Raw genomic sequence first — 230,686 nt, 5'->3', positions numbered from 1 at the left:
ATTTTGATACAAAAACAGCCAGATGCAAACACATCGGGCTGTTTTTCGTTAAGCGATTAAAAACCTATTTCTTTGGTTTCTTACGCTTGTCTGTAATTTCCCACTTACCGTCGATATACAGAGCAGTCCAACCAGATGGCTTACCATCTACTTCTGAACGCACGTAATGCTCTTTCGATTTACGGCTAAAGCGAACGACTGTTGGGATCCCATCAGGATCGGCAACCGGTGCAGACGCTAAGTAATGGAATTTTTCAGAAATACGATCTTTGTATTCTGCCATTTCAGCAACTAGCGGTGCGCGAGTTTCACGAGATTTCGGGAAATTGCTTGCCGCCATAAATAAACCAGATGCACCATCACGCAGTACGAAATAAGCATCCGAATTAGAACAAGGCAACTCAGGGAAATGTACTGGATCTTCTTTCGGTGGCGCAACTTCGCCGTTACGTAAGATCTTACGAGTATTTTTACATTCCTCGTTAGTACAACCCATGTACTTACCAAAACGGCCATTTTTCAGCACCATATCTGAGCCACACTTATCACACTCAACTAATGGGCCATCGTAACCTTTTGGTTTGAACTCACCGAATTCAACCACATAACCTTCACAGTTCGGGTTATTACCACAAACGTGCATCTTACGCTTGTCATCAATCAGGTAAGCGTCCATTGCCGTTTCACAAATTGGGCAACGCTTTTTCGCACGAAGAGCCGCCGTTTCAACGTCTTCTTCTAAAACGTTCACTACACCTTCTTCATCACCTAAATTAATAGTGGTTTTACAACGCTCTTTTGGTGGCAGTGCATAACCTGAACATCCTAAGAAAACACCAGTAGACGCAGTACGAATCCCCATAGGACGAGAACAGGTTGGACATTCAATACTCGTTTCAACGATCTTATTTGGCATCATGCCACCTTCAGATTCGTCTAATTCTGCTTTGTCTAAATCCGCAGTAAAGGCTTCAAAAAACTCATCAAGAACTTGAGTCCAAGTCAGTTGACCTTCGGCGATTTTATCGAGTTTTTCTTCCATACGAGCAGTAAAGTCGTAATCCATCAGATCATTAAAGCTACCATTCAGGCGATCGGTAACAATCTCACCCATTTTTTCTGCATAGAAACGACGTTGGTCAACTTTTACATAACCACGATCTTGAATGGTTGAAATGATCGATGCATAAGTCGATGGACGACCAATACCACGTTTTTCAAGCTCTTTAACTAACGCCGCTTCGGTATAGCGTGCTGGCGGTTTAGTGAAGTGCTGCTTAGGATCGAGTTGTTTTAGCGACAACGTATCGCCAACTTTCACTTCAGGTAGAATTTGATCTTCATTTTTACCCATTGGACGTTGAACACGAGTCCAACCATCAAACTTCAAAATACGACCTTTGGCTTTTAGCGTAAAGTCATCCGCCTTAACACTTACTGTGGTTGAATCGTATTTTGCTGGTGTCATTTGACAGGCAACAAATTGATTCCAAATCAGGGCGTAAAGTTTGTGGGCATCGGCTTCCATACCGTTTAAGTCTTCAGCTTTTACATCAACGCTAGATGGACGAATCGCTTCGTGCGCCTCTTGAGCGCCTTGTTTACTACCGTAAGCTAAAGGACTGGCAGGTAAATATGCGTCACCAAACTCAGATTGAATAAACTCACGACAAGCTTCTACAGCCTCTTTACTCAAGTTAGTTGAGTCAGTACGCATATAAGTGATGTAACCCGCCTCATAGAGTCTCTGAGCGAGCATCATGGTCTTTTTCACCCCATAGCCTAAGCGAGTACTTGCCGCTTGTTGCAATGTAGAGGTGATATATGGGGCAGAAGGCTTACTTGAGGTCGGGCGATCTTCTCGTTTACAAACTTCGTAAGTGGCTTTTTCAAGTACCGATAATGCTGCTTTGGTTTCCGTTTCATTAACTGGCTTAAAGGCTGAACCAGCTTTTTGAGCCACTAATAAACGGAAATCAGTATTATTTAATGTTGTCGTATCAGCATGGATATCCCAAAACTCTTCTGGAATAAATGCGTTGATTTCACGTTCACGCTCAACCAATAGCTTCACTGCAACCGATTGAACACGACCTGCAGATAAACCACGCGCCACTTTTTTCCAAAGTAGAGGTGAAGCCATGAAGCCAACCACTCGGTCTAAAAAGCGTCGTGTCTGTTGAGCTTTCACACCATCTAGATTCAATTCACCTGGCGTTTCAAACGCTTGTTGAATGGCATTTTTAGTAATTTCGTTAAAAACCACTCGTTTGTATCGCGCATCATCACCACCGATGATCTCACGAAGGTGCCACGCAATAGCTTCCCCTTCGCGGTCCAAATCGGTTGCGAGATAAACGCAATCGGCGTCTTTGGCTAATTTCTGTAATTCAGCAACAACCTTTTCTTTACCCGGAAGGATTTGATAGTTCGCTTCCCAGCCTTGGTAAGGGTTGATACCCATCTTTTTAATCAGGGCTGCTTTGTCTTTTTCTTTTTTGATACGAGCTTTTTCTTCAGGACTCATACCTTTAGTTGAAATCGCGGCCGCTTTTTTTCCACTACTTTGACCGGCAGTAGGTAAGTCACGTACATGGCCAACGCTCGACTTCACAACAAAATCTTTTCCAAGATATTTATTGATAGTCTTCGCTTTAGCTGGTGACTCTACAATAACAAGAGATTTGCCCATAACTAATTCTAAACATCCTCATCAGGTCGCGTTTATTGATTACGCACGCTGCTTTAATTAATTGCTTCTTTTTTTACTATCGAGTGAGTTTTAAATAAGATCAACCTGTTTTTTCACTTTTCATGCTGAGTGAACGACATATCGCCAACTAAGATGCAGTAAGATAACTGACCATCTACTACGATTATTGAAAAACAAAATTCAGGATTTTTTACTGCCATTCGCTATACCAAGCAACGAGTTAGGTATAAACTTTATAATCAAATTGAGGCGGACAATAGCGCCTTATTTAATGATATTCAACCAAACCTTAACTTTCATTCTAAGTAGGCCACTATGAGTAGTAAAAAAGCCATCTCCGAATTTGAACTCCTTCTGATTGCAAACCAAGTCATTCAGGAACATGCAAATTATATGGAAGGAATGCGTGCCACATCAGTAATAGAGAAAGATGATGTGTTGATTTTCAAAGGCGAATATTTCTTAGATGAACAAGGGTTGCCGACTGAAAAAACCACAGCCGTATTTAATATGTTCAAATATCTCGCACATCATCTATCTAAAGAATTCACCTTAGAAAATACAGTGCACTAATTCAGATATTAGACCTTTACCCAAGTCACTTGAGTATATATAAAAAGATGCCCTAGTCTCAGCTAGGGCATTTTTATGTCACTTATTTATGGTTACATTACTTTCGTAGGTAAATTGACCAGAACCACAAACCAACAAATAGACTACCGCCAATAATATTGCCAATGGTGACTGGGATAAGGTTATTCACTACGAAATCAACCATATTTAAGTCGGCAAACTGGCTGGCTGTTGTATGAGTCATTTCCCAAAATTCAGCAGGTGCAAAGTTTTTGATACCAATCGCAAATGGGATTTGAAACATGTTTGCAATGCTATGCTCAAATCCTGATGAGACAAACATCGCAACAGGCAGAATCAAAATTAACACTTTATCTGTTAATGTGCGGCCCGCATAAGACATCCAAACTGCGATACATACCAGTAAGTTAGCCATTGTGCCTAGCGCAACGGCTGATGCGAAAGAGTGGTGCATTTTATGCTGAGCAATGTGCATCGCATTCAAACCGATACCACCCGCATCGCTCATATATTGTTGAGCAACGAGCATTATACCGACTAGCAAAATACAACCCACGAAGTTACCAAAATAAACTTGAAGCCAGTTTTTAACTAATTGCCCCCAGGTCACCAAACCACTCGCTTTAGCAACAACCACTAAGGTTGAGCTAGTAAATAATTCACTACCAGTTACAACCACAAGAATTAAACCTAGGCTAAATGCTAAACCACCAACAAAATGTGAAAAGCCTGGAGCCACGTCAGCGGTACCACTAGTTACCGTAGTGTAAAAAATAAATGCAATACCAATTTGCATGCCAGCTGTAACTGCAAGCATAAAGGTTTTAAAGAAAGATTTATTAACTTTGTAAACACCAGCTTCAGCGGCTTTTTTTGCCATTTCAGGTGGCATTAATGATTCAAATTGATTGTTGTCCATTTTTTCTCTCGTAACAATTAGATACAAAAACAAGGATGATGGCTGAATATTGCTTTTTAATGTCATCAAATTCAAGCTTTCTAATCATAGTTCAAAGCTGGAAAAGTTAATTTCACAACAAGAAATCACCCATGAAAAACCACAAAAAAGTCGTTAAAATCGGCTAAAACCAATAGAAAAGACTCAAAATAAAAAACCATCAAGCTAAAAAAAAGCTCACGAGATGTGAGCTTAATTCAATAAAGATTGATATAAATCAGTTATTCATGCGCCTACCTCATTAGAGGTATCTGCTATACAATTGGGCGCTGGCCTCTAGAGATCAATTTAAGTAGTACACTATCGACGGTTTTCGCTGCGCTACCAGAAATTTTATCCGATAGTTTTTTCTTGCGAACGTAGTGCAAGGCGAGTACTGATTTTTCTTTAGTCGCTGCGACAATTAAATCATCTGAGGTTTTAATTTCATCCACCAGCCCTAACTCAAGCGCTTGGGTGCCAAACCAATGTTCACCTGTAGCCACTTTCTCTAGATCAAGCTCTGCACGGTGCTCACGGATAAAGTCTTTAAATAGTACATGGGTTTCTTCTAATTCATGCTTGAACTTATCGCGGGCTTTATCAGTATTTTCACCAAACATGGTTAAGGTGCGTTTATATTCGCCTGCGGTCATTTGCTCAAATTCAATATCATTCTTTTTCAACAATTTATTGAAGTTCGGAATTTGTGCGATAACACCAATCGAGCCAACAATCGCAAATGGCGCTGAAACAATTTTATCCGCCACACAAGCCATCATATAGCCACCACTTGCTGCTACTTTATCGACAGCAATGGTTAACGGAATCTTGGCATGTTTAAGACGATCGAGTTGAGAAGAAGCTAGACCATAGCCGTGAACCATGCCACCGCCAGACTCTAGGCGAAGTAGCACTTCATCCCCTTCTTTCGCGACCGAAAGAATCGCGGTGACTTCTTCACGTAAAGAAGAGACTTCTTTAGCATCAATGCTGCCGTTAAAATCTAAAACAAATAAATGAGGGTTACGGGTATCAACCAGTTCACCGGATTTTGCGGCCTTTTTCGCCTCTTTGGCCTCTTTTTTGTTCTTTTCTTTTTGCTCTTTTTCTTGTGCTTTATGACGCGCTTTTAAATACGCTTCATCATGCAAGTGTTCTTCTAGTTGCGCGACCGTTTCAGTATGCTTTTCTGACAAGTCAGTGATCTGTAATTCACCTTTCGCATGACCGCCCTTTCCGCCTAATACTTTAATGCCAACAAACAATGCGATTACCGCAACGACGAACGTCACGACTTTGGCTAGAAACAGCCCATAATCCAACAAAAATTCCAATATCATTCCCTCAAAACTTGCGGTTTAGTGTATGGTAAGCGAGTTTACGTTGATGCTAACCACTTATTATTTGAAATAGCGGTACATTATTGCATATACCCAAGTGACTTCAAATAAGATGGGTATAAATGACATAAAGTTAGATTAAGGATTACATACGGTGAATTATTCAGTTTCCCCTTCAGCGCTTACTGGAAAAACCATTTTAGTCACTGGTGCTGGCGATGGTATAGGTAAAGAAGCCGCGTTACACTACGCTCAACATGGCGCAACCGTTATTTTACTAGGACGCACCGTGTCCAAACTAGAAGCGACGTACGATGAGATCGAGTCGAAAGGTTACCCGCAAGCGGCGATTATCCCTCTTGATATGAAAGGGGCAACCAAACAGAACTACCTTGATATGGCCGATACGATTGCAGATCAATTCGGTAAACTTGATGGCATCTTACATAATGCTGGTCTACTAGGTACGATCACGCCATTTGAACAAATTGAAGAAAGTGCTTTTGATGAAGTGATGCAAGTCAATGTAAAAGCGCAGCTATTAATGACTCAAGCATTACTCCCTCTGATTAAAAAATCAGAAAACGGCCGCATTGTTTTCACCTCTTCAACCGTTGGTCATATCGGCAAAGCTTACTGGGCAAGTTATTCTATTTCTAAATTTGCTACCGAAGGCATGATGCAAATTTTGGCAGATGAACTCAGTGACACCCCTATTCGCGTTAATGCGATTAACCCAGGTGCAACTCGTACCAAAATGCGTGCCTCAGCTTATCCAGCAGAAGATACTAATCTGCTAAAAACGGCCGAAGATATCATGCCACTGTACGTTTACCTGATGGCAGTGGAAAGCCAAGAGGTTCATGGTCAATGCATTGATGCCCAGCCAGAACGAAATAAGCTATTTAAATCGTAAGCCTTAACTCAGCTCACCAGAGACAACAAAGCCAGCAATTACGCTGGCTTTATTTTTATTATTTACTCTATATCGAAATTAACCTTCAACGACCTTCAAGAGTAATGATCCATCATAGAGCGCCTGCTTAATCAATGCCGCACCTGGCATCGTCGTTTGAGTGAAGAACTTACTTTCCACTAAAGGCACATCTTTGTGAAAGATAGGTAAACTGTGCTGCTGCAAAGCTTGTTCAATGGCAGGGAATAAAATCGATTTTGCTTTGGTTAAAGCGCCACCCAATAAAATCTTTTCAGGGCTGAAGATATTAACCATGATGGCAATCCCCCTCCCTAAATCTCTGCCTAACTTTTCGATAACTTGTATGGCAAACTCATCACCACTCACCGCCGCTGAGCAAATCTTATCCATAGTGATATTATTCGCAGTAAGAGAAGTTTCTTGCCCTTGCACGATTTGTTCGGTTACCGCCCTGCATACTGCTTCAGAAGAAGCAATAGTATCTAAGCAACCTCGTTTACCGCATTCACATAAAGTGCCATCTTGTTCAACTTGAATATGCCCCAGTTCGCCAATATTACCGTTGCGACTATACGCAAGACGACCATTTAAAATTACGCCCGCTGCGACACCTTGATGATTACTAATTAGTAAAGAGTTATCGACTTCTTGGGAGTGTCCAAACAGCATTTCAGCGAGTGCCCACGCACAAGTATCATTAGCAATAAACACTGGCACGCCCGTCTGCGCATAGATTGCAGGACCAAGCGCTAAATTTTGAATATTAAAATGCGGCATCTGAAGAACCACACCTTCTGAAAAATTAACTAAAGCAGGCAGTGTAACCGCAATGCTGGTCATCCTTTCGACAAGATGCGCATGCTGAGCGAAAAACACTTCGATCTCATCCAAAATACGTTGCTGAAGTTTATCTTGTTCGGAAGCTTCAATATCAACTTTATAATCCGCGACAACCTCTCCACCTAATTCATGTAGTGCAATAATTAGATAGCCTTTACCTAGTCGAATAGACAAAAAATGCCAACCAGTATTATCGGTTTGAAGACCAACAGCGGGACGCCCGCGACTTAATGACTCTTGCACCACCGTTTCATGAATTAAGTGGCCCTCCATTAATTCCCGCGAGATTTTAGTGATACTGGCAGGTGCCAAACCACTTAGTTTTGATAGATCGATACGAGAAATCGGGCCAAACTGATCGATAAGTTTATATACACGACCTGTATTGACTTGCTTTATTTGATCAATATGACCAGGTTGAGCCATGTACATAACGTACTCCTTAAAAAAAACTTAGCTCAATTTTTTTACACTGCGAAGTAATTGTGAAGTGCCATACTATGGTTGCGTGACAAGTATCACGCTTAATTTCAAATCTGATCTATTCTAAGTGAAATCTAGCTAAAAAACTGCTCAAAACGAATACACCTTAAAATTATATGAATACATTTTATATCAAATAAAGCCATGAAATATCACTTCAATTAGTGGTAACGTAAGTATAATTTATTAATCATAGATGGAGTAATTCATGTCTCAACGCTTAAGACGCACCAAAATTGTCACGACTCTTGGCCCTGCAACCGATAAAGATAATGTCCTTGAAGAGATTATTAAAGCTGGCGCCAATGTAGTGCGAATGAACTTCTCACACGGCTCTGCTGAAGACCATATTATCCGAGCAGAAAAAGTACGCACCATTGCCGCTAAATTAGGCATTCACGTGGCTATTCTAGGTGATTTGCAAGGTCCTAAAATTCGTGTTTCTACGTTCAAAGATGGCAAAATTCAATTAAATATTGGTGATAAATTCACACTTGATAGCGATCTTGAAAAAGGCCAAGGTGATCAATATGCTGTCGGTTTAGATTATAAAGAACTACCAAAAGATGTTGGCCCTGGCGATATTCTGTTACTTGATGATGGCCGCGTTCAACTTAAAGTAACCAGTGTCGATGGCAATAAAGTACATACTGAAGTCACGGTTGCTGGCCCTCTTTCAAACAATAAAGGTATCAACAAAAAAGGTGGTGGCTTATCCGCAGACGCCTTAACTGAAAAAGACAAACAAGACATTCTTACGGCTGCAAAAATCAAAGTGGACTACCTTGCTATTTCCTTCCCACGTAATGGTGAAGATATGCATTATGCACGTCGCTTGGCGCGTGATGCTGGTCTAGAAGCAAAATTAGTGGCTAAAGTTGAGCGAGCGGAAACGGTTATTAGCGAAGAAAGCATGGATGATATTATCCTAGCGTCTGACGTGGTGATGGTAGCCCGTGGTGACCTAGGGGTAGAAATTGGTGATGCGGAGCTCGTTGGTGTTCAAAAGCAACTGATTCGCCGTGCGCGTAGTCTAGATCGCAACGTAATTACCGCGACACAAATGATGGAATCCATGATCACAAGCCCAATGCCAACACGTGCAGAAGTAATGGATGTGGCGAACGCAGTATTGGATGGCACCGATGCGGTAATGCTTTCAGCGGAGACTGCGGCAGGTAGTTTCCCAATTGAAACCGTCAAATCAATGGCTGAAGTTTGTGTTGGCGCTGAAAAAATGCCATCCGTTAATGTGTCAAACTACCGCCTAGACCGTAAGTTCCAATCGGCAGAAGAAACCATTGCAATGGCAACCATGTACTCTGCTAACCATATGCAAGGCATCACTGCCGTCATTTCAATGACTGAATCAGGCCGTACTCCATTAATGATGTCACGCTTAAGTTCTGGTCTACCTATTTTCGCTTTATCTCGTAATGAGACAACCCTCAACCGAGCAGCACTATACCGTGGTGTGACACCAGTATTTTTTGAGCATGATGCAGGCTCTGGCCTACCCTGCGCATTAGCGGCGATTGCGACATTGAAAGAAAACCGCTTACTTGAGAAAGGCGATAAAGTCATCATCACTCAAGGCGATGTAATGGACTTGGTGGGTTCAACCAACTGCATGCGCATCATTGAAGTAGAATAAACTCATACCCTAGTAACTTAGGTATATAAAGCAAGGCCTCGATATCCCGTTATTTGGGTATCGAGGCCGATTTCATTGAGCGGTTTGTTCTAGGAAGACTACCTAAATTTAAGGCTGCTTACGCTGTAAAGTATCGTACGATTGCTCTAACACTTCCCAAAACTGCTTTTCAAAACCTTTCTGTCTTCCTGATGTCAATTCAGAAAAATACGACTGGTACATCTTCCAAGCCCAAGCATCTTTATCAACATTATCTGGTGCATTTTTACGGTAAGTTTCAAAGCGCTTTAACAAGGTTTCAGGTGCGAACTCATTGAGTATATATTTTAAGGCTAATTCTGTTGCCTGATGCATTCGCTCGCTGTGCGACTCTATGGATTTAAAACTACTTTCAATCGCTTGAGTAGGCTCTAAATGAAATAGACTGCGCTCCTCACCAAACATCAAATTTTTGGTTTCTTCTGGCGTTAGCCCCATTTGCAACGGGTTATCTTGAATCGGCTGAAAGCTGCGATTTAATAAATGAAAAGAATTATCTTGTCGGCTATGAATGGCTATCAGCCCGGCAATACTCGCCGCAAGTGGTTCATTAATTTCATTGGTAGTGGTATTGATTGAAGGTGACATCCTTGGTTCCTTGTCCTGATCATCTTGCTTGATGGATGGTTCAACCTCGGTTTTCGATGCTTGAGCCTCTCGCGCCGCTGGCAAATCAATATCGAGTTGAGGAATATATGAGGGCGTTGTTTCTTGTACACTAGAAGTTTCTTGTACGCTAGAAGCAACGGTTTCGGCCATGCGATAACGTTGCTCTGTTTCCACTTCCACGACTTTCAAATGCGCTCTAATTTGATATGAGCCGATACGGAAGACATCTCCATCTTTTACTTTTATATGTCGTTGTTGATCAAATTGAGGCGACTCATCATTAATGCCGATTCCACCTTGAATATCAATAAGATGATATTCGCCATTTTCAAACTTAATCTGGCAATAGGGGGTAATAAGCGCGTTATTCGGATCTGGCAGAATCCAATGGCAACTAGCATCATTACCAATGTAACCACCTTCTTGCTTAAATTGATGCGAAGCTGCACCACCTGTTTTTAAAAGACGAGTATTCATCACAACAAACGTGAGAAAAGTTTTCTCTTCCATGACCACTCCATTTATACCGCAAAATAACGTTTCAATAGCCACTTGGGTATATTAACCTTCGGCTTTAAAAAGAAATTTTGGCGTAAAATATTCAGGTGGGCATAAAAGGAAGGAAGAATTGCGATCGAGTTAACTTTCATTTCGATCGCTTATCGAATCAGATCACTAAAATAAGATTCAAATTAGGAATAAGCGCTTTTATGAATAACCGCAGGCTTTGATACAAGAGTAGAAAATTGCTCAACATAACGTCGCCCGGCCTGAAGGCCTAATTGATAATCGAACTCTAAATCTTCAGGCTTACTCAATAATGGTGAAGACCTTAATGGCTGATCGGGAGCAATTTGTAAAATGAAACAATCATCTGGCGGCTTAAGCATAAAGTTATGAGTCAGCGTAAAGGTTTGATGATGTACTAGTAGCATATCCATGATACCCGCATCGAACTGGTCACCTAATAAATGGCATAAGCGATATACATCACTGCTACCAAACAACCAACGTCCACCATTTAGCAATGGCTTCGCTTGATCTTTCTCAATGAGTTTAGATCGCTCAATACGTTGTTTTAAGAAGCTATCAAAATCCAAACGCCAACTTGCCGTTCTTTCCGCAATACGAGTTTGCAGTGATTCTAAATGTTGGTCTAACCCTACTCTATTTAAAAATGAATTAAGCACGGTAGCGCTTTGATCTTGCCTGACTTCTGCGGTTAAATCTATTGGCTCTGTACGAATAACCGTAATTAAGCGAGCACCTTTACGCCAAGCCTCTTGCGCAGGAATAGCAGCAGAAACGCCACCATCAACGTAATACTTACCATCGATTTCAACTTCATGACGATATAAAGCAGGGATTGCACAAGTTGCTTTTAAGGTATCAGACCAGTTATTAGAAGTGATCGGTAAATATTCATCGTGAAGATCAGTCATATTAGTCACAGCGGCATAGGCCCCTCGGCCACCTAAAGCAAAACGACCTACATCAATATCAAGTAAATAGGGAGGAGCAACTAATTGATCAAAAGCCCAATCAAGATCGAGACGCTGTTTGCGACGAATATGTTTAAATAAGCGAAAAAATTCTGGGCGAGTGGTTAGCTCAGTAATGAAAGCTTTACCTAGTCCTCGTTGACGACAAATATACGAGGTTAAATTTAAAGCACCAGCCGATGTGCCATAGAAAACATCGAAAGGGTCAAATGCTGCTTCAAGAAAGCTATCAAGAACACCTGCAGTAAAAATACCTTTCTGGCCTCCTCCTTGGGCAACTAAAGCATGCCGTCCGTTGGCATACTTATTGAGTGTAGTGAAGTCAATAGACATACCCGCATCGGTAATAACGCCACTATTTTTCACACTCACTCCTTAACTCTATATAGCAATATGTTCTTTGGAACACGTTATTAATGCGTAACAACAATAGCGGCGTACGCAGTAAGAAAAGCGATAATAGAACAAATGATCACAGCAGAAATTTTTAAATCACGACTCATAATAAAACCTCGGATAATTAAGATGGAATGATATTAACATGACTCTGCTCACCAAGCCTATGAAAGTGTCGTTAAACTCTCAATATATTAATAAAAAAATTTAACTAAATTTAGCCGCAATGAACCTATAAAAATTCAATTGTCGCACAAAAAATCTACTACAGTTAGCGTAACATTTAGAACAAAATATGGTACTGGCTCATAAAATCGCACATTAAATCAGCACTTAGATTGTAAAAAACCAAGACACAAACATTATGGAAGCACGCGAATTCTTAGCGAATAACACTATCAATTCCGGCTACAGTAGTTGAATCTAGCATATTGATAATTTTATCAAGTTTTATCCAATATTTAACCTTACCTTTACATTTTCTCGCCTCTATTGCGTTCTTTATATTGAATATGTAATCTCAAACCATGCACAGGTGAATATTTCATCTACTGCAAACACACATTCAAAATATCAGAATAATAATCTGGAACGTAACAAGTGATACAGAGTTTTAAACCTAAAAATTAAAACTGTTTCTAAATTGTTAAGTATCCATTTACGCAGTTACAGAGGATTTGTACATGAAAAGAGAACAATGGGGCTCCCGAGCGGGGTTTGTTCTAGCGGCCGTAGGATCGGCAATAGGATTAGGTAACATTTGGCGTTTTCCATACATGGCGTATGAAAACGGTGGCGGCGCATTCTTTATTCCATACCTTTTTGCCATGCTCACCGCGGGTATTCCTTTTATGATAATGGAATTCACCATGGGCCATAAATTCCGTGGTTCAGCACCGAGAACATTGGCAAAAATTAATTCAAAATTTGAGTGGCTTGGTTGGTTCCAAGTAATGATTGCTGCGGTGATCGGTGTGTACTACATCGCGATCATCGGTTGGGCGATCTCTTATGTTGGTCTAGCTTTCACTCAAGGCTGGGGCAGTGATCCAAATGCTTACTTCTTTGGTGAGTACCTACAACTAGGCGGCGATAACTCTCCTAGCCAACTAGGTAGCATTCAATGGCACATTGCAATTCCGATGATTGCCGGTTGGCTTGTCACTTATGCCGCTCTATTCGGCGGTGTTAAAGGCGGTATTGAACGTGCAGGCAAAGTCATGATGCCTATCTTATTCATCATGGTACTTGCTTTGATTGGCCGTATGGTTTTCTTACCTGGCGCGGTTGATGGCCTGAACTACATGTTCCAACCTGATTTTAGCCGCTTAACCGATCCTTCGGTTTGGTCTGCAGCATACGGACAAATGTTCTTCACGCTATCAGTGGGTTTTGCCATCATGTTGGCTTACTCAAGTTACTTACCGGAAAAGTCGGACATCAGTAACAATGCCGTAATGACAGTATTGATTAACTGTGGCTTCTCTATCCTAGCGGGTGTCTTAATCTTCTCAGTATTAGGCTACATGGCGCAAGAGCAAGGCAAACCACTAACAGAAGTTGTTTCTGCGGGTGTTGGCTTGGCCTTTGTGACGATTCCAGCGGCGATTAACTTACTACCAGCACCATACATTCTAGGTCCACTATTCTTCCTAGCATTAGTCGTCGCCGGTTTCAGTTCGCACATTTCTATCATGGAATCGGTAACATCTGCCTTTATCGACAAACTAAAATGGTCTCGTCGTAAAGCAGCAAGTATTGTGTGTGGTACAGGTCTTCTAGTATCACTCGCGTTCGCAACCAATGGTGGGTTGTTACTACTGGATTTAGTCGATTACTTCATCAACAACATTGCACTGTTAAGTAGTTGTCTAATCGAATTAGTGCTTGTCGGTTGGCTATTTAAAGTCGCTGATATTCGTAAACACGCTAACGCAGTATCAGAGCTAACTATCGGTGTATGGTTCGACTTATGTATCCGTTTCTTAAGCCCAATCATTATTGCAATCATTCTTGCTAATAAAATTATTGCGACCCTGACTGATGGCTATGGCGGCTATAGCATGTCAGACCTATTAACACTAGGCTGGGGGTTATTAGCACTAATGCTAGTTATCTCTATAATTGTTAACTTAAAAAAATCAAAAGAGGCTTAATATGACGACTGGTGCAATTATTATGATGATTATTGGCCTTGGCATTACATGGGGTGGCGCAGCCTTGTGCATCCGCCGTGCGATGAAAAGTGAATAAAGGCAATAACTAACATCACACATAAAAAGCCCGCAACTGATGCGGGCTTTTTTATGCTCGTATATATCCAGCTAACTATTAATTAGCAGAATTATAAAGAGTATCGAATCCCTATCGCGGCTTGAAATTCCACATCAAAGTCATCAGGCACATTAATCACAGGGGCTAATTGAACGTAAGTATCCCAACGGCTAGCAAAGTTCCAATCTAACCCGAATGGCACGCGAACCCCATAATCATTAAAGTAATGGTCAGAATCATGATGAGGATTTCCACAGCCATTATGACAAGTATTATCCCAATCATAAAAACCACCGACAGAAGCATACCAAGTAAACGGCAGTTTTTGATTAAACTTTCCTGTTAGGAAGATATAATCGGCAGCAACACCATCATCACCAAGTGATAAGTTCACTTTGTTATAGAGTTGTCCTACGACGCTAAATCCTCGGTCAAATCCAAAACCCACTTTATAATCTGAATTGTTAGTATAAGACGGTACAGAAGTATTGGTCCTAACCCCTTCATCAGCAAGTACAGATGTACTGAACCCCATCAAAATACATCCAGCTATAAAATAGTGTTTATTGATAATATGTAATTTCATCGGCCCTCCGAGGCTCATAAATTATGAATACATCATCTTATTCATTAACCAAATGATTTAACCATACACATTCCAATTTGCTATAAGTTTACCGTCAGTTATATGCCAATTTTTTGCAAACAAAAAGCCAGTTGAGGTTACCCAACTGGCTTTGTATATAACCGATAGTCTTTACAATAATTAGTAATCAACTACTTGAGTCAAAAACTTCTTATCGTGCCATGGTTGGTGATTGTGCGCTAGAAACTGGGCTCCATTATAGAGAACATAGAGACCTAGCGTGGCAACACTAAAATATATTTTTTGAAATTCACGCTTTAAGTAACGAGATTCTGTCATCGGTTCATCTGATGTAGATTCAACCGATAGACGCAAAAAATACCGAGAGAATGAATTTTTAAGCAAACGGTAGCAGAGCCAATGATATCCCATGTACACGCCGATAGTAACAAACATCACACCAACGATAATCATCAACAATACCGGTAAAGCTACCGCATCATTAAACGAGAAGGTAACACCTGAACCTTGTGATGCATAAGCTAACACCCCAAGGTAGATGTCTCTTGCTATCATGGCAAACATTTGTACGATTGCCATATCGATAACAAAAGAACCCACTCGTTTATATTTATGCTTAAGGCTCATTCAATTAACGGCCAAGTTTTGAGTTAATTTGCGCTTTATAACCAGCTGCTTGAGCACCATAGATAGCCTGAATACCAGTACCACCTACTTTAACTAGACCTTTCGCGCCTAATTTTTGTGTCCAATGATCATTATCTTCTACTTTGTCACCATCTTTAACAGTGATACGAAGACGTGTGATACATGCATCAACGTCAACAATATTATCCGCACCACCAAGTGCTTCAATCATTGCATCTACTTGAGCATCATCGCTACCTTTACCTGATTTTGCATCACGGTAAGCTTGCTTAGATACTGTTGCGACTGCACTACCTTTACGACCTGGTGTTTTGATATCGAATTTCACGATATACCAACGGAATAGGAAGAAGTAGATTGGAGCATAGATAGCACCAACAACTGGAATGTAGTACCAGTTATTTTCTGTACCAGTTAGGCCAGGAAGCATACCGAACAAGCTAAAGTCAATGAAACCACCGCTAAATGTCATACCCACTTTCACGTTTAACAAGTCCATTAGCATAAAAGAAATACCAGCTAGTGGAACGTGGATGAAGTAGTAAAGAGGTGCTGACAAGAATAGGAAAGTGAATTCAATTGGTTCAGTAATACCTGTCAAGAATGCCGTTAGAGCAACAGAGAACAGTAGACCACCCGCTGCTTTCTTATTAGCGTCATCGGCAACGGTGTACATCGCGTATGCTGCTGCTGGAAGACCAAACATCATGAATGGGAATTTACCTGTCATGAAGTTAGTTGCAGAGAACTGCGAATAATCACCATTTGCAAGAGAAGCAAAGAAGATGTTCTGCGTACCTTTGACTAATTGACCAGCGATTTGTGCTGTACCGCCGATTTCACTTTGCCATAGCGGTAAGTAGAATACGTGGTGAAGACCAACAGGGATCAGTGAGCGCTCAATAATACCGAATACAAAAGAAGCAATAAAACCATTACCTGATGCAGATAGTGAACCTAGTGCTGCACCTAGAGAACCAAATAAAGCACCAATGTATGGCCATACAAATACTAACGCAATACCGTAGAATAATGCAGAGAATGCAGAAATAATTGGTACGAAACGAGCACCCGCAAAGAAGCCTAAGTAATCTGGCAACTGCACGTCATGGTATTTGTTATGTAGAAGAACAGTGATACCACCAGCAATCAAACCACCAAATACACCCATATTTAGAGTATTGGTAATACCTAGCATGTTACCTAGGATACCAGCGTATTCAGTGCCCATAAGAACAACATTACCGTCATGAACCATACCCGCAACCGCTAAAGTTTTTGCGATTGAAACGTTCATAACTAGGAATGAAATTGTCGCGGCTAGTGCTGCTGCACCTTTTTCGGCACGAGCAAAACCAATGGCAATAGCAAGAGCAAATAAAAGTGGCAAGTTACCGAAAACGATGTCACCTGCACCGGTCATAACTTGTAAAAAGTTATTGAGGATAGTGCCTTCTTGCAGGATTGAAATATTGTATGCCTCAACCATGCTTTGGTTGGTGAAGCTCCCCCCGATACCCAGCATAATACCTGCCGCTGGAAGCAGTGCTATCGGAAGCATTAATGCTTGCGACAGTTTACTAAAAAAAGCCTTCATAACCCCTACTCCTTTGATTTGAATTTTTGTTTTACTAACGTTTACAATTTATAATTATTGTCGGCGCACATTAGCTCCGAGCATTTTCCTTGTCAATCTGATAACGACTTTAACATCAAATTAGTGAAAGAAATTTGATCTTGCCAGAGATTTCTGTTGGATATATTTCATAGGCTAAAAAAAACAAGCTGAATTTTCTTTTTTTGTCACCTTTACAATTGTTACTAAACAGTTAAAAGTTAACCTTCCAAGAACAATCGATTAAAATTATCCGTCGTCACTTGCGCCACAGTATCAACATCGCATTGTTGCAGCTCAGCTAAAAATGCAGCCACTTCTGATACATAAGCTGGCTGGTTTTCTTTACCGCGATGTGGAACTGGTGCTAGATAAGGTGAGTCGGTTTCGACAAGCAGCCTATCCAGAGGTAACTGTTTTACGACGTCTTGTAGCTCTGTGGCTTGCTTGAAGGTAATAATCCCTGATAAAGAAATATAAAACCCAAGTTCGATGGCAGCTTTCGCAAACGCCAAGTCTTCAGTAAAACAGTGGATCACCCCACCGCAGCGCTCAGCATGGCCATTTTTTAATACATCTAGCGTTTCAGCACGAGCATTCCTCGTATGGATTATCAATGGCTTATCTAATTCATTAGCAACAGCTACATGCTGTTCAAACAATTCCATTTGTCGCTGTGCGCTTTCAGGCTGATAGAAAAAATCCAAGCCGGTCTCACCGACCGCCACCACTTTTGAATGGCTGGCATATTGTTTAAACGTCTCAAGATCGAAGTCACTTTCGCAATCTAGCGGGTGAACGCCACACGATGCATGAATATTATTAAACGGTTCGATCATCGCCAGCATTGAAGGAAATGCTTCCAGTGTCACACCAACACTCAGCATTTGCTCAACACCCGCTTGCTTTGCTTTGGCTACCACATCCGCAACATCTACATGTAAGTCATTGTAATTTAATTTATCGAGGTGGCAGTGTGAATCAACTAACATAGTCTAGTTCCTGATTTCATAGTTCACAAATAAGGGTTCGCAAATAAGGTCTTGATTTAACTTTGAGTTTTTATTTAAGCTTAAGGTTGAACTAAAGTGAGGTACCAATCTACGATCAGTAACTCAGCGTTCAAACCGCTCGAAGTCGTTAATGAATGATGCATTTGTTGCAGATGTTGATAATGAGAATAGGCACTAGTATACGAAATACAATTCGTAAGTTGCCCAAATACCGCAGGTTGAGGAATATCCGCCACACCAAAATGGGCTTTTTGTAGATCATTGAATAGATACAGCAACCAAGACACTTTCTCTAATGGTTCATTCTTAAAAAAGTTTTGCACTTCAAATAAAGAAAATGAACGCTTTTGTACTCCAGCTAAAAGTAGATCAAGTAACTGCTCCCACTCTTTCTGTTTGTCTTGTTTGATAAACGACAAAGCATCTAGTGGTGACTGTGCATACATCTTCAAGCTAAACCAATCAGGCCTTTGCTCATTAGATAATTGAGATCCCAACCAATCAAGCAGCACAGGCTTTGCCACTTTAGAAAGTTGCCAATGCTGACAACGGCTAATAATGGTCGGCAGCAATTTGTGTTTATCTTGAGTCAGCAGCACAAATACACATTGTTCCGGCGGAGTTTCCAATGTTTTCAATAAAGCATTGGATGCCGATTCATTCATCGCTTCCGCTGGCTGAATAATGATGATTCGTTTGCCACCGAGTTGCGATGATTCAATCGCGTAACGGTTAGCCTCGCGAATTTGCTCAACGTTAATCCCTTTACCTTCTTTCTCTGGTGTTACCCAGTGAATATCAGGATGGTGACCACCTTGGCTTAACTCACAGCTATGACAAAAACCACATGCCTCATCGTGTGCATTTTTACATACAACAGCCGCCGCAAGGCGATTAACGAGCTCTTCTATTCCGGTACCAGCATTAGCACTACACAGCATAGCGTGTGGCGTGGCTTGCTGAGAAAGCATTACTTGCCATTGTTTCCACAGCGGCTCTAGCCAAGGATATAAAGCCATTATGCTACCGCTTGTCCATTATCAAACCATACTTGTAGAGCACGGCGTAAATCGCTAGCCACTTGCTCAATCGTTTGATTGGCATTGATAGTAATAATACTAGGATCTTGTTGCGCGGCTTCTAAATAGCGAGCACGCACTCGTTCAAAAAAGCTAATATCCATTTTTTCAATTCGGTCTAACTCTCCTCTACCCCGCGCCCTTTCCAAGCCGATTTTAGGATCTATATCCAAATATAAAGTAAGATCTGGTTTGAAATCACCTAACGCGGTTTGTTTTAGATTGTTCATAATTTCAGGGCTAATTTGACGACCACCGCCTTGATACGCTTGAGAAGATAAATCATGGCGATCACCAAGCACCCATTGACCATTATTAAGCGCTGGTTTAATCACGTTTTCAACTAGTTGCACTCGAGCCGCATACATCATCAGTAGCTCACTGATATCGTGTAATTCTTCTCCCGCATGCTCTTCTTTCACTAATGCGCGTAACTTTTCCGCTAATGTTGTACCTCCCGGCTCACGCGTTTGTACGACATCTAGGATTGAGTTCTGCTTTAACGACTCCAGCACAGCATTAATCGCGGTGCTTTTTCCTGCGCCTTCTAAGCCTTCAACTACAATAAATTTCGCGTTTTTCATTAGTTACTCTTATTTGCTCGTAAATTTCTCAAATAATCACGCACGGCACGATTATGCTCAGCTAACGATTTAGTGAACACATGTCCACCATTGCCACTTGCTACAAAGTATAAGTAGCGACTCTGCTCTGGATTTAACGCGGCTCGTATAGAATCGACACCAGGCATGGCAATCGGTGTTGGTGGTAAACCATTAATCACATAAGTGTTATAAGAGGTTGGGGTCGACAAATCTTTCTTACGAATATTGCCGTCATATTTATCGCCCATACCGTAAATCACCGTTGGATCGGTTTGTAATCGCATGCCTTTATTCAATCGATTCACGAAAACAGACGCGACACGTTGGCGCTCTGATTCGATTGCCGTTTCTTTTTCAATAATGGACGCCAAAATTAACGCTTGGTACGGCGTGTCTAGCGGTAGATTTTTTTGTCTTGTTTGCCAAGCAGCGTCTAACTCACGAGTAAGTGATTGATGCGCCCTTTTCAGAATATCAAGATCCGACATACCTTCGGTATAGTGGTACGTTTCCGCTAATAACAGCCCTTCTAGTTTTTGATGACTTTCACCCAGTACTTTGGCAATCTCAGCTTCGCTTAGATCTTTGGTTTTATGTACTAAACCTTTCGCCATATCCAGCTGACTACGCCACTCGCTGAAACGACTCCCTTCAATAAATGTGATGGTAAATTGAAATTCTTCACCGGTCACCATTGTCATTAAAGCCTGTTGCAAAGTTTCACCAGGGTTAATTTGATAGGTCCCTGCACGGATATGAACCACTTCAGGGTATAAATGTGGCAACAAACGGGCAAAGGTATTGCCGGTGATCCAACCTTGTTGCTCCATCATCCACAATGCACTTTTTAGCGTTTTACCGTTCTCGATAGTAACCAGCTGCTCAGATTCAATATTTAATGGCTGCTCTACATAGCGAGTAACTTCTGACTTAGCATAAAACATCACTGCTACCGATGCCGCTACGACTAAAAGCAATACTATGGCTAATTTTTTAATCACGGGTTCATTTTCTCCTGAATAGCGCGTGTGACTGCGCCAATATTAAATTCTTTCTTATTGATTTGAATGATTGGAACGACACAATGTAATGCATTGGTAATGAACACTTCATCTGCGCTAAGCACATCGTCTAATGTGTAATCGCTAATATTCACTGTCATTTTTTGCTGCTCTGCATATTCACATACTTGCTTTCGCTTTATACCTAGCACACCATTTTTTATTAACTCTGGTGTATAAAGCTGATTACTGGCTAACCAAAACAAATTGGCGGCACTCGTTTCGATAACGTTCCCATCAATATCAAGCACGATATTGTCATCATGGCCGCCATCATCGATTTCTTTCTTAATCAGCACTTGCTCTAAGCGATTATTATGTTTAAGCCCAGCAAGCTGAGGATTGACCCCTAAACGAGTGTCACTCACGCCTACTTTTATTCCCTCAGATTGCCAAATTGAGTAATGTTCAGGATAAGCGAAGGTCTGTACCACGACTTGCGTAGAACTTGCGCCTTTTGGGCTATAACCTCTTCCGCCACTTCCACGACTCACATGGATTTTAAGCCCACTTAACGCAAGTGTTTGATGACCTGAGGCATTAATAGCCGCTTCAATCCACTCCTCCACTTGATTCCATTCTGGAGGCGACATAAAAAGTTTCTGACAAGTTAAATCAATACGCTCTTTATGATCATGAAGTAATAATGGTTGACCATATTTCACCAAAATGGTCGTGAAGCAGCCATCTCCATATTGAAATGAACGGTCTGTAATAGATATGCTTTGCTGTTGTTTTCCATTTATAAAAAACATAGTGATCCTATTCCCGTTTATTGGCTGCATCATAGCAAAAAAAAAGCGGTTTAATGCTATAACATTAAACCGCTTTATAAAATGGCTTATTCAGCTATTTTAACTAGATACGTTTGAAGATTAACGAACCATTGGTGCCACCGAAGCCAAATGAGTTACATAGAGCGTATTCCATGTTCTCAACTTTACGAGCTTTATTCGGTACATAATCCAGATCACAACCTTCATCAGGGTTATCTAGGTTAATGGTTGGTGGAACAATTTGATCGACCAAAGTTAACGCTGTAATGATCGATTCAACTGAACCTGCCGCCCCAAGTAAGTGACCCGTCATTGACTTAGTTGATGATACCAGTACTTTCTTCGCTGCTTCTTCACCTAATGCACGCTTGATGCCTAAGGTTTCTGCTACATCGCCAGCTGGCGTTGATGTGCCGTGCGCGTTGACGTAACCAATTTGATCACCAGTAATGCCGGCATCACGAATAGCCGCTTCCATTGCTAATGCGCCGCCTGAGCCATCAGCACTAGGAGACGTCATATGGTAAGCATCGCCACTCATACCAAATCCAACAATCTCACAGTAGATTTTTGCACCACGCGCTTTGGCGTGTTCGTACTCTTCTACCATCATCATGCCAGCACCATCCCCTAATACAAAGCCATCACGATCTTTATCCCATGGTCGAGAAGCTAGATGCGGATCATCATTGCGGCTTGATAATGCTTTTGCTGCAGCAAAACCACTCATCGCAAGCGGAGTCGACGCTTTTTCAGCACCACCCGCAAGCATCACATCAGCATCACCGTAAGCAATCATACGAGCCGCATGGCCGATATTATGCAAACCAGTAGTACATGCTGTTGAAATAGCGATGTTTGGTCCACGTAAGCCTTTCATGATAGATAAATGACCTGCAATCATATTCACAATGGTTGAAGGCACAAAAAATGGACTCATACGACGTGGGCCACGATCTCGAAGCGTATGTGCCGCTTCTTCGATCAGACCAATACCACCAATACCAGAGCCAATAGCGACACCGATGCGTGTGGCATTTTCTTCGGTGACTTCAATGCCTGAGTCATTAAACGCTTGGATACCCGCAGCAATACCGTACTGGATAAATAAATCCATTTTGCGAGCTTCTTTCTTGGGCATGTACTCTTCGCAATCAAAGTCTTTCACTAAGCCTGCAAAACGAGTGGGAAAATTGGTTGTATCAAAGTGCTCGATATTCACGATACCACTTTGACCTTCTAAAAGGGCTTTCCAAGAGGATTCAACTGTGTTGCCTACCGGTGACAACATCCCCATGCCTGTAACAACTACACGACGCTTGGACACGATTTTTTCTCCGGAGATTAATAATACTGAGAGTATGTAAGGATAGATGATATAAGATAAAACTCAGGCGGCCTGGGAGACCGCCTGGGGGTGTTATTACTGTGCGCTGTTTACGTAGTCGATTGCAGCTTGAACAGTAGTAATTTTTTCAGCTTCTTCGTCAGGAATTTCAGTGTCGAATTCCTCTTCTAAAGCCATTACTAGCTCTACTGTGTCTAGAGAGTCAGCACCTAGATCATCAACGAAAGAAGCTTCGTTTTTCACTTCTGCTTCATCTACACCTAGTTGTTCAACAATGATTTTTCTTACGCGTTCTTCGATGTTGCTCATTTTTCTTTTCCTATTACAGAGAGTTCGCTTAAATGCGATGTTAGCCGTAGTTTATTCAAACTTTGAAAAGTTGCAAGGCTGACCTTGCTGGTCAAACCACAAATTTCATGTTTTTCACTGAAACTTGGTACATTTTTGACCTAAATCATGCATATGAGTGATTTTAAAACACTCAAACAGATTTAGACCATGTACATACCACCATTCACATGCAGTGTTTCGCCAGTAATATAGGCGGCATCGTCAGAAGCTAAAAAGGCAACTGCTGATGCAATTTCACGCGGATCACCTAATCGACCTGCTGGCACTTGTGATAGTGTAGCAGCACGTTGGTCATCATTCAGTGCTTTTGTCATATCTGTTTCGATAAAACCTGGAGCAACAGTATTTACCGTTACGCCGCGAGAAGCAACTTCACGAGCCATTGATTTTGTGAAACCAATTACGCCAGCTTTCGCTGCTGCGTAGTTTGCTTGACCTGCATTGCCCATGGTACCCACTACAGAGCCCACGTTAACAATACGACCATGACGTTTCTTCATCATGCCTCGAAGAACCGCTTTAGACAAACGGAAAATCGATGTTAGGTTAGTATCCATGATATCTTGCCATTCGTCATCTTTCATACGCATCAACAAGTTATCACGAGTAATACCCGCATTATTCACTAAAATGTCAATTCCACCGAATTCTTCATTAATGGTTTTGATGGTCGCCGCAACAGAATCTGAGTCGGTTACATTCAAGGCTAAACCTTTACCATTATTTCCAAGGTAGTCACTAATCGCTTGTGCACCAGATTCGCTTGTTGCTGTACCTACAACAGTCGCGCCACGCTCAACTAATAGCTCAGCAATCGAACGACCAATACCACGACTGGCACCAGTAACTAGTGCAATTTTACCTTCAAGATTCATTATAAATCCTCTTTATGACTGAAAATGTGATACCTAGGCATAGCTCAAGACCATGCCATCAGTATTAACCGCGAGCGGCATCAAGAGAAGCTGGATCATTCACAGCTTGTGCGCTCAAGGCTTTTACAATTCGTTTAGTCAAACCAGTTAATACTTTACCTGGTCCAAACTCTAATAAGTTTTCTACGCCTTGATCATGCATAACAACGACGCCTTCAGTCCAACGAACTGGGCTATATAATTGACGAACAAGCGCATCTTTAATCTTGGCAGGATCCGTTTCTGCAATCACATCTACGTTATTAATTACAGGTACGATCGGTGCGTTAAATTCGATATCCGCTAGTGCTTCAGCAAGTTTATCCGCAGCTGGTTTCATCAGTGCGCAGTGTGAAGGTACAGAAACAGGTAAAGGCAATGCACGCTTAGCACCTGCTGCCTTACAAAGCTCACCAGCACGTTCTACTGCCGCTTTATTGCCTGCAATTACGACTTGACCTGGAGAGTTAAAGTTTACTGGTGATACTACTTCGCCTTGCGCTGCTTCTTCACATGCTTTAGCAATCGCTGCATCATCTAAACCAATAATCGCAAACATTGCACCAACGCCAGCAGGAACCGCTTGCTGCATAAGTTCACCACGTAGCGCAACTAACTTAATTGCTTGTTTAAAGTCGATAACGCCCGCGCACACTAATGCAGAATATTCACCTAAGCTGTGGCCTGCTACCATTTCAGGTTGTTCACCACCCACTTCTTGCCATACACGCCAGATCGCTACAGAGGCAGCTAATAATGCAGGCTGAGTACGGTGCGTTTCATTTAAATCTTCTACAGGACCATTTTGAACCAAGGCCCATAAATCATAACCAAGCGCTTCTGATGCTTCGGCAAACGTTGTTTTTACAACTTCATATTGCTCGCCAAGTTCCGCTAGCATGCCAACAGTTTGAGAGCCCTGCCCTGGAAATACAACCGCAAACTTACTCATAGAAAATTTCCTTAAAATTAAAATCTAGCTTACCTATCATGCAGATAAACCTAACAATTAGAATCGAACGAGCGCAGAGCCCCATGTGAAACCACCACCAAACGCTTCTAATAACAGAATATGACCACGTTGAATTCGACCATCGCGAACCGCTTCATCTAATGCAGTTGGAACTGTAGCGGCAGAGGTATTACCATGACGGTCTAACGTTACCACCACTTGATCAAGTGACATGGCAAGCTTCTTAGCGGTTGCCGAGATAATGCGTAAATTCGCTTGATGCGGAACTAACCAATCCAGTTCTGTTTTCGCCATCTCATTAGCTGCTAGTGTATCTTTCACTAACTTAGATAGTTGGGTCACTGCCACTTTAAATACTTCGTTGCCTGCCATATGCAGCCAAGCATCAATATTTTCACCGCGTTTGGCTTCTTCTAAACTTAAAAGCTCACCAAAGCGACCATCCGCGTGCAAATGGGTTGAAATAATGCCAGGCTCTTCGCTGGCACCAAGTACTACGGCACCTGCGGCATCACCAAACAAAATAATAGTTGAGCGATCTTCAGGATCACACATTTTCGATAACGCATCCGCACCGATAACCAGAACATTTTTCGCCATTCCCGTTTTAATGTGCTGATCAGCAATCGATAATGCATACACAAAACCAGAGCAAGCCGCTGCCACATCAAAAGCAGGACAGCCTTTGATACCTAGTGCCGCTTGAACCTGGCAAGCTGATGATGGGAATTTATGGCTACCACTGGTGGTCGCGACAATGATTAGGTCAATATCGTGCTTATCAATCCCAGCCATTTCAATCGCATTGACTGAGGCGTGATAGGCCATATCAGCAACGGATTCATCTGGAGCAGAAATACGGCGTTCACGAATACCGGTACGAGTTACAATCCACTCATCACTAGTATCAACCATTTTTTCTAAATCGGCGTTGGTACGCACTTGAGTCGGTAGGTAACTACCTGTTCCTAAAATTTTGCTATTCATGAAGACTAATAATGCCTCTCGAGTAAAACCGCTTCTAAGCGATCGCTTATACGGCTTGGGACTTGCTGTTTGACTTCATACACTGCTTCACCAATTGCATTGATCATAGCAGATGTATCAGCTTGCCCATGGCTTTTGATAACAATGCCGCGCAATCCTAGCAAACTTGCACCATTATACTGGTCGGGGTTCAGTGTTTTTAGCTCATTAAATAAATGAGAGAACAATTTTCGAGCGATCCAGCCCTTAATTGTTGAAGAAGTAAAATAACTCTTTAATTTTTGATGGAATAAATGTGCAACCCCTTCACAGGTTTTTAAACACACATTTCCGACAAATCCATCACAAACTATCACATCTGCGACATCATAAAAAAGCTGATTTCCTTCAATATAGCCAGAATAATTGATTTCTTTTGTTTGGCTGAGTAATTCTGAGCAACGTTTAACCAAATCATTGCCTTTTATTTCTTCTTCGCCAACATTCAAAATCGCCACTCTAGGCGGATGTGGGATATGCACTTCAGCTAACGCGCTGCCCATCACGGCAAACTGGAATAAAGTATCCGCATCAACCGATATATTGGCACCCAGATCAAGCATCCAGGTTTTTTTACCGGATACAGTTGGTAATGCACTAACAAGGGCTGGACGTTCTATTCCGGGTAATAATTTAAGACGGAATTTTGACAAAGCCATTAAAGCGCCGGTATTTCCACCACTAACGCAAGCATCGGCCATGCCATCTGCCACGTGATCGAGCGCTATTCGCATCGATGTTCCGGAACTATTGCGTAATGCTAAAGACGGCTTTTCATCATTAGAAATATCTCTCTCACTATGTTTAATGATGAGACGAGGGGTCGGAGTAAATCCGAGATGTGTCAGTTCTTTCGTGATTTGTTCACGATCACCGACCAAGATAACTTTCAGCTCTGGGAAATGTGACAATGCCTGCACGGCGGCAGGCACTGTTACGCGAGGACCGAAATCCCCGCCCATTGCATCAAGTGCAACGGTAATAGTTTGCAAAGGTCAACCTTACTTGTTGATAACCTTTTTGCCACGGTAGTAACCGTCAGCAGTCACGTTGTGACGTAGGTGAGTTTCACCTGAAGTTGCGTCTACAGATAATGCACTAGTCGTTAGCGCATCGTGTGAACGACGCATGCCACGCATTGAACGTGATTTTTTGCTCTTTTGTACGGCCATGACCCTACTCCTTCGTTTTTAAACTCTAATGCTTTATAGCACTAGCGCTTTAAATTTTTTAAAACGTCAAATGGATTCGGTTTTTCTTCCAAAACTTCTTCTGGGAGATCGCCAAACACCATATTGTTTGATTGTACGCTACATTCAGATTCGTCATGCATCGCAATTTGAGGTAATTCTAGAATGAACTCGTCTTCCACTAACTTAATCAGATCCAACTCACCGTACTCGTTCAGATCTACCAAATCGTACTCTTCCGGTGCGTCTTGTTCACTTTTCTCACTGTAAACAGGGGTACAAGTGAATTCAACTTCGCACAAATGCGCGAATATCTCATTACAGCGTTGACATTCTAAATCGACTTCGACGTTAGCTTTACCAGAGATAACGACTAATCGTTGTTCATCCAACTCAAAGGACAATGATACTTCTGCGTCGCGTTTGACGCCTTCAGTCAACTCGGCAATGCGCTTCATTAAACTAACTTGAACTATACCTTGATAGTCTAAGCGTTTTTGAGCAGATTTTGCTGGGTCAACTGTACGCGGTATTTTTACCTTTTGCATAGGGCGCGAATATTATCCTCCAAAATGAATTTAGTCAAAGGAAAAGGCAAAAAACTTACTCTTTCCTTTTCCCTGTTCTATGCACCGTTCAACATGACGCATAGCGTGATTTGTTTTAGTATACCCAAGTAATGTAAGACACGTAAATTGGCACCTTGAAGTTACTTAGGTGTATATGAATTAATAAATTAAGCTTTAAGAGCCCCACTTATGTCGCCAAAACTAATTTTAGCTTCCACATCTCCTTATCGAAAACAATTACTTGATAAACTTGCTATCGAATTTGAAATCCGTGAACCTAACTGTGATGAAACGCCACTGACTGGTGAAAGCGCAACCGAATTGGTACTGCGTTTAGCCAAAATGAAAGCCCAATCATGCGCACGAGAAAAGCAAGGCAAACAAATCATTATTGGCTCGGATCAAGTTTGCGTTATTAATAACGCCATTATTGGCAAACCCCTTACTCGGGACAATGCCATTCAACAGTTGACTCAAGCGAGTGGCCAAGTCATCACGTTTTATACTGGCCTCGCAGTTTTTAACAGCGAAACAGGATGCTGTGATGTCACGTTAGATGAATTCAAAGTTCACTTCAGAACGCTATCTCAACCCCAGATTGAATACTATGTCGATACCGAGCAACCTTTCTATTGCGCTGGCAGTTTCAAAAGTGAAGGACTCGGTATTGCTTTATTCGAACGCTTAGAAGGTAAAGATCCTAATTCACTAATAGGCTTACCGCTTATTATCTTAATCGATATGCTGGACAAGCAAGGCATTCAGGTTTTATCTAAATAGCCTTTAAATAATCCGTTATTTCGATCTTAAACCTGCTAGTGCTTTTTCGAGTTTGGCTTCCATTGGCGCTGAAATATCCATAGTCTCTTCCGTTGCCGGATGCGTAAATTTAATATTGGCAGCATGAAGGAATAAACGATTCAGCCCGACTTGCCCTGTATAAGCATCAAAGCGGCGGTCACCATAACGGTCATCCCAAGCAATCGGATGGCCGACATACTGACAATGAACACGGATTTGGTGTGTTCTACCCGTAATCGGGCTAGCTTGGACTAATGTCGCTTGATTAAACTTTTCTAATATCTTATAGCGAGTTTCTGACGGCTTACCATTTGGATTAACTCGAACAATGCTATTCACTTCATTTTTGAGCAGCGGGGCCTTAACCACTTTACAGCTCGACTTCCACTCCCCCATCACTAAAGCAAAATAATACTTCTGAACGGTCTTCTCGCGAAATTGTGCTTGTAAATGACGCAATGCCGAGCGCTTTTTAGCAACCAATAAGATCCCAGAAGTATCACGGTCGATACGGTGAACCAATTCAAGAAAGCGAGCTTGTGGACGCAATGCTCGTAATGCTTCTATTGCGCCAAACTTTAAACCGCTGCCACCATGAACCGCCGTCCCTGATGGTTTATTTAAAATCAACATGCTGTCATCTTCGAAAATGATGCAATGTTCTAACTCAGAGACTTTATCTAATTTGGTACTCACGGACGCGGCATCTTCTTCTGCCGAAATGCGTACCGGAGGAATACGAACGATGTCGCCGGCTTGTAATTTATATTCCGCTTTTACGCGTTTTTTATTTACGCGCACTTCTCCCTTACGCAAGATTCGATAAACCATGCTTTTAGGGATTTGTTTTAATTGATTACGCAAAAAATTGTCGATTCGTTGGCCCGCCATATCAGCGTCAATATCGACAAATTTCACTTCTGTTTTAATATCATTCATCCGGCTATTCTAACACTCAAACATCGCCCAGAGGCATAAGATTCTGAAAATTATTATCTCCATTTTATCCCCCACAGTCACTTTTCGCTCACAACCGTACAAAATTAAAACAAAAATCAAACTAACAACATGTTCTTAAAGAAATTAATGTTATTAATAATATGGATGTAATATCACTCACCTCCGAGTTAACCACAGGTTTTCCTATTTATTTACGCACTTTGACGTAAAGCTGATTGCTGATATTTCTTGGCGCTGCTATAGTTCACAGCTGCAATGGTTGTATTGAACATTTTCTATGCAAATTTAATGTCATCCATTGTAATTAATGAGTAGAAGCTTCGAACGTATGTGCTGCATTAGGCGTAAGACACAGCTGACGAAGACCAACTTATCGCCTACTCACGTTATCAATGCAGAAGTAATACCGACTTGAATTCGGACCAAGCATTCGCGTTCTACCCAAAGTAATTGAAGTTCTAACACAAAATTTTGTGGCATAACTTCAAATAAGAAAGGTATGAATGTTTGGTGGCTATTGTGCCCTAGAGCATCCCCTATACAGCCGTGAGGTTGAAGCCAAAGTCATGGGATCTGGCACCTTTGATACGACATAAAGCGATAAGCAATTATCACGAAGAAAAACAACGAGAATTTTAAAAATGAAAAGAATGTTGATCAACGCAACTCAAAAAGAAGAGTTGCGCGTCGCATTAGTTGATGGTCAAAAACTGTTTGATTTAGATATCGAAAGTCCTGGCCATGAATCTAAAAAAGCTAATATTTATAAAGGCCGTATCACTCGAGTAGAACCAAGTTTAGAAGCTGCATTTGTAGACTATGGTGCTGACCGACACGGTTTCCTCCCTCTTAAAGAAATTGCCCGCGATTACTTCCCTGCAGGTTACACCTATCAAGGCCGTCCGAACATTAAAGAAGTTCTGAAAGAAGGCCAAGAGGTTATTGTTCAAGTAGAAAAAGAAGAACGCGGTCAAAAAGGCGCAGCGTTAACGACTTTTATCTCTCTTGCGGGTAGCTACTTAGTATTAATGCCAAATAACCCTCGTGCTGGCGGTATTTCTCGTCGCATTGAAGGTGATGAACGTACTCAACTTAAAGCAGCATTAAGTACTCTTGAGCTACCACAAGGTATGGGCTTAATTGTTCGTACTGCGGGTGTAGGTAAGAGCGCAGAAGAGCTTGAGTGGGATTTAAATATCCTATTAAAACATTGGTCTGCGATTAAAGAAGCCTCTGACAGCGAAGCAGCACCTTTCTTAATTCACCAAGAAAGTAATGTTATCGTTCGTGCTATTCGTGACTATTTACGTCGTGATATCGGTGAAATTCTGATTGATAGCAATACCATCTATGAACGTGCTAAAGCGCATATCCAATTGGTGCGTCCTGATTTCGTATCACGCATTAAAAAATACGATGGTGATGTTCCTCTATTTAGCCACTACCAAATTGAAAGCCAGATTGAATCTGCATTCCAACGCGAGGTTCGTCTACCTTCTGGTGGTTCAATTGTTATCGATCCAACTGAAGCATTAACGTCTATTGATATCAACTCCGCTCGTGCAACGAAAGGTGGTGATATTGAAGAAACCGCATTAAACACCAACCTAGAAGCCGCAGATGAAATTGCACGTCAATTACGTTTACGTGACCTAGGTGGGCTAGTGGTTATCGACTTCATTGATATGACGCCAGTTCGTCACCAACGTGAAGTTGAAACTCGCATGCGCGAAGCAGTAAGAATGGATCGTGCACGCGTACAAATTGGTCGTATCTCACGCTTTGGTCTATTAGAAATGTCACGCCAGCGCTTGAGCCCATCACTAGCGGAAGCGAGCCATCATATTTGCCCTCGTTGTACTGGTACTGGTGTGGTTCGTGATAATGAATCATTAGCATTATCTGTGCTTCGTTTGATTGAAGAAGAAGCCCTAAAAGATAACAGCTCACAGGTGCTTGCAGTTGTACCTGTACCTATCGCGTCTTACTTACTCAATGAAAAGCGCAAATCAATCCAGCACATCGAGAAGCATCAAGAAGTCAACATCATTGTTGTACCAAACGCTGATATGGAAACCCCTCACTTTGAAGTGGTTCGCCTACGCGATGGTGAAGAACATCAGATTTTATCGTACTTAATGCCTAAGCGAATTGAAGCATTTAAAGAAGCAGAAGAACCTGCTTTAGCTGATATGAAACCTCGCCGTATTGAAGAGCCAGTATTGAAAGGTTTTGCACCATCAAGCGCTCCGGCACCAACTCCGACTGCCGCACCAACGCCTGCGCCTAAAGCAGAGACCCAAGCGAAAGCTAAGTCAGGTGGCTTAGGTGGTTTGTTTAAAGCCATTGGTAATTTCTTATTTAGTGGTGATGAGCCAAAAGAAGAGAAAGCGACTGAAGAAGCGAAACCAGCTCAGCAGAACCGTACAAGTAACGATCAACGTGATAATAACCGTCGCCGTAATAACCGTGACCGTAATGAACGCAATAATGATCAACGTAACAAACGCCGTAAGCCACGTACTAACGATACTGCTGATAAAGTAGCAGAACCAGCAGCACCTCAAAATGACGTTCGTAACGATAAGAAGCGCAAGCCAAAGCAAGACAAGAAGCCAGCTAAAAATGCAACTAAGGTTGTAGAGCAAGGTCAGAAAATTGCCGCTGAAGCTCAAGCAAAAACGACCTCTGCTGAAGAGAAAACGACTCAAGTTAAGCAACGTCGCCAACGTCGTCAGATGAAGAAGAAAGTACGTGTTAACGAGCAAGTTGCAGAAGAAGCGAACGTTCAAGATCTAGCAAAAGCAGATCAAGCGGAAGTCGCTGCCAAGCCGGAAGCAACAGATAAAGAAGAAGGCCAGCAACGTCGTAACCGTCGTTCACCTCGTCATCTTCGTGCTAGCGGCCAACGCCGTCGTCGTACACGTGACCGTCGCCCTAATCCATATCGCCTACGTGCAGGTGGTGTTGCATCACCTGAAATGGCAATGGGTAAAGTATGGCCACAATACGTAGCTGAAAAACCTAAACAAAAAGAAGAACAAGCACAACCAGCAGTAGAAACATCAATTCCTACTGGCGCTTACGCTTTCCCTGAAATGTCGATGGGTAAAATTGTTATCCTAAGCAAAGCGTTAACAGAAACCACTACGACTACTGAAGCAGCAACCACGCAGCAACCTGTGAAAGCAGAGCCAGCACCAGTGGTAAAAATGGCTCCAGTAACACCTACGGTAACTGAAGCGCCTGCAATTGAAGCTACCGCTGAAGTTAAAGCGGAACAACAAGATAACCTTGTTGTTGAGAATACGCCAAAAGCACAGCAAGCTAAGACACCAAAATCTGTCAAAGTGAAAGCAGCTAAAGCAAAATCTCATGTCAGCGCACCAATGGCGAAAGCTTCTGGTACTGGTGAGTTAAATAACATCACCATTATTGCGGCTCCTTTCCGTGAATCTACATTCACAGGTAAAGCGGCTGGCAGCCAATCAGAAACTGGGCATGCGAGTTCTGAAATGTCAAAAACGCTTAACGACTAAGCTAAACAACATTAATCGTTAAGTTATCAAGCAAGATCACTAGAGATAGTGGTCTTGCTTTTTTTATCTCAACGATTAGCAATAGATAACCTGTTGCAGAAAATTCCACCATTCTGTAACATTCGCCAACAATTTATTCGTACTCTCAATCATGAATACCTTTCACTTGTACCTTTTGTTCCCATTAGGGCGACATTAGTATCATTTTTCATTCATGACTAGAGCCCTTATTTTATAACCTTTAACTGAGTAAGCATGTTTCCCCAAATATCTAGTCAATCTCTAAAAAATGATGTGTTATCAGGCCTAACTGTAGCACTAGCATTAGTACCCGAGGCTGTTGCCTTTGCCTTTGTCGCAGGTGTCGACCCAATGGTTGGCTTATATGCCGCCTTTATTATGGGTCTAGTCACCTCTATCTTCGGTGGCCGCCCTGGCATGATTTCTGGTGCAACGGGGGCTACTGCTGTTGTAATGGTGAGCTTAGTTGCCGTACATGGTATTCAGTACCTATTTGCGGCCATATTATTAGTCGGTGTACTGCAAATTACTGCCGGTTTATTAAAACTGGGTAAGTTTATTCGAATCGTCCCTCATCCGGTGATGATTGGCTTTGTGAATGGTTTAGCTATCGTGATCTTCATGGCTCAACTTGGTCAATTTAAAGCACCAGACATCAACGGAATAATGACCTGGTTGCCACAAGGACAAATGATGATCATGCTGGGCTTAGTCGCCTTAACCATGGCAATTATTTACTTCTTACCAAAATTAACAACCGCCATCCCTTCTTCTCTAGTGGCGATTGTTGCTGTCACCGCTTTAACACAAATATTCAACTTAGATACTCGTACTGTGGTTGACTTCTTACGCACTATGTCTGGTGATATGAATGCAACACTCGCGGGTGAACTGCCAACATTCGCTCTACCAAGCGTACCGTTTAATTTCGAAACACTAAAAATTGTTTTCCCATATGCATTGATCATCGCGGCCATTGGCTTAATTGAATCACTACTAACGTTAACGGTCGTCGATGAAATGACTAACACTCGTGGTAAAGGTAACCGTGAATGTATTGGTCAAGGTTTTGGTAACTTAACCTGTTCAGTCTTTGGTGCGATGGGTGGTTGTGCCATGATTGGTCAATCTATGATCAACATAAACTCAGGCGGCCGTGGTCGTTTATCTGGTATTACCGCCGCAGTTGCCCTACTTTGCTTTATCTTATTTACCGCTACTTGGATTGAAATGATCCCATTAGCAGCATTAGTTGGCGTAATGTTCATGGTGGTAATTGGGACATTTGAATGGGCTACCTTCAAGCTGGCTCGCCGAGTGCCTAAGCAAGATTTCTTCGTGATTATTCTTGTGACTATCGTAACTGTGTTGACAGACTTAGCGGTTGCGGTTGGTGTAGGTGTTGTGGTTTCAGCATTAATGTTCGCTTGGCAACATGCAAAACATATCAATGCGGTGACAAGCATCAATGAAGAAGGCTCGAAAGTTTACCAAATTAACGGTCCTATCTTCTTTGGTTCTGCTGCTAACTTTACTGAGCTCTTCAACGCTCATGACGATCCTCAAGATGTGATTATCGATTTTGGCCAGTCTCGCGTGGTTGACCATTCCGCTATCGAAGCAATTGAAACCGTAGCAGAGCGTTACACTCGTTTAGGCAAAACCCTTCATTTACGCCACTTAAGTCAAGATTGTAAGACTCTACTGGATAAATCTGGCAGCCTAATTGAAATTAATGTTAAAGAAGATCCAACCTATAAAGTGATTGATGATCTACTCGCGGACTAATTCGCGATATGAACTTCCATTAGCCCAACCATTGTGTTGGGCTTTTTTTGGTTTTCCACACGTTCCGTTATCCCCTCTCAACCTGTGGTTTTTTCTCTGTTATAAATTCGCTACTATCCACTCATACTCTCCCATTCATGGACCGATATAATGTCTGATCACAAACAAGATAAGCACCAACAACGCCAGCAAAAAATCAAACAACAAGTAGACCAACGTATTGAAGCCGCTAAACAGGAGAAAGGCTTAGTCGTGGTTATCACTGGCAATGGTAAAGGTAAAACCACATCGGGTTTCGGTACCGTTGCAAGAGCCGTTGGGCATGGTCAGCAATGCGCTGTTGCTCAGTTTATTAAAGGCACATGGGATAATGGTGAAAAGAATCTATTAGAAAAGCTAGGCGTCTCTTTTCATGTGATGGCAACTGGATTTACCTGGGAAACTCAAGATAAACAGAAAGATACTCAAGCCGCTCAGCAAGTATGGCAAGAGTGCAAAAAAATACTGCAAGATGAAAGCATAGATGTCGTGCTGCTCGATGAGATCACCTATATGGTCACCTATGGTTATATCGACCTAGACGAGCTTATTCAAACCATCGAAAATCGACCTAAAGAGCAATCAGTTATTCTCACCGGCCGTGCGGCTCACCGTAACTTAATAGAGCTCGCCGACACAGTTTCGGAAGTACGAAATGTTAAACATGCCTTCGAAGCCGGAGTCAAAGCACGTAAAGGTATTGATTGGTAATCGCCCTCTACCAATATTAGAAAACCGCATTAAATAACCGCACCTAAGATTAAACCCATACAAAAATGCCACTTCACAACTGAAGTGGCATTGTTATTTAGAGCTTAAAGTTAATTCTACTTGAACAAACCATTTAATAAATCACCCGCGGCCTTTTTGACATCATCTTTTTGTTTAGAGTCGTCATCACCTAGTAATTTATCAAGGCCACGATCGACCTCTTTTTGAGCTTTTTCTTTGGCTCGGTCTATCTCAGCTTGAGCTTTCTGCTTGGTCTGCTCATCTAATGCAGCATTCAAGTCAGGACGAATTTTAGGTGCCGCCCATGTGCCTTTAATACTAATAGGAAGAGTAATATCTTTTAGCTCGTCAGTATCTTTACCACCTTGACCTTTCAAGGTACCTACCACTGATGTTTTAACCAGAAAATCAACCGTCTCATTAACGTAGTTCGCCTGTCCACTACCTAGAATTCTTAATAGTGGCGATTGAGCCGTTAAGTTATTGGTCGTCATAACCCCTTTTGACAAGTTGATCGTTGCTGTTACAGCACTGAAGTCGGTTTTCTTAACCTTTGTTTCCTCTGCTTTCTTGCCTTTAAACAAAGCTTGTACAGAACGAATCTCATGGGCAACATTGACACCATAAAACGAACCATCAGCAAAGTTAATCTTCACTACACCGGCTAAATTTTGCTTCGCTTTATCGACAATTAAACTCTTACCTTTTATATCTGCAGTGATATTGCCGGTACCAGAAACAAAGTCCATTTGTGCCACATCTTTCAACAATGGTTGAACTTGAACACCTTTGATTTCTTTGTGCACCGTATAAGTGGCAACATCTTTACGAGCATCAATTTTAGCATTAGCACTCACTGACCCTTGATACAAATTAGCCGCAAATTTTTGTAAATCAATCACACCACGATTCACTTTAAACTGCGTTTGCACATTTTGCATTTTGGCATTATTTGCTGTTAGCTTATCAATGGTAATCTTACCAGTGACATCTAATGTACGTGTCGCACTAAGATCAGGTTCTACTTGGGATGCAGAAGTATTAGTGTTGCTCGAGTTTTTAGAAGTAGAGGCTTTTGCTGTTGTCTCTGATTTTTCAGGGGCAGCTTGCTCCATTTGCTTAAGTAGCGCATCAACGTTGATTTCAGGACTGTGAATATCGAACACTATTTTAGGAATGCTTGGCGCTAAACTCACCTGCGTAGAACCATCAAAGTTAAGCTCATTCACCGATAGCTTTTTCAATGCAACGTCTAGATATTGTTTTGCTAAGTCAAAGCGAATATCAGAATTCATATCAATCGAAATAGGGCTAACTGGCAACGATTTACCATCAACCTTTCCGGTGACATTCATATTCTGAACTTTAAGCTCCGTCATCGCTTTATCAAGCATAATCGACGCTGACTGATTAATGTCGATATTCATACCAGATGCCGTTCCGTTAACAGTCAGTGCCATTTTGCTGACTGAGTTAAATTGAAACGAATCTAGGGTGAAACGAGCTTTTTTAATGTCAGTAGAAGGATCTTTAAATTGCGCTTCTACATCTGTGCCACGTAATTGGTAATCCGCTAAGTCTTGTGAAACTTTAAACTCGGTCTTTCCTTTTACGGCAAACGTTTGTTGATTTTGTTTGCCCGTAATATCAAATTCAGCATTGCTCCACTCATCGAAACTAAACTGTGATAAAGCGAAGTTCACATCGGATAAAGTTAGGTCTGAATTATTCGCTGCATCTAACATCACCAGTTTGGCATTGTTAACCGTAATGCCTTCAAGACTGATTTCCCATGGACTTTCACTAGCAGGGTTTACACTTTCGGTTGGTTCATTAGTCGCATCACTACTTGGGGGTGTTTGAGTGGCTTTGTCTTCAGCAGATTGCTTAACAATATCAAGATTTGAACGACCATCTTTTAGCTTCTGAATAAAAATATCAGCGCCGTTTAACGTAACGTTGCCAATATTAAGTCGCTTTTCAAGCAATGGCAGTACAGAAACATCCAAAGCCGCCTCATCAAACTTAACCACTTGTGCTTGCTTAAAGCCTTCGGCAGAATTTAATACTTGGGTCTTGCCAATAGAAAAACCGAGATGCGGAAAGAAACTCCAAGAAATATCACCGTCAATGACCAAGTCAAAGCCAGTTTGAGCCTTAGCTTGCTCGATAATAAGCGGCTTAAATTGATTGGGGTTAACGAAAATGACCAGTGCGAGAATGGCAATTAACACCGCGGCAATGGGTACAGAAAGGAATAGAAGTATTTTTTTCATGGAGATCCTTTTCAAAACAAATATACATATTTTTAATCGTTAGTATAACAAACTATCATTCGTTTAGATAAAGTAAAATCAGTAAGAAAGCACTGACAAAACCATAAAAAAAGGGCTTTCCATAAGCCCTTTTTAATCTCTTAATCTTCGTTAATGCGGCTTGCGACCGCACCTTGTTGATTCTTATATTTGGCATTATCACGCTTGTTATAAGGCTTTTCTGCATCACCAGATAACACTTCAAAGCTCAATGCACCAATCGGCATCATTGGCTTCAGAGCTAATGGTAAGCGCCCTGAGTTATAGAACTCTAGAACGATTCGACCAGACCAACCTGGATCAATACGGTGCGCCGTAACATGTACCATCAAACCTAAACGAGCTAATGAAGAACGACCATCTAACCAGCCAACGATATTGGCAGGTAAATCAACCGACTCATAGGTTACCGCTAAAGCAAGTTGCCCGGGGTGCAAGTAAAACTCTTCATCATCGGAAATTTCAATTTCATCGCTCATTACTTTTTCAAGTTGAGCCGTAACATCCGATTTCTTACCAGACAAGTCGATATATGGTGCACTGTGATCGTTAAATACTCTGAACTGATGTCCCAAGCGAACGTCTACTGTCAAACCACTAATACTTTCTTCTGATGGCGCTGGAGACATGGCAATCTTGCCTTCAGCTAAATACTTCTTTATATCCCTATCACACAATCTCACGGGCGTTTCTCCTAAAACCACCTTAGTCATTCCAAGGTGGTGATTTCATATCAATTTTTAAATTGTCTATTCTTACGATTTCAGCAGTTTAGCAATGTGCGCTTTCAGAACATCAATCGCGATACGGTTTTTACCACCACGAGGAACGATAATATCCGCATGTTGCTTTGATGGTTCAATAAACTGCATAAACATAGGGCGAACCGTTTTTTGATATTGCTTTAATACCGACTCCATCGTACGACCGCGCTCTTCAACATCACGTTTCACACGGCGTAATAAGCAGATATCTAATGGTGTATCCATGAAGACAGATGCATGCATTAAATTACGTAAACGAGGCTCGGTTAATAGCAAGATGCCCTCTAAAATGATCACTTTTTTTGGTGTCATCAAGGTGGTTTCTTTAGTGCGGGTATGCTCTGAGTAGCTGTATTCAGGGATCTCAACAGACTCACCTTGAACCAGTTTCTCTAATTGTTCACATAGTAAGTCATGATCTAAAGCGTTGGGGTGGTCATAGTTGGTTTTAACTCGCTCTTCCATGCTCAAATGACTTTGGTCACGGTAGTAGCAGTCTTCTGTAATAACGCCAATTTGGTGATCACCAACTTTTGCACGTAATTCTTTATAAATGGTGCTTGCAATTAAGCTCTTCCCTGAAGCCGATGCGCCGGCAATTCCTACAATGACGCATTTGTTTTTTTCAGGCATGTTTTGTTGTTCTGACATGTAAAGCACCCAGCTTAATAGTGACAAGGAATTCCAAATATAACCAAGCGTCATTAAAGCATGATGGCTTGGGAAGATTGAATATTTAAACCGCTAGATTATATACCCAAACGCTTGCAAGGTGCGAGGTTCAAGATGAAATTATTAATCAATAAGACAGATCAAGATTGAAAAATAAGCAGCTTGGGAACAAGTGCTTATTTCTCGACCAATTCATTGCTCAGCTAACATCAACAAACATAATATTTTCTGTTCGCGCTTTACCTTGCCAGAATAAATTGGCTGCAACATGAGAGGCCAACTGGAGATAGGTTTGACTATGCTCACTATCCGGTCTTGCTGCGACCGTTGGGCAACCATTATCAATATCACTTCTAAGATCGATATGCAGCGGTATTTGGGCAAGTAACGTTAAATTAGCATCTTGCGCCATTTTTTGTGCACCGCCCTCACCAAATATGGCTTCATGATGACCACATTGCGAGCAAATGTGGTAACTCATATTTTCAATAATACCAAGTACTGGCACTTCAACTTGATCGAACATCGTGACACCTTTACGAGCATCTGCTAGAGCTAGATCTTGTGGCGTCGTAACCACCAGCGCAGCAGTAACGGGAACTTGTTGTGATAAAGTCAACTGGATATCTCCTGTACCCGGTGGCATATCTATCACTAGGTAGTCAAGATCCGGCCACAAAGTTTCATTCAATATTTGAGCTAATGCCTTTGAGGCCATTGGACCTCGCCAAATTGCGGCATCTTGATCGGCAATTAAATAACCAATCGAATTGGTATATAAGCCATGTGCTTCAACCGGAATCATCCATTTATTGTCACGCACGCCAGGCTTCTCACCTTGAGTGCCCAACATTAAAGGAACTGACGGGCCATAAATATCGGCATCAAGTAAGCCGACTCTGGCTCCTAAAGCCTGTAATGCAAGGGCAAGATTAACGGCGGTTGTCGATTTGCCTACCCCACCTTTCGCCGAGGTCACTGCGATGATATTTTTCACCCCTTTCACTGCTTGCCCGTGAGGTGTTTGCAATGGTTTCACTCGTACTGAGACTTGTGTACTAGGAAAACGTGCATCTTGTTGAGCTTGTAAATCACACCAACTCTGTAGATCCGCTTTTAGATCTTGATAATAAAAAGGCAAAGCAAGGTTCACCTGCTCATCACTAAACTGAACCAGGTTTGGCATATCCGCCCAGCCTTCAATCAACGCTTCATGCTCAAACTGATTTAAGCGCTGTAAATACTCTTCTTTTGATAACAGTGAATGGGATGAAAAATCAGACATGGAACCTCTCTATCATGTGGAGTTAATTGAATCCTAGCAGTTATAAATCCTAACAAACAGCATCAACTAATAAGGGTTTTCTTAGCTATAGAAAAAATAAAGCCTTAGCAAGCTTATGTGTTCTTGAAGTTAGTTGGGTATCGGGTAGAATCAAAGGCAAAGTTTTATGATGATAATGCACCCTTTACTCCCCTACTTTATCTGTTTATCTGCAGCTAAAAGTATGAGTAACGGTGCTTTGTCTTTCTCCAAGAATAAGAAGCGAAAATATAATATGGCAACTGATCCAAGAAAAATTTTAGTAACCTGTGCACTTCCATACGCTAATGGTTCTATTCACCTAGGCCACATGCTTGAACATATTCAAGCGGATGTTTGGGTCCGTTACCAACGCTTACGTGGTAATACCGTAAACTTTATCTGTGCGGATGATGCCCATGGTACGCCGATCATGCTGAAAGCTCAGCAACTTGGTATCAACCCAGAAGATATGATTGCCGAAGTTCAAAAAGAACATGAGCAAGATTTCGCAGGCTTTAACATCAGCTTTGATAACTACCATAGCACTCATAGTGATGAAAACCGCGAATTGGCGTCAATGATTTATCTTCGCTTAAAAGAAAATGGATTTATTACTAGCCGTACTATTTCTCAGCTTTTCGATCCAGAAAAAGAAATGTTCTTACCAGATCGTTTCGTAAAAGGTACTTGCCCAAAATGTAAGGCCGAAGATCAATACGGTGATAACTGTGATGCTTGTGGCGAAACTTATAGTCCAACTGATCTTATCAATCCAAAGTCTGCGGTTTCTGGTGCAACTCCAGTAATGAAAGATTCTGAGCATTTCTTCTTCGACTTACCACAGTTCCAAAGCATGTTAAAAGAGTGGACTCGTTCTGGCTCTCTGCAATCTGAAACTGCGAACAAAATGCAAGAATGGTTTGAATCCGGCCTACAACAATGGGATATCTCGCGTGATGCGCCCTATTTTGGTTTTGAAATCCCAGGTGAGACAAACAAATTCTTCTACGTATGGCTCGATGCGCCAATTGGTTACATGGGTTCATTCAAAAACCTATGTAACAAGCGTGATGATTTAAGCTTTGACGAATACTGGAAGCAAGATAGCACCGCTGAGCTTTACCACTTCATCGGTAAAGATATTGTGTATTTCCACAGTCTATTCTGGCCAGCGATGCTTGATGGTGCAGGTTTCCGTAAGCCTAACAATGTCTTTGTTCACGGTTATGTCACGGTTAACGGCGCAAAAATGTCAAAATCGAAAGGCACATTTATTAAGGCTAGCACTTACCTCAAGCACCTAGACCCTGAATGTTTACGCTATTACTACGCTGCTAAACTAAACAGCCGCATTGATGATCTCGACCTAAACCTAGAGGATTTCACTCAGCGCGTAAACTCAGATGTAGTAAACAAAATTGTTAACCTAGCCTCTCGTAACGCAGGTTTCATCACTAAGCGCTTTGAAGGTAAGCTTTCTAGCAACTTTACTGAAATGGCTTTATATCAAGAGTTTGTTGATGCGGCAGACCGCATTGCAGAGCTTTATGAAACTCGTGAGTTTGGTCGTGCTATTCGTGAAGTGACTGCACTTGCGGATAAAGCCAACCAATACGTTGATGAAAAAGCCCCTTGGGTTATCGCAAAACAAGAAGGTAAAGACCAAGAGCTACAAGACATTTGCACGGTTGGTATTAACCTATTCCGCGTATTAATGACCTACTTGAAGCCTGTTATGCCAGAACTTGCAGCACGCAGTGAAGCCTTCTTAAATGATACCTTAACGTGGGAAAGCATGACTTCGCCATTAACTGATCACGAAGTCACTAAGTTTAAAGCACTATTTAATCGTATCGATCCAAAACATGTTGAAGCGATGATCGAAGCCTCTAAAGAAGATGCGGCAGCAGAAATGGCAGCAAAAGAGCAAGCAGAAGCGTCTGCACAATCAGAGCTAGATAAAGAGCCGATTGAAGCAGAAATTGACTTTGATGATTTTGCTAAAATTGATATGCGTATCGCTAAAATCATTTCTTGTGAAGCCGTGCCGAAAGCCAATAAACTGCTTAAATTCCAATTAGATATTGGCGGTGAAACTCGTCAGGTATTCTCGGGAATCAAGTCGGCTTATACGCCAGAAGAGCTGGAAGGTAAGCTAACCGTAATGGTTGCTAACTTGAAGCCACGTAAAATGAAATTTGGCATGTCTGAAGGTATGATTTTAGCCGCTGGCCCTGGTGGTAAAGATCTTTGGATTTTGGAGCCACACGAAGGTGCTCAACCTGGCATGCGTGTGATGTAATCACTTCATAGTAAGGATTTCCATCCAGAATCAAATAACCCCCAATATTGGACGACCAGTGTTGGGGGTTATTTTTATGTAGTCGTCTATATCTATACCTTTCGTATTTAAAGCTGCAGCTTTGTTGCCAGCGACCATTGCACCAATACGTCGCAATATTGCTCCACTTTCAATCAACCAGAGTGAGCAAAGTACCTGAACTTGGTATGGATGCGCACTTCTCAACCTCCCTAATCTTGGTTCAAATCTTGCTTTGTATTACCAGAGTATATGAATCGAAAGGAGGTCGTTCATGTTTATCACAATCAGTATATTGTTGCTCGTTGGTATTCTCGCCAGCTTGTTCTACTTCAACATTACGCGAGAGAGAAGCCACCAATACCGCTATCGTCTGATAAATCAGTTACGTCAGCTAATTTATCTGACTCGCCAACACCGAGCTCTCACCCATTCGCATTTAGCTGCAGCGGTCTATTCTGTACAGACGTTAAAGCAAACTAACCTTTCTATTATCGAAATACTGCAGAATCTAAAACTCAGCGCAGGGGCTGATACCGGACCGGAAATTCGGGTTTTATATGAAAAAACTCAAGCGGTACTACTAAATTGGACCGAATACAATGTCGCCAAAAATCAACTAGAGCACGGTAGATTAATTCGTCAAATGATGTTTTTAACTGATGAGGTCATGATTGCATGGCTGATTGATACTCATCATGATGATATCGCAGAAGAATATCACCACAGATGGCAAAAAATTCTCGATACTTTAGAAAGTTTGACTCGCTTTAGGATCAGCATTCAGGATATCGACACACCGATTGGACAGCAACGCTTTCGTCATCATGCGGTCATGCTAAGCCGAAGAATGAATCAGCTGTCATTAATTTGCCCATTAACCATGGCTGATAATGATCAAAATGGCGTGATTCAAACCTTAAAGCATTGGGAACAAGAAGATAGTGTTGTAGAGACGCCAGAGCGACTCTACCAATTGTCACTAGAAGCCTCATATTTAATTTTTAACGTTTATGACCAAATACTTTCAGAAACTTGCGAAGAAATTTATTTACCTTTGGAGGCGATTAACCAAAATAATTGGCGTTACAACAAGGCAACAAGTAAATAAGCCCCAAAGCAGCGATATCAAGTACGAAGGATATAGCATTGGCGAAAAAAACCTGCTATTTATTAGTAGCAGGTTTCTATCTATAGAATTCTAAAACGAATCAGCTATCATCTTCGGTAAAGTTACTTGGAAGGTTTTGCTTCATCTTCATCCAAATATGACCGCTTTCAATACCGTAACGACGGATCAAGTTTGGTAGTTCTTGGCGTTCCCCTTTTTCACACAAGACTAGTAAGTCTTTGTAAAACTGAAGAGCCAACTTTCTCGCTTCAGGGTTTGAGAAGTAAAAACTGCCCACACGATCGTATAACTTTTTAATGCCGTTAAAGATCAATCCATATATCTGATTTCCTGAATGGAAAGCCAAACGTTGGAATAGCATGTAATCATAAAAATTGAACGTTTTCGCGATAAGAATATCATCACGCTTTTCTTCATCTTTCTCATTATCTTCTTTTACTGACTGTTTGATTTTTTCAGCATAAGGAGACTCTTCAATAAAAGATTCCCATGATTGATGAGATAAAAGCGTTTCACATGAGTCAATCACGCGATTTAACGTTTTAATACAAGCTTCAGGGTTAGACTTAAAGGCATAACCCATAAAAATCGGACTAATGCTAGTACGGGCCGCCAACAAGTCTTCAACGATACTTGTCGCATTATCGGTATCAAGCGTCATTAACGTATCGAGAATGTGTAAACTCGATGTTTCCATGAAATTATTAACTTTGGTTGGTTTACCATGTTGAATCGTTAACCACCCATCACGCGCCAATCGTTGCAATACTTCACGTAACGTCGTTCGGGTAACACCGATTAGCTCAGATAACTCTCTTTCTGCCGGCAAAATAGAGCCAGGTGGAAAACGTCCGTTCCAGATACTTTCAATAATATATTTTTCTGCAAATCCTGCAGGGCTCTTTGCCTTAATAACCATTGATTCACTTTACCTAATTTTAGGGATGAAATTACACTCATCATACCACTACTTCTCTACAACTGAAAACAGGTAATCTATATCCCATGAGCGGTTCCACCACCCAAAAACATATAAAAAGTCGATATATCACTTACGATTTATCCCACTTTTCACCTAAAAATATAACTCAGTTCCAGTTATTTTATTTTAGAGGTTTACTATCTCGCCCTAGCCTGTATTGTCTTTGCGATAAAAACAACAACTACAGCACAGAAAAAACCAACACTGATAACAAAAATAAACAACTACGTAACTTAATGTCGGTTCAACATGACAGTTACCACAATTATTTAATGTTAATTAGTGATTAATTTGACCATTTTCACACATTGATATGAAAATCTCGGCATACTGTGCATAAGTTCAAACTTTCGGAGTTCAAAGAGTAAATTCATGAGTATGTCTTTAGGAAACGCCTTCATTAAAAACTTCCTGGGCAAGGCACCAGACTGGTATAAAGTGACCATTGTCGCCTTCTTAGCCATCAACCCTATAGTTTTCTTCTTTATTGACCCTTTTACCGCCGGTTGGTTATTAGTCGCTGAATTTATTTTCACCTTAGCCATGGCCTTAAAATGCTACCCGCTACAGCCGGGTGGCCTACTTGCGATAGAAGCAGTCGCTATGGGAATGACCACAGCAGAACAAATCAAGCATGAACTAGCCGCCAACATTGAAGTATTATTGTTATTAATATTCATGGTGGCAGGCATCTATTTTATGAAGCAATTACTGCTATTTTTGTTTACTAAAATTTTGCTTGGTGTTCGTTCTAAAATTTTACTTTCCATTTCTTTTTGCATGACAGCCGCTTTCTTATCAGCATTTTTAGATGCTCTAACGGTTATCGCCGTTATCATCAGTGTGGCAATTGGTTTTTACGCTATCTACCATAAAGTAGTTTCTAACCCTGATTCCGGAGCCCATCATGATCACTCCACCGATGAGCTGATTCCTGAAATTACCCGTAATGATTTAGAGAATTATCGTGCTTTTTTACGTTCTTTATTAATGCATGCAGGTGTCGGTACGGCACTTGGTGGCGTAATGACGATGGTAGGTGAACCGCAAAACTTAATTATTGCGGATCAAGCAGCTTGGGAGTTTGGTGAATTTATCTTGCGTATGGCCCCAGTTACCTTCCCTGTGTTTATATTTGGCATACTGACTTGTGCACTTGTTGAAAAATTCAAAGTTTTTGGTTATGGCGCAGAGCTACCTGATAATGTTCGAAAAATCTTATTAGAGTTTGACTATCAACAGCAACAAAAACGCACTAAACAAGATATCGCAAAACTTTATGTGCAAGCGATCATTGCTATCTGGCTTATCGTAGGTCTTGCTTTCCACCTAGCTGCTGTCGGCCTTATTGGTCTATCCGTGATTATCTTAGCCACTTCATTTACTGGCATTACCGAAGAACATTCACTAGGTAAAGCCTTTGAAGAAGCTCTACCATTTACAGCCTTATTAGCGGTATTCTTCGCCGTTGTTGCCGTTATTATCGATCAACATTTGTTTAAACCTATCATTGAAGCCGTGTTGGAACTTGAAGGCAATCAACAAATCACTATGTTCTATATCGCCAATGGCTTGCTATCCATGGTCTCCGATAACGTTTTTGTCGGTACGGTTTATATCAACGAAGTGAAAACAGCACTTTTAGATGGTGCTATTACTAGAGATCAGTTTGATTTACTGGCAGTAGCGATCAACACCGGAACCAACTTGCCGTCTGTTGCAACACCAAATGGTCAAGCTGCTTTCCTATTCTTATTAACTTCGGCACTTGCCCCGTTAATTCGTTTATCTTATGGCCGCATGGTCATTATGGCATTACCGTATACATTGGTATTAGCTGTCGTTGGCTACTTTGGTATTCAATTCCTTTTAGAGCCTATGACAGCCTATTTCCACTCTATGGGATGGGTCACATCATCTACCATTGAAATTGCGACTCAAGCTAGCCCTATTATTGGTCACTAATAACCCTTTGATTAAGATTAAGTGGGAATTGTTGTTTACAGGCAGCATTTCCCACTTCATAATTTTGAACTATTGATCAATTTAACACTCTGATGCTACAAGTTTTATTTCTTTCACTGTATTTATCGCATTAGACATAAGGAAGTCATTGTGGGTTGGTTATCCTCTATTCATACATTTTCGCAAAAAAGACTCTCATGGATACTATTGCTTTCTAGTGTTGTTTTTTTTGAATTATCCGCTTTGTATTTCCAACATGTTATGATGCTAGCACCGTGTGTTATGTGTGTTTATGAGCGTGTTGCTTTTATCGGTATCGGCGCATCAGCCATTATCGGTCTCTTAAACCCGATGAATAAATGGGTTCGCTGGACTGGACTCGCAGCATGGGGCTATACAAGCTTTCGCGGCTTACAGCTCGCTTTAGAGCATGTTGGTTATCAGTTTAACCCTTCACCTTTTGCTACTTGTGATATTTTCCCTCAGTTCCCGAGTTGGGCACCACTTAACCAATGGGTTCCTTGGATGTTTGAACCAACGGGTGATTGTTCTAAAATCGTATGGCAATTTTTAAACCTTTCAATGCCGCAATGGCTCGTGGTGATATTCAGCATCAATTTAGCGATACTTGCTGTCGTCGTGCTATCTCAATTCGTAAAATCCAAATAAAAAATAGGGCGACTTTCGTTGCCCTATCTTCTATAGCTTTATAGCAATAAGTTACTTATTCCTACCACAGCAATGTTTAAACTTTTTACCACTACTACATACACACGCATCATTACGGCTCATCTCTTTGTATGGATTGATACTTTGTGCTTTTGTGCCTTGCAGCGCTTCGTCGGCAGCTTTTGCTACTTCGTTAATCATGATATTAAGCTGAGGTAACAATGCAGATAAAGTCGGTGGCACTTTGATTCCTGCCTCTATCATTTGTTGCTGTGTTGACTCTTCATCAATCGCCAGCATCAACGTCGTCAATAATCCTTGCAGCATGCGTACTGTGCCATCAGGGATTTCAGCCACTTCATTCCAACCCGCTTCAATCACCGGCCACACCGTCATGAAACCTTCGGCAAATTCGGCTAAACCTTGATAATCATTTGTCTCAATGTTTAAGAGTTCTAACACGTCATATTCGCAAGCCATCAAGTGAGCATATTGCAATTCAAAATGACGCGTTAAATTGGCTTCTGCTTGCTGCTTATCTAGCTCCACCAAAGGCGCAACCCAAACATCAGGCTGCAAAACTTTTGGCGTCATATTAGCGGCCAAAATAGCCCCTTCGATAAAGGCTGGCGTATATTCGGTGTTTTCTAAATTGACGCTTTCAATTAACTTCATGTGAATCTCTTTTTGCATACTGATTACTATCGACATAGTGTAACCACTCGAGCTAAAACTACCAAGTGACTTCCTTTCATACTCAAATAGCTTCAAGACCTAGAATCCAGTGACAATGCCGATGGAACCCACTACAATCTGCAGCCTATTTTTAAACTGCTCTGGAGAAAAACCATGCGAGTCGTACTAGGCCCGATGGAAGGTGTACTTGATCATTTAATGCGTGAATTACTGACTGACATTAATGATTACGACCTTTGTGTCACTGAGTTTGTGCGTGTTGTCGACCAACTATTACCAGAACATGTTTTTACTCGCCTGTGTCCAGAACTATTCCAAGGCTCAAAGACTCGCTCAGGGACGCCAGTCCGACTACAACTGCTGGGGCAAAATCCTGACTGGATGGCTGAAAATGCTGTGCGTGCCGTTGAACTTGGCTCGCAAGGCATTGACCTTAACTTTGGCTGCCCAGCAAAAATGGTCAACAAGAGTAAAGGTGGCGCAGCATTATTACAGCATCCTGAATTGATATACCAAATTGTTGCAGCTTGTCGTAAAGCTGTACCAAGTAATATTGTCGTCTCGGCCAAAATTCGCTTAGGTTGGGAAGATCCGCAGGATTGCTTTGAAATCGCAGATGCCATACAACAAGCTGGAGCCGATGAATTAACCGTACATGGCCGTACCAAAATGGGAGGTTATAAAGCCAGTGAAATCAAATGGGAATATATTGAGCAAGTAAAACAGCGTAGCCAAATACCGGTTATTGCCAACGGTGAGATTTGGAGCTATCAAGATGGACAAGCTTGCCTTGCACAAACCAAAGCAGACGCTTTAATGGTGTGTCGAGGCGCGTTTAATCTACCCAACCTGGGAAATGTTGTGAAATTCAATGAAAGCGCAATGCCTTGGGAACAAGTCGTGGATCTGATGCTCAACTACTCTGAGTTTGAAGTCGAGGGAGATAAAGGCCTGTACTACCCTAATAGAATCAAACAATGGCTGTCTTATCTGCGTCATGAATATACGCAAGCTGATGACTTATTTCGTAATATTCGCCGCTACAATAAAGCGCAACCGATCGTTGATTATATTAAATCCATCCATTGTTAATCAGTTTGATTACTATTAATGACGACTTGGTTCTTACCCATTTTTTTCGCCATATACAGCCTATCATCCGCTTCTTTAATAAGCTGTTCTAAGCCAGTATTTTCACTGGTTAGCTTGATCGTCAAACCGGCTGAGATAGTATAGCCTTGCTCAATAACCTTAGTGGAAGTTGAGCCAATTTCCGATTGAATACGTTGAATGGCTTCAATCATTTTGTCTGCATCCGTGCCTTGCATATATAAAACAAACTCTTCACCACCAAAACGTGCCACTATATCGCTCGATCTCGAGTTTCGATTTAAACAATTGGCAACCGCACAAATGACATCATCACCAACATCATGCCCAAAAGCATCATTGATACTTTTAAAGTCATCAATATCAAAAACCGCTAATCCTTCATATTTCTGCTTATCAAAACTTTTATAAGCAACTTCAAAACCTCGGCGATTTAGCAAAGAAGTCAAAGGATCGCGTTGTGATAAATCTTTAAAATGTCTTCTTTCATTGGTTATTTTTATATATATCAAACTAATCACTAGAATGGCATACAAGGCAAACAACATGAAAAGAGATGAGGCTCTATTAACCAAAAAGCTATGGATTTCATGTGACCACTGCCAATTAAAATACATCATCTGATTAGTGTTAACACCATCAATCCATAATGTTCGTGGCATCCATGCATTACTTGGCAAAGTCTCCTTATCTAGATTGAGGAATTGAATTCGCTCGCCGACTGTAGAACCTTCGGTGTAGAGTTTAGAAACCAAAACATCGAGTGCAACGACACCACGGAATTTATTTTCATCGAATAATCCAGCCGAAATAATTAAAATTCGATTTCCTGTGGAGATATCATTTACCGGACCATTAATCCGAATAGCACTGACACCACTTTGAGCTTCTTGCCAATATTTTCGCTGTTGAATGATACTAACGGTATTCTGGTGCATATTGTCGACAATATGGGCAGGCGATGCGATAAGGTAACCTTTTGGTGAAACGTAATATAAACCTAAAATATAATCTTCAATGCCATTCACAAATGAAAAATTAGGCGCTAATACCAACTTACTTTCAATATCTTTATATAATTCAGAACCAGGCTCACACCCTTTAGCAAAAGCTTTGGCAGCATAATCGAGCTTTAAAACTTCGCGAGCATCTGCACGATAAGCAGATTGAATTTTACGACTCTTTGGTAGCCACAGACATAACCCATCCGCACCCATTTTTTGCGTATGCAGATCACGTTTATTCATTTGATTATGGTGTTCATTATGATCGCTAAAATACAGTGCAAAACTATAGTTCATACCACCAAGCAGCTTAACTGAGTGCTCAATATTACGACTAATACTGCTATATTCTGTGTTTAAATCTTTATTGATATCTTTGGCGTAGCCAATAACAATAAAAGCGAATATTGTCATAGCGAGAAGCAGAGGGACTAAAAATACAACTTTGAATGTTAGGCGAGAACGATAAACCATTGAAAAATAATAACCTAGATTGATGACATCCCAAAAAACAGAATGTCTATTCTACACTATTAGCTTAAGGTCAGTAAAAACAAATCACTCCTCCTACCACTTAAAAAAATAAGCACGGTAAAAGGAGTGAATTAAATTGCAGATCTAAGTTTAGCCCAGTAACAAGCTATCGTCAGAGAGTTCTTCCCCCCTCACCTTGCTGAACATCTCGAGTAAATCTGAGACTTGCATGCCTTGTCGTTTGTCACTTTCGACATCGAGTACGATTTCACCTTGATGAAGCATGATGGTTCTATCACCACAATCTAGCGCATCTTTCATCGAGTGGGTCACCATCATCGCAGTAAGATCAAACTCTTTAATCACGGTTTTGGTTAAATCAATAACAAACGCTGCCATTCGTGGATCTAACGCTGCGGTATGCTCATCAAGAAGTAATAATTTACTATCTGAAAGTGTTGCCATAATAAGACTGACTGCTTGACGTTGACCTCCGGAAAGCAAACCAATATTGTCACCTAAGCGATCTTCAAGTCCCAAACCTAGGATACTGATTCGCTCTTGAAATAACTTGCGGCGTTTGTTGGTGAGCGCCATTGTCCAACCTCGACGTTTACCGCGCATATAGGCAATTGCCATATTTTCTTCGATAGTTAGATCGCCGCACGTACCCGCTAATGGATCTTGAAAGACTCGCGCACACATGTTGGCTCTTTGATCAACCGAACGCTTCGTCACATCGACACTATCAATAATGACATTACCACCAATCATTGGCGTTTCACCGGTCACCGCACCTAGTAAAGTCGATTTACCCGCACCATTGGAACCGATCACTGTTAAAAATTGATGTTGAGGAACATTCAGCGATACTTTTCTCAGCGCTTTATTCTCAAGAACCGTACCAGGGTTAAATGTCACCTCAATATTTTTGAGTTCAATCATAAAGCCCCCTTAGCTGCGCGCTTGGCTTTCATATTGCTTTTAATTTTTGGTGCAACCAGAGCTGCCGCCACCAAAATAGCCGTCACTAAATTTAAGTCCGATGCTTGCATACCAAACATGCCAGTATTAAGCGCAAACTGAATAGCAATACGATATAAAACAGAGCCAACGATTACAGCAACCACCGCAACCCAAATCTTACGGCTAGGGATCAATGTCTGACCGAGAATAACAGCAGCCAAGCCGACTACAATCGTCCCAACCCCAGAAGTCACATCCGCAAAGCCGTTGGTTTGAGCCAACACTGCGCCAGCAAAACCAACTAATCCATTTGAAAGTGCTAAGCCAAAGTATGTGTAAAACCCCGTACTTGCACCTTGTGCCGCAACCATTCGCGCATTGACACCAGTCGCTCTTAGAGCAAGGCCAAAATCACTATTAAGCAAACGAATAATAATTAATGCAGAAATAATAACGATAATTGCTACCGCTAAAGGACGCACAAACAAAGTGCCCGTAAAAGCATCTAATGGTGTAAATATCGTTTCTTCACCTAATAGGGATAAATTGGGCCTGCCCATGATACGAATGTTAATCGAGAAAGCCGCTAACATGGTCAAAATAGAGGCAAGTAAGTGCAAGATCCCACAACGTACAGCAAGAAATGCCGTTACTAGACCGCTCATCCCACCCACAACAAATGCCATTCCTGTCGCGAACCACGGGTTAACACCAGACACCAAGGCTGCAGCTGCAACCGCCGCTCCCATTGGGAAGCTGCCGTCCACCGTTAGATCAGGAAAGTCTAAAACACGAAAAGTAAGGTAAACACCTAGTGCAACTAAACCATAGACTAGGCCTAGTTCTAAAGCGCCATAAAAAGCAAAAGCAGACATAAAACTCCCTCGCTGCTTACTATTACCGCCATTTAACGGCTGGTAATAAAATCCCCAATTCAATTTGGAGAATACAATCCAATATTAAAAGGCAGCTAAACTGAACTTAGCCGCCCGGTCAACAACCTTACTTTTTATACACTTCAGCGCGATCTAGGATTGATTGAGGAATCTCAACCCCTAGTTTATCGGCTGATTGTTGATTGATAATTAAATCAGAAGCTTTAGCAACCGTAACGGGTAGATCCGTAGGCTTCTTACCTTCAAGAATTGCTGCAACATAATCAGCCGTTTGCACACCAACTTGATAGTAATCTGCACCTAGACCAATCACTGCGCCACTTTCAATATAAGTGGTTGAAGCAGCAAAAACGGGTTTCTTCGCTTGATTCGCAGCAGCAACCATACCATCAATCGCACTCGCGACTGTGTTATCGATCATTGCGTAAATCACATCTGATTTTGCCACGATAGCTTGAGTCGCCGATTGAACATCCGCACTCTTCAATGCAGTACTTTCAACAATTTTAACATGACGAGTTTTTGCTTCAGCTTTAAGCAAATTAATCAAAGCAACTGCATTGGCTTCACCAGGGTTATATACCACACCAATCGTTTTCAGGTTAGGAAGCAACTCTTTCATTAGATCAATATGCTGGCCTACTGGAGATAGATCGGAAAGACCGGTTACATTACCAGAAGGGTTATCAAGGCTTTTAACCAACTTAGCCTCTACAGGGTCGGTCACTGCCGTAAATACGATAGGAATATTCTTGGTGGTTGCTGCTAATGCTTGAGCAGACGGCGTAGCAATGCCGACGAGCACATCAGCGCCTTCACCGACAAATTGGCGAGCAATCTGAGAGGCAATAGCCGGATTACCTTGAGCAGTACGATATTCAAACTCTAGATTTTTACCTTGCTCGTATCCCTTAGCTTTTAAGCCATCAATTAATCCATTACGAGATGCATCAAGCGCGGGATGTTCAACGATTTGTGATACTGATACCTTGTAAGTTTCAGCCATAGCACCTGTGGTGGTAAATAACGCCGCACCTGCAAAAATTGCACTTGCGAAAAGTTGTTTTGCTTTCATCTTGACTCCTTGATTCAGCAATAAAATGTTGTGTTTATACCCTAGTTATCTGGGTAACTTTATTATTAATATCTAGACAGATCCTCCCTGCCATATACCCAAAGTAATTGGTGGTGCAGTGAGGCGACAAGTGAATGAGGCCTCATGAGCATAGCTCGTCTATGTGATTGTGGTGAATGAACGCCGTCAACAAAGCTGCACCTTCAAGTACGAAGGGGATAGATATATTCTTACCAGTTAATATAAATAAAAGGAAGTAACAGATAACAAAATAGCAACAAAGCCCTAATAACTAATTATTAGGGCTTTGTTTTTGTTGAACAGCAGCAAGGATTGAGGTTTAGAACCAACGCTCTAAAGCGCTTTCATCAAGTTGACGAAACGCTCTTTTAAGCATAGATGCTAACTCTTTATAGCGAGGATTAGATTTTATTGGTTCTTGTGCTGCGCCAGACTCCGCTACTTTTTGATATAGCTCTCTATACCAGTTAGCAAGGCTAGGTGGTAATACAGTATTAGAGCGAGTACCAAGCCACCAAATTCCTTGCAAAGGTAAGCTAATCGCAAACAAAGCGATCACTATGGCTTGCGGCATTGCATTATAATTTTGCAAGCTCATTTGCAGCAACACACTCATTGCCGCGACGGCAGGCATGACTTTAATACCAAACTTAGTGGCTTTTATTATACGTTGCTCAGGAAACATAGGAGCAAGTTCTTTACGAACCGGCCAAAGATCCATGTACTGTTGGCCATCTTTAAAACGGTGAATAAACCCTGTTTGACTCATAATTCCTCCACCCACTAAAATAAAACAACAAAAAATCAACAAAAACTGCAATAAAATTGACTAAAGTTAATATTCATTAAAAATTTTTTGTTATCTTAGGATATAATAGTTATCCTTTGCGCACTTTTATAATCTCAGTTGCTTTATTACAAAGAAAACCGAGAATCGTGTCGCATTAAATCAATTTTATCGCCTTTGCCTCTCATGCAATTAAGCATCAAAAGTAAGGGCATGTTTAAAGAATAATACGTTGATCCTCGATTGTCGTCTATTCTTGAAATTGTTTTATTTCATTACAGTCATTTTTTGTACGAATACAGGTATTCACTCATGTCAAAGCTAGTCCTAGTTTTAAACTGCGGAAGTTCTTCACTAAAATTTGCAATCGTTGATGCGGAATCTGGCGATGAGCTTCTAACCGGCCTTTCGGAATGTTTAGGTCTTCCAGAAGCACGTATTAAATGGAAACTAGATGGAAAGCATGAAGCTCAACTTGGTAACGGCGCAGCACACGCTGAAGCGTTAAAATTCATCGTTGATACTATTCTTGCTTCTAAACCAGAACTAGGTGAAGGCCTTGGCGCTATCGGTCACCGTGTTGTACACGGCGGCGAGCAATTCACATCTTCTGTATTAATCGATGATTCAGTAATGAAAGGTATTGAGGACTGCATCACTCTTGCACCTCTTCATAATCCTGCAGCAATTGCTGGTATCGAAGCGGCTAAAATCGCGTTCCCTGGTTTGAAAAACGTAGCTGTATTTGATACTGCGTTCCACCAAACAATGCCAGAAGAAGCATACCTATACGCGCTTCCTTACAACCTATACAAAGAAAACGGCATCCGTCGTTACGGCATGCACGGTACTTCTCACTTATTCATTACTCGTGAAGTAGCGAACCTATTAGGTAAACCAGCAAATGAAGTAAATATCATTAACTGTCACCTAGGTAACGGCGCATCAGTTTGTGCGGTTAAAAATGGTCAATCAGTTGATACTTCAATGGGTCTAACACCATTAGAAGGCCTAGTAATGGGTACACGTTGTGGTGATATCGATCCTGCAATCATCTTCCACATGCACGATGCACTTGGTTACTCTGTTAAACAAATCAATACTATTCTAACCAAAGAGTCTGGCCTACAAGGTCTAACTCAAGTGACTTCTGATTGTCGCTTTGTTGAAGACAACTACCAAGACAAACCAGAAGCGGCTCGTGCAATGAACGTGTTCTGCCACCGTCTTGCTAAATACATTGCCGGCTACACAGCAACACTTGATGGCCGTTTAGATGCAATCGTCTTTACTGGTGGTATCGGTGAAAACTCTGGCCCTATCCGTCAACTTGTTCTTGAGCGTCTTGCACTTCTAGGTGTTGAAGTAGATAGCGAGAAAAACCTTGCTGCTCGCTTCGGTGGCGAAGGTGTAATCACTTCAGACAACAGCCGTGTACCAGCAATGGTTATCTCAACCAATGAAGAATTGGTTATCGCTGAAGATACAGCGCGTCTAGCGGGTCTTTAATACTTCACAGGCTAACCTCGCGTTAGCCTGTTTTCTTTTATGGCTGTGTACTTTTTATTCAGTCAATTTCAATAGTTAGAGGAAATAATTCTATGTCTCGTACTATTATGCTTGTTCCTATTAGCTCTGGTGTTGGTCTTACTAGCGTTAGCTTAGGCGTCTTACGTGCTATGGAGCGTAAGGGTGTAAATGTTTCGTTTTTCAAACCTATCGCTCAACCTCGTAGTGGCGATGATACCCCAGATCTAACATCATCAATTATCTCAGCAAGCAGTGATATCAAAATTGCTGAGCCAACAATGATGTCAGAAGCTGAATCCATGATCAGTAATGAAAAAATGGATGTACTTCTTGAGCAAATCGTTGAGCGTTATAACGCTATCAGCAACAGCTCTGAAGTGGTTCTTATCGAAGGTCTAGTTCCAACTCGTAAACACCCTTTTGCTAACCAAGTAAACGCAGAAATTGCCAAAACACTTGGTGCTGAAATTGTCTTTGTAGCCACTCCTGGTACCAACAACCCTGCGCAATTAAAAGAGCGTATTGATGTTGCTTGTTCAAACTTCGGCGGCACTAAAAACAAATCTATTTCAGGCGTTATCATCAATAAGCTAAATGCACCAGTTGATGAAGCGGGTCGTACTCGTCCAGATCTTTCTGAGATTTTTGACGAAGCCGATAACACAGCTCAAGCTAATATCGAAGTCATGCAAATTTTCAATTCTAGCCCAATTCGCGTGCTAGGTTGTGTGCCTTGGAAAATTGAGTTAATTGCCACTCGTGCTATCGATATGGCGAAACACTTAAATGCCGACATCATTAATGCAGGTGAAATTAACTCTCGTCGCATTAAGAGCATCACTTTCTGTGCACGCTCTCTACCAAATATGATTGAGCACTTTAAGCCAGGTTCATTACTTGTCACTTCAGCTGACCGTCCAGATGTTATCGTTGCGGCTGCCCTAGCTTCAATGAATGGCGTAGAAATCGGTGCGATCTTGCTAACTGGTGGTTACGACATCCCTGCTTCTATTGCTGATTTATGTAAGCCTGCATTTGACGCTGGTCTACCAATCTTCAAAGCGCAAGGTAACACATGGCAAACGTCATTAAACCTACAAAGCTTTAGCCTAGAAGTTCCGGCTGATGATAAAGAGCGTATCGAATTCATCAATGACCACGTGGCAAGCCACATTGATGGTCCTTGGATTGACTCTCTATCTGAAGGTACTCAAGGTATTCGTCGCTTAAGCCCACCAGCATTCCGTTACCAGTTAACTGAATTTGCTCGTCGTGCTGGCAAACGTATCGTACTTCCTGAAGGTGATGAACCACGTACTGTTAAAGCGGCAGCAATCTGTGCTGAGCGCGGCATTGCAGAATGTGTACTTCTAGGTAATCCTGATGAGATCAAACGCGTTGCAGCCCAACAAGGTGTTGAACTTGGCGCTGGTGTAACCATCATCAACTCTGATGAAGTTCGTGAAAACTACGTAGCGCGTCTAGTCGAACTACGTGGTGCGAAAGGCATGACTGAAGTTGTGGCTCGTGAGAAACTGGAAGATTCAGTATTCCTAGGCACTATGATGTTAGAAGCTGGAGAAGTTGACGGTCTAGTATCGGGCGCGGTTCACACTACGGCTAATACTATCGTTCCTCCGTTCCAAATCATCAAAACTGCACCGGGTGCGTCAATAGTATCATCAGTATTCTTCATGCTATTGCCTGACCAAGTATTGGTTTACGGTGACTGTGCGATCAACCCAGATCCAAATGCAGAGCAACTAGCAGAAATCGCAATTCAGTCAGCTGACTCAGCTAAAGCATTTGGTATTGACCCACGCGTTGCGATGATCTCTTACTCTACCGGTACATCTGGTAAAGGTGCAGACGTAGATAAAGTACGTGAAGCGACTAAGATCGCTCAAGAGAAACGTCCTGATCTCGTTATCGACGGTCCTCTACAGTACGATGCTGCTATCATGGAAAACGTTGCTGCTTCTAAAGCCCCTAACTCTCCTGTAGCAGGTAAAGCAACCGTATTTGTATTCCCAGACCTAAACACGGGTAACACAACTTACAAAGCGGTACAGCGTTCTGCTGACCTAGTATCTATCGGTCCAATGCTTCAAGGCATGCGTAAGCCTGTTAATGACTTGTCTCGTGGTGCTCTAGTAGACGATATCGTTTACACAATTGCACTAACAGCAATTCAAGCGGATCAAGCAGCACAAGCTCAATAAGCTACGCTGTGAACCAAAACGAACAATCCCCGTTGATGGAAATCAGCGGGGATTTTTTTATCCAATCTAAATGAAATTAACCTAAGCTAAACTCACACGAGGATTATGAATTTATTGTTGGAGACGAAATGATGGAGATTCTCATTAGGCTGGATAAACCAATTTTTAGGTGTCTTACTGATGAAGAAGTTTTCTTTCAACGGATAGACGAGCTTAAGGGATTAACCCAATGCACCCAAAAAGCAGAGACATTTTATTTATCTTTTTTAAGCGTGGATCATCATGCGGTCATTCAAGCCATACAATCCATATCTGACATGTGGAATACCCAATTTACCGTTCAAATCTCACCGTAGAGTTTAAACAAAAAGAGCCAACGAATTTCTTCATCGGCTCTCTCATATTACTTTGCTGGGTTAGATTACGAGTTGGTTTGAATCCCGACAATCAACCAAGGTGCATTGTTAGCGATTAAGTCACGCTCTAAGTGCCAAACTTCATCGATGTCTTCTTCAATGCCTTCTACTGCATCACGGTAACGACCAGTGAATTGAATACTTAGTTGTGCTTTTGAAGCATCGTACTCACCACGAACAATCTCTGCATCAACGTACATGACGTCAGTATGTTGATCTCCTTGAAGTTGTGCTCGCTCCGCCTTTAGCTCTTCGAACAAACTTGGAGTAACATACTCTTCAATCTTATCTAATTGATTAAAGTTCCAAGCACCTTGCAGTGTGCGGTAATGCTCACGAGAACCTTCCACAAATGCTACACGATCGAAACCTGGAGGGAAGTTATGAGGAACATCAGACTGCCCTGTTGCCCCAAAACCACCTGAAGATTGAGGTTGTTCAAAATTTTGTACATTAGGTTGCTCGAATTGCTGACGATTCATCGCACCAGAATAAGCAGCTTGAGGCCCTCGATTCATCGAGCCTTGTTTTGCCCCCATCATGCCGCGTAAAAATTTGAATGCGACAAAAGCGATCAGGCCAAGAATTAAGATATCGAAGAATTGGATACCTTCAAAACCGCCGCCCATAAATAAAGAGGCAAGTAAACCACCAGCCAATAAACCACCAAGCATACCGCCCATCATGCCACCACGACGAGTATTGGTTGCATCCGGCTTTTTATTTAACGTGTTAGTGTTTTGCACGTTCTGTTTTGGTGCTGGTGCAGTTTTAAAACTTTTACCGAAAGACTTACCACCACCAAAGCGTTTTGCTTCAGCGATTGGAGCAGTAACCATTGATACCATGATCAAGGCCACCATGACAAAAAGTCGATTCATACGATCCCTTTTATATTAATAAGTAAAACTGAATTCATCATAGCGGTAATACGCAGGGTGTACACTACTGCTATGTTTCAGAATATTGCAACTGGTTAGAAGCTATGCAATAAGTCACCTCAATTTCGGATAACTAGAAGTTATAATCTAGTTGTAACGATAACTCGAATAAAGCATATTGAAGCTACTAACAAGGTAAACTCATCACCAAAGGTCACAGGCCCTCGAGCTTTACGCACTGTTTCAAGGATAACAATGAATAATCAACCAGTACCGATCTTTCTTTCAAGGCGTTTCTTTCCTTATTTTGTCACTCAGTTTTTAGGTGCTTTTAACGATAATATTTATAAAAATGCTCTACTGCTTTTTGTTGCCTTTGCCAGTGTCGATGATCTACCTATGTCGAGCACCTTATTTATTAACCTCGCTGCGGGTCTGTTTATCTTACCGTTCTTCCTTTTTTCGGCAAGTGCCGGAGTGTTAACCGATCAGTGTGAAAAGTCGACATTAATTCGTATGGTTAAACTGGCTGAAGTGGTGATTATGCTGCTTGGCGCGATTAGCTTTCTTACTCAAAGTTACATTGCATTACTGTTTTTATTGTTTCTTATGGGGGCACAATCGGCGTTTTTTGGTCCGGTGAAATACGCCCTCTTACCTCAACACTTAAAGCCGCAAGAACTCCTCAAAGGCAATGCTTGGGTCGAAACTGGCACCTTTCTGGCGATTTTATTCGGCACAATAGGTGCTGGTTTTATTGTGGCAGCGCCTTCAGCTTACTCGGTTACGGCAATAGCGGTAGTCTCGTTTGCCCTATTTGGTCTACTCTCTAGCTTATTTATTCCCAAAGCTGAAGCTAAAATTGCAGCGGCCAGGTTTGAGTGGAAGCCCGTACAGCATACTAAGCAGACATTTGTACTGGTAAAGGAGCATAAAACCATTTATGCCGCCATTATCGCGATCAGTTGGTTTTGGTTTCTAGGCGCGAGTTATCTAACCCAATTTCCAAATTTCACTAAGCACTATTTAAATGGCGACTCCACCAGTGTGTCTTTTTTATTGGCATTATTTTCGGTCGGTATTGCGGTGGGATCATTGCTGTGTGCCAAACTATCCCATCAAAAAATCAATTTGAATTTAATGCTGTTTGGCGGCTTTGGCATTACCGCGTGCAGCCTACTACTCGGACTGGCAACACCTAAACATGCTGAAACGTTAATTACCATCACAACGCTTTTTACTTCTAGCCATTTATACCCTGTTTTTATTGCTTTATTAGCACTTGGGATTTGTGGCGGCTTATTTATTGTTCCTTTGTATACCTTGGTGCAAACCTTAGCCAATGAGCAGACGCGCGCTCAAATGATTGCAGCTAATAATATTTTCAATGCGCTATTTATGGTTGGCAGCGCCATTATGGGAATTGTCTGTTTGAGCATTATTAGCATGACTATCCCTCATTTCTTTATATTACTAGGGCTACTAAACTTAGCTATGATTGGCTATTTGACCAAGTATTTTAAAAATCTGCCTAATCTCTAAGCAAACTAATTGATATATAACCTAACTCGAAATCGTTAATAAATACTAAACAATGCGTTTAAAAGATTAAGACTTAATTAACTACTACTTTCAGGTATCCTTGGCCTTATTTTTACACGCTTTAGGTTTGATATGCGCTCTTATATTCGCAATTACGGTTTGTTCGCCCTTGCTGCTTTGGCTTGTTTTACACCTTGGATAAGCTCTCCGATTGCACTGACTCTTGGCTTCTTATTAACAAGCTTTGGTTTTGTTCCTCACACTATTCCTGTCACCAAAATCACTAAAAAGCTATTAGCTTATTCCATTGTCGGTTTAGGTTTTGGGATCAATATTGACCAAGCGATTCATGCCACAGAACAAGGCTTTGGCATTATTGTCACCAGTATTTTCTGTACTTTATTTATCGGTACACTACTAGCGAAAAAAATGAAACTGGATAGAGAAACTGGGCATTTAATTGCTTCAGGAACGGCTATTTGTGGGGGCAGTGCAATTGCAGCAGTGGCTCCAGCAATTAATGCAAAAGATCAGCCGATCGGTATAGCATTAGCGGTGGTGTTTGTTCTTAACTCTGTAGCGCTATTCTTATTTCCTGTGGTCGGCCATGCTTTAGGTATGAGCCAAGTACAATTTGGCACTTGGGCTGCTATTGCGATTCATGACACATCATCTGTAGTTGGTGCCGCGCAAGCTTATGGTGAGCAGTCATTGCAAATTGCCACCACTTTGAAATTGGCACGCGCATTATGGATTGTGCCGGTCGCTTTCCTTAGCGCCATGATGTTTAAAAGCGAAAGCAAAAAAATCACTATTCCTTTCTTTATTATTTTTTATTGCGCAGCGATAGTATTTTGTGACCAAGTACCACAATTCTTAACCGTTTATCACGGTATCTACAGTATAGCCAAGCAAACTCTGGTGCTGTGCTTATTCTTAATTGGTTGTGGTATCTCAGTTGGAAAGCTTAAAGAAACTGGACCTAAACCCATGATCTTTGGCGTGGCATTGTGGGCGATTATCTCGATAAGCTCACTGACTTACATCATGAGTCATATTCAATAGGCTGGAATACATTGTTGATTATACATGAGGCTCGATATGGGCCTCTTTTCTTTTTACCGCTTGCTTACTTTTTATAACCCAAGCGATCACCACGGCAAAAGCGCCTAACTCTGCCAAAGCCGACACCAAGCCACTCGAAATAATCGACACACCAACTAAAGCAACCACTGCTGCAACGACAAGTAACTTCATCATATTCATCCTTAAATACGTTAACGATGAAATAAGTATGCAGGGTTTTCACTCAATCAATAAATTCTGTTTAGTGCTATTAAATAACTATTCTCACTATAGCTACTGTCGCTATAGCCACGTTCACTACCCTAGACACTTATGACGCGATAACTTGTTGATAGTACTTTTTCAGCTCTTGACGTGAAATTTTAATACCAGAATTCATTAAGTGTACTGGCAATAAATAATACGCATCTGGGCACTTAAATTTATCTAAATGAGGTAACAAGTACGCTTGATAAACCTTAGGATCTTGCAACGTTTCCGTATCAATAAACGCCACGGGTCTGTGGCCATATTGCTTATCTTCAACAGGAATGATCAAAGCTTGTTTTATATCGGGATGTCGAATTAATACCGCCTCGATTTCTTCGCAATGAATATTCTCACCGCCAGAAATAAACTGGTTATCGGCACGCCCTAAAATAATGTATTCATCTGGCTTGCCTGCTTGTCGATAGCATTGCCCAAGATCTTTGGTATCAAACCAAGGCTGCTCATCAGTCACGAGTGGCGTAAGCTGCCCTTGGAATAAATAGCCTGCGGCTAAGGTTTCCCCTGCCACATAAATCCGTCCATCTTGTAGTTTAATTTTTCGGAAAGGTAATAACGCGCCAGCGGTTGGATTCGCATCCACTTGTTTAGCAATCACGGTAGAAGCGGTTTCAGTCATGCCATAACCTAGCCAACATTCTATCCCCTGCTTACTTGCTCTTTCGGTAAGCGATAGTGGAATATGAGAGCCGCCGAGTAAAACTCGTTTTAGTGAAATAGGTTGGCCTGAATCGAGCAAACGCTGTAATTGAATGGGAACGAGTGAAGCATGAGTCACCTTCTGAATATCCGATTGTAAATCACCGCTGCCAATGACTAACTTGGCTCCTTTAGCCAGCCAACGCCAAATAATCGACAACCCTGATACATGGTAGATAGGTAAGCTCAGCAACCAAGAATCATGCGCTTCAAACAAAAACTGTTGGGTAAGGCCTTGTGCGCTAGCGATATGATGTTTTACCGCATGTACCACTGCCTTTGGCGTACCTGTGGAGCCCGAAGTAAAAACGATGCTGGCAAATTGTTGCGAGTTAAAGTGATAAGGTTGAGCAGTATCTATTGAAGCGGTGTCTATGGAAACGTGAATTAATGACGACGATTTACCTAAAGTAAACGATAGACTAGGAAGGCTAAGTTCATTCTCATCAAGTGAATCAATAGCTTTAGACACCCAGACAAATTTGGCTTGAATGATATTGAGCTTTTGTTTTATCGCCACCATCGGCTGAGGTGGCATTAAAGCACATAAAGCGCCAATCCTTAACGCAGCCAAGTACAAAAAAACCGCCTCGGGTTCATTTTTACTGATCACAGCAATGATATGACCATTACTCACCCCTTGAGCTTTTAACTGCAAACTCAACTGCGAGATTTCTTCATCTAGCTGCTGCCAAGAATAAGAATTCGTAGGGGTAATTAACGCCGTCTTTTCGGCATGTTCTACACACCATTGCTGTATTAAATCCACATTACTGCCTTTCGGTTATATCCGTCGTACTTGAAACTGCAACTTTGTTGTCGGCGTTCATTCACCCCAATCATTTAGGCAAGCTAAACTCATGGGGCCTCATTCACTTGTCGCCTCATTGCAACTCCAATTACTTTGGCTATTTGTCTAGTCAACAAACTGCTTAATTAGGGTCTGTTCAGTTAACGCTGAAACCGGCAGTTTGCTATTTGGCCAAGTGATTTCTAGTTGGGTTTGAAAAAGCTGCAAGGTGTCTAAGCCTGGTGTCTGCTGTGGCGTTTTCCAAGCCGACAATCTTGCCAATTGAGTTAAGCCAATCGTCGATTCGATACTCGAACTGATCACCGCTTGTAATCCATTCTGCTGCGCAAAATCAATCAAAGACAAGCAACGTTCTACAGAGCCAATCAAGGTAGGTTTAATTACAATCGCTTCAACATGATTGCCGAGCAAAGAAGGTAACTCGAAATCATTGAAATCCACTTGTTGCAGCGTTTCATCCCACGCAATGTTGATATCGGTTTGCTGGGCAAAGTCTCGACTTAATTCAGGGGTTTTACACGGTTCTTCGAGGAAAGTAATACGTTCACGATATTCAGGGGACACGTATTGTGCAAACTTAAGGGCTTTATCTAAAGTCCAACTACGATTTGCATCAAGACGTAGTTGTAAGTCAGGGATCGATTCTAAAAACAAATTGACTAACATACCGTCGCGAATTGGCTCATATAAACCCACTTTTACTTTAGCGACTTTTTGACGGCCATCTTTCGCCATGCTTTCAAACACTGGGATTAATTCGTCAGGATCGCCAATACATAAAGGTGCGGCGCGGTATTCTCCCTGCTGAGGAAGTAAACCGTCAAGCTCGCATTGTGCCATCGATAGCGCAAAAGCAACGCTTGGGCTCATGGTATCCCAATCACGCCATTCACCGCTGTGCTGCCAAGCTTGCAGTGCTTCAATTAGCTCAGACTCAACTTGTTGTAAGCTTTCTAGGCTAAAACCCGGCAGCGGCGCACATTCACCATAGGTCATTTTGTCGCCTTGGGTAAGCTCGACAATGTAACCTTCTCTTTGTAATAAGCGTTGATCACGTACGATCACGCCACTGTCCATTGGTAAATTATAGCGATACAGTTTCGCTGTACGAGTTTGAGGTTTAGCAATAGACATAGAGAGTTACTTTAGTTGGTTAATAAAATCTGATATTAATGCCGCAAATTCAGCTGGTTTTTCATGATGAACATTATGACCTGCTTGTGGGACCGCTTTAAATTGCAAGCCACTTTGCTCTGCCAGTGTTTTAAATTTTTGGTCTTGCTCACCGCAAATATACAGCAGCGGGATGGTGAGTTGCTTTAAGGTATCTAAAAGATAAGGCTGTTTTGATAATGACGTAGCACGCAACATGCAACCTAATTGAGAGCCTAGATTATCACTACGCAATTCAACTAATTCTTCTCGTTGATCAGGATTCAAAGACGCAAACACGCCCTGGTGATACCAATCAAACAGCACATAATCAATCGCTTCTGTTGCAAAACGTTTTGACCAATGCTTATCATTTTCCCAGCGTAGTACTTTCTCTTCTTCAGTCTGCAGACCAAAATTACCGCCTTCAAGAATTGCACCTTGAATATTGAGCCCTTCAAAGCACTTTTCTGCTAAGCCGTACATTGCAATACGTGCACCTAATGAATAGCCGACCAAAACCAGTGGCGTTGACGCATCCATATTTTCTTTTTTCAGCTTGGCAAGGACCGTTAGTTGGACTTGGTGACAAGCTTGTTGAAAATCTTCCACTTCACAATATTTACTCAAACCATGGCATGGCAAATCGACACGAATCGCATGAGAAACATTCAAGTGAGATAAACAACCATCCCAATCTCGGCTAGACCCTAAAAAGCCATGCAAAAAAACAGGGATCGCTTGCTGTTTTTCAATTCCACTCCCTTCTTGATTGTCGATGATATGACTATAAAGCATGAGATTTTCCCGCCTGTTCGATAGTGTTAAATAATTCGGTCATTTTCGATACGATAGATTTTATCTGCTGTGAAGCTTGTTCGGGCCGCGTTACCACTTCAACTAATAATGCTGAGCGAGTCTCACCTTGTTCAAACTTAGCGCGGTATTGCTGCACGGTCTCAAGTAAAGCCGACCATGAATCAGGCGCAGTATAATTAAGTTTAAACTGATGTGCTGCATGTGCAAATTGATAGCCATGAGGCATTTGGTATAAATATTGTTTCTGCACAGTAGGTACTGGCAAGAGATCAAAAATCGCCCCGCCATCATTATTAGTTACAAGTACCACATGAGGTTGAGATACCGCGGTCAATAATGCTAATGAATTTAAATCGTAGAGTAATGACGTATCGCCTAGCAGAGTGAATAGTGGGATATTTTTCGCACGCTGAACACCAGTCGCCGTTGCCACCAAACCATCAATACCTGATGCGCCTCGATTGCTATAAACCTGAGTAGATTCAATAGTCGATAGCATATCCGCTAAACGCACAATTAAACTGTTACCAATAAAGAGTTCGGCACTAGGTAGCAGTGAAGTCAATTGAGCTAAATTCAGCGCCAATTGGCATTCGGTTAACGGGTGACTTTGTTGAATATCAGCTGCGGCTTGCTCAACCAGCACTTTGGCCTGTTGTAGCTTATCTGCCCACCCCGACATAGGGTTAAGCCCCATTATTTGGTTAACCGAAGCGGACAAAGCATTGTCAAGCATCGCCACACAATCACCTATCGCCGCCACGGTTCTTTGTTGTGGTAGTCGGTCTGGGTTAAACACGCTAATGTTTGGTTCAAAGACCCAGTAATGACATTGATGATCTGTGACGGCTTGTTTTATAAATTGCCCAATACGCTTAGACACAAAACGCGCGCCAAACTGCAAAATACAATCGGCTTGCAAGAGTTGTTCAAAATAAACCGGTTGTTGCAGCCATAAATCATAATGCGCCCATTCGCTGCTGACACCAGATTGAGGATCAGCAAAAACAGGCCAACCTAATGTTTTCGCCCACTGTGAGACTTTTTGCGCTTCATCCAACGGCATTTTACCAATCAAGATAATCCCTTTGAAGTGAGGAAGCTGATTGATGATCGCTTGTTGAGTACCGTTGGTCAATTCAGGGACACTGTAACTTGGATACAATTTAGCCAGCTCTAAATAATGGCTCTGCGCGGCCATCGCTTGTACTAAATCTGGCTGGTATTGCTGTTTTTCTTGCTCGCTTTGAATATACAAAGGCTCTGGATATGGGCAGTTAATATGCAACGAGCCAGATACAGTATGTTGATAAGCTAAAGCATGATTAATATCGCTCAGCGCTTGAAGCAATTGCTGTGGCGTAGGCTGATTTGGATCTCTGCTCGGACTAGTAAGTTCAACGCTTTTTCTCACATGCGAAGAAAAGATCCCTTTTTGCACAATTGCTTGGTTTGCACCGACACCGATTAAACTCTGCGGACGATCAGAAGTTAACAGAATAAGTTTTTCGCCGGTTAAACCAGACTCCGCTACGCTTGGCAATAAGTTCGCCACCGCCGTGCCTGATGTCACTATCACCGCCACTGGATCTTGAGTCGCCTTGGCAATCCCTAGTGCTAAGAAACCTAAACCACGCTCATCAAAATGGGTATGTACAGTGAGTTTTGAGCGTTGTGCAAGTTCTAATGCTTCAAGGCTTAAAGGGGTTGAACGAGAGCCCGGCGCGATGCATATATGTTTCACACCAGATTGAGCTAGGGTTTCTAAAATAGCCTGCGCCCAAATTCGATTTAATCCAGCTTGGCTCATACACTTTCACCACGTTCATTTTCAATCGGATAGTCGGTAATCAAGTTTAATAATGTGGCGGTTTTGCGGTTCAATTCTTGCCATTCAAATTCCGCTTCCGATCCTGGAACAATGCCCGCACCCGCATAAAGTTTGACTGTGTTATCGACTAATGAAGCACTACGAATAGAAACACAAAACTCTGCTTGGTGATGACCAAAATAACCTAACGAACCGCTATACCAACCACGAGTAAAAGGCTCATTCATACGAATAAAATTGAGGGATGCTTCACGTGGCAAGCCAGCAATAGCAGCAGTCGGTTGTAAAGCGGATAACAACTGCACCCCTTTTACTTCTGCAGATAAGCGCCCATTAATATGACGTTTCAAATGCTGAACCCTACGCAGTTGAATTAATTGCACTTCAGGATGCACCGCAATATTTTCGGTATAGGGACCTAAACGTTCAATAATATCATTAACGACTATTTGGTTTTCACGCTGATTTTTATCATCGTTCATCAACCAATCAGACAACTTTTTATCTTCAACAGGATCATCATTACGACCAATCGTGCCCGCTAAAGCCTCGGTCTCTACCTGATCTCCCGAGCGGCGATACAAACGTTCCGGCGTCGAACCCACAAAACTGCGATTAGGCTCTAGTGAGACTAAAAAATGAAAACTATTATGATTCTGCTCACGACTCGACTTTAGTAATTGAGCGGCGCTAATTGGTTTAGGTAATTCAACCAAGGTTTTTCTAGCTAACACCACTTTTTCGAATTCTCGATTTTCAATCGCGGTTAATGCCTTACTTAAAATGTGTTTCCACTCATCAAATTGCGGTGAAAAGTAAACTTGGCTTGATTGAGGCACAAGAACTTCTATCGGTTGGTAGTCTGCTTTTAATTGCAGCAAAGCATCAATCGTCAATTCAACCTCTGGACCAATGTTGGCATTGAGTGTCCATTGTTCATCTTGACGAATGAATTCGATTCTAGGTAAGAAAAAGTAGCTGGTAAGCTCAGGCGTGTTGGAATGCTCGCTATCGAAGGCTTTACCACCCCACACTCTTTGCTGCTCAGCAAGAATGGAGTAAGCATCTAGTGGGTTGGTAAAACTATTCACTTGTTCTAAAGCAATAACTTCTTCACGCTCATCACGAGACTGCCAATAAAAGCGAGGATACAGAGATTGCCCTTCTAGCCAGTCGATAGCACTAAAATCTTCGGGTAGGTTAACTACTTCAGAGATACGGTTTTCACTCGAAACTTGCCCACGTCTAATTCGTTCAATTATTAGCTCAATCACTTGGGGTAATTCAGACAAGTCGACCTCTCATTTTGATTTCTACAGCCTTAACGCTTAAGTATAGCTTTATGACTGATTATTATCTTATATTTTGCCGCATACTCTATGGCTTCAATTGATGCAAATCAAGCAGTAAGCGACTTTCTCTCTAGGTTTATCGTTAAATAATCGACGGCATGTCACCATTGAAGAAAACTCGGCATATCTCATCGTGATAATTGTGAAAGTTGGTCATTCTTAGAAAGGAAACAGATACTTTTTATTCAATAACCATCAAACTCGCACAAATATACTGTTTACAGTCGCTCTGGATATGGTTTGCCCTGAAAAAATAGTGTAACTTGATGGGTCACTAACATATTAATAAACGGGTATAAGGCTATGAACAACATCGAGATGTCATCAAAACTCGATAATGTCTGTTACGACATTCGAGGGCCAATCCTAAAACATGCCAAACGCATGGAAGAGGAAGGGCAAAAGATTTTAAAACTGAATATTGGTAACCCTGCCCCATTTGGTTTTGACGCCCCTGATGAGATCCTTGTTGATGTAATTCGTAACCTACCGACGTCACAAGGCTATTGTGATTCGAAAGGGATTTATTCTGCTCGTAAAGCGGTCGTGCAGCACTATCAAAAACTAGGCTTACGTGAGCTAGAAGTTGAAGATGTTTATATCGGTAACGGTGCATCTGAGCTTATCGTGATGTCGATGCAGGCTTTGCTTAATAATGGCGATGAAATTTTAATCCCAGCGCCGGACTACCCACTTTGGACTGCGGCGGCATCCCTGGCCGGCGGTAACCCTGTTCACTATATTTGTGATGAATCATCAGATTGGTACCCTGATCTTGATGACATCAAAAGCAAAATCACCCCGCAAACGCGCGGTATTGTGCTGATTAACCCAAACAACCCAACCGGTGCGGTGTATAGCCGAGATTTCTTGTTGGAAGTGGTTGAAATTGCCCGTCAGCATAACCTGATCATTTTTGCCGATGAGATTTACGACAAAGTGCTCTACGATGGCGCAATCCACACTTCGATTGCCACGCTTGCCGACGATGTATTAATGGCCACCTTTAATGGTTTATCGAAAGCCTACCGTGTGTGTGGTTTTCGTGGCGGTTGGATGTTCTTAACCGGTCCGAAACATCTTGCCAAAGGTTATATCGATGGCTTAGATATGCTGGCATCTATGCGTTTGTGTGCCAATGTACCAATGCAACATGCTATCCAAACGGCACTTGGTGGCTACCAAAGTATCAATGAGCTTATTTTGCCAGGTGGCCGCTTATTAGAGCAGCGTAACCGCGCTTATGAATTACTCACGCAAATCCCGGGGATCACTTGTGTGAAACCTAAAGGCGCCATGTACCTTTTCCCGAAAATTGATGTAAAGAAATTCAACATTAAAGATGATGCGAAATTTGTACTCGACTTTTTAGTCCAAGAAAAAGTGTTGTTAGTACAAGGCACTGGATTTAACTGGAAACAACCGGATCACTTCCGAATTGTTACTTTGCCTCATGTAGAAGATCTTGAAATGGCAATTGGTCGACTTGAACGTTTCTTAACTACCTACTCTCAATAATTAACACGCAGGCTTCTCACCATGGGAAGCCTGTTTTGCATTCAAACTTAATTAACCCATTATTCTCGGAGGTATCTCATGACCGCACCTCAACCTAGTCATTTTTTCGCTCACCTTGCCCGCATGAAACTGATCCAACGTTGGCCTTTAATGCGTTCTATTTCAGCAGAAAATATTTCAGAGCATAGCCTTCAAGTGGCATTCGTTGGCCATGCCTTGGCGATCATTAAAAATAAAAAGTTTGGCGGTAACGTAAACCCTGAGCGAATTGCATTACTCGGTATGTATCACGATACCAGTGAAGTGCTCACTGGCGATCTGCCGACTCCAGTTAAATACTACAACCCAGCGATTGCTAACGAATACAAAAAAATTGAGCTCGCTGCAGAGAAAAAATTGGTCTCTATGCTACCGGAAGAATTTCAACAAGATTTTGCACCCTTCCTGATGAGCGAAGAAATTGATGCGGACGATAAAGCTATGGTAAAACAAGCTGATAGTTTATGTGCTTATTTAAAATGTTTAGAAGAACTATCGGCAGGCAACCATGAATTTGAGCAAGCAAAAAGTCGTTTAGAAACCACATTGAAAGAGCGTGAGACTCCTGAGATGCGTTATTTCTTAGATGTGTTTGCACCGAGCTTTCAGCTTACGCTCGATGAAATCAGTTAAGTAAGGTTAAGATCATGGAAGATAAGTCAAAAAAAACCATTAATATGATTTCTGCCATTAGTCAAAAGGAATGGCAAGCTCGCATCAATAATGAGCAAAAGCTAAGACGTAATGATCACCGTGATGTTTACCAACGAGATCGTGCACGAGTATTGCACTCTGCAGCATTTCGCCGCCTGCAAGCCAAAACTCAAGTTCATGGAACTGGCTTAAATGATTTTTACCGCACTCGCTTAACCCACTCACTTGAAGTATCACAAATTGGCAGTGGTATTCTCGAGCAGGTTAAACAAAAACAGCCTGAATATAATGACTTACTGCCTCCGGCCAGCTTAATTGAAACCTTATGTTTGGCGCATGATATCGGCCATCCTCCTTTTGGTCATGGTGGCGAAGTGGCGCTCAATTATATGTTACGTAATCACGGCGGCTTTGAAGGCAATGCGCAAACCTTTCGTATCATGACTCAATTAGAGCCCTATACTGAACATCACGGTATGAATTTAGCTCGGCGAACGCTGCTCGGTTTATTGAAGTACCCCGCGCTGATAAGCCAAGTACAAAGCAATCACCGACCAAAAGATGTGGCAACTCCAAGGCAACTTAAAGCGCAAGACTGGTTACCGGCAAAAGGCATCTACGATATTGATAGTCCATTTTTAGATTGGGTGCTGGCCCCATTATCTGAGCATGACAAAGTGTTATTGAGCACCAAACGTAGCCAACCTGAACCTAGTCCCTATAGCCATTACAAAACGCGTTTTAAATCATTAGACTGCTCTATTATGGAATTAGCCGACGACATTGCGTATGGCGTTCATGACTTAGAAGATGCGATTGTTTTAAACATGGTTAACCGTAAACAATGGCAAGAAGGTGCGGCGAGCAAGCTTGCAGAGTGCGGTGATCAGTGGTTTGAGAAAAACATCAACACCCTCAGTGATAAACTGTTCTCAGGCAAACATCATGAGCGTAAGGATGCGATTGGTGGCATTGTAAATGCGCTACTTACAAGTATCGCCCTAAAGCCAGTTTACTCAGAGACCGCTTTTGATGAGCCATTACTGAATATTAATGCTTATTTAGACGCTCCGATGGCTTATGCATTAGAAGTGTTTAAAAGCTTTGTAAATCAATATGTGATTCATGTGCCGGAAGTTCAGCAATTTGAATATAAAGGGCAGCAAATCATCATGGATATATTTGAAGCGCTCAATGCCGATCCTATGCGCTTATTGCCGGAAGCGACCAAACAAAAATGGCAAGAAGCGGAACAAGATCATCAAGGTGGAACCCGAATTTTAGCCGACTATATTTCAGCAATGACCGATGGCTATGCACAAAAAGTTCATCAGCAGTTATTCTCGGCTCATGTGTCGTTTTAAGATTATTCTTATTAAACTTAGGGTTATGGTTTAAGTGTTGTAATTACGCTCAAAGACCCCTTCTGGCATTTGGGAGATCTGAAAATCGACCATATTGGTAAATGCGGTAACTAATGGTGAGAAATCAACTTGCGGCTTGATAGCTGATAATGCATGAAAGCCAGCCTCAACGGTAGAGAGGTGCTGCTCTGTAGGTGCCTTTCTGATGCGGTAATTACCTTGCAAGTGACTCGGTAGCGACACACACGGCAGTGAATGTAAGTTGCTCGAAAGCTGCCACATTTTATAGGCTTTCTTCCAGGTACCATCCAGTAAAATCAAGCATAAGCGTTTATTCTCGGCAGAGAGTTCATCACATCTCAAAGCAACGCTTTCCAATGATTGACTATTGTCGCTTGGGTATAGAATTAGCGACTCAGTTTGCTCATCTTGTAGTAAGACGTTTAACTCTGGGTGTTGCGAAAAGTCTTCACCAACCCAGATATCACATTGACTCAAACTTAATTGCAGTATTTTTGCCGTGCCCATTGGCCTTTTAGATTCGCTAGGATGCTGCAAGATCACCACTCGTATCGAGCAATCTATTGGTTTAATCCAATCACAAATACAGGCATTATTAGCCTTTCCACATTGTAAACAATATCGAGACATGGGAATGAGAGCGATCCTTTTACTTTTCAGCATTAGCGTACTAATGGGTCTATCCCAACTACCGAGTTTGCAAGGGTGGATGCAATGGGATCATAACGCCATTATGACGGGTCAATGGTGGCGGATCGTAACAGGAAACTTAACCCATACCAATCTCTATCACCTCTCGATGAACCTATTGGGCTTATGGATTATCAGCTTTATTTTTCGTGCTCACATCGAAGCGCGACAATTTTTACTGGTATTCATCGGCTTGTGTCTTAGCGTAGGTAGTCTACTTCTGTTTACCTCAATGCAAATATACGTTGGTTTATCTGGTGTGTTGCACGGCTTATTTGCATTTTATGCACTTGTCGAATATCGATTGGGCCGAAAAAGCAACGCGCTACTGTTAATCGGTTTAACTGCAAAAATCCTCTGGGAACAATGGTTCGGCTCAGCGACGGGCAGTGAAGCATTAATTGACGCTAAAGTTGCTATTGATGCTCACCTATTTGGCGCAATATCCGGCGTTGTGCTTGCCGTTAGCATAAAACCTAAACAACTAGAGACTAATAAATAAAAGAGCCTCACACCGCAGTGAAAGGCTCTTAATTTAAGATTAAAATATTTAACTGTTCAAATGATATCAATCTAATCAGACGACAGTTCAGTTTTACTTCAGCGGTAAGAAGACTAAAGCAAAATGCGCTGTTTGTTCTTTTCTACTGTGGTCTCACCGATTCCTTTTACTTGTGTTAACTCATCAAGCGATTTGAAACTACCATTGGCTTCACGATATTCCACAATATCTTGTGCCTTTTTGTCACCAATACCATTCAACATAGTGGCAATTTCTTCGGCACTAGCGGTATTGATATTGACCGTGATCTCAATGCCATCATGCGATGCTTCGGTATTGGCAAAAGCCATATTGGACACACTACCAATCGACAGCAACATGACTAGACATAAACGTAATAACATCATTTTTTCTCTCCTTTTCGAGCGCTAAAAGGAAAAGACTAAATGAAATTACTATGTCGATTTGTCTTAAAAATGGACATGGGAGCCATCACCAAATTGCAGACTACTCACAAACATATTAATTACATATTTCAGTGAGCCATAAACGTCAATGAGTTAGTTATCTATGACACCCCAAAAAGTAAAAAGGCCACCCTAAGGCAGCCTTTGTATGTATTACTCGATACTAATCAATATCGATTATTGTTGCTCAAGACCGTGGTATTCCACTGATGTTGATTGACGCAATGAATTTAAAATCACTTCTAAATCTTGTTGGTTATTCATACGTAGTAACTGAGAACCAATTTGTTGCTCAAACTGAGCATCGCTGCCTGTTGTTACTTTATTCAGCTTAACAATAACGATATTACCTTGCTCATCTTTAGTTTGGCCGTATGTCGCTGAGCCATCTTCAGGGTGCGGCAGAGCAAATACGTTTTGTGCCAATGGTGAACGACGGTCAACATTCTGCTCATCAGCAAAACTTAGTTGATTGTCAGCTAACACGCTGTCATCGCCTTTTTGTAGTGATGTCACCACTTTAGAAGCTAAATCAAGGGCATTCTGCTCGCCTTTGGTTGCAAGCAAGTGCGCGTTCACTTGGTCTTTTACTTCTTCAAGAGGCAATAATGTTTCATCGCGAACTTCATTAACACGCACCACAATGACATGCTCAGGAGCAATCTCTAACACTTCAGAGTTCATGCCTTCTTGCTTAACATCAGCACTTTCTAATGCTTGAGCAACGGCAGGTACTTTTAATACTTCAGGTGCATCGGCTTGAGAAATAAAATCTGTCGTCTGGATCTTCTGACCAATCACCTTCGCTGACTCGTCTAATGAATCTGGAGATTCAAAAGCAACCGATTCTAGCTCAGTTTGAAGTTTGTAAAATTGGTCAACCGCTTTTTCATCAAGTAACTCTGCTTTAATATCAGCAACGACTTCTGAATACGGTTTAGCTTCTGGTGCATTTTCATCTTCTAGTTGAATGATGTGGTAACCAAAATCTGATTTCACAACTTCAGAAATATCACCTTTCGCAGCTAAGGCAAACGCGGCGTCTTCAAATGCAGGATCCATGACACCCTTTTCGATCCAACCTAAATCGCCACCTTGTTTAGCGCTACCAACATCTTCAGAGTTTTCTTGCGCGACGGTTGCAAAGTCTTCACCCGCTTTTAATTTCGCTAAGATTTCATCAGCTTTTCCTTGGTCATCTTTAATTAAAATATGACGTACTTTACGCTGCTCTTTGGTTGAGTATTTATCTAGGTGCTCTTGATAGTAAGCTTGAGCATCTTCATCCGTCACTTGGATTGATTTTTTCAACTGCTCTGCAGAAAGCTCAACATAAGCCACTTTCATCTGCTCAGGGCGCTCGAAGTTCTCTGAATGCGTTTTATAGTACGATTGCAGCTCTTCATCAGTCACTTGAGCTTTGTTCGCAAATTCACCTACGTTAAGAGTGATAGTTTGAATATCACGCGTTTGAGTAAGTAGTTGTGATTGCTGCTCAACTTCATTGTCCAGTGTGAATTCACTATTTTGAACCGCTGATATCACTTGGTTTTTCAGTAGGTCCTTACGTAAATACTCCGCAAAGCTATCAGCACTAAAACCGGCGCGACGTAATGTAGCCGCATAGATCTCTTGGTCAAACTGACCATTAGTTTGAAATTGTGGCATGGTCAAAATCAATTGGCTAACTTGGTCATCGCTAACACGTAAACCTAAAGACTGTGCATATTGCTCAAGCAGTACATCGTTGATCATGCGATCAAGCACGCTTTTACGGAAAGTTTGTACGTATTGCTGATCAGCCATCAGAGTCGAGAAATACTCACCCATTTGTGACTGCATGCGGTTGCGTTCATTTTGATACGCTTGCTCAAATGCGCCACGGTCGATAGTAGTGTTACCAACTTTTGCAGCAGTAGTGCTACCACCGCCTACTAAGTAGCTGCCCACACCAGCAAATACAAAAGAAAGGATAATTAAAACAAGTATAATTTTAACTGCTATACCATTTACGCCTTCGCGTAGTCGATCCATCATAGTCTGACTGCTCTCTAAATACTGTCGGTTACCAATTACAGCGTCTTACGACCCTATGCTTGATAGAATAAAAATATGTGTCGATGATATCAGAAAAAGAAAAGCGCACCAGTAAGATGCGCTTTTTGATAAACAAAGATTGAGGTTCGACGTAAAAACCTCAAGAATTTTCGCCAAAAAGGGAAAACACTTATTGGGGCAAATTAGTTACACGCGTCTTTTAGTGCTTTGCCTGCTTTGAATGCTGGTACTTTTGCTTCAGCAATTTGGATAACATCTCCTGTTTTAGGGTTGCGGCCAGTGCGAGCTGCACGAGTACGAACGCTAAAAGTACCGAAGCCAACTAGGGCTACTTGGTCTTCTGATTTTAGTGTTTCAGTTACCGTTTCGATAAATGCGTCTAGTGCACGGCCTGCAGCTGCTTTAGAGATATCTGCGTCGCCTGCAATTTTTTCTACTAGTTGAGTTTTATTCACTTGTTGTTCCCCTTTTAGCTACCAACATAAATGTTAATAGTAATCGTTCCAATAAAAATTGTCGTTGTAGTAAAGATAAAAATTAGACTGGCCTTTATTTAATCAGCTTTTAAAAGGCTTACGCCCTAATAACCCTTGGCTCAGGTCTATCGAAACTTAACTTAGCCTTGAAAAAAAACGCTGACAAGTATTTTCTGTCTCGTCAGCGTCAATCTTTTAACTAAATTTGTTGAATATCACTGGTTTGTGACTTCAATCACACAACCTGTAGGGTCATTTTCTAGAGCTAACGGTAAAACTTCGTCTAACCATTGTACTGGTCGAACATTTAAATCACCGATAACATTGGCTGGAATATCTTCCAAGTCGCGTTCATTTTCTTTTGGAATAATGACCGTCTTGATTCCACCACGGTGTGCTGCCAACAATTTTTCTTTCAAACCACCGATCGGAAGCACTTCACCTCGTAGCGTAATTTCACCCGTCATCGCTACATCAGCACGTACCGGATTACCAGTTAAGCTCGAGACTAATGCAGTACACATGGCGATACCGGCACTCGGACCATCTTTCGGTGTCGCCCCTTCTGGTACGTGAACATGAATATCGCGTTTTTCATAGAAATCAGGGTTAATACCCAGTTTTTCTGCACGAGAGCGAACCACCGTCATGGCTGCCTGAATAGACTCTTGCATCACATCGCCCAGTGAACCAGTATAAGTTAATTTACCCTTACCAATCATGGATTGTGTTTCAATTGTCAGTAAGTCACCGCCCACTTCAGTCCAAGCAAGACCCGTCACTTGACCAATACGGTTGCTTTCATCCGCTTTACCGTAATCATAACGTTGTACCCCTAGATACTCTTTCAAGTTATCCATAGTGACGGTTACTGATTTTAGCTCGCTGTTCAATAAGATATTTTTAACCGCTTTACGGCATATCTTCGAGATTTCTCGCTCAAGACTACGTACACCAGCTTCACGTGTGTAGTAGCGAATGATACCGATAATCGCTGAGTCTTCGATCACAATTTCGTGAGGCTTCAGACCATTGCGTTCAATTTGCTTTTCAACTAAATGACTTTTAGCAATGTTGAGCTTTTCATCTTCGGTATAGCCCGACAAACGAATCACTTCCATTCGATCCAATAATGGACCTGGAATGTTCATTGAGTTCGACGTCGCAACAAACATCACATCAGAAAGGTCGAAATCGACTTCTAAGTAATGATCGTTAAATGAGTTGTTCTGCTCAGGGTCAAGAACTTCTAGCAATGCAGATGATGGATCACCACGCATATCTGACGCCATTTTATCAATTTCATCCAATAGGAATAATGGGTTTTTTACGCCCACTTTGGACATTTTTTGGATCAATTTACCTGGCATAGAACCGATATAAGTACGGCGGTGACCACGGATTTCCGCTTCATCACGCACGCCACCCAACGCCATACGAGTGTATTTACGACCCGTTGCGGCAGCAATTGAGCGCCCAAGGGAGGTTTTACCTACACCTGGAGGCCCAACTAGGCACAGAATTGGCCCTTTAAGCTTGTTGATACGGTTTTGCACCGCTAAGTACTCAAGAATACGTTCTTTCACGCGTTCTAGACCATAGTGGTCTTCATTAAGCACTTGTTCAGCTTTCGCTAAATTCTTTTTCACTTTAGAACGTTTCGCCCAAGGAACACCAACCATCCAGTCGATATAACCACGAACCACGGTTGCTTCTGCCGACATTGGCGACATCATTTTCAACTTTTGTAGCTCTTGCTCGGTTTTTTCGCGAGCTTCTTTTGGCATTTTCGCGTCTTCGATTTTCTTTTGCAGAGCTTCGAATTCATCTGGAGCATCGTCCATATCGCCAAGTTCTTTTTGAATGGCTTTCATTTGCTCATTCAAATAGTACTCGCGTTGGGATTTTTCCATCTGCTTTTTAACACGGCCGCGGATGCGTTTTTCAACTTGTAACAAGTCAATTTCTGACTCCATCATACCCATTAAAAACTCTAGGCGTTCAACGACATCGGTGATTTCAAGCACACGTTGTTTATCATTGAGTTTTAATGGCATATGAGCGGCGATGGTATCTGCAAGGCGCGCAGCTTCATCAATACCATTAAGCGAAGTCAGAACCTCTGGTGGGATCTTTTTATTTAGCTTGATAAAGCCTTCAAATTGATTAATTGCGCTACGAACAATGACTTCTTGTTCGCGCTCATCAATTTCAGGGGTGGCTAAATATTCAGCATCGGCAGTGAAGAATTCTTCATTAGAAAAAGCATGCACTTTGGCACGCTGCTGCCCTTCAACCAATACTTTTACCGTACCATCAGGCAATTTCAATAACTGCAAGATAGTGGCAACTGTACCTGTTGAAAACAAGTCATCGATGTTGGGTTCATCGGTTTCCGCATCTTTTTGAGCCACCAACAAAACTTGCTTGTTGGTATCCATTGCGGTCTCTAAACATTGAATCGACTTTTCACGGCCAACAAAAAGTGGAATGACCATGTGTGGGTAAACCACAACATCACGTAGGGGTAATACGGGAATCTCGATACGCTCGGAACGCTCCAAGTTCATATTATTCTCTCTATTCCGTTTGCACATTCATTGAAAAGTATATGGGGGCTATCTTGCTAGTTTCAATAACAAAACAAAAAAAGGAGGCACAAAGCCTCCTTTAAATTCATATTTTGGTGATAACTCGAATTATTCGGAGCTAGCGAGCTGGTTTTCAGCATTTTGATAAATCAATAACGGCTCAGATTCGCCTTTGATTACAGATTCATCAATCACCACTTTAGTCACTTCTTTATTAGAAGGTAACTCATACATGGTTTCTAGCAGAACCGACTCCAAAATAGAACGTAGACCACGAGCACCGGTTTTACGCTCCATTGCTTTTTTAGCAATCGCTTGAAGCGCATCTTCACGGAACTCAAGCTCAGCACCTTCTAAATCGAATAAGGCACCGTATTGCTTAGTCAGTGCGTTTTTCGGTTCACAAAGGATCTGAATCAACGCTTCTTCATCAAGTTCGGTCAAGGTAGTGGTCACTGGTAGACGGCCAATAAACTCAGGGATCAAACCATATTTCACCAAATCTTCTGGTTCAACTTGTTTGAATAACTCACCTGCACTTTTCGCTTCATCTTTACTGCGCACTTCTGCGCCGAAACCAATACCAGTACCAACAGCAACACGTTGTTCAATCACTTTATCTAGGCCAGCAAATGCGCCACCACAGATGAATAGGATCTTAGACGTATCAACTTGTAAAAACTCTTGTTGAGGATGCTTACGACCACCTTGTGGTGGAACCGACGCAACGGTACCTTCAACTAGTTTTAACAATGCTTGCTGCACACCTTCACCCGATACATCACGAGTGATCGATGGGTTTTCCGCTTTACGAGAAATTTTATCAATCTCATCGATATACACGATACCACGCTCTGCTTTCGCAACGTCGTAATCACATTTTTGCAGCAGCTTTTGAATGATGTTTTCTACATCTTCACCTACGTAACCTGCTTCGGTTAACGTAGTCGCATCTGCCATAGTGAACGGTACATCAAGAAAACGAGCCAAAGTCTCAGCTAGCAAAGTTTTACCACTACCGGTTGGACCGATAAGCAAGATATTACTTTTACCTAGTTCAACGCCGTCTTTGGTCTTATCACCATTACGTAAACGCTTATAGTGGTTGTAAACCGCAACAGACAGCACTTTCTTGGCATAGTCTTGACCGATAACATAGTCATCTAAGTGTGCACGAATTTCTTTAGGGGTCGGAAGCGCTTCCGACTCTTTCTTTGGAACTACGTCTTTCACTTCTTCACGTATGATGTCGTTACATAAATCGACACATTCATCACATACGTAAACCGAAGGACCTGCGATCAGCTTGCGAACCTCGTGCTGGCTTTTACCGCAGAAAGAGCAATACAGCAGTTTAGTACTACCACCCTCTTTGCTTTTATCTGTCATTCGCTAACCTCTTAGCCTTTAATTCTTCTGTTCAGTCTACAACAATTTGACTCACAATGCCTTATTGATAAAAGACAATGTACTAGGTTGAGACCAATAAACCTCACTCTATTTAGTGAACAAGACCGTATTAATTGCTTCGATCTTTCACTCAATAAAATGAGGATTGTTCATTTATGCTGGGCGTTTTTCCAATACTGCATCAACCAAGCCGTAATCCACTGATTGTTGAGCTGACATGAAGTTATCACGGTCAGTATCACGCTCAATAATTTCAAGCGGTTGGCCAGTATGTTCTGCTAATAGATTATTCAAACGTTGCTTAATCGTTAAAATTTCTTGCGCATGAATTTGAATATCAGAAGCCTGACCTTGGAAACCACCTAATGGTTGGTGAATCATCACGCGAGAATTCGGTAGGCAGAAACGCTTACCTTTTTCGCCACCAGCAAGTAAAAATGCACCCATAGAGCAAGCTTGCCCCATACATACCGTACTTACGTTTGGCTTAATAAATTGCATCGTATCGTAAATCGACATCCCTGCAGTCACAGAACCGCCAGGTGAGTTGATGTATAAGAAAATATCTTTATCTGGGCTTTCAGATTCTAAGAATAATAATTGTGCGACCACAAGGTTTGCCATGTGATCTTCAACTTGTCCGGTTAAAAAGATAATACGTTCTTTTAGTAGGCGAGAATAGATATCGTAAGAACGCTCACCACGAGAAGTTTGCTCTACCACCATTGGCACAAGCGCATCAACAATTGGAGACATTGTATTATTTTCTTGGTAGCTCATTTTCGCTTTCCCTGTAGTAGATAGGTTTACCAATATGATTGATTACTAATAATAAACAAAACTGAGTTAATCATAAACCTAGATGCTTACCAATACCATTTTAGATAGTTTGAAAACCCCAATAAATGGTCTGCAAGCCAAAATAAATAGCCTAATAAGCTAAAAAATAAAATGGCCCGAATGATCCACTCTAAACTTTAGAGTGTCATATCGAGCCATTGTTAGCAGAAGAGTCGAAACGCTGTCAACTATTCTACTCAGCGAAACCTGATTTCACTTAATAAATTGAGTGATTAAGCAGGTTGTTGCTGGTTCATTAACTCATTGAAGCTCACTTCTTTATCAGAAACTTTTGCTTTAGCAATGATTGCATCAATAGCTTGATCTTCTAGCGCTACGTTGCGGATGTTGTTCATCATCTGCTCGTTTTGCTCGTAGTATGCGATCACTTCTGATGGATCTTCGTAAGCAGTCGCCATTTCTTCGATTAGCGCTTTAACGCGATCGTCGTCAGCTGTTAGCTCTTCAGACTTGATTACTTCACCTAGAAGTAGACCAACTTTTACGCGACGAGCAGCTTGCTCTTCAAATAGTTCACGTGGAAGTTGAGCAGCAGCTTCAGGGTTACCACCGAAACGTTGAGCCGCTTGTTGACGTAGCACTTCGATTTCTTGATCGATAAGTGCAGAAGGTACGTCCATCTCGTTTTGTTCAACAAGACCATTGATCGCTTGCTCTTTAATACGGCCTTTAACCGCTTGCTTAAGCTCACGTTCCATGTTTTTACGTACTTCAGTTTTCAGTGCTTCAACGCCACCTTCGTTTACGCCAAACTTAGCAACGAACTCATCTGTTAGCTCAGGAAGCTCACGAGTTTCAACTTTGCTTAGTTTGATGTCGAACTTAGCTGATTTACCTTTTAGGTTTTCAGCGTGGTAATCTTCTGGGAAGTTTACGTCGATAGAGAATTCTTCGCCCGCTTTCTTACCTAGGAGTCCGTCTTCGAAACCAGGGATCATACGACCTTGGCCCATTTCTAGAGGGAATGCTTCTGCTTTACCGCCTTCGAATTCTTCACCGTCGATGAAGCCTACGAAATCGATTGTTGCACGGCTGTCAGCGCTTACTGCTTCATCAACTTCAGCCCAAGTAGACTGTTGTTTGCGAAGTGTTTCAAGCATTTCAGCTACGTCTTCATCTTTTACTTCTACTGCTGGTTTCTCAACAGTGATGTTTTCAAGACCTTTCAATTCAACTTCTGGGTAAACTTCGAAAGTTGCGTTGAAAACAAGATCTTTGCCTTCTTCAGTTTCAACTGGAGCGAATGTTGGTGCGCCCGCTGGGTTGATTTTTTCTTTAACGATTGTTTCGATGAAATGACGCTGCATCACTTCACCCATCACGTCTTGACGTACTGCTTGGCCGTACATTTGTGCAACCATCTTCATCGGTACTTTACCTTTACGGAAACCATCGAAACGACGGTTTTTCGCGATGTTGCGCAATTCAGCTGTTACTGCATCTTCGATGTTAGCAGCAGGAACAGTAATAGTAAGACGGCGTTCTAGGCCTTCTAGAGTTTCAACAGTAGCTTGCATTATTTATAAACCTCAAAACTGGCTCAGTAATTATGAGCATATGAGCTAGACCTACCCTTTAGATAAGCGTTCGCCTCATTCCTTGTGTTGTGCCCAATTTGGACACATAAAAATGGTGAGCATCAACCAACGTAACTATGTAAACATGATTAAAGTAAACACCATTAAACCGATGGTTGAACTAATGAGTGAAACCTTCTTCATTTTTATTAAAGATAGAATCGATAATCAAAAACAAAGAAAAAGGCCTCTCCTATTAGTCTCAGGATAAATTTCGACGCGCTATTCTAGCGATCTGAACCCGCTCTGTCGAGATAACTCCTAAATTCTCACCTCAAATAATTAATTATCGAGATACGTAACTAAGTGGGGACGTTACCTCACTTTTCAAGGGAACCTAATGCTTTTTTTAACTAATCGCATAAAAAGAGATCCAGCTCAGGTTTCTATTGGTTAAACTGGAAACTTGTTATTTGACGTTTATTCTGGGGTCTGTTTATGCACGGGTACCCATTGTGAGAAAGCCAAAGCGTTTTATTGTTATCTCATTCATTCTGTATTTTTCAGTTGCTATTTGTGCCGCTTTTTTTTCGTGGCAACATTATTACCAATCGCGCCTAAAAGAGAGTGACCAGCAGCTCCAACAATTCTCGCAACATTTTCTGACACAAATAGAAAAATACGCTTTTATCCCTCAACTGCTGGCTCAAAATAAACGCCTAACCAATACTTTATTAGATCCTGACAACCCTTCCCAATTGGACAGCACAAACCGTTACCTTGAGCAAATCAACCAATTAGTTAACACTTCTGATATTTATATCATTGACCAAAAAGGCAACACCATAACCGCAAGTAACTGGCGTGACAATGCCACTTTTATAGGGCAAAACTTCACCTTTAGACCCTATTTTCAAATCGCCATTGCTGGCCAAAATAGCCAATACTTTGCGCTAGGATCAATGTCTGGTCTTAGGGGGTATTATTACTCATCTCCAATCATTCATCACACTAAAATCATTGGTGTGGTAGTGGTGAAAATTCAATTATCCACCATTGAAGACAACTGGAGTGACACACAAAATAGCTTTGTGGTCAGTGACAACAACCACATTGTCATGATGACCAACCAAGATGAATGGTTATACAAAAGCCTGATCCATTTATCTGAAGCGCAATTATTAAAAATTCGTCAAGGGAAACGATACCTTGATAAAGACATTGCTTCTCTCGATTTTATCGGCGATATCAACACCAATCCTGCCGAAATCACTGTCAACAAAAAACCAAGCTTGTTTAATGGTTTTCTTTCTATTTCAAAGCACTTGCCTAAACAAGATCTTAATGTTCGTATATTTATCCCTAAAGTGTTAATTATTTGGGACGTACTAAACGTGCTTGTCAGTCTCACGCTCATCTCCATTTTATTATTTCTTGTTGTTATGTTTTACCAACAACGAAAAAGCCGTTTATTGCAAATTGAACGGATCCGATCACAAGCTAAGCAAGAACTCGAATTTCAAGTTTTAGAACGAACATCCGAATTACATGATGAAATTCGTACCCGTATCGATACAGAAAATACATTACGACAAACACAAAATGAGTTAATTCAAACCGCTAAACTTGCTGTTCTTGGGCAAATGTCAGCCAGCATTAGCCACGAACTGAACAACCCATTAGCAGCTATTCGAAGCTTTTCTGATAATGCTCGTCAGTTTCTACTTAAAAAGGACTATGAAAAAGTACAACACAACCTTAAGCGGATTTCCGATCTTACGATTCGAATGGCTAAGATCAGTCAACAACTTAAACATTTCGCCCAACGTTCTTCAGCCCATGACTTAAGCAACAGCAGTATTAATGTCGTTATTAAATCGGCTTATGAACTTATGCAGCCAGAACTTAAGTCTCATAATATTGTTCTACAGCTTATTATTCCCGCTCAAACTGTTATGGCCAAAATTAACCCTATCGCATTAGAACAAGTCCTTATCAATACTATTACAAATGCGATTCATGCGGTTTCCGGTCAACACTCCAAAATAATAGAGCTTGAACTGCTCGAACAAAAAGAACAGGCCGTTATCCATATTCGAGACAATGGATGTGGCCTCAACCATGAACAACTCGACCATTTATTTGAGCCATTTTATACCAGTAAACAAAATGGATTGGGCTTAGGTTTATCTATTTCTCAGCAGATAATGCAAAGTATAAAAGGCTCTATTTCTGCCAAAAATAAAGAAACAAGCGGTGCACAATTCACATTAACGATTCCCAAAAGTGGACAACCATCGAATGACGAATTAACGGATAGCAAGATACAGCCATAAGAAGTAACCAAGGAAAACATAATGTCTGATGTATTTTTTATTGATGATGAACATGATCTTAGGCTAGCGGTGGAACAAAGCTTCGAGCTGGCCGGCCTTAGTGCCCAGTTTTTTGCTGATGCTGAATCTGCATTGATCGCGATTCAAGAAGGTAACATGCCTAAAGTTGTGGTCAGTGATATTTGCTTACCCGGTATTTCTGGTGAAGCTATGCTAGCAACCATACAAAAAAAAGATCCTCACCTACCTGTCATATTAATTACTGGTCACGGTGATATTTCTATGGCGGTACAAGCCATGCATAATGGTGCTTATGACTTCATAGAAAAGCCATTTGGTTCTGAACGTTTAATTGAAACCGTCAAACGTGCTATCGATAAACGTCAGTTATTACTGGAAAATGTCCATCTAAAAATTGAATTACAAGCTAACAAAACCCTTGGGCCACGTATCATTGGTAATACGACTCGTATTGAACAGTTAAGACAAACCATTAGCCATATTGCTGATACTCATGCTGATATTTTGCTTTATGGTGAAACGGGGACAGGAAAAGAATTGGTCGCCCGCTCCTTACATGAACAAAGCAGCCGACGTGATCAAAACTTTGTTGCGGTGAATTGTGGCGCCGTGCCTGAAAATTTAATCGAAAGTGAACTATACGGGCATGAAAAAGGCGCATTTACCGGTGCAGAAAGTCGTCGAGTCGGTAAATTTGAATACGCCAATGGTGGGACTCTTTTTCTTGATGAAATCGAATCGATGCCGATGCAAGCTCAAATTCGCTTATTACGAGTGTTGCAAGAACGCTATATTGAACGTATTGGCTCCAATCAAACAATACCAATTAATATCCGAGTCATTGCCGCAACTAAAACCGATTTAAAACAAGCATCTGAACAACAAACCTTTCGCCAAGATCTTTATTATCGGCTCAACGTCGTTACATTAGAACTACCACCACTGAGACAGCGACGCGAAGATATTCCCTCTCTCTTTCATCATTTTTTGCTGGTTGCGGCTGCCCGCTATGGAAAAACGGCCACCAGCCTTTCCAGCAACGATTTGCAGCGACTACTGAGCCATGATTGGCCGGGAAATGTACGTGAATTACGCAATGCTGCCGAACGTTTTGTATTGCTGGGAAAACTAAACGATCTTAATGGCAAAATATTAGAAAGCAACCAAGCCGACGTTCCTACCACAGGCTTAGTTCAACAAGTTGCAGAGTTTGAAAAAATGCTCATTGAACAAACCTTAGCGGAAGTGGATGGTAGTATAAAACTGGCAATGGAAAACCTTAAACTGCCACGTAAGACCTTATATGACAAGATGCAACGCTATCAATTAGATAAGGATAATTACAAATAAAAACGCCCCGAGATCCAAGTGGTGGCGACAAAACCGTCACCTGAATCTCTAGGGCGTGTTTAAGTTGTCATTAATGATGTTGAGTACTTGAAGTCTCATGCTCAAGTACTCACCGTTATTATTTTATAATGATCTCAGGCCCCATTAACAAAGTTGGTAACCACGTTGAAATAACGGGAACATAAGTGATAATAATTAAGAATAAGAACATCACACCGACCCAAGGAAGCGCGGCTTTTACCACATTAAGCATCGACATTTTAGCCACACCAGAGGTCACAAATAAATTCAACCCCACAGGTGGCGTGATCATTCCTATCTCCATATTCACCACCATCATGATACCGAAATGAATCGGATCAATACCTAATGCTATAGCAATTGGGAAAACCAAAGGCGCAACGATAATGAGCAGGCCTGATGGCTCCATAAACTGGCCACCAATCAACAGTAGAATGTTCACCATAATCAAAAACGTAATTGGCCCTAGACCTGCCGATAACAGCGATTCGGTGATCATCTGCGGAATACGCTCTTCGGTTAACACATGCTTTAGAATCAATGCACTGGCAATGATAAACATCAGCATAATAGTAAGCTTACCCGCTTCAAATAACGACTTTTTAGTATCTGGATGCACAAACGCATAAGCGACTTTTACAATCGTCGGCAACTTGCTTTCCTTGTCGGCAAAAGGTCCCATATCTTTATACACAAAATTGGCAATCAAAAAAGCATAAATAGCCGCCACTGCAGCCGCTTCCGTTGGAGTAAAGATGCCGCCATAAATACCGCCTAAAATGATGACAACTAGCAACAAGCCCCAACTTGCCCCTTTTGCGGCTAAAAACGCTTCTTTCCAGCCGACAAAGGGTTGAGCGGGCAGTTTTTTAATGCGAGCAGCAATATAAATGGCCACCATTAACATCACACCAGCCAATAACCCAGGGAGCACCCCACCTAAAAACATGCGTCCAACGGAAACGTCCGTCGCGGCAGCATATACCACCATAACAATAGAAGGCGGGATCAGAATACCTAATGTTCCCGCATTACAAATCACACCGGCTGCAAACTCCTTTGAATAACCATTTTTCACCATCCCCGCAATAACAATGCTACCGATAGCTACAACGGTCGCAGGTGATGACCCAGACAACGCCGCAAACATCATGCACGCCACAACCGACGCCATGGCAAGGCCACCACGAAACCACCCCACCATTGCAATAGCAAAGCGAATGATCCTTTGAGCAACGCCTCCCGTAGACATGAAAGTGGAAGCTAAAATAAAAAATGGAATGGCCAATAACGTATAATGCCCGGAAAATGAGTTAAACAGTGTTTGAGCCACCGAGGCAAGCGAAGTATCTGAATGAACGAGTAAAAATAGAACACTTGATAAGCCAAGTGCAATCGCAATGGGCACACCAAACACCATGAAGCCAATCACCATGACAAACAATAAAATAATATCCATGATTTAGTCTTCCTTGTTCTGGTCTTTTAACATATCGAGATCGTTTTCCGCTTCATGGCTCGCAATCATGCGGTCCCTTTGGTTCGTAACAACGTAGTAAGCCACTTGAAAAAATCGGAAGGTCAGTAATACCATTCCTATAGGCAGCGCCATATAGGGAATAAAACGTGGCATTTTTTCATAACGTTCGCCTTCATTAAGCCAAGTAGACAAAAACTGTAAAAAGTCTGGCATAGGAATATCATCGGTTTCATACCACGCTCGCTCGGTAACAAATGGATACCAATAATTCCAAGAGCCAATCAATAACAAAATAGAAAATGCAAGGCAGGAGCTAACGGCGATGAGAGCAAAAATCTTCCGCCAATGAGTAGGCAAAAGGTTAATCACTACATCCACGCCAATATGAAACTGTTTTTTCACACCATATGAAGCGCCGACTAAAATCAACCACGCAAACAAAAATACTGTTGCTTCAAGCGCCCATAAAATATTGTCATTTAGAACATAACGAAACACCACATTAGTAAAAGTAAGTACGGTCATTAAGCCCAAAAATAAAGCAATCAACGACTCTTCTATTGAGTCGGTTATTTGGCCCAGTTTATCCATCAAAGAATCAGACATATTCCCTCTCTGTCATCATTAAAAGGGCATGGCTTTCTATTACAAACACAGCCATGCCCACTTGCTAAAACGTGAGGTTATTTGTTTGAAGCTAATGCTGCGTCAATCAAATCCGAACCAATATCTTTTTCGAACTTTTTCCAAACGGGTTTCAAAACCGTAACCCATTCTTGACGTTGCTCCGGAGTCAGCGTCCGTACGACACCACCCGCATCTAAAATGTTGCTCTTACTTTCATTATTGACACGGGTAGATTCGGCATTACGAGCCATCGACACTTCATGCAGAATTTGACCAAGCTGGCTACGAATATCATCTGGTAAATCATTCCACCAAGTGTTCGAGGTCACCACTAGGTAGTCCAGAATCCCGTGATTTGTTTCCGTCACACCATCTTGTACTTCAAAGAATTTCTGACCATAAATGTTTGACCATGTATTTTCTTGACCATCAATAACTTTGGTTTGTAAGCCGCCATACACTTCTTTAAATGACATTTTTTGAGGGTTAGCACCTAATTGTTCAAATTGAGCAACTAATACATCGGAAGGTTGAACGCGAAATTTTAACCCTTCAGCGTCTTCAGGGTGAACCAGTGGTTTATTGGCTGACATTTGTTTCATACCATTATGCCAAAACTCCAAACCTTTTAAGCCACGGCGAGTCATCGAGTTTTTCAAAATATCGCCTGATTCTGAATTTTGAAAGCGGTCGACCGCCTCAACATCATCAAACAAAAAAGGCAGGTCAAAAATGCGGAATTTTTTGGTGAACTTTTCAAATTTGGATAAAGAAGGGGCAGCTAGCTGAACATCACCATTTAATAACGCTTCAAGCGCTTTATCATCATCATAAAGCGTTGAGTTGGGGAAAACCTGCATACAAGCTTTACCGTCCATTTCCTTATTAACACGTGCTTCCAATAAAGAAGCGGCGATGCCTTTCGGATGTTTATCTGCATTAGTTACATGGCTAAATTTAATCACCAATTCACCAGGGTCACAGGCATCGGATGCTGTCGCATTAAAACTAGCAAGTACAGATGCTGCGGTCAGGGTGACAGCGAGAAGAGATTTTTTAGACATTTTATTCTCCTAAATTATGATAATCGACTCCTTTCTAAGCCGTACTTCATAAAAGCAAATGCCATACCAACCAAACAAAAAAATAACAATTTATTAACATTCAGCGTGTTAGAGTAAATCTCCTTACTTTTTTTCAATGATAAACATAAAAAATGGCGGTTTTTGACCTACGCATAAAAGCTAAATGGGTCAAAAACCACCAATTTTATAAAAGACCAATGCTATACCGAACTAAATTCTCATCTCCGTTCGAACATCAAAAAACACCGCGCTGGATAAATCAAAATACAATGGCACGGTTTCGCCTACCTTGGCATCGAATTCAGCCGATAGACGACACGCCACATGTTCTTGATTGATTTCAACTATTGCGATGGTATCCGGGCCCGTCGGCTCTAATACGTCAACTTTCATAGAAACTTCTGTAAAGGTACGCTCTTCATCACTTGGCTGTTCAGTAATAAACTCGGGCCTCAAACCGATAATCACGGTTTCTCCATCAAATTTACGTAATCGATCAGGCAGATTAATTTTGTGCGCTTTACCATCCGCCGTCCAAATTTCACCTTGTGGTTTATCATCTGAATCTAAATCCACTCTCGCTTTAATAAAGTTCATTGATGGCGAGCCCATAAAGCCGGCTACAAACATATTATTGGGTTGGTTATAGATTTCTTTCGGCGTACCTAATTGCTGCAACTCTCCATCTTTCATCACTGCGATACGATCAGCGAGTGTCATCGCCTCAATTTGATCATGAGTAACATACACGATGGTGGTATTTAATTGTTGGTGCAGACGTTTAATTTGTGTACGCATTTCAACGCGTAATTTTGCATCTAAGTTAGAAAGCGGCTCATCAAATAAATACAATTTAGGCTGACGAGCCAAAGCCCGGCCCATGGCAACACGCTGACGCTGACCACCAGAAAGTTGCGCTGGTTTTCGATCAAGTAAATGATCGATTTGTAGCATTTCCGCCACGCGATTCACTTCTGCATCGATTTTGACTTGTGGCATTTTGCGGATCTTCAAACCAAACGCGATATTGCCGCGCACCGTCATATTTGGGTACAAAGCATAAGATTGGAATACCATCGCAATATCACGATCTTTTGGTTCGACATTCGAGACATCCACACCATCGATCACAATCTCACCCGAGCTTATTGATTCCAACCCTGCGATGGTATTCATCAAGGTAGATTTGCCACAACCTGACGGACCGACGAGAATTAAAAACTCGCCCGACTCTATTTGGATATTAATCCCCTTCAGTGTTTCATTGTCCGCATTGCGGTAGGTTTTACGAATTTGATTTAGTTCTAAAGCAGCCATTATTATTTTTCCTTTTAAGCTAAATTGGCGTTGTTTGAGGCTTTGTGATTCCGTTATCCTTTAACGGAGCCAGCAGTCAACCCTCTCACGAAATACTTCCCTGCCACGACATAGACCAACAAGGTTGGCAATGCAGCAATAATGGCGGCAGCCATATCAACGTTATATTCTTTGACCCCAGTACTGGTGTTGACTAAGTTGTTAAGCGCCACAGTAATCGGCTGAGTTTCCGAGCCGGAATACACCACCCCAAACAAGAAATCATTCCAGATTGAAGTAAATTGCCAGATCACCGTCACCATGATGATAGGTGTTGAAAGCGGCAACATGATGCGGAAGAAGATAGTAAAGAACCCAGCACCATCTAACTTAGCCGCTTTAACCAATTCATCTGGAACCCCAACATAAAAGTTACGGAAAAATAGTGTGGTAAAGGCCAATCCATAAATAACATGGACGAAAACTAAGCCTGTTGTCGTGTTCGCTAAACCAAAGAAACCTAGCGTTGCCGCCATTGGAAGTAACACCACCTGAAAAGGAATAAAGCAGCCAAATAGCAATAAACTAAACAGTAGGTTGGAACCTCTAAACTGCCATTTGCTAATCACATAGCCATTAAAGGCGCCCATCAGTGTTGAAATCGCTACTGCTGGAATCACCATTTGAAAGGAGTTCCAGAAATAACTTTTGATCCCTTCACATTTCACGCCAGTACAAGATGTCGACCAGGCTTTATGCCAAGCATCGAAAACCCACTCAGTCGGCAGCGACATTAAGTTACCGGTACGAATATCGCCCAAGCTTTTAAATGAAGTGATCACCATGACAAACAGCGGCATCAAATACAGCACGCAGAAAAAAAGCAGCAAGCTGTAAATCGCGATGCGTCCGACTCGCTTGGAATTAAAATAATTGGTTTTATTAGGTTGAGACTTTCGGTTTTGAAGTTTCAGATTTTGGGCCATCATGACTTCTTCTCCCTTAATTCTGAATACAGGTACGGCACTAAAATAGCTAATATCCCAGCCAACATCATCATGGCACTCGCCGAGCCTAATGCGGTTTGACCACGGGTAAATGAATAGGCGTACATAAATAGCGCGGGTAAATCAGAGGAATAACCAGGCCCACCTGCGGTCAGTGCTGTGACCAAATCGAAGCTTTTTATCGCGATATGTGACGTAATGATCACCGCGCTAAAAAATACCGGACGCAAACATGGCATCACAATGCTCCAGTAAATACGCGGCAAACTGGCACCATCAATTTGCGCCGCTTTGATGATCGAAGAATCGATACCGCGTAGCCCTGCTAAGAACATCGCCATCACAAAGCCGGATGATTGCCAAACCGCAGCGATGACTAAGGTGTAAACCACCATATCCGAATCAACAATCCAGTCGAATTTGAAGTCAGTAAAGCCCCAATCTCTCACCATTTTTTCAATGCCAAGACCTGGATTTAATATCCATTTCCAAGCGGTACCTGTGACAATAAATGACAGCGCCATTGGGTAGAGGTAAATACTACGAATTACCCCTTCATTACGGATATTTTGATCGAGGAAAATTGCCAGCCCTACCCCTAGTACAATCACAATAGCTAGAAATAACAGCCCGAAAATACCCAGGTTAGTGATCGAGGTGATCCAGCGGTCGTTTTCCATCAACTTGGCATATTGACCAAAGCCAGTGAAATTAAAGCTAGGTAAAAAACGAGAGTTGGTGAGCGATAAAGCCCCCGTCCAAATAATGTAGCCATAGATGCACACCACGGTAATCACCAAGGTAGGTGCTAATACAATTTTAGGCAGCCAATGTTGCAGCCTATCGGCCAGTTTAAGTTTTGGTGCGGCTCGCCGAGTGGGCATGGCTGAGCATGATTGAGCACCGCCCCTTTCAAGAGGTTGATGCTTAGTGGAATCGAAAGCGTTGTCCATAACCGATCCTTTGTTTACATCTATACCCAAAACCCAATTGAATGAATTTTAGGCAAAGGTTATCTAGGCTACGTGAATTCACACGCAGCCTAAGTTCAGTGAGATTTATATTTAAGAAGGGTTATTGAGCCGCTTTAACCGCTTTCGCTAGTTTCTCAGCTGCCGCTTTTGGATCCGCATCTTTATCGTTAAAGAAGTTAGTGATCACATCAAACATTGCGCCCTGTACATAGCTGGTTGTTGACATGCCATGCGCCATACTTGGTACTAAACCACCGGTATCCGCCGTTGCTTTAAATGCCGCCATTGAATCCAAGGCACATTTATCAAACTTCGACATATCCATATCTAGACGAACCGGAATCGAGCCTTTGTTCAAGTTAAAGACTTCTTGGAAAGGTTTAGACAGGATGGTTTTCGCTAAATCTTGCTGCGCTTTTTGATTCTCTTTGTCTTTAATTTGGAAGAAAGCAAAGCTATCCACGTTGAAAGTGAATGAATCAGCAGTGCCCGGTGTCGGTGAACAAGTATAATCAGTACCCGGCTGTTTATTGGCTGCGCTGAATTCACCTTTCGCCCAGTCGCCCATCACTTGCATTGCCGCTTGGCCATTGATCACCATTGATGTGGCAACGTTCCAATCTCGGCCTGGCGAGTTGCTATCGATATAGTCACGAACTTTTTTAAAGGTAGTGAAAGCCTCAACCATTTTATCGCCCGATAATACATCTTGGTCTAACTCGACAAAGGCTTTGTTGTAATCTGCGTTACCGAGTTTCTCAAGTGCAATTGCTTCGAATAATGTCGCATCTTGCCAAGGCTGACCGCCGTGTGCTAAAGGAATAATTCCGTCGGCTTTTAACTTATCGCCCACTTTAAAAAATTCATCCCAAGAAGCTGGTACTTTCAAGCCTTCTTTATCAAAAATCGCTTTGTTCGCCCATAGCCAGTTTACACGGTGTACATTGACGGGTACCGCCACATAGTGACCTTCATATTTCGCTGTATCCGCAACGACTTTAGGTAAAATCCCATCCCAATCACCTTGCTTAGCCACATCATCAAGGTTGGTTAAAAAGCCTAAGTCTGCCCATTCTTGAATGTTATGACCTTTCATTTGTGCCGCGGCCGGTGGGTTACCCGATACCGCACGAGTTTTCAGTACTGTCATGGCACTTTCACCACCACCACCAGCTACCGCGAAATCTTTCCAAGAGTGACCATCTTTTTCCATCATCTCTTTAAGTACCGCGACCGATTTCGCTTCACCGCCTGAAGTCCACCAGTGAAGTACTTCGACTTCCCCCGCTTGAGATAGTTGTGAGGTAGAAAGCAGCGCAAGGGTAAGAAGACTTTTTTTCATTGTATTCATCGTCATCGTCCATGTTGGTTATTGGTTGTAGGTTATTGCTTATTGGATTAGAGCCAAGACACCGTAAATCATCCTATTTAGCCTAGCAGTGGTTTGGCTTAACATCACTATATGCAAAGAGTGGTAGGAGCATTGGCACGAAAAGTAACACCACTGTAACAAATGTGTTACATGTGAGTTTTATCACTTAAATCGACAAGTATTATTGAGGTCGGTGAGTATTAAACGGCAAGATCACTTGAACATGTAAGCCAGCATTGGAAGCATTACGAATATGGATGGTACCGCCATGAGCATGCAAAATATTACGGCAAATACCAAGACCTAAACCGTGTCCTTCTTTATCTTTGGCCAACCGAACATAAGGTTCAAATACCGATACTAGTTGTGCTTCTGGGATTCCAGGGCCTTGGTCGACAAAATTGAGTTCCACATAATCTTGAGTTTGCTGGCAAGTAATATTGAGACTATTACCATATTTGACGCCATTATCGACTAAGTTAGTCATCACCCGCTTCAACGCTAGCGGCTTGCCTAATACTGGTGCGATAGTTTCTTTTGGTAAGGTAACTTTTGTATGATGGACATTGTGGGTTTCCGCCGCCGCAAGCAATAATTCATTGAGATAGACGAGGTTTGAGTTCTCATGTAACTCCGTGTCATGCACACACTGCAGCGCCCCTTTAACCATCATTTCTAGCTCATCTAAATCTTGATTAAACTTGGCTCGTTTTACGTCATTTTCTAGCAGTTCAGCTCTTAAACGTAAACGAGTAATCGGGGTTTTAAGATCGTGAGAAATAGCTGAAAACAGATGCTCTCGGTCCATCACATAATGATGAATACGTTGCTGCATACGATTAAACGCAAGGGTCGCGGTCACTACCTCATTCGCGCCTTCTTCTGGTAAAGGTGACTGTTCTCCATCAACACTCATCTGATTAGCTGCTCTGGCCAAGTTACGTAAAGGCCGCACTTGGCGACGGATCATAAAGTAGCTAAAAAGCAGCAATAAGGCAGTAGAAAGAAGCAAATACAACCATTGAGATGGCGGTAAAATAGTGTCTTCTAACGTGTTGTAAGGTGGTGGTAATAGCGCGGCAATATAGATCCATTCATCCGATTCAAGCTCAATTTGCACTACCATAATCGGCGGATCCAATGGCTCTAACGTCAGAGTATAGTGCGCCCAGGATTTAGGGAGATCACTTAAATAAATATCATTTTTTAGAATCTTCAGCTGTTCCGGTTTAGAAAATTCCACATGAATCGAACGAACATTATTTAGCTTATCACCAAGCGCTTCAGCCATTGAATTTATTGCCACTTGTTTTAAGCGGCTATCGTTAATCGGCTGAATATCAAGGTACTCATGATTAAACGACACAAAAAAGCGCGTGCCACCCATTTTGCGTAATTGCTCCATGATCACATGACGATAGTTCACCGGTAGCGCTTGAAAATAAGACACGGTAGAGGCAAATAATGACGCCATACTCACCGTGGTGGTTTTAATTCCCGCTTCTTCTTGCTGGCGAGAATTGGTATACCAAATGGCGGTCGAAATACCTTGAGCAAGCACCACAGTTAATAGCGTGAGCATGAGTGTACGAGCAACTAAGGATTGAGACTTCCAAAAATAGCGCATACGACTAAGCTACCCTAGGCTGAAAATACATCATGATATTACTGACCATAATGCACGGTTGCGGTAAAAATATAACCATTACCCCGCATGGTTTTAATGTATTTGTGCTGCTTGCCAGTATCGCCTAAACGTTGGCGTAAGCGGCTTAGTTGTACATCAATTCCACGCTCAAGTGGCAAAGCTTCACGGCCTTTGATTTCATAGGAAATAGTATCGCGATCCAGTACTTCATTAGGGCGAGATAAAAATAGCATCAAGAGCGAAAAATCACTGCCTGACAATTCAATTTTTTCTTGTGTTTCGGTGTGATAAGCGGTGTGTGAAAGGGTATCTAGTTTCCAATCACCAAATGAGATCACACTAGGGTTGGTTTGTTCATCAATATGAGTACGACGTAACAGCGCTTTAATTCTCGCCATAAGCTGCCTAGGGCTAAACGGCTTGGCGATATAATCATCGGCACCAATTTCCAGACCGACAATTTGATCGGCTTCATCGGATACGGCGGTCAGCATAATAATTGGTACATTAGAATGCTTACGGATATGCTGACATAGGCTAAAGCCATCTTCGCCAGGTAGCATGACATCGAGTAGTAATAAATCGGGATAGCTATGCTGCGCAATATAATCACGCATTTCATCGCCATCATTGACCGTCGAGACGACAAACCCCATCTTACTTAAATACTCATCAAGTAACTCTCGGATCTCCTCATCATCATCCACGACTAATATATGCTTATATTTCTGCGTCATTTCCCTACAACCTAAGTGTTTATACTTTGCATATTCCATTGGCAAAGATATTTTTTAACACAATAGTAACAACTGGTTCTCAAGGCGAGAAATTCCTCAAGATAGGTTGTAATAACTTGAACTAAGTCGAGGGAAATACGGTTAACGCCTTGCGCCCCCTAACCTTCCTCCACCAATTCGCCCACCTAGGTTACCACCTCGCATATTAGGTCTAAACTCAGGTCTGGTTGCTGGCCTTGAACTAGGTCTTGTGGAAATGGGTCTCGTGGAAATTGGTCGATTTGACGCACGATCTAAAGTAGGTCTTTGCTTGCTTTGCCATTTGGTTTGCAACGCTTGCTTTTGTTCGCTAGTGAGCTGAGTATCCGACACTTTCTGGCGTACCGCTTCACGCTTTTCCTTTATCGCTTGCTGCTTCTCTTCCGGCAGTGACTCAAACTTCTGATTAAAATCTTTTTTCAATGCGGGAATATCTGGGCCATCGCCCTCTTTCCAGCCATCAATCTTATCTTTAATCTGAGCTTGTTTTTCAGGATCAAGCGTATGCCACCAATTCTCGACAACTTGCTTAAACTCATCATCTGTAACGCAGCAATTAGGATAAACATGATCTTGATAAAACCAGAAATCATCATGCCACCAGCTATCGGTATAAACATAAGTAGTACTCGTTGAAGGCGTTGTTGAACAGGCGACTAATCCAAACGTAACAAATAAAGCAAGACACCACTTTTGCCAGATTGGTTTGGTCAATTTCAGCATAAAAACTCCTAATGCTTTTCACAATAATTGGTAATTAACCAACTTCTATTCTATCTCGTCCATTGTCTTTAGCTCGATACAAAAGCCCATCAACACGCTTCAAAATCTCATCCATTGAGTCTCCTTGACAGTCTGTCAAACCAACACTAAACGTCGGTCGCAACTCTTTCCCTTGAACACTCATTGGTCTATCGTATATCTCTTTCTTAAGCCTTTGTAAGATAGGTAGCACATCCGCTGCTGATTTGTCAGGGAAAATCGCTAAAAACTCTTCGCCCCCCCAGCGACCATAGTGGTCATCATCTCGACAATGCCGTTTCACACTCTGGGCAAATAACTGAAGCACTTCATCACCAATATGATGTCCATAATTATCATTAATCGATTTAAAGTAATCAAAATCAAAAATAGCACACGCCAACTTTCTTTTAGAAACAGCTCCTGTTGACAGATTCAAATATTGAGCCATCACTCGCTCAGTACAGCCTCGGTTAGGTAGCCCTGTTAATGCATCGGTATTCGCTAAAGTTCTCATCTGCTGATGAGCATTTTCAAGCTCAAGTAAATCATTATTTCGAGCAATTTCATGTCCAACCCATTCAGCAAACAAACGGATCAACTCAAAATCCTGGCGTATAAACGGTCTCGTGGGTTCTTGACTGGAAAAGTTAAGCGTACCGTAGCGTTGACCATCCACAAAAATAGGCGTACCTAAGTAAGCTTCTAATTTGAAGCTTTCATAGCAGGGGTGAGAAAAAATAGCACTTTGCGATACATGATGAAATCCTTGCACATCATTAGATTGATAGACATGCCAGCAATAAGTGATCCCAAGATCAAACTTCATACCTGAATCTAAAGCATCATCAGGATGGATAGCTTGCTGAACAGCATAGTCATCACCAACAATGTGGCTAAAAATGCCAATGGGTAACCCAAAATGCTCTGTGCCCAGCTTTAAAATTTCATATACGCGCTGACTAAAGCTCAATTGCCTTGATGAGGTAATAATATGGAGCTTGTTTAAAGTTTCTTCGGCTGAAAGACGAGAAGAGTCATCTTTAACCATCACCACAAAAAATAAAGTATTGTCTAAATTATCTTTTATCGCTCCAGCAGTCGTTTCACCTCTAAACACTTTGCCAGCTTTATTGCGATAAGTTGCGACGTAAGAATCATTAACCAGCTCAGCTTGTGAATTAAAGCGATACTTACCTTGTTGCTTATAATCTTCTTCTTTTGCATATAAAACTTGAGAACTACAATGTATTAACTCCTCTCGTTTATACCCAAACAAATCCTCTGCAGCAGTGTTCATAGCAACAATTTCACGCGAAAGGTTACCAATAAGAATCGCAGTATCAATATGTTCAAAAACGAGGGAAAGCGTCTTTTCATCTAAGATATTTTCTATACTAGAGGCCATCATTTCTATTTACCTTAACGTTATCATCTTTACTAAGTATTGATGTATTAAAAGATAAATCAAAGATTTAGAGTTAAAATTTGAGACACTACACTCTTCATTGCTTAATAATTATTGAGATACTTTCGACTTCAAACCACTTCCCGCATCTTTTAATAAGTCTATCGGAGACAAAATCACCCCTTTAACCGCCCCTTGCGCAGCTTGTTTCGACAACTCTTCACTTTTATCCATCAGCTCATCCACTTTGGCTAACATAGGTGGTACGTCTTGACGCAACAGTGCAGATTCCCTTAAAACTCCCGGCAAAGTTTGCGTTCGGATTGCTTTAGATTCAGACAAAACATCCGGCAGAGCCTGTGTCCGAATCGCTTTTACTTCAGCTAATACACTTGGAATATTCGTATTGATCGCAGAAGCGGTTTTATTGACCTCACCTACCGTAGTGTTCACTTCACCAATAGTCTTATTGATATCTTGCGCGGTTTTCACGGCATCCGGCGTGATGGTGGCAAACTTATCCGCTACCTCAAGCCACTGATCGATTTTCAATGTCTGCGCAGTATTTGAAATTTCCGTCAGCATCTCTGGGTACTTATCGACTACCGTATTTACCGTAGAAGTGAAGCTATAAATGGTATACCCCAGATAAAAAATCGACGCGGCTAATACCGCCTGAATTAGCATTCTCATACGAGCCATTGTTTATTCCTTCATAACAAAATTACATTCAAAGTATATACCCAAGCAAGATACATATCTCTTTTCGCTAGACACCCAAAGTAATTGGAGTTGCAGTGAGGCGACAAGAGAATGAAGCCTCATGAGCATAGCTCGTCTATGTGATTGAGGTGAATGAACGCTGACAACAAAGCTGCAGCTTCAAGTACGACGGGTATAAAATAAAACCCTCAGCACTTTCATACTGAGGGTTAGCATTATTTCTATAAACTAGGCTCAATTCGCCTTTCAGCATTAGCCTTTGAATACTGGCAAAATATCTAGCATGGTCAAGAAGTGGAACACCGCGGTCGCCACACCAAATAGTAACACTGCGTATGGGATCACTTTGCCACCAGCAACCACAAAGCCCTGCTCTGCCCCTTTGCGCTGGCGAGCTTTCAACACAAGTAGTGCTGGAATGATACAAGTCCAAACCGTTGCCGCTGCGCCCGCATAACCAATCGCTAAAATAAAGCCAAATGGGAACAATAACGATAGCACTAGCGGTGGCATAAAAGTTACTGCCCAAGTTTTAGTACGGCCTGATTTACTACGGTTATCAAAACGGAATAAGTCAGCAATGTAATCAAACACACCTAAACCAACCCCAATAAATGACGATAAAATTGCAGATACAGAGAAGATATTAATCGCTTGCGAGACTTTATCGGATGCCACCACGGTACCTAGTGATCCTAGTAGTACATCGACATTACCGCCTTGCTCGATCACCGGACCAAATGAATCACGAGATAAGTGACCAAAGATACTCACCAACCAAATCACATATAAGAATAAAGCAATTGAAGTCCCGCCTAGAATCGCATATTTGGCTTTACGTTCTTCGCCATAATAAGCACGCATTGAGGCAACAGAGTGATGATAACCAAATGAGGTTAAAGCTATAGGTAACAATGCCATGGCATATTTAGCGTATTCACCTTGCTGGTTTGTCACATCCATCAATAAAGAAAAATCGACATGAACAGTTAAGCCAAACACACCAAAAACAAAACTTAGCAGCATAGTACAAATTAGCACCACTGAAATACGGTCAACCGCGCGAGTTGAATGCCACACCACACTAGAAGCAATAAACACAAACAACACCGATGCCGTTTTACTTTCTAGCCCAAGCGAACCTTGCAGAATCAAACCAAACGATGTGGTGTAGGCATAAAGTAAAATCCCACCAACAAAATAGACGGTTAAGTTGTTAAAGGCGTTTACCTTTTCACCCAATAAGTCAGATGTCACGGTATTAAACGATACATTCAAGTCGTAATGCTTAAATGCTTCTAGCAACAACCAACCAGACACCGTCATCACTACCATGGTTAAAGCAATCGCGAGTATAGACCAAACCGTCCATGCGCCAGCTCCTGCACTCGGCAGCCCAAGCATACCTGCACCAACACAAACACTTGCAATAATACAAGCGCCACCCACCAATGAAGGCTGTTTCGTTGTTGTCGTTGTTGTAACGGTAGTCATAATAGATTCTCTTTACGCTAAATTAAGCAAGTACATCCTGTACCCCTTAAAAACAAACAAGCATCAAGCGAAGAAGATAGGAAGTTGGCCGAAAACGGTATTCAAAAAGAAAGGCAACCAAGTTCTGTGCTGATGTATGCGCTCATCATAGCGATAACAACCAGACTAGTAAACTAGTTAGCTGATACAATATCGAACTTTTGTGAATTAACAGAGGATCTGGTTAAGATTTGAACGCAGATAATATCGCCTCTTGGGTAAACAGCAAAAATATCAATTACATTCCAGTAAGACTTGTATTCAAACAAACAAAACATAACCAATTGATATTTAAATTTATTACCTAACCAGTTTCTAGAAATAGTATAAATCTAGCTAATTTATTTCGACTTACTGGAGAGCTCTTATGCGCATGACAATATTAATCGGTCTCTTACTATTTCTCACTGCCTGTACGAGCCAACTTCCTAAACCATTTCCCTTCCCACAGATTAGCCTCAAAGATGACATGCTTATCTATAACGGCATAATCTCTGGAGATGGCGTATTAACCGCACAACGCATCGCCAGAAACAGCCCAACGAAAATCACTAAATTACAAATCACCAGCCCAGGTGGAATGATTGAGCCGGGTATAGAGTTAGGCTATTTCATCAAAGAAAATAATCTCGATTTAATCATTACCCAACTGTGCTTTTCTGCCTGTGCCAACTATTTATTACCGGCAGCCCGCAGCATCACTATTAAAAAAGACACACTACTAGGTTGGCATGGAGGGGCAAGACAAAGTAATGCTATATGGAAACAGAGTATCCCTAATAGCCAGTGGGATGATTTCTACCCTTACCTGGAACGACTAAGAGGTAAAGAATATCAATTTTTACAAACTATGGATGTTGCCATCAATATTACAACTTATGGACAAACCAAACTCAATACCTGCCAAAAAAGTAAACAAACATTGGGTTGGTATTACACATTAGATGACATGAAAGCAATGAAACTTCCACCGATTAAAATTGAAGGTGGAAAATTATTAGAATCAGTAATGTATCAAGATGAAAAAGTTACCGTTTGTCTGATGCCTGAAATATTCAACACATAGAGAACTGGTTTTAATTCCATACAGCTTAAAAACAAAAACCTCAGACAACTGATTAAGTTATCTGGGGTTTCTTTGTATATGGCACGACACTTTAAGCAACAAGCCGAATTGTTTCAGTCTACGCTGGATTATTTTGGGTCAAGTTAAGGCAATAGATAGACTTAAACTAACTCATTTTTAACTGTTCAACACTGGATAAAACCCAAGCACTATTATGAGGCTCAAAGCCAATTTTTGGATAATAGTCTTGAGCCTGAGGAGCTGACAGCAGAATCACTTTACAACTGGGGCTCAATTCTTCTTTAGTGACCAAGATAAGATATTGACCAATACCACTAGATTGAACGCTTTCATCAACCGCAAGATCTGATAAGTAACAGCAATAATGAAAATCTGTTACAGAACGTGCCACACCAACAAGCTGATCTTTTATCCATGCAGTAACAATTAGATTCGAGTTTTCAAGCATGCCTTTAATTGTGGCTTCATTTTCTAGTGGCCGACGTTCACCAAGCGATGTTTTCTTTAGCAAATTCACAAATTGTGCAACTGATATCGGTTGGTTTACTTTGTACTCAATTTCCATTTTTCACCCTCTTAGGCTGGATTGGCTTATAAGGCTACAGTCGCTTTGTTAGTTGCACAATGTGCACTCAATTTTTTGTTTATTTTCAGTGATATATTCTATGTCATTTAAATAAGCTTGAAGATGACCTTGCTCTATGTTTTCAACAAAGGATTCATTGCCATTTTCGGCTTCACTACGCATGAAGAATACTAAAGCCTGTAATCGCTGAACCATAGCATCGGCTAATTGCTCTCTTTCTGATTCAGTGGCGCCGTAACTGTCACAGAACAACTTAGCTCTAGTCACCTGTTCTGAGATTGTGCCTAGCTTATCATGACTGTCAGTTTTAAAAGGAGACCAGCAATAAACTGAATATGCTAAATCCCATATTCTTGAGGCTGGGTGCGCAGTATCGAAGTCAAACACACCAACGACTGTATTCTCCGATAGAGCAACATTGTACGGGGTAAAGTCACCATGACAGATAACCTCAAATGGTTCTCTCGGGTCTAACATCCATTGGTGTTCGTTGACATCGATTTGCTCCAAGAGTGAAGCTGTTGAGTCATGTATTTTTCGTAGTAACTGACCCGCTGAAATAAGTGATTCATTTGTTGCGATTGCGCCAACTAGCGGATAATTATAGGTATTACCTGCCATAAAACTTAGGATTTCTTGGTCTTGACTTATACCAAGAAATTTTGGACTTTCATTTACCTTTGCTCGCTCAAGATGCTTCAAAATAAGATGAATAGTAGAGCTCCATGGCTGAAGAGGTCGATAGACGACTTCACCATCTCGATATATTGCAGATTCTCTACCGCCTGATAATTCTTCCACGAAGCCTCCCTGTGTAACTAATGTTTTGCTAAAGTGCGGCTAAACTACGAAACCTAAACAAAGCCACCGTATTCACTGGTCTCAACCGAACCAGAAATGACAAATGTTAGCCACACTTTTAAGCCATTTATTATGTGTTTACATCGTATACTGGGTTAATTCTAGACATCAAAATCATATCGATATACTTGCCATATTTAAAAGTACTGAGGCGCTTTATACCTTCGACCCTAAACCCGACTTTCTCATATAGAGCTTGTGCTGATGGGTTATCAGAATGCACTTCTAGCTCTATACGGACCAAGTTCAACCAATTATCTGCTTGGTCAATTGCCTCACTCATCAAAGTTTTCCCTATCCCTGCCCCATGATTATCAGGATGAACCGCAATAGCTATTCCAGCAGTATGCTTATCCCTAATCTTAGTAGTTAGAAATAGCGTTACATGACCGACAACTTTACCGCCTACTTCAGCAACAAGAGTATATTGATTTGGCGAATCAAATAGATTGGATACTTGCGAAGAACTCAAACAAGGGAGCTGAGAAGTATTAATTAACACTTCTCGGAAACTATAAATTCCATGTAAATCTTGATGATCCGATTCTTCTAAATGTCTTATTTTCAAATTATATCCTTAGTAAAAATGCCACGCGTTACGAATCTGCCTTAAACGTTGTTATGTGCGTGCTTTAAATTCACTCACCAAAGCCATCTAATAACGAAGAACTGTGGATTTATTCGCTAGATGACTTCAGGCTACTGTTAGTCTCAGCATAACTAACATACCAAGAATAATCTCAACAAGAACAATAGCGGTTACCATTTATTTTGATTTAAATCAACAAACATTAAGTTGCATTTAAAATACCACTTAAAGCCGATGGCCATACTTCATTGAAGCGTTATGATGAACACTGCACTGATTAATGGAGCATATTATGAGCTTACAATGTGGAAAAACAAACCTAACTCAAGATCAATTAAGCCAACTCGAATCCATGCCAGCAGATCAACTTGCTGATTTGATTGAATCTACCCACCACCAATATATTCGAGAAACCGGGCCACAATTAATTGAAATGGCAGATAAACTGCTACGAGTACATGGAGAAGAATCTGAGACTATTCAGAAGCTGACACCATTAATTCATGCTTTAGTGAATGAACTCACTCCACATTTATACAAAGAAGAGCAAATTTTATTCCCAGCAATTAGAGGTCTTGCCACACAAACACCTCAACAAACCTGCTTTGGTCATATTGGTAACCCTATACGCGTCATGACCCATGAGCATAATGAAGCTGATCAAATTGTAGTGGCCTTGCAGCAAGTGACTCAGAACTTCCAAGCTCCAGAAGAAGCCTGCCAAACCTGGCAACGTTGCTATAAAGTCTGTGACGAATTTTGCCAAGATTTAATCAATCACATACATGTAGAAGATACAATTCTCTTTCCGGCTGCGATAGAAATGGCTGACGAAGCAGTATAAAGATTATAAATAGAATACAAAAAACCCCAGACAACTGATTAAGTTATCTGGGGTTTCTTTGTATATGGCACGCCCTACAGGATTTTAAGGGTTCTTTTAACTCGGCTTAACTCACATTAATTTATCTTAATAATCATATCGTTACAATGTATTCTTCGTTACCTTAGATTTAACGAAAATTGACCAAAATAGCCTATTTTTAACGCCATCGGCACGGCATAGGCACGGCAGGAAATGAGTATTAAGAGAGTTCAAATATGGTTTACAGCTTCAATTTTACAAAAAATTCACTCGTAAACATCGAGCCAGCATCAACAAGAAAAAGATATAGAGATTCAGGAGGCTCTAGCAGCGTTCAAGGATTAGGGCTAGAAGTAACAAAAAGTGGCACTAAAACCTTTAATTTTATTCAAAAGGTAAACGGGAAAAACCTGCAAATCACATTAGGCCGATTTCCTGAAATTACTGTTGAACAAGCAAGGAAGTTAGCTAGAGAGGCCGCTCATAAAATAGCATCAGGCGTTAATCCGAATGAAGAAAAACGTACAGCCCGTAATTACACAACTTTTGATCAGCTATTTGAATATTATGAAGCGTCATTTCGTCTCGATATCAAAGCAGGTAAACGCAGAGAAAGCAGCCTAAAAGGCCATGAGACTTTATACAGACTTCATATCAAACCTAAGCTTGGCAAGCGTACCATTGATAATTTTGCCAAAGATGAAGCAAAGTCCTTCCTTCAAAAAATATTAGCCACGAAAGGCTATAGCTTGCACAACCATTCGTTAACCTTGCTTAAGTCGATGTTCAACCGTGCTGATATTGAGAAAAACCCTTTTGCAACCTTAAAGAAAATTGATGAAAGTGTCTTTAGGCGTGAGCGTACCCTATCAAAAGAGGAACTTTGTCGCCTACTCGATTCACTAGAACAAGAAGAACCCATTTATCAAGACTGTATATTATTGTTGCTATTAACAGGCCAACGTAAGTCCAATGTATTAGCGATGGAATGGAGCGAAATAAACAAAGATGCTCGAACGTGGATCATTCCTGTCCATAAAATCAAAACCAAGAAACCGCATGTTGTTCCCATCTCTCATGAAGCAATGAAGATCTTAGAAAGACGCTCACTCGAAGCGGAAAAAGGCCAACAATATGTTTTCCCTAGTACTCGAAGTGCGACAGGTCATATTGCGGATAAAAGCGGAATGGGCGGATTTTGGAATAGAGTAACCAAACGGGCCGGTTTATATGATCCGAATGATGCGAGTAAAAACCTACAGGTACACGATTTAAGGCGAACCTTAGCCACATATCAGGTTACTTCTGGCGGTTCACTTCAAGCAACAAGCCGACTTTTAGGCTACTCAAATATTGGCGTTACCGCTAGTGTTTATGCGCATCTTTCTGTTGACTATTCTGAAATATAGAAATCTTCTAATGAAGCTTTTCCTTGAATACCTGGTAATACTTCTGTCATAACATTTTCAAATATTTCTTTAAATTTTTCAGAACTTACTTTTTCAGTATGCTGAATAAGTGCCGCATCATGCATTGGGATCAATATATCTATATCATCAACTTTTGAAACTTCTAACAGAGCAAGCTTAAAAATATAAGTTGCTGTACCTTGAATAACGTGATTTACAGAAATTCTTTTTTCTTTTTCTGTTAACTTACCTTCACCTGCCCTTTTTAAATAGTTAGACTTGATAGTACCAATTCGACCTTCACTCTCAAATTCTTTCCAAACACTTTGTTTCCAACTTTCAAAAACCTCAAATTTTTCAAAGTAATCTTGAAGCTTGCCAGAGTTCCCTCCCATGCTTATTGTAGATTTCTTTATATTATCCATTGACATACCATAAACATATGAAAGAAATATTACCTTGGCACTTTTTCGTTTATTTTTATCGTTAAAAACTTTAATAGCAAAATCACTATAAGCATCTGTTCTCGTATATATTTCAATCATCATAGGATCTTTTGAAATATAAGCCATAACTCCGATCTCAAATTGATCATAATCGACGTAACTCAATATCTTACCTGCATCTGGTATAAAAATATCCCTATACTTTTTAGCAATATTTTGAATTGCAGGAGATTTATAATAAATTCGAGATGTTGATGTCCAATGAGATTCAACTATAGGATGCAATCTATTAGAGGAGCTCGATATTGAATTAAATATTTGATAGCTTTTATTTATCTTCTGCAAACGGCGAAGATCATCCGTATATCCATCTATGGAGGGTATGAAATCAAGTAGAAAATCTATAGACACGCCATCAACATGATAATTCAATGTAATTAACTTTTCCCGAATATCACCTTCTTTTGGTAACTCATACAATACATCATGCTTCTCAGAAAACTTTTTTAATTCTCGATAAAAATCTAATTGTAAGTTTTCCTTGTGCTCTCGAAAAGTTTCATTATCTATTTTTATCCCTCTACAAACAGCTAAAGTCATTAAATTATATACTGGTAATTCTAAACTATAAAACCTACTCGTTTCCTCTTGTTGATAGGAAGTTTCACTTAAACTTTCAAAATATTCACAGAGCTTATGTGCAAAAAGAAGATATATGTCAAAATCAAAACTTTTCCTCCTATAATACACATCCATATAATAATTAAAGTCCTCAGATTTTGAGAATATTGGTTTGATAGTTTTTGATATATCCCATGGTTGAGTATCACTAGTAACAGATTTAACTCCAGATACAATCTTTGCTAAAAGTACAACATCAATAATCTTATTCGGTAATACATTTGCACTTTTATATATAGAGCTTGAAATCAACCAAAAGTCATGTGTAACAATGAAACATTTATAACTAACGAGTTCTTGTACTGTTACCTCAAAAAGACTTTCATTATCAAATATAAAATATCGGTCTTTTCCACTTTCTGAAAAGTCTTTTTGATAAACAAGAAAAACCACTTTTCCTTTACTCATATGGTGATATCTCATGATATATTTCTTGAATTAAAGTCGAGTTAAAATCCTTAAGGTATATTGACTCGCCTTTAAATAGTTTATTTTCCTTTAATCTTTTAACGGTCCCTTTTAGACGATATCCTACCTTACCAAACATTGGTTGTAATTTTTTTGGTGATGTGTCTTGAAGTGCTATTAAAAAGTATCGTTGATGTTGATATGGCCAAGTGTTATCAAAAGAATCAATAAACTTTTCAACCTCATTCTGCAAGCCAATTGATGCCAAATAAATAAAACATGCTGGTGTTTCTGGGCTTTTAATTTTCTTTTCAATTTTCAGCTTGCAAAAATCAATCAAATTATCATCAAAATATTTATTATGAGCCATAAGTAGTATTAAATTATAATTTTGCCAACCATATATCGCTACATTTTCATTTACTATATAATTAGATATGACTTTATTTTGCTCATTTGACAAGTCCAAATCCATTAAGAGTTTACAAAATTGATCTGTGGAAACCGGCTGTTTCCCTAGCTCCCCAATTAATGTATCTGCAATCTCTCTAGCTAAAACTGATTTAGCCTCAAATAAATTAGATGATATCAAGGTCTTAAATCTATTTATACAATAACGGAAAGGTCTACTTTGAGTTTTTCCCTCGTCGATCTGATTTTTTAAAAACTCAAAAAGAATTGGAATCGATCTTGCGATAACTTTCTTACTTTTAGATCTCCACATAGTATCAATTAAAGTCATAGTGTCATCTTTACTAGGAAAAAAATCCTCTTTATTTCCACTATGTTTATTGAGTATTTCTGTCTTTTTGGAATTTATATTCAACCCTAACTTTCTTAATTCAAAAATCAGGTCATTCAAAGCTCTCCTTGCTTCCATTTCATCATTACATATAATCCTAATATCATCAACGTAACGAAAATAATCATATCCTTTCTTTACCATTTTTTTGTCAACAGAATCAAGAACGACATTCGCAATAAATGATGAAGCATCACGATTTTGAGGCAATCCATGCTTATCGTTATAACACCATTTCTCTAATAAAACTTTCAAAGTGCTAATAGCACTTCTAATCGTGTTTTTTTCTGCCCCTGATACATTAAGGTCTGCTATCATTCTAATGAATGAACTTTCAATTGATTCAATATTTATTTGTTCAAAATAATTGAGAAGGTCTGTTATTAAAAGTGTTTTATCATCAATTAGTGAAACATAGCTAATATTTTCAAATGTATTCCACAATTCAATACGATGCTTAAAAAGATACTTTGAATTACCATATTTATTATATCGATGGCTAAAAACTCGATTAGATAAAAGAGGATCGAAATAAGGCATTAAAAAAGTACATATAGCCTGATATAGAAAGCGGTCATAAAAATCTGTTTCTAAAGTATAGCGTAGACCCAATGCACGTTTTGGCACATCATAAATAGCTTTGTCACCTGATTTATAATTACCATGGTTGATATTAAGATTTTCAGCTAAAACACGTTGCAAGTCAGTCTTATTAGAGAGTAGATCTTCATACCTAATTGCATCATAAAACCAGTCATCTTTCATGTCCTGTCGTAGATGCTTTAATGTTGCATTTGTATCAATAGGAAATGTTAGAAGTTGTTCTGCTTTGAATGTATTCAAAAGATATCCTATCTAAGTCGATGATGCTAAGGATCTACTTTATCCAAACTACTCTATAAAATAAAGGTGTTACGATGCTGAGTAATAAATAAAATGACATTTATACTAATCATTCTCCTAAATCTACAAAATCCCCATTAACCTGTTTAACCAATAACTCAAATGGTTAAACAGGTTAATGACTTAAAGCAAAACAGCCTTGCGACATGGCAAGGCTGTTGTTCAAAATGGTGTAACAGTTGGAATTTTATAGAAGGTTTTATTTGCCCGACCCCGCTTGCTTTCGATTAGGTTATCTTCAAACAATTTCTTAAGGGCTTTACCAATGGCTCTCACTTGGTTTTTGCCTATATCGCAATAACTGCACACATCGGTTGCCGTCATCCATTCAAAGCCTCGGCTTTCCATTTCTACATCGATAAACTTATCGTATAAAAGCTCATACCAATTGCCTTTGAAATCGTGCGCTTTGTTCACTTCGGCTACTCTGACTCTTTCGGCATCGGTTAGCTCCCACGACTCACCATTCGCATATTTAAACCGAATCTCTAACCAAAACTGCTTAAGCTTTTCGGTTTCGATTTGGTTTAGTCGTCCGTTGTTATATTGCCAACCTAATATTCGGTTAATTTCATCTAGGTTTATTTGGTTTAGAAGCTCAATAACAGCGTATCGGCTTGAACCTGTATCATCCCGTAAAAATTCGGTTCCGTTTACGGTTGCAATGTAAACGGTTTGCCTTTTCTTTTTGATATCAGACCGACCATAAGGCGGCCTAACCGTATCGACTTCTCTGGTTAAAAAAGCTTTCAATGCACCTTGGTTATTTTTTGAGGTTCGTTCTAACTCTCCTAGCTCAACAATCACGCTTCGAATGCAGGTTAGAACCGAATCTTTATTATCAGGGTTAAGCTCTGCCCCTTCGAGAAACGAACCTGTAAACACATCGGCAAACCGCTTTATAAAGGCGGTTTTTCTAAATGACTGCCCACCTTGCAGCACTGGTACTAATTTTGAGCTAAATCTCGGTTCATAAACCGCAGCGACAACCGAAATAAAAAACTTAGTCATCACTATTTCGGCCAACTCCGGATCTTTACTGTTCATTGCGGCAATAACAGGCTTAACCCTTTCAATACCATCCCATTCACTTCGGTTTAAATATTGCTTAAAAGGATGATATTCGTTGTTCTCTGCTAACGCTGTTAAATGATCATCAATCGTTGATTTAGGTAAGCCAGCTTTTAGACATTCACTTAAAAGCATACTGCGCTTTCTTTCAAAACTGATATCTAAAGGTGAGCCATCTTTCAATAGCTCAATTTCATTATTCATTTGGTTAACAGAAGGCGTTATTCCTAATGATTTGGTTAAAACAGCAAAGTTATCAAGCGTGCTGATCGGTTTGCCATTCAACGCTAAATCAGGGAAATAACATTGCGCCTGTACGTTTGGTTTCAGTTCGAAAACTTGTTCACTCATTTCCATCATTATTTATCTCCATCTTTACCCATGAATTAAGCGGTATGAGTGAAAATTCGACCTTCAATAAAGGTATCGAGATCTTTTAAGGTGTAATAAACCTTACGACCGACTTTGATGAAAGGTAAATGATAACGGCCAGTACTTGCCCAAACGGCTAAAGTGCCTTCTGTTACCCCTAGATATTCCGCCGCCTTTTTACGGTTAAGTTTGTTACCAAAGCGACCTAAGTTAATGTTTGTATTTTCCATGTTTAATCTTCCTTAATAGTGTTATCCCGAATTGGATGAAACAAAATTAAGATCTATGGAGCTTACAGACAATCAATTGAGGGGTACGGGTTTTTAAAGTAATGATGAACCAATGGATCGTAAGTAATTGTAAAATGGTATTTTTAATCAGGTACGGATGGAAATTTATGCTTTTACTAAAAGCTAAAAGCAACCATAAATATGTTTGCTTTTAGCTGAATATTATCGCTCTAGACGACTTTAAAGTTAGTCACCATGCTCTGAACTCGCCCACCTAAAAATGAACCACTTACATCTAGCTCTAGCAAGCAAGGGAATCTGAGTTTTTCCAATTCTGGTATTAACTCCTCATTGAATGCTATTTGGGTTAATTCATAGCCTCCACAAGAACGAATTGTATAATTACTTGAGCCAGTGGATTGTATTGGCTTCGCTACCAACAAAGTCGAAAAATCAAAATCTCGATTATTCTTTTTTGAATAGCCATAAGCTGAGTTATACCCTAAAACAATCAGTTCACTATTTGTCTTTGGTTTTAGCAATTCTGATTTAGAAACTAGCCCTAATTTATTTGAAACAACGGAGATAATCTTTTCATCAAGTATTGAAACTTCAAATCTAAGGTCATTTTCTAAGTGTACTTTCATTGCTTCATGATCAGGGTGATATGCCCAGTATCTTGGGGCATCATAAATGACTCCTTGCTTTAAAGTATCAAGCGTATCCATTGCTGAATAGTCAGACATATCAATGACCAACATTGGAGTGCCGTCTAACTTTACTTTCTCTAGCTTTTCCTCTGAGACATCATTACTCACCACAATTTCTATATACAACTTTTTACCTAATGCATTACATGTCACATCAGGAATAAACCCGATAGAAGCTAATTCTAGTGAAACACTTTCCACGGTTAACACTTTCGATTCTTCGATATGTGACTTTTTATGGACTTGATCGCTAATATCATAACCTTCAACATTAATCTCTAAGTTAGGTGTCGAAACTAAGCATTCCCATTCAATAATTTGCTTACTAAGTTGATGTAATACAGACTCGTTACAACTCTCTCCATCTCCATTATGATGAGCAAAGTGATGGACTTTCACATCACCTTTTTTCGCAATTAATGCTCCCCCACAACTTATACATTTTGCTTCACACTCTAGCCCCCTCTGAACCTCATCAATGTAAACAACATTTTCATCTTTTAGCCCATATGCCATTGTATTTAATTCGTTCATTTTGCTTTCCTCAAGTTGATTGATTTTATGCAAAGTCACATTCTTTGCGGTCAACTTGAAGATGCTCTCAAAACACTGATAGATATAGGGTATAAAGGGGGATTACCCTGTATTATCCCTTTTGGACGGAGGATGGATTCGACAAATGAATACGGATATTAAACAACTAAATGAAGCGATCAAAGTCGCTGAAATATTTTGGGATGAATACAACAATAAGGATAAAAGCAATAATTGCTGGAGTGTATTTACAGGCTTATTACAGTTAACTCAAACCTGCCCAGCCTTAGAAGCTGAGAAAATTGATGAGTGCTTCTTTTCAACAAAAGAACTAGCGGAAAAGCTCAGTGAATTAAACCAAAAACAATCTAACTTTTATCAAGGTAAAGAGATAAACCGACTTTACAATGAAGTCACAAAACGTCTTGATGAAGTAAACAGCCGATTAGTTGAAATTGCACACGATACAGGCGCAGCCGTCATTCCTTCAATAGAGAAAACGCAAACAAGTGGCGGTAAAGGAAATCAATCCTCATACCGTTTTATAGCTCGGCCTATTGACGATATAGAATTAAAGAAGCCCGATTTATCTCTAAATGATGAAAATAAGCTAAATTCAACAGTAGTTAGTTACCATATCGAGTCCACACCTAAGTTACCTATTTGGTCTCGTTGGCTTAATGATATCGATATGCAAAGATATCGTTTACCTGTATTACTTTTAACCATTAGCCCCGTATTAGCGCTGATGATTTCAGTCATCTTATTCTGGCTTAGTTTAAGTTATGACATTCCTTATAACTCCAGCATCATTGTAGGCTTACTTATCTATAGCTCTATATTTTGCCTATGCTTTCATTACTTATTCTCACTGATTAATTTCAATATAGCTCTATTGCCTGATTGGATGCTTCCGCTTCGTCTTAAAGCAGCAACCTTACGCTATGAACTGCATGAACCAAATAGTGAACATATAAGTACAATCAGAAAGTTATGTGTGAGGGTTTATACTGGTAAATGTCCTATTTGCTCACATCGAATTTATCTCCAAGCAAAAGGGATACCGTTTAATAAACGAATCATTGGTGTGTGCAGTAACAACCCAATTGAGCATCAATTTAGTTTTGATTACACCACACTCAAAGGTGAAAAACTTACATGTTAATTTCGCTGTTTTTTAAGCTTATTGATTTGCTCGTTTAAAGCTGATTTTTCGAGATTTGGAAAAGTCGTTTTTCGAGTTTCTACTCTCGGCTTTTCACCGTTCACAGACTTGTAAGTGATCTTTAATTCAAGGTCATTGAATGGTTGGTTTGAATCTAATACATCCTCTACTGCAATCGACTTACCTTGGTAATAACGTTTGTAGTTGGTATAAACCCGATTCGCTGCTTTTTCTGAATAGCTGCCTTCTAAGCAGACGGTAAGAAATAGAATAAACTCACTAGAGCGAGAAAGTTTAATCTCTTTCGACCAATCCTTCCAAAGCTTAGTTAGCACTTCATAACGATAATAATTGCGGCTTTCCGGCGTTGTCACGTTTAAAGACTGGTTTCCAGTATGCAAATCACTATCGAATACATAAACGCCCTTCTGACGTTCAATAAACGCTTTTAATTGCTTTTGAATACTCTCAACTGGTTTGTCATCTAACGGGTAGCTATCGTTTAGAAGATCGGCCATTTCAAAATAAGAACGGGGATCTTTGTCTTGAACGTCATCGAGTAGGCTTTGAACTTTACCGAGTAATTGAATTGCGGTCTTAATTGATTTTAATTCAGGGATAGCAGGAACTTGTTTTAGTAGACTTTCGCACTCTTCAACCTGAAGAACGGACAAACCTAAACTTTTCAATTCATGCTGTTGAGATTTAGATAAAAACTTCGCCATATCAATCATTGCTATATTCCAAGTGATAACAACAAATTACCGAATAATGATGGTATTGAGTAATGATCAGGCTAAATTTGCGAAAAGGTGCTCATTTGTTATAGCTATTGTGGAATTAACAAAGATTTTTTAGGATGGGTACGTTCGTATGATTATTTAACGAAACTTAATTTGAGCGGCACGGCATAGGCACGGCAGAAAAAGAAAAAGCCTCGTAAATACATGATTTACAAGGCTTTTCTTTGAATAATGGCACGCCCTACAGGATTCGAACCTGTGACCACCTGCTTAGAAGGCAGGTGCTCTATCCAGCTGAGCTAAGGGCGCTTTGAGTGGGGAATTATACGAGATGAATGAGTTAGGTCAATGGCTTTATGGTGGATTGTGGCTTAAGTGCTGAAAAAAAAGGCATTGTTCATTTCAGCCAATTATTAGAGCTGGTTTCCTTTTTGTTAAAAATGAAAAATAAACCTTATTGGCAAACGTTTGCGTTATAGATATTGATCACGTTATTTGCGACAATACGCCGCGTTGTCTACTGCTGCTAGTCTAATGAGGATAGTAAGGAAAACCATGACTGCTCAAATTATTGATGGAAAGTTAATATCTCAAACCGTTCGTTCGGAAGTAAAAGCTCGTGTTCAGGCTCGTGTTGAAGCGGGTTTACGTGCGCCAGGCCTTGCTGTTGTACTAGTAGGCAGCGATCCAGCCTCTCAAGTTTATGTTGGAAGTAAGCGTCGCGCTTGTGAAGAAGTAGGCTTTGTTTCTAAATCTTATGATTTACCAACTACCACCACAGAAGCAGAATTGCTTGAGATGGTTGAGCAGCTTAACAATGATCCTGAAATTGATGGCATCCTAGTTCAACTACCTCTGCCTGCGGGCATTGATAGCACTAAAGTTTTAGAAACTATCCACCCTGAAAAAGATGTCGATGGTTTCCACCCATACAACGTAGGCCGTTTATCTCAACGTATTCCTAAACTACGTTCATGTACCCCAAAAGGTATTATCACTCTACTAGAGCGTTACAACATCGATACTCGCGGCAAACATGCTGTCGTGGTTGGCGCTTCAAATATTGTTGGCCGCCCAATGACACTAGAGTTATTGCTAGCGGGTTGTACTACCACTACCTGTCACCGCTTTACTAAAGATCTTGAAGGCCATGTACGTCAAGCAGATCTACTGGTTGTAGCGGTAGGTAAACCAAACTTTATTCCGGGTGCTTGGATTAAGAAAGGCGCAATTGTGATCGATGTGGGTATTAACCGCATGGAAAACGGCAAACTGATTGGCGATGTGGAATACGATGTTGCGAAAGACAATGCCAGCCACATTACGCCTGTTCCGGGTGGCGTTGGCCCAATGACGGTAGCAAGCCTAATTGAAAACACCATGTATGCGTGTGAGAATTTTTCGAAGTAATTGCTCTCACCCATAATAAAAACATCCCTTATTGAGTAATCGGTAAGGGATGTTTTTGTTTTCTAGCGAAGCAAATTTCATTAAAGCTTATTCAGCTATACCATTTACCTATCTATCTCATCCACCAGCCAGTCTCATTCATCTATATAGACGAGTAAAGACACAAAAAAAAGCAGCAAGTTCAATACTCACTGCCTTCTAAGGTTCTAGTTCATTACTGGTTTTTCAGACTAGTCTTTCGACTCAATAGCCGCTTGTGGCTCTGAAGGTGCTTCAGCTTCAGGCGGTGCAGACTTTCTTTTCACACCAAACAACTTCATTACTGCTACGTAGAATAACGGAACAAAGAAGATAGCTAAGAAAGTTGCAGTCAACATACCACCAATCACCGAAGTACCAATCGCATGACGAGAGTTTGCCCCTGCGCCAGTACTGGTGGCGAGTGGGAGTACACCAAGAATAAAGGCGAATGAAGTCATCAGAATTGGACGTAAACGCATACGACACGCTTCTAATGTTGCTTCTACTAACCCCATGCCTTTTTCATACAAGTCTTTAGCAAATTCGACAATCAAGATGGCATTTTTAGCCGATAGACCAATGGTGGTTAATAAGCCTACTTGTAAATACACATCGTTTTCTAATCCACGCATCATGGTGGCTGCTAACGCCCCAAGTATCCCCAATGGTACGACTAGAATAACCGCCATTGGAATCGTCCAGCTTTCATATAAAGCGGCGAGGCTTAAGAATACGATCAACATAGACAAGGCATATAAAATTGGTGCTTGGTCACCAGATTGACGCTCTTGATATGACATTCCGGTCCAACTCACTGCAACGCCATCTGGCAAGGTTTTAGCAATATCTTCCATCGCTGTCATGGCATCACCAGTACTGTAACCCGGCGCGGCTTCACCTAAGATCTCAACTGCGGAGTTACCATTGTAACGCTGTAAGTTGGGAGAACCCATACCCCAACGCGTATGGCTAAAGGCGTTAAATGGCACCATTTTGTCTTCATTATTGCGTACATACCAATGATTCAAATCATCGGGTGTCATTCGATACGGTGCATCGGCTTGAATGTAAACACGTTTGATACGGCCTTGATCGATAAAGTCATTCACATAAGATGAGCCCCATGCCATCGACAAGGTTTGGTTAATGTCACTGATGCTCACGCCGAGTGCTTTGGCTTTTTCATAATCAAGATCAATGAAGAACTGCGCTTGGTCATCAAGGCCATTTGGACGCACTTTTTGCAATGCCGGATTTTGGTTCGCCGCTTGTAATAACGTATTACGTGCTTCCATGAGTTTATCGTGACCAATACCAGTACGATCTTCTAGGTACATATCAAAGCCGGTTGCTTGGCCTAGCTCACGAATCGCAGGTGGGTTGATGGCAAAAATCACACCCTCATTATTTTGACTAAAATGCTGCATAGCGCGACCAATGATCGAATTTACATCCTGACCCGACTCGGTACGCTCTGACCAATCTTTTAACTCAAGGAAACCCATGCCAGCATTTTGGCTTTGACCAACAAAACTAAAGCCAGAAACTTGGAAGAATGATTTCACCGTATCTTTTTCATTTTCTTCAAAGTATTCACGAACATCAGTCATGACTTTTTCGGTACGTTCTAATGTCGCCCCTGTTGGTAGTTGCACCATCACCATGAAGTTACCTTGGTCTTCCTCAGGCAAGAAGCTTGACGGAATTGAGGTGAACATCCAGCCAATTAAAGGCAGCATGATGGCGTAGACAACAAATAGACGCTTTGGACGACTGAGCGCTTTTTTTACACCATTGGTGTATTTTTCACTTGAGCGATTGAAGTGACGGTTAAACCAACCGAAAAAGCCCGTTGTTTTTTCACCATGATGCGGTTTTAACATAGTGGCACATAATGCCGGTGTGAAGATCATCGCCACAATCACCGATAACACCATTGACGATACGATAGTCAAAGAGAATTGTCGGTAGATTGCCCCCGTTGAACCACTCATAAATGCCATTGGAACAAATACCGCAGATAACACCATGGCAACGCCTATCAAGGCACCGGTGATTTCACTCATCGCTTTACGCGTGGCTTCCAATGGTGGCAGGTTATCTTCCGCCATTACTCGCTCAACGTTTTCTACCACTACGATGGCATCATCCACCAACAAGCCGATGGCAAGTACCATACCGAACATCGTCAAGGTGTTAACGCTAAAGCCCATGATAGACATCACACCAAAAGTACCCAATAACACGACAGGTACAGCAATGGTTGGAATAAGGGTCGCACGCAAATTCTGTAAGAACAGCAGCATAACCAAAAATACCAACACAACCGCTTCAATAAGTGTGTGAACGACTTCTTCAATTGAGATTTTCACAAAAGGAACGGTATCCATGGCTTTCACCACTTTCAGTCCTTCTGGCATCGATTGAGCTAGATCGGCAATTTTGTCATCGACTAATTTCTGGGTATCAATCGCATTCGCACCAGTCGCGAGTTTAATCGCAATACCTGATGCACCATCACCGTTAAACCGTGCGAGCACACTTAAATCTTCACCATTAAGCTCAACGCGCGCGACATCTTTCACACGTACTTGAGAGCCATCAGGGCGAACTTTCAATAAGATATTTTTAAATTGATCGACACTTTCTAGGCGGTTTTGAGCGGTAATAGTGGCATTAATTTGTTGACCGGGAACGGCTGGAGCGCCACCAATTTGACCTACGGTCACTTCGGTATTTTGTGCTTCAATCGCTTGGTAGACATCAATCGGAGTTAATTGATAACTGGTCAATTTAGCCGGATCAAGCCATAAGCGCATGGCATATTGAGAGCCGAATACTTGCACATCACCTACCCCATTTAAACGGCTAAGTGGATCGGCAATATGAGAGCTTACGTAGTCTTGAATATCACTTTGCGTCATGCTGCCATCGGTTGAGATAAACGCCATTACTGACATAAAAGATGCCGATGATTTACGAACACTCAAACCTTGTTTTTGCACTTCACTCGGTAGTTGACTCGTCGCTTGTTGTAATTGGTTTTGTACCTGTACTTGAGCGATATCGGGATCAGTGCCTAGCGCAAAGGTTAGCGTCACAGAAACTGAACCTGAAGAACTACTCGACGACGACATATACAACAGGTTATCTAAACCCGTCATATTTTGTTCGATAACCTGAGTCACGGAATCTTCAGCGGTTTTGGCCGATGCGCCCGGATACATTGCGTTGATTTCAACGGCCGGAGGCGCAATCGTTGGATATTGTTGCACCGGTAGACTGATCACGGACAGAGCACCTGCCAACATGATCAATATTGCGATTACCCAAGAAAATATTGGGCGATCGATAAAAAATCTCACCATGAGTTTACTTCCTATTTGTGGGTGCTTTTCGCATCGTTATCACCAGACACGATAGAAACAGGTGCGTCAGGACGAACTTTCATCAAGTTACTTGCGATGACTTGATCGCCATCTTTCAGACCAGACTCAATCTCCCACTCATTTCCATTAACCGTCGAACCTGTTTTGACCGGACGAACGGCCACTTTACCGTCTTCAACAACAAATACAGTTGCTTGGCCACCTTGACCAAAGTTCACTAATGCTTGCGATAAGGTGTACATCGGTTTTTGATCGGCAATCACAATTTCCGCGCGAACAAACATGCCCGGTAATAAAATCGAATCAGGGTTTGGTACTTTGGCACGCAAGGTAACGCTACCGGTCGAGCTATCCACTTTAGTACCAGAGAAAGTCAGTATGCCCATTTGATCGTACTCAGTACCATCTTCCAGCTTCACACCTACTTTAGGATTATCATTGGAGCCTAAAGTTTTCTTAATTTTCGCCATCGACAAAGAAGATTGCGTCATATTGATGTAGATAGGATCAAGCGGCTGAATAGTCGTTAATGCCACTTCTTGATTCGCGGTCACCAACGCCCCTTCCGTCACATTTGAGATATCAATATGGCCTGAAATCGGCGCAGTAACTTTGGTATATGACAGAGAGATTTTTGCATTATCAAGCGCTGCTTGTGCAACCGCAGACTGAGCTTTGGCTTGCTGCCAATTACCATCTGCCGTGTCATATTCATCTTGGCTAATCAATTTACGTTGTGCGAGATCTTTGTAACGCAGCGCCGTTTTTTTCAGAACCGCTTCATCTGCTTTCGCTTTGGCCAATGCAGCCTGAGCGCTGTTGACATTCGCTTGATAAGGCGCAGGATCAATTTGATACAACAAGTCACCTTGCTCAACCAATTGTCCTTCTTCAAACAAACGTTTTTGTAAGATCCCCGTCACCTGTGGACGCACTTCAGACACTCTTGTCGCCACCACTCGAGCTGGAAGTTCGCTGTACATAGTGGTTGGTTTTTTCGCCATAGTAATAACTTCAACAGGTGTTGCTTGCGGTGCCATAGACTGTTGTTGTGGCTCTGAAGATTGAGAGTCACACCCTGCAATTCCTACAGCCAAAGCCGCTGACAATAATCCCACATTAAAACGGTTTGCGCGCATATTGATGTCTCGATATTAATTTTGAAAACAAAAAGGCTGCCACAAAAAATGTGACAGCCTTCAAAAATACCCAGTTTTAAGCAAAAAAGATATTAAGTAATGCTGAATTTACATTACTTTACTTTTTATTATACACCTGTGCAGCAAGCTTAGTTTTTGTCAACGATTTTATCCGCTAAGGTGCTGACTGCTAAAGCAAAGTAATATGAACGATTCCAATGCATTAACACATTGTAATTGTTGTATACCAAGTAGCTTCGACCCGCTTCATCATCCGGCATAATAAGCCAGGCTTTGATGTCTTCATTGAGCTTAGGTAATGGCGAACCATCTAGGTTAGTAACCCCTAACTTTTGCCATTCTTGTAAGTATTTACCTTTTTCAGCATCACGGCCTTGTAGCTCAGGATCGATCCCATGTGGCACTTGAATTTGACGTCCCCAAGTGTATTTATCATCCCAACCTTCGGTTTTTAGATAGTTGGCAGTAGAAGCAAACACATCGGCCGTAGTCGTCCAGATGTCTTTTTTTCCGTCACCATTACCATCAGCAGCATAATTTAAGAAAGAAGTTGGCATAAACTGACACTGCCCCATCGCACCGGCCCACGAGCCTTTCATATTTTCAGCGCTGATATGGCCTTCATCGATAATTTGTAGGGCTGCCATCGTTTGCTTGCGGAATAACGCCTCACGACGACCATCAAAAGCTAAAGTAGATAAAGCGCCGACCACATTATGATTACCGGTATACCGACCGAAATTACTTTCTACGCCCCATAACGCGACAATAAAGCGAGGTTGTACACCGTAAGTTTCACCAATACGTTTCAGATCATCGAAATGCTCATGATATAAACGCTTTGCTTGTTTGATTTTCCAAGCAGGCACCGCGCGAGGAATATACTCATCGAGCGTTAATTTTTTCTCAGGTTGGTTATTATCCGCTTTCACTGAATGCGGCTTAAAAACCACATCTTTAAACGCCGCTTGAATCGTTGCGTCAGTAATGCCCTTTTCTTTTGCTTCTCGTTTTAATGTCTCAAGGTAAGCATTAAATTTCGTTTCTTGCGTGGCAGTATCATCCACCGTCGCCGCTACTTCAATGGTAGCCATCGTCGAAAAGCTCACTAAACCGGCTAACAGTAGTGCGGAAATGCTGAGTGGCTTAATATTCATACCTATCCTTTTTTATTTTACTGCTCTGATTTTCGAGCTTTATATTCATCCAATAAATTCACTGGCGGTGGTGGCAATTGTAAAAAATAACCATCATCTTTTAGTGATTGTTTTACTTTCTCAATATCCACTAAAGCAAGCTTACGACCTTCCATTTTCATTACCATTACAAAAGTTGGCTTACCAAACATCTCAAGTAGCGTACTTGGCACATCTGAAAAGTCGTCTTTTTTAGGAATGTAGAGGTACATGCCTTCTTTCTTGCTGCTTTTATAAACAGAGCACAACATAATGGATCCTTTTTAATGCTTATTTATTTATACCCAAGTAACGTAAAGTGCGAGTTTGAGCATATACTAGCCAAACACCGATATCACAACGACTTTCACTTGGATTTAGCCTCATTTTTTATCATTATGACAGGCAATTAACCTAATGATGCTTTAAATAGACTATAACATTGTCAGTCTTGATATTGTTACTGTTTCCAATGCTCATTCCAGCATTGTCAATAATGACTATTTTTTCGTGCATTCAACATTCAGAGTAATCATCTCTATGGCTACCAAACCCGATTTAAAAGGCAGTAGTTTTGCTTTATCCGTGCTTCATCTTACTGAGGATAATGTCGAAGATTGCCTGCAATTTTTACACAACAAAGTCGAACAAGCTCCAGCATTTTTCACTCATGCTCCTCTGGTTCTCGACATTGAGAAAGCACCACAAATTGACATAGATTTCGCGAGCTTACGTCAGGGCATTGTGAAAGCTGGCATGATTCCCGTTGGCGTAACTGGCTGCCAAACGCCTTTAATTAAAAAGCATGTTACCGATGCAGGTTTTGCCGTGATGTCGACCAGTAAATCTGGCTATCAAGCACCTGCTGAAATCGTACCAACAAAAGTGGTTCGCACACCGATTCGCTCTGGCCAACAAGTCTACGCAAAAGGTGGCGATCTTGTGATCCTCAATCATGTCAGTGCGGGCGCTGAAGTGATTGCTGATGGTAGTGTTCAAATCCACGGAACCTGTCGAGGCCGTGTGATTGCTGGTGCTAGTGGGCAAAAAGGCGCAATGATTTTATGCGATGACCTACAAGCAGAGTTAGTCTCCATTGCTGGCCACTATTATTTAAGTGACCAAATCGCTCCGGAACATTGGCAGCAAAAAATGCTCGTCACACTACAAGATGAACAATTAAATTTCGATAAAATCAAATAAAAATAATTGTTTATCTATATAAAAATTAAGCATTTGATGTGAAAATAGCATCAAACATTCAGTCTAAGATTCAACATAAAGGGAAATGAAATGGCACGTACTATCGTCGTGACGTCTGGTAAAGGGGGTGTAGGCAAAACTACATCTAGCGCAGCGATTGCCTCAGGTCTTGCATTAAGAGGAAAGAAAACCGCTGTTATCGATTTTGATATTGGCTTACGTAACCTCGACCTTATTATGGGATGTGAGCGTCGTGTGGTTTACGATTTTGTCAACGTTATCAATGGTGAAGCGACGCTTAACCAAGCGCTCATCAAAGACAAACGTTGTGATAACCTTTACATTCTCCCTGCCTCGCAAACCCGTGATAAAGATGCATTGACGCATCTAGGTGTGAAACGTGTATTGACTGAATTACACGATATGGGCTTTGATTTCATTATCTGTGACTCTCCTGCGGGCATCGAACAAGGCGCGTTAATGTCTTTGTACTTTGCTGATGAAGCGGTGATCACCACCAACCCTGAAGTATCTTCTGTACGTGACTCTGACCGTATCCTAGGCTTACTGGATTCTAAATCACTACGTGCCGAGCAAGGTTTAGAGCCAGTAAAACAGCATCTATTATTAACTCGTTATAATCCTTCTCGTGTAACCTCTGGTGAAATGCTGAGTGTGACTGACGTAGAAGATATTTTGCACATCCCTTTACTTGGTGTGATTCCTGAAAGCCAAGCGGTATTAAATGCTTCAAACAAAGGTGTGCCAGTTATTCATGATAATGAGTCAGATGCGGGCCTTGCTTATAGCGACGCAGTTGACCGCCTACTGGGTGAAGAAAAAGAGTTTCGCTTCCTAACCGAAGAGAAGAAAGGCATCTTTAAACGTTTATTTGGAGGCTAATATGTCATTACTGCAATTCTTCCGACCGAAGAAAAAAGATACCGCTAACCTTGCCAAAGAACGTTTACAGATCATTGTTGCTGAGCGTCGTAACCAAGGAAGCGCCAATCCTTCTTACCTTCCTCAGCTAAAAGAAGATATTCTGCAAGTATTGAGCAAATACGTTTCGGTTGATCCATCAATGGTTAACGTCAGCCTAGAGCAAGGCGATGATGATCTTTCGGTGCTAGAGTTGAATATTCAGTTGCCGGAAAAGGAAGAATAAGTTCCTAGTTACGAGTCCCTAGTTCCTAGGCTTTGAACGCTTCCAAAACATAAAAAAGCTGAACCACTTAAAAATGGTTCAGCTTTTTTGATTTCTTTTCCGGTTTATTTCTTTTTCTAGGGACTAGGAACTAGCAGCCTAGAAACCTCTATTAATTCATCTTTTTATTCAACGCCTCACCAACTATCTCCTTACGCCAGCCTTGCATGACATCCGGTAGCTGCTCTGGGTTACGGTCTTTATTCCATACCCAAGAGATAAATTGGTTAAGCTGCTTTTTCGATGCCAGGAACTCGGTGGCTAGGCCTGATGACTCTGAAGATAGTTTCACTTCATCTTTTAGCACTTTGAATAATTGCTTATAGGCTGGATTATCCATTAAACGCGTGATCTTAGCAGGCCATTCGCTTTCTGGTGTTGCTTGGCCTTGCTTCACCATGGCAATCAAAGTATTACCATGACGACGAACTTCACGATGGTCAAAGCCCGCTTCATTCATCGCTTTTAAGCTGGTCATTTCATTGCGACACACTTCCACCATATTGGCTTCTTTAACAATGAAATTTAACGCTAAATCTCGATTTTGTGCTTCTAACAAACGCCACTGAGCAATGATTTTTAAGATGGCTAATTGTTGCGGCTTTAATATCCACGAGCCTTTAACTGATAAATACGCTTGCTCAGGTTTCACTTGTTTCAAACGCTTTTCAACCAGTAGTTGTGATTCTTGCTCAACCGCTTCTAGCCAGCCTTTGGCTTCTACTTGCTCTCGTAACTGTTGATACAGTGGCAGCAAGTAAAAAACATCCGCCGCTGCGTAATCAAGCTGCTTATCAGTTAATGGACGTGCTAACCAATCGGCGCGTGATTCGCTCTTATCAAGTTCCACGCCTAGGTAGTCATTCACTAACGCGGCAAAACCCGTTGATAGACCATAACCTAAAAAGGCGGCCATCAATTGAGTGTCAATCATTGGGGTCGGCGTACAACCAAAAGCATGTTGAAAAACTTCTAAATCTTCACCACAGGCGTGCAAAATCTTGGTCACTGAGGTATCGTTCAGTAACTCCGAGAAAGCCTGCATATCATCAATCTCAAGCGGATCAATCAATACCAGTTGCTCGCCGTCATACAGCTGAATAAGCCCAAGTTGTGGGTGATAAGTACGCGTTCGTACAAATTCGGTATCAAGCATCACAACATCGGCTAAACGTGCATTTTGGCACACCTCAGTAAGTTGTTGACTGTCTTTAATGATGGTGTAATTCACGTCAATCCTTAGATGAAATACCAGAAGTTAATGTCTGGCATTTTAGAGTATATTTCAAAAACAAAAGAAATTACGCCGTTGTTTCTGGCGAGGCTTTGCTTTTCGATAAGTTAGCAATGTTTTCTTCTCTTAGTTCACGTCGTAAGATTTTACCAACATTACTCTTAGGAAGTTCTTCACGAAACTCAACGATTTTCGGGATTTTATAGCCAGTTAAGTGTTCACGACAATGGGCGATAAGCTCTTCTTTGGTTAAGCTATCATCATTTTTCACTACATAAACCTTAACGATTTCACCTGAAGTTTCATGCGGCTGCCCAATCACTGCGACTTCTAATACTTTATTGTGCAGAGCAACAACATCTTCAATTTCATTCGGATACACGTTGAAGCCCGAGACTAATATCATGTCTTTCTTACGATCAACGATGTACATGAAACCTTCATCATCAAAGCGTACGATATCACCGGTTGATAACCAACCATCTTGCGTGATCACTTCTTTGCTCGCTTCTGCGCGGTTCCAGTAACCTTCCATGACTTGAGGGCCGCGTACTTGTAGCTCACCTGTTTGATCGAAACCAAGCACATTGCCTTCATCATCAATAATACGGACTTCGGTCGATGGCATCGCAAGACCAATTGAGCCATTGTATTCTTTTAAATCGTATGGGTAAGCCGCAACCAGAGGAGAACACTCGGTTAGACCATAGCCTTCCAATAAATAACACTTGGTAATTTTAATCCACTTCTCTGCCACCGCGCGCTGAACCGCCATACCGCCACCGACTGATAATCGCAAATGACTAAAGTTCAACTCTTTAAAATCTTCATTATTCACCAGCGCATTAAATAATGTATTTACCCCGGTAATGGCAGTAAATGGCACTTTCTGCAGCTCTTTAACAAAGGTTGGAATATCTCTTGGGTTGGTGATCAATAAGTTCGCGCCACCGACTTCCATAAACAATAAACAGTTAATGGTTAACGCAAACACGTGGTATAGCGGCAATGCAGTCACCACTGTTTCACGGCCTTCACGCAATAACGAGCCATAAGCACCTTTGGCTTGTAGAACGTTCGCTACCATATTGCGATGCGATAAAATTGCACCTTTGGCCACACCAGTCGTACCACCAGTATATTGCAAGAACGCGATATCATCCCCTTCAAGGAAAGGTTTAACGTATTGCAGACGACGACCTTTATACAATGCTTTACGGAATGAGATTGCACCTGGCAAGTGATACTTAGGCACTAAACCTTTTACATATTTCACGACGAAATCAACCGCTGTGCCTTTCACTTTCGGCAGCATTTGACCAAGACTGGTTAAAATCACGTGCTTGATTGGGGTATTAGCAACTACTTTTTCTAGCGTATGAGCAAAGTTAGATACGATCACGATCGCTTTAGCATCGGCATCATTTAACTGATGCTCTAACTCTCGTGGGGTATAAAGCGGGTTTACGTTAACCGCGATCATACCCGCACGTAAAATGCCGAATAAAGCGATTGGATATTGCAATACGTTTGGCATCATTAAGGCAACGCGGTCGCCTTTTTTCAATTTCAAATCATTTTGTAAGTAGGCGGCAAAAGCACGGCTGCGCTCTTCCAACTTACGGAAAGTCATCACTGAGCCCATGTTCATAAAGGCTGGCTGATCAGCAAACTTTTGTACTGATTGCTCGAACATTTCTACCAGTGATGAATATTTATCTGGGTCGATTGTTTCAGGCACATTTTCTGGGTAACGCTCTAACCACGGTTTTTCCACGGTATTTTCCTTCAATTAGTATCACATTCAGTTCGGATAAATTCACACTCAATGAATCAACTGCAATGTATTTTTATTATTCGTTGTTGTTCAAGTGACCCACATGGTAGCGGTAATCACTTTTCAGGTTAAATGCTTAAATCACACTTTTGACGACAAAATGACGAATTATGTCGCTAACTTGGGCAAAAGACTCAATATGACAATGATGTCCACCGGGCACGGTCTCTTCTTGATAATGCTTGATTGCCGCTTTCCTTGATTCTGCCGTTGCCAATTGTGGAAAACCATTCTCCCCCAAAATAACTAAACTTGGGCATTCTATCGCTTGTAAATAAGACAAGCCTTGCTGTTCTGTCATACGAAAAAGTGATTGGCACTTTAGCTTGGGATCATAACGCCAGTACCAATGGCCATCTTGGAGATAAGTACCTCTTTCAATTAAAGGCTTTAGCTGCTTTGCACTTAACTGATTGGCATGCATCCGGTGTAAACAGGCGTCATGTTGCGAATGATAGCGTCGAATCGGTTTGGCTAGCGTTCGTTGTCTACTCAATACTCCTTTACGGAGGCGTTCAGCGCTATTTTCTGCCGGCTCAGTCAGCGGTCCCAAGCCTTCAATTTGGATAAGACCATTCACTTGGTCTGGAAACGCGGCACTATAGCAACTTGCTATTAAAGCACCAAGAGAATGACCGATTAAAATGCATTTATTTGGGGCAATGCTCGCCAATAGCTCATGAATATCGGCGATATAGTCGTGAAATGGATAAAAATTGTCCGAACTTCTATGTTGAGATAGTCCATGTCCAGCCAAATCAACAGACAATAAATGCCAATTTTTTTGCTGTGCGGTTGGTATTAAGGTTTCCAATATTGGCGTAAAACTGGCTGCGTTATCCAACCAACCATGCAAAAATAAAAGAGTGACATTGGCGTGACTCTCTTGTCCAAATTCAAGGCCGGATAATCGCAAATGAGATAACTGAATTTCTCTTTCTTGCAACATAATTGTGTTATGCCCTATTTCACTTCTTGGATCACTCTAGCCCTAGTTGGCCCATATTTATGGCAAAAAGCGGAGCCTCGTAGGCAACCACCCATCCACCAATCATCATTTTCAATATACGTTGATTTTTCGATAGTCCATAAACGTTGGCCATTGGCTTTCAATACAGGGAAAGTATAAGAATATTCACCCACTTTCCCTTTTTCTGGCACTGTACTTTGCCCGACGACAGTGATCAAGCGTCCCGATTTATAATTGACCGGCTCCAAGAAACCATCCACATAAGCGACAAAGCGTCCTTTCGGCTCACTCTCTAAGCTCGGCTTACCATTTGAAGAAATCGGCAAATTTACAATTTCAATTCGGGTTTGATCTGGAAGATTGGTGACTTTGGTTATGATGCCGCCTAAGCGAACTTCAACCGATTTATCTGGGTCGGAATTAATCCATTGTTGATAGTCAGTAATTGGTTGCGCCGAGGTCGCTTCTAGCTCAGGTGGCAAAGAAGAACATGCAGATAATCCAATAAGCATTAAAAACAACAAACCATACTTTTTCATGCTTTCATTCCTTATTGACTATCGGCATGTGTGATCACGAATACTCTCTATGACCGTAATAAACCCGCTCAAGTTCCGCAGCAAAATATGAGAACTTACTCACGACCTGGCAGTTTTTTCCATGTCACTTTATCGCGTAGATAGGTTGGGCTCGCTTGTTCGGCGTCAACCGTATTTCCTTTTTGCCATTCAAATTGTGCTAACACGGCAATGTCTTGCGCTTCAGGATACAAAACTTCACCTTTTGTCATCGATAAAGGTAGGCTCGCCAATGATTCAGCATACGCATCCCAACCGGTGCCGGCTTGAGTCCACTCACCTTGTTGCGATGTTAAATGTTCAGCCAGTTCTTGTGGTGGAATCACGCATTCTAGTTGGCCATCCGATACTGCAACAGCTTGCCATTCACCATTGGTTTGACGTTGATATTGACCCCAATAGATTTCACTCATGCGTGCATCAATCGCTGCCACAACATTCTCAGATTGCTGAGTACGGTAGGTTGCTTGCGCCATCGCAGTTAATGTAGAAATGCCAATCATTGGCAACTCAGCACCAAAGGCTAAACCTTGCGCAATACCGATACCAATACGCACGCCGGTAAAACTACCCGGACCACGACCAAAGGCTAGCGCATCGAGATCTTGTAATGTGACACCGCCTTCTTTTAAGACTTCATCGACCATTGGCAGAATTTTTTTAGTGTGATCACGAGGTGCTACTTCACTGCGTGCGATGATGCGATCATCAATCATTAAGGCAACAGAACAGTTTTCTGTTGATGTATCTAAGGCTAGGATTTTTGCGCTCATTAAGGCCTCAAGCTAGTTGTTGTCTATCATGACTCTAGGGTTTATTTACTATAGAGCATGATTGAGATAAGAATTCCGATACTTTATTTAAATCCCGAGTTCGTGGGATTGGTGGTAGGCTCTGTAAGAAGATCCCACCATAATCACGTGTCACTAAGCGATTATCGCAAATGATTAGCACACCTTTGTCTTTTTGATCTCGAATCAAACGACCTACCCCTTGCTTTAAGGTAATCACCGCATCAGGCAATTGTACTTCCGCAAATGCATCACCTTGTTTGAGTCGGCAATCTTCAATTCGCGCTTTGAGCAATGGATCATCTGGGGCAGTAAAAGGTAGTTTGTCGATGATAACACAGCTTAACGCGTCGCCTCTAACATCTATCCCTTCCCAAAAAGCGCCAGTGGCGACTAAAACGGCATTACCATGTTCGATAAATTCATTCAGCAGTTTTTGCTTACTGGTTTCACCTTGTACGAGTACTGGTAAATCAAGTTGCTCACGAAATAGATCCGCCAAACGACGCATCATTTGGTGAGAGGTACATAAAAAGAAACAGCGACCATTATTCGCTTCAATCACTGGCCCTAGCATTTGAGCCAGCTTTTCTGCCATACCAACACTATTCGGTTCTGGTAAATATCGAGGGACGCACAATAGCGCTTGAGATTGATAATCAAACGGACTAGGTAGAGTAAATTGTTGGGCAGGTTCAATACCTAGTCGTTCGGTAAAATGTTTAAAGTCATCGCGCACCGCAAGGGTTGCCGAAGTGAAAATCCAACTGCCCTGCTTGGTGGCGATTTGTTCTTTAAATTTATCCGATACCGAGAGCGGCGTAATGTGCAACACAAAGTGGCGTGGGCTACATTCAAACCAATAGGAATAACCGGTAATGGAAGTATCACAAACTCGAGTAAGGCGGCTTTTAATCATGTGGGTACGTTCATAGGCCGCATCTAATAACTCACTACGCCCTAGTGCGATTTTTAAAACTTCTAATGCTAAATCTAGCGCTTCGTGTAACCGTTCAATTTCACGCATTACCGCTTGAGATTTGATCGCTTCTCGCCAATTGCCACGAATACTTTTTCCAGAGGAGTTGGAGCCTTGATAATTGATATCACCAAGAATGATCCGGAGATCCATAAAGGTTTGCACCAGCTTAGTGGCGATTTTTTGCAACTGACGCATGTCTTTCGCTTCAGTGCGATAGCCAATTTCAATATCTTTGGCCAGTTCTTGAATTTGGCGGCTTGAAATCGATTGTCCAAAATATTGGCTGGCAATATCAGGTAATTGGTGGGCTTCATCGAAAATAAATACGTCAGCATCGGGAATGAGCTCACCAAAGCCGGTTTCTTTAATGGCTAAATCGGCTAAGAATAAATGATGGTTAACCACGACCAGATCGGAATCCATCGCCTTTTTGCGTGCTTTCAACACAAAGCAATCTTGATAACTTGGGCATTCTTTACCAAGGCAATTATCGTTGGTTGAGGTGATATTGCTGATAATCGGTGAGTCTTCGGCTATCGCTTCACAATCTCCTAAATCGCCGGTTTTACTTTCCGATGACCAAGACCGCACCTTGACCAGTTGCGATAACAATTCTGGATCCGCTTCATTGGTATGGCTTTCAATTAATTGACGACTTAATCGATCTAAGCATAGGTAGTTTGAGCGACCTTTTAATAGCGAGACATGGCCAGTAAAACCTAGTGCATTCACCATTAATGGTAAATCTCGGTGGAATAGTTGTTCTTGCAGGTTTTTCGAACCGGTACTGATTATGACTTTTTTGCCACTCAATAACGCAGGGACTAGGTAGGCAAAAGTTTTACCGGTTCCGGTTCCCGCTTCAACCACCAGCTGCTGATCGTTTTTAATCGCTTGATGCACCGCTTCGGCCATATCTATCTGAGGCTGACGCGGTTGAAACCCAGGAATGGCTTTACCTAGAGCGCCAGAAGAAGAGAATGTTTTTGAAATCATCAGATATCATTTCCTGAAACGTTAAAGCGAAGGTCTAATTAAAGCGAGAGTCTAATTAAAACAAAAGCCCAATTATGGCAGTTTTGAGTAAACAGTGAAATGACGTTATCAAACTCACGACTTAATACTTGTATAAAATGGCAGGTAATAAATACGCTTGCTAAATGATTTACAGACCGTTAGATTGTTCAGTCACTTTTGATTGCTACCCCCTCAGCACTCATGATTATTTGGTAAGTTTATTGACTGGCGCTTTCAATTTCGCCATTCGATTTTGTCACTTTGGATTTTGGTATGAATAACTTGGAAAAAAAGACGCTGTTGACTCATTGCAGCGATGAACGTGGATTGATTGCTAAAATCACCAATATCTGTTTTAAGCACCAGCTAAACATTATTCACAACAATGAATTTGTAGATAATGCTAGCGGTCACTTTTTCATGAGAACCGAGCTTGAAGGGACATTTAATGATGAAGCGTTACTTGCGGATTTAGATCTAGCTCTACCAGCAAGTAGCAAACGCTCGTTAATCAGCTCATCACGCAAAAAAATCGTCATCATGGTGACCAAGGAAGCCCATTGCCTTGGTGATATTTTAATGAAAGCCTACGATGGTAGCTTGGATGTTGAAATTGCTGCTGTAGTAGGTAACTACGATAAATTGCAAACCTTAACCGAGCGTTTTGATATTCCTTATCACCATATTTCTCATGAAGGTTTAAGCCGTGAAGAGCATGAAGAAAAAATGCTTGAAGTGATCAAAGGTTATGACCCACGTTACGTGGTACTGGCAAAATACATGCGCGTTTTAACACCTAACTTTGTGGCGCAGTTCCCACATAAAATTATCAATATTCATCATAGCTTTTTACCGGCTTTTATTGGCGCTAAGCCTTATCAACAAGCGTTTGATCGCGGGGTAAAAATCATTGGCGCGACCGCTCACTTTGTAACGAATGACCTCGATGAAGGCCCAATTATTAAGCAGGATGTGATCCCTGTGGATCATAATTTTAGCGCCGCAGATATGGCGCAAGCAGGGCGAGATGTCGAAAAGAATGTGCTAAGCAAGGCATTAAATAAAGTGGTTAATGACCATGTCTTTGTTTATGGCAATAAGACTGTGATTTTATAAACAATATACTCATCGTACTTGAAGCTGCAGCTTTGTTGCCGGTGTTCATTCTCCCCAATCACATAGACAAGCTATGCTCATGGGGCCTCATTCACTTGTCGCCTCACTGCAACCCCAATTACTTTTGGTATATACATTTATAATAAAAATAGGGGCGCTCGGTTTTTAGCTTAGCGCCCCTGTTAGTTTTAAGCGATTTATTTTAGAAAGGTAAGTTCATTACGCTTGTTCGCTGGCAATAACTTCTTTTAACGTATGTGGATGTAGCTTAATACACACGCCATTTTTCTTGAAAGCCACGGTCGGGTTGGCCAATCGCTCTCCCTCTCCTTGCGGGCTAGATAGTTTCACTTTAACGCCTTTTTCAGCCAAGCTATCCCAGTTGGCTGCTAATTGCGGAAATACGGCTTTTACCTCTTCGACAAATTCTTGTGCGGTTTTCGCGAAGCTAGGCACCACAAACTCCACATGCTCCCAACCTTCATTCGGATAGGTTTTATCACTGGGATAAGGCAGCTCTAAACACTCAATATTATGATTTTCAACTTTTACAGGTTTATCAAACTCAATCACAATAATTGGGCGACCGTTAATCATCGCATTAGAAATTTGTCTGCCTTGGGTTAGCCATTGTTGGTGTGCGTTTTTTGCCACCTCAAGATCATTGATTCGCATCGCAATGTGGTCAGCCACAAGCGATTGAGTCTCGATACCCAACTCACCTGCCAAGGTTAAAATATCGCCCCAAAAACGAGGTAGATCAGCCAGCAATGCTGTCGGAAATAATGAATTAGGTGATAAAGAAGTTGATGCTGAAGCAGCCATAATCGTGGATATCCAAAATATAAAGTTATAGCGGAAGTGTATCTGAAATATTTCGGCAACCAAAGCAATTGAAATTGCCAATATACTCAAGTGACGTAGGTATAAAACGATGGGTTAAGGGTTATCGCTAATAAAATCGCTTTAAATTGCAGATTAGGTTTTTCATGTACCGGTAAATATTGGTATCATGGATCACATTTTCTAATTAAAAATTTTGACTGGTTGTTGATTGAAAAAACAACCAGTCTTACAGCTACTACATAGGAAGCACACGTGAATATTGCAGCCCTTATTAATGACAAAGTATCGAAAGCTCTCGAAGCCGCTGGCGCACCCGCTGGAAGCCCAGCAGCAGTTCGACAATCAGCCAAAGCACAATTTGGTGATTACCAAGCAAACGGTGTTATGGGTGTAGCAAAAAAATTGGGTATGAACCCTCGTGAGTTTGCACAAAAAGTGATTGATGTTTTAGACCTAGACGGTATCGCGAGCAAAACTGAAATTGCTGGCCCGGGTTTTATTAACATTTTCCTAGACCCTGCTTTCTTAGCTAAACAAGCGTCTGCAGCACTAGCCGATGAGCGTTTAGGCATTGCCACTCAACCACAACAAACCATCGTTGCCGATTACTCTGCGCCAAACGTTGCAAAAGAAATGCACGTTGGTCACTTACGTTCAACCATCATCGGTGATGCGGTAGTGCGTACGCTTGAGTTTTTAGGCCACAAAGTGATTCGTGCTAACCACATTGGTGACTGGGGCACTCAATTTGGTATGTTGATTGCCAACCTTGAACGTGTCGAAAAAGAACAAGGCGAAGTTTCAATGGAACTGGCCGATCTTGAAGGTTTCTACCGCGAATCGAAAAAATTATACGATGAAGATGAAGCATTTGCAGAACGTGCTCGTGGCTACGTAGTAAAACTACAAGGCGGTGATGAACATTGCGCGAAAATGTGGAAGAAATTGGTCGATGTCACCATGATCCAAAACCAGCGTAACTATGACCGCCTAAATGTTTCTTTAACTCGTAATGACGTCATGGGTGAGAGTATGTATAACGACATGCTATCGATTATCGTGGCCGATCTCAAAGAGAAAGGACTAGCCGTTGAGAGCGAAGGGGCACAAGTCGTTTTCCTTGATGAATACAAAAACAAAGATGGCGAGCCTATGGGCGTTATCGTGCAAAAACGTGATGGTGGTTACCTATACACCACAACCGACATTGCATGTGCGAAGTATCGTTATGAAACACTAGGTGCAGATCGCGTGCTGTACTTTATTGATTCACGTCAGCATCAGCATCTAATGCAAGCTTGGACTATCGTGCGTAAAGCCGGTTATGTTCCTGAGTCTGTTTCTCTCGAACACCATGCTTTCGGTATGATGTTAGGCAAAGATGGCCGCCCATTTAAAACTCGTGCTGGCGGTACAGTTCGTTTAGCCGATCTTCTTGATGAAGCCACTGAACGTGCGCAAAAACTGATTGAAGAGAAAAACCCAGAACTTTCGACGGAAGAAAAAGCCAACATCGCTAACACAGTGGCAATGGCCGCAGTGAAATACTCAGACCTTTCTAAGCACCGCACCACCGATTACATCTTCGACTGGGACAACATGCTAGCGTTCGAAGGTAACACGGCCCCTTACATGCAATATGCCTACACTCGTGTCGCGTCTATCTTTGCCAAAGCAGGCATCGACATGAACAGCCTATCTGGTGATATCATGGTAGGTGATGACAAAGAAAAAGCACTTATTTCTAAACTTCTTCAATTTGATGAAGCAGTATCATCAGTCGCTCGTGAAGGTCAACCTCACCTAATGTGTAGCTATCTATTTGAGCTAGCAGGTCAGTTCTCTAGTTTCTATGAAGCCTGTCCTATCTTGAGCGCTGAAGATGAAGCTGTGAAGCAAAGCCGTTTGAAACTGGCTGCTCTAACGGCTAAGACCATCAAACAAGGTCTTGATCTACTAGGGATTAAAACCTTAGAACGCATGTAATCAATACGCGTTACTAATATATAAATGATCCCCTTGAGCAATCGAGGGGATTTTTTTATCCATTTGGTGATATGATTTTTTAATATCCATTTTAAAGGACTGATTATGAGCTTTACACTGCATCCACAATTGCAAAAAGATACCGATGTTATCGGTGAATTCCCTCTTTGCTTAGCACTACTACATAAAGAAAATATCGGCCCTTGGGTGATCTTAGTACCTAAAATTAATTACCTTCAAGAGCTGCATCATTTACCAATGGAACAGCAGCAGCAATTCCTAGTTGAATCTCAAACGGTATTCGAAAACTTAGAAAAGTTATTTAATCCTAAAAAGCTCAATTTAGGCGCACTTGGAAACATGGTGCCGCAATTGCATATTCATCATATTGCGCGTTTTGAAACCGATGTCGCTTGGCCGGGTCCAGTTTGGGGAAATACAGAAGGGAAACAACGCTCACCACAAGAGAGCGAAAGCTTGATTCAAACTCTTGCGGATGCATTTAAGAGTCAATACCCGCAATTTAGCCGCTAAGCTGATACCAATAAAAAAGATTCGCCCTCATAAAAAAGATTAGCAGCAATAAAAAAGGCTCAGAGCTTTCACATTCTGAGCCTTTCTTATTATTCAGCAGTCAGCTAGTTAATGTTGACCACATCAATTCGTAATGCTTGTTCTTTTTGTCCTATCTGCTTTAAGCGAATATACACAATCACAAAAGCAATCAGCATCAAACCTATCCATAAGCTGCTCGATAATGGATGTGCAGCAAAGCTGGTTGCTTGATAATAAATCACCGCTGAGGCATAAGCTAAGAACATGGTCCACAAACCAATGAAGCGAGCAAACTTAGGACCGAATTCACGAACATACGCCCCCATCGCAGCTACACATGGTGTGTATAGCAATATAAACAATAAGTAGGCAAAGGCTGCACCACCCGTCACAAAGTAGGCTTGTAAATTACCAAAGATCCCTGAACTTACGCCTTGTTCCTCTGCTGCCGCAGTTGAATCACCAAGATCGCCAACTTCAATGCCTAGAGGATCACTAAAGCTTAAACCTGCAAGGTTATCGGGGATAGTTTGTAGCGCCTCTTTAAGGCTATCAACTAGATTAAATTCTGCGGCGTCTTCTTGTGGATCTGAATAAAGGTTATTCAATGTTCCCACTACCGCTTCTTTAGCAAAAATACCGGTAATAATACCAACCGTCGCTGGCCAGTTATCCTGATCCACGCCCATTGGTTCAAACACAGGCGTAACCACTTGTGCGGCTTTAGAAAGCACTGAACTCTGGCTATCTTCATTACCAAATGAGCCATCTGTTCCGAGTGAATTAAAGAAGCTTAATACCGCGACCACGATTACAATCGTCTTACCTGCACCAAGTACGAAACGTTTTAGTTTTTGCCATGTTTTTAATCCAACATTACGCAAGGTTGGAATTTCATAATCGGGGATTTCCATTATGAAACTACTACTTTTACCCGGATAAAGCGTCTTCTTAAGTAGCATACCGGTAAATACTGCGGCTAAAATGCCGAGTATGTACAAAGCAAATACAACGTTCTGACCATTGTTCGGAAAAAAAGCAGCGGCAAACAGTGTATATACCGGTAGACGTGCACCACATGACATAAATGGCGCCATTGCTGCCGATAACTTACGTTCACGCTCTTGGTCCATGGTACGTGTCGCCATAATTGCCGGCACGTTACAACCGAAGCCTAAAATCAATGGCACAAACGCTTTACCCGGCAAGCCAATTTTTTGCATCACTTTATCGAGTACAAAAGCTGCTCGCGCCATATAGCCGGAACTTTCTAGTAACGATAAAAACAAGTACAAACAAGCGATAACAGGAATAAAGGTAGCAACCGTTTGAATACCACCACCAATACCATCAGCAATAACCGTAACCAACCAAACAGGTAAGTGTCCATCAAGTAAGTAATGCCCGCCATCAACCAATATTGCCCCTACACCGATATCGAAAAAATCGATAAAGGCACTACCAATATTGATAGAAAACATAAACATTAAGTACATAACGCAAAAGAAAAATGGAATGCCAAACCATTTATTTAAAACAATCTGATCAACTTTTTGAGTGAAGTTTTTACTTAAAGCGGAATCCAGGATACGAACTTGCTTACATACCTCATGTAAGTAGCTATATTTGGTATTTGTGATCGCTAGATCGATATCAAAATCCGCCGCTAATCTTTCTGATAATGCTTTATGCAGTTCTAAATCATTTGCTGAAAGGTGAGATAGCATTAAACCATCTTGCTCTAATGCACGAATAGACATGGCACGAGGAGAAATAATACGCTCAGCAGGCCATAGAGGGTTTAATTCAGCAATAGCGGATTCGATTTGAGAACCGTAATCAAGGTTCAAACTTGCAAGCTCAATAGGAGTTTGGGATATTTTATGGAGGTCATCTTTAAATTTGGCGACTTGCTGCTTATTGATAGCAGAAAGAATATAAACAGGGCAACCGAGTTCTTTCGATAAAGCATCAACATCAATTTCTTGGCGCTCACGATGTAATGCATCCAGTTTATTCAGCACCACGATCATTGGACGACCTAACTCACGCAATTGTAGAGTCATATATAAACTGCGTTCAAGGCTAGTCGCGTCCACCACATTAATAATCAGATCAGCTTGCATAGCCGAAACCGCTGAAGAGGCAATCGACTCATCAATACTATTGGCATCATTGGCACTATCTAATGAATAAATACCAGGTAAATCGGTCAGATTAAATTGCGTTTGCTTATGGTTAAAAGAGCCGGTCTTTTTCTCAACAGTCACACCAGCCCAGTTGCCAACATGCTGCTTAGCACCGGTTAAGCCATTAAATAGTGTTGTTTTACCACTATTTGGGTTACCAACGGTTAAAATATTAAAGCTCATTGGCCCACCTCAATCTCAATTTCTTCAGCTACTTTGCCCCTTATTGCTAAAGACACTCCGCGCACTTCAACTTGCAATGGATCACCTAAAGGGGCTTTACGAATTAAGGTCACTGGAGTATTGGGTAGCATACCCATGATCATTAGCTTTTTTCTAATGTCATTTGGAAGCGCATTTAAGTGCACAATATTGGCACTTTGACCCATTTTTAATTCACTTAATTTCATACTGTAACAAAACCTTTAATGAGAACTATTAGCATTTACATGTATAATACACTTTATTACATTTCATTTCTTGCGTTAGGTCAATTTAACATTGTAATGAAATGGCTATTTGTCACTTAAATTCTCTGTTATGGGAAAAATGGCATCTGGATTGAATGTCAAAACCGTCAGCTCTGTTTTTAAGTTTACGTCAAAAACGTCAATTTAAAAGATTCCCCAGAAAAAACGCCCTTCCCTACAAACAAATAAGCCATTGAAAATAAAAGAGTAAAATAAAAAATATAAACTTGTCGCTAATCTCATAGATCATTGTCGTTATTTTTATACGAAAAATAAGTCCATTCCCGTATAAATATATCTATCGATAACGGCACACGTTATCTAACCCTTTTATTCCTGATGTGTATTGTTCTCAATGCACTCCGGCAGCAAGCGAAGGTGTCATTACACCCGTGACATGATCCCCCCGGTTATGTCACGTTTTTTTATTCATAAATAAGGGCGTGTTGTTTTAAGCAACACGCCCTTATTTGATCTGAACTTTATGGTGAGCCAATCTCTGATGAGGTTAGAACTATTCGGTTCCCAAAATCACTCTATTGAATTTTCAATAAATTTAGACGGTGATAAACCAAAGTAATGCTTAAACCTTTGGCTGAAGTATGACGGGTCATTAAAACCTGTTTCAAAAGCTGTATCTGATATTTTCTCACCTGAAATTAATAACTCGCAGGCCTTCTCTAAACGAACTTTTGTTACATAGTCCATAAAAGACCCGCCAGACAAAGATTTAAACTTTCTTTGCAAGCTTCTCTCCGAGATAAACAGCATCTTTGCAGCATGGCAGGTACTAAAATCAGGGTCGGGATAATGCTTCTCAACCAATTGATAAACTTTATCAAGCCAATCATTTTGAACGTCATTATTCACTTGTTTATTTATATTGTGAGTTTCCTGTTGAGAAGCGGGTGTGTCGACAATGTAGGCACCTTCATCAATATTCGTCGAGGGAGTGCACGCTTCAACTGGCCATGAGATAGATAAGCGCGTTCGATGTATCAGTTGATTATAATGGAAATCAAAATGCCCTCCACTCTGCTCCGCCATTTGGGCAATAGCAGATAAAGAGGTATCTGATAACGTAAATTGGGATTCATAGCCCACTCTACCAAATTCCTGAGCTTCAAAAGCCTGTATTTCATCTTCTGAGATACCTTCCCCCGTATCTTCGATAGCGATAAGGAGACGACCATCATCAAGTTTAGCGGAGAGATGAATGATTTGATTGGCATCCGACCGGATCAAAGCACTCGCCATCAAGGTATTTAAAATCATATCGAGGTTGAAGTGTTTAACCTTAACCAAACAACCTTGGCTACTATCTTCAACCAGCAAAGTGATCCCGACTTTATCCGCTTCTTGTTGCCAACCTTTCACTACTGCTTTAACAACAGAGGACACCACTTGCCCATCAAATACCGTGCACTCCGGTGTCTTATTATCATATAAAGATAAGATTTGCTCTAAAGGCTCTAGTGCTTGCTCTGCATAATCTAAAGCGGGGGTGTTCTTTTGGTCACTCTTATGTAGGTAGTCTTTCAAACCATCAAGGTTTAATTTCGCTTTAATCACTCGTTCACCGACCAGTATACGTCGAGTTTGAGCTTGCTTTCTTAACTGCATATTACTGCTAACCAATAATTGACTTTGATGCCTTAATTGCTGAGTTTTCAGATTAATCAAACGCCTTAACCTTAAGTTAGTTTTCACCACAATTTTAGAGCGCCATGCGATCAGCAGTACAATGCTACCAACAAGCAATACCGCAAAAATAGCCACACTACTCGGAAGCAAATACCAAGGCTTACTCACGATGAAGCTATACCTTGCCCCAGAATGATTGGTTCCAACCTGAGACATGGTCTTTAACTCTAAGGTGTAGCGACCAGGTTCTAAATGTTCAAAGGTTAACTGTGAGCCTTGAAAATCCACCCAGTTTTCTTTTTCACTGCCGAGCAAGCGATATTGAACTTGTGGCACTTCAAAGTTAGGCAAAATCCCAAATAGCACACTGACCGAGCGGCCATAATTAACGTGAATATCACTATTGGTTTGCGGCGCGACCATGACCACAGAGTGCTCGACCTGAAACTCACCGACCAAAACATCATTGGTGGGTAATTCGGTTTGAATGAGTGTTTCTGTTGAGGCAAAAATAAGGCCCAGACGCGTTGTGAGTACTAAGGTTTTACCATTCGGTGATACGCTACAACCATTAGGAAGAAATTCATTAGCTACGATACCAAATGGCGTAGGGAAATAACCTGAGAGAGCCGCATTTTGATCATAATAATGGATACCTTTGGTGGTAGTAACCCAAGTACCTAGCTCCGAGCCAATAGCACAAAGAGGGATGCTATTTGAATGAGGTAAGCGGACTTTAGTCGCATTGAGCTCGTCTTGCATATGTAATAAGCCGTCACTACTCGCACTCCAAACCTGCTTACCCACCGACTCAGTAATAGAAGCCACATCGCCATAATCCGCACTTCTCGAGTCAAATATTATCTCTTGGTTATTATATTGATAGACCCCATGATCGGTACCAATCCAGAGCTTTCCACTGCCCCCCGGATATAGACTAGTAATCATTGATGGGCCATATTGATCCACCATCCATTCAAGTCCTAATTCATCGGTCATTTGCTGTTGTGGTGAATAACGATAAAGCCCGCGCTCGTTCGAGATCCAGACATCGCCGTGGTGATCGACCACCAGGTGAGAAATACGGCTTCCAGACCATTTGTTTTGTTTGCGAATAACGTTTACTGCACCAGAGCCCGTATCATAGCGTATCAGTTTATCGCCTTGGCTTAGCCATAATATATGCTCGAACTGGCTGATATGAGAGACGTTGTAATCTAATAACTTTTCGACTTTATTTTCTTTATCATCAACATAGTTAGCCGTTACCTTAAATAAGCCTAAGTTACTCGCCAGCCATGCCGTTCGATCATTAATAGCGACTACATCATTAATATGTAGGTAAGGTAGATTATATTTTTCACGCCCAAAGCGAACGCGTTTAAATAAACCGCTCGTTTGTGAGTAGTAATTGATACCTTTGGCAGTGCCAATCCACACTCCACCTTTATTATCCGCACTCAGCCCCATAATATTATTATTAGATAGGGCTAAATCATCTTGATAACTGCCATAAATATGCTTCGTCAATTGAGTGTCTAATTGATGAACAAATAAACCTTTTTTAGTACCAATCCAATAATAGCTTGGGGTAATTAAGATAGTTTGAACCTGACCTGAAGCAATCATATCCACCTCTGGTTTGATGGTGGCCATATTTAAGCTAAAGGCTCCACTTTGCGTTCCAACCAGTAGACGTAGATTTTTTTTATCAAAAGCTAATTGATTAATATTGGAGAAGTGTTTGAATAGCACTCGTCGAATGCCTGTTTTTTCTAAATAGAAAAGTGATTGACTGGTCGCCACCACCCACTTCCCGGCAACTAAAGTGGCACTAACAATACCTCTATTGTCTCGGGTTGACCCTTGGGTGATTTGTGATACTGGGATGGTACGGTGCTCACCGGTGTGAGTATCAAAGGTATGAAAGCGATGGTTACCATACAACCACACGACTTGTTCGGATTGCCCTATCGCTTGGAAGATCTGTTTTTCTGAATTTTCAAACACTACCTCCTTATTACCGGCATTATCAACCCTAAGTAAGCGCCCACTATCAATATACCAAAAATATCCTGCTGCGTAGGTTACATGGTTAGTATCATGATTGAATGCTCGCCCCGGAAGAAGTGCGAAGTGTTGACCATCAAAGTAATAAATTTTATTTTGAGTATCTTGAACCCAAACGCCACCTTTTTCGTTCGGAAACAATTTTTTTGTCGTAAAGAAATGACCTTGTGCTTGGCTTGGCAAAGAATAAAAAATGGAATCTGTTTCTATCGCATTGACGGAAAAAGAAACCACTAGCAACACTAAAAACCGAAAAATACGCAAAGTCACAAACTGCCTTAATGATTACCAAGCGGAACACTGCAAAATTATGGCACACTAGCCATCAATTTAAACAGATATTTTGCGACAATTAATATGCTGGTGATCCAGTGCATATTAATAATGACTGACGTTGGAAAAAACGAGATCTGGAAATACATCCAAGTCACTTGAGGATAAGAACAATCTCTCGAATTTAAAACTGCACTTATACCCAAGTAATTAGTGTAATAATGATATCCGAGCTTTCACTTGCTCAGTAAACTCAGCGCGCTGCTCTCGTAATATACTCTTTTGTCTAGGTAGTGGCGCTAACATTGCATCAAGTGGTTGGCCATTTTGGCGTAGTTCATAATGTAAATGCGGCCCAGTAGAGCGTCCAGTATTGCCCGTTAATGCGATTTTTTGACCTCTTTTTACCCTATCCCCTACTTTGACAAGCGCTTGGCTCAAGTGGAAAAAATGCGTGCTGTAAACCCGGCCATTACTGATCACGACATATTTACCGGCTAGCGGATGATACCCAACTTTTTTAACGACCCCCTCTCCTGTTGCATATACTGGAGTGCCAATTGGCGTCGCTAAATCAGTACCATAGTGCGGCGCATATTGATGAGTAACGGGGTTTAAGCGGTGAGGATTAAACTCTGAACTCACCGGATAAGAACGTCGTAAAGGTAGTCTATCCAGCGTTTTCTCAACACTTATGCCATCGGGGTAATAAAACTGTTCATCATTAAAACGCACGACTTGAATATCTTTTCCTCGATGTTGATACCAAATGGCCATCACCTTACTGGCTCCAACACTTTGCTCGCCAATAACACTCTGTTCTAATTCAACAGAAAACTTATCTCCTATCGTAATGGGAGAAGTCACATCAACCTGCCAATACAGCGCCGTCGCGATGGTTTGAATATGCTCTTGAGTTAAACCAATAGCCCGTGCGCTTTGATAAAAATTACGCCCAACAATCCCAACTTTAACCAAGGATTGTTTTTCAGCCGAAGTGACTAGAGGTCTAAATAAAAACTGGTTATTTACTTTGGTATATACACTACTTAATCGGGCACTTCGGTGGATCTGCACCGAGAGTAAACTACCTGCATCATCCTGCACCCACTCAACTACCTGACCGTTGAGCAAAGTAATCGCTTGAGGGCGTACTTTAATCATCGCCAGTAAGTCTTCATGACTTAAACCGTAAAGCTTAAAAATATCGGCAAGAGTTTCACCAGACTGAACTTTGTGGCTATAACTACGTTGTGTTTGCTGTTGATCGATAACATCTTTTTCTAGCGTCAGACTAGGATCATTTCTTTCTAATACCGCTTCTGAAAAAACACTGTCTGCATGATTTAATGAAAATGGTGAGGACTTAAATAGCGAAGAATAGCTAGTTGAGAAGATAAAATAATAACTAAGCACACCGGCTACGGGCAGCAATAGCAAAAGCAGCCACGCCCATAGACGAAGCTGCTTTTTATAACTTATCTTTTGGTACTTGTTGTACAAAAATATTCCTTAACGAGTAAGGCACTGGCTAAAGCTGGTTCCGAGATCCTGTAAGTATTGGAAATAAGCGCCAGGCTTTGCTTCATATTCAGTTGCCAGTGGATCCAACACTCCATGATTAACATCCGTACCACGAGTCACCGAGTCAATGACCGCAGGCGTAAATTGAGGTTCAGCAAACACACAATATACCTCATTTGTCTGAAGAGCGTTTCTAATCGCAATTAAGCTTTTTGCTCCAGGTCGGCGATCAGGAGAGACCGTAAAGGCACCCAAGTGGTTTAAACCAAAGTAATTTTCATAGTAACTATAGGCATCATGAAAAACATAATAGCCATGCTTTTGAACTGGTGCGATTTTTTGCTTCACTTCCGCAATGGTGGTATCCAGATGTTGAGTAAACTCTACGTAGTTTTGAGCATACTGTTCACTATGTGTAGGATCAATCGCGCTTAATTTATCTACAATCACTTTGGCCATTTGCTGAGCCTGAACAGGGCCTAACCATAAATGCGGATTATAGTTACCGTGATGGTGGTGTCCATCATCATGATCATGTGCTTCATGAGAGTGCTCTGCATGGCCGTGTTCATCATGCTGATCGTAAACAATTTTATCTATTTGCTCAGATTTATCCAACTGCAGAGTGTTATTACTCCCCTCTAACACGCCTTCTAAAAACGATTCTAAACCAGGTCCAACCCAAATAAATAAATCGACCGATTTCAACTTACGTACATCAGAAGGTTTTAACGCATAATCGTGCGGGGAAGTATTATTCGCCAGTAAGACATCGGTATTAGTCACGTTTTTGGTCAGCTCCTGAGTAATCAATTGCAATGGTTTAATCGACGTCATCACCGTCAATGAAGCATCCTGATTTTTTGCCCAAGTGGCGGTTGATATGAGGCTAAATATCATTACAACCGCGATCCATGCTTGTGATAAAATGCGACGCATGTGTTTCTCCAAATTAGAATGAATAACATACCAATCAATTAAGTCTCTGGTATCACTCACTCGAAGCTAAAATTTTTGTATCAACTATGTAATACCATTAGACCTCTTATTTATTGGAATTGGTATAATTGATAATCGTAGTAATCATTTTCAATAATGTTACTATATAACATTACACATCATCAAGTTGGTTAGCAATGTCTGAATTAATTCGACTCGACAATATCTCGGTTAAATTTAACGAAAAGTCGGTACTCGATAGTATTAACCTCACTATCAAAAAAGGTGAAATCACAACGCTCATTGGTCCTAATGGCGCAGGTAAATCAACCCTAGTCAAAATCATGTTAGGGCTGATTAAATACGATTCAGGCTCGATCAGCCGAAGTCCTAAGCTTCGCATTGGTTATGTGCCACAAAAACTGCGTTTAAATGACAGTTTACCGTTGACCGTTGATCGCTTTCTTAAACTTGCAGGCCGTTATAGTGCCAATGAACGTATGGAGGCCTTACGTCTCGTCGGCGCTGAAAGCCTGCACAAAAACGACATGCACAAACTATCTGGAGGGGAAAACCAGCGAGTACTGCTTGCTCGCGCATTACTCCAGCGCCCAGATTTATTAGTTCTTGATGAGCCAGCTCAAGGGGTGGATGTTCAAGGGCAAATTGATTTATACACTTTAATTAATTCGCTCAGGCAACGTTTCGGCTGCGCGGTTTTTATGGTCTCACATGACTTACATTTAGTGATGGCCCAAACCGATGAAGTGATCTGTCTACAGCACCATATTTGCTGCTCAGGCGCTCCAGAGGCGATCACTAAACATCCATCATATATCGCGATGTTTGGTCAAACAGCTAAAGATACATTGGCGTTCTATCATCATGATCACCACCATCACCACGATCTTTCTGGTGAAGCGGTCGAAGGTGATCCAGAAGCCTGCTCACATAATAGCTGCGCCCATCATTCTACTCATCAGCAAAAGCGTGGACACTAAGCGATGTTTGATATTCTATTACCTTCTATTCTCGCCGGTCTAGGCATTGCGATTATTTCAGGACCACTCGGCTCTTTAGTAGTCTGGCGCAAAATGGCTTACTTTGGTGACACTCTTGCTCATGCATCATTATTAGGCTTAGCACTGGGTTTTCTACTCGACATAAACTTGTACCTAGCTTTAGTGGTATGCTGCCTTGGTTTAGCGGTATTACTAGCTGCGCTTCAAGAACAAAAGGTTATTGCGACCGACACCTTACTCGGTATTCTCGCCCATAGTGCTTTATCTTTAGGCTTGGTTGCAGTGAGCTTTTTGGATAATGTGCGCGTCGATTTAATGAGCTATTTGTTTGGTGATTTACTGGCAGTTAGCCCATCAGACCTTACTTTTATTTATCTTGGCGGTGCCGTCATCATGGCATTATTGGTGTTCTTTTGGCGCGCTTTACTTTCCACTTCAATCAGTGAAGAGCTCGCGAGTGTAGAAGGCATTAATGTCCCATTTATGCGAGTAGTCTTAATGTTACTTGTCGGGCTTGTGATTGCGGTGGGAATGAAATTTGTTGGCGCGTTAATCATTACTTCTTTATTGATTATTCCTGCGGCGACGGCAAGACGCTTTTCAAGAACGCCTGAACAAATGGCGATTGCCGCCTCTTGTATTGGTATGGTCGCGGTACTATGCGGCTTATCGCTTTCTTGGTTTTATGATACGCCAGCTGGACCTTCTGTGGTTATCTCGGCAACCGCGATGTTTATGCTTAGCCAATTGAAACCTCATAACAGCTAAGTCGCTCAAAGTTAACACTCTAAAAAACCAAGGGTTTAGTCCCTACCTCACTCTTGGTTTTCTTCCTTTTCACCCCATACAGTACCTAGTGTGATCCCCATCTCTCAGCCCTCAGGGCTACGCCTAAAAAATGAGCTCAAAGGAGGGTTTCTATTACCCTGAGCTATTCAATAATGATCTCATCCTACAATAACAACAAGAGATCATCATGATAAAACCAACCTACTCTCTTCTTACTACTGGCGTATTATCGCTAAGTTTATTTGCTAGCCAAGCTCAATCATCTCCGGCAATACCATCCGACGCTTGCCAGTTCCCCTCTGCTGCTCAAACCAATGAACTACGTACTTATCAAATTATGGTGGAAAGCTTTGTAGATGGTGATAATAAAGCAAACTATGGGGATGGTTACGGTACAAGTCATCATAATGGTGACCTGCAAGGTATTATCAATTCTTTAGATTATATTCAATCGCTCGGAGTCAATGCGATCTGGCTGACTCCAATTTTTGCTTCTACTCCTATTGAAGGTCAATCGCATTGGGATGATAAGTTAGATGCTACCGGCTACTTCGCCAGCGACTACTTCAAAATAGATCCTAAATTTGGCACGTTAGAGCAAGCTAAATCCTTAGTAGAAGAAGCTCATAAACGAGGGTTATATGTGTTTTTTGATGGTGTATTTGGCCACCATAAATCGAACATTGTACCTTCGCCAAGTGGACTAACACCGCATGGTCCTAACAATCCAGTATCCTACCCTCAAAGTTTGCCGTTTTATCAAGAAGTCGCGAGCTATTGGATAAAAGAATTAAAAATAGATGGCTGGCGTTTAGATCAAGCTTATCAAGTCCCGACACAAGATTGGATCAAATTAAAAAATACAGTGCAACAAGCTTCTAAAAGCGTCATGTATAAAAACCAACAAGGACAACAAGTACACCCTCTAGGTTACATGGTGGCCGAAATTTGGAACAACCAAAACTACATCACAGAACACGGTTATGGCTCAAAGGAGCACCCTGTATTATGTTCTGCATTTGATTTTCCAATGCGGTATCGCTTAGTAGAAACCTTTGCAGTCAATGAAAATGGTATTGGTGAGAGAGGTGGTGATTGGTTGGCTCAAGGAATGGACTTACATTCTCTTTACCCTAAACACGCACGTCCAAATTTAATGTTAGGAAATCACGACTTAGTACGATTTGGTGATTTATTGCAGCGTGGCTATATCGCTCAACCTAAAGATGAGAGCTACTGGCAACGACATTTAGCCGCGATAAGTTTTATGACCGCCTATACAGGACCGATCACATTATATTATGGCGATGAGATTGGTGATGAAGTCGCTCATTTTTCAGATAAGGTTCCCAATGATATTTGTGCCGCGCAAGGTTGGTGCGATGACCATGTCGCTCGTTCTAGTGCCAAAATTGAAGGCTTAACTGCCAATTTAACCACTCAGCAAACGCAACTAAAACAACAAGTCACCCAACTTATGGCCTTACGTGCAGCTAACCCAGTGCTGTCGCAAGGTGAGCGTCTATCAATACTAGCGACTCAAGATGTGTATATCGATCATAAAAGCTATCAAGATCAATCGATGATTTTTGTGCTAAGTACCTCTAACAAACCGCAGACTATCACACTAAAACCCGAACAAATTGGTTCATCAGGAACACTCGTAGACATGAGGAGTAATGAGAATATTGACCCGATTCAAGGCGACTACCAAATAACACTATTACCTTTTTCGGCTCAGTTTTTATCCATCAAGCAACCGACTAAATTAGTAGTCAAAAAAGCACAGGTATCGTTATCGGGTAACGGTTTTCTGGCGCAGTGTGATAATCCGACGTTAGACGAAACCGGTCCTATCGACAAACCACTCTATGTTGTCGGTGATTTTACCGATTCGGGTTGGAAGCATGTAGCAGCTCGCCAATTCAACTATAAAGGGAAAGGTGTTTATCAAGTGATCGTAGACGAACAAGCTGGTAGCTATCGTATGCAATATGCCAGCAAAGATTGGAAGCCTCAGTTTACTTCTGCCACTCTGGAAGTCAGCGCAGGTAAAACGAACCAATTAAAATATGGTGGCTATGGTAAAGATACCGCGGCGCTAATCCCTGAATCAGGGAAGTATGTTTGGAGTCTACAATTTTCCGACTCAGGAAGCCCTAAAAAAATAATGCTATCCAAATGTAAGTAGCTAAAAATTTCATCCTAGAATCAAGCCGGATGTTATTTCATCCGGCTTTAATTTATTGCGATTAAGCTAAGCGGTGTGTCCCACACAACTTATTACCTGAAGGATCGCGTAGGTAAGCTAGGTACAAACGTCCCGCAGGACCATTACGTTCACCCGGAGGCTGTTCACAAGCGGTACCGCCATTAGCAAGTCCTGCCTCATGCCACGCATGAACCAGCTCAGGATTGGCAATCGAGAATCCAAACGTTGAACCATTACCATGGGTTGCAACTTCGCCATTAATTGGCTTAGTCAAAATAAACACACCCGTTGGGGTTATGTACATACAACGATCACCATGAATAACACCAGGTTCATAGCCTAACGTCCCTAAAATTGCATCATAAAACTTCTTCGATGCTTTGATATCATTAGCACCTAACATAATATGACTAAACATAGTTATTCCTTTCAATAAATAATGTATCCACTTCACTGTATCTATTTATATTTAAAAAACCAATAAAAAAGGCCATCCGCAGATGACCTTTCATACTAAAGAGTAGATGACGAAAAGCTTACCAGCCTGTCACTTCTTTTAGTGCATCGCCAATTTCTGCCAATGACTTCGTTGTTTTTACACCTGCTGCTTCAAGTGCTGCAAATTTATCTTCCGCAGTACCTTTACCACCAGAAATAATCGCACCAGCATGGCCCATACGTTTACCCGGAGGAGCCGTTACACCCGCAATGTAGGAGACGACAGGCTTAGTCACATTCGCTTTAATATAAGCCGCCGCTTCTTCTTCTGCCGTACCACCGATTTCACCAATCATTACGATTGCTTCGGTCGCTGGATCATTTTGGAACATTTCCAATACATCGATAAAGTTAGTACCTGGAATTGGGTCACCACCGATACCAACACAAGTCGATTGACCAAAACCAGCATCCGTCGTTTGCTTAACCGCTTCGTACGTTAGTGTACCTGAACGAGAAACAATACCTACGCGACCTGGCTTATGAATATGACCTGGCATGATACCAATCTTACACTCACCCGGAGTGATCACACCTGGGCAGTTAGGACCAATCATACGAACGCCTGTTTCTTCTAGCTTCACTTTTACATCAAGCATATCAAGCGTAGGAATACCTTCAGTGATCGTTACAATCAGTTCAATACCAGCATCAATTGCTTCTAAAATTGCATCTTTACAAAATGCTGCAGGTACATAGATGACGGTTGCCGTTGCGCCCGTTGCTTCAACTGCTTCACGAACAGTATTAAATACAGGAAGACCTAGATGCTCAGTACCACCTTTACCTGGAGATACACCACCTACCATTTGTGTTCCATAAGCAATCGCTTGCTCTGAGTGGAACGTACCTTGACCGCCAGTGAAACCTTGGCAAATAACTTTGGTATCTTTATTAATTAGTACTGACATTATTTGCCCTCCGCCGCTTTAACTACTTGAACTGCTGCATCTTTAAGAGATGTTGCTGCAATGATATCTAAACCAGATTTCGCCAATACTTCACGACCAAGCTCTGCGTTTGTGCCTTCAAGACGAACCACTACTGGTACTTCAACGCCGACTTCTTTCACTGCGCCAATAATACCTTCTGCAATCATGTCACAACGCACGATACCACCAAAGATATTCACTAGAACCGCTTTAACATTGGTATCAGATAAGATGATCTTAAATGCTTCAGCAACACGTTCTTTGGTTGCGCCGCCACCTACATCAAGGAAGTTCGCAGGCTTACCACCGTGTAGGTTAACGATGTCCATAGTACCCATCGCAAGGCCTGCACCGTTTACCATGCAACCAACATTGCCATCTAAGGCAACGTAGTTAAGCTCGTATTGAGCCGCATGTGCTTCACGCTCATCTTCTTGTGATGGATCGTGCATTTCACGCAATTTTGGTTGACGGTACATCGCATTTGAATCGATGTTAATTTTACCGTCTAGACACAATAGATCGCCTGAACCAGTAATAACCAATGGGTTAATTTCAAGTAGCGCTAAATCGTATTGTGCAAACATAGTACCTAGACCCATGAAGATCTGAGTAAATTGTTTGATTTGATTGCCTTTAAGACCAAGTTTGAATGCAAGTTCACGTCCTTGGTATGCCTGAGGGCCAACCAATGGATCGATCGCTGCTTTATGAATAAGTTCTGGCGTTTCTTCCGCCACTTTTTCGATTTCAACACCGCCTTCCGTTGATGCCATGAACACGATACGACGTGTACCACGGTCAACCACTGCACCTAGGTACAATTCATTGGCGATGTCTGATGCTTCTTCTACCAAGATTTTAGTCACTGGTTGGCCGTTAGCATCTGTTTGATAAGTCACTAGGTTTTTACCTAGCCACTTTTGAGCAAATTCTTTTACACCATCTTTGGTGTCGTGCAGTTCCACACCGCCCGCTTTACCGCGGCCACCAGCATGTACCTGACATTTAACCACTTTCTTCGCGGTATTAATGCGACCTGCGGCTTCATAAGCTTCAAGAGGAGTATTGCAAGCGTAACCTTCCGGTACTGGCAATCCGAATTCAGCGAACAGCTGTTTAGCTTGATATTCATGCAAATTCATTGTGCTATTTCCATTTCATTATCCGTGAGGATTTATTATTTCCATTGGCATTTAATGTAAGTAAGGGAATGCCATTATTTATGTAGGTGTACTTTTTTATTTGATTGGGTAGCTGTAGACCAACAACTACCCAATTTATTGCTCATTTCAATATCACGATTAGATATCAAGTAACAAGCGAGCTGGATCTTCCAGTAACTCTTTAATGGTTACTAAGAATCCAACTGATTCACGGCCATCAATCAGACGGTGGTCGTAAGACAGAGCAAGATACATCATTGGTAAAATTTCCACTTTACCGTTTACCGCCATTGGACGATCTTGGATTTTGTGCATGCCCAAGATTGCCGCTTGTGGTGGGTTGATGATTGGTGTCGACATTAATGAGCCAAATACACCACCATTTGTGATAGTGAAGTTACCGCCCATTAAATCTTCAACTTGCAATTTGCCATCACGCCCTTTGATTGCGAGCTCTTTAATGCCTTTTTCAATATCCGCAAAACCTAGTGTGTCACAGTCTTTTAGTACTGGAGTAACAAGGCCACGTGGCGTAGAAACCGCCATGCTGATATCAAAATAGTTGTGATAAACGATATCATCGCCATCAATAGAAGCATTCACTTCAGGGTAACGCTTCAACGCTTCTGTTACCGCTTTAACATAGAAAGACATAAAGCCTAAGCGCGTATCATGACGCTTCTCAAACTGGTCTTTATATTGAGCACGAAGATCCATAATTGGCTTCATGTTCACTTCATTAAAGGTTGTCAGCATCGCAGTTGAGTTTTTCGCTTCAAGCAGACGATTTGCTACCGTTTTACGTAAACGAGTCATTGGTACGCGTTTTTCAGTACGAGCAGCAGTAGGCGCTTCAACTTGAGCTTCTTTCTCTTCTTTCGCTGGCGCGGCTGATTTCTTAGCAAGGTGCGCATCAACATCTTCACGAGTAATACGGCCACCAACACCAGTACCTTTCACATCAGATGCTTCAAGGTTGTGTTCCGCTAATAAACGACGAACCGCAGGACTTAGTGCGTCATTAGATTCTTCGCTTAAAGCTGCTTTATGGCGTTTATCCGGCGATGCTTCGCTTGATTCCGCTTTATCTTTGGTTGGCTCTCCAGCGACTGCGCCCGCTTTCAATTTAGCGATTAGCTGCTTTGAAAGAACCGTTGCACCTTCTTCTTCCACAATGGCTTCTAACACGCCATCATCAGGAGCAGGTACTTCTAGCACTACTTTGTCAGTTTCAATTTCAACCAACACTTCATCACGCTGTACCGAGTCACCCGGTTGTTTGTGCCATGTAGCAATAGTGGCATCTGCTACGGATTCAGGTAAATCTGGAACCAGAATTTCAATTGTCATATCTGTAAAGTCCTTATCTCTAGTTCATTCAACTAGGAGTAATAATCCACTGCACTAAAAGTCTAAATTCAAAGCATCATCCACTAATGCTTTCTGTTGCTTCAAGTGTACCGACATATAACCAACCGCTGGAGAAGCAGAAGCTGGTCGACCTGCATATTTTAATGTTGCACCATTTGGCAATGCGAAACGCATATTATGTTGGCTGCTATACCATGCGCCTTGGTTCTGTGGCTCTTCTTGACACCATACAAAATCTTCAACATTGGTATATTGCTCAATCGCTTTGCTCACATCATCGTATGGGAATGGATAAAGCTGCTCCACACGAACAATTGCTACATCGTCTTGCTCATTCTTACGACGTTGCTCAAGTAAGTCGTAATAAACTTTACCTGAACACATCACAACACGTTTCACTTTGCTTGCTTCTAGCTCATCCGTTTCTGGAATCGCAGCTTGGAACGTGCCTTGTGCTAACTCTTCTAGTGTTGAAGTACACAAAGGATGACGTAATAAAGATTTTGGCGACATCACAATCAGTGGGCGACGCATTGGACGCACAACCTGACGGCGAATCATGTGATAAACCTGAGCCGGCGTTGAAGGTACAACTACCTGCATATTTTGCTCAGCACACAATTGAAGGTAACGCTCTAAGCGAGCCGATGAGTGCTCTGGACCTTGACCTTCATAACCATGAGGCAGCAGCATCGTTAGACCACATAAGCGACCCCACTTTTGCTCACCCGATGAAATAAATTGGTCAATCACAACTTGGGCACCATTGGCAAAGTCACCAAACTGCGCTTCCCAGATAGTTAAACCACTAGGTTCAGCCGTTGCATAACCATACTCAAAGGCCAATACTGCTTCTTCTGATAAAACAGAATCAAACACTTGGAATGGACCTTGGCTATCATGAATATGTGCAAGTGGCATATAAGTGCTGGCTGTTTCTTGATCATGTAATACCGCATGGCGATGGAAGAAAGTACCACGACCAGAATCTTGTCCAGTGATGCGAATACGTTTTCCATCATCAACCAGAGTGGCATAAGCTAAAGTTTCAGCCATACCCCAATCGATCATCTTATCTCCGCTAACCATTGAGCGGCGATCGTTGTACAGTTTCGCAACTCGGCTTTGCAGCTTATGACTTTCAGGGAATTGACAAGTCTTGCTACCTAGCTCAGATAAACGAGTGAAATCAACTTGATTATCCCACTCTTCATTCCACTCATGACCTAGGTAAGGAGTCCAGTCAACAGAGTGTAGTGCCATCGGACGCCACTCTTTCACTACTACCTCACCACGATCAAGTGCATCACGGTATTCGTTAACCATTTGAGTCGCATCTTCTAACTCAATATCTTTACGGTCAACCAGTACATCTGCGTACAATTTACGTGGTGTTGGGTGCTTCTTGATCTTTTGATACATCAAAGGCTGAGTTGCATTTGGCTCATCAGCTTCGTTATGACCGTGACGGCGATAACATACCAAATCAATAACAACGTCGCGTTTAAAGGTATTACGGTAATCTAAAGCGATGCGAGTAATAAAGGCTACCGCTTCTGGATCATCAGAATTCACATGGAAAATCGGTGCCTGTACCATCTTAGCAATATCAGTACAGTACATGGTTGATCGCATATCACGTGGGTTTGATGTGGTAAAACCAATTTGATTATTCACCACGATACGAACAGTACCACCAACTTGATAACCGCGAGCTTGAGACATGTTGAAGGTTTCAGCTACCACACCTTGACCAGCGATCGCCGAATCACCATGAATAGTAATTGGTAGAACTTTGCTGCCATCTTTGTCGTTTAAACGATCTTGACGAGCACGTACCGAACCAATAACTACAGGGTTGACGATCTCTAAGTGAGATGGGTTAAATGCTAAAGCTAAATGCACATCTCCACCTGGTGTAGAGAAATCAGCAGAGAAACCTTGATGGTATTTCACATCACCGGTACCCCATGAATCACCGTGTTTGCCGGCAAATTCATCAAATAGGTCTTGTGGTTTTTTACCCAATACGTTGACTAACATATTTAAGCGACCACGGTGCGCCATACCAACAACCACTTCTCGCATGCCATTTGAGCCAGCATGACGAATTAGCTCTTTTGTCATTGGAATTAATGCATCGCCCCCTTCCAATGAAAAACGTTTTGCACCTGGGAATTTTGCGCCTAAGTAACGCTCAAGGCCTTCCGCCGCCGTTAATTCATGTAGAAAAGTAGATTTTTCTTCTGCGGTAAAAGTACCTTCACCTACCACTGATTCTAAGCGGTCTTGGATCCAACGCTTTTCTTCAGTGTTAGTGATGTGCATATATTCTGCACCAATCGAACCACAGTAGATTTTATTTAGAGCTTCGTAGATATCTTTCAACGGCATAGTGTCTTTGCCTACCGCAAAAGAACCGACATTAAATGACTCTTGGAAGTCTTCAGGAGAGAGATTATGAAACGCAGGATCAAGTTCAGCAACTGATTCACGTTTCCAAATATTGAGAGGATCTAGATTTGCAGCTTGATGCCCACGGAAACGGTAAGCATTGATTAACTGCAAGACTTTTACTTGTTTAGCATCGACATCAGGATCACTAACTTGGACATTGTAATGCTTTGTCTCTTTCGCTAATCGTCTGAAGTAGTCACGAACACGAGAATGTGGTTGCTCACCTGCTACAGAAGCTTCTGCTGGTAGGCTATCAAACACCTCTTTCCATTCGTCACCGACTAAATCGGGGTCACTAAGATACAGTTCGTAGAGATCTTCTACGTAAGTTGCATTGGCGCCAGCCAAGTGTGAAGACTCGAGCCATGCCTTCATCACGCCGTTGTGCATATTTTCCCTTAACCTTTTTTGGTTTCAAATTATGCTTCGACACTTACATACTATAAACAGTTACGGTAAGTAAATGCCTAATTGTAAGTCGGCCTAGTGTAAGGCTGGGCCGACTTTCCTTGCCCTAGAGCAATTTTTATACTGAACGATTGATAAGCATGGTTTTAATATGACCAATCGCTTTGGTTGGGTTTAATCCCTTAGGACAAACACTGACACAGTTCATTATCTCATGACAACGAAAAACGCTAAATGCATCGTCAAGATTTGACAGACGTTCATCTGTCGCCGTATCTCGGCTATCAATTAACCAACGATAGGCGGCTAATAAACCAGCTGGGCCAATAAATTTATCCGGGTTCCACCAGAATGACGGGCAAGATGTCGTACAGCATGCGCACATAATGCAATCATACAGACCATCTAGATGAGCACGATCTTCTGGTGATTGTAAGTTTTCACGTGATGGTGGTAATTCACTATCATTGATCAAATATGGTTTAACCTTGGCATAGTTATCATAAAACTGAGCCATATCAACAATAAGGTCACGCACGACAGGTAAGCCAGGAAGTGGACGAATGACCACTTTGCTTTTACCGAATAATGCTGACAAAGGCGTAATACACGCAAGGCCATTTTTACCATTCATGTTCAAACCATCTGAACCACATACCCCTTCACGGCATGAACGACGGAAAGAAATGGTCGGATCTTGTTCTTTCAATAAGATAAGCGCATCAAGCACCATCATATCTGAACCTTCTTCCACTTCTAACTCGTAATCCTTCATATAAGGTTTTTTGTCAGCATCCGGATTATAACGATACAAAGAGAAATTGACTTTCATTTGCTTAATCTCCCTTAGTAGACACGAGCTTTAGGTGGAAAGGCTTCACGCAGTACAGGCTGCATATTCACATCACGCTTAGACATATCTTCCGTTTCAGGATTATAAATCGAGTGACACAACCAATTGGCATCATCACGATCTGGGTAGTCAAATCGAGCATGTGCACCACGGCTTTCCGTACGGTAATTCGCAGCAACTGCGGTTGCAAAAGCTGTTTCCATTAAATTGTCTAACTCTAAACATTCAATACGCTGAGTATTAAACTCGGTAGATTTATCCGATAGATAGGCATTGTTCAAACGCTCACGAATCGCTTTAAGCTCTTCTAAACCTTTTGCCATCGCATCACCTTCACGGAATACCGAGAAGTTATTTTGCATGCAGCTTTGTAAGTCTTTACGAATTTGTGCCGGGTCTTCACCACCAGTACTGTTCTCCCAGCGGTTATAACGAGCTAGAGAAGCTTCAATATCCGCTTCAGTTGCTTCAGGGGTTTCCGCTTGAAGTGCCAACGTTTCACCCAAATGCAGACCCGTTGCACGACCAAATACCACTAAATCAAGTAGCGAGTTACCACCTAGACGGTTTGCACCGTGTACCGATACAGAAGCAATTTCACCACAAGCAAATAGACCTTGAACTTCTTGGTCCTGACCATTGGCATCTTGTTTAATCGCTTGACCTGACACCTGAGTTGGCACTCCACCCATCATATAGTGACAGGTAGGGATAACTGGAATCGGCTCTTTAACAGGATCGACGTGAGCAAAGGTACGAGATAATTCAAGAATACCCGGCAAGCGAGCATCTAAAACTTCTTTACCTAAGTGATCCAGTTTCAATTTAATATGTGGACCCCAAGGACCCTCACAGCCACGACCTTCACGAATTTCAATCATCATTGAACGTGCTACTACGTCACGACCGGCTAAATCTTTCGCATTCGGTGCATAACGTTCCATGAAACGTTCGCCATCTTTATTAAGAAGATAGCCACCTTCGCCACGACAACCTTCAGTAACTAGTACACCTGCGCCAGCAATACCCGTTGGGTGGAACTGCCACATTTCGATATCTTGCATAGGAACGCCAGCACGCAGTGCCATACCGACACCATCGCCAGTGTTAATGTGGGCATTGGTAGTCGATTGATAAATACGACCTGCACCACCGGTTGCCAGTACAGTTGCTTTTGCTTTGAAGTAGCAAATTTCACCCGTTTCCATGCAAAGTGCTGTGGTACCTAATACCGCACCTTCTTCATTTTTCACTAAATCAAGCGCATACCACTCAGAGAAAATGGTGGTTTTATGTTTGATGTTTTGCTGATAAAGCGTATGAAGCAATGCATGTCCAGTACGGTCAGCCGCCGCAGCAGTTCGAGCGGCTTGCTCACCACCGAAGTCTTTTGACTGGCCACCAAATGGACGTTGATAAATAGAACCATCTTCAAAGCGAGAAAACGGCAGACCCATTTTTTCTAATTCAATGACAGATTCTGGGCCATTTTTGCACATATATTCGATAGCATTTTGGTCACCAATGTAATCCGAACCTTTTACGGTATCGTACATGTGCCACTGCCAATCATCTTTATGTGAATTGCCTAATGCTACTGTAATGCCACCTTGTGCAGAAACAGTATGAGAACGAGTTGGAAATACTTTTGAAAGCAACGCACAAGATAGGCCTTGCTCTGAAATTTGTAATGCAGCACGCATGCCTGCGCCACCAGCGCCGATCACAACGGCGTCAAATTCACGAACGGGAATACTCACTTACACACCCCACAAAATAAATAGACCAGAGAAGAAGTACGCGATCAGTGTCACTATGATCACTAGTTGTAATGCCACGCGTACTGCGGTTGGTTTAATATAATCAGTCAATACCTGCCACATACCAATCCAGGCATGGATCAGAACGCATAAAAGCGCCACCATAGTGAACACTTTAGTGAAAGTGCCACTAAAAAAGGATTGCCATGACAGGTAATTAATATCAGGGCCCCAGGCTAAAAAGCTCAGCATGTACACGGTATAAAGTGTCATGATGATGCCTGTTGCACGGATCAGGAGGTAATCATGAACTCCATTGCGTCCGAATGAAGAAATGTGCTTTACCATACAAGAACTCCTGCTAATACCGATAATACAGCGGTGACCACGAAAACAGCTTTAGCGCTTAACGCACCGCTTTCTTTCTCTTCAAAATATTTCATATCCATAAGTAGATGACGTACCCCACCACAAATGTGGTAAGCAAGGGCGGTCAAAATACCCCACAAAATGAATTTCACAGCAAAGCTATCAATAACGCTCGATGCCTGAGAAAAACCTACTGGAGATGATAAAGAGGTGGCAAGTAGCCATAACAAGATACCAACAGAAACAAACATAATGACACCAGAAACACGGTGCACAATGGATGCAATGGCAGAAATTGGGAAGTGTATTGTTTGTAAATCTAAGTTTACTGGTCTGGATTTTCTTTTATTCACGGGTGTGCTCACTCAGCTCTATTTTAGAGCATTTATAGTTATTGACATAAATCGATTAAACACCCTGTAACTATTTAATTAACATTTCCATTCCATAACACCCAGTCAATCTATGAATTTGTCTATTAATTAAACATCTACTCTATCTAGGACTGCTTCCGAAACCCCTGATAAAATAAGGCGTTAACCAAAATTTTCATTAGCACTATACGGCTGCCAACATACAAATTCAATTCATGTAACAAAATATGCTACATAGAACATATTTTTAACTTTTTCCAACTAAAAAATAATAAGCAGCACACAGTTCCAAGTAGAATAATTGACTTTAAGTGGGAATCTAAGTACAAAAACCACACACAAAATATCCTGGATGGATTAATAATTTACAAAGGAGAATGTCATGGCGGATAAGAAAGCGACTCTTCATATCGAAGGTCAAGCACCTATTGAGCTCCCTATTTTAAGCGGCACAGATGGCCCAGATGTAGTGGACGTCCGCAAATTAGGTGCAAGCGGTTATTTTACTTTTGACCCAGGTTTTCTTGCTACTGCGTCTTGCGAATCCCAAATAACTTACATTGATGGCGGTAAAGGTATTTTACTTCACCGTGGTTTCCCAATCGACCAACTTGCCAACAATGCTGATTATTTAGAAGTGTGTTATATCTTGCTTTATGGTGAAGCCCCTACACGCGCTGAATATGAAAAATTCAAAAAGATCGTATCCGGCCACACTATGGTCCATGAGCAAATTGCGAGCTTCTTCCACGGTTTCCGTCGTGATGCTCACCCAATGGCTGTCATGTGTGGCGTGGTCGGTGCATTAGCTGCGTTTTATCATGACTCATTAGATATCAACAACTCAGAACACCGCGAAATAACCGCATTCCGCTTGTTATCTAAAATGCCAACACTAGCTGCAATGTGTTACAAATACTCAATCGGGCAACCATTCATCTACCCTCGTAATGAGCTAGATTATGCAGGTAACTTCTTACATATGATGTTTGCCAACCCTTGTGAAGAGTACAACGTTAACCCAGTAGTTGCGCGTGCGATGGATAAAATCTTCACACTCCATGCTGATCACGAACAAAATGCGTCAACGTCAACCGTTCGTCTAGCAGGTTCATCGGGTGCTAACCCATTTGCTTGTATTGCAGCGGGTATCGCTTCTCTCTGGGGCCCAGCACACGGCGGTGCTAATGAAGCATGTTTGAAAATGTTGGAAGAGATTGGCAGTGTTGACAATATTCCTGAATATATTGAGCGCGCCAAAGATAAAGATGACCCATTCCGCCTAATGGGCTTTGGTCACCGCGTCTATAAAAACCACGATCCACGCGCTAAAGTAATGCGTGATTCATGTCATGAAGTATTGTCGGAGCTTAACATTCAAGATCCACTGCTTGATGTGGCGATGGAACTCGAGCGTATTGCTCTTTCTGACCCATACTTTGTTGAGAAGAAACTGTACCCTAACGTCGATTTCTATTCAGGTATCATTCTTAAAGCGATTGGTATTCCTGTGTCTATGTTTACGGTAATTTTTGCGCTTTCTCGTACTATCGGCTGGATTGCTCATTGGAATGAAATGCATGATGACCCACACAACCGTATCGGTCGCCCTCGTCAACTTTACACTGGTAAATTAAGTCGAGATTTCAAGCCTCTAGATCGTGAATAATATAATTTAAGACAACAAACTTAATAAAAAAGCGAGCTATCAGGCTCGCTTTCTCTTTTCTCGGATAAGTATTTATACCGGGTTATCGATATCAATAAACGTCACATCAAATCCGTGTTCCTCTGCTAACCATTCACCTAGTGCTTTTACGCCATAGCGCTCAGTCGCATGATGACCAGCAGCAAAGTAATGTGTCCCTAACTCACGTGCAATATAGGTAGTACGCTCAGAAACCTCACCAGAAATAAACGCATCAAGACCTGATTGCGCCGCTAATTCTAAGTAATCCTGTCCACCACCGGTACACCATCCAATGGTTCTAATTTCTTTATCTTGAGTATCGGGGGCAATATGTAATGGTTTTCGATTCAGTACTGTCTCAATTTTTTGACTTAATTCTTGTCCTGATAGAGGTGTTTTAAGCGTACCGTACATGGCAACAGATTGTGGATGTCCTTCAAGGCCACCTTGAGTTTCAATATCCAAAAGCTGAGCAAGTTGCGCGTTATTACCTAATTGAGGATGAATATCGAGCGGTAAATGATAAGCATATAAATTAATATCATTTTGAATCAGTGAGCGAATACGTTTGCCTTTCATTCCGGTAATCGGTTGAGGTTCACCTTTCCAAAAATAACCATGATGCACCAAAATCGCATCGGCTTTGGCTTCAACTGCCGCTTCAATTAACGCTTGCGACGCGGTCACGCCTGTCACAATTTTTTTAATCGTTTGTTTCCCTTCCACCTGTAGGCCATTGGAACAATAGTCTTTTACTAAATGAGGTGATAGAGTTTGATTGAGCAATGTCTCTAATTGTAGGTTATTCATAATCTAAACCTTTTGATGATGTTCTTATTCGAATGTCAGCGTTTGTAGCATGTTATAACAGTCAATCGTCAGTGACTTCAAGCCCAACACCACAAGGATAGATCTTAAGTGTCGATGAAATATGCCATTTCCCCGCAGGAGCAACAGAATCTATTTGTAAAAATCAGCGACTGGATGTCACATCACTCGCCGTTACTGCAAGCCAATCAAGCAGAGCTAGCTGACAATCCATTTTGCAAAAGTTTATCGCCTCAGCCATTGCCTTATTCAGGTAATTCACGCCTTGGTTTTTGGTACCAGCACTTATGTCACCAGTATTTCGCCTCTCATCCAAACTATCAAATAGTGGCCGAGGAAATTCAGCTCAACCATCAAGGGAGAACCATTGGCGCTTTAGATTTTGTACTCAAAAATACGGTGACTGATATTGTGGAACATTGGGAAGTCGCCATTAAGTTTTATCTTTTATTTGATGGTTTATGGTATGGGCCAAATAGCCGCGACCGATTGGATTTAAAACTTTCGCACATGTTGAACCACCAGCTTGCCATGTCTCAACATCAGTGCTTTCAACAGCAATATCCAGACTTAGGAGAGATAAAACCTAAACTACTGATACAAGGGCGATTATACATTAATCCGTTTCGTGATGAAACGATGCCAACAAGTTGCTTAGGCTATCCAATTGACCCAGCTCAAAGCTACGGTTATTGGTGCTACGCTGATGACTTCAATAACATCAAGGAACCATTGTATATATTGAAAAAAGGTCAATGGCTAACCGGCAAAGAAGCGGATTCACCAATGTTAAAAGAAGTTGGACAAGAGTTTGTACACTGTCAAAGTCAATCGGGTGATTTTTGGTTTGTTCTACCCAACGAATGGCCGCATCATCGTTCATAAGAGATAAGCAAGCTAGATCATAAAGAATAAAAAAGCGAGACCATGACAGCCTCGCTATTTCTTAATTACCTGTACTAGCAATTGTTATTACAAACCCGCGTTAGCAAAGACTTGATTCACAATTTCTTGAGCTTCTTGTTCAATCTGCTTTAAGTGATCTTTGCCTTTAAAGCTTTCGCAGTAAATTTTATAGATATCTTCCGTTCCTGATGGACGAGCGGCAAACCAACCATTTTCAGTGGTCACTTTAAGGCCACCTATTGCTGCGCCATTACCTTGAGCGTGAGTTAAGCGTGCTGTGATTTTCTCACCAGCTAACTCATCTGCACTCACCATTTCGGCAGACATACTTTTAAGAACATTTTTTTGCTCGGTATTCGCCACAGCTTGAATACGATTGTATTGCGACGCGCCATGTTTTGCGGCTAATTTATCGTAATATTGCTGTGGGTTCATGCCAGTTACTGCGGTAATTTCCGCTGCGATCAAGCAAAGAATGATGCCATCTTTATCCGTCGACCAAGCTGTACCATCTTTACGTAAGAATGAGGCTCCAGCACTTTCTTCACCACCAAAGCCGAAGCGACCTTCATATAGACCGTCAACAAACCACTTAAAGCCAACAGGCACTTCACATAGGTCACGACCTAGGTCGGCAACCACACGGTCAATTATCGCGCTTGATACCAGTGTTTTCCCCACTTGAACATCAGTTTTCCACTCACTACGGTGACGAAATAAGTAATCAATACAGACCGCTAAATAATGGTTCGGATCCATTAATCCTTGTGGCGTCACAATGCCGTGGCGATCATAGTCTGGATCATTACCAAACGCTAAGTCATAATCATCTTTTAGCCCAAGCAGGCTCGCCATCGCATAAGGTGATGAGCAATCCATACGAATCACGCCATCTTTATCGAGTGTCATAAACTGAAAAGACGGATCAACGGTTTCATTCACTAACGTCATATCAAGCTGATACGTTTTCGCAATACGTCGCCAATATTCGATCCCCGCACCACCGAGTGGATCAATACCAATCTTAATCTTCGCTTTTTGGATCGCCTCAATATCAATCACGTTAACTAGGTCATCAACATAAGGTTGTACCAAATCAAGTGCTTTCACTTTATCGAGAGAATTAACGCAACGTTTGACGCCTTGTAGCCCTGCTGCAATATATTGATTCGCTTTGTCTTCAATGCGCTGGGTAATTTCCGCCTCAGCTGGACCGCCATGACTTGGGTTATATTTGATACCACCATCTTGCGGTGGATTATGCGATGGCGTGATCACAATGCCATCCGATTTATCTTGATGGGCAAGGTTATAAGTTAAGATCGCATGAGAAATGCCTGGCGTAGGAGTAAAGCCATTATCTTGCTGAACAATCACTTCAATACCATTTGCGACCAAAACTTCGACTACCGAACAACAAGCAGGCTCAGATAACGCATGGGTATCTTTACCGACAAACATTGGCCCTGTCAGACCAGCAGCAACGCGTTCATCCACTACCGCTTGAGCAATCGCGAGGATATGCGTTTGGTTAAACGTGGCTTTACTTGAACAACCACGGTGACCTGAAGTACCAAATAACACTTTATGGTTTGTATTCGTCGCATCAGGCTCGATAAAGAAGTAATCGCTCACTAGAGCGGGAATATTAACTAAGTCTTCAGGTAACGTTTTAGTACCTGCTCTAGGGTGAAGAGACATTCAATAATCCTTTTTATGCTATTAAATTGAAAAGTGGTTATTCAGATGGAAATAGTTACTTGGGTATAAAATCGAAAAAGCCTCATAATACGTGATGATTCAAATATTATGAGGCTCTTATTAAATCGTTCTAATTAACGTTAGATGGCGTTACATACTTTATCAATCAAGTCTGCTTGAAAGCCCATTTGCGTCATTAATTGCTGAACCATTTGGCGCTTACGGTTGGTATTATTATTGGTAATTACCCAAAACGGCGTATTAGGGATCGAGCGAGGCTTGGTCGTTTTACCGCTAGCTAACAAGGTTTCTTCATTATCGGCAAAGTAAACACGTGTACGGCCTTTCACTTTTGCCGCCTCAGCAAAACTAGATGCTTCAACGTGATACAGAGAAGATAGGATCAGCATAAAACGATCAATCGCTTTATCTTTCTCTGCAAACTCATCAGAAATAAGCAAAGATCGCATCACCTTAACGCCATCTGGCTTTTCTTGCTTAGCAGGCTTAGTTGACTCTACTGCATCAACGGCAACAGGCTTAGTCACTGTTGAACTTGCTTGTGATCCTTGCTGCTCACCGATTAAAAGTCGACGTAAAATATCCGAGGCGCTTTCACCAATATGCTGGGTTTGGCTCGCGATATAACGATAAAGTTCTTCATCTACTTCAATGGTTTTCATTGGCTTTTCACAATCTCAATCTGTTTAAACTCTGGAATGATTATACCTATAACTGACCGGATACTCTATGCTAATTGCTCGGTGTTAGTAATAAAAAAGATCGTTTTGATCACTGAATGTTTTATTTCTTCTTACCGTACCGATGAAGTGCACAAATAACCAGCAAAAAAAACCTCTATGAGATGAGCCCATAGAGGTTTAATAAGTCAGCGTTAAAAATTAGTACGCTTTCGAGCCTAGTATGTGTTTATCTAGCGCTGATGGTGTGCCATATAGTGAATCTTTAGCATGAAACTCTTTGGCGGTTTCAGAAACTGATTTACTAAAGCGAGGATCTTGTGGACGTTCATGACCATTAATAAACATAGCGACGTCCCAAGCTTGTTGATCTGTCAAGCTGTAGCCTTTACTTAATGGCATATTCGCTTTAATAAAATTAGCTGCTCCGCTAATTTTATGCATTCCCGCTCCCCAGTTATAACTGTCTTTACCCCATAAAGGTGGAAAAACGTAGCGATTATCCACTTTACGTCCTTCACCATTATCACCATGACAAAGCGCACACTGAGCCGCATAGACCACTTCGCCACGAACAAAGTCAGGTTTAAGTTCCGGTTGTTCTAATTTAGGGAACCCACGGCCGGCAATTTTCGCATTCACCTTGGCATCCGTTGCCAACCAATAAGAATAAGCAGTTAGGTCTAAAATAGTTTGGCTCACCGCTTCTGGCGGCTTACCATTCATCGAGTAAGCAAAACAGCCTTGCAATCGGTCTTCATAGGTATTCACTTTCTTGTTCTTACCGCGATAAGCCGGGTAAGAAACATAAGCCCCCCACATTGGAGCAGAGTTAGCTAAGCGTCCGCCAGACAAATGACAGTTAGTACAGTTTAAACCGTTACCAACTTCACCTGATGTTTTCAGTTGCTGACTATTCATAAAGATTGAATAACCACGTTTTACTGCTTCAGCAAAATGCTCTTCTGGCACATTTCCCCAATCTGGTACTTGGTGATATGCCTCACCTTGCGCAAGCGGACTACCCGGCTCAACACTGCCAAGATCTTTATGTCCATCATTGGCAAAAGCCATTCCACTTAGTAGCGATAGGCTTAATAGTAAGTATTTCATTTTTTCACCTCCGCAGTTTTCTGCGCAACTGGTGTTCCTAGCGAAGCAAAGTAGTCCGAAACCGCTTTGATTTCTTCATCGCTTAGAGATTTAGCAATTGGCCCCATGATCGCCATTGCACCAGCAGGTCTTGTATCGTCTTTCCACGATTTCATTTGGTTCACTAAATAAGCAGAATTTTGTCCAGCCAAACGAGGGATACCCGGCTTAACACCTACTCCGCTCGGGCCATGACAAGCGACGCAAGACGGCACATTGGCTTCCATCTTCCCGCTATAGGCAATTTTTTCGCCTAATTGCATATTCCCAGGCCACTTATCACCACGCCATTGCAACTTAAAGGTCATCGCATCAGGCACACTAGAGTAATGCTTTATAATGGTATCCATTTGTTCATCACTAATTTGATAGATAAATGCATCCATGAAAGTAGTATGACGCTTTTTACTACGAAAGTTCTCAACTTGTTCACGGAGATACTGGTCAGATTGACCCCATAAATTAGGGATATGATCAAGAGTAGAGACGCCATTAACCCCATGACATGTAGAGCAGAATTCGACAATCCCCTCTTTATGTTGAGGTAATGTATCTGCTACACCAATGATGGGACATAGCATTAAAGCGCCCACTATTAGTCGTTTTTGCATATTGCTTCCTATTATTATGATTTTCTAACCTATGACCTAGTATAGCTATGTCACTTAGTGCTGCATCAAGGTGAAATTTTGCCAGGTTAAGTGATTACTTTCGCATGATGGCTGTATTATGATGCTAATTTGTACTTTCAGCTACAGGATTATTATGAACTCCCCACAACTTAACCATACAATTCAAGGTCAAGGCCCAGCAATCCTACTCATTCATGGCCTTTTTGGCAGTTTAAGTAATTTAGGCTTATTAGCTAGGGACTTAGTTCAAGACCATACGGTTATTAGCGTTGATTTACGCAATCATGGGCATTCTTTTCACAGTGACACCATGAATTACTCTGTTATGGCTGATGATCTCAATCAGCTGTTGGTTGATTTAAATATTTCATCCGCCATAGTGATTGGCCACTCCATGGGCGGAAAAGCGGCCATGGCACTTTGCAATATTGCCGCTGACAAAATCAGTAAACTCATCGTATTAGATATGGCGCCGATCGCCTATCAACAAAGACGCCATGATAATGTTTTTTCAGGCTTAAAAGCTGTTATCAACGAAAAACCTAAAAGTCGCAAACGAGCCTTAGATTGTTTATCACAGCATATTGAAATAGATGGTGTGCGCCAGTTCCTCGCCAAATCATTACACAATAAAGATGGATACTTACAGTGGTTGTTCAATGTTGAGGGGATCATTAATAGTTATCAGAACATTCAAGACTGGGCCGATATATCTCCTTTCAACGGCGAAACTTTATTTTTAAAAGGTGCTGATTCTGACTACTTAATGCCAGAACACCAAGCTGCTATTCAAAAACAGTTCCCAAACAGTAAAGCCCATATCATTGCGAATACCGGTCACTGGCTACATGCAGAAAAGCCAATTGAGGTGTTGCGCTCTATTCGCCGATTCATTAAGAAATAATTCGCATTTCACTTATTCGGCGGACGACTTCGCATTAACTTTCAATTGTATTAATGCTATAGTTCGGGGATAAAAAACAACGGTGATCAAACGCATGCTTTACGAACATATCAATACCATAGAATCTCTAGGCTTAGATCTGTTTTTTGCATCGTTATTTTTATTGATTGGTTTAGCCATCAAAGATGTTTTAAAACAAGGTAATGTCCCGGTGTTTGGCCGTCGTATTGTATGGCTTGTTCTATTTTTAGGTTGTGCGGGCTTTATCGCCAAAGGGTTAATCCAAATGAGCTGGGAAGGCACTGGCTTAGGCTAACCATCGTACAATCGTAACGAATTCTTTTTAATTAGATTGATACCGGCATTTCCGGTAATAGATAAATAGGTAATATTTCTATGGCAAGTGTAGGACTCTTCTTTGGTAGCGACACAGGTAACACTGAAGCGGTTGCTAAAATGATACAAAAAGAACTTGGCAAACAACTTGTGCACGTACAAGACATTGCGAAGAGCAGCAAGGAAGATATTGATAATTTTGATCTATTACTGCTTGGCATTCCAACTTGGTACTACGGTGAGTCTCAATGTGACTGGGATGACTTTTTCCCTGAGCTTGAAGCAATAGATTTTTCAACTAAACTCGTTGCTATTTTTGGTTGTGGTGACCAAGAAGATTATGCTGAGTACTTCTGTGATGCGATGGGAACCATTCGCGATATCGTCGAAGCGAAAGGCGGCACTATTATTGGTTACTGGCCAACAGAAGGTTATGAATTTGAAGCATCAAAAGCATTAGTCGATAACGATAACTTTATCGGGCTATGCATAGATGAAGACCGTCAGCCAGAACTAACAGATGAACGAGTTAAAACCTGGTCAAAGCAGATTTATGATGAAATGTGTCTAGCAGAATTAGCTGATTAATCAAAATTTTGTGACATATCAAGACACCTCCTTTGTGAGGTATTTTGTTATCATCACTCTAATGCTATAGTCATTTTAGATACATTTTTACAACATATTCTAATGCTATAGTCATTTTAGATACATTTTTACAACATATAATGAAACGCAGTGAACTTGGTCGGTTAGTTCGAGTCATATTTACTGATGTCATTCATGTCTTCTGTTTTAACGCAGAATCTCACAGGAAAGTACAATGCCAGATAACAACCAAGCTCTAAAGGAAGCAGGTCTTAAAGTAACCCTACCTCGATTAAAAATTCTCGAGGTACTGCAACAACCAGACTGCCAACATATCAGTGCCGAGGATTTATATAAGAAACTGATCGATCTTGGTGAAGAAATTGGCCTTGCAACGGTTTACCGTGTTTTGAACCAATTTGATGACGCAGGTATCGTAACCCGTCACCATTTTGAAGGTGGAAAATCTGTTTTCGAACTATCAACTCAGCATCACCATGACCACCTTGTTTGTCTTGATTGCGGTGAAGTCATTGAATTTACCGATGACCTTATTGAAGAGCGACAAAAAGAAATTGCCGCTAAATATAACGTAGTGCTAACGAACCACAGTTTATACCTATACGGTCGCTGTGCTAATGGCAATTGTAAAACAGAAACTAATGCACACAAAACTAAGTAACTTTTCCGGTTAACTTTCTGCTTATTTAATGTGATACAAATAAAAACGCACCTCATATGAGGTGCGTTTTTTTATCTGCCAATCAAACTAATCAAGCCAAACTATTAAGGCGAAAAACCACTCCGCCTACATAGATATATTAGTTATTGAGCGTCGATTTTAGCCCAAGTATCACGTAAGCCAACAGTACGGTTGAATACTAACGCATCTGGAGAAGAATCTTTAGCATCAACACAGAAGTAGCCTGTACGCTCAAACTGGAAGCCTACACCAGCTTCTGCATTGGCTAAGCTTGGTTCCACATAAGCTTTCTTAACAACTAAAGACTCAGGGTTGATCGTCGCTGCAAAGTCATCCGCCGCCGCAGGATTTGGCACAGTGAAAAGACGATCATATAAACGAACGTCAGCCTCTAGGCCTTTTTCAGCTGAAACCCAATGGATAACACCTTTTACTTTACGGCCATCGCTAGGGTTTTTACCCAAAGTTTCTGGATCGTAAGTACAGTAAATAGTTGTTACGTTACCTTGCTCATCTTTTTCAATACGATTCGCTTGGATCACGTAAGCACCACGTAAACGAACTTCTTTACCAAGAACTAAGCGTTTGTATTTTTTGTTGGCTTCTTCACGGAAATCACCCGCTTCAATCCACACTTCGCGTGTAAAAGGAACTTCACGACTGCCCATTTCAGGCTTATTCGGGTGATTTGCGAGCGTCAATACTTCTTCACTTTCAAAGTTTTCAATCACTACTTTGACCGGGTCGAGTACCGCCATCGCACGCGGTGCATTTTCATTTAAGTCTTCACGAATACAGGCTTCAAGTGAGCTAAACTCAATCATGTTGTCTTGCTTAGTGACACCAATGCGTGAACAAAACTCGCGAATAGAACCCGGAGTAAAGCCACGACGACGTAAACCAGAAATCGTTGGCATACGAGGGTCATCCCAACCATTCACTAATTTTTCAGTGACTAATTGGTTTAGTTTACGCTTAGACATCACCGTATATTCTAAGTTTAAACGGCTAAATTCGTACTGATGAGGCCGAGTATCAATCGTAATATTTTCTAAAACCCAGTCATATAAACGACGGTTATCTTGGAACTCCAGCGTACATAGTGAGTGAGTAATACCTTCTAACGCATCGGAAATACAGTGGGTGAAGTCATACATTGGGTAAATGCACCACTTATCCCCTGTTTGATGGTGATTGATAAAACGCACACGATAAAGCACGGGATCGCGCATAACGATAAACGAAGATGCCATATCGATCTTAGCACGTAAGCAAGCCTTACCTTCTTCAAAGCCACCGTTACGCATTTTTTCAAATAACACTAAGTTTTCTTCAACGCTGCGGTCGCGGTATGGACTATTTTTTCCAGGCTCTTTTAACGTGCCACGGTATTCACGAATTTCATCAGGAGTCAGCTCATCAACATAAGCTAAGCCTTTTTCAATCAACTCTACAGCGTAACAATATAGCGCATCAAAATAGTTAGATGAATAGCAAATCTCGCCATCCCAATTAAAGCCTAACCAATTCACGTCTTGCTTGATTGATTCAACGTATTCAATGTCTTCTTTCGCAGGGTTAGTATCATCAAAGCGAAGGTTACACTTCCCCTGGTAATCTTGCGCCAAGCCAAAGTTTAAGCAAATAGACTTAGCATGACCAATATGCAGATAGCCATTAGGTTCTGGTGGGAAACGAGTATGGATCCCTGTGTGTTTGCCATCAGCTAAATCCTTATCAATAATTTGACGGATAAAGTTAGATGGTCGAGCCTCAGCTTCACTCATCGATAGTACCTCAATAAATATAAGAGTCTTTTTATAATTAGGGCTAATGATCCACAATTCTAGCCCTTTACACAACTAGAAGTGATATTTTCTTTATTAAAAAGACCAAAAGTCTTCCAAGGCGTCAAAATTCACGCTTTTACTATCGGCCACATTTTGCAACAGGATAAAAAAAGGCTCCACAACGGGAGCCTTTAGCTGGATATGTTGATTACTAATTACGGTAAGACAACATCCGATAAATCATCAGAAGCTGGGATATCTTTCATCTCACCTGCAACGATTTCAGCTAGTGGGCCAAGAATAACTTGAAGGTTATTTTCACCTAACTTCACAACACCTTTCGCACCAAGTTTTTTCAGTACCGCCTCATCTACGATTGAGCGATCTTTCAGTGTTAAGCGTAAACGAGTGATACAAGCATCGATAGTGGTTACGTTTTCGTGTCCACCTAGAGCTTTCAAGTATTGACGAGCAACATCACCTTTGCCTTTCTTAGCCGAAGAGTCTGTTTCCACTTCAACTTCATCATCTTCACGACCAGGCGTTTTCATGTTGAACGCACGGATTAGGAAGCTGAAGATAAAGAAGTAAGCAGCACCAAAACATAGGCCAATAATAAGTAGAGTCCAAGGTTTAGTTGCTAGACCCCAGTTCAATACAAAGTCAATAAGACCTGCAGAGAAACCAAAGCCATGTAGCGTACCAAACATGTTAGCAACCACTAGAGATAGACCAGTTAATACGGCGTGTACAGCGTATAGGCCTGGAGCTAGGAACATAAACATGAACTCTAGAGGCTCTGTAATCCCCGTTAGGAATGAACAGAAAGCAACTGAGAACAATGCACCAGCAACTTGACTACGACGTTCAGAAGGAGCCGCTAGGTACATAGCGAAAGCACCACCAGGTAGACCAAACATCATAATAGGGAAGAAGCCATTCATGAATACCCCAGCAGATTTGTCACCACCGAAGTAACGATTTAAGTCACCAGTTTTAACAATATCTTTTACGCTATCAACAACCGCTGTGATTTCTGGTGTGACTGCATTTTTAAATATGAATGTGTGTTCTTGACCGACCACTAGTGTTTTGGCAACCGCAGGATCGACACATAATTGGTGAATATTAGAGAACGCACCAGAAGCTGTTACCATGATTTCTTGACATGACCCCATGCCAAACCAGAAGTAAGAGTTAAGTACGTGATGAAGGCCAACAGGAATTAACGCACGGTTCAATGTACCGTAAATAAATTGACCAATGGCACCAGATGTTGAAATAGCGTGAGCTAAAGCGTCAAGGCCGTGTTGAACCATAGGCCAAACCACACCAAAGATAGCACCTGCTACTAAAGCAACTAAGCCAGCCATAATTGGAACTAAACGACGACCAGAGAAGAAAGCTAACCATTCTGGCAAGCGAGTAGCATGAAATGCGTTGTAGCAGTGTCCTGCAATGATACCTGCAAAGATACCACCGAAGAATGACATGTTAACTTCAGCATCGATTTGTTGCGCTGTTGCGGTTAATACAAAGTAAGCAACGGCACCGGCTAAACCAGCCGCACCCGCACCATCTTTAGATAAACCAATTGCAATACCTAAACCAAATAGTAAAGGTAACTGGCTGAAAATAGCATTACCGGCTGATGCCATAAATGCGATGTCTAACAGGTCAGGTTGACCCAGACGAAGTAAAAGCGCTGCAACAGGTAATGTTGCAATAGGTAGCATCAACGCTTTACCTAGTCTTTGTGCATATCCAAGTATATTCACCGTAATTCCCCCCTATAGGATTGGTAAAATTCGCATTACTTATTTTTCTTAAAGAATTTAGTACAGCGACAGTCTATTCAATTAATTTTAGTCCGCAAATTAAAACCCTGTTATTTGTGATCTTTATCAACAGTTATTTGCTAGTTTGCGTAATTCTTGTGAAGGATTTATCTTATTTATACTAGATAGTTTTCAAAACTTATTTTATCATGCAAAATAATGAGATAAATATCCTATTCTAAATTTTAGTTTTTGTTCTATAGAGGTGTACTGTGAGACTAATTCCACTCGAGAATGCAAATGAAGTTGGCCTATGGTCTGCTCGCTATATTGTAAATAAAATCAATAAGTTCAACCCAACCGAAGACCATCCTTTTGTTCTAGGTTTACCGACTGGTGGAACACCTCTAAATACCTATAAACAATTGATAAGACTTCATAAAGATGGCGAAGTAAGCTTTAAGCATGTTGTGACATTTAACATGGATGAATACGTAGGTTTAGCAAGCGATCACCCAGAATCTTATCGTTCATTTATGTACGAAAATTTCTTCAGCCACATTGATATTCAAGAAAAGAACATCAATCTACTCAACGGCAATACCGATGATCATGAAGCTGAGTGCAAACGTTACGAGGATAAAATCAAGTCCTACGGACGTATCAACTTATTCATGGGTGGCGTAGGTAACGATGGCCACATTGCATTCAATGAACCAGCTTCATCATTATCTTCTCGTACACGTATCAAAACACTAACTGAAGATACCCGAATTGCTAACTCGCGCTTCTTCAATGGTGATATTAGTCAAGTACCTAAATATTCGCTAACTATCGGTGTTGGTACGTTACTAGATTCTGAAGAAGTTATGATTTTGATCACAGGTCATAATAAAGCTCTTGCTTTACAAGCCGCTGTTGAAGGTTCAGTCAACCACCTGTGGACAGTATCAGCATTGCAGCTACACGCTAAATCAATCATCGTTTGCGATAAGCCTGCAACTCAAGAACTTAAAGTAAAAACTGTTAAGTACTTTAGTGAGTTAGAAGCTGAAAACATTAAGAACTTGAAATAAGAGGATGCCGACTATGTATGCTCTGATAAATACAAAAATCTACACAGGCCATGACGTACTTACAGAGCATGCTGTGTTAGTGGATGCTGATAAAATTCAATCTATTGTGAAGGTAGGTGACTTACCAAAAGAGATAGAGACTCACGATCTACAAGGCGCAAATCTTAGCCCAGGTTTTATCGATCTACAGCTAAATGGTTGCGGTGGCGTAATGCTGAATGACGAAATTACCGCCGAGACTATGCACATCATGCATAAAGCGAATTTAAAATCTGGCTGTACTAGCTTTTTGCCGACATTAATCACGTCATCTGATGAAGATATGCAGCAAGCCATTTCTGCAGCTCGTGAATATCAACAACGCTACCAGAACCAATCTTTAGGGTTACATTTAGAAGGCCCTTATCTTAATGTGTTGAAAAAAGGCATCCACCGCCCTGATTTTATTCGTCAATCAGATGATGAGATGATCCAAACAATCTGTGATAACCACGATGTAATAGCCAAAGTAACCTTAGCCCCTGAGCAAAATGAACCTGATCATATTCAACGTTTAAGAGATGCTGGTATTGTTGTGTCTATCGGTCACACCAACGCAACTTACCAAGAGGCACGTCAAAGTTTTGCTAATGGTATTACATTTGCAACTCACCTTTTCAATGCGATGACTCCGATGGTTGGACGTGAACCTGGTGTTGTGGGTGCAATTTACGATACTTCAGAGGTTTATGCTGGTATTATTGCTGACGGCTTCCATGTAGACTATGCCAACATCCGAATTGCCCATAAAATCAAAGGTGATAAGCTAGTATTAGTGACGGATGCCACAGCTCCAGCAGGAGCTGACATGGATCACTTTATTTTTGTTGGTAAGAAAGTATATTACCGAGATGGTAAGTGTGTTGATGAAAATGGCACACTTGGTGGTTCAGCTTTAACCATGATTGAAGCCGTACAAAATACGGTTGAGCATGTAGGTATCGCTTTAGACGAAGCACTGAGAATGGCCACGCTTTATCCTGCTCGAGCAATCGGCGTAGAGAGACAGCTTGGTGAAATCAAACCGGGAATGGTCGCAAACCTCACTGTGTTTGATCGTGACTTCAATGTAAAAGCGACGGTTGTTAACGGACAATACGAGCAGACATAGAATGAATGGCGGACAAATTGGTAATGTAGATTTAGTTAAACAACTTAATAGCGCGGCAGTATATCGCCTAATTGACCAACAAGGTCCAATTTCGAGAATACAAGTTGCCGATGTTAGCCAATTAGCCCCCGCCAGTGTCACTAAAATCACTCGCCAACTACTTGAGCGAGGATTGATCAAAGAAGTAGCGCAGCAAGCCTCCACTGGGGGTCGACGCGCTATTTCTTTAACCACCGAAACCACCCCTTTCCACTCAATTGCCATTCGTTTAGGCCGGGACTACATCCAGTTAAGTATCTATGACTTAAGTGGTCATGAGCTTGCTAATCATCACGCCGCTTTTAAGTACGATAAGCAACAAGATCTACTTGAAGGCTTAGTGCTACACACCAAAGCATTCATCAATCAACACAAAGATACTATCGAGCAATTAATTGCTATCGGTGTCACTCTTCCTGGCTTAGTTAACCCTGAGACTGGGGTGGTTGAATACATGCCGAACACCGAGATCGATAACCTTTCTTTAGGTAAATTATTAAGCGATACATTTGAAGTTGAGGCCTTTGTCGGTAACGACATTCGCGGCTTAGCACTGGCTGAACATTATTTTGGCGCCAGTCGTGACTGCCAAGATTCTATCTTAGTAAGTGTTTATCGCGGTACTGGTGCTGGCATCATAGTTAACGGTCAAGTATTCTTAGGCTCTAATCGCAACGTAGGTGAAATCGGCCACGTACAAATCGAACCGCTGGGCGATCGCTGCCAATGTGGTAACTTTGGTTGTTTAGAAACCATTGCCGCTAACCCAGCAATTATTGCTCATGTACAATCACGACTTGATCAAGGTTTCCCATCAAGCTTATCCCATGTCGATAAGCTCACCATGAGTGTGATTTGTGAACATGCCAATCAAGGGGATGACCTAGCTAGCCAAGCACTTATCCGTGTTGGCCACTACCTAGGTAAAGCCATCGCCATGACGGTTAACTTATTTAACCCACAAAAAATCATTATCGCTGGTGAATTGGTCAAATCGAAAGATATTATCTTTCATGCCATTCAACGAAATATTGAAAGCCACTCACTCACCACTTTCCACAAAAACTTACCGATTGTGGAATCTAAACTGTATGAACACCCTACCATTGGGGCATTTGCGATGATCAAACGTGCAATGCTTAATGGTGTGTTACTACAAAAATTACTGGGTGAGTGAGATAAATAGCAATATTTTAAAATGGTTAAGTATATAATTCCTACGGGTATATCCATTGATATACCCGTTTTTTATTTTAGGGAAAAGAATACATGGATATCTTGCTTATTATCGCCGCTTTTGTTTCCGGCTTTATCGCGCTCAAATGCAATCTTCCACCATTAATCGGTTTTTTGATTGCAGGGTTTGGCTTGCAGTATGCAGGCTTTACTAGTAATGAAACCATCACTACATTATCCGATTTAGGTGTCACTCTTCTGCTATTCACTATCGGGCTAAAGCTCGATGTGAAAACCTTACTCGCTAAAGAAATTTGGGCCAGTGCTACTTTGCATAATGTGTTATCAACCACTTTCTTCACTTTAGCCCTACTAGGTTTAAAAACTATCGGAATAGGCCTATTTAAGGATGTAGATGCGGCTCAAATATTGTTACTTGGCTTTGTACTATCCTTTTCCAGCACCGTATTTGCGATTAAAAGTTTAGAAGAAAAAGGCAGCATGAACTCCACCTTTGCCACCATATCAATTGGTATTTTGGTGATGCAGGATATTTTTGCGGTACTTTTCCTCACCATCTCAACCGGTAAACTGCCTGAATGGTACGCGCTAGCGCTTTTTGTCCTTCCTTTCCTTCGCCCACTTTTTTACAAAATCCTCAACAAGTGTGGCCACGGCGAGATGCTCGTCTTATACGGATTTTTTATGGCACTCGTCATGGGGGCTGGGCTTTTCAAACTAGTTGGAATGAAGGCGGATTTAGGTGCGTTAATTTTAGGTATGCTGCTTGCGGGTCACTACAAAGCATCGGAGCTCTCTAAATCTCTCTTTAACATAAAAGAACTCTTCTTAGTCTGCTTTTTCTTAAACATTGGTTTATCAGATCCCCCTACTCTAGATGGCTTTATTCTTGCTCTGCTATTGCTTTGCCTATTACCAATTAAGGGCGCTCTGTACTACGTCGTCATAAACTTGTTTAAGTTCCGCGTGCGCACTTCCCTACTTGCCTCGCTTACTCTACTTAACTACAGCGAATTTGGACTCATTGTCTCAGGCCTTGCTTATAAACTCGGCTGGTTACCCGGTGAAATGATGATCGCAATTGCCATGGCTGTCTCTTTATCTTTCATTATTGCTGCACCAATCAATAATATGAGTCATAAAATTTATCGTTACACATCGCATTGGTTAAGAGAGCAAGCGGATGAAAAACTACACCTTAGAGACAAACGTATTAATCCAGGGCATGCCCAAGTACTTATCCTAGGTATGGGCCGAATTGGTACTGGTGCTTACGATGAAATTCGTACCCGTTATGGCAAAATCAGCTTAGGCATCGAAACTCGTTCAGATGTGGTACATACACATAGAACCAGTGGTAGAAACGTCATCCAAGGCGATGCAACCGATTCTGATTTCTGGGAGCGTATTCTTGATATTGCCAATGTAAAACTAGTGCTGCTTGCTATGCCCCATCACCAAGGGAATCAATCGGCACTCGAGCAATTAAAAGCGCGTAATTACCAAGGGCAAATTGCAGCGATTGCCGAATATCCAGATCAGGTGGTTGAAATGACAGAAAATGGCGTCGATGCTGCCTTTAATATTTATAACGAAGCCGGTGCGGGTTTTGCTCGCCATGTGTGCGACAAGCTGAATCCGCAATTTAAGACCATGCAGCCAGGTGATTGGGATACCAGCAATAATTTAACTTAGTCATCATCGATTAGGATAAAAATCGACCCTAAGTGGATTTTATTCATCAAAAAGTTAAATCTTGCGAATAATATTCACATAACTTGCTTTTGTGTAATTAATTTAATAATGATTGGTTGCTTTTTTTATTGATCATGGCAAATTGGCTTTAACAGACTAAATTAGCTCTTACAAACTAATGAGCTCTTACAAACTAAAAGTTTAAACGGATTTTAAGGAAGAGAGTATGTGTTCAATTTTTGGCATTTTAGATATTAAATCGGATCCAACCCCACTACGCCCATTGGCGCTGGAAATGTCTAAAAAACTTCGTCACCGTGGCCCAGACTGGTCAGGTATCTACGCTTCAGATAAAGCAATTCTAGCTCACGAGCGTCTATCTATCGTAGGTTTAAACAGCGGCGCACAACCTCTGTATAGCGAAGATAAAAAACACATCTTAGCGGTGAATGGCGAAATTTATAACCACAAAGAAATTCGTGCTCGCTATGCTGACAAATTCAACTTTCAAACCGATTCTGACTGCGAAGTTATCCTAGCGTTATACCAAGAACTAGGTGAAGACTTACTAGAAGAGCTAAACGGTATCTTTGCTTTCGTTTTATACGATGAAGAAAAAGACAAATACTTAGTTGGCCGTGACCACATCGGTATTATCCCTCTTTATCAAGGTTACGACGAACACGGTAACTACTACGTTGCCTCTGAAATGAAAGCTCTGGTTCCTGTTTGTAAAACCATCAGTGAATTCCCTCCAGGTAGCTACTACGGTTCTGATGATGCTGAGCCTGTTCGCTACTACCAACGTGATTGGATGGAATATGCAGCCGTACAAGGTAACCTAACAAGCAAAGAAGACTTAACTAAAGCACTGGAAGATGCGGTGAAACGCCAGCTAATGACGGATGTACCATACGGTGTATTGCTTTCTGGTGGTCTTGACTCTTCTATTACTTCTGCGGTTGCCAAACGTTTTGCTGCCATGCGTATCGAAGATGACAGCCAATCTCAAGCTTGGTGGCCACAACTGCACTCTTTTGCGATTGGTCTAGAAGGTGCGCCTGATTTAAAAGCAGCTCGTGAAGTGGCAGATAAATTGGGTACCGTTCATCATGAAATGACCTACACGGTTCAAGAAGGCATCGATGCCATTCGTGACGTGATTTATCACATCGAAACCTATGATGTCACTACGATCCGTGCTTCTACTCCAATGTTCCTGCTTGCGCGTAAAATTAAAGCGATGGGTATCAAAATGGTTCTTTCTGGTGAAGGCGCCGATGAAATCTTTGGTGGCTACTTGTACTTCCACAAAGCACCAAATGCTAAAGAATTCCATGAAGAAACGGTACGTAAGCTACTTGCTCTGAACATGTTTGACTGTGCCCGAGCTAACAAATCATTAGCAGCTTGGGGTGTTGAAGGACGCGTTCCATTCTTAGACAAAGAGTTTATTGACGTTGCAATGCGCTTAAACCCTGAAGACAAAATGTGTGGCAACGGCAAAATGGAAAAACACGTTTTACGTGAATGTTTTGAGCATTACTTGCCAGAGTCGATCGCATGGCGTCAAAAAGAACAGTTCTCCGATGGCGTAGGCTATAACTGGATTGATTCTTTAAAAGCACAAGCAGAAGAAAAAGTAACTGATCAACAACTAGAGACCGCAGCATTTAAATTCCCATACAACACGCCGACAACCAAAGAAGGCTATGTATATCGTGAGATTTTTGCTGAATTATTCCCTCTAGAATCAGCGGCAAAATGTGTACCGGGTGGGCCATCAGTAGCCTGTTCATCAGCGACTGCGATTGAATGGGATGAATCATTTAAAAACAACGCCGATCCATCTGGTCGCGCCGTGAAAGCAGTCCATAACGACGCTTATTAAATTTAGCTTAGAAAGCATATAATCTAAAGCCTACCAACTGCGAGCAACCTCTGGCATTGGTAGGCTTTTTTGATCACCAATCAACATCGGTATTTTCAATTTTAACTTTAACTTTTTGATTAATAAGAGTGATCAGTAAAATTGAACGTTTTTCGCCATCCGCTTCTTGGTAGATAGCATCAAAACCAGAAAATTGCCCAGAGGTAATATGAACCATTTGGCCAGACTCTGGAGTATTGCTGTAGTCTGATTCATCAATCTGATGTGATTGTAGGTGTTCAATCAAACTTTTAGGAACTTTGTACGGCTGTGCACCAAAGCGAACGAAATCCACAACGCCTCGAGTGGAGCGAATAGTGGTAAAACTCGGCCCTTTTTCAGGCTCTATCGCAATGAATATATAAGAAGGGAAAAGAGGCTCTTGGAGTCGCTGTCTCTTACCTCGCAGGACCTTTTCGATCTCAATTTCAGGGTAATAGCATTCAACATGCTGATTTTCTAGGTGAGCACTTGCCCTTTTTTGCTCCCCTCTTTTGCAATAAAGTAAATACCACTCTTTCATTAGCTACTCCCTAAAAAATTTTATCTATCCTAACAGGATGAAAATACGATGCACATCCACAGAGCTCATATTCACTATTCTCAACGCTTACTAAATCATCACCCGTGATATCATCGCTCAAAAAACGCTCAAACAGTAAGCAAATGTAAAAATAATGGTTTCAGATCATTGTAGTTTCAAATTTTGAGCTGTATATATAATGGCAGTATTAGATTCTGTGATCCGCATCATTATAAAAACTAATACATAATGTAACGAGAATAGATAACAATAAAAGCTAATTATAAAACAAAAACAAAAACATTATATGGGTTTAAGTTTAGGGAAAACCTAGATAAACCAACACTAGATGGAAAATCAAATGACAACACAACAAGTCACGGTTTCAAAGACTAAGTCATTTATGACTGTGTCCATGATTGAATTATGGGAACGATTTGGCTACTACGGTATGCAAGCACTGATCGTTTACTTCATGATTCAACGCCTAGGGTTTGAAGATTCACGCGCAAACTTAGTATGGGGTGCTTGTGCCGCATTAATTTATGTTTCACCAGCAATCGGTGGCTGGATTGGCGATAAAGTCTTAGGTACTAAACGTACCATGATCATGGGTGCATTTATTCTGGCTCTTGGTTACGCGTTAATGACACTGCCGTCTGAAAACACTTGGGTACTCTTTTTTGCACTCGGTGTTATCGTCGTCGGTAATGGTATGTTTAAACCAAACGCTGGTAACCTTGTACGTAAAATCTACGAAGGTGATGACTCTAAAATCGACAGTGCATTTACTATCTATTATATGGCGGTAAACATTGGTTCAACGGTTTCCATGCTATTAACACCTTGGGTTAAAGACTACGTCAATGAAAACTATCACAATGAGTTCGGCTGGCACGCAGCGTTTGCGGTTTGTTGTGTAGGCTTATTAGTTGGTTTGGCTAACTTCTTTGTAATGCGTAATACTTTAGGCGTTTACGGTTCTGAACCAGATACTAAACCTGTCGATGGTCGTAAACTTACTTTCGTTCTATTAGGCTCGGTGGTTGCGGTTGCGATCTCTGCGGTTATTTTGGAATATCAAACTCTTGCTCGTATATTTGTTTACCTTGCTGGTATCGTTGTTTTAGGCATTTTCACTCATCTAATTCGAAGCAGTGAGCAACATGAGCGTGCCGGTCTTATTGCCGCATTGGTTCTAATTATACAAACGGTTTTCTTCTTTATTTTCTACCAACAAATGTCTACCTCATTGGCGTTATTTGCACTGCGTAACGTTGATCTGAACTTCACTGTTTTTGGTAGCCATATATTAACTTGGTCTCCAGCTCAGTTCCAAGCATTGAACCCTATTTGGATCATGCTACTTAGCCCGGTACTTGCGCTTGTTTACACAAAAGCAGGTAAGAACAATAAAGACCTTTCTATTGCTGCAAAATTTGCTTTAGGTTTTGCTGTTGTAGCCATTGGTTTCTTTGTTTATGGCTTTGCAGGTAACTTTGCGGTTAACGGTAAAACAACCTCTTGGGTGATGATCATCGGCTACGGTGCATACTCGCTAGGTGAATTACTAGTAAGTGGCCTAGGTCTTGCGATGATTGCCCGTTATGCTCCTGAGCGCATGGGTGGCTTTATGATGGGAGCTTATTATGTTGCTTGTGGTATTTCACAATACTTAGGTGGTGTAGTGGCTAACTTTGCCAGCATTCCAAAAGGTATGACTGATCCATTAGAAACATTGGATATCTATACTACCCTATTCAACAAGCTAGGTATGGCAGCGGTAGTTTGTACCTTTATTGCATTAGCTGTTCTACCCTTAATGCGCCGCCTTGATAAAAAACACCAAGGTATTCAATAGCCCACCATAGATTATGGTTAACAACTGAACCCTCAACGTGTAAAAAATACCGCACAATTCATCTGAACTGTGCGGTATTTTTATGTTAGATAGCCAGGTAAATTCAATACATTATTGCGTTGAACGAATCAAGTCAGCCATCATTTCAATATGTTCATCCGAGTCATTTAAGCATTCAATATAGCGGTAGCCTTGCCCACCAGCGTCTTGATAGATGTCTTTACATTCAATGGCAATTTCTTCCAAGGTTTCAATACAATCACAAGCAAAAGCCGGTGAAATAACATCTAAGTTGGCAAATTTCTTGTCCGCTAAGCTTTCGAGCGTTTTATCGGTATAAGGTTGCAGCCACTCTTCTTTTCCAAAGCGGGATTGGTAACTCATGCCTATTTGCTGTTGCGATAAGCCCAGCTCAAGACGCAACAACTCTGTGGTTGTTTCACAATGCTTGGGATAAACATCACCTTGATTGGCGAGGCGTTGCGGGATCCCATGATAGGAACACAACAAGTAGTCACCCTGACCATCCTTCTGCCAATGTGCGCGCACCTTAGTTGCTAATGCTTTGATATATAAAGGATGGTCATAATAGTCACGAATGAAATGGTATCCTGGTAAAGCAATCATTTTTACTAAACTACGTGATAGCGCATCGGATACCGCCGCCGTGGTGGTACTCGAATACTGAGGATATAGAGGCAGTACGGTAATCGTATCGCAGCCCTGCTCAATCAGCTTATTAATGCCACTTTCAATACTAGGGTTACCATAAGTCATCCCGAGTTCTACCGGGAGCTGAAGCTTCTGTGCAAGCTTTTCGACTTGGCGCTTTGAATACACCATTAAAGGCGACCCTTCATCCATCCAGACTTGCTGGTAGACTTTAGCCACTTTAGGTGAGCGTAACGGTAAAATCACACCATTGAGTAAAGGCCACCAAAGTAATCTCGGGATACTCACAACACGTTTATCACTCAAAAACGGTTTTAAAAAATCTTTAACCCCTTGAGCTGATGGGGATTCTGGCGTTCCAAGGTTGACTAATAAAACGCCTGTTTTGTTTACGACTGATTTGCCCATCCTCGACCTCTACAAAAAGATATAAAAAAAGCGACATTACGAATAATGTCGCTCAATATAACAAAAATCTTACTCGCTCACTTATCTATTTTGCCTATCAAATCAATCGTTAAATAGACACTAAAGTGAGCCTGAAAATTAAGATAATGCTTTTTCGATGTCAGCACTGACTTCTGAAACTTGCTTAGTACCATCAAATTTCAAGTAAGTTGTCTTTCCTGCTTCTGCTTCTTTGCTGTAATAAGCAATAAGAGGTGCAGTTTGCTCGTGGTAAACACCTAGACGAGCACGTACTGTTTCTTCTTTATCATCATCACGTACTACTAGATCTTCACCTGTTACGTCATCTTTACCTTCCACTTTAGGTGGGTTGTAAGTAACGTGGTAAGTACGGCCAGATGCTAGGTGAGCACGACGACCCGCCATACGCTCAACAATCACGCTGTCAGCAACGTCAAATTCGATCACGTAATCCACTTCAACACCAAGCTCTTTCAAGCCATCAGCTTGAGGGATAGTGCGAGGGAAACCATCTAGTAAGAAACCTTTTTCACAATCCGCTTGTGCAATGCGCTCTTTGATAAGACCAAGAATAATGTCATCAGAAACGAGTTGACCCGCATCAATAACCGCTTTCGCTTGCTTGCCCATTTCAGTGCCAGCTTTAATAGCAGCACGTAACATGTCGCCGGTTGAAATTTGTGGAATACCAAACTTGTCCATGATGAATTGAGCTTGAGTACCTTTACCAGCACCCGGAGCACCTAAAAGAATGATGCGCATGTATATTCCTCTTATTTTAAAATTTTTATACCGAAGCTCACTGTAATGAAGATCACCACGGTAAGTTTCGGTATAAGGATGAAGTCAGTATATCCTTGTTGTATCAAAAAATACTGACTTGTTACAAAACTGAGGCCGGAATTTTACCACAACTTCCGGCCTTATTTCATTTTTACTTAGTAAGAAGTGCGTTGATTGCACCGACAAAGTGACTTGGATCTTCCATTGCGCCACGTTCTGCGAGCATAGCTTGACCAAGTAACACTTCAACCCAACGACCAAAGGCTTCTTCATCTGCCTCATCTGCCATGCGCTTCACTAACGCATGATTAGGGTTTAATTCGAAGATGTACTTCACTTCTGGGACTTCTTGTCCAGCCGCCGCTAACAGTTTCGCCATCTGTGTGCCCATTTCATAATCATCGGTCACTACAACCGCTGGCGTGCTTGCAAGCTTGAAGGTCGTACGAACTTCTTTTACTCGGTCACCCAAGTAATTTTTAGTACGCTCAACGACAGATTTGAACTCTTCTTCCGTTTCTTTCTGTTGTTCTTTCTCCGCTTCATCTTCAAATTTAGACAGATCAAGACCCGCTTTAGTGATTGCTTGGAATTGCTTGCCATCGAACTCGGTTAAGTAGTTCATTAACCACTCATCAATGCGATCAAACATCAGAATCACTTCCAGACCTTTCGCTTTAAATTGCTCTAGGTGTGGGCTGTTTTTCGCCGCAGCGTAGCTATCAGCCGTTAGATAATAAATTTTATCCTGACCTTCTTTCATACGCTCAACATAAGAAGCCAAAGATACGGTTTGCTCTGAATTATCAACATGAGTCGAGGCAAAGCGCATTAAACCGGCAATTTTCTCTTTATTTGAGAAATCTTCTGCCGGCCCTTCTTTTAGAACAAGACCAAACTCTTTCCAGAAGTTTTGGTATTTTTCTTCATCACGGTTGGCCATTTTTTCCAACATACCAAGCACACGTTTAGTACACGCACTTCGTAGCGATTGAGTGATCTTGTTATCTTGCAAAATCTCACGAGACACGTTTAATGGTAGATCGTTAGAATCAATTAAGCCTTTTACAAAGCGTAAGTAAGAAGGCATAAACTGCTCAGCATCGTCCATAATAAAAACGCGTTGTACATACAGTTTCAAACCAGCTTGATGATCACGGTTCATCATATCCCAAGGCGCTTTCGATGGGATATATAACAAGCTAGTATAATCGTTCTTACCTTCAACCTTGTTATGGCTCCAGATCAGTGGGTCGGCAAAGTCATGCGAAACATGCTTATAGAACTCAATGTACTCTTCATCATTGATTTCGCTTTTCGCGCGCGTCCATAAGGCTTGAGCTTTGTTGATTTGTTCCCAAGACGCTTCTTTTTTAGTGACTTTAGTGCCGTCTTCATTTTCTTCGCCAGTTTCAACGTCTTTTTCTGTCCAAATAGATACAGGGATACCAATATGGTCAGAGTACTTACCAATCACATCACGCAGACGATATTCATTTAAGAATTCTTTACCCTCTTCGCGCATATGCAAAATAATATCGGTACCACGTGTTTCTTTGGTGATGTCTTCAATCGTGTAATCACCTTCACCGGCAGAGTGCCACTGCACAGCTTTATCCGCAGGTAAGCCTGCCGCGCGAGTGCGAACCGTGACTGCATCCGCCACAATGAAAGCTGAGTAGAAGCCTACCCCAAATTGACCAATTAATTGAGAGTCTTTGCTTTGGTCTTCTGATAATTTAGAAAAGAAGTCTGCCGTACCCGATTTAGCAATCGTCCCTAAGTGCTCAATCACATCTTCACGTGACATACCAATACCATTATCAGAAATGGTCAGCGTATTGGTTTCACTGTTGAAAGATAGTTTTACGCCTAGGTCAGCATCACCTTGGTACAAATCTGCATTCGATAATGCCTGAAAACGGAGTTTATCTGCCGCATCAGAGGCGTTGGAGATTAGCTCTCGCAAGAAGATTTCTTTATTAGAATACAGGGAGTGGATCATCAAATGCAGTAGTTGTTTTACTTCTGATTGAAATCCACGTGTTTCTTTATTTGTTGTCATTGTATCGCTCATTAGAACTCCACTCTTGTTTGTACAGATGGTATTACAAAATTGTTTGTTAAAAACTTACTCTACAAATTTGGGCGGGCGAATATAAATTCAAGGTAAAAATTCATCAAAACCGTGTTTTTCTTATCATTTTTCATTATCATAAAGGTGAAAAACATCACAAAATCTAAATTTCGCTAATTTTTAGCTGTGCGAAAGGTCGATTTCAACCAATTTCTGCTACTGAGAAAACCTAAATGACCAATATAGGCACTAAATATATTCTTGCCCAAAAGTTCATATTCGATCCTAATAGCAACACGCTAAGCGATCTCAATGATGACAACAATATCGTACGTTTAGGAAGTAATGAAAGCCGTATACTTTTGATCTTGATCGAAAACTCAAATCAAGTGGTGAGCCGAGATCAATTGCATGAGTATGTATGGCGAGACCAAGGATTTCAGGTCGACGATTCAAGTCTTACTCAAGCAATTTCTACGCTTAGAAAAATGCTACAAGACTCCACCAAGTCTCCACAATTTGTGAAAACAGTACCGAAACGAGGCTATCAATTAATCTCTTCGGTCGATATTGCGACTCAATCACAAGCACATGACATAGCCGATAAAGCAGAAGCTCTGGATTCTGAATATGACTCAGCGGCGACTCATAATATTGAAGAAGCAAAGCAAACCACAAATTTAAGTCAGAATACCGCTGCCAGCACCAAAGAAACATCAACTAAAGCAGAAGCTAAGAACCCTGCTTGGCTTTATTTAGTTTGGGCTCTCATCGTTCTATTACCTACCTTAGCGTGGGTGAGCGAAGTGCCTGATAGCAATGAGCTGACTAAAATTGAAATGGAAAACGATATTCCACTTTTTGTACCGGCAAACCAGCCACAAATCGATCAATGGTTGCCAATTATAGAAAGGTGTACCGAGGCTTATCAAAAACATGTACCGACAACCCTCTCACGAGTGATCGCAACCGGTGGTGAAAGTGAGCATATTGCTTTGAATTACATCTACCCTCTCAAAGACACCGAACAAAATAAAACCATTGTATTGTTTGTTAACCAAACGAACTTTGAATCCCTTTGTCAATAGAGGCTAACATGAAAAAAACAATATCGATTATCGCACTTGTTGTCGCTCTAATAGGCTCATGGAACTATTGGCAGGGTGATATCAAACTAAAGCAAAAACTGACTTCAAAAGAGTGGCAATCCACGACGATTGCTTATATGAACTTTTGGGATCAAAAAATTCAGCATCTAGATAAGGCCAGTATTTCATCAACCGTTAAGTACCTGCCAAACCAGACATATATCAAAAACTCGACGCTAGTTTTTACGAGTAAAGATATCGAGAAGCCGGTAGAAATCGTCATTTCTGAATCTGGAAACTGGGAGCTCAGCGACCATTACTTGATTATTGATGCAAGCGAATTTAAAGATATTTCAACTACCCCGATCACTCAAATAACACCAGAGCAAGTCGAGAAATTGAAAACACTATTTAAGATCAATGCCCAACAAAGCCGAAAAATTGACGTAGTCAATGACCGTACTCTATTGCTAACCAGTTTAGCGCATGGCTCGACAGTTTTATTCTCTCAATAATACTTCCTCCTAATGACATAAGGGAAAGTTAACCGCTTGCCTAACTTTTCTTACCTCACATTGGATGGGAGTGCCCACATGAAAGCTATAATAATAGTGACAAACAAGGAGAGGTTATGCATATATTAATCACTGGAGGAACAGGTTTTATCGGCTGTGAGTTAATTAAACATCTCACGGGTCATCAGATTACAGTGTTGACTCGCTCTCCGAAAAAAGCAAAATCAGCGTTAAAACATACTGATTTTTCTAATATTGACTATATCGATAAATTATCCAGCTTCTCTGATCTTAATCATATTGATGTGGTGATTAATCTAGCAGGTGAACCGATCGCCACCAAACGTTGGACCACAACTCAAAAACAAAAAATTTGTGCTAGCCGCTGGGGCACTACGCAGCAATTAGTTGATCTCATCAATAAAAGTACCTCCCCTCCCGAATGTTTTATTAGCGGCTCTGCGATAGGCATTTATGGCGATAAAGATAAACAGCAAGTCTATGAAAATACGGCTCTTGCAACGTCTGGTTTCCCTTATAAAGTTTGCCAGCGATGGGAAAACATTGCCATGCAAGCGCAAAGTAAAAACACTCGAGTCTGTTTACTACGTACAGGTATTGTTTTAGGTTCCGATGGCGGTGCTCTTGCAGCTATGCTACCTCCATTTAAGTTAGGTGTTGGAGGGAAGATGGGGAATGGTAAGCAATATATGCCATGGATCCATTTGCAGGATGCAGCTCGTGCAATTACCTACTTAATCAATCATAAAAAAGCCGCTGGTATCTTTAACCTTAGTGCCCCTCATCCTGTCACCAACCTAGCATTTAGTGATGCCTTAGCAAAAACACTCAAGCGCCCCGCAATCATCACAACACCTAAATGGATGATGAATCTGATCATGGGCGAATCTTCACAATTGCTTTTTGATAGTGTCAGAGCTAAGCCTAAGCATCTTACTGAATTAGGCTTTATCTTTACCTTTTCTCACTTAGAGCCCGCATTAAAGCAAATTTTATCCAGTAGAGATTAATATACCCAAGTGACTTCAAGATGCAGAATTCAGAGCTTTCATCCAAATCTTTAGGTAAGGAAGATTGGCGAAGGAATGTAAGCACCTTTCAAACCAATCTGACGCGGCATAAAGGTTTGAATGAAGCTCCCGAAGGGCAAGTTAAAACAAGCTTTATGCCGCGTTAAATTGAACAGAGATAGAATAACTATGATCATATTCAATTTGCCTTGCTTAAAGCTTGTTTTATTCTTGCTGAAACTCGCACCTTGAAGTTACTTGGGTATAAACCCCATGTCATTAAACCTTAATATTTATGTGTCATTATTCAAAAATAGAGAGGCGATGATGGAGTAGTTTAATGACCCTCAACCAACTTAACTGGCTGTGTATAGCCATTGTATGCACTATTTTTTTGATATTCTAATGGCAGAAAAGCTTTTCGAGTATTAATATACCCAAGTGACCTCAAGATGAAGCTCCAGAAGGGCAAGTTAAAACATCAAACAAGCGGCTTTGACCTTTATCTTATTACCCTACTACCTTGAATTATCATAGTGGCGACCTCATTGTTATATAAATGATTTAGGCCTCCCGAGCCTACTACACCCAAGTGACTTCAAGGATATTGAGATGCAGCCAGAATTCATCATTGAACTTAATGAACAAAATTTCCGCCCAACGATAGAACTTTCTCAGCAACAGCCTGTTCTTATCCACTTTTGGGCACCATCGGTGGCTGAAAGCACTGTTGTTATCAATGAATTACAAACACTTGCCAATCAATATCAAGGCGCATTCACGCTCGCTTTTCTTAACTGCGAAGCAGAGCCAGCTTTAGCCTCTCAATTTGGTGTCCAGTCTCTCCCAACGATTGCTTTGTTTTCTAATGGTCAAGCGGTCGATGGCATGGCTGGGCCTCAAAGTATTGAAACCATCACAACTATGTTGGTGAAACACCTTCCAAGCCCAGAAGATTTGGCTCTTAAATCTGCCATTGAAGCAATGGAGAACAAGCAACATCAAGAGGCCTTAACCGCTTTACAGACATTACCGGAAAACTACACTTCACGTGGTGATATCAAGCTCGCCATTGCCGATTGTTTATTAGAGACACAACAGTTTGATCTTGCTAAAACACAATTAGCCAGCATTCCACTTGAATACCAGGATAATTATTACAAAGGCTTAGTGGCAAAATTAGAATTGCATGAACAGGCGGCAGACAGCCCTGAAATTCAAGCACTAGAATCACAATTTGCAGAAGATCCAACCAATCTAGCATGCCTATGTGATTTAGCTCTGCAATATCACCAGGTCGCACGAGATGAAGAAGCTCTACAATTATTGATGGGCATTTTGAAGAAAGATCTCCATGCTCGTGATGGAGAAGTCAAAACGGTGTGTATGGATATTTTATCTGCACTAGGTCAAGGAAATGCTCTTGCCTCTAAATATCGCAGACAACTTTATTCACTACTTTACTAGGCGTGATATCAGCGTGTACTTGTATTATAAAGTACTGCGCCAGTCTATTTCTGATTGCCCCTTAAGTTATCGATTATTGGGCAATCGGGATTCTCATCTCCCGGGCAATCATTTATCCACTGAGTCAACTGCTTCTCGATCTTTTGCAGTTGCGATAATTTTTCTCTTACCTCAACAAGTTTCTGCTTAGCTGTTACTTTCACATCACAGCTATGGCGAGTAGGATCATTAGCTAGATCAACTAAGCTTTTACACTCATCTAAGCTAAAACCAACCATTCGTGCTCGCGCGACTAATTTAAGCTGCTCAACAATTTCATCTGTGTAATATCGATAACCATTTTCACCACGCAGTGGTAGATTAATCACCTCTTTCGATTCATAAAAACGAATAGACTTTGCCGACAACCCAGTTAATTTCGCTACTTGGCTAATGTTCATGATTATCCTCCAAAATAAAATCGACCATAAACAGAGGTTATGATCGATTCAAAGTATACCATGTAGAGTTATCGAATTAGTGAGTGAATCTTACTCAACTTTCAGTAACCAAGTGAGGATTTGGCTTCTTTGCTCTTCAGATGCCTTTTTATACCAGTAGTCCAACATTTCACTTGGCTTACCCGTTGTTTTTAGGTCTGCAGAAACTTGTTTACGATTTTGGAAAGCCCAAGATGAGAAGGCTTCTTTTTCTGCTTGTTCGGCTTCTTGATACCAATACTCAACCATTTCTTGTGGTTTACTGATTTCAGATTTAGGTGCTCCCACTTGAAGAGTCGCATTACTATGTTCTGCCCCTTCATTAAAAATAGCTTGGATATAACCGGCTGGTATTTTGTACTCAACGACTGAAGAATCATTAGATGTTGCAATTTGGTATTCAAGACCTTCTGTCTTAGCTTTTTCTAAAGTCGCCATATCAATAGGAAATGTCACATACTGTGTCGTTGTACAATTATCATTACAAGTTTCACTAGTAACTTTATAAGCCTTAAGTGGCACACTTTTCCCATTATAACGAGCTTCTTCATAAAGATTATATGTTTTAAAATATGTCATACTCATAGCTACATATGACGATTCGATATTGGTCGCACCCTGCTTGGGGAAAATAGCGGTAATATTCGCGGCACTATTTAATATCTGACTGTTACTAACTAATATATCACTTGTTGTGAAAGCTTTTCCTTTAATTTCAGTAAAATTAGAGCGTTCTTTCACTGATTGAATCGCATCGGAATAGTCACCATCATCTGCAAAATTTGCACATGATGCTAAAAATAACGTGGACAACACCAAACATATCTTTTTCATAAATTCACCTACAGCTATAAAAAGAAACGCTGGCCTAAGCCAGCGTCAGGTTCACGTATTATACCGATAAAAAAGGATTAAAAACCGTATTCAATACCAACACGTGTTACAAGGTCTGTATCATTCGTTGTAGCATCTTGGTGTGTTTTACGACCGGCAACACGAATATAAGGAACAAACCCATTGATTGTCATCATTAACTGACCAGAAATAGTGCTTGCGTCATCATCTTGCTCAATACCACCCTTATCTGAATCTAGATTTGCAGCATAACCTAACTTAAAGCCAATATTTTCGTACCAGTACTGACCAATAATTGAGTAAGAGTCTTGGGATAGATCATCAGCACTATTTGCAGCATTCACTTCTTCATGCTTAAAGGCTGCTGAAAGACCAAAACCCGCCGGAAGAGCTAGATCAAAACCTGCGATGTAAGCAAAGTTATCATCGCCTTCCACGCCTTTAAAGTTATTACCAGCTTCAACCGCCCCTAATAATGTTAATTTATTTATTGTATATCTAGCGTTCAGACCACCAAAATAAGAATCACGTGTTGCTGTACCACCACCAAATGCTCCAGAATCTCGACCTACAGACGCGGCAAAAGTAAAGCCTCCATAATTCAGTGAATCATATCGAATTTGGTTAGATTGACGGTCATAAGTCCCTTGAACACCGCCCCAATCAAATACACTTCCTAAGCCTGGATTAGAGAAAGGCCAGTCAACAATTTCATACATTGGCGTCAGCATACGGCCAAAGCGAACTTTACCCCAGCTATCACCTTGTAGACCAACAAACGTATCACGGAAGCCAAGGACACCACCTGGATTACCACCTTGACCCCAATCAGTATTATCAACATAACCTGATTCGATTTGCATAAATACATTTAAACCATCAACAATATCTTTACCTGCACGGAAACCAATACGTGATTCATTTTCAATTACAGCTCCCGTACTATCACTACGGTTATCTGTAACGTTGTAATTCACAACAGAAATAGCTGCTACACCGTATGCTTCAACAGTAAAATCGGAGTTGATACCAATTTCAGCTGCGTTAGCTGTACCAGTAAATGCTGCAGCAGAAACTACAGCGCCAAGTAGCGTACGTTTAAAAATTTTTTCCATGGAAAAGCTCCTAAAAAATGGACATAACTGTTTTATTTCACCTTGAAGCTTTAAGTGGCCGCCGAAAGCAACAAGGCATTCTTCCTATTAATTTGCTTAGTAAACTAACTAAACAAAAATTTTCTGTTTTTAATGTTCGCACACAATGTGTACCTACGAGATTAAGACTAACTTCGCTGCGCAAAACATCAACAATAAGTTAAATCTTTAACAAAAAAACATGAGCGAGTGCAAAGTTCCCTTACATTGGTGATCAATATCACAAAGTACCAATAAAAATATAACAACTAAAAATCAACAACTTAAGCAAAGACAAGAAAGCAAGCCCAATTTCAACACCACAACAAGCATTCACGATAATCACCCTATAGCCAGGCATGGATAAATAAATCAAATATAAGGAAACATTTGTGAATCAGTAAATACAGAAAAGGCCCCCTACTGGGAGCCTTTTCAAAAAATAGCGACTTAATTAACAATTTAAATAAAGATCAACTATTCAGTATTTCTAATAACTGCTCTTCCGTTTGAACCTCAACCCCTAGCTCCTGAGCCTTAGTTAGCTTAGATCCTGCCGCCTCTCCAGCAAATAAAATATCCGTTTTTTTCGATACACTTCCCGCCACTTTCGCCCCTAGAGCCTGTAGTGCTGCTTTAGCATCATTACGATTTAATTGACTGAAAGACCCGGTAATCACCACGGTTTTATCTTTAAGGGGTAATGAATCAGGATCGGAACTTACTTCAACTTCAGGCCAGTGAATTCCTTGACTTATAAGATCATCAATCACTTTTTGATTATTTTCTTCTGAAAAGAAATGCACGATATGCTCAGCCACAACTTGACCAACATCTGGCACTTCAATCAAATTATCTTTAGTTGCCACCCTAACTTTATCTAAAGTATGGAAGTGTAATGCAAGGTTTTGTGCTGTCGCTTCACCAACTTCGCGGATCCCTAACGAGTAGAGAAAACGTGGCAATGTCGTTTGTTTTGCTGCCTCTAAAGCGTTGACGATATTCTGCGCCGACTTAGGTCCAAGTCTATCTAAAACCGTAATCACACCCGCAGATAACTTAAATAAATCCGCTGGCGTTTGAACCATTTCTTTTTCGACTAGTTGCTCAATAACCTTGACCCCTAGTCCGTCCACATCCATAGCTTTACGGGACACAAAGTGCTTCAATGCTTCTATTCGTTGCGCTTGGCAGATCAAACCGCCAGTACAACGAGTAACCGCTTCACCTTCAATTCGCTCAACATCTGAATGACAAACCGGACATTGAGTCGGATAGATAACACGAACAGCATCTTCAGGACGTCTGTCAGGCACTACGCCAACAATCTTAGGGATCACATCGCCAGCCCGACGAACAATCACTGTATCGCCAATATGCACATCTAAACGCTCTATTTCATCAGCATTATGTAATGTGGCATTGCTGACCGTCACGCCTCCGACATAAACTGGCTCTAACTTAGCAACAGGCGTCACCGCCCCGGTACGACCCACTTGAAACTCCACATCATTTAAACGTGTCATTTCTTCTTGGGCTGGAAACTTATAAGCAATCGCCCAGCGAGGCGCTCGTGCAACAAAACCTAACTCTTCTTGTAGAGCAATGTCATCAACCTTGATTACTACACCATCTATCTCATAAGCAAGCTCGCTACGACGCTGCAAAATATCTTGATAATAAGCTTTTACATTTTCCAGCCCTTCAACCACTTTCGTCTCTGGACACATAGGTAGCCCCCAAGATTTTAGGGTTAAAAAACGTTGATAATGGCTGTGCGGTAATGTTCCACCTTCAACAACACCAACACTATAGGCGTAAAAGCTTAATGGCCGAGTGGCGGTCACTTTAGAGTCGAGCTGTCGCAAACTACCCGCAGCGGCATTACGTGGATTAGCAAACGGCTTAGTACCATTTTTTAGCGCTTTTTCATTAAAGGCATTAAAACCATCAAGAAGCATAAAAACTTCACCGCGTACTTCAATACGCTGTGGCCAGTTGTTACCTTGTAGTTTGAGCGGAATTGATTTGATGGTCTTTACGTTGGCGGTAATGTTTTCACCGGTCGCACCATCACCACGAGTCGCCGCTTGGACTAAAATACCATTTTCATAAAGCAAACTAACCGCTAGACCATCCAATTTTGGCTCACAACAATAAACATCACATTGCTTATTCTTTAAACGAGTGGCGATCTTTTTATGGAAATTATCTAACTCGGGTTCTTCAAATGCGTTATCTAATGAAAGCATAGGTATTTCATGCTTTACTTGGGTGAATCCGTCAAGAGGCTTCCCACCCACTCGCATTGATGGAGACGAATCAGAAGCAAACTCTGGGTTCTCTTGCTCTAATGCGATTAACTCCCGCATTAAGCGGTCATATTCTGCATCGGTAATTTCAGGATTATCTTCAACGTAATAACGGACACCATGATGATGAAGTGTCTCTCTTAATTGCTCTATTTTTTTCTCAATTTCGCTACTCATGGTCTTTACCTGATAGTACTTATTTCTAAAAAAATATATTCATAAAAAAGGCCCCTATGAAGGAGCCTGAATCTTCGTTTCTAGTATTCTTGCATTGCCAGCGGTTTATTCAGCTTCGGTGCTACGAGCAACATAATCGCGAATTTGCTGACGATAAGCCGATAGTCTATTCGGCGTCATTAGATTGCGTTTATCATCTAAAACATTTGCACCTAAATCATCGGCAATTTGTTGAGCAGTTTTCAGCATAAGTTTGAAGTTTTGTTCAGCATCGCCGTAACAAGGTAATGTCATAAAGAACGAAATACCTTTGGTAATAAATGTTGCAGGGTCATCATGAGCGAGTGTTCCCGGATTCATCATGTTTGCAACACTAAATAAGACCTTTCCTGTGCCTGACGTATCGGTGTGGCAGTGGAAAATATCCATTGCACCATAATGCAAACCATGTTGCTGCATACTGTTAAATAACTGAGTACCAACAAACTCGGATGAGCCCGCCGCATGTACATGGAAAATAATCACTTCCATGTCATTTTTATCGGTTTGTTCGTTCTCTTGTGATTCTTTTGACTGAGAGCCAGTTGCAGTTGATTCTGTTTTATCCTGCTTCACTTCAGGGTCAGTAATATTTTCATTGGCGGTGACTTGTTCCGGCTCAGAAAATGGGGCTTGTGTTTTAACAGTTTGATCTTGAACTTCCACTTTTACCGCTTGGTCAGGAGCAACATCATCCGTCGCCGCAAAAGAAATATCCGACTCGCCAAATAAAGGATCGATATCTTCTTCTGACTCATCAATATGAAAAGCTGGTTCTTTACGTTCTTTAACCGGAGTGGCGTGAGAAACGATACCTTCTTGTGCATCATCAGCAAGCGGAGTATTGACCTTAGGCTCCATTTTATTCAAAGGTTTATCAGCAAACTTTGCTTTACCTTCTTTCTTACTCGTCCATATACCATGTACCAGCAAACCTGCAATCGCCAGCCCACCTACAATAATGAGTACTAGTCGCAATTCCTGCATTTATCACTCTCAACTATTAATATAATTACCGAAACCATCACTCAACTTGTTGAATTACAAAAGTCACCTTGGATGCTTAATTGTGTCTTATCATGCCATAGAAATGGCTAAATGAGTGGTTTGTATATAACTATTGATTACTTTACCAAAAAAATTATCCCCAAGTCACCTTAAGATGTGAGATTCAGCAAGAATAAAACAAGCTTTTCTTATTTCTCTATAACAGTAGAATAAACACTACGCTTGTACCTTATTTATGGAGTGTTCATGTCACCTTCCCCTAACTTGAGAGTAGACCAACCACCGAAAACCGGATTTGGTTATTTTGTCTATGGTGCTCAATTATGTTTCAAGCCGGGCATTCGACGCTTTGTCATTTTACCCTTGCTGACCAACATCATTTTATTCGGTGGTTCGCTATTCTATCTATATAGTAACTTGAGTGAATGGTTAGATAATTGGTTAGGTACACTGCCGGACATGCTGTCTTGGTTGTCTTATTTATTACTACCATTATTAGGCATTACCATCATTGCAACATTCAGTTACTTTTTTAGTACCGTTGCCAATTGGATTGCAGCCCCCTTTAATGGCCTGCTGGCTGAAAAGTTAGAAATCCAATTAACGGGTCAAGGTCCTACAGATCAAAACCTGTTCTCATTGATTAAAGACACCCCACGAATCTTGCATAGAGAATGGGTAAAACTTAAGTACTACCTACCGAAAGCGCTTGGTCTCTTTATTCTGTTGCTTATCCCTGCACTCGGCCAGACTCTAGGCCCTATTCTATGGTTTGCTTTCTCTGCTTGGATGATGGCAATACAGTATTGTGATTACCCATTTGATAACCACAAAGTCACTTTTCCTAAAATGAAAAATGACCTTAAAGGTGACAAATGGAATGCTTATAGCTTTGGAGGATTGGTCGCTTTATGCACCATGGTTCCGATTGTAAACCTATTTGTTATGCCGATTGCAGTCTGTGGAGCAACGGCTATGTGGGTAGATAGATACAAATCACTCAATCATTAACTTATATGCCTACATCAAGTTAATTGACCATACAAGCGCTTTAATCGAATAGGATTAAGGCGTTTTTTTTAATATCTGCACAAATTTAAATCAGACATTTACCCATATCATATAACCATTTATTCCTTTCACCTTATTTGCTGTAGATTTATGCTTTCAATCATGCACATTAAATACCAATCAAATAATTAGTGCGATTGGTATAAGATGCTTATTAATTCACACCCTACCGTGTAATGAAGGAACATCAAAATGACAAAGATTTACGAAGATAACTCTCAAACTATTGGCAACACTCCTCTTGTTCGCTTAAATCGCGTAAGTAAGGGCAACGTTTTGGCTAAGATTGAAGCTCGTAACCCAAGTTTCAGCGTAAAGTGCCGTATCGGCTCTAACATGGTATGGGAAGCAGAAAAAGCTGGTTTATTAAAGCCAGGCGTTGAACTAGTCGAGCCAACCAGTGGTAACACCGGTATCGCACTTGCATATGTAGCGGCGGCTCGTGGTTATAAATTAACGCTAACCATGCCTGAATCAATGAGCCTTGAACGCCGTAAGCTATTAAAAGCGCTAGGTGCTAACCTAGAACTTACCGAAGCGGCAAAAGGTATGAAAGGTGCTATTGCAAAAGCGGAAGAAATTGTAGCAAGCGATCCAAGCAAGTACTTACTACTTCAACAATTTAACAACCCAGCTAACCCAGCGATTCACGAGCAAACTACTGGCCCAGAGATTTGGGATGCAACCGATGGCAACATTGACGTGTTTGTATCCGGTGTGGGTACGGGTGGTACTTTAACCGGTACAAGTCGTTACTTAAAAAATACCAAAGGTAAAGCAGTCACAACTGTCGCGGTAGAGCCAGCGGAATCGCCAGTGATCGCTCAAGCGCTTGCAGGAGACGAAATTCAACCAGCGCCGCATAAAATTCAAGGTATTGGTGCTGGTTTTATCCCTGGTAACCTAGATTTAGAGCTAATTGACAAAGTTATCTCAGTGACTTCTGATGAAGCTATTACGATGGCTCGTCGCCTAATGGAAGAAGAAGGAATCCTTGCCGGGATTTCATCTGGCGCAGCGGTTGTTGCTGCAAATAAGATCGCTGAACTACCTGAATTTGAAGGAAAAACTATTGTTACGGTACTGCCAAGTTCTGGTGAGCGCTACCTAAGTACGGCTCTGTTTGCAGGTATCTTTACCGACAAAGAGAACGAACAATAAAACGGGTCCAAATCAATTTTTCTATGAAAAAAGCTCCTTTATGGGGCTTTTTTGTTGATCCCTACCACTCCTTTAGTGATAATCAGGATGTTTTATTTTTAGCTTCGAAATAAAGAAGCCTGTTAATTAACCAACTAAGATTAGTTAACAGAAAATAAATAAATGATGAGTGATGACTGAAAGCAATCGAGTAGAGCCACTTATTTTCTTCGCTAGCGAAGCGATAGATAAGAAGGTAAGCTAAACTACTTTTCAGTTTCCAACAAAAAGCAAATTAATCGGGGTAACACACATGTATCAGAAGCAAGTAGAAATCACTGCAGAAAACGGCCTTCACACTCGTCCTGCGGCTCAATTCGTTAAAGAAGCTAAAGCATTCGATGCTGATATTACAGTGACTTCTAATGGCAAAAGCGCAAGTGCTAAGAGCCTTTTCAAACTGCAAACTCTTGGCCTAGTAAAAGGCACTGTAGTAACTATCTCTGCAGAAGGCCCTCAAGCTGAAGCGGCTGTTGATCACCTAGTTGCTCTAATGGACCAACTACACTAATCACATCTGTGATTCACGGTATTTTTACTTTTTATATTTGAACAAATTAAGGTAAGGCTATGATTTCTGGAATTCTAGCATCTCCTGGTATTGCTTTCGGTAAAGCACTACTTCTTCAAGAAGATGAAATTGTCCTAAATAAAACACCTATTTCGGACGATCAAGTTGAAGCAGAAGTAAAATGCTTCTTTGATGCTCGTAATAAATCTTCTGAGCAATTAGAAGGCATTAAACAAAAAGCACTTGAAACCTTCGGTGAAGAAAAAGAAGCCATCTTCGAAGGTCATATCATGCTGCTTGAAGATGAAGAGCTAGAAGAAGAAATTTTAGCCCTCATCAAAAAAGACAAAATGTCTGCAGGCCTTGCAATCCACACTGTGATTGAAGAACAAGCAACAGCCCTTGAGTCTCTTGATGATGACTACCTTAAAGAACGTGCTACCGATATCCGCGATATCGGTACACGTTTTGTTAAAAATGCACTAGGCATTAACATCGTATCTTTAAGCGCTATCAACGAAGAAGTGATTCTTGTTGCTAACGACTTAACACCATCGGAAACTGCACAAATCAACCTAGAATTCGTTTTAGGCTTTGCTTGTGATATCGGTGGTCGTACCTCTCACACTTCTATCATGGCTCGTTCGCTTGAACTTCCTGCGATTGTGGGTACCAACGACATTACAAAACAAGTATCAAACGGTGATACTCTGATTTTGGATGCGATTAACAACAAAATTATCGTCAACCCTTCTGATGCAGAGCTAGAAGAAGCGAAATCAATTCGTGATAACTTCCTAGCTGAAAAAGAAGAATTAGCGAAATTAAAAGATCTACCTGCTGTCACTCTAGATGACCACCATGTAGAAGTTTGCGGTAATATCGGTACAGTGAAAGACTGCGATGGTATCTTGCGTAACGGTGGTGAAGGTGTAGGTCTATACCGTACTGAATTCCTATTTATGGACCGTGATGCCCTTCCAACTGAAGAAGAGCAATATAAAGCTTATAAAGACGTTGCTGAAGCAATGGGCGATCAAGCTGTGATTATCCGTACTATGGATATCGGTGGTGATAAAGATCTTCCATACATGGACTTACCAGAAGAAATGAACCCGTTCTTAGGCTGGCGTGCAGTACGTATCAGCTTAGACCGTCGTGACATCTTAAAAGACCAATTACGTGGTATTTTACGTGCATCAGCACACGGTAAGCTTCGCATCATGTTCCCAATGATCATCTCTGTTGAAGAGATCCGTGAACTTAAAGCGGCACTTGAAGAATACAAAGCTGAACTTCGTAACGAAGGCCTAGCATTTGACGAAGACATCGAAATCGGTGTAATGGTTGAAACACCAGCTGCTGCTGCAATTGCTCACCACCTTGCAAAAGAAGTTTCATTCTTTAGTATTGGCACAAACGACTTAACTCAATATACTCTTGCAGTTGACCGTGGTAATGAGTTAATTTCTCACTTATACAACCCGCTATCTCCAGCTGTACTGACTGTGATCAAGCAAGTAATTGATGCATCACACAAAGAAGGCAAATGGACTGGTATGTGTGGTGAGTTAGCCGGTGATGAACGCGCTACCCTACTTCTATTAGGTATGGGCTTAGACGAGTTCAGCATGAGTGGTATTTCTATCCCTCGCGTTAAGAAAATCATCCGTAACTCAAACTTCGCAGAAGTAAAAGCGATGGCTGAAGAAGCTCTTGCTCTACCTACTGCGGCAGAAATCGAAGCTTGCGTTGATAAATTTATCGCAGAAAAATCGAATTAAGAATATAATCTTTTAACTAAAGATTAAAAAGTTAACTGCTTAGGAGCACGACATGGGTCTGTTTGACAAACTTAAGAAGCTAGTATCTGACGACACAGCTGATGCGGGCGCGATTGAAATTATCGCACCTCTTTCTGGTGAAATCGTAAACATCGAAGATGTGCCTGATGTGGTTTTCGCTGAGAAAATTGTTGGTGATGGTATTGCTATCAAACCAAATGGCGACAAAATGGTTGCACCAGTAAACGGTACAATCGGTAAAATCTTCGAAACTAACCACGCTTTCTCTATCGAGTCTGACGATGGCATCGAACTATTCGTTCACTTTGGTATCGACACAGTTGAGCTAAAAGGTGAAGGTTTCACACGTATCGCTGAAGAAGGTCAAACTGTGAAAGCAGGCGACACTATCATCGAATTTGATCTTGCATACCTACAAGAGAATGCAAAATCTACGCTGACTCCTGTTGTTATCTCTAACATGGACGAAATCAAAGAGTTGAACAAACTTTCTGGTAACGTTGTTGTTGGTGAAACACCAGTTATCCGTATCACTAAGTAATTTTCTTAGTGATATAAAAAACGCTGCTCAAGAGCAGCGTTTTTTTATATCTGAAATAAACCAGCGACTGAAAACTCTCCAATCGCTGATATAACTTATATTAGTTTAAGGCCAACTCCTCCAACATTTCTTTTGATGGCGCAAAGAAGTAAGCTCCCGTCACAGCTTGAGTAAAACGCAATAAGTGATCGGTTTTACCATCTGCCTCACCAAACATGCTATTCAGTAATACTTTGAAATTATGTAGACGATTGCAGTACGCGATAAACAGTAAGCCATGCTCTCCTGAGACCGAGCCATAAGGCAAACTATGGCGAACCATTTTCAGTCCTTTACCTTCTTCTTTAATATCAACACGGCCAACGTGAGATTGTGCAGGTACATCATCTAATTCAACTGAGTCAGGCTTAGTTCGACCAATCACTTTTTCTTGAGCCGCTACATTTAAGCGATTCCAAGCAGGTAGGTTATGAATATAACGCTGTAGCATCACATAACTACCACCCGCAAACTCACCTTCCGGGATTACTGCAACCTGACGACGCTCATCCCCTTCTGGGTTTTCCGTACCATCAATAAAATCCGTCATATCACGGCTATCTAAGAAGCGGTACCCATAGGTTTCATCAACAATTTCAACATCATCACAAATCTCTATCATCAGCTTGCGTAATAGGTAGAAATGCAAATCGTGTCGGTTAGAGTGACAATGCAAAAGAACGTCTGTTTCAGTTGCAGGGGCAACTGTTTCACCAGTTCCTAGCTCAACAAACGGTTCTAACTCTTGAGGCATAGTCTGATTGGTTTTTTGCCAAAAAGAATGAGTAAAAGCCAAAGTGATATAAAGATTAGCATCCGGTTGCTGATCATTGAGTAATGATACGAGATCAGGCAACGCTTTCAGTTGCTCAAGTACATGAGAATGGTTGCTATTAATCTTGAGTAAACACTGCAAAGAGAATGGATTGGCTTCTGGAATAATGGCCGATTGTGGTAGCGACATGAATACTTCCTTATGCTATTTTTATTGTGGTTATTATACCCTAATGAGCTTATAAATTCGTTATTACACTAAATTCGGTATTGTGAAAGTGTCTTTCACTCTCTGAGAATGCGACAAATAAATCAATAACCATACTAGGCCTAATAAGGTCAATGCATCACTCCAGTTGAACAGCCATTGAGTGATAGATAAATGATAAAGCGTGATCACAAACTGCGCTGAGACCACTGCAATGGTGTAACTGCGACCAAAACTCAATATCTTATTAAGCCAAATCCGTTCCGGTGTACGTAGTGATATGGCCCATGCCAAAACCACAACAGGCAAACCGACCGCAAGCCCCAGGTATAAACTATCAGGTACTGGGTAGACAATTGATAACAACTTAGCACTCATGGTTCGACTGGCACTGGCCACGATAAAGACAATCCAAGCTTTAGCAAGAAAGACCCAACTTAACCATAGCCATAGGCTCGGCTTCAAAAAGCCATTTCTATCATACTCATCGACACTGTAAGTGATCGCATACTGCACTGGTATTTTCTTCCTTACCATTTTGATATTTAAAGGCTGTTGATTTATGCAGAGGGCTGTTAACCTCTATACCCAAAGTAATTGGATTACAGTGAGGCGACAAGTGAATGAACGCCGTCAACAAAGCTGCAGCTTCAAGTACGAAGGGTATACTACTTTAACAAATAATGAATAGATAAAAATGAAACCAAACAAAAAAAGCATTTCGCCAGAAACTCAGCAAGAAGCATTCTCCGTAGCTAAATCAACTCAAAAGCCGGGGCAAACCAAAGAACAAACCAAACTGATTGCGCAAGGTATAGAAAAAGGCATCACGTTGTATAAAAAACAACACAAAGAAAAGTTAAGAGAAGCAGACAAATTACGTAAAAAGCAGTCAAGAAATAGCCATCAACCTCAGACGGAATCAAACGTAGAATCACCAGTTAGCGATACCAAACCATCTAACCAGCCAATGTTACCATGGGCATTATTGGTTCTCAGTTGGGTTGGGTTTGCCACTTATTTATTGTTGCAACAATAGCAGTAATATTATTTCACTAATCCAAGAAACTGGGCAATATCCGCTTGCCAAAGCTTAAGTACCCTTACATCGAAAGGTCCCCAGTTATTCACCGTATAATACCCATCATTATGACGACGACCATCCTGTACAAAGGATAAATGAATACCAATTGCAGGTAAGGCCTTCAGAACATCTTGAATGGTTCTTCTAGGCCAGCCTGTTAATTCCATTAATTTAGGTACATTTGGGCGTTCCAAATCTTTAATCAGCAAGGCGATATAAAGGCGTCTTGCAAATACCGGGCTAAGCTCCACAGTGATATCCTCAAAAAATGACCGACTCGATCAATTAAAATAATTGGGCCTATTATCACCGTAAATGCACAAAGCCATTTTGCGTAGGATCAATCAGATGCTATGCAAATTATTCGATGCATATTTGTACGTCATGGAAACAAGTGCATTAACACGCTGAATTGTGTACGATTCGTTAAATAAAGATTAAGCGAATAAGGATAATAAAAAATGATTACCATGTATGGCATCCCAAACTGTGACACGATAAAAAAAGCCAAGAGATGGTTAGAAGCCGAAGGCATCGAATATCATTTTCATGACTACCGAAAATCAGGAATTGATGCTGAATTAATTACCCTATTTTTCCAAAAGTTTGGTTGGGAGAGCGTGGTCAATAAACGCGGTACTACCTACCGCCAGTTATCCGACGAACAAAAAAACACCTTAAATCAAGATAGTGCTATCTCGTTACTAATCGAAAACCCAGCGATGATTAAACGCCCTATCTTATTAACTGAATCAACAGCCATTATCGGATTTAAAGCTGCTGATTATGAAGCTCAATTAAAGTAAGGAAATCACAAGGATGTCAGACAGTCCCGTACTTGCTCTTGCGCAAGATTTGTTACAGCGCCAATCGGTTACTCCAGAAGATGCCGGTTGCCAAGATTTAATGATTGAACGCTTAAAAGCACTTGGATTTGAAATTGAAGTCATGGTATTTGAAGATACCACCAACTTTTGGGCTCGCCGCGGCTCTAGCGCACCACTATTTGCTTTTGCAGGACACACCGATGTAGTTCCTTCCGGCCCATTAGAACAATGGCATACTCCACCGTTTGAACCGACGATTATTGATGGCTATTTACATGCTCGTGGCGCTGCGGATATGAAAGGCTCACTCGCTTGTATGGTCGTTGCTGTAGAACGTTTTATTGCCGAGCATCCTGATCATAAAGGCTCAATTGCTTTTTTGATTACCTCCGATGAAGAAGGCCCATTCATTAACGGTACTACCCGTGTAGTTGATACCTTAATGGCACGTGATGAAGTTATCGACATGTGTATTGTGGGTGAGCCATCAAGCACTAATCAAGTAGGCGATGTCATCAAAAATGGCCGCCGCGGCTCGATTACGGGTGACCTAACTGTAAAAGGCACTCAAGGGCACGTTGCTTATCCTCACCTTGCGAATAACCCTGTTCATCAAGCACTACCAGCATTGGCGGAATTAGCCGCGACCACTTGGGACAATGGCAACGACTATTTCCCGCCGACCAGCTTTCAAATTCCGAATTTATCATCCGGTACTGGCGCTTCAAATGTTATCCCGGGCGAATTTCATGTCCAATTCAACTTCCGCTTTAGCACTGAACTCACCGATGTTGAGATTAAACGTCGCGTCCATTCAGTACTCGATGCTCATGGCTTAGACTATGAGCTAAAATGGACTCTCAGCGGTCATCCTTTCTTAACCGATCAAGGTCCATTAATTAATGCGGTAGTAGAGGCAGTAAAAGCGGTAAATCATCAACCAGCACAGTTACTTACCACAGGTGGCACTTCCGATGGACGATTCATTGCACAAATGGGTAGTCAGGTAGTCGAGCTTGGGCCAGTGAATGCCACCATTCATAAAGTGAACGAATGCGTGAAAATTTCTGACTTAGAGAAATTGACGGATATGTATCAAAAGACATTAGAAAACTGTCTAACAAAAAAGTAGGTCTTATAGGAAAATAGCCTCATAAGACACTTTCAATAGGAATAGCAGCACATGACCCAATATTCACTTGAGCAACTGACCGGATTATCTCAGACTCATCTCACTACTCTATTAGTAGGAGAAAAAGAGTTTTTGATTCATCGTGATGTTAAAGCACCACTGAGCGAATTAATTCGTGATGCTCAGGTGAATGGGTTTGAATTTTCTATCGCCAGCAGCTTTCGTGATTATCACCGACAAGCCATGATCTGGAATGCAAAATTCAGTGGTGAAAGACCAATATTGGATAGTGACAGCCAACCTCTCGATAGTTCAACGTTAAGCGACCTAGAAAAAATTCACGCTATCATGCGTTGGTCAGCTTTACCAGGTGCCAGCCGCCATCACTGGGGTTGTGAGTTAGATGTTTATGCACGCAATCTGTTACCTCAAGACACTCAACTACAATTAGAGCCTTGGGAATACCACACTGGCCATCAGGCAGAATTTAATCTCTGGCTAACGGAAGCTATGCCTAAGTTTGGTTTCTATCGCCCCTACCAACATGACCTCGGTGGTGTTGCAATAGAGCCTTGGCATATTAGCCATATTGATACCGGACGAGATATGCTAGAGCAACTATCCATAGATAAACTGCTACAGACCTGGAACAAGCATCCCTTTTTTGGGGTTGAATCAATATCTCAGTATGCTGAAAGCTTATATAATCGTTATATAAGTAATATTAGTGTGGCGTGAATATTAAGCGTAACTAAGAAGGACCTATGGATTTAGACTTACTATTCAACCCTTGGGTAATTAGTATTATCATCATTGTATTTGTGATCGGTAATTTAGCGTCAATGAAGTATTTGGGGCAATCACATTTAGTGCGTAAAAACCCAAGAGCAAAATCAGATCTAGACAAACTAATCGATATCTATAAAGAAAAAGATCAGCAAGACAAAGCAGGTCAGAAAAGGAAGGCGGATTCAGATGATACCAAGCAGTAATTAATACGATTGGTATTATATACCCAAGCATAAATATAAAAAACACCGCCCAATTTCGGCGGTGTTTTTTATTGCTTAAGTGTCATGCAGTTTAACAACTAAGATTTATCGCTGGTATCAAACATTGCTTGAAGTACCGGAATCAAAGTTTGTAGATCTTCTTGTGCAATAGGTTTGCCATCGGCATCAGTCACATTAATAGAAGTACGATTGTCTAAGTCACCAACTAATAAGCCGTATTTCTTATCGCTTAATGACAACGGTTTAACACCTAGGCTCTGCCATACTTCTTCATCTGGATCTTTATAATCCGTATCAATCGTGCCTTGCGAGCGATTTTTATCGGTAATGTTAAAGCCAATTTGCGGCAGAACCGTTTCAAGCTTGCTCCACACTAAATCGTAAGGTGCACGAGCAATGATCACTGGTAAACCACTTCTATCTTTACCCATCGTCACCGGTACTTTATTAATCAACTCTAGTGCTCGAATTCTCGCTTCTTCCGTCACTTGTTTATCGTATTGAGTGGTAATGTAGTTCACCATTACGCTCGAATAACGGTCTTCAATTTCAGGCGTTAACTCAATCGTGTCATTGTCTTCTTTCCACTCAACGAGTGTCACATGGAAACCATAACGGCCCGCAGTTGCTAAACGATCGACTTTATAACGACCCGCAATTGGGTACGACTCATCTTCTGCGCTTAAATTAACCCAATCTGTTTCTAATGAGGTTGGAGTATCAGTTCGAAGCCCGATACCTTTTTCATCCACCATACGGTGAAGCATATCCCAGACTTTATTGAGCTCTTCTTGGCTAATTAACCAAACCGTCACTTCACTGTCTTGCTTTTCAACACGAGCGCCCGGGATTAACTCTAAAACCTGTTGCGGGGCACGAATATCAACGTCAGGGCCGAGTTTCCCTTTGTACTCACCTTGAGGAATATTGTATTGAGGATAAAACTGAGGCTGAGCATCAGGAAGGGTTACCCACTCTTGATCCAAAGACGTTTCTAAATACTCAAAATCATCTTTCGCTTGTCGACGCTGTTCCGGATCCCCAGCACACGCTGACAATACCAATACCGCTAGTGAGCTAATCACTAACTGGTGAGAGAATTTCATTTCTATACAACTCCTGAAAATAGGCTTAAGCGAGCTTGAAACCCATTTTTATTGAATACCAGCATCTTTAAGCGCTTGAGCCACAATCGCTTGGCCAGATTCCGTTAACTCGGTTAATGGTAAACGCAAGAAACCTTCAGAGATCAAACCAAGCTTATGAGCAGCCCATTTCACTGGAATAGGACTAGATTCAATAAATAAATTTTTATGTAATGGCATCAGCTTCTGATTGATTTCATCAGCCGCATCAAGTTGCCCTTCCGCTGCTAATTTAAACATTTGCGCCATTTCTGCAGCGGCGATGTTATTAGTCACTGAAATCACACCATTACCACCGCGCTTAACAAAATCTAAGCCAGTCGCATCATCGCCACTTAGTAAGACGAATTCATCACCACAAAGTTCACGGAATTTATCTACTCGAGACAAATCACCTGTAGCATCTTTAATTCCGACAATATTATCGACCTGAGATAAACGGCCAACAGTTTCAGGTAATAAATCCACTGCAGTACGACCCGGTACATTATAAAGAATCACTGGTACTTCACTGACTTCAGCAATCGCTTTGTAATGTTGGTATAAACCTTCTTGAGTCGGCTTATTGTAGTACGGCGTGACACTCAAACAGCCTGCAACACCTGAGTCATTGAGCAAACGGCTAAACGTCACCGCTTCATGAGTCGCATTAGCACCAGTACCTGCAATAATAGGAATTCGTCCAGCCGCAAACTCCACCGTCTTATTCACGACTTTAACATGTTCTTCAACGGTTAAAGTGGCAGATTCACCTGTGGTTCCAACCGCAACAATGCCGCTTGAACCTGATTTAATATGATATTCCACTAGATTTTTAAGGCTATCATAATCGACTTCATCGAGATGATTAAAAGGCGTAACTAGTGCAACTATGCTTCCTGAGAACATGCTTCTCTCCTTATAAAATTCTTTTAGCATGTTACTTTAACACGCTAAACAAAGACAAGAGGTCACTCTACCTTTATCAACATTTACAACGAAATAATGACATTGGTTTCATTTCTTTATATAAAGCTCTCGTTTTTATCTATGATAAGATAATCCCATTAAGTCAATTTGGACGCTGAGATTATGATTCACCACTTAGTCATTACCGCTGTCGGTTCCGACAGGCCTGGAATTTGCAACCGCCTAACCCAAGTCGTGACGCATTCCGGCGGAAACATTGTCGACAGTCGTATCGCTTTATTCGGCAAAGAATTCACCTTAATTATGTTAATCTCAGGTGAAACCAATGCCATTACTCGCATCGAAACCTTATTGCCATCAATGAGCGCAGAGCACGACCTCATGGTGGTAATGAAACGTACGGCTCCTCACCAAGCGCCACAATATACTTACAAAGTTGAATGCACCATTGAATCGGACGACCGAGTAGGCTTAACCGAAGCATTTACTCAATTTTTTTCCAACCATCAGATCAATATTTCTGAATTAAGCGCTCAAACTCAAAAAGCCGCAACATCTCAACAAGCTGGGCAGGTTGATCAGTTCCATATATTCATTTCAGGCTTAACCGAGCTTGATATGAATACTCAGCAACTAAAACAAGCATTTGAGCGATTATGTCAGACACTTTCTGTCAGTGGTAATATGCAAATACAAGCAAAAATGGACTAATCATTTAGTAAATTCGAAAAAGAAACATCGCAAATAAAAGGAAGATTCATGCAAACATTAACCGCAGGCACTCCCGCACCTAATTTCGCTTTACTTGATCAAGACGGCAACACCGTTTCTTTAGGTGACTTTAAAGGTAAAAAAGTTTTATTTTATTTTTATCCAAAAGCAATGACGCCTGGCTGTACGGTTCAAGCCCAAGGCCTTCGCGATATTCACCAAGAATTAGTCGATAAAAATGTGGTCGTACTCGGCGTCAGTATTGACCCAGTAAAACGCTTAGGTAAGTTTATCGAGCGAGATAACTTGAACTTCACTCTACTCTCTGATGAAGATCATGCTGTCGCTGAACAATTTGGCGTGTGGGGCGAGAAGAAGTTTACCCTTAGAAAAAAAGAATGACAGAAAACCTTGATATATTTTTATGACAAATCTACCTTTGATATGTGGGTAGCATATCGAGGATTGTTTTGTGATAGAAACGTACAAAGAAAAATGTTCTGATGTTTATGATGACTACCGACTTCTTTCGGTCGAAGTCGATACATTAGCAAAGCTAAGAATCGCTACAAATACCAATACTGAATCAGGGGAAGTGACGCACTCTCCCTACCTCTCTCCTTCCAACCTAAAGTCACGCATAAAGAAAACCGATATCATCATTGCCCCTGACGGTAGAGTAGTTTATCCACAGTCTCTTTATCTAGTATCTAAATTACGTGGTGAAGCGGCTGTAAAAGACACAAGTTCAATCACAAAAGGTTTGCTAGCTTTCACTCGTTATTTGGATTCGACTCACCACTCTCAAGTTGATGAAGATGGTCATGAGATACCATGTGAATATCTAACGTATAAAAGCCTATCGAAGTACGAAGAAGAGGGCGCTCCTTGGCGATTTGCTGAGTTCCTGCTTGCGAACTGCAATGATATTGAAGGCTCTAATGGCAGCGAGGCTTTTAGTTTATCTACCGCTCGCACCTATATGGGCGTGGTAATTGGATTCTATAAGTGGATGCAAAAAAACGGCTACATCAAAAATAACAATGAAAATATCGTTACGCACTACTCCACAAAAACAGTGCATCAGAAGTTAAACCAACACGATATGCTAGCTCACACAAAATCTGGCTCTCAGCGTACTTATGAAACTTCCAATATTCTGAGGATGTTCCCTAAAAAACAAAATACTCCTGCTCACAAAAAGCTCAAGCCCATGCATCCTGAGCACAAAGCTTTATTTAATGAACATATAACGTCACTCCCAAAGACGACAAAACTCATCTTTCAGCTATGTGCAGAAGCAGGACTTAGAATAGATGAAGCTATTCACTTCCCCGCTCACGACATCGGAAACGCTAACTACAGTGATTTAGATGCTATACCAGTCAAAATTACTCACACTAAAGGCAGTAAAGAACGTACCGTAGAAATCCCTATAGAACTGTACGAAGAGCTAGAGATACACAAAGAAAGTCACACGCAACGTAAAAACCTAAACAAGCGTAATGAGCTTATTCAGGCAGGCAACGAAATGGATACCGTTGCGTACCTATTTCTCTCCAACAAAGGTGCGCCTTACTCCGCCAATACTTTAGAAACGCACTTTTCAAACCTTAGAAAGCAGATTCGGGAAGTGGACTCTTCTTGGTATTACCGAATTCATGATTTACGTTCCACCTTTGCTACTCACTGGCTTTGGGAAGAGTCAAAAGAGCGTAATGTTAGCTATGACTACCTTATGGGTGACTTAGCGGAATTGATGGGACACGCCAGCACATCGACCACCGAAAAGTACATTCAATACATGAATAAGCTAGACGACCAAACCAACACGGCCAAAGCCAAAAACCGCAAAATAAACGGAGGTTGGTCGTAATGGCGAAAAGCAAAATCGCAAAACAGTCCACAGCCGTCAAGCATGTGCGAAACAATCAAAATGTTGCTCCTTTGAATTTTGAGATTCCTTATAAACAATCTCATAAAAACCAAGTACAGCAGTTCGATGTTTCTCACCTATTGCATTTAGGGGGGAGCAAAGAAAATGAAAAGATAAGCAGTCGAGCCGTATTTATCAGGTCTTTTTGCAAAAAAGCTAATCAATATGTCAGCAATGGCAATTCAGCACTCACCGTCACAGTAAACTACGAGAACTTACACGCTTACCTTGCTTTTTGTGATGCAATAAATGTTAACCCATTCACGGAAAACGGCTATTTGAAGCTTGCTGGCAACGATGGCGAGTTAAGGCATCGTATCAAGATGTTTACCCCTTCAAAACGCCTATGGGAATACAATCATGGTGATGAGTTAGGGATTAAAGAATCTACCGCTTCAGGAATGCTTTCATCTCTTCGTATTGCCCTTGAATGGTGCGGCTTGCCTATTTCCGATTGGGCGAGAAACCACCGAGGGTTTACTGGAGAAAAAGCGCCGTTTAAGGGGTACTCAGATGAAGAAGAAAAGCTTCTGGTTACACGATTAGAGACATTATTTTTCACTCTAGCGCCACAGTTCATTGCGGCTAAAGAAAGCAATACCCCTTTACCAGAAACACTGCCTCTTATCATTAGACTTGGTTTGCATGAGGAAACAGTTCACATCCCGACATCGTTGGAATCTCGACGAGGAGGTCGAAGCAAAAGTGGCACCACGGTTAATGCTGGCTCTGCCTTTAACCTTACGATGAGCGCTGCTTATCATTTAATGTGCTTTTTCACATCACTGAACGACAGCAACATTCGAAACATTGCCCACCCAATTCATGTTCATGCAGAAGAGCGAGATAAGAGCCTGCAAGTAGTCAAAGTCTCAAGCTATAAGCCTCGCGCCAACAATGAAGTCGATGCTCTGCTAGTGGGTGAGCTCTTTGACGTCAATAAGCGCGATGGCGTGAAGTTTATAACGTTATTAGAGCGCCTGTCCAAACTCTACGGCAGTGATGAAGACGGTTCTGCGTTACTTTTTACTCTCAATAATCACTCCAAGGTCAATGATTCGTTTAGTTTGCAAGAGCTAACTAAAAAGCTCGTTAACCAACTGCACCTGTTATCGCCTTATCGGGCTGGTAGCCTGCCTTGGTTTAAAGCGTTGTTTTACGCCTATCGAAACCAACAGTACATCACATTAAAGAAGATCGTGAATCACTTAGGTCGCAATGTAGTTCATAAGGAAGTGCAGGCAACTAGCAAAAGTAAGGCAGTGGAGGGGGCGAGCAACAGTGCCTACTGCATTTTATCTTGTTACACAGATTTACCGCTCAAAGGAATTTTACTTCCACTCACCTACTCAGAAAAAGATAGTGATGGCAACGTTACCGTTTCTTTTTACTATAGAAATGGCGAACATGAATGCTTCAAAGTCCCTGCTTCTGATTTAGCGTTAATTAAAGCGATTGAGCAATGTGCGATAGAAAAAGCAGACAAACAGCCTAAGAAATACGAACGGCTGCTTTTAGCAAAAACTTCCCAAAATGTTCCTTCAGATTGGGAAGGCATCAGCCCTATTTCAGCAAACCTAATAAGCAGGTGGTCTGTTGAAACCAACCATTACTATTTATCCCTTCAATCAAGTCGCTGGCGAGAAATGAGCAGCAACCAAGCTTATGCCGAAGGAGGAATTCAAACCGTTCAAAGCTTGCTGCAAAACAAGCAAGAAACAATAGAGAGAAGTTACATCAACGGGCTTCCATCCCTCAATAAAGTCATTCTCTCTCAGGGTATAGAGGTCATCGAAAATCTCTTTAACAATAACTTAGAGCAAGCAAAAAACGCTGTGGCTAAAAGGCGTGGTATTCCTATGCTGACATGCGAGGAAGGTGAGAAAAAGCGTAAAACTAACCCCAATGGAATCGCTTGCAATGGAAAGCAAGTCATTATCGATGGTAAGAATACACAACGTGAAACGAACTATGCGCTAGACGTAGATTTGCCTTGCGCCGAGTTTGATATGTGTCACAAGTGCCAATCTGCCAAAGCGGTAGATGAGGTTGACGCTATTTATAAGCTTATTTCATACATCGATGTTTTAAAGGAGGGGCTTGATATGTTCCCCGATTCGAAAGGAGAGGCTCTAGAAAAAATCGAGCAGTTTGAGTTTACTCTCGATGGGGCAAGTGACGATGTATTCGATGGAGCCATGAACAAATTTAATACCCAAGGTCGTCACCCACGAGTGTCCATCGACCATGCGATTCTATCCCTATAGTTACGGAGGCTCACATGATAAAACTCTTTGACCTAGAGCACAAAAAAAAGCTTATTAAAGCACAACAAAACGTTGGCGCTCATGCCAATTACTTAATAGATGTATTAAAGCCAGCGATTGAGCACGGCGATTGGGAAGAACTCGAAGCCCTTGAGATAGGCTTTACAGTAACAGGTGAATCGCTAGGTAAAATTGGTGATGATGAGGCTTGGAGAAACCTGCGGCCTTATATTGATCCGCAAGCAAAGAAAACCCAAGCACTAGATTTTACGAACGATGGTAGAGTGATTGAGCGCAATCTAAAAAATGAGATTAAAGCTCTCCTTCTTAAAATGATGTGGCTTTCACCTTATGACCATTCCTTTGGCGCTCTTTATCTAGCGTTAAACCACCTAAAAAAAATCATCAACCCGCTTTTAAATGAGGGGCTTAACTCGCTGTCTGCGCTGAACTTTGACCGTATCGAAACTTGGGCACTAACAGGCTTTACCGATATCGACTTTGAAAGAGAAGGAATTTACAACGGGTTAAATCGCCTTTATGTGGAAGCCAAAGGTTTGCCATTTGAGGTTAACCTAAATAAAAAACTTAACGCCTCAGATTTTGGTTTAAAGCTTAAAGAGGCTAAACAATATACCGTCGTTCCACAAAGGCTCTACTATCTAGGGCTTCAAAAGTCAGAAGATATGATTAATAAAGCTCACGCTTTTCGTTATGAACTAGGGCAATTAACAGATTACATTACCACCTATTTTGAAAAAGCCTATGTAGGTTATGCTAAGTATCTGGTCAGTGGTGAAGCTAGAAAAAAAAACGGTGGTATCACATGGTACTTAACCAAGACGAATCAAGATCCAAAAAAGCGCACCATTGCTTTTAAACATGCCTTCACCGCCCTGCATTCTCCAAATGAAGATGACATATTGACGCTTCTTCACCACCATAAACCAGAGATTCTTTACCACAACATTGATAATTCCCACACCGAACGTGAGCTAACGATTGGTCACTGGACAATCACCAACCTAAGAGGGGCTCTTGCGCTTTTTAAGACGCTTAACGGTGGTTGCTTATGGGGATTAATGGCTCGAACAGGGATGAGAGGCGATGAAATGTATAACCTGAACACCGCTCAGGGCTGTACCGAAGACATAATCGAACGCCAAAATATATATGTTGTCCATGCCGACTTATCAAAAACCACCAAAGGCTCTCAATCAATACAAGATGAGTTTGTTACCACCGAGATTGGTATGAAAGCTTATGAAGTTCTTCAAGCGCTGCACACACCACTTAGAAAAAAGCATCCTAGCTCACAATCCTTCTTCCATAAAATAACAGAGGATTTTAGTGAAGCAGGCAAAGCGACAATAGGAAGGCACTCTCAAGCTTGGTTTAAAAATGCAATGAGTGAAGAGCTTACGCTAACCAATGAAGACCTAATTGACCTAAAAGTATCTGACCCCAATTTATCGTTTGAAGTGGGTAGCAATTACGAGTTTACGCCACACCAACTTCGCCGCTCTTTTGCTTACTACTTAATTGGTTACGAGCTTTGTAACTACCCGCAACTCAAACAGCAATTTAGTCATGTGTCTATCGCAATGACGCGACACTACGCTAAAAATGCCAGTAAATTTCAAAAAATCAGACAAAAGAAAAAGACACTAGCGAATGAAGTTGATGAAGAACGAATCAACCAAAAAGCCCGTGTCTACTTAAGCATATATGAGAAATTGGCAAACAAAGAAAGAGTTGCAGGCGGTAAAGGCAAAGAGTTTGCTAAAAGCATGACCAAAACCAACCGTAACTTATTCAGAGACAAAGTGGATAATGACATGCTTTCTCTTAATTATTGGAAAAAGCAAATTCGAAATCAAAACCGACACCTTCATGCGGTTGCGCCCGGGATATATTGTACTTCAACTACTTGTGGTTTGAGAACACTTGTTAACCTAATTGAATGCGTAGATTGCAAGAATGACTACATCGTGGATGCCGTATTTGCTGAAGCAAAGCGTAAAGAAGCTGAAATTCACATGCTTTACGATATTGAAAATAATGAACTCACCCCTCAAACAGCCTCTGAATCTTACATTAAAATTCAAGCGGCTGAACGTATTATGGGTGATTTAGGTATCGACTATGAGCCTGTTGTTTTTCCTAATGAAGTTAGAGAATTACTCATCCCATTCGGAGTTCTTTCATAATGTCACAGACCACCAAAAAGAAGCTAATCGAAGCATTAGAAAGACTGTTGAGCGGCGATGTAGCAAAGTTAACATCAAAAGAACTGCGTAATAAGGCGCGAAAAGGCAAGCTCAAAATCAACAACAGCAATGTTGAAAAAGAAGCAGGGCTTTCCGCTGGTGCACTCAGAAGGCATGGAGATGTCGTTCTGATGATAAAAAACAAATCACTGGAGGTGCAAGTTGCTCAAGATGAGGCTACAGACTCCCCTATTGAAGTGCTTCAAAAGGAAATAAAAGCGCTCAAAGGTGAGCGAACGCAAGCCAATAAGAAGAAAAAAGAATATTACGATGAGGCTCAAAGCCATAAAGAGGCCTTGGCCGCTCAAGCATCCATTCATGTAAAAGTAGTTCAAGAGCTTATGGATATGCTGCATGAGAGCCAGCGAGAAAAAGCGATGGATAAAATCGTCTCGACTCGTTTAGACAATGTGGTTGCACACCCATTTAGAAAACTAAAGTAGTGTTTAGCACTGCCACTCAACCTTGTCCTGTTTGGAGTAATCACTAGACAGGACACTGGATTTTCGATAAAAGTGTACACTCTAACGTAACAAGAATGCTCTAAAAGGGACGTGGTGAAAAACGCCACGCCAAATACCACTAGTTGAGAAAGTAAGGACAAAACCAATGGCAATCGAAGTCGGACAAACTGCACCAGATTTCACTCTGAATGACCAAGACAATAACCCAGTGACGCTCTCAGAGCTTCAAGGAAAGAAGGTGTTACTCTACTTCTATCCACGCGCTTCAACACCCGGCTGTACCGTTCAGGCTCAAGGTCTGCGTGATACTAAAGCTGAGCTAGATGCCCACAACGTTGTTGTGCTTGGTTTAAGCCCAGACACCCCGAAAAAACTGACCAACTTTATCAACAAGCAAGAGCTTAACTTCACTCTACTAGCTGATGAAGAACACGAAGTTTGTGAGAAGTACGGTGTTTGGCAGCTCAAGAAGTTCATGGGTCGTGAAAACATGGGCGTTGTAAGAACAAGCTTCCTGATTGATGAGTCTGGCAACCTTGAGCATGTATTCAACAAGTTCAAAACCAAAGATCACCATGAAGTTGTACTGGACTACCTAAACAGCAAATAACCGTTCATGTTCAATTAACTTGGCAACTTGGGGGCAGACATGATTGGCTACATTCGAGTATCAGACTCACAAAGAGCCGATGGCGAATCACAACGAGAAGCGATTAAGGCGTACGCCGCTATACGTGGAATACAAATATCGGATTGGATCGAAGAGCATGTGTCTGCCACCAAGACAGAGCTGCGTGAGCGAAAGTTATCTTCCCTCATCACCTCTCAACAAAGCATCATTGTATCGGATATAACTCGTCTGGGTCGCCACAAGGTTATGGAGTTAGTAGGTGCTATAGGCCAGATCGCCTCATATGGTGAGTTACATTTGGCATACAACGACACAATCATAAGTTCAGAAAACGTTGATAACGCTGAAATCATTTTTACCGTTATTGGACAGTCCTTTGCCAGCGCAGTAGAGGCTCAGAAACGCTCTGAGCGAGCTAAAGCGGGTCATGCCAAACGCAAGGCCAAAGGGCTATCATCTGGCCGCCAGAAGGGACAGAAGGTTAAATCCAAGCTTGATGAGCATACAGCGTTCATATTAAATATGCTTGATTCTGACAAGTCAAAGGCTGAGGTTCTAAGAAAGCTTAGTGACAAAGGGGTACAAGTGTCTCGAAGTCGTTTCTACTCTTGGCTGGAAGACCGTGGCCTGCATAACAAGAAGGCAGAGTTTCAGGCAGACATGTTCACTGAGTAACCGACTCAGTGCTGATTATCCCTTAATCATACTTGGCTAGCTCATTTATGCTCCGTTATGAGGTAGATGACTCATCTACGGAGCTTTTCTCTAACTGCTGCTCTAAGATGTTTTTTATTTTTGAAAGCTCTTCGTATCCTACGTCACCACAAAAACCTTTCATCTCTGTTTTTACTAGATGCAATAATGTCTGCACCTGCTCATCTGTTAGTTTCAGTTCCATTTTGACTCCTCGCTACACCAATGGCGTTGCGCATCATTTTATCAATTCTCGATTTCGGATAACAGCGAAATGCTTTAACCTAGCTCAGAGTTGTCCAGAGGTGTGGCTGAGCCGACCACGGCAAACAGACCTTTGCCCGCAAACATAATGGTAATACTTTACTCTAATGCGCTTACTACGAAATGAATACTGCCAAATCAGAGTATATAAATGTACCCAAAACTTAATATTAAGGGCTGAAATTATCACCATAATGTCATTGAATCCTAACTTTAGTCTAAAGCTGCACAAACGCCGAAATAACCCTCTGCTTAAAAGCCCCTAATCGTAGCTCATCGAATGTTTCTATCGCTTGAGAAGAGCTATTTTTTTGTTTGATCGAGCTATTCCAAAACAACTTAGGATCTTCTTTATCTCGATCATCTAAAATGTCACTTTTCTCTTTATGATCGCGCAGATCTAAGCGATCGTTTAGATCAGGTTCTATCTTGTCTTTCATCTTGGCAAACATGCATGATTCTGGGATGTCTTGCTCGATTCGTTCAGAAAATTCAATCAAACTTTGTTCTGCAAAGGTAAATAACCATGCTTGCTGGTTTAAAATGCCATTAACTCGAAGAATTCGCCCAAGAACCTGCCTAAAATACAGCTCTGTTTTGACAGAACTCATGTGACAACACACCTGAAGACGAGGAATATCAGTACCTTCACTAATCATTCCAACACTAACAATCCATTGAGCATCATTTTGACGATAGCGCTCTATTTCAGCGATAGGCTCTTCATGGCGATAAGTTACAATTGATACGGTTTGAGCATACTTTTGAGAAAGGATTTTTTGAATGGTTTTTGCATGCTCAACTGAAGATGCAACGACTAACCCTCCTGCCTTCGGAGATTGAGTTCGGACTTCCTTAAGCTTTCGGCATCCCAACCCTAGCAAATACTCCATCGCATCTCGGTTGTGTAACACACTTTGATACGAGGTTTTTGTTTCCTTAATCATTTCAAATATTGAAGAAAATGACTCTACTTTTTCATTGCTAGTCAGAGTTAAGTGCTCATTATCAACGAGTACGATTTTAGGTGTTCGGCACACATTATCAGCTATGGCTTCCTTTAATGTATATTGATAATCAACTTGAAGTTGTCCTTCAGGATTGGTGTACTCACCCATTACGATAGGTAAAGAATCAGAGCGCCAAGGTGTGCCAGATAATGCAAGAGTATAAGTGGCTAAGTCTTGAATTTTAGTGAGTACTTGTTGGCCCCATACGTTAGCATTTTCAATCTCAGAGCCTGAGCAATGATGTATTTCATCAAAGACAACAAATACCCGATGATTCTGTAACGCTTTCCAAAATTCATCATTAAGGAATTGGATTGATTGATAAGTTAATGATTGTCCAATCGATCCTAATCCACCATTGAATGTACAACCGAGAACCCGCGAAAAGGTTCTTTTTATTCCATCAGAAACGGTTAGCGACGGAGAGAAACACAACACAAGATCAATCATATCTGCTTCTAATAACCTTGAGGCCACTTCTGCGGCGAGTACTGTTTTTCCTGCCGCAGGCGTAGCTTGGCAAAAGAAATGCGGTTGATTTCCCTTGTATTTGTTCAATGCATTTTCAGCGCATCCTGCTTGCCATTTTCTTAGCACGAAGATCTCCCTTTAGAAAGTACCTTGATAACATGGGTAAGTACGTTCAACTTACCTAACAATGAAGTAGAGCGATCTTTTAACTCTTTCTGAAATGGTGCCAACTCCTTCTCTAAATCAGGGAATCGAGAAATAATCGAACGGCACTCATCAATTTCATTTAGTGTAACTTCAAGCTCTCCCGCATATTCATTACGTTCCATCACCAAGACCGAATAATCTGAAGCTGTGTTTTTTTGTTCTATATCGGACTCTTTATTTGTACCGTTTAACTGAGATTGCAGTTTAAACTTTTCACTTTGAAAGTACCTTTTATCTCGTCCAGATCCTTCACTAACAAGCCACTGCTTTTTTTCAAAGTGTAGGATCTGCCGATAAACTTTCTTTCGTGCCTCAATTGGATCGATCTCTTCTTCTATAAGGGAAAGAAAAGCATCTCGTATTTCAATGACAGAAAATCCATCCATTCCCTTTTCAATCAGCAATTTATGCATTAATGCACTGACTTTTATCGGCCGTTTCATTTATTCACTCACACTAATAAAAACTAAGGATTGCTTAGTATACAGAATTAGACAAAACTAAGAAAATCTTAGTTAATGTAGGCTTAGAGAAATGAATCATAAGTGTCGTTCAATAACCCCATCCCAATACGGCTTAAACAAGCACGTAAAAATGCAAATCTCTCCCAAAAGGCTTTGGGGGTTCATATAGGTATGGATGAAAGTTCAGCAAGTCCTAGAATGAATCAATATGAGAAAGGCAAACACACACCAGACATCAACACTCTGAAATTACTCGCGAATGAATTAGGTGTACCACTTAATTACTTTTTTTGTGAGGATGAAGCGACGGCTAAGTTGGCTTGCCTCATTGCGGACATGAGTGAAAGTGAAAGAGAGGCATTAATTCTCACATTGGAAGATTCAACTCTGGATTCTGAAGCATAGTTGTACCCAATTTTTGCTAAAACATGTCGTGTTGGCAGCATCGCTTAAGGACAAAAGCGACTTAGAACCTTAACTCATTTATGCCCCAAAACGAGTTAACTCGTTGTCTGAGGTGCAGTCAAATGCTGACTTTCTCACCTACAAATTTTCATCCATTTCACTCAAATGTTGTCCTTCTTTGAAATACCTAAAATCTGTACGGGTATACAGTCATATTGAAATCATGGCGATTTTCATCTCAACTTCGTGCGCATTTTCACATTCCATTACAAATAAATACCTTTAAAATCATGTAATTATCTAACCTATAGGTTAGATAATAGGTTTGGGAAACGCGCATGCGCGTTTTTCCAGATGGTGAATTTAGTCAAATGCTGATAAGTTCATTACATACAAATAGTTAGCTGTGCGCGTTTTCACAGGTCCAACGAGGTAAACGCGCATGCGCACGAATAAGCTGTTATGCGATAGGAGATCAATTTGATTCAAGAATTATTGATTAAAAAGCTCATAAACAAAGCGAAGTCTGGGAGAGAGTATAAAAACTGGTCTCGCCGACCAAATGACAAACCTTATGCTTTGATTCTAACCAAAAAAAACGAGCTAGAATTTTTTATTGAAGCTATTGATAGTGAAAATAATTTCTATCTTGGAGAAAAATCAAAGCAAGGGGAATTTTCTCATTCTCTCGATGAAAAAGACAAACTAACTATTTGTGAAGCTTCGAAGTTAGATCTGGAAATTGTTCATTTTTACAATAAAGGCGGCATTACATTTTTTGGATGTTTTGATTTCTTAGTAAACAAAGTTACTCGATTTAAATATATAAGACGTTGGTTTGATGACCGGAAAAAAGAAAAGGATAGAATCAAGTTCGAAAGTACGAAAATGATTTTGAAAGATAGGATGGAGATATTGGAATATTTAGTAGAACGATATTGCAGTAATAACTCTCCTATGACACTTGAGAAAATTATGTCTTCAACAGTTAATGCGAGATGGGTTTATCATCCAGATAGTACTAGCCTTAAGAAACGGTTGGCGCTTATGCTAGAATCATTGGTATCAACAGGTGATTTGGAAAAAGTTAATAATCAATATCAGGTTTTACCTAAAGCAGTTGCGACAATTGGTGATTATAGAGAAAATGGTTTGAAACACCGGCAACTAATTGTAATTCAAAAAGGAATGCTCTTTTTAACAGTGACTCTTGCCTTTTTGACTGCTATTCAATCAAAAATAATTGAGTTGGAAACGATAATTAATCTGAAAGGTATGCCAATATTATCAATTTTGGCGTTACTATTTTTTATACTCTTGATGTGGTGGGTGAACAAATCGCATAACAAACAATTCAAGAGGGATTCGTAACGCGTGGCATTTTTGGCATGCGTTGGTTTTAGTGATTAAGGTGGTATGCAGGGGCTTTGGTGTTGCGTTACTCACCCCTTAATTGGGCGTTAACCCATAGAAATTTTTATCCGAAACTGACGAATTAGATTTAAAGCTCTAACTCGGAATTGTCCAGAACCTTGCTGAAGGGGGGGCGTAACTCGAAATTGCCCCTTTTCAAGTTAGAACCAAAGCTATCCTCCAAGCCGTATTGTGACTTTTGACTTACTAGAACTTATCCAAACGGACATGCGCTTAGTTCGCACCGTGACAAATAGCCTTTGCTGTTTCATATCACTTTCCTGACGCCAGCCATCTTCAATACCAATGATAATATGTGATAGATTACAGTGTGTTTAAGTTTGTATTTAACTAGAAGTTGAGAGGTTTCAGTGTCCCGCGTACTACCAATCGAAAAGAACTTGATAATCAGTGTTCCAGATAACTATACCAACACCAAGAGAGGTAGTTTTTTTGAGCAACTATGTGCTGACATTCTTCGATGGCAATCATACGCTATTACAGGGATAGAAGTTAGAAAGACAGGGATGGAAGTAGACATTCAAGCCACTCACGAACCATCTAGCAGAAATATTTATGTTGAATGTAAATTTTATAACGATAGAAAAACTATCGACACGGGAATCCTTGATTTATGTTACGCCCAAGCTCAAAGAGGACGCTTTAAATCAATAGCTCTGTTTTCCACTGTTAAATTAGGTAAAGATGCTCAAGGAGCATATGAAGATTACTTAGATATGGAGGTTGATTACTCTTTTTATGGGAGTGAGGAAATTCTCAAAGCACTTGAAGCATGTGGGAAGGTTAAAGGGTTCGACGACTTAGATTTGTCTTCTAAAGTGACTTCAGCCTCTTTGTTGATACATCCAGAATTACCTATTTGCTGGTTATTTCAAGAGGTTGAAGATGGGACGCCCTCCAAACTAATCGCTTACTCATTAAGCGAAGAAATCGACACCAAGCAATTAAAGAGGGTACTAAAGGCAGAAGGTAAGTTTGAAGGCTTGAGCCTCACTCTTTATAAAAGTCATGATGTAACACCTTCGTCAACTCCTCGCCACGTCAGAGAAGTTGTCAGTAATATAGTAGTCGCAGATGACATTATGGATTACAAACCATGTCGCCCCGAGGATTTTGTTGGCCGCGACTCTATACAAAAAGAGATATGGGATTTTCTAGAAACAGTACGAACAGGAAAAAGTGATTGCAGACTAATGTCACTAACTGGATCGTCAGGAAATGGTAAATCATCCCTTGTCGCATACCTAGGTAACCGCTTTAAAAATGTTAAGTGGAAAAACAAGCTATTCCTATACCCTGTTGACGTCCGCTCTGCTAGAGGTGCAAGGTTTGTATCTGAAGCTATAACAAAAGCGTTTGATGCGGCAATTAAGTCTAATTTTATTGAGCTGAATACAACGTTCCAAATAGATAACATTGAGGACATTACAGGCGCAAAAGCATTTCTTGAATGTGACCAATACCTTAAAAAATCTGAAAAAATTGTGATTGTCTTCTTTGACCAGTTCGAAGAAGTATTTATGAAAGAGGAATTGTTTGCTCTGTTCAATTCATTTAAACGATTTGGTTTAGATGTCTCTTCTGAAAAATGTAATCTTGTTGTCGGCTTCTCTTGGAGAAATGGCATCTTCCTTGGGGATGATAATCCAGCTTATGGTTTATGGAATGACCTTCGAGATCATAGGGTTGATAAAAAGCTAAGCCTTTTTGATGAGAGCGATGCATCCAAAATGATACAGACGTTTGAGAAACGTTTGGAAATATCACTAAACAAGGCATTAAAAGGAAGATTGATCCAGCAAGCTCAAGGACTACCTTGGCTTCTCAAAAAGTTATGTATTCACCTGTTCAGGAAGATTAAAGAAGGTGTATCCCAAGAAGAACTTTTGATAACACAAATGCAAATTAAGACGTTGTTTGATGAAGACCTTGAGCGCTCCGATAAACAAAACGAATGTTTACGTTTTGTCGCTCACAACTCGCCTGTCGATAGGTATGAAGTAGCTAGAGAGTTTGGCGAAGAAACAGTAGGCAGGCTGCTTTCAGACAGGCTGCTCGTGAGAACGGGCGAAAAGGTATCCGTCTATTGGGATGTATTTCGAGATTATTTAACATCCAAGGAAACCCCTTTGATTTCATGGGGCTACATGCCAGCTTCAATGATAGGTATGGCAACAAAAACGTTAAGTTGCATTCCTGAAGACTCCACAATCTCGTTTAATGAACTCCTCTCTGCTACAAAGTATAAGAAAGGAACATTAACGAACATATTAATGGATCTGCAATCATTCTCATTGATTACAAAGGTTAGCGGCAACGATATTAAAGCACTTCAAAGTCATAGAGAAGTTCCAGAAAAAGTCCGCAGTCACATGCTCGGACATGTAGTCTTTAATCAACTAATTGAATTACAAAAAGAAAGCGGCAAAGAGCTGCTTGCTGACTCAGATCTACAAAATGAATTGAATAAAACATATTCGAACAAACAAAATGAAGCTCCAAGAGGCTATTTAACTCGCATATCCGCTTGGTTAAGATACGCTGGTTTGCTGAGTAAGGTTGGAAACAAGATAAGAGTTTATAAAGACGATTACTCTCCAGATTTTGGGGTGGTAGTTTCTAGGGGCAAAGGTGGCTTATTCTTGGGTGCTAGCACTTGTGATAACGTCATTGAATTGATAAATAGAATCAAAAATGACAACACGATTGACTTCGAATCTAAAGGTGTAAGAAATTCAATTACTGATTTAGTGAATTTGGGGATTTGCTATAAAAATAGCGATGGTAACTTGAAATTTACTCAGGAAAAGTATGGCGAGGAAACTTCCGAGAAAATCCTATCTGATCAAGTAAAAAAAGCCACCTCGATTATTATGCTTAATAGTTTAGTCGAGGAGTGTGGTGAAGTCCCTGATGTTCTATCCCAACGGCTAGGATCTGAACTTGAAAAAACATGGAAAGAATCGTCAAGGGCGAGATACATACGTTCATTGATGAAATACAGAGCGTTTTCCATGAGTTTTGAGTCTATTTAGTAGATAGTCCTTAGGTATGCGGGCATTAAAAGTGCCCGTATCGAAATTCAAGTAGCTTGCTGCTATAGGAGTTCGATTTGAACTTTCAAATAAAATCTTTTTTTGATGATAGTGAGTATATACGCGAGTTGGTTCTTCAACCATTAGAGCATATCAGGTCTAACTGGGATCTTTATTGGGACGATGCAGAGTTAAAGTATATTGAGGAGGAAGACTCCTTCGCGAAAGAGCTTAATGAGCTAATATTGGAAATTTCTTCCGTTGAGCCTCCTGTTAATTACCACAGACATGAAGACAAGGTTGCTAACAACTTTAGCCAAAACTCTTGGGCAAACATCGAGAAAAAGGAACGTTTTTGGGTTGGTGAGGAATAGAGAATAATTCTTGAGCAAGGCGGCTTCGAGGATTTCGAACAATCAGAGTTGATATTAGCATCGGCAGGTAGAGTCAAATCTGCACTTGGCCGTAGTCAGTATCATATTGATTTTATGGAAAATGGTCACCGAAAAATGCTATGTATAATCCTCTCTATTGTTCTTTACCACCGCTTCTAAAAATAGATAGGCTATTACACATTCGCAAAAGGAAGGGGGTTATGAAGTTTTTTTTCAAAAACAGCGATTTTCTTGATCAAATGGTACTACGCCCATTGTCCCATATTCGCCCCTATTGGGAATTAAGTTGGTACTCAGCGAGTGAAGAGTACAAGCCTGAGTCAGATAGCTTTGCTTATGAACTTAATATGTTGATTGAAGAAATGGGAGGATGCTGTATCCCCGATAACTATCATGACAATGAGGATATTGTTGTAAAAAAAACTAGGGATTTTGAAAACTCTGGTATCTACAAGCAGGGTCAGATTTGGATCGGTAGAAGCTATCAAATTTTATTGCAAGATGGTGGTTTCCATGATGAAAATGCGAGGAACCTAGTTTTGGCAGCGGCGGGGCGTGTAGAAGCAGCAAGACGTTTTGGTCAAGACCATTTTGATGATATGGAAGAAGCTCATCAGCGAATATTAGCGATTATTATGGCTTTAATTCTCTATCACCGTTACACGTAGCTGTGAGTGCAGCGAATATGGTAATGTGAATAGGTACTTTGCCTATCATATTGGGCTGTATCGCTATACCTGAGGTAATCCGTTAAATGCTAAATTAGCAAAGTCGCTGAAACGTTTTTGTCCAGAGGTGAGTTAGGTGACAAGTGTATATGTGATCACCAAGCGATCCCATCGTAATGACTATCAACTTCAACTTATAGCAACGCCTTAGTTTTTATGACAAGTTTGCGCTTGGAAAAGTGTCAAAATCAGCCCGATTTACAAAAAATTATGACAGTTGCTATAATTGAGGTTCAAAAAGAAAAATTATTAACCTAACTCACTGTTAAAGATACAATTTGTTAATAAATGTCAAAAATTTTGTCTCATAAAATTTCCAAGGGTAAAAATCTATGGGCAAAGTCTACGATGGCTTGCACCGTATTAGCTTCTTAATTGATGAAAATGGCACGATTGAACATGTATTTAATAAGTTTAAAACCAAAGATCATCATGAAGTCGTACTTAACTACCTAAATGACAATGCTTAATCGCTTTAGATAAGTAACGAAGTAGACACACTAAAACGCCCAGATATTTGATGATATCTGGGCGTTTTTCAATGACTAGATCTCAGTAATTGCCGTTAATTTACTATACTGACTCTGTAGGTGGCTCATTATTTGTTTCGTTACTTGGTAACGCATGCCAAACAGCTTTGACTAATGTGGCTAATGGAATGGCAAAGAATACTCCCCAAAAACCCCATAAGCCACCAAAGACTAATACCGCTACTATGATAGCAACTGGATGTAAATTAACCGCTTCCGAGAACAACACTGGTACCAGCACATTACCATCGAGCACTTGAACAATGCCATAAGCGATCACTAACCAATAAAATTGAGGCACCAATCCCCACTGGAATAGTGCGACCAATACAACTGGGACGGTAACCGCCACTGCACCAATATAAGGGATAAGCACGGAAAAACCGACCGCAACGGCTAGTAGTACAGGATAACGTAATCCAAACACCAAGAATACAATGTAAGTTGCCACACCAACGATCACAATCTCCACGACTTTACCGCGAATATAGTTGGAGATTTGGTTGTGCATTTCATCCCACACTTTAGTGGCTAAGCGGCGATTTTGTGGTAACACCCCACTGAACGCCGCCATAAGCTCTGATTTATCTTTCAATAAAAAGAAAATCAATAAAGGCACGAGTACTAGGTAAACCCCTAGAGTCGCCAAACTCAGTAATGAAGCCATTGAGCCACGTAAAATGGTGTCGCCCATACCGATTATTTTATTTTGAGCGTTATGCATGATCACTTCAATGACTTGGACATCCGCTATGTCTGGATAACGCTGTGGTAAGCTCGCAATATAACTTTGGAAGGTGGTATACATGCCCGGCATATCATTAAGTAAGCTAGCAATCTGTCGCCAAATAGTTGGTACTAGGCCAAAAAAAGCTAACAACATCAAGCCAATGAAAGCACTCACAACTATAAGAACACTAGCAAGCCGAGGTAACCCCGCTTTAGATAGACGGTTTACTGGCCACTCTAACAAATACGCCAACACAATAGCGACCAAGAATGGCGCAATTAAATGCCCAAAAAAGTAAATCGTAATAAAACCAAATAATAAAATCGCCACTAAGCTCACTGCATGTGGATCAGAAAATCGTTTTTTATACCAACGAACTATCATTTCAAACATTCAATTTGATTCCTTTTTCGTTACTAACAAAGTACATTCGTCATTATGCTGTTGTACTGTTACTGAATACGAGGCTTGGTTAAAATATCGAATCATATCGTTAATCGATGCAGTGTCATTCGATAAGATGGTTAGTGATTGCTGGTTCAACAATTCAGCACTTTTTCGTTTGGCTAACAATAGTGCCATTGGGCAGCGCTGAGATCGTAAATCAAGACACTCTACTTTCATTCTGCCAGACAACCTTTATGATAGAGTTATTAATCATGAGCGAGTATAAATACTTTCCGTAAAAAAGAAACCAAGCTAATCGTCTAGGGTCTTATACCACAAACAAATAATCCCCTTAGCTGTAAATAATAATGGATGTTGCTTAACGATATGCGCCAATTTTTTCGCACTACCGCATGCTTATGTCTTTCGGCTTTATTATGCGTACAACCTATCGCCTATGCACAGCAAGACTTACCGGATATAGGTACCGCTGCAGCAGGCACATTGACCATTGCTCAAGAATTAGAGTATGGCGATGCTTATATGAGAATTTTGCGCAGCACCAGTCCAATTATTAGTGACCCAGTGATGGATGAGTACATCACCTCGTTAGGCCACCAGCTGGTTGCCAATGCTAATGATGTCAAAACCCCTTTTCATTTCCACTTGATCCGTGATCGTAGCGTTAACGCCTTCGCTTTTTTTGGTGGGTACGTGGTTGCCAATACTGGTTTATTTCTTCACGCCAACAATGAAAGCCAACTTGCTTCGGTTTTTGCGCACGAAATATCACATATCACCCAACGACATCTTGCAAGACGAATGGAAGATCAAGCGCGTCGTACACCATTAACTATTGCTGCATTAGTGGGTTCGTTATTACTTGCCATCGCCTCTCCAGAAGCAGGTATTGCTGCGATTAACGCCACTACCGCAGGTTCAATGCAAGCCAGTATTAACTACACGCGCTCCAATGAACAAGAAGCTGACCGCTTTGGTATTGCCACATTAGCTAGAGCCGGTTTTGATCCTGAAGGCATGCCCGACTTCTTTGGTCACTTAGCCGATCAGTATCGCTATGCGAGTACACCACCGCCGATGTTACTTAGCCACCCCTTACCTAAAGCTCGTCTAACTGAAGCAAGAGATAGAGCGGGTCGTTACCCTAGAGTAAACCCACCTATTTCCATCAGTTTCCATCTTGCTAAAGCGCGGGTGATCGCCCGCTATGCTGATATCGATTCCGCTCAATCTCTCGATTGGTTTGAGCGTAGACTTCAAAAAGCCAGCCCAATGATAAAGCCAACCTTAGAGTACGGCCAAGCTTTGGTTTATATGGATAGTGGAAAAATCAAACAAGCCGAATCCATCTTAACTCGACTACTGGCCAGCGATCCCTACAATAACTTTTTTCTTGATGCCGCATCTGACTTATACATTCATAAAAAACTGTATGACAAGGCGCTAACCTTGCTTAAAAAAGGCCTCGAAAGAAAACCGGGCAATCAAGTATTAACCATTAACTATGCCAATATTCTTATCGAAGCAAACCGTAATAAAGAAGCGATAAACATTTTACAAAAGTAT

At 41.3% G+C, this 230,686-nt stretch carries 198 protein-coding genes, 1 tRNA gene and 3 pseudogenes (1 of these 202 only partly in view); 79 read left to right on the top strand and 123 right to left on the bottom strand.

Features of this window, described 5'->3' with window-relative positions:
• Nucleotides 1-64: 64 nt before the first annotated feature.
• Entirely contained in the window at nt 65-2,692 is a 2,628-nt protein-coding gene (gene topA, locus K358_RS0112410; RefSeq protein ID WP_027697125.1) for a type I DNA topoisomerase, read from the bottom strand.
• Nucleotides 2,693-3,028: 336 nt separating this feature from the next.
• Between topA and K358_RS0112405 the strand changes: the two genes are divergently transcribed.
• Nucleotides 3,029-3,286: a YciN family protein gene (locus K358_RS0112405; protein WP_027697124.1), complete on the top strand. Its 258-nt coding sequence runs from the start codon at nt 3,029-3,031 to the stop codon at nt 3,284-3,286.
• Nucleotides 3,287-3,383: 97 nt separating this feature from the next.
• On the opposite strand, the gene focA is transcribed toward K358_RS0112405, so the two are convergent.
• A complete protein-coding gene (gene focA / locus K358_RS0112400; RefSeq protein WP_027697123.1) occupies nt 3,384-4,226 on the bottom strand; it encodes a formate transporter FocA in 843 nt (280 codons plus the stop codon).
• A 293-nt stretch (nt 4,227-4,519) separates the two neighbouring features.
• Nucleotides 4,520-5,587 carry a protease SohB gene (gene sohB / locus K358_RS0112395; RefSeq protein ID WP_083962820.1) on the bottom strand — a complete coding sequence of 356 codons (1,068 nt, stop codon included), beginning with the start codon at nt 5,585-5,587 and terminating at the stop codon, nt 4,520-4,522.
• A gap of 154 nt (nt 5,588-5,741) precedes the next feature.
• On the opposite strand from sohB, the gene K358_RS0112390 reads away from it, so the two are divergent.
• Nucleotides 5,742-6,503, top strand: a complete 762-nt coding sequence (locus K358_RS0112390) for a YciK family oxidoreductase (RefSeq protein ID WP_027697121.1) — start codon at nt 5,742-5,744, stop codon at nt 6,501-6,503.
• 78 nt (nt 6,504-6,581) lie between these two features.
• On the opposite strand, the gene mlc is transcribed toward K358_RS0112390, so the two are convergent.
• Nucleotides 6,582-7,796: a sugar metabolism global transcriptional regulator Mlc gene (gene mlc, locus K358_RS0112385; RefSeq protein ID WP_027697120.1), complete on the bottom strand. Its 1,215-nt coding sequence runs from the start codon at nt 7,794-7,796 to the stop codon at nt 6,582-6,584.
• 259 nt (nt 7,797-8,055) lie between these two features.
• On the opposite strand from mlc, the gene pyk reads away from it, so the two are divergent.
• Complete coding sequence (pyk, locus tag K358_RS0112380) at nt 8,056-9,501, top strand: pyruvate kinase (protein ID WP_027697119.1); 1,446 nt, start codon at nt 8,056-8,058, stop codon at nt 9,499-9,501.
• 108 nt (nt 9,502-9,609) lie between these two features.
• On the opposite strand, the gene tagH is transcribed toward pyk, so the two are convergent.
• Together tagH and K358_RS0112370 are read right to left on the bottom strand one after the other, a co-directional pair.
• Nucleotides 9,610-10,659, bottom strand: a complete 1,050-nt coding sequence (tagH, locus tag K358_RS18825) for a type VI secretion system-associated FHA domain protein TagH (protein WP_027697118.1) — start codon at nt 10,657-10,659, stop codon at nt 9,610-9,612.
• A gap of 182 nt (nt 10,660-10,841) precedes the next feature.
• Complete coding sequence (locus K358_RS0112370) at nt 10,842-12,017, bottom strand: patatin-like phospholipase family protein (RefSeq protein ID WP_027697117.1); 1,176 nt, start codon at nt 12,015-12,017, stop codon at nt 10,842-10,844.
• A 713-nt stretch (nt 12,018-12,730) separates the two neighbouring features.
• On the opposite strand from K358_RS0112370, the gene K358_RS0112365 reads away from it, so the two are divergent.
• Both K358_RS0112365 and K358_RS19275 read left to right on the top strand, forming a co-directional pair.
• Nucleotides 12,731-14,203, top strand: a complete 1,473-nt coding sequence (locus K358_RS0112365; RefSeq protein WP_027697116.1) for a sodium-dependent transporter — start codon at nt 12,731-12,733, stop codon at nt 14,201-14,203.
• A gap of 1 nt (nt 14,204) precedes the next feature.
• Nucleotides 14,205-14,300, top strand: coding sequence for a MetS family NSS transporter small subunit (locus tag K358_RS19275; protein ID WP_156888727.1), 96 nt, complete (start codon nt 14,205-14,207; stop codon nt 14,298-14,300).
• A gap of 91 nt (nt 14,301-14,391) precedes the next feature.
• Here K358_RS19275 and K358_RS18470 read toward each other — a convergent pair whose 3' ends face one another.
• The 16 genes from K358_RS18470 to yceD all read right to left on the bottom strand — a co-directional run bounded on the left by K358_RS18470 (nt 14,392) and on the right by yceD (nt 28,075).
• Nucleotides 14,392-14,907 carry a hypothetical protein gene (locus tag K358_RS18470; protein ID WP_051241300.1) on the bottom strand — a complete coding sequence of 172 codons (516 nt, stop codon included), beginning with the start codon at nt 14,905-14,907 and terminating at the stop codon, nt 14,392-14,394.
• A gap of 180 nt (nt 14,908-15,087) precedes the next feature.
• Nucleotides 15,088-15,555: an RDD family protein gene (locus K358_RS0112350; RefSeq protein ID WP_027697115.1), complete on the bottom strand. Its 468-nt coding sequence runs from the start codon at nt 15,553-15,555 to the stop codon at nt 15,088-15,090.
• Between the two features lie 4 nt (nt 15,556-15,559).
• Nucleotides 15,560-17,173, bottom strand: a complete 1,614-nt coding sequence (locus K358_RS0112345) for a PTS transporter subunit EIIC (protein ID WP_027697114.1) — start codon at nt 17,171-17,173, stop codon at nt 15,560-15,562.
• A gap of 239 nt (nt 17,174-17,412) precedes the next feature.
• On the bottom strand, nt 17,413-18,183 hold the full coding sequence (locus tag K358_RS0112340; RefSeq protein WP_027697113.1) for a TatD family hydrolase: 771 nt from the start codon (nt 18,181-18,183) through the stop codon (nt 17,413-17,415).
• Nucleotides 18,184-18,263: 80 nt separating this feature from the next.
• Entirely contained in the window at nt 18,264-19,223 is a 960-nt protein-coding gene (holB, locus tag K358_RS0112335) for a DNA polymerase III subunit delta' (protein WP_038150149.1), read from the bottom strand.
• Nucleotides 19,223-19,867: a dTMP kinase gene (gene tmk / locus K358_RS0112330; RefSeq protein WP_027697111.1), complete on the bottom strand. Its 645-nt coding sequence runs from the start codon at nt 19,865-19,867 to the stop codon at nt 19,223-19,225. Before tmk ends, holB begins: the two co-directional genes overlap by 1 nt.
• Entirely contained in the window at nt 19,867-20,889 is a 1,023-nt protein-coding gene (gene mltG / locus K358_RS0112325; protein ID WP_027697110.1) for an endolytic transglycosylase MltG, read from the bottom strand. Before mltG ends, tmk begins: the two co-directional genes overlap by 1 nt.
• On the bottom strand, nt 20,886-21,704 hold the full coding sequence (gene pabC / locus K358_RS0112320) for an aminodeoxychorismate lyase (RefSeq protein WP_027697109.1): 819 nt from the start codon (nt 21,702-21,704) through the stop codon (nt 20,886-20,888). Before pabC ends, mltG begins: the two co-directional genes overlap by 4 nt.
• Nucleotides 21,705-21,807: 103 nt before the next feature.
• On the bottom strand, nt 21,808-23,052 hold the full coding sequence (gene fabF, locus K358_RS0112315; RefSeq protein ID WP_027697108.1) for a beta-ketoacyl-ACP synthase II: 1,245 nt from the start codon (nt 23,050-23,052) through the stop codon (nt 21,808-21,810).
• 96 nt (nt 23,053-23,148) lie between these two features.
• Nucleotides 23,149-23,382 carry an acyl carrier protein gene (acpP, locus tag K358_RS0112310; protein WP_027697107.1) on the bottom strand — a complete coding sequence of 78 codons (234 nt, stop codon included), beginning with the start codon at nt 23,380-23,382 and terminating at the stop codon, nt 23,149-23,151.
• A gap of 182 nt (nt 23,383-23,564) precedes the next feature.
• Nucleotides 23,565-24,299 carry a 3-oxoacyl-ACP reductase FabG gene (gene fabG, locus K358_RS0112305; protein WP_027697106.1) on the bottom strand — a complete coding sequence of 245 codons (735 nt, stop codon included), beginning with the start codon at nt 24,297-24,299 and terminating at the stop codon, nt 23,565-23,567.
• Between the two features lie 64 nt (nt 24,300-24,363).
• Complete coding sequence (gene fabD, locus K358_RS0112300; RefSeq protein WP_027697105.1) at nt 24,364-25,290, bottom strand: ACP S-malonyltransferase; 927 nt, start codon at nt 25,288-25,290, stop codon at nt 24,364-24,366.
• Between the two features lie 57 nt (nt 25,291-25,347).
• The gene (locus K358_RS0112295; protein WP_027697104.1) at nt 25,348-26,298 is read right to left on the bottom strand and encodes a beta-ketoacyl-ACP synthase III; all 951 of its coding nucleotides are present in this window, start codon (nt 26,296-26,298) and stop codon (nt 25,348-25,350) included.
• 5 nt (nt 26,299-26,303) lie between these two features.
• On the bottom strand, nt 26,304-27,329 hold the full coding sequence (plsX, locus tag K358_RS0112290; RefSeq protein WP_027697103.1) for a phosphate acyltransferase PlsX: 1,026 nt from the start codon (nt 27,327-27,329) through the stop codon (nt 26,304-26,306).
• A gap of 9 nt (nt 27,330-27,338) precedes the next feature.
• Entirely contained in the window at nt 27,339-27,509 is a 171-nt protein-coding gene (rpmF, locus tag K358_RS0112285; RefSeq protein WP_017025198.1) for a 50S ribosomal protein L32, read from the bottom strand.
• 41 nt (nt 27,510-27,550) lie between these two features.
• A complete protein-coding gene (yceD, locus tag K358_RS0112280; RefSeq protein ID WP_027697102.1) occupies nt 27,551-28,075 on the bottom strand; it encodes a 23S rRNA accumulation protein YceD in 525 nt (174 codons plus the stop codon).
• A gap of 210 nt (nt 28,076-28,285) precedes the next feature.
• Here yceD and K358_RS0112275 point away from each other — a divergent pair, with 210 nt between their 5' ends.
• Nucleotides 28,286-28,876, top strand: coding sequence for a Maf family protein (locus tag K358_RS0112275; protein ID WP_027697101.1), 591 nt, complete (start codon nt 28,286-28,288; stop codon nt 28,874-28,876).
• A 15-nt stretch (nt 28,877-28,891) separates the two neighbouring features.
• Here K358_RS0112275 and rluC read toward each other — a convergent pair whose 3' ends face one another.
• The gene (gene rluC, locus K358_RS0112270) at nt 28,892-29,836 is read right to left on the bottom strand and encodes a 23S rRNA pseudouridine(955/2504/2580) synthase RluC (RefSeq protein WP_027697100.1); all 945 of its coding nucleotides are present in this window, start codon (nt 29,834-29,836) and stop codon (nt 28,892-28,894) included.
• A 662-nt stretch (nt 29,837-30,498) separates the two neighbouring features.
• On the opposite strand from rluC, the gene rne reads away from it, so the two are divergent.
• The 3 genes from rne to cobO all read left to right on the top strand — a co-directional run bounded on the left by rne (nt 30,499) and on the right by cobO (nt 35,955).
• On the top strand, nt 30,499-33,396 hold the full coding sequence (rne, locus tag K358_RS0112265) for a ribonuclease E (RefSeq protein ID WP_027697099.1): 2,898 nt from the start codon (nt 30,499-30,501) through the stop codon (nt 33,394-33,396).
• 255 nt (nt 33,397-33,651) lie between these two features.
• Nucleotides 33,652-35,205: a SulP family inorganic anion transporter gene (locus tag K358_RS0112260; protein ID WP_038150148.1), complete on the top strand. Its 1,554-nt coding sequence runs from the start codon at nt 33,652-33,654 to the stop codon at nt 35,203-35,205.
• A 150-nt stretch (nt 35,206-35,355) separates the two neighbouring features.
• Entirely contained in the window at nt 35,356-35,955 is a 600-nt protein-coding gene (cobO, locus tag K358_RS0112255; protein ID WP_027697097.1) for a cob(I)yrinic acid a,c-diamide adenosyltransferase, read from the top strand.
• Between the two features lie 116 nt (nt 35,956-36,071).
• Here the strand turns inward: cobO and K358_RS0112250 are convergent, their stop codons facing one another.
• The 4 genes from K358_RS0112250 to apbC form a co-directional block, all read right to left on the bottom strand.
• On the bottom strand, nt 36,072-38,252 hold the full coding sequence (locus K358_RS0112250; protein ID WP_027697096.1) for an AsmA family protein: 2,181 nt from the start codon (nt 38,250-38,252) through the stop codon (nt 36,072-36,074).
• A gap of 140 nt (nt 38,253-38,392) precedes the next feature.
• Nucleotides 38,393-38,974, bottom strand: coding sequence for a dCTP deaminase (gene dcd / locus K358_RS0112245; RefSeq protein WP_027697095.1), 582 nt, complete (start codon nt 38,972-38,974; stop codon nt 38,393-38,395).
• Nucleotides 38,975-39,046: 72 nt separating this feature from the next.
• Nucleotides 39,047-39,688 carry a uridine kinase gene (gene udk / locus K358_RS0112240; protein ID WP_156888741.1) on the bottom strand — a complete coding sequence of 214 codons (642 nt, stop codon included), beginning with the start codon at nt 39,686-39,688 and terminating at the stop codon, nt 39,047-39,049.
• 238 nt (nt 39,689-39,926) lie between these two features.
• On the bottom strand, nt 39,927-41,012 hold the full coding sequence (gene apbC / locus K358_RS0112235; protein WP_027697093.1) for an iron-sulfur cluster carrier protein ApbC: 1,086 nt from the start codon (nt 41,010-41,012) through the stop codon (nt 39,927-39,929).
• 274 nt (nt 41,013-41,286) lie between these two features.
• Here apbC and metG point away from each other — a divergent pair, with 274 nt between their 5' ends.
• Both metG and K358_RS0112225 read left to right on the top strand, forming a co-directional pair.
• Nucleotides 41,287-43,335, top strand: a complete 2,049-nt coding sequence (gene metG / locus K358_RS0112230) for a methionine--tRNA ligase (RefSeq protein ID WP_027697092.1) — start codon at nt 41,287-41,289, stop codon at nt 43,333-43,335.
• 292 nt (nt 43,336-43,627) lie between these two features.
• On the top strand, nt 43,628-44,464 hold the full coding sequence (locus tag K358_RS0112225; protein ID WP_027697091.1) for a hypothetical protein: 837 nt from the start codon (nt 43,628-43,630) through the stop codon (nt 44,462-44,464).
• A gap of 100 nt (nt 44,465-44,564) precedes the next feature.
• Here the strand turns inward: K358_RS0112225 and fadR are convergent, their stop codons facing one another.
• Nucleotides 44,565-45,404, bottom strand: a complete 840-nt coding sequence (fadR, locus tag K358_RS0112220) for a fatty acid metabolism transcriptional regulator FadR (RefSeq protein ID WP_027697090.1) — start codon at nt 45,402-45,404, stop codon at nt 44,565-44,567.
• A gap of 435 nt (nt 45,405-45,839) precedes the next feature.
• On the opposite strand from fadR, the gene nhaB reads away from it, so the two are divergent.
• Both nhaB and dsbB read left to right on the top strand, forming a co-directional pair.
• Complete coding sequence (gene nhaB / locus K358_RS0112215) at nt 45,840-47,432, top strand: Na(+)/H(+) antiporter NhaB (RefSeq protein WP_027697089.1); 1,593 nt, start codon at nt 45,840-45,842, stop codon at nt 47,430-47,432.
• A 150-nt stretch (nt 47,433-47,582) separates the two neighbouring features.
• Complete coding sequence (gene dsbB, locus K358_RS0112210; protein WP_027697088.1) at nt 47,583-48,101, top strand: disulfide bond formation protein DsbB; 519 nt, start codon at nt 47,583-47,585, stop codon at nt 48,099-48,101.
• A 51-nt stretch (nt 48,102-48,152) separates the two neighbouring features.
• On the opposite strand, the gene K358_RS0112205 is transcribed toward dsbB, so the two are convergent.
• Nucleotides 48,153-48,776 carry an SEC-C metal-binding domain-containing protein gene (locus K358_RS0112205; RefSeq protein WP_027697087.1) on the bottom strand — a complete coding sequence of 208 codons (624 nt, stop codon included), beginning with the start codon at nt 48,774-48,776 and terminating at the stop codon, nt 48,153-48,155.
• Nucleotides 48,777-48,950: 174 nt separating this feature from the next.
• On the opposite strand from K358_RS0112205, the gene dusC reads away from it, so the two are divergent.
• Nucleotides 48,951-49,889 (top strand): tRNA dihydrouridine(16) synthase DusC, encoded by a 939-nt coding sequence (gene dusC / locus K358_RS0112200; RefSeq protein ID WP_027697086.1) that lies wholly within the window; start codon nt 48,951-48,953, stop codon nt 49,887-49,889.
• Here the strand turns inward: dusC and K358_RS0112195 are convergent.
• From K358_RS0112195 to yfbV, 5 genes are all read right to left on the bottom strand, one after another.
• Nucleotides 49,886-51,385 carry a sensor domain-containing diguanylate cyclase gene (locus K358_RS0112195; RefSeq protein ID WP_027697085.1) on the bottom strand — a complete coding sequence of 500 codons (1,500 nt, stop codon included), beginning with the start codon at nt 51,383-51,385 and terminating at the stop codon, nt 49,886-49,888. The genes dusC and K358_RS0112195 overlap by 4 nt on opposite strands.
• Before the next feature lie 150 nt (nt 51,386-51,535).
• Nucleotides 51,536-52,330: an ABC transporter ATP-binding protein gene (locus K358_RS0112190; RefSeq protein WP_027697084.1), complete on the bottom strand. Its 795-nt coding sequence runs from the start codon at nt 52,328-52,330 to the stop codon at nt 51,536-51,538.
• Complete coding sequence (locus tag K358_RS0112185) at nt 52,327-53,226, bottom strand: ABC transporter permease (RefSeq protein ID WP_027697083.1); 900 nt, start codon at nt 53,224-53,226, stop codon at nt 52,327-52,329. The genes K358_RS0112190 and K358_RS0112185 overlap by 4 nt, the downstream gene beginning before the upstream one ends.
• A gap of 127 nt (nt 53,227-53,353) precedes the next feature.
• On the bottom strand, nt 53,354-54,322 hold the full coding sequence (locus tag K358_RS0112180) for an ABC transporter substrate-binding protein (RefSeq protein WP_027697082.1): 969 nt from the start codon (nt 54,320-54,322) through the stop codon (nt 53,354-53,356).
• A 340-nt stretch (nt 54,323-54,662) separates the two neighbouring features.
• Nucleotides 54,663-55,112, bottom strand: coding sequence for a terminus macrodomain insulation protein YfbV (yfbV, locus tag K358_RS0112175; protein ID WP_038150147.1), 450 nt, complete (start codon nt 55,110-55,112; stop codon nt 54,663-54,665).
• A gap of 330 nt (nt 55,113-55,442) precedes the next feature.
• Here yfbV and K358_RS0112170 point away from each other — a divergent pair, with 330 nt between their 5' ends.
• Nucleotides 55,443-56,639, top strand: a complete 1,197-nt coding sequence (locus K358_RS0112170) for an acetate kinase (RefSeq protein ID WP_027697080.1) — start codon at nt 55,443-55,445, stop codon at nt 56,637-56,639.
• 92 nt (nt 56,640-56,731) lie between these two features.
• On the top strand, nt 56,732-58,882 hold the full coding sequence (gene pta, locus K358_RS0112165) for a phosphate acetyltransferase (RefSeq protein ID WP_027697079.1): 2,151 nt from the start codon (nt 56,732-56,734) through the stop codon (nt 58,880-58,882).
• A gap of 421 nt (nt 58,883-59,303) precedes the next feature.
• Here pta and K358_RS0112155 read toward each other — a convergent pair whose 3' ends face one another.
• Entirely contained in the window at nt 59,304-60,179 is an 876-nt protein-coding gene (locus K358_RS0112155) for a Tim44 domain-containing protein (protein ID WP_027697077.1), read from the bottom strand.
• Between the two features lie 255 nt (nt 60,180-60,434).
• On the opposite strand from K358_RS0112155, the pseudogene K358_RS18465 reads away from it, so the two are divergent.
• Nucleotides 60,435-61,688: pseudogene (locus tag K358_RS18465) on the top strand (MFS transporter); the annotation flags it as partial.
• A gap of 165 nt (nt 61,689-61,853) precedes the next feature.
• Entirely contained in the window at nt 61,854-62,786 is a 933-nt protein-coding gene (locus K358_RS0112145) for a YeiH family protein (RefSeq protein ID WP_027697076.1), read from the top strand.
• Nucleotides 62,787-62,804: 18 nt separating this feature from the next.
• On the opposite strand, the gene K358_RS19270 is transcribed toward K358_RS0112145, so the two are convergent.
• The 6 genes from K358_RS19270 to K358_RS0112115 all read right to left on the bottom strand — a co-directional run bounded on the left by K358_RS19270 (nt 62,805) and on the right by K358_RS0112115 (nt 69,678).
• Complete coding sequence (locus K358_RS19270) at nt 62,805-62,981, bottom strand: hypothetical protein (protein WP_156888726.1); 177 nt, start codon at nt 62,979-62,981, stop codon at nt 62,805-62,807.
• 136 nt (nt 62,982-63,117) lie between these two features.
• Complete coding sequence (gene menE / locus K358_RS0112135) at nt 63,118-64,542, bottom strand: o-succinylbenzoate--CoA ligase (protein WP_027697075.1); 1,425 nt, start codon at nt 64,540-64,542, stop codon at nt 63,118-63,120.
• Nucleotides 64,543-64,689: 147 nt separating this feature from the next.
• A complete protein-coding gene (menC, locus tag K358_RS0112130; protein WP_027697074.1) occupies nt 64,690-65,718 on the bottom strand; it encodes an o-succinylbenzoate synthase in 1,029 nt (342 codons plus the stop codon).
• A gap of 6 nt (nt 65,719-65,724) precedes the next feature.
• A complete protein-coding gene (gene menH / locus K358_RS0112125; RefSeq protein WP_038150145.1) occupies nt 65,725-66,534 on the bottom strand; it encodes a 2-succinyl-6-hydroxy-2,4-cyclohexadiene-1-carboxylate synthase in 810 nt (269 codons plus the stop codon).
• Entirely contained in the window at nt 66,524-68,365 is a 1,842-nt protein-coding gene (gene menD / locus K358_RS18460) for a 2-succinyl-5-enolpyruvyl-6-hydroxy-3-cyclohexene-1-carboxylic-acid synthase (protein WP_051241299.1), read from the bottom strand. Before menD ends, menH begins: the two co-directional genes overlap by 11 nt.
• Complete coding sequence (locus tag K358_RS0112115; protein ID WP_027697072.1) at nt 68,362-69,678, bottom strand: isochorismate synthase; 1,317 nt, start codon at nt 69,676-69,678, stop codon at nt 68,362-68,364. Before K358_RS0112115 ends, menD begins: the two co-directional genes overlap by 4 nt.
• Before the next feature lie 363 nt (nt 69,679-70,041).
• Between K358_RS0112115 and K358_RS0112110 the strand changes: the two genes are divergently transcribed.
• From K358_RS0112110 to K358_RS0112100, 3 genes are all read left to right on the top strand, one after another.
• Nucleotides 70,042-71,256 carry a pyridoxal phosphate-dependent aminotransferase gene (locus K358_RS0112110; protein WP_027697071.1) on the top strand — a complete coding sequence of 405 codons (1,215 nt, stop codon included), beginning with the start codon at nt 70,042-70,044 and terminating at the stop codon, nt 71,254-71,256.
• A 78-nt stretch (nt 71,257-71,334) separates the two neighbouring features.
• On the top strand, nt 71,335-71,928 hold the full coding sequence (yfbR, locus tag K358_RS0112105) for a 5'-deoxynucleotidase (protein WP_027697070.1): 594 nt from the start codon (nt 71,335-71,337) through the stop codon (nt 71,926-71,928).
• 14 nt (nt 71,929-71,942) lie between these two features.
• Nucleotides 71,943-73,313, top strand: coding sequence for an anti-phage deoxyguanosine triphosphatase (locus K358_RS0112100; RefSeq protein ID WP_051241298.1), 1,371 nt, complete (start codon nt 71,943-71,945; stop codon nt 73,311-73,313).
• A 30-nt stretch (nt 73,314-73,343) separates the two neighbouring features.
• On the opposite strand, the gene K358_RS0112095 is transcribed toward K358_RS0112100, so the two are convergent.
• The gene (locus tag K358_RS0112095) at nt 73,344-73,964 is read right to left on the bottom strand and encodes a tRNA-uridine aminocarboxypropyltransferase (protein ID WP_027697068.1); all 621 of its coding nucleotides are present in this window, start codon (nt 73,962-73,964) and stop codon (nt 73,344-73,346) included.
• A 4-nt stretch (nt 73,965-73,968) separates the two neighbouring features.
• On the opposite strand from K358_RS0112095, the gene rrtA reads away from it, so the two are divergent.
• Entirely contained in the window at nt 73,969-74,526 is a 558-nt protein-coding gene (gene rrtA / locus K358_RS18455; RefSeq protein ID WP_038150144.1) for a rhombosortase, read from the top strand.
• 113 nt (nt 74,527-74,639) lie between these two features.
• Here the strand turns inward: rrtA and K358_RS0112085 are convergent, their stop codons facing one another.
• The 7 genes from K358_RS0112085 to tig form a co-directional block, all read right to left on the bottom strand.
• Nucleotides 74,640-74,933 (bottom strand): ComEA family DNA-binding protein, encoded by a 294-nt coding sequence (locus K358_RS0112085; protein WP_027697067.1) that lies wholly within the window; start codon nt 74,931-74,933, stop codon nt 74,640-74,642.
• A gap of 237 nt (nt 74,934-75,170) precedes the next feature.
• Complete coding sequence (ppiD, locus tag K358_RS0112080; RefSeq protein ID WP_027697066.1) at nt 75,171-77,030, bottom strand: peptidylprolyl isomerase; 1,860 nt, start codon at nt 77,028-77,030, stop codon at nt 75,171-75,173.
• A 203-nt stretch (nt 77,031-77,233) separates the two neighbouring features.
• Nucleotides 77,234-77,506, bottom strand: coding sequence for an HU family DNA-binding protein (locus tag K358_RS0112075; RefSeq protein ID WP_027697065.1), 273 nt, complete (start codon nt 77,504-77,506; stop codon nt 77,234-77,236).
• 236 nt (nt 77,507-77,742) lie between these two features.
• Nucleotides 77,743-80,097: an endopeptidase La gene (gene lon / locus K358_RS0112070; protein ID WP_027697064.1), complete on the bottom strand. Its 2,355-nt coding sequence runs from the start codon at nt 80,095-80,097 to the stop codon at nt 77,743-77,745.
• 129 nt (nt 80,098-80,226) lie between these two features.
• On the bottom strand, nt 80,227-81,507 hold the full coding sequence (gene clpX, locus K358_RS0112065; RefSeq protein WP_027697063.1) for an ATP-dependent protease ATP-binding subunit ClpX: 1,281 nt from the start codon (nt 81,505-81,507) through the stop codon (nt 80,227-80,229).
• A gap of 174 nt (nt 81,508-81,681) precedes the next feature.
• The gene (gene clpP, locus K358_RS0112060) at nt 81,682-82,308 is read right to left on the bottom strand and encodes an ATP-dependent Clp endopeptidase proteolytic subunit ClpP (RefSeq protein ID WP_027697062.1); all 627 of its coding nucleotides are present in this window, start codon (nt 82,306-82,308) and stop codon (nt 81,682-81,684) included.
• Between the two features lie 293 nt (nt 82,309-82,601).
• Nucleotides 82,602-83,906 carry a trigger factor gene (gene tig / locus K358_RS0112055; RefSeq protein WP_027697061.1) on the bottom strand — a complete coding sequence of 435 codons (1,305 nt, stop codon included), beginning with the start codon at nt 83,904-83,906 and terminating at the stop codon, nt 82,602-82,604.
• A 515-nt stretch (nt 83,907-84,421) separates the two neighbouring features.
• Here tig and K358_RS0112045 point away from each other — a divergent pair.
• Nucleotides 84,422-86,242, top strand: coding sequence for a sensor histidine kinase (locus tag K358_RS0112045; protein ID WP_027697060.1), 1,821 nt, complete (start codon nt 84,422-84,424; stop codon nt 86,240-86,242).
• A 21-nt stretch (nt 86,243-86,263) separates the two neighbouring features.
• A complete protein-coding gene (locus K358_RS0112040) occupies nt 86,264-87,613 on the top strand; it encodes a sigma-54-dependent transcriptional regulator (RefSeq protein WP_027697059.1) in 1,350 nt (449 codons plus the stop codon).
• 118 nt (nt 87,614-87,731) lie between these two features.
• On the opposite strand, the gene K358_RS0112035 is transcribed toward K358_RS0112040, so the two are convergent.
• The 13 genes from K358_RS0112035 to K358_RS0111975 form a co-directional block, all read right to left on the bottom strand.
• The gene (locus tag K358_RS0112035) at nt 87,732-89,093 is read right to left on the bottom strand and encodes a TRAP transporter large permease (RefSeq protein ID WP_027697058.1); all 1,362 of its coding nucleotides are present in this window, start codon (nt 89,091-89,093) and stop codon (nt 87,732-87,734) included.
• A 3-nt stretch (nt 89,094-89,096) separates the two neighbouring features.
• Nucleotides 89,097-89,720, bottom strand: coding sequence for a TRAP transporter small permease (locus K358_RS18450; RefSeq protein ID WP_038150143.1), 624 nt, complete (start codon nt 89,718-89,720; stop codon nt 89,097-89,099).
• A 77-nt stretch (nt 89,721-89,797) separates the two neighbouring features.
• Complete coding sequence (locus tag K358_RS0112025) at nt 89,798-90,805, bottom strand: TRAP transporter substrate-binding protein (RefSeq protein ID WP_027697057.1); 1,008 nt, start codon at nt 90,803-90,805, stop codon at nt 89,798-89,800.
• Between the two features lie 231 nt (nt 90,806-91,036).
• Nucleotides 91,037-92,143, bottom strand: coding sequence for an ABC transporter ATP-binding protein (locus K358_RS0112020; protein WP_027697056.1), 1,107 nt, complete (start codon nt 92,141-92,143; stop codon nt 91,037-91,039).
• A gap of 53 nt (nt 92,144-92,196) precedes the next feature.
• The gene (locus tag K358_RS0112015) at nt 92,197-93,108 is read right to left on the bottom strand and encodes a carbohydrate ABC transporter permease (protein ID WP_404818146.1); all 912 of its coding nucleotides are present in this window, start codon (nt 93,106-93,108) and stop codon (nt 92,197-92,199) included.
• Nucleotides 93,108-94,013 (bottom strand): carbohydrate ABC transporter permease, encoded by a 906-nt coding sequence (locus K358_RS0112010; RefSeq protein ID WP_027697054.1) that lies wholly within the window; start codon nt 94,011-94,013, stop codon nt 93,108-93,110. Before K358_RS0112010 ends, K358_RS0112015 begins: the two co-directional genes overlap by 1 nt.
• A gap of 190 nt (nt 94,014-94,203) precedes the next feature.
• Nucleotides 94,204-95,454, bottom strand: a complete 1,251-nt coding sequence (locus tag K358_RS0112005) for an ABC transporter substrate-binding protein (protein WP_156888724.1) — start codon at nt 95,452-95,454, stop codon at nt 94,204-94,206.
• Nucleotides 95,455-95,656: 202 nt separating this feature from the next.
• A complete protein-coding gene (locus K358_RS0112000; RefSeq protein WP_027697052.1) occupies nt 95,657-97,102 on the bottom strand; it encodes an ATP-binding protein in 1,446 nt (481 codons plus the stop codon).
• A 38-nt stretch (nt 97,103-97,140) separates the two neighbouring features.
• Nucleotides 97,141-97,860 (bottom strand): response regulator, encoded by a 720-nt coding sequence (locus K358_RS0111995; protein ID WP_027697051.1) that lies wholly within the window; start codon nt 97,858-97,860, stop codon nt 97,141-97,143.
• Between the two features lie 141 nt (nt 97,861-98,001).
• A complete protein-coding gene (locus tag K358_RS18820; RefSeq protein ID WP_051241297.1) occupies nt 98,002-98,622 on the bottom strand; it encodes a hypothetical protein in 621 nt (206 codons plus the stop codon).
• Nucleotides 98,623-98,656: 34 nt separating this feature from the next.
• A complete protein-coding gene (locus tag K358_RS0111985; RefSeq protein WP_027697050.1) occupies nt 98,657-100,051 on the bottom strand; it encodes a sensor domain-containing diguanylate cyclase in 1,395 nt (464 codons plus the stop codon).
• A gap of 108 nt (nt 100,052-100,159) precedes the next feature.
• Nucleotides 100,160-100,750, bottom strand: coding sequence for a hypothetical protein (locus tag K358_RS0111980; RefSeq protein WP_027697049.1), 591 nt, complete (start codon nt 100,748-100,750; stop codon nt 100,160-100,162).
• A 273-nt stretch (nt 100,751-101,023) separates the two neighbouring features.
• Complete coding sequence (locus K358_RS0111975) at nt 101,024-102,265, bottom strand: aromatic amino acid transporter (protein ID WP_027697048.1); 1,242 nt, start codon at nt 102,263-102,265, stop codon at nt 101,024-101,026.
• A 406-nt stretch (nt 102,266-102,671) separates the two neighbouring features.
• Between K358_RS0111975 and K358_RS0111970 the strand changes: the two genes are divergently transcribed.
• Nucleotides 102,672-103,370 carry a hypothetical protein gene (locus K358_RS0111970; RefSeq protein WP_027697047.1) on the top strand — a complete coding sequence of 233 codons (699 nt, stop codon included), beginning with the start codon at nt 102,672-102,674 and terminating at the stop codon, nt 103,368-103,370.
• A gap of 166 nt (nt 103,371-103,536) precedes the next feature.
• Here K358_RS0111970 and K358_RS0111965 read toward each other — a convergent pair whose 3' ends face one another.
• The 3 genes from K358_RS0111965 to K358_RS0111955 form a co-directional block, all read right to left on the bottom strand.
• Nucleotides 103,537-103,956, bottom strand: a complete 420-nt coding sequence (locus K358_RS0111965; RefSeq protein ID WP_027697046.1) for a GNAT family N-acetyltransferase — start codon at nt 103,954-103,956, stop codon at nt 103,537-103,539.
• 48 nt (nt 103,957-104,004) lie between these two features.
• Nucleotides 104,005-104,778 carry an aminoglycoside phosphotransferase family protein gene (locus K358_RS0111960; protein WP_027697045.1) on the bottom strand — a complete coding sequence of 258 codons (774 nt, stop codon included), beginning with the start codon at nt 104,776-104,778 and terminating at the stop codon, nt 104,005-104,007.
• 130 nt (nt 104,779-104,908) lie between these two features.
• The gene (locus K358_RS0111955; protein ID WP_027697044.1) at nt 104,909-105,406 is read right to left on the bottom strand and encodes a GNAT family N-acetyltransferase; all 498 of its coding nucleotides are present in this window, start codon (nt 105,404-105,406) and stop codon (nt 104,909-104,911) included.
• A 313-nt stretch (nt 105,407-105,719) separates the two neighbouring features.
• Between K358_RS0111955 and K358_RS18440 the strand changes: the two genes are divergently transcribed.
• Nucleotides 105,720-106,271, top strand: coding sequence for a hemerythrin domain-containing protein (locus K358_RS18440; RefSeq protein ID WP_051241296.1), 552 nt, complete (start codon nt 105,720-105,722; stop codon nt 106,269-106,271).
• 257 nt (nt 106,272-106,528) lie between these two features.
• A complete protein-coding gene (locus K358_RS18435; RefSeq protein ID WP_244875252.1) occupies nt 106,529-107,701 on the top strand; it encodes a tyrosine-type recombinase/integrase in 1,173 nt (390 codons plus the stop codon).
• Here the strand turns inward: K358_RS18435 and K358_RS0111940 are convergent.
• The 5 genes from K358_RS0111940 to K358_RS0111920 form a co-directional block, all read right to left on the bottom strand.
• A complete protein-coding gene (locus tag K358_RS0111940; RefSeq protein WP_169716295.1) occupies nt 107,686-109,236 on the bottom strand; it encodes a DNA polymerase in 1,551 nt (516 codons plus the stop codon). The two genes, K358_RS18435 and K358_RS0111940, sit on opposite strands and share 16 nt — an antisense overlap.
• Nucleotides 109,229-110,881, bottom strand: a complete 1,653-nt coding sequence (locus K358_RS18430) for an RNA-directed DNA polymerase (protein ID WP_038150142.1) — start codon at nt 110,879-110,881, stop codon at nt 109,229-109,231. The genes K358_RS0111940 and K358_RS18430 overlap by 8 nt, the downstream gene beginning before the upstream one ends.
• Before the next feature lie 222 nt (nt 110,882-111,103).
• Nucleotides 111,104-112,372 carry a VapE domain-containing protein gene (locus K358_RS0111930; RefSeq protein ID WP_027697042.1) on the bottom strand — a complete coding sequence of 423 codons (1,269 nt, stop codon included), beginning with the start codon at nt 112,370-112,372 and terminating at the stop codon, nt 111,104-111,106.
• Nucleotides 112,373-112,398: 26 nt separating this feature from the next.
• A complete protein-coding gene (locus K358_RS0111925) occupies nt 112,399-112,614 on the bottom strand; it encodes a helix-turn-helix domain-containing protein (protein WP_017026015.1) in 216 nt (71 codons plus the stop codon).
• 230 nt (nt 112,615-112,844) lie between these two features.
• A complete protein-coding gene (locus K358_RS0111920; RefSeq protein ID WP_027697041.1) occupies nt 112,845-113,858 on the bottom strand; it encodes a hypothetical protein in 1,014 nt (337 codons plus the stop codon).
• 145 nt (nt 113,859-114,003) lie between these two features.
• Between K358_RS0111920 and K358_RS0111915 the strand changes: the two genes are divergently transcribed.
• Nucleotides 114,004-115,023, top strand: a complete 1,020-nt coding sequence (locus K358_RS0111915; RefSeq protein ID WP_027697040.1) for an ABC-2 family transporter permease — start codon at nt 114,004-114,006, stop codon at nt 115,021-115,023.
• Here the strand turns inward: K358_RS0111915 and K358_RS0111910 are convergent.
• Both K358_RS0111910 and K358_RS0111905 read right to left on the bottom strand, forming a co-directional pair.
• Nucleotides 115,020-115,757, bottom strand: coding sequence for a hypothetical protein (locus K358_RS0111910; RefSeq protein WP_027697039.1), 738 nt, complete (start codon nt 115,755-115,757; stop codon nt 115,020-115,022). The two genes, K358_RS0111915 and K358_RS0111910, sit on opposite strands and share 4 nt — an antisense overlap.
• Nucleotides 115,758-115,998: 241 nt before the next feature.
• Nucleotides 115,999-116,075, bottom strand: a tRNA-Arg gene (locus tag K358_RS0111905).
• Between the two features lie 246 nt (nt 116,076-116,321).
• Between K358_RS0111905 and folD the strand changes: the two genes are divergently transcribed.
• Nucleotides 116,322-117,176 carry a bifunctional methylenetetrahydrofolate dehydrogenase/methenyltetrahydrofolate cyclohydrolase FolD gene (gene folD, locus K358_RS0111895; RefSeq protein ID WP_027697038.1) on the top strand — a complete coding sequence of 285 codons (855 nt, stop codon included), beginning with the start codon at nt 116,322-116,324 and terminating at the stop codon, nt 117,174-117,176.
• A 230-nt stretch (nt 117,177-117,406) separates the two neighbouring features.
• On the opposite strand, the gene K358_RS0111890 is transcribed toward folD, so the two are convergent.
• The 4 genes from K358_RS0111890 to K358_RS0111875 form a co-directional block, all read right to left on the bottom strand.
• A complete protein-coding gene (locus K358_RS0111890; RefSeq protein ID WP_027697037.1) occupies nt 117,407-120,565 on the bottom strand; it encodes an efflux RND transporter permease subunit in 3,159 nt (1,052 codons plus the stop codon).
• Between the two features lie 11 nt (nt 120,566-120,576).
• Entirely contained in the window at nt 120,577-121,725 is a 1,149-nt protein-coding gene (locus K358_RS0111885; RefSeq protein WP_027697036.1) for an efflux RND transporter periplasmic adaptor subunit, read from the bottom strand.
• A gap of 149 nt (nt 121,726-121,874) precedes the next feature.
• Nucleotides 121,875-122,840, bottom strand: a complete 966-nt coding sequence (locus K358_RS0111880; RefSeq protein ID WP_038150196.1) for a lytic murein transglycosylase — start codon at nt 122,838-122,840, stop codon at nt 121,875-121,877.
• Between the two features lie 80 nt (nt 122,841-122,920).
• Nucleotides 122,921-123,193, bottom strand: coding sequence for a YcgL domain-containing protein (locus K358_RS0111875; protein WP_027697034.1), 273 nt, complete (start codon nt 123,191-123,193; stop codon nt 122,921-122,923).
• A gap of 268 nt (nt 123,194-123,461) precedes the next feature.
• On the opposite strand from K358_RS0111875, the gene minC reads away from it, so the two are divergent.
• From minC to minE, 3 genes are all read left to right on the top strand, one after another.
• Nucleotides 123,462-124,124, top strand: coding sequence for a septum site-determining protein MinC (gene minC, locus K358_RS0111870; protein WP_027697033.1), 663 nt, complete (start codon nt 123,462-123,464; stop codon nt 124,122-124,124).
• A 90-nt stretch (nt 124,125-124,214) separates the two neighbouring features.
• A complete protein-coding gene (gene minD, locus K358_RS0111865; protein ID WP_027697032.1) occupies nt 124,215-125,027 on the top strand; it encodes a septum site-determining protein MinD in 813 nt (270 codons plus the stop codon).
• A 1-nt stretch (nt 125,028) separates the two neighbouring features.
• Nucleotides 125,029-125,292, top strand: a complete 264-nt coding sequence (gene minE, locus K358_RS0111860) for a cell division topological specificity factor MinE (protein WP_027697031.1) — start codon at nt 125,029-125,031, stop codon at nt 125,290-125,292.
• Between the two features lie 151 nt (nt 125,293-125,443).
• On the opposite strand, the gene rnd is transcribed toward minE, so the two are convergent.
• The 6 genes from rnd to yoaA form a co-directional block, all read right to left on the bottom strand.
• Nucleotides 125,444-126,562: a ribonuclease D gene (gene rnd / locus K358_RS0111855; RefSeq protein WP_027697030.1), complete on the bottom strand. Its 1,119-nt coding sequence runs from the start codon at nt 126,560-126,562 to the stop codon at nt 125,444-125,446.
• Between the two features lie 70 nt (nt 126,563-126,632).
• A complete protein-coding gene (gene fadD / locus K358_RS0111850; RefSeq protein WP_027697029.1) occupies nt 126,633-128,342 on the bottom strand; it encodes a long-chain-fatty-acid--CoA ligase FadD in 1,710 nt (569 codons plus the stop codon).
• A gap of 136 nt (nt 128,343-128,478) precedes the next feature.
• Nucleotides 128,479-129,351, bottom strand: coding sequence for an alpha/beta fold hydrolase (locus K358_RS0111845; RefSeq protein WP_038150140.1), 873 nt, complete (start codon nt 129,349-129,351; stop codon nt 128,479-128,481).
• 14 nt (nt 129,352-129,365) lie between these two features.
• Complete coding sequence (locus tag K358_RS0111840) at nt 129,366-129,911, bottom strand: Slp family lipoprotein (RefSeq protein WP_038150139.1); 546 nt, start codon at nt 129,909-129,911, stop codon at nt 129,366-129,368.
• Between the two features lie 95 nt (nt 129,912-130,006).
• Nucleotides 130,007-130,723 (bottom strand): tRNA (adenosine(37)-N6)-threonylcarbamoyltransferase complex dimerization subunit type 1 TsaB, encoded by a 717-nt coding sequence (tsaB, locus tag K358_RS0111835; protein WP_027697026.1) that lies wholly within the window; start codon nt 130,721-130,723, stop codon nt 130,007-130,009.
• A 34-nt stretch (nt 130,724-130,757) separates the two neighbouring features.
• Entirely contained in the window at nt 130,758-132,719 is a 1,962-nt protein-coding gene (yoaA, locus tag K358_RS0111830; RefSeq protein WP_027697025.1) for a DNA repair helicase YoaA, read from the bottom strand.
• 294 nt (nt 132,720-133,013) lie between these two features.
• Here yoaA and purU point away from each other — a divergent pair, with 294 nt between their 5' ends.
• A complete protein-coding gene (gene purU, locus K358_RS0111825; RefSeq protein WP_051241295.1) occupies nt 133,014-133,856 on the top strand; it encodes a formyltetrahydrofolate deformylase in 843 nt (280 codons plus the stop codon).
• 219 nt (nt 133,857-134,075) lie between these two features.
• Here the strand turns inward: purU and K358_RS0111820 are convergent, their stop codons facing one another.
• A complete protein-coding gene (locus K358_RS0111820) occupies nt 134,076-134,681 on the bottom strand; it encodes a VOC family protein (RefSeq protein ID WP_038150137.1) in 606 nt (201 codons plus the stop codon).
• Between the two features lie 273 nt (nt 134,682-134,954).
• On the opposite strand from K358_RS0111820, the gene argS reads away from it, so the two are divergent.
• Together argS and K358_RS0111810 are read left to right on the top strand one after the other, a co-directional pair.
• The gene (argS, locus tag K358_RS0111815) at nt 134,955-136,688 is read left to right on the top strand and encodes an arginine--tRNA ligase (protein ID WP_027697022.1); all 1,734 of its coding nucleotides are present in this window, start codon (nt 134,955-134,957) and stop codon (nt 136,686-136,688) included.
• A 102-nt stretch (nt 136,689-136,790) separates the two neighbouring features.
• Nucleotides 136,791-137,222, top strand: a complete 432-nt coding sequence (locus K358_RS0111810) for an HIT family protein (protein ID WP_192999297.1) — start codon at nt 136,791-136,793, stop codon at nt 137,220-137,222.
• A gap of 104 nt (nt 137,223-137,326) precedes the next feature.
• On the opposite strand, the gene feoB is transcribed toward K358_RS0111810, so the two are convergent.
• The 5 genes from feoB to znuA all read right to left on the bottom strand — a co-directional run bounded on the left by feoB (nt 137,327) and on the right by znuA (nt 146,313).
• Nucleotides 137,327-139,615 (bottom strand): Fe(2+) transporter permease subunit FeoB, encoded by a 2,289-nt coding sequence (gene feoB / locus K358_RS0111805; RefSeq protein ID WP_027697020.1) that lies wholly within the window; start codon nt 139,613-139,615, stop codon nt 137,327-137,329.
• Nucleotides 139,612-139,842: a FeoA family protein gene (locus tag K358_RS0111800; RefSeq protein ID WP_027697019.1), complete on the bottom strand. Its 231-nt coding sequence runs from the start codon at nt 139,840-139,842 to the stop codon at nt 139,612-139,614. Before K358_RS0111800 ends, feoB begins: the two co-directional genes overlap by 4 nt.
• A gap of 591 nt (nt 139,843-140,433) precedes the next feature.
• Nucleotides 140,434-143,886: an AraC family transcriptional regulator gene (locus tag K358_RS0111795; protein ID WP_027697018.1), complete on the bottom strand. Its 3,453-nt coding sequence runs from the start codon at nt 143,884-143,886 to the stop codon at nt 140,434-140,436.
• A 213-nt stretch (nt 143,887-144,099) separates the two neighbouring features.
• Nucleotides 144,100-145,392 carry a peptidoglycan DD-metalloendopeptidase family protein gene (locus tag K358_RS18425; RefSeq protein WP_051241294.1) on the bottom strand — a complete coding sequence of 431 codons (1,293 nt, stop codon included), beginning with the start codon at nt 145,390-145,392 and terminating at the stop codon, nt 144,100-144,102.
• Nucleotides 145,393-145,401: 9 nt separating this feature from the next.
• Entirely contained in the window at nt 145,402-146,313 is a 912-nt protein-coding gene (gene znuA / locus K358_RS0111785; RefSeq protein ID WP_051241321.1) for a zinc ABC transporter substrate-binding protein ZnuA, read from the bottom strand.
• 236 nt (nt 146,314-146,549) lie between these two features.
• Here znuA and znuC point away from each other — a divergent pair, with 236 nt between their 5' ends.
• The 3 genes from znuC to K358_RS0111770 all read left to right on the top strand — a co-directional run bounded on the left by znuC (nt 146,550) and on the right by K358_RS0111770 (nt 150,354).
• Nucleotides 146,550-147,353 (top strand): zinc ABC transporter ATP-binding protein ZnuC, encoded by an 804-nt coding sequence (gene znuC, locus K358_RS0111780; protein ID WP_027697016.1) that lies wholly within the window; start codon nt 146,550-146,552, stop codon nt 147,351-147,353.
• 3 nt (nt 147,354-147,356) lie between these two features.
• Complete coding sequence (gene znuB / locus K358_RS0111775) at nt 147,357-148,142, top strand: zinc ABC transporter permease subunit ZnuB (protein WP_027697015.1); 786 nt, start codon at nt 147,357-147,359, stop codon at nt 148,140-148,142.
• Between the two features lie 208 nt (nt 148,143-148,350).
• Entirely contained in the window at nt 148,351-150,354 is a 2,004-nt protein-coding gene (locus K358_RS0111770) for an alpha-amylase family glycosyl hydrolase (RefSeq protein ID WP_038150134.1), read from the top strand.
• A gap of 61 nt (nt 150,355-150,415) precedes the next feature.
• Here the strand turns inward: K358_RS0111770 and K358_RS0111765 are convergent, their stop codons facing one another.
• From K358_RS0111765 to sdhC, 9 genes are all read right to left on the bottom strand, one after another.
• Nucleotides 150,416-150,793 carry a VOC family protein gene (locus K358_RS0111765; RefSeq protein WP_027697013.1) on the bottom strand — a complete coding sequence of 126 codons (378 nt, stop codon included), beginning with the start codon at nt 150,791-150,793 and terminating at the stop codon, nt 150,416-150,418.
• A gap of 118 nt (nt 150,794-150,911) precedes the next feature.
• A complete protein-coding gene (gene sucD, locus K358_RS0111760; RefSeq protein WP_027697012.1) occupies nt 150,912-151,784 on the bottom strand; it encodes a succinate--CoA ligase subunit alpha in 873 nt (290 codons plus the stop codon).
• Nucleotides 151,784-152,950 (bottom strand): ADP-forming succinate--CoA ligase subunit beta, encoded by a 1,167-nt coding sequence (gene sucC / locus K358_RS0111755; protein WP_027697011.1) that lies wholly within the window; start codon nt 152,948-152,950, stop codon nt 151,784-151,786. Before sucC ends, sucD begins: the two co-directional genes overlap by 1 nt.
• A gap of 159 nt (nt 152,951-153,109) precedes the next feature.
• A complete protein-coding gene (gene odhB / locus K358_RS0111750) occupies nt 153,110-154,321 on the bottom strand; it encodes a 2-oxoglutarate dehydrogenase complex dihydrolipoyllysine-residue succinyltransferase (protein ID WP_027697010.1) in 1,212 nt (403 codons plus the stop codon).
• A gap of 54 nt (nt 154,322-154,375) precedes the next feature.
• Nucleotides 154,376-157,189 (bottom strand): 2-oxoglutarate dehydrogenase E1 component, encoded by a 2,814-nt coding sequence (gene sucA, locus K358_RS0111745; protein WP_027697009.1) that lies wholly within the window; start codon nt 157,187-157,189, stop codon nt 154,376-154,378.
• A 136-nt stretch (nt 157,190-157,325) separates the two neighbouring features.
• On the bottom strand, nt 157,326-158,039 hold the full coding sequence (locus K358_RS0111740; protein ID WP_027697008.1) for a succinate dehydrogenase iron-sulfur subunit: 714 nt from the start codon (nt 158,037-158,039) through the stop codon (nt 157,326-157,328).
• Between the two features lie 14 nt (nt 158,040-158,053).
• Nucleotides 158,054-159,820, bottom strand: coding sequence for a succinate dehydrogenase flavoprotein subunit (sdhA, locus tag K358_RS0111735; RefSeq protein WP_027697007.1), 1,767 nt, complete (start codon nt 159,818-159,820; stop codon nt 158,054-158,056).
• Nucleotides 159,821-160,168, bottom strand: a complete 348-nt coding sequence (gene sdhD, locus K358_RS0111730) for a succinate dehydrogenase, hydrophobic membrane anchor protein (protein ID WP_027697006.1) — start codon at nt 160,166-160,168, stop codon at nt 159,821-159,823.
• Nucleotides 160,162-160,554, bottom strand: coding sequence for a succinate dehydrogenase cytochrome b556 subunit (gene sdhC, locus K358_RS0111725; protein ID WP_027697005.1), 393 nt, complete (start codon nt 160,552-160,554; stop codon nt 160,162-160,164). Before sdhC ends, sdhD begins: the two co-directional genes overlap by 7 nt.
• A gap of 391 nt (nt 160,555-160,945) precedes the next feature.
• Here sdhC and K358_RS0111720 point away from each other — a divergent pair, with 391 nt between their 5' ends.
• Nucleotides 160,946-162,232 carry a citrate synthase gene (locus tag K358_RS0111720; RefSeq protein WP_027697004.1) on the top strand — a complete coding sequence of 429 codons (1,287 nt, stop codon included), beginning with the start codon at nt 160,946-160,948 and terminating at the stop codon, nt 162,230-162,232.
• 72 nt (nt 162,233-162,304) lie between these two features.
• Here the strand turns inward: K358_RS0111720 and K358_RS0111715 are convergent, their stop codons facing one another.
• Nucleotides 162,305-163,063 carry a Nif3-like dinuclear metal center hexameric protein gene (locus K358_RS0111715; RefSeq protein WP_027697003.1) on the bottom strand — a complete coding sequence of 253 codons (759 nt, stop codon included), beginning with the start codon at nt 163,061-163,063 and terminating at the stop codon, nt 162,305-162,307.
• Nucleotides 163,064-163,177: 114 nt separating this feature from the next.
• Here K358_RS0111715 and K358_RS0111710 point away from each other — a divergent pair, with 114 nt between their 5' ends.
• Nucleotides 163,178-163,966, top strand: a complete 789-nt coding sequence (locus tag K358_RS0111710; protein WP_083962816.1) for a DUF1853 family protein — start codon at nt 163,178-163,180, stop codon at nt 163,964-163,966.
• A gap of 87 nt (nt 163,967-164,053) precedes the next feature.
• On the opposite strand, the gene pgm is transcribed toward K358_RS0111710, so the two are convergent.
• The 4 genes from pgm to K358_RS18420 all read right to left on the bottom strand — a co-directional run bounded on the left by pgm (nt 164,054) and on the right by K358_RS18420 (nt 168,152).
• On the bottom strand, nt 164,054-165,688 hold the full coding sequence (pgm, locus tag K358_RS0111705; protein ID WP_027697001.1) for a phosphoglucomutase (alpha-D-glucose-1,6-bisphosphate-dependent): 1,635 nt from the start codon (nt 165,686-165,688) through the stop codon (nt 164,054-164,056).
• Nucleotides 165,689-165,828: 140 nt separating this feature from the next.
• Entirely contained in the window at nt 165,829-166,371 is a 543-nt protein-coding gene (gene seqA / locus K358_RS0111700) for a replication initiation negative regulator SeqA (protein WP_027697000.1), read from the bottom strand.
• A gap of 219 nt (nt 166,372-166,590) precedes the next feature.
• Entirely contained in the window at nt 166,591-167,502 is a 912-nt protein-coding gene (locus K358_RS0111695; RefSeq protein ID WP_027696999.1) for a c-type cytochrome, read from the bottom strand.
• Complete coding sequence (locus K358_RS18420; protein ID WP_051241293.1) at nt 167,499-168,152, bottom strand: c-type cytochrome; 654 nt, start codon at nt 168,150-168,152, stop codon at nt 167,499-167,501. Before K358_RS18420 ends, K358_RS0111695 begins: the two co-directional genes overlap by 4 nt.
• Before the next feature lie 154 nt (nt 168,153-168,306).
• Here K358_RS18420 and K358_RS0111685 point away from each other — a divergent pair, with 154 nt between their 5' ends.
• From K358_RS0111685 to fcrX, 4 genes are all read left to right on the top strand, one after another.
• Nucleotides 168,307-169,077: an alpha/beta fold hydrolase gene (locus K358_RS0111685; RefSeq protein ID WP_038150131.1), complete on the top strand. Its 771-nt coding sequence runs from the start codon at nt 168,307-168,309 to the stop codon at nt 169,075-169,077.
• 94 nt (nt 169,078-169,171) lie between these two features.
• Nucleotides 169,172-169,393 carry a DUF2788 domain-containing protein gene (locus K358_RS0111680; RefSeq protein ID WP_027696997.1) on the top strand — a complete coding sequence of 74 codons (222 nt, stop codon included), beginning with the start codon at nt 169,172-169,174 and terminating at the stop codon, nt 169,391-169,393.
• An 80-nt stretch (nt 169,394-169,473) separates the two neighbouring features.
• Complete coding sequence (gene fldA, locus K358_RS0111675; protein WP_027696996.1) at nt 169,474-170,001, top strand: flavodoxin FldA; 528 nt, start codon at nt 169,474-169,476, stop codon at nt 169,999-170,001.
• A 235-nt stretch (nt 170,002-170,236) separates the two neighbouring features.
• Nucleotides 170,237-170,683, top strand: coding sequence for a ferric iron uptake transcriptional regulator FcrX (gene fcrX, locus K358_RS0111670; RefSeq protein ID WP_027696995.1), 447 nt, complete (start codon nt 170,237-170,239; stop codon nt 170,681-170,683).
• A gap of 143 nt (nt 170,684-170,826) precedes the next feature.
• Here the strand turns inward: fcrX and glnS are convergent, their stop codons facing one another.
• Both glnS and nagE read right to left on the bottom strand, forming a co-directional pair.
• A complete protein-coding gene (glnS, locus tag K358_RS0111665; protein ID WP_027696994.1) occupies nt 170,827-172,491 on the bottom strand; it encodes a glutamine--tRNA ligase in 1,665 nt (554 codons plus the stop codon).
• 218 nt (nt 172,492-172,709) lie between these two features.
• Nucleotides 172,710-174,272, bottom strand: a complete 1,563-nt coding sequence (nagE, locus tag K358_RS0111660) for an N-acetylglucosamine-specific PTS transporter subunit IIBC (RefSeq protein WP_027696993.1) — start codon at nt 174,270-174,272, stop codon at nt 172,710-172,712.
• Between the two features lie 272 nt (nt 174,273-174,544).
• Between nagE and nagB the strand changes: the two genes are divergently transcribed.
• From nagB to asnB, 5 genes are all read left to right on the top strand, one after another.
• Nucleotides 174,545-175,348 (top strand): glucosamine-6-phosphate deaminase, encoded by an 804-nt coding sequence (gene nagB, locus K358_RS0111655; RefSeq protein WP_027696992.1) that lies wholly within the window; start codon nt 174,545-174,547, stop codon nt 175,346-175,348.
• Nucleotides 175,349-175,361: 13 nt separating this feature from the next.
• The gene (gene nagA, locus K358_RS0111650) at nt 175,362-176,498 is read left to right on the top strand and encodes an N-acetylglucosamine-6-phosphate deacetylase (RefSeq protein ID WP_027696991.1); all 1,137 of its coding nucleotides are present in this window, start codon (nt 175,362-175,364) and stop codon (nt 176,496-176,498) included.
• Between the two features lies 1 nt (nt 176,499).
• Complete coding sequence (gene nagC, locus K358_RS0111645; protein ID WP_027696990.1) at nt 176,500-177,714, top strand: DNA-binding transcriptional regulator NagC; 1,215 nt, start codon at nt 176,500-176,502, stop codon at nt 177,712-177,714.
• A gap of 92 nt (nt 177,715-177,806) precedes the next feature.
• The gene (locus tag K358_RS0111640; RefSeq protein ID WP_027696989.1) at nt 177,807-179,429 is read left to right on the top strand and encodes a cation:proton antiporter family protein; all 1,623 of its coding nucleotides are present in this window, start codon (nt 177,807-177,809) and stop codon (nt 179,427-179,429) included.
• Nucleotides 179,430-179,655: 226 nt separating this feature from the next.
• Nucleotides 179,656-181,320: an asparagine synthase B gene (asnB, locus tag K358_RS0111635; RefSeq protein WP_027696988.1), complete on the top strand. Its 1,665-nt coding sequence runs from the start codon at nt 179,656-179,658 to the stop codon at nt 181,318-181,320.
• Between the two features lie 73 nt (nt 181,321-181,393).
• On the opposite strand, the gene rfaH is transcribed toward asnB, so the two are convergent.
• Nucleotides 181,394-181,882, bottom strand: a complete 489-nt coding sequence (gene rfaH / locus K358_RS0111630) for a transcription/translation regulatory transformer protein RfaH (protein ID WP_027696987.1) — start codon at nt 181,880-181,882, stop codon at nt 181,394-181,396.
• A gap of 361 nt (nt 181,883-182,243) precedes the next feature.
• Here rfaH and K358_RS0111625 point away from each other — a divergent pair, with 361 nt between their 5' ends.
• Nucleotides 182,244-183,743, top strand: a complete 1,500-nt coding sequence (locus K358_RS0111625; RefSeq protein ID WP_027696986.1) for a peptide MFS transporter — start codon at nt 182,244-182,246, stop codon at nt 183,741-183,743.
• A gap of 111 nt (nt 183,744-183,854) precedes the next feature.
• Here K358_RS0111625 and hemH read toward each other — a convergent pair whose 3' ends face one another.
• The 3 genes from hemH to htpG all read right to left on the bottom strand — a co-directional run bounded on the left by hemH (nt 183,855) and on the right by htpG (nt 187,704).
• Entirely contained in the window at nt 183,855-184,823 is a 969-nt protein-coding gene (gene hemH / locus K358_RS0111620; protein WP_027696985.1) for a ferrochelatase, read from the bottom strand.
• A gap of 138 nt (nt 184,824-184,961) precedes the next feature.
• Entirely contained in the window at nt 184,962-185,606 is a 645-nt protein-coding gene (gene adk, locus K358_RS0111615) for an adenylate kinase (protein ID WP_027696984.1), read from the bottom strand.
• Nucleotides 185,607-185,778: 172 nt separating this feature from the next.
• Nucleotides 185,779-187,704 (bottom strand): molecular chaperone HtpG, encoded by a 1,926-nt coding sequence (gene htpG, locus K358_RS0111610; protein WP_027696983.1) that lies wholly within the window; start codon nt 187,702-187,704, stop codon nt 185,779-185,781.
• 233 nt (nt 187,705-187,937) lie between these two features.
• Here htpG and K358_RS0111605 point away from each other — a divergent pair, with 233 nt between their 5' ends.
• The 4 genes from K358_RS0111605 to K358_RS0111590 all read left to right on the top strand — a co-directional run bounded on the left by K358_RS0111605 (nt 187,938) and on the right by K358_RS0111590 (nt 191,805).
• Entirely contained in the window at nt 187,938-188,792 is an 855-nt protein-coding gene (locus K358_RS0111605; RefSeq protein ID WP_027696982.1) for a winged helix-turn-helix domain-containing protein, read from the top strand.
• 8 nt (nt 188,793-188,800) lie between these two features.
• Nucleotides 188,801-189,307, top strand: coding sequence for a regulatory protein ToxS (locus tag K358_RS0111600; RefSeq protein ID WP_038150128.1), 507 nt, complete (start codon nt 188,801-188,803; stop codon nt 189,305-189,307).
• A 116-nt stretch (nt 189,308-189,423) separates the two neighbouring features.
• The gene (locus tag K358_RS0111595) at nt 189,424-190,338 is read left to right on the top strand and encodes a TIGR01777 family oxidoreductase (protein ID WP_027696980.1); all 915 of its coding nucleotides are present in this window, start codon (nt 189,424-189,426) and stop codon (nt 190,336-190,338) included.
• 612 nt (nt 190,339-190,950) lie between these two features.
• Nucleotides 190,951-191,805: a co-chaperone YbbN gene (locus K358_RS0111590; RefSeq protein WP_027696979.1), complete on the top strand. Its 855-nt coding sequence runs from the start codon at nt 190,951-190,953 to the stop codon at nt 191,803-191,805.
• A 44-nt stretch (nt 191,806-191,849) separates the two neighbouring features.
• Here K358_RS0111590 and cueR read toward each other — a convergent pair whose 3' ends face one another.
• The 5 genes from cueR to zipA form a co-directional block, all read right to left on the bottom strand.
• Nucleotides 191,850-192,245 (bottom strand): Cu(I)-responsive transcriptional regulator, encoded by a 396-nt coding sequence (cueR, locus tag K358_RS0111585; RefSeq protein WP_027696978.1) that lies wholly within the window; start codon nt 192,243-192,245, stop codon nt 191,850-191,852.
• Nucleotides 192,246-192,335: 90 nt separating this feature from the next.
• On the bottom strand, nt 192,336-193,118 hold the full coding sequence (locus tag K358_RS0111580) for a hypothetical protein (protein WP_027696977.1): 783 nt from the start codon (nt 193,116-193,118) through the stop codon (nt 192,336-192,338).
• Nucleotides 193,119-193,195: 77 nt separating this feature from the next.
• Nucleotides 193,196-194,254, bottom strand: a complete 1,059-nt coding sequence (locus K358_RS0111575; RefSeq protein ID WP_027696976.1) for a porin — start codon at nt 194,252-194,254, stop codon at nt 193,196-193,198.
• A 491-nt stretch (nt 194,255-194,745) separates the two neighbouring features.
• Nucleotides 194,746-196,761, bottom strand: a complete 2,016-nt coding sequence (gene ligA / locus K358_RS0111570) for an NAD-dependent DNA ligase LigA (protein ID WP_027696975.1) — start codon at nt 196,759-196,761, stop codon at nt 194,746-194,748.
• A gap of 105 nt (nt 196,762-196,866) precedes the next feature.
• Nucleotides 196,867-197,787 (bottom strand): cell division protein ZipA, encoded by a 921-nt coding sequence (gene zipA / locus K358_RS0111565; protein ID WP_027696974.1) that lies wholly within the window; start codon nt 197,785-197,787, stop codon nt 196,867-196,869.
• A 267-nt stretch (nt 197,788-198,054) separates the two neighbouring features.
• Between zipA and cysZ the strand changes: the two genes are divergently transcribed.
• From cysZ to crr, 5 genes are all read left to right on the top strand, one after another.
• Complete coding sequence (gene cysZ, locus K358_RS0111560; RefSeq protein WP_051241292.1) at nt 198,055-198,819, top strand: sulfate transporter CysZ; 765 nt, start codon at nt 198,055-198,057, stop codon at nt 198,817-198,819.
• A gap of 252 nt (nt 198,820-199,071) precedes the next feature.
• Nucleotides 199,072-200,040 carry a cysteine synthase A gene (gene cysK, locus K358_RS0111555; protein ID WP_027696972.1) on the top strand — a complete coding sequence of 323 codons (969 nt, stop codon included), beginning with the start codon at nt 199,072-199,074 and terminating at the stop codon, nt 200,038-200,040.
• Nucleotides 200,041-200,332: 292 nt separating this feature from the next.
• Nucleotides 200,333-200,590: an HPr family phosphocarrier protein gene (locus tag K358_RS0111550; RefSeq protein WP_027696971.1), complete on the top strand. Its 258-nt coding sequence runs from the start codon at nt 200,333-200,335 to the stop codon at nt 200,588-200,590.
• A 59-nt stretch (nt 200,591-200,649) separates the two neighbouring features.
• Complete coding sequence (gene ptsI, locus K358_RS0111545; protein ID WP_027696970.1) at nt 200,650-202,374, top strand: phosphoenolpyruvate-protein phosphotransferase PtsI; 1,725 nt, start codon at nt 200,650-200,652, stop codon at nt 202,372-202,374.
• Nucleotides 202,375-202,426: 52 nt separating this feature from the next.
• Nucleotides 202,427-202,936 carry a PTS glucose transporter subunit IIA gene (gene crr, locus K358_RS0111540; protein ID WP_027696969.1) on the top strand — a complete coding sequence of 170 codons (510 nt, stop codon included), beginning with the start codon at nt 202,427-202,429 and terminating at the stop codon, nt 202,934-202,936.
• A gap of 100 nt (nt 202,937-203,036) precedes the next feature.
• Here the strand turns inward: crr and K358_RS0111535 are convergent, their stop codons facing one another.
• Together K358_RS0111535 and K358_RS0111530 are read right to left on the bottom strand one after the other, a co-directional pair.
• The gene (locus tag K358_RS0111535; protein ID WP_027696968.1) at nt 203,037-203,939 is read right to left on the bottom strand and encodes a Dyp-type peroxidase; all 903 of its coding nucleotides are present in this window, start codon (nt 203,937-203,939) and stop codon (nt 203,037-203,039) included.
• A gap of 63 nt (nt 203,940-204,002) precedes the next feature.
• Nucleotides 204,003-204,473, bottom strand: coding sequence for a DUF2919 domain-containing protein (locus tag K358_RS0111530; RefSeq protein ID WP_244875251.1), 471 nt, complete (start codon nt 204,471-204,473; stop codon nt 204,003-204,005).
• Nucleotides 204,474-204,654: 181 nt separating this feature from the next.
• Here K358_RS0111530 and K358_RS0111525 point away from each other — a divergent pair, with 181 nt between their 5' ends.
• Complete coding sequence (locus tag K358_RS0111525) at nt 204,655-204,996, top strand: DUF2956 domain-containing protein (RefSeq protein WP_027696966.1); 342 nt, start codon at nt 204,655-204,657, stop codon at nt 204,994-204,996.
• Nucleotides 204,997-205,004: 8 nt separating this feature from the next.
• Here the strand turns inward: K358_RS0111525 and K358_RS0111520 are convergent, their stop codons facing one another.
• The gene (locus K358_RS0111520; protein WP_027696965.1) at nt 205,005-205,292 is read right to left on the bottom strand and encodes a helix-turn-helix domain-containing protein; all 288 of its coding nucleotides are present in this window, start codon (nt 205,290-205,292) and stop codon (nt 205,005-205,007) included.
• 210 nt (nt 205,293-205,502) lie between these two features.
• Here K358_RS0111520 and K358_RS0111515 point away from each other — a divergent pair, with 210 nt between their 5' ends.
• From K358_RS0111515 to K358_RS0111500, 4 genes are read left to right on the top strand one after another with little or no spacing between them, the layout of a single operon-like run.
• Nucleotides 205,503-205,847, top strand: coding sequence for an ArsC family reductase (locus tag K358_RS0111515; RefSeq protein WP_027696964.1), 345 nt, complete (start codon nt 205,503-205,505; stop codon nt 205,845-205,847).
• A 13-nt stretch (nt 205,848-205,860) separates the two neighbouring features.
• The gene (gene dapE, locus K358_RS0111510; protein ID WP_027696963.1) at nt 205,861-207,000 is read left to right on the top strand and encodes a succinyl-diaminopimelate desuccinylase; all 1,140 of its coding nucleotides are present in this window, start codon (nt 205,861-205,863) and stop codon (nt 206,998-207,000) included.
• Nucleotides 207,001-207,051: 51 nt separating this feature from the next.
• Complete coding sequence (locus K358_RS0111505; RefSeq protein ID WP_027696962.1) at nt 207,052-207,738, top strand: M15 family metallopeptidase; 687 nt, start codon at nt 207,052-207,054, stop codon at nt 207,736-207,738.
• A 26-nt stretch (nt 207,739-207,764) separates the two neighbouring features.
• Nucleotides 207,765-207,992, top strand: a complete 228-nt coding sequence (locus K358_RS0111500) for a hypothetical protein (RefSeq protein ID WP_027696961.1) — start codon at nt 207,765-207,767, stop codon at nt 207,990-207,992.
• Nucleotides 207,993-208,090: 98 nt separating this feature from the next.
• Here the strand turns inward: K358_RS0111500 and bamC are convergent, their stop codons facing one another.
• Together bamC and dapA are read right to left on the bottom strand one after the other, a co-directional pair.
• Nucleotides 208,091-209,119, bottom strand: coding sequence for an outer membrane protein assembly factor BamC (gene bamC / locus K358_RS0111495; RefSeq protein ID WP_027696960.1), 1,029 nt, complete (start codon nt 209,117-209,119; stop codon nt 208,091-208,093).
• A 48-nt stretch (nt 209,120-209,167) separates the two neighbouring features.
• Entirely contained in the window at nt 209,168-210,046 is an 879-nt protein-coding gene (gene dapA, locus K358_RS0111490) for a 4-hydroxy-tetrahydrodipicolinate synthase (RefSeq protein WP_027696959.1), read from the bottom strand.
• 183 nt (nt 210,047-210,229) lie between these two features.
• Here dapA and K358_RS0111485 point away from each other — a divergent pair, with 183 nt between their 5' ends.
• From K358_RS0111485 to K358_RS0111450, 8 genes and pseudogenes are all read left to right on the top strand, one after another.
• Complete coding sequence (locus K358_RS0111485; protein ID WP_027696958.1) at nt 210,230-210,778, top strand: glycine cleavage system transcriptional repressor; 549 nt, start codon at nt 210,230-210,232, stop codon at nt 210,776-210,778.
• A 48-nt stretch (nt 210,779-210,826) separates the two neighbouring features.
• A pseudogene (bcp, locus tag K358_RS18415) lies at nt 210,827-211,159 on the top strand (thioredoxin-dependent thiol peroxidase); the annotation flags it as partial.
• 91 nt (nt 211,160-211,250) lie between these two features.
• Nucleotides 211,251-212,654 (top strand): tyrosine-type recombinase/integrase, encoded by a 1,404-nt coding sequence (locus tag K358_RS0111475; protein ID WP_027696957.1) that lies wholly within the window; start codon nt 211,251-211,253, stop codon nt 212,652-212,654.
• Nucleotides 212,654-214,981: a hypothetical protein gene (locus K358_RS0111470; RefSeq protein ID WP_027696956.1), complete on the top strand. Its 2,328-nt coding sequence runs from the start codon at nt 212,654-212,656 to the stop codon at nt 214,979-214,981. The genes K358_RS0111475 and K358_RS0111470 overlap by 1 nt, the downstream gene beginning before the upstream one ends.
• A gap of 14 nt (nt 214,982-214,995) precedes the next feature.
• Nucleotides 214,996-217,191 carry a site-specific integrase gene (locus K358_RS0111465; RefSeq protein WP_027696955.1) on the top strand — a complete coding sequence of 732 codons (2,196 nt, stop codon included), beginning with the start codon at nt 214,996-214,998 and terminating at the stop codon, nt 217,189-217,191.
• Complete coding sequence (locus K358_RS0111460; RefSeq protein WP_027696954.1) at nt 217,191-217,694, top strand: hypothetical protein; 504 nt, start codon at nt 217,191-217,193, stop codon at nt 217,692-217,694. Before K358_RS0111465 ends, K358_RS0111460 begins: the two co-directional genes overlap by 1 nt.
• A gap of 166 nt (nt 217,695-217,860) precedes the next feature.
• Nucleotides 217,861-218,325, top strand: coding sequence for a thioredoxin-dependent thiol peroxidase (gene bcp / locus K358_RS0111455; protein WP_027696953.1), 465 nt, complete (start codon nt 217,861-217,863; stop codon nt 218,323-218,325).
• 39 nt (nt 218,326-218,364) lie between these two features.
• Nucleotides 218,365-219,021: a recombinase family protein gene (locus K358_RS0111450; protein WP_027696952.1), complete on the top strand. Its 657-nt coding sequence runs from the start codon at nt 218,365-218,367 to the stop codon at nt 219,019-219,021.
• Nucleotides 219,022-219,076: 55 nt separating this feature from the next.
• On the opposite strand, the gene K358_RS19345 is transcribed toward K358_RS0111450, so the two are convergent.
• From K358_RS19345 to K358_RS18410, 3 genes are all read right to left on the bottom strand, one after another.
• A complete protein-coding gene (locus K358_RS19345) occupies nt 219,077-219,244 on the bottom strand; it encodes a hypothetical protein (protein WP_169716292.1) in 168 nt (55 codons plus the stop codon).
• A gap of 277 nt (nt 219,245-219,521) precedes the next feature.
• Nucleotides 219,522-220,910, bottom strand: a complete 1,389-nt coding sequence (locus K358_RS0111440) for a DEAD/DEAH box helicase (RefSeq protein ID WP_027696951.1) — start codon at nt 220,908-220,910, stop codon at nt 219,522-219,524.
• Nucleotides 220,904-221,422, bottom strand: a complete 519-nt coding sequence (locus tag K358_RS18410) for a hypothetical protein (protein ID WP_051241320.1) — start codon at nt 221,420-221,422, stop codon at nt 220,904-220,906. The genes K358_RS0111440 and K358_RS18410 overlap by 7 nt, the downstream gene beginning before the upstream one ends.
• A 114-nt stretch (nt 221,423-221,536) precedes the next feature.
• Between K358_RS18410 and K358_RS0111430 the strand changes: the two genes are divergently transcribed.
• The 6 genes and pseudogenes from K358_RS0111430 to K358_RS19065 all read left to right on the top strand — a co-directional run.
• Nucleotides 221,537-221,860, top strand: a complete 324-nt coding sequence (locus K358_RS0111430; protein WP_027696950.1) for a helix-turn-helix domain-containing protein — start codon at nt 221,537-221,539, stop codon at nt 221,858-221,860.
• Nucleotides 221,861-222,340: 480 nt separating this feature from the next.
• The gene (locus K358_RS0111425) at nt 222,341-223,231 is read left to right on the top strand and encodes a hypothetical protein (protein WP_027696949.1); all 891 of its coding nucleotides are present in this window, start codon (nt 222,341-222,343) and stop codon (nt 223,229-223,231) included.
• A gap of 413 nt (nt 223,232-223,644) precedes the next feature.
• Entirely contained in the window at nt 223,645-226,329 is a 2,685-nt protein-coding gene (locus K358_RS0111420; RefSeq protein ID WP_027696948.1) for an nSTAND1 domain-containing NTPase, read from the top strand.
• Nucleotides 226,330-226,406: 77 nt separating this feature from the next.
• Nucleotides 226,407-226,703 (top strand): hypothetical protein, encoded by a 297-nt coding sequence (locus K358_RS0111415; protein ID WP_027696947.1) that lies wholly within the window; start codon nt 226,407-226,409, stop codon nt 226,701-226,703.
• Between the two features lie 221 nt (nt 226,704-226,924).
• The gene (locus K358_RS0111410) at nt 226,925-227,392 is read left to right on the top strand and encodes a hypothetical protein (RefSeq protein ID WP_038150121.1); all 468 of its coding nucleotides are present in this window, start codon (nt 226,925-226,927) and stop codon (nt 227,390-227,392) included.
• Between the two features lie 386 nt (nt 227,393-227,778).
• Nucleotides 227,779-227,922: pseudogene (locus tag K358_RS19065) on the top strand (thioredoxin-dependent thiol peroxidase); the annotation flags it as partial.
• Between the two features lie 103 nt (nt 227,923-228,025).
• On the opposite strand, the gene K358_RS0111400 reads toward K358_RS19065, so the two are convergent.
• Both K358_RS0111400 and K358_RS0111395 read right to left on the bottom strand, forming a co-directional pair.
• Nucleotides 228,026-229,105: an AI-2E family transporter gene (locus tag K358_RS0111400; protein WP_027696945.1), complete on the bottom strand. Its 1,080-nt coding sequence runs from the start codon at nt 229,103-229,105 to the stop codon at nt 228,026-228,028.
• Nucleotides 229,106-229,336, bottom strand: coding sequence for a sulfurtransferase TusA family protein (locus tag K358_RS0111395; RefSeq protein WP_027696944.1), 231 nt, complete (start codon nt 229,334-229,336; stop codon nt 229,106-229,108).
• Nucleotides 229,337-229,486: 150 nt separating this feature from the next.
• Here K358_RS0111395 and bepA point away from each other — a divergent pair, with 150 nt between their 5' ends.
• Nucleotides 229,487-230,686 carry the 5' portion of a beta-barrel assembly-enhancing protease gene (gene bepA / locus K358_RS0111390; protein ID WP_027696943.1) on the top strand. The gene runs 252 nt beyond the window's last position, so only the first 1,200 of its 1,452 coding nucleotides appear in the window; the start codon lies at nt 229,487-229,489; its stop codon lies beyond the right edge, outside the window.

It is taken from the genome of Vibrio litoralis DSM 17657 (genome assembly GCF_000426765.1).
Lineage (GTDB): Bacteria > Pseudomonadota > Gammaproteobacteria > Enterobacterales > Vibrionaceae > Vibrio > Vibrio litoralis.
This window is presented reverse-complemented; position numbering and strand designations above follow the sequence as displayed.

Bases quoted from the DNA above. Each gene is read 5' to 3' on its own strand.
- fadR (WP_027697090.1), bottom strand. From the start codon at position 45,404: ATGGTTATTAAGGCAAAGAGCCCTGCAGGATTTGCAGAAAAATATATT.
- K358_RS0111590 (WP_027696979.1), top strand. From the start codon at position 190,951: ATGCAGCCAGAATTCATCATTGAACTTAATGAACAAAATTTCCGCCCA.
- holB (WP_038150149.1), bottom strand. From the start codon at position 19,223: ATGGCTTTATATCCTTGGCTAGAGCCGCTGTGGAAACAATGGCAAGTA.
- K358_RS0112000 (WP_027697052.1), bottom strand. From the start codon at position 97,102: ATGCGCTATTTTTGGAAGTCTCAATCCTTAGTTGCTCGTACACTCATG.
- sohB (WP_083962820.1), bottom strand. From the start codon at position 5,587: ATGATATTGGAATTTTTGTTGGATTATGGGCTGTTTCTAGCCAAAGTC.
- lon (WP_027697064.1), bottom strand. From the start codon at position 80,097: ATGAACTTGGAGCGTTCCGAGCGTATCGAGATTCCCGTATTACCCCTA.
- K358_RS0111500 (WP_027696961.1), top strand. From the start codon at position 207,765: ATGGATTTAGACTTACTATTCAACCCTTGGGTAATTAGTATTATCATC.
- nhaB (WP_027697089.1), top strand. From the start codon at position 45,840: ATGAGTATGTCTTTAGGAAACGCCTTCATTAAAAACTTCCTGGGCAAG.
- yoaA (WP_027697025.1), bottom strand. From the start codon at position 132,719: ATGATTTCAAAAACATTCTCTTCTTCTGGCGCTCTAGGTAAAGCCATT.
- K358_RS19275 (WP_156888727.1), top strand. From the start codon at position 14,205: ATGACGACTGGTGCAATTATTATGATGATTATTGGCCTTGGCATTACA.
- tig (WP_027697061.1), bottom strand. From the start codon at position 83,906: ATGCAAGCTACTGTTGAAACTCTAGAAGGCCTAGAACGCCGTCTTACT.
- mlc (WP_027697120.1), bottom strand. From the start codon at position 7,796: ATGTACATGGCTCAACCTGGTCATATTGATCAAATAAAGCAAGTCAAT.
- K358_RS0111975 (WP_027697048.1), bottom strand. From the start codon at position 102,265: ATGACTACCGTTACAACAACGACAACAACGAAACAGCCTTCATTGGTG.
- K358_RS0111400 (WP_027696945.1), bottom strand. From the start codon at position 229,105: ATGTTTGAAATGATAGTTCGTTGGTATAAAAAACGATTTTCTGATCCA.
- acpP (WP_027697107.1), bottom strand. From the start codon at position 23,382: ATGAGCAACATCGAAGAACGCGTAAGAAAAATCATTGTTGAACAACTA.
- K358_RS0111410 (WP_038150121.1), top strand. From the start codon at position 226,925: ATGAAGTTTTTTTTCAAAAACAGCGATTTTCTTGATCAAATGGTACTA.
- clpP (WP_027697062.1), bottom strand. From the start codon at position 82,308: ATGAGCTACCAAGAAAATAATACAATGTCTCCAATTGTTGATGCGCTT.
- K358_RS0112025 (WP_027697057.1), bottom strand. From the start codon at position 90,805: ATGTCTAAAAAATCTCTTCTCGCTGTCACCCTGACCGCAGCATCTGTA.
- K358_RS0112155 (WP_027697077.1), bottom strand. From the start codon at position 60,179: ATGAATCGACTTTTTGTCATGGTGGCCTTGATCATGGTATCAATGGTT.
- K358_RS0111680 (WP_027696997.1), top strand. From the start codon at position 169,172: ATGCTTTACGAACATATCAATACCATAGAATCTCTAGGCTTAGATCTG.
- K358_RS0111970 (WP_027697047.1), top strand. From the start codon at position 102,672: ATGCGCATGACAATATTAATCGGTCTCTTACTATTTCTCACTGCCTGT.
- pta (WP_027697079.1), top strand. From the start codon at position 56,732: ATGTCTCGTACTATTATGCTTGTTCCTATTAGCTCTGGTGTTGGTCTT.
- K358_RS0111770 (WP_038150134.1), top strand. From the start codon at position 148,351: ATGATAAAACCAACCTACTCTCTTCTTACTACTGGCGTATTATCGCTA.
- K358_RS0111925 (WP_017026015.1), bottom strand. From the start codon at position 112,614: ATGGAAAATACAAACATTAACTTAGGTCGCTTTGGTAACAAACTTAAC.
- K358_RS0111890 (WP_027697037.1), bottom strand. From the start codon at position 120,565: ATGGTGAGATTTTTTATCGATCGCCCAATATTTTCTTGGGTAATCGCA.
- crr (WP_027696969.1), top strand. From the start codon at position 202,427: ATGGGTCTGTTTGACAAACTTAAGAAGCTAGTATCTGACGACACAGCT.
- bamC (WP_027696960.1), bottom strand. From the start codon at position 209,119: ATGAAATTCTCTCACCAGTTAGTGATTAGCTCACTAGCGGTATTGGTA.
- ptsI (WP_027696970.1), top strand. From the start codon at position 200,650: ATGATTTCTGGAATTCTAGCATCTCCTGGTATTGCTTTCGGTAAAGCA.
- zipA (WP_027696974.1), bottom strand. From the start codon at position 197,787: ATGCAGGAATTGCGACTAGTACTCATTATTGTAGGTGGGCTGGCGATT.
- udk (WP_156888741.1), bottom strand. From the start codon at position 39,688: ATGCCTGAAAAAAACAAATGCGTCATTGTAGGAATTGCCGGCGCATCG.
- K358_RS0111535 (WP_027696968.1), bottom strand. From the start codon at position 203,939: ATGTCGCTACCACAATCGGCCATTATTCCAGAAGCCAATCCATTCTCT.
- metG (WP_027697092.1), top strand. From the start codon at position 41,287: ATGGCAACTGATCCAAGAAAAATTTTAGTAACCTGTGCACTTCCATAC.
- seqA (WP_027697000.1), bottom strand. From the start codon at position 166,371: ATGAAAACCATTGAAGTAGATGAAGAACTTTATCGTTATATCGCGAGC.
- K358_RS0111980 (WP_027697049.1), bottom strand. From the start codon at position 100,750: ATGGCTCGTATGAGAATGCTAATTCAGGCGGTATTAGCCGCGTCGATT.
- rfaH (WP_027696987.1), bottom strand. From the start codon at position 181,882: ATGAAAGAGTGGTATTTACTTTATTGCAAAAGAGGGGAGCAAAAAAGG.
- znuB (WP_027697015.1), top strand. From the start codon at position 147,357: ATGTTTGATATTCTATTACCTTCTATTCTCGCCGGTCTAGGCATTGCG.
- sdhD (WP_027697006.1), bottom strand. From the start codon at position 160,168: ATGGTAAAGCACATTTCTTCATTCGGACGCAATGGAGTTCATGATTAC.
- tagH (WP_027697118.1), bottom strand. From the start codon at position 10,659: ATGGAAGAGAAAACTTTTCTCACGTTTGTTGTGATGAATACTCGTCTT.
- K358_RS0112225 (WP_027697091.1), top strand. From the start codon at position 43,628: ATGTTTATCACAATCAGTATATTGTTGCTCGTTGGTATTCTCGCCAGC.
- K358_RS0112010 (WP_027697054.1), bottom strand. From the start codon at position 94,013: ATGCCCACTCGGCGAGCCGCACCAAAACTTAAACTGGCCGATAGGCTG.
- K358_RS0112095 (WP_027697068.1), bottom strand. From the start codon at position 73,964: ATGTCTCGATATTGTTTACAATGTGGAAAGGCTAATAATGCCTGTATT.
- K358_RS0111995 (WP_027697051.1), bottom strand. From the start codon at position 97,860: ATGACGCAGAAATATAAGCATATATTAGTCGTGGATGATGATGAGGAG.
- K358_RS0111875 (WP_027697034.1), bottom strand. From the start codon at position 123,193: ATGTTGTGCTCTGTTTATAAAAGCAGCAAGAAAGAAGGCATGTACCTC.
- K358_RS0112040 (WP_027697059.1), top strand. From the start codon at position 86,264: ATGTCTGATGTATTTTTTATTGATGATGAACATGATCTTAGGCTAGCG.
- K358_RS18820 (WP_051241297.1), bottom strand. From the start codon at position 98,622: ATGCTGAAATTGACCAAACCAATCTGGCAAAAGTGGTGTCTTGCTTTA.
- cueR (WP_027696978.1), bottom strand. From the start codon at position 192,245: ATGAACATTAGCCAAGTAGCGAAATTAACTGGGTTGTCGGCAAAGTCT.
- K358_RS0111515 (WP_027696964.1), top strand. From the start codon at position 205,503: ATGATTACCATGTATGGCATCCCAAACTGTGACACGATAAAAAAAGCC.
- K358_RS0111595 (WP_027696980.1), top strand. From the start codon at position 189,424: ATGCATATATTAATCACTGGAGGAACAGGTTTTATCGGCTGTGAGTTA.
- rluC (WP_027697100.1), bottom strand. From the start codon at position 29,836: ATGAATGATATTAAAACAGAAGTGAAATTTGTCGATATTGACGCTGAT.
- K358_RS0111920 (WP_027697041.1), bottom strand. From the start codon at position 113,858: ATGAACGAATTAAATACAATGGCATATGGGCTAAAAGATGAAAATGTT.
- K358_RS0112260 (WP_038150148.1), top strand. From the start codon at position 33,652: ATGTTTCCCCAAATATCTAGTCAATCTCTAAAAAATGATGTGTTATCA.
- K358_RS0112190 (WP_027697084.1), bottom strand. From the start codon at position 52,330: ATGATTGAACTCAAAAATATTGAGGTGACATTTAACCCTGGTACGGTT.
- K358_RS0111580 (WP_027696977.1), bottom strand. From the start codon at position 193,118: ATGAAAAAGATATGTTTGGTGTTGTCCACGTTATTTTTAGCATCATGT.
- K358_RS0111880 (WP_038150196.1), bottom strand. From the start codon at position 122,840: ATGGCTACCATTGAAGTAGCGGCGACGGTGGATGATACTGCCACGCAA.
- rpmF (WP_017025198.1), bottom strand. From the start codon at position 27,509: ATGGCCGTACAAAAGAGCAAAAAATCACGTTCAATGCGTGGCATGCGT.
- cysZ (WP_051241292.1), top strand. From the start codon at position 198,055: ATGTCACCTTCCCCTAACTTGAGAGTAGACCAACCACCGAAAACCGGA.
- topA (WP_027697125.1), bottom strand. From the start codon at position 2,692: ATGGGCAAATCTCTTGTTATTGTAGAGTCACCAGCTAAAGCGAAGACT.
- pabC (WP_027697109.1), bottom strand. From the start codon at position 21,704: ATGTTTTTTATAAATGGAAAACAACAGCAAAGCATATCTATTACAGAC.
- K358_RS18450 (WP_038150143.1), bottom strand. From the start codon at position 89,720: ATGTCTGATTCTTTGATGGATAAACTGGGCCAAATAACCGACTCAATA.
- K358_RS18470 (WP_051241300.1), bottom strand. From the start codon at position 14,907: ATGAAATTACATATTATCAATAAACACTATTTTATAGCTGGATGTATT.
- yfbV (WP_038150147.1), bottom strand. From the start codon at position 55,112: ATGAGTCAAACAGGGTTTATTCACCGTTTTAAAGATGGCCAACAGTAC.
- tsaB (WP_027697026.1), bottom strand. From the start codon at position 130,723: ATGAGCGCAAAAATCCTAGCCTTAGATACATCAACAGAAAACTGTTCT.
- K358_RS0111505 (WP_027696962.1), top strand. From the start codon at position 207,052: ATGACCCAATATTCACTTGAGCAACTGACCGGATTATCTCAGACTCAT.
- K358_RS0112195 (WP_027697085.1), bottom strand. From the start codon at position 51,385: ATGGTTTATCGTTCTCGCCTAACATTCAAAGTTGTATTTTTAGTCCCT.
- K358_RS0112250 (WP_027697096.1), bottom strand. From the start codon at position 38,252: ATGAAAAAAATACTTCTATTCCTTTCTGTACCCATTGCCGCGGTGTTA.
- K358_RS0112020 (WP_027697056.1), bottom strand. From the start codon at position 92,143: ATGGCTGCTTTAGAACTAAATCAAATTCGTAAAACCTACCGCAATGCG.
- folD (WP_027697038.1), top strand. From the start codon at position 116,322: ATGACTGCTCAAATTATTGATGGAAAGTTAATATCTCAAACCGTTCGT.
- tmk (WP_027697111.1), bottom strand. From the start codon at position 19,867: ATGAAAAACGCGAAATTTATTGTAGTTGAAGGCTTAGAAGGCGCAGGA.
- minC (WP_027697033.1), top strand. From the start codon at position 123,462: ATGGCTACCAAACCCGATTTAAAAGGCAGTAGTTTTGCTTTATCCGTG.
- glnS (WP_027696994.1), bottom strand. From the start codon at position 172,491: ATGAGTGAAGCTGAGGCTCGACCATCTAACTTTATCCGTCAAATTATT.
- K358_RS0111840 (WP_038150139.1), bottom strand. From the start codon at position 129,911: ATGAAAAAGTATGGTTTGTTGTTTTTAATGCTTATTGGATTATCTGCA.
- K358_RS0112170 (WP_027697080.1), top strand. From the start codon at position 55,443: ATGTCAAAGCTAGTCCTAGTTTTAAACTGCGGAAGTTCTTCACTAAAA.
- asnB (WP_027696988.1), top strand. From the start codon at position 179,656: ATGTGTTCAATTTTTGGCATTTTAGATATTAAATCGGATCCAACCCCA.
- cobO (WP_027697097.1), top strand. From the start codon at position 35,356: ATGTCTGATCACAAACAAGATAAGCACCAACAACGCCAGCAAAAAATC.
- K358_RS0112345 (WP_027697114.1), bottom strand. From the start codon at position 17,173: ATGAAGGCTTTTTTTAGTAAACTGTCGCAAGCATTAATGCTTCCGATA.
- K358_RS0111845 (WP_038150140.1), bottom strand. From the start codon at position 129,351: ATGTTGCAAGAAAGAGAAATTCAGTTATCTCATTTGCGATTATCCGGC.
- K358_RS18435 (WP_244875252.1), top strand. From the start codon at position 106,529: ATGGTTTACAGCTTCAATTTTACAAAAAATTCACTCGTAAACATCGAG.
- fabD (WP_027697105.1), bottom strand. From the start codon at position 25,290: ATGAGTAAGTTTGCGGTTGTATTTCCAGGGCAGGGCTCTCAAACTGTT.
- K358_RS0111395 (WP_027696944.1), bottom strand. From the start codon at position 229,336: ATGAAAGTAGAGTGTCTTGATTTACGATCTCAGCGCTGCCCAATGGCA.
- K358_RS0111640 (WP_027696989.1), top strand. From the start codon at position 177,807: ATGGATATCTTGCTTATTATCGCCGCTTTTGTTTCCGGCTTTATCGCG.
- K358_RS0112100 (WP_051241298.1), top strand. From the start codon at position 71,943: ATGGAAGATAAGTCAAAAAAAACCATTAATATGATTTCTGCCATTAGT.
- K358_RS0112405 (WP_027697124.1), top strand. From the start codon at position 3,029: ATGAGTAGTAAAAAAGCCATCTCCGAATTTGAACTCCTTCTGATTGCA.
- K358_RS0112085 (WP_027697067.1), bottom strand. From the start codon at position 74,933: ATGATGTTATTACGTTTATGTCTAGTCATGTTGCTGTCGATTGGTAGT.
- K358_RS0111765 (WP_027697013.1), bottom strand. From the start codon at position 150,793: ATGTTTAGTCATATTATGTTAGGTGCTAATGATATCAAAGCATCGAAG.
- K358_RS0111450 (WP_027696952.1), top strand. From the start codon at position 218,365: ATGATTGGCTACATTCGAGTATCAGACTCACAAAGAGCCGATGGCGAA.
- K358_RS0111465 (WP_027696955.1), top strand. From the start codon at position 214,996: ATGATAAAACTCTTTGACCTAGAGCACAAAAAAAAGCTTATTAAAGCA.
- yceD (WP_027697102.1), bottom strand. From the start codon at position 28,075: ATGCAAAAGGTAAAAATACCGCGTACAGTTGACCCAGCAAAATCTGCT.
- K358_RS0112350 (WP_027697115.1), bottom strand. From the start codon at position 15,555: ATGAGCCTTAAGCATAAATATAAACGAGTGGGTTCTTTTGTTATCGAT.
- K358_RS0111800 (WP_027697019.1), bottom strand. From the start codon at position 139,842: ATGAAATTAAGTGAATTAAAAATGGGTCAAAGTGCCAATATTGTGCAC.
- K358_RS18440 (WP_051241296.1), top strand. From the start codon at position 105,720: ATGAGCTTACAATGTGGAAAAACAAACCTAACTCAAGATCAATTAAGC.
- nagC (WP_027696990.1), top strand. From the start codon at position 176,500: ATGAATGGCGGACAAATTGGTAATGTAGATTTAGTTAAACAACTTAAT.
- K358_RS19345 (WP_169716292.1), bottom strand. From the start codon at position 219,244: ATGGAACTGAAACTAACAGATGAGCAGGTGCAGACATTATTGCATCTA.
- minE (WP_027697031.1), top strand. From the start codon at position 125,029: ATGTCATTACTGCAATTCTTCCGACCGAAGAAAAAAGATACCGCTAAC.
- K358_RS0111625 (WP_027696986.1), top strand. From the start codon at position 182,244: ATGACAACACAACAAGTCACGGTTTCAAAGACTAAGTCATTTATGACT.
- K358_RS0112205 (WP_027697087.1), bottom strand. From the start codon at position 48,776: ATGAAGTTAATTGAAAGCGTCAATTTAGAAAACACCGAATATACGCCA.
- K358_RS0112340 (WP_027697113.1), bottom strand. From the start codon at position 18,183: ATGTTAGTTGATTCACACTGCCACCTCGATAAATTAAATTACAATGAC.
- hemH (WP_027696985.1), bottom strand. From the start codon at position 184,823: ATGGGCAAATCAGTCGTAAACAAAACAGGCGTTTTATTAGTCAACCTT.
- K358_RS0112035 (WP_027697058.1), bottom strand. From the start codon at position 89,093: ATGGATATTATTTTATTGTTTGTCATGGTGATTGGCTTCATGGTGTTT.
- minD (WP_027697032.1), top strand. From the start codon at position 124,215: ATGGCACGTACTATCGTCGTGACGTCTGGTAAAGGGGGTGTAGGCAAA.
- K358_RS0111740 (WP_027697008.1), bottom strand. From the start codon at position 158,039: ATGAAAGTCAATTTCTCTTTGTATCGTTATAATCCGGATGCTGACAAA.
- K358_RS0111720 (WP_027697004.1), top strand. From the start codon at position 160,946: ATGGCGGATAAGAAAGCGACTCTTCATATCGAAGGTCAAGCACCTATT.
- K358_RS0112145 (WP_027697076.1), top strand. From the start codon at position 61,854: ATGCGCTCTTATATTCGCAATTACGGTTTGTTCGCCCTTGCTGCTTTG.
- ligA (WP_027696975.1), bottom strand. From the start codon at position 196,761: ATGAGTAGCGAAATTGAGAAAAAAATAGAGCAATTAAGAGAGACACTT.
- pgm (WP_027697001.1), bottom strand. From the start codon at position 165,688: ATGTCTCTTCACCCTAGAGCAGGTACTAAAACGTTACCTGAAGACTTA.
- K358_RS0111820 (WP_038150137.1), bottom strand. From the start codon at position 134,681: ATGGCTGCTTCAGCATCAACTTCTTTATCACCTAATTCATTATTTCCG.
- K358_RS0112365 (WP_027697116.1), top strand. From the start codon at position 12,731: ATGAAAAGAGAACAATGGGGCTCCCGAGCGGGGTTTGTTCTAGCGGCC.
- K358_RS0112180 (WP_027697082.1), bottom strand. From the start codon at position 54,322: ATGAAAGCAAAACAACTTTTCGCAAGTGCAATTTTTGCAGGTGCGGCG.
- znuA (WP_051241321.1), bottom strand. From the start codon at position 146,313: ATGATATTTAGCCTCATATCAACCGCCACTTGGGCAAAAAATCAGGAT.
- K358_RS0112005 (WP_156888724.1), bottom strand. From the start codon at position 95,454: ATGAATACAATGAAAAAAAGTCTTCTTACCCTTGCGCTGCTTTCTACC.
- focA (WP_027697123.1), bottom strand. From the start codon at position 4,226: ATGGACAACAATCAATTTGAATCATTAATGCCACCTGAAATGGCAAAA.
- bcp (WP_027696953.1), top strand. From the start codon at position 217,861: ATGGCAATCGAAGTCGGACAAACTGCACCAGATTTCACTCTGAATGAC.
- fldA (WP_027696996.1), top strand. From the start codon at position 169,474: ATGGCAAGTGTAGGACTCTTCTTTGGTAGCGACACAGGTAACACTGAA.
- K358_RS0111695 (WP_027696999.1), bottom strand. From the start codon at position 167,502: ATGAAATACTTACTATTAAGCCTATCGCTACTAAGTGGAATGGCTTTT.
- pyk (WP_027697119.1), top strand. From the start codon at position 8,056: ATGTCTCAACGCTTAAGACGCACCAAAATTGTCACGACTCTTGGCCCT.
- K358_RS0111605 (WP_027696982.1), top strand. From the start codon at position 187,938: ATGACCAATATAGGCACTAAATATATTCTTGCCCAAAAGTTCATATTC.
- K358_RS0112185 (WP_027697083.1), bottom strand. From the start codon at position 53,226: ATGTCTGCTTTTGCTTTTTATGGCGCTTTAGAACTAGGCCTAGTCTAT.
- K358_RS0111715 (WP_027697003.1), bottom strand. From the start codon at position 163,063: ATGAATAACCTACAATTAGAGACATTGCTCAATCAAACTCTATCACCT.
- K358_RS0112015 (WP_404818146.1), bottom strand. From the start codon at position 93,108: ATGGCCCAAAATCTGAAACTTCAAAACCGAAAGTCTCAACCTAATAAA.
- adk (WP_027696984.1), bottom strand. From the start codon at position 185,606: ATGCGCATCATTCTTTTAGGTGCTCCGGGTGCTGGTAAAGGTACTCAA.
- K358_RS0111930 (WP_027697042.1), bottom strand. From the start codon at position 112,372: ATGATGGAAATGAGTGAACAAGTTTTCGAACTGAAACCAAACGTACAG.
- K358_RS0112110 (WP_027697071.1), top strand. From the start codon at position 70,042: ATGAACAACATCGAGATGTCATCAAAACTCGATAATGTCTGTTACGAC.
- feoB (WP_027697020.1), bottom strand. From the start codon at position 139,615: ATGAGCTTTAATATTTTAACCGTTGGTAACCCAAATAGTGGTAAAACA.
- rrtA (WP_038150144.1), top strand. From the start codon at position 73,969: ATGAGAGCGATCCTTTTACTTTTCAGCATTAGCGTACTAATGGGTCTA.
- K358_RS0111965 (WP_027697046.1), bottom strand. From the start codon at position 103,956: ATGGAAATTGAGTACAAAGTAAACCAACCGATATCAGTTGCACAATTT.
- odhB (WP_027697010.1), bottom strand. From the start codon at position 154,321: ATGACAATTGAAATTCTGGTTCCAGATTTACCTGAATCCGTAGCAGAT.
- K358_RS0111910 (WP_027697039.1), bottom strand. From the start codon at position 115,757: ATGATTGATATGGCGAAGTTTTTATCTAAATCTCAACAGCATGAATTG.
- fcrX (WP_027696995.1), top strand. From the start codon at position 170,237: ATGCCAGATAACAACCAAGCTCTAAAGGAAGCAGGTCTTAAAGTAACC.
- K358_RS0111525 (WP_027696966.1), top strand. From the start codon at position 204,655: ATGAAACCAAACAAAAAAAGCATTTCGCCAGAAACTCAGCAAGAAGCA.
- K358_RS19270 (WP_156888726.1), bottom strand. From the start codon at position 62,981: ATGATGAAGTTACTTGTCGTTGCAGCAGTGGTTGCTTTAGTTGGTGTG.
- znuC (WP_027697016.1), top strand. From the start codon at position 146,550: ATGTCTGAATTAATTCGACTCGACAATATCTCGGTTAAATTTAACGAA.
- K358_RS0111485 (WP_027696958.1), top strand. From the start codon at position 210,230: ATGATTCACCACTTAGTCATTACCGCTGTCGGTTCCGACAGGCCTGGA.
- menC (WP_027697074.1), bottom strand. From the start codon at position 65,718: ATGTCTATTGCTAAACCTCAAACTCGTACAGCGAAACTGTATCGCTAT.
- fabG (WP_027697106.1), bottom strand. From the start codon at position 24,299: ATGAATCTTGAAGGTAAAATTGCACTAGTTACTGGTGCCAGTCGTGGT.
- K358_RS0111940 (WP_169716295.1), bottom strand. From the start codon at position 109,236: ATGAGTAAAGGAAAAGTGGTTTTTCTTGTTTATCAAAAAGACTTTTCA.
- K358_RS0111710 (WP_083962816.1), top strand. From the start codon at position 163,178: ATGAAATATGCCATTTCCCCGCAGGAGCAACAGAATCTATTTGTAAAA.
- rne (WP_027697099.1), top strand. From the start codon at position 30,499: ATGAAAAGAATGTTGATCAACGCAACTCAAAAAGAAGAGTTGCGCGTC.
- K358_RS0111470 (WP_027696956.1), top strand. From the start codon at position 212,654: ATGGCGAAAAGCAAAATCGCAAAACAGTCCACAGCCGTCAAGCATGTG.
- K358_RS0111685 (WP_038150131.1), top strand. From the start codon at position 168,307: ATGAACTCCCCACAACTTAACCATACAATTCAAGGTCAAGGCCCAGCA.
- apbC (WP_027697093.1), bottom strand. From the start codon at position 41,012: ATGTCTGATTTTTCATCCCATTCACTGTTATCAAAAGAAGAGTATTTA.
- K358_RS0111460 (WP_027696954.1), top strand. From the start codon at position 217,191: ATGTCACAGACCACCAAAAAGAAGCTAATCGAAGCATTAGAAAGACTG.
- purU (WP_051241295.1), top strand. From the start codon at position 133,014: ATGAATAACTTGGAAAAAAAGACGCTGTTGACTCATTGCAGCGATGAA.
- K358_RS0111985 (WP_027697050.1), bottom strand. From the start codon at position 100,051: ATGATGGCCTCTAGTATAGAAAATATCTTAGATGAAAAGACGCTTTCC.
- K358_RS0111575 (WP_027696976.1), bottom strand. From the start codon at position 194,254: ATGGAAAAAATTTTTAAACGTACGCTACTTGGCGCTGTAGTTTCTGCT.
- dapE (WP_027696963.1), top strand. From the start codon at position 205,861: ATGTCAGACAGTCCCGTACTTGCTCTTGCGCAAGATTTGTTACAGCGC.
- yfbR (WP_027697070.1), top strand. From the start codon at position 71,335: ATGACCGCACCTCAACCTAGTCATTTTTTCGCTCACCTTGCCCGCATG.
- sucD (WP_027697012.1), bottom strand. From the start codon at position 151,784: ATGTCAGTACTAATTAATAAAGATACCAAAGTTATTTGCCAAGGTTTC.
- K358_RS0112275 (WP_027697101.1), top strand. From the start codon at position 28,286: ATGTCGCCAAAACTAATTTTAGCTTCCACATCTCCTTATCGAAAACAA.
- K358_RS0111600 (WP_038150128.1), top strand. From the start codon at position 188,801: ATGAAAAAAACAATATCGATTATCGCACTTGTTGTCGCTCTAATAGGC.
- htpG (WP_027696983.1), bottom strand. From the start codon at position 187,704: ATGAGCGATACAATGACAACAAATAAAGAAACACGTGGATTTCAATCA.
- K358_RS0111885 (WP_027697036.1), bottom strand. From the start codon at position 121,725: ATGCGCGCAAACCGTTTTAATGTGGGATTATTGTCAGCGGCTTTGGCT.
- cysK (WP_027696972.1), top strand. From the start codon at position 199,072: ATGACAAAGATTTACGAAGATAACTCTCAAACTATTGGCAACACTCCT.
- ppiD (WP_027697066.1), bottom strand. From the start codon at position 77,030: ATGATGGATCGACTACGCGAAGGCGTAAATGGTATAGCAGTTAAAATT.
- menD (WP_051241299.1), bottom strand. From the start codon at position 68,365: ATGAGCCAAGCTGGATTAAATCGAATTTGGGCGCAGGCTATTTTAGAA.
- sucA (WP_027697009.1), bottom strand. From the start codon at position 157,189: ATGCACAACGGCGTGATGAAGGCATGGCTCGAGTCTTCACACTTGGCT.
- dapA (WP_027696959.1), bottom strand. From the start codon at position 210,046: ATGTTCTCAGGAAGCATAGTTGCACTAGTTACGCCTTTTAATCATCTC.
- clpX (WP_027697063.1), bottom strand. From the start codon at position 81,507: ATGACAGATAAAAGCAAAGAGGGTGGTAGTACTAAACTGCTGTATTGC.
- K358_RS0111915 (WP_027697040.1), top strand. From the start codon at position 114,004: ATGAATACGGATATTAAACAACTAAATGAAGCGATCAAAGTCGCTGAA.
- K358_RS0112295 (WP_027697104.1), bottom strand. From the start codon at position 26,298: ATGAATAGCAAAATTTTAGGAACAGGTAGTTACCTACCGACTCAAGTG.
- K358_RS18420 (WP_051241293.1), bottom strand. From the start codon at position 168,152: ATGCAAAAACGACTAATAGTGGGCGCTTTAATGCTATGTCCCATCATT.
- dusC (WP_027697086.1), top strand. From the start codon at position 48,951: ATGCGAGTCGTACTAGGCCCGATGGAAGGTGTACTTGATCATTTAATG.
- nagA (WP_027696991.1), top strand. From the start codon at position 175,362: ATGTATGCTCTGATAAATACAAAAATCTACACAGGCCATGACGTACTT.
- K358_RS0111550 (WP_027696971.1), top strand. From the start codon at position 200,333: ATGTATCAGAAGCAAGTAGAAATCACTGCAGAAAACGGCCTTCACACT.
- sucC (WP_027697011.1), bottom strand. From the start codon at position 152,950: ATGAATTTGCATGAATATCAAGCTAAACAGCTGTTCGCTGAATTCGGA.
- menH (WP_038150145.1), bottom strand. From the start codon at position 66,534: ATGCTTTATAGTCATATCATCGACAATCAAGAAGGGAGTGGAATTGAA.